The 230,686-nt window shown below is 62.4% G+C and carries 184 protein-coding genes and 2 tRNA genes (1 of these 186 only partly in view); 92 read left to right on the forward strand and 94 right to left on the reverse strand.

What is annotated here, in order from left to right; all coding sequences use genetic code 11:
- Positions 1 to 60: 60 nt before the first annotated feature.
- Together ACE3TJ_RS11815 and ACE3TJ_RS11820 are read left to right on the forward strand one after the other, a co-directional pair.
- Positions 61 to 137, forward strand: a tRNA-Met gene (locus tag ACE3TJ_RS11815).
- A 137-nt stretch (positions 138 to 274) separates the two neighbouring features.
- Positions 275 to 1,717, forward strand: coding sequence for an aldehyde dehydrogenase family protein (locus tag ACE3TJ_RS11820; RefSeq protein ID WP_374596327.1), 1,443 nt, complete (start codon positions 275 to 277; stop codon positions 1,715 to 1,717).
- Positions 1,718 to 1,731: 14 nt separating this feature from the next.
- Here ACE3TJ_RS11820 and ACE3TJ_RS11825 read toward each other — a convergent pair whose 3' ends face one another.
- A complete protein-coding gene (locus tag ACE3TJ_RS11825; RefSeq protein ID WP_374596329.1) occupies positions 1,732 to 2,169 on the reverse strand; it encodes an MgtC/SapB family protein in 438 nt (145 codons plus the stop codon).
- Between the two features lie 125 nt (positions 2,170 to 2,294).
- On the opposite strand from ACE3TJ_RS11825, the gene ACE3TJ_RS11830 reads away from it, so the two are divergent.
- A complete protein-coding gene (locus tag ACE3TJ_RS11830) occupies positions 2,295 to 3,254 on the forward strand; it encodes an NAD(P)H-dependent flavin oxidoreductase (protein WP_374596331.1) in 960 nt (319 codons plus the stop codon).
- Here ACE3TJ_RS11830 and ACE3TJ_RS11835 read toward each other — a convergent pair.
- Positions 3,228 to 4,886, reverse strand: coding sequence for a SulP family inorganic anion transporter (locus ACE3TJ_RS11835; protein ID WP_374596333.1), 1,659 nt, complete (start codon positions 4,884 to 4,886; stop codon positions 3,228 to 3,230). The genes ACE3TJ_RS11830 and ACE3TJ_RS11835 overlap by 27 nt on opposite strands.
- A 92-nt stretch (positions 4,887 to 4,978) precedes the next feature.
- Positions 4,979 to 5,437 (reverse strand): (2Fe-2S)-binding protein, encoded by a 459-nt coding sequence (locus ACE3TJ_RS11840; RefSeq protein ID WP_374596335.1) that lies wholly within the window; start codon positions 5,435 to 5,437, stop codon positions 4,979 to 4,981.
- Positions 5,438 to 5,470: 33 nt separating this feature from the next.
- On the opposite strand from ACE3TJ_RS11840, the gene ACE3TJ_RS11845 reads away from it, so the two are divergent.
- From ACE3TJ_RS11845 to ACE3TJ_RS11885, 9 genes are all read left to right on the forward strand, one after another.
- Positions 5,471 to 6,289: a crotonase/enoyl-CoA hydratase family protein gene (locus ACE3TJ_RS11845; protein ID WP_374596337.1), complete on the forward strand. Its 819-nt coding sequence runs from the start codon at positions 5,471 to 5,473 to the stop codon at positions 6,287 to 6,289.
- A gap of 145 nt (positions 6,290 to 6,434) precedes the next feature.
- Positions 6,435 to 7,472 (forward strand): cytochrome c oxidase subunit II, encoded by a 1,038-nt coding sequence (gene coxB / locus ACE3TJ_RS11850; RefSeq protein WP_374596339.1) that lies wholly within the window; start codon positions 6,435 to 6,437, stop codon positions 7,470 to 7,472.
- A gap of 27 nt (positions 7,473 to 7,499) precedes the next feature.
- On the forward strand, positions 7,500 to 9,161 hold the full coding sequence (ctaD, locus tag ACE3TJ_RS11855) for a cytochrome c oxidase subunit I (protein WP_374596341.1): 1,662 nt from the start codon (positions 7,500 to 7,502) through the stop codon (positions 9,159 to 9,161).
- Between the two features lie 10 nt (positions 9,162 to 9,171).
- Entirely contained in the window at positions 9,172 to 10,089 is a 918-nt protein-coding gene (locus tag ACE3TJ_RS11860; RefSeq protein ID WP_374596343.1) for a heme o synthase, read from the forward strand.
- Between the two features lie 112 nt (positions 10,090 to 10,201).
- A complete protein-coding gene (locus ACE3TJ_RS11865) occupies positions 10,202 to 10,792 on the forward strand; it encodes a cytochrome c oxidase assembly protein (protein WP_374596345.1) in 591 nt (196 codons plus the stop codon).
- A gap of 4 nt (positions 10,793 to 10,796) precedes the next feature.
- Complete coding sequence (locus ACE3TJ_RS11870; RefSeq protein WP_121047109.1) at positions 10,797 to 11,624, forward strand: cytochrome c oxidase subunit 3; 828 nt, start codon at positions 10,797 to 10,799, stop codon at positions 11,622 to 11,624.
- Positions 11,624 to 12,016: a DUF983 domain-containing protein gene (locus tag ACE3TJ_RS11875; RefSeq protein WP_374596348.1), complete on the forward strand. Its 393-nt coding sequence runs from the start codon at positions 11,624 to 11,626 to the stop codon at positions 12,014 to 12,016. Before ACE3TJ_RS11870 ends, ACE3TJ_RS11875 begins: the two co-directional genes overlap by 1 nt.
- Positions 12,016 to 12,606, forward strand: a complete 591-nt coding sequence (locus tag ACE3TJ_RS11880; protein ID WP_374596350.1) for an SURF1 family protein — start codon at positions 12,016 to 12,018, stop codon at positions 12,604 to 12,606. The genes ACE3TJ_RS11875 and ACE3TJ_RS11880 overlap by 1 nt, the downstream gene beginning before the upstream one ends.
- A complete protein-coding gene (locus ACE3TJ_RS11885) occupies positions 12,606 to 13,280 on the forward strand; it encodes a fumarylacetoacetate hydrolase family protein (RefSeq protein WP_374596352.1) in 675 nt (224 codons plus the stop codon). The genes ACE3TJ_RS11880 and ACE3TJ_RS11885 overlap by 1 nt, the downstream gene beginning before the upstream one ends.
- A 441-nt stretch (positions 13,281 to 13,721) precedes the next feature.
- Here ACE3TJ_RS11885 and ACE3TJ_RS11890 read toward each other — a convergent pair whose 3' ends face one another.
- From ACE3TJ_RS11890 to ACE3TJ_RS11900, 3 genes are read right to left on the reverse strand one after another with little or no spacing between them, the layout of a single operon-like run.
- Positions 13,722 to 14,186, reverse strand: coding sequence for a DUF421 domain-containing protein (locus ACE3TJ_RS11890; protein ID WP_374596355.1), 465 nt, complete (start codon positions 14,184 to 14,186; stop codon positions 13,722 to 13,724).
- Entirely contained in the window at positions 14,186 to 14,704 is a 519-nt protein-coding gene (locus tag ACE3TJ_RS11895) for a hypothetical protein (protein ID WP_374596357.1), read from the reverse strand. Before ACE3TJ_RS11895 ends, ACE3TJ_RS11890 begins: the two co-directional genes overlap by 1 nt.
- A gap of 46 nt (positions 14,705 to 14,750) precedes the next feature.
- A complete protein-coding gene (locus ACE3TJ_RS11900; RefSeq protein ID WP_374596359.1) occupies positions 14,751 to 15,158 on the reverse strand; it encodes a hypothetical protein in 408 nt (135 codons plus the stop codon).
- Positions 15,159 to 15,307: 149 nt separating this feature from the next.
- On the opposite strand from ACE3TJ_RS11900, the gene thrC reads away from it, so the two are divergent.
- From thrC to ACE3TJ_RS11920, 4 genes are read left to right on the forward strand one after another with little or no spacing between them, the layout of a single operon-like run.
- Entirely contained in the window at positions 15,308 to 16,705 is a 1,398-nt protein-coding gene (gene thrC, locus ACE3TJ_RS11905; RefSeq protein WP_374596361.1) for a threonine synthase, read from the forward strand.
- On the forward strand, positions 16,702 to 17,928 hold the full coding sequence (locus ACE3TJ_RS11910) for a M16 family metallopeptidase (RefSeq protein ID WP_374596363.1): 1,227 nt from the start codon (positions 16,702 to 16,704) through the stop codon (positions 17,926 to 17,928). The genes thrC and ACE3TJ_RS11910 overlap by 4 nt, the downstream gene beginning before the upstream one ends.
- Positions 17,928 to 18,788 carry a class I SAM-dependent methyltransferase gene (locus tag ACE3TJ_RS11915; protein ID WP_374596365.1) on the forward strand — a complete coding sequence of 287 codons (861 nt, stop codon included), beginning with the start codon at positions 17,928 to 17,930 and terminating at the stop codon, positions 18,786 to 18,788. The genes ACE3TJ_RS11910 and ACE3TJ_RS11915 overlap by 1 nt, the downstream gene beginning before the upstream one ends.
- Complete coding sequence (locus ACE3TJ_RS11920; protein ID WP_374596367.1) at positions 18,785 to 19,297, forward strand: GNAT family N-acetyltransferase; 513 nt, start codon at positions 18,785 to 18,787, stop codon at positions 19,295 to 19,297. The genes ACE3TJ_RS11915 and ACE3TJ_RS11920 overlap by 4 nt, the downstream gene beginning before the upstream one ends.
- Positions 19,298 to 19,311: 14 nt before the next feature.
- Here the strand turns inward: ACE3TJ_RS11920 and ACE3TJ_RS11925 are convergent, their stop codons facing one another.
- On the reverse strand, positions 19,312 to 20,790 hold the full coding sequence (locus tag ACE3TJ_RS11925) for a peptidoglycan DD-metalloendopeptidase family protein (RefSeq protein WP_374596369.1): 1,479 nt from the start codon (positions 20,788 to 20,790) through the stop codon (positions 19,312 to 19,314).
- 358 nt (positions 20,791 to 21,148) lie between these two features.
- On the opposite strand from ACE3TJ_RS11925, the gene ACE3TJ_RS11930 reads away from it, so the two are divergent.
- The 6 genes from ACE3TJ_RS11930 (at position 21,149) to terL (ending at position 26,534) form a co-directional block, all read left to right on the forward strand.
- On the forward strand, positions 21,149 to 23,668 hold the full coding sequence (locus tag ACE3TJ_RS11930) for a helicase-related protein (RefSeq protein WP_374596371.1): 2,520 nt from the start codon (positions 21,149 to 21,151) through the stop codon (positions 23,666 to 23,668).
- Positions 23,668 to 23,979 (forward strand): RNA-binding S4 domain-containing protein, encoded by a 312-nt coding sequence (locus ACE3TJ_RS11935; protein ID WP_374596373.1) that lies wholly within the window; start codon positions 23,668 to 23,670, stop codon positions 23,977 to 23,979. Before ACE3TJ_RS11930 ends, ACE3TJ_RS11935 begins: the two co-directional genes overlap by 1 nt.
- A gap of 42 nt (positions 23,980 to 24,021) precedes the next feature.
- Positions 24,022 to 24,351, forward strand: a complete 330-nt coding sequence (gene fdxA / locus ACE3TJ_RS11940) for a ferredoxin FdxA (RefSeq protein ID WP_374596375.1) — start codon at positions 24,022 to 24,024, stop codon at positions 24,349 to 24,351.
- Positions 24,352 to 24,617: 266 nt separating this feature from the next.
- Positions 24,618 to 25,157 (forward strand): CarD family transcriptional regulator, encoded by a 540-nt coding sequence (locus tag ACE3TJ_RS11945; RefSeq protein WP_374596377.1) that lies wholly within the window; start codon positions 24,618 to 24,620, stop codon positions 25,155 to 25,157.
- 156 nt (positions 25,158 to 25,313) lie between these two features.
- Positions 25,314 to 25,400: transfer RNA gene (locus ACE3TJ_RS11950), tRNA-Leu, on the forward strand.
- Positions 25,401 to 25,448: 48 nt separating this feature from the next.
- Entirely contained in the window at positions 25,449 to 26,534 is a 1,086-nt protein-coding gene (gene terL / locus ACE3TJ_RS11955) for a phage terminase large subunit (RefSeq protein ID WP_374596379.1), read from the forward strand.
- Between the two features lie 50 nt (positions 26,535 to 26,584).
- Here terL and ACE3TJ_RS11960 read toward each other — a convergent pair whose 3' ends face one another.
- A complete protein-coding gene (locus ACE3TJ_RS11960) occupies positions 26,585 to 27,538 on the reverse strand; it encodes a hypothetical protein (RefSeq protein ID WP_374596381.1) in 954 nt (317 codons plus the stop codon).
- Between the two features lie 91 nt (positions 27,539 to 27,629).
- On the opposite strand from ACE3TJ_RS11960, the gene ACE3TJ_RS11965 reads away from it, so the two are divergent.
- The gene (locus ACE3TJ_RS11965; RefSeq protein WP_374596383.1) at positions 27,630 to 27,854 is read left to right on the forward strand and encodes a helix-turn-helix domain-containing protein; all 225 of its coding nucleotides are present in this window, start codon (positions 27,630 to 27,632) and stop codon (positions 27,852 to 27,854) included.
- A 124-nt stretch (positions 27,855 to 27,978) separates the two neighbouring features.
- On the opposite strand, the gene ACE3TJ_RS11970 is transcribed toward ACE3TJ_RS11965, so the two are convergent.
- The 9 genes from ACE3TJ_RS11970 to ACE3TJ_RS12010 all read right to left on the reverse strand — a co-directional run bounded on the left by ACE3TJ_RS11970 (position 27,979) and on the right by ACE3TJ_RS12010 (position 39,436).
- Positions 27,979 to 28,326, reverse strand: coding sequence for a cupin domain-containing protein (locus ACE3TJ_RS11970; RefSeq protein WP_374596385.1), 348 nt, complete (start codon positions 28,324 to 28,326; stop codon positions 27,979 to 27,981).
- Between the two features lie 87 nt (positions 28,327 to 28,413).
- A complete protein-coding gene (locus tag ACE3TJ_RS11975; RefSeq protein ID WP_374599405.1) occupies positions 28,414 to 28,578 on the reverse strand; it encodes a hypothetical protein in 165 nt (54 codons plus the stop codon).
- Between the two features lie 202 nt (positions 28,579 to 28,780).
- Complete coding sequence (locus ACE3TJ_RS11980; RefSeq protein ID WP_374596387.1) at positions 28,781 to 29,443, reverse strand: ChuX/HutX family heme-like substrate-binding protein; 663 nt, start codon at positions 29,441 to 29,443, stop codon at positions 28,781 to 28,783.
- A gap of 31 nt (positions 29,444 to 29,474) precedes the next feature.
- Positions 29,475 to 30,584, reverse strand: a complete 1,110-nt coding sequence (locus tag ACE3TJ_RS11985) for an alpha/beta hydrolase (protein WP_374596389.1) — start codon at positions 30,582 to 30,584, stop codon at positions 29,475 to 29,477.
- 29 nt (positions 30,585 to 30,613) lie between these two features.
- Positions 30,614 to 32,944: a penicillin acylase family protein gene (locus ACE3TJ_RS11990; protein WP_374596391.1), complete on the reverse strand. Its 2,331-nt coding sequence runs from the start codon at positions 32,942 to 32,944 to the stop codon at positions 30,614 to 30,616.
- A 228-nt stretch (positions 32,945 to 33,172) separates the two neighbouring features.
- The gene (locus ACE3TJ_RS11995) at positions 33,173 to 33,901 is read right to left on the reverse strand and encodes a GntR family transcriptional regulator (protein WP_374596393.1); all 729 of its coding nucleotides are present in this window, start codon (positions 33,899 to 33,901) and stop codon (positions 33,173 to 33,175) included.
- 102 nt (positions 33,902 to 34,003) lie between these two features.
- Positions 34,004 to 36,976: a TonB-dependent receptor domain-containing protein gene (locus ACE3TJ_RS12000; protein WP_374596395.1), complete on the reverse strand. Its 2,973-nt coding sequence runs from the start codon at positions 36,974 to 36,976 to the stop codon at positions 34,004 to 34,006.
- A gap of 304 nt (positions 36,977 to 37,280) precedes the next feature.
- Positions 37,281 to 38,105 (reverse strand): IclR family transcriptional regulator, encoded by an 825-nt coding sequence (locus ACE3TJ_RS12005; RefSeq protein ID WP_374596397.1) that lies wholly within the window; start codon positions 38,103 to 38,105, stop codon positions 37,281 to 37,283.
- 44 nt (positions 38,106 to 38,149) lie between these two features.
- Complete coding sequence (locus ACE3TJ_RS12010; RefSeq protein WP_374596399.1) at positions 38,150 to 39,436, reverse strand: MFS transporter; 1,287 nt, start codon at positions 39,434 to 39,436, stop codon at positions 38,150 to 38,152.
- Between the two features lie 104 nt (positions 39,437 to 39,540).
- On the opposite strand from ACE3TJ_RS12010, the gene ACE3TJ_RS12015 reads away from it, so the two are divergent.
- From ACE3TJ_RS12015 to ACE3TJ_RS12045, 7 genes are all read left to right on the forward strand, one after another.
- A complete protein-coding gene (locus tag ACE3TJ_RS12015) occupies positions 39,541 to 40,281 on the forward strand; it encodes an aspartate/glutamate racemase family protein (RefSeq protein WP_374596401.1) in 741 nt (246 codons plus the stop codon).
- Positions 40,278 to 41,165, forward strand: a complete 888-nt coding sequence (locus ACE3TJ_RS12020; protein ID WP_374596403.1) for a VOC family protein — start codon at positions 40,278 to 40,280, stop codon at positions 41,163 to 41,165. Before ACE3TJ_RS12015 ends, ACE3TJ_RS12020 begins: the two co-directional genes overlap by 4 nt.
- A gap of 11 nt (positions 41,166 to 41,176) precedes the next feature.
- Complete coding sequence (locus ACE3TJ_RS12025) at positions 41,177 to 43,510, forward strand: penicillin acylase family protein (protein ID WP_374596405.1); 2,334 nt, start codon at positions 41,177 to 41,179, stop codon at positions 43,508 to 43,510.
- Positions 43,511 to 43,584: 74 nt separating this feature from the next.
- Entirely contained in the window at positions 43,585 to 45,876 is a 2,292-nt protein-coding gene (locus tag ACE3TJ_RS12030) for a penicillin acylase family protein (protein WP_374596407.1), read from the forward strand.
- A gap of 302 nt (positions 45,877 to 46,178) precedes the next feature.
- Complete coding sequence (locus ACE3TJ_RS12035; RefSeq protein WP_374596409.1) at positions 46,179 to 47,693, forward strand: tannase/feruloyl esterase family alpha/beta hydrolase; 1,515 nt, start codon at positions 46,179 to 46,181, stop codon at positions 47,691 to 47,693.
- Between the two features lie 55 nt (positions 47,694 to 47,748).
- Positions 47,749 to 48,444 carry a ChuX/HutX family heme-like substrate-binding protein gene (locus ACE3TJ_RS12040; protein WP_374596411.1) on the forward strand — a complete coding sequence of 232 codons (696 nt, stop codon included), beginning with the start codon at positions 47,749 to 47,751 and terminating at the stop codon, positions 48,442 to 48,444.
- A gap of 10 nt (positions 48,445 to 48,454) precedes the next feature.
- Positions 48,455 to 50,182, forward strand: coding sequence for an amidohydrolase (locus ACE3TJ_RS12045; protein ID WP_374596413.1), 1,728 nt, complete (start codon positions 48,455 to 48,457; stop codon positions 50,180 to 50,182).
- A gap of 60 nt (positions 50,183 to 50,242) precedes the next feature.
- Here the strand turns inward: ACE3TJ_RS12045 and dgcN are convergent, their stop codons facing one another.
- On the reverse strand, positions 50,243 to 51,235 hold the full coding sequence (gene dgcN / locus ACE3TJ_RS12050) for an N-acetyltransferase DgcN (protein ID WP_374596415.1): 993 nt from the start codon (positions 51,233 to 51,235) through the stop codon (positions 50,243 to 50,245).
- 262 nt (positions 51,236 to 51,497) lie between these two features.
- On the opposite strand from dgcN, the gene ACE3TJ_RS12055 reads away from it, so the two are divergent.
- From ACE3TJ_RS12055 to ACE3TJ_RS12065, 3 genes are read left to right on the forward strand one after another with little or no spacing between them, the layout of a single operon-like run.
- The gene (locus ACE3TJ_RS12055; protein ID WP_374596417.1) at positions 51,498 to 52,928 is read left to right on the forward strand and encodes an amidase family protein; all 1,431 of its coding nucleotides are present in this window, start codon (positions 51,498 to 51,500) and stop codon (positions 52,926 to 52,928) included.
- A gap of 4 nt (positions 52,929 to 52,932) precedes the next feature.
- Positions 52,933 to 54,027, forward strand: a complete 1,095-nt coding sequence (locus tag ACE3TJ_RS12060) for a helix-turn-helix domain-containing protein (protein WP_374596419.1) — start codon at positions 52,933 to 52,935, stop codon at positions 54,025 to 54,027.
- A 19-nt stretch (positions 54,028 to 54,046) separates the two neighbouring features.
- Positions 54,047 to 54,715 carry a M24 family metallopeptidase gene (locus tag ACE3TJ_RS12065; RefSeq protein WP_374596421.1) on the forward strand — a complete coding sequence of 223 codons (669 nt, stop codon included), beginning with the start codon at positions 54,047 to 54,049 and terminating at the stop codon, positions 54,713 to 54,715.
- Positions 54,716 to 54,769: 54 nt separating this feature from the next.
- Here ACE3TJ_RS12065 and ACE3TJ_RS12070 read toward each other — a convergent pair whose 3' ends face one another.
- From ACE3TJ_RS12070 to ACE3TJ_RS12085, 4 genes are all read right to left on the reverse strand, one after another.
- Positions 54,770 to 57,040: a TonB-dependent receptor gene (locus ACE3TJ_RS12070; protein WP_374596423.1), complete on the reverse strand. Its 2,271-nt coding sequence runs from the start codon at positions 57,038 to 57,040 to the stop codon at positions 54,770 to 54,772.
- A 78-nt stretch (positions 57,041 to 57,118) separates the two neighbouring features.
- Positions 57,119 to 58,012 (reverse strand): alpha/beta fold hydrolase, encoded by an 894-nt coding sequence (locus ACE3TJ_RS12075; protein ID WP_374596425.1) that lies wholly within the window; start codon positions 58,010 to 58,012, stop codon positions 57,119 to 57,121.
- Positions 58,009 to 58,995: a dipeptide epimerase gene (locus ACE3TJ_RS12080; RefSeq protein ID WP_374596427.1), complete on the reverse strand. Its 987-nt coding sequence runs from the start codon at positions 58,993 to 58,995 to the stop codon at positions 58,009 to 58,011. The genes ACE3TJ_RS12075 and ACE3TJ_RS12080 overlap by 4 nt, the downstream gene beginning before the upstream one ends.
- A 2-nt stretch (positions 58,996 to 58,997) precedes the next feature.
- Complete coding sequence (locus ACE3TJ_RS12085; protein WP_374596429.1) at positions 58,998 to 60,554, reverse strand: amidohydrolase family protein; 1,557 nt, start codon at positions 60,552 to 60,554, stop codon at positions 58,998 to 59,000.
- 193 nt (positions 60,555 to 60,747) lie between these two features.
- Here ACE3TJ_RS12085 and ACE3TJ_RS12090 point away from each other — a divergent pair, with 193 nt between their 5' ends.
- Genes ACE3TJ_RS12090 through ACE3TJ_RS12100 form a run of 3 tightly spaced genes read left to right on the forward strand, consistent with a single transcriptional unit; the run spans position 60,748 to position 65,551 of the window.
- Positions 60,748 to 62,796 carry a TonB-dependent siderophore receptor gene (locus tag ACE3TJ_RS12090; protein ID WP_374596431.1) on the forward strand — a complete coding sequence of 683 codons (2,049 nt, stop codon included), beginning with the start codon at positions 60,748 to 60,750 and terminating at the stop codon, positions 62,794 to 62,796.
- A 10-nt stretch (positions 62,797 to 62,806) separates the two neighbouring features.
- Complete coding sequence (locus ACE3TJ_RS12095; RefSeq protein WP_374596433.1) at positions 62,807 to 64,414, forward strand: hypothetical protein; 1,608 nt, start codon at positions 62,807 to 62,809, stop codon at positions 64,412 to 64,414.
- Positions 64,415 to 64,447: 33 nt separating this feature from the next.
- Positions 64,448 to 65,551 (forward strand): hypothetical protein, encoded by a 1,104-nt coding sequence (locus tag ACE3TJ_RS12100; protein ID WP_374596435.1) that lies wholly within the window; start codon positions 64,448 to 64,450, stop codon positions 65,549 to 65,551.
- 36 nt (positions 65,552 to 65,587) lie between these two features.
- On the opposite strand, the gene ACE3TJ_RS12105 is transcribed toward ACE3TJ_RS12100, so the two are convergent.
- Positions 65,588 to 66,292 carry a TorF family putative porin gene (locus ACE3TJ_RS12105; RefSeq protein WP_374596437.1) on the reverse strand — a complete coding sequence of 235 codons (705 nt, stop codon included), beginning with the start codon at positions 66,290 to 66,292 and terminating at the stop codon, positions 65,588 to 65,590.
- Between the two features lie 173 nt (positions 66,293 to 66,465).
- Between ACE3TJ_RS12105 and ACE3TJ_RS12110 the strand changes: the two genes are divergently transcribed.
- A complete protein-coding gene (locus tag ACE3TJ_RS12110) occupies positions 66,466 to 67,614 on the forward strand; it encodes a PepSY-associated TM helix domain-containing protein (protein ID WP_374596439.1) in 1,149 nt (382 codons plus the stop codon).
- A gap of 6 nt (positions 67,615 to 67,620) precedes the next feature.
- On the opposite strand, the gene ACE3TJ_RS12115 is transcribed toward ACE3TJ_RS12110, so the two are convergent.
- Genes ACE3TJ_RS12115 through ACE3TJ_RS12135 form a run of 5 tightly spaced genes read right to left on the reverse strand, consistent with a single transcriptional unit; the run spans position 67,621 to position 73,741 of the window.
- On the reverse strand, positions 67,621 to 69,765 hold the full coding sequence (locus tag ACE3TJ_RS12115) for a DUF2817 domain-containing protein (RefSeq protein ID WP_374596441.1): 2,145 nt from the start codon (positions 69,763 to 69,765) through the stop codon (positions 67,621 to 67,623).
- 28 nt (positions 69,766 to 69,793) lie between these two features.
- On the reverse strand, positions 69,794 to 70,948 hold the full coding sequence (gene argE / locus ACE3TJ_RS12120; protein WP_374596443.1) for an acetylornithine deacetylase: 1,155 nt from the start codon (positions 70,946 to 70,948) through the stop codon (positions 69,794 to 69,796).
- The gene (locus tag ACE3TJ_RS12125; protein WP_374596445.1) at positions 70,945 to 71,445 is read right to left on the reverse strand and encodes a GNAT family N-acetyltransferase; all 501 of its coding nucleotides are present in this window, start codon (positions 71,443 to 71,445) and stop codon (positions 70,945 to 70,947) included. Before ACE3TJ_RS12125 ends, argE begins: the two co-directional genes overlap by 4 nt.
- Positions 71,442 to 72,920, reverse strand: coding sequence for an aldehyde dehydrogenase (locus ACE3TJ_RS12130; RefSeq protein ID WP_374596447.1), 1,479 nt, complete (start codon positions 72,918 to 72,920; stop codon positions 71,442 to 71,444). Before ACE3TJ_RS12130 ends, ACE3TJ_RS12125 begins: the two co-directional genes overlap by 4 nt.
- The gene (locus ACE3TJ_RS12135) at positions 72,917 to 73,741 is read right to left on the reverse strand and encodes an acetoacetate decarboxylase family protein (RefSeq protein WP_374596449.1); all 825 of its coding nucleotides are present in this window, start codon (positions 73,739 to 73,741) and stop codon (positions 72,917 to 72,919) included. The genes ACE3TJ_RS12130 and ACE3TJ_RS12135 overlap by 4 nt, the downstream gene beginning before the upstream one ends.
- Positions 73,742 to 73,956: 215 nt before the next feature.
- Between ACE3TJ_RS12135 and ACE3TJ_RS12140 the strand changes: the two genes are divergently transcribed.
- From ACE3TJ_RS12140 to ACE3TJ_RS12175, 8 genes are all read left to right on the forward strand, one after another.
- Positions 73,957 to 75,687, forward strand: a complete 1,731-nt coding sequence (locus ACE3TJ_RS12140) for an amidohydrolase family protein (RefSeq protein ID WP_374596451.1) — start codon at positions 73,957 to 73,959, stop codon at positions 75,685 to 75,687.
- A complete protein-coding gene (locus ACE3TJ_RS12145) occupies positions 75,684 to 76,925 on the forward strand; it encodes a peptide MFS transporter (RefSeq protein WP_374596453.1) in 1,242 nt (413 codons plus the stop codon). Before ACE3TJ_RS12140 ends, ACE3TJ_RS12145 begins: the two co-directional genes overlap by 4 nt.
- A 76-nt stretch (positions 76,926 to 77,001) precedes the next feature.
- Positions 77,002 to 78,366, forward strand: coding sequence for an amidohydrolase (locus tag ACE3TJ_RS12150; RefSeq protein ID WP_374596455.1), 1,365 nt, complete (start codon positions 77,002 to 77,004; stop codon positions 78,364 to 78,366).
- Positions 78,363 to 79,640 (forward strand): amidohydrolase family protein, encoded by a 1,278-nt coding sequence (locus tag ACE3TJ_RS12155; protein ID WP_374596457.1) that lies wholly within the window; start codon positions 78,363 to 78,365, stop codon positions 79,638 to 79,640. Before ACE3TJ_RS12150 ends, ACE3TJ_RS12155 begins: the two co-directional genes overlap by 4 nt.
- A 3-nt stretch (positions 79,641 to 79,643) precedes the next feature.
- Complete coding sequence (locus tag ACE3TJ_RS12160; RefSeq protein ID WP_374596459.1) at positions 79,644 to 81,992, forward strand: penicillin acylase family protein; 2,349 nt, start codon at positions 79,644 to 79,646, stop codon at positions 81,990 to 81,992.
- Complete coding sequence (locus ACE3TJ_RS12165; protein WP_374596461.1) at positions 81,989 to 83,380, forward strand: serine hydrolase domain-containing protein; 1,392 nt, start codon at positions 81,989 to 81,991, stop codon at positions 83,378 to 83,380. Before ACE3TJ_RS12160 ends, ACE3TJ_RS12165 begins: the two co-directional genes overlap by 4 nt.
- Before the next feature lie 151 nt (positions 83,381 to 83,531).
- On the forward strand, positions 83,532 to 85,763 hold the full coding sequence (locus ACE3TJ_RS12170) for a TonB-dependent receptor (protein WP_374596462.1): 2,232 nt from the start codon (positions 83,532 to 83,534) through the stop codon (positions 85,761 to 85,763).
- 183 nt (positions 85,764 to 85,946) lie between these two features.
- Positions 85,947 to 86,813: a MurR/RpiR family transcriptional regulator gene (locus tag ACE3TJ_RS12175; protein ID WP_374596464.1), complete on the forward strand. Its 867-nt coding sequence runs from the start codon at positions 85,947 to 85,949 to the stop codon at positions 86,811 to 86,813.
- Positions 86,814 to 86,825: 12 nt separating this feature from the next.
- On the opposite strand, the gene ACE3TJ_RS12180 is transcribed toward ACE3TJ_RS12175, so the two are convergent.
- From ACE3TJ_RS12180 to ACE3TJ_RS12195, 4 genes are all read right to left on the reverse strand, one after another.
- A complete protein-coding gene (locus ACE3TJ_RS12180) occupies positions 86,826 to 87,569 on the reverse strand; it encodes an N-formylglutamate amidohydrolase (protein WP_374596466.1) in 744 nt (247 codons plus the stop codon).
- The gene (locus tag ACE3TJ_RS12185; RefSeq protein ID WP_374596468.1) at positions 87,569 to 88,897 is read right to left on the reverse strand and encodes a hypothetical protein; all 1,329 of its coding nucleotides are present in this window, start codon (positions 88,895 to 88,897) and stop codon (positions 87,569 to 87,571) included. Before ACE3TJ_RS12185 ends, ACE3TJ_RS12180 begins: the two co-directional genes overlap by 1 nt.
- On the reverse strand, positions 88,894 to 89,478 hold the full coding sequence (locus ACE3TJ_RS12190) for a cysteine hydrolase family protein (protein ID WP_374596470.1): 585 nt from the start codon (positions 89,476 to 89,478) through the stop codon (positions 88,894 to 88,896). Before ACE3TJ_RS12190 ends, ACE3TJ_RS12185 begins: the two co-directional genes overlap by 4 nt.
- 415 nt (positions 89,479 to 89,893) lie before the next feature.
- Positions 89,894 to 90,394 carry an Lrp/AsnC family transcriptional regulator gene (locus ACE3TJ_RS12195; protein ID WP_374596472.1) on the reverse strand — a complete coding sequence of 167 codons (501 nt, stop codon included), beginning with the start codon at positions 90,392 to 90,394 and terminating at the stop codon, positions 89,894 to 89,896.
- 272 nt (positions 90,395 to 90,666) lie between these two features.
- Between ACE3TJ_RS12195 and ACE3TJ_RS12200 the strand changes: the two genes are divergently transcribed.
- The 3 genes from ACE3TJ_RS12200 to ACE3TJ_RS12210 all read left to right on the forward strand — a co-directional run bounded on the left by ACE3TJ_RS12200 (position 90,667) and on the right by ACE3TJ_RS12210 (position 94,210).
- Complete coding sequence (locus ACE3TJ_RS12200) at positions 90,667 to 92,124, forward strand: amino acid permease (protein WP_374596474.1); 1,458 nt, start codon at positions 90,667 to 90,669, stop codon at positions 92,122 to 92,124.
- An 8-nt stretch (positions 92,125 to 92,132) separates the two neighbouring features.
- Positions 92,133 to 93,158, forward strand: coding sequence for an N-acetyl-D-Glu racemase DgcA (gene dgcA / locus ACE3TJ_RS12205; RefSeq protein ID WP_374596476.1), 1,026 nt, complete (start codon positions 92,133 to 92,135; stop codon positions 93,156 to 93,158).
- A 62-nt stretch (positions 93,159 to 93,220) separates the two neighbouring features.
- Complete coding sequence (locus ACE3TJ_RS12210) at positions 93,221 to 94,210, forward strand: DUF1611 domain-containing protein (protein ID WP_374596478.1); 990 nt, start codon at positions 93,221 to 93,223, stop codon at positions 94,208 to 94,210.
- Between the two features lie 635 nt (positions 94,211 to 94,845).
- Here the strand turns inward: ACE3TJ_RS12210 and ACE3TJ_RS12215 are convergent.
- The 3 genes from ACE3TJ_RS12215 to ACE3TJ_RS12225 all read right to left on the reverse strand — a co-directional run bounded on the left by ACE3TJ_RS12215 (position 94,846) and on the right by ACE3TJ_RS12225 (position 98,774).
- Positions 94,846 to 96,120, reverse strand: coding sequence for a recombinase family protein (locus ACE3TJ_RS12215; protein ID WP_374596480.1), 1,275 nt, complete (start codon positions 96,118 to 96,120; stop codon positions 94,846 to 94,848).
- A gap of 701 nt (positions 96,121 to 96,821) precedes the next feature.
- The gene (locus tag ACE3TJ_RS12220) at positions 96,822 to 97,385 is read right to left on the reverse strand and encodes a hypothetical protein (RefSeq protein ID WP_374596482.1); all 564 of its coding nucleotides are present in this window, start codon (positions 97,383 to 97,385) and stop codon (positions 96,822 to 96,824) included.
- 84 nt (positions 97,386 to 97,469) lie between these two features.
- The gene (locus ACE3TJ_RS12225) at positions 97,470 to 98,774 is read right to left on the reverse strand and encodes a S8 family serine peptidase (RefSeq protein WP_374596484.1); all 1,305 of its coding nucleotides are present in this window, start codon (positions 98,772 to 98,774) and stop codon (positions 97,470 to 97,472) included.
- 31 nt (positions 98,775 to 98,805) lie between these two features.
- On the opposite strand from ACE3TJ_RS12225, the gene ACE3TJ_RS12230 reads away from it, so the two are divergent.
- The 3 genes from ACE3TJ_RS12230 to ACE3TJ_RS12240 all read left to right on the forward strand — a co-directional run bounded on the left by ACE3TJ_RS12230 (position 98,806) and on the right by ACE3TJ_RS12240 (position 101,529).
- A complete protein-coding gene (locus tag ACE3TJ_RS12230; protein ID WP_374596486.1) occupies positions 98,806 to 99,360 on the forward strand; it encodes an RNA polymerase sigma factor in 555 nt (184 codons plus the stop codon).
- Positions 99,350 to 100,063, forward strand: coding sequence for an anti-sigma factor (locus tag ACE3TJ_RS12235; RefSeq protein ID WP_374596488.1), 714 nt, complete (start codon positions 99,350 to 99,352; stop codon positions 100,061 to 100,063). Before ACE3TJ_RS12230 ends, ACE3TJ_RS12235 begins: the two co-directional genes overlap by 11 nt.
- A 278-nt stretch (positions 100,064 to 100,341) precedes the next feature.
- Positions 100,342 to 101,529 (forward strand): alpha/beta hydrolase family protein, encoded by a 1,188-nt coding sequence (locus ACE3TJ_RS12240; RefSeq protein ID WP_374596490.1) that lies wholly within the window; start codon positions 100,342 to 100,344, stop codon positions 101,527 to 101,529.
- Between the two features lie 196 nt (positions 101,530 to 101,725).
- Here the strand turns inward: ACE3TJ_RS12240 and ACE3TJ_RS12245 are convergent, their stop codons facing one another.
- Together ACE3TJ_RS12245 and ACE3TJ_RS12250 are read right to left on the reverse strand one after the other, a co-directional pair.
- Positions 101,726 to 102,694, reverse strand: coding sequence for a helix-turn-helix domain-containing protein (locus ACE3TJ_RS12245; protein ID WP_374596492.1), 969 nt, complete (start codon positions 102,692 to 102,694; stop codon positions 101,726 to 101,728).
- Positions 102,695 to 102,748: 54 nt separating this feature from the next.
- Positions 102,749 to 104,461, reverse strand: a complete 1,713-nt coding sequence (locus ACE3TJ_RS12250; RefSeq protein ID WP_374596494.1) for a thiamine pyrophosphate-binding protein — start codon at positions 104,459 to 104,461, stop codon at positions 102,749 to 102,751.
- Between the two features lie 273 nt (positions 104,462 to 104,734).
- Between ACE3TJ_RS12250 and ACE3TJ_RS12255 the strand changes: the two genes are divergently transcribed.
- Positions 104,735 to 105,616, forward strand: coding sequence for an alpha/beta hydrolase (locus ACE3TJ_RS12255; RefSeq protein ID WP_374596496.1), 882 nt, complete (start codon positions 104,735 to 104,737; stop codon positions 105,614 to 105,616).
- A 37-nt stretch (positions 105,617 to 105,653) separates the two neighbouring features.
- Here the strand turns inward: ACE3TJ_RS12255 and ACE3TJ_RS12260 are convergent, their stop codons facing one another.
- Together ACE3TJ_RS12260 and ACE3TJ_RS12265 are read right to left on the reverse strand one after the other, a co-directional pair.
- Complete coding sequence (locus ACE3TJ_RS12260; protein WP_374596498.1) at positions 105,654 to 107,096, reverse strand: aldehyde dehydrogenase family protein; 1,443 nt, start codon at positions 107,094 to 107,096, stop codon at positions 105,654 to 105,656.
- Positions 107,093 to 108,841 carry a thiamine pyrophosphate-binding protein gene (locus ACE3TJ_RS12265; protein WP_374596500.1) on the reverse strand — a complete coding sequence of 583 codons (1,749 nt, stop codon included), beginning with the start codon at positions 108,839 to 108,841 and terminating at the stop codon, positions 107,093 to 107,095. Before ACE3TJ_RS12265 ends, ACE3TJ_RS12260 begins: the two co-directional genes overlap by 4 nt.
- Before the next feature lie 264 nt (positions 108,842 to 109,105).
- On the opposite strand from ACE3TJ_RS12265, the gene ACE3TJ_RS12270 reads away from it, so the two are divergent.
- Positions 109,106 to 111,517, forward strand: a complete 2,412-nt coding sequence (locus tag ACE3TJ_RS12270; RefSeq protein WP_374596502.1) for a TonB-dependent receptor — start codon at positions 109,106 to 109,108, stop codon at positions 111,515 to 111,517.
- 457 nt (positions 111,518 to 111,974) lie between these two features.
- Here the strand turns inward: ACE3TJ_RS12270 and ACE3TJ_RS12275 are convergent, their stop codons facing one another.
- Positions 111,975 to 112,205 (reverse strand): helix-turn-helix domain-containing protein, encoded by a 231-nt coding sequence (locus ACE3TJ_RS12275; RefSeq protein WP_374596504.1) that lies wholly within the window; start codon positions 112,203 to 112,205, stop codon positions 111,975 to 111,977.
- Positions 112,206 to 112,391: 186 nt separating this feature from the next.
- Between ACE3TJ_RS12275 and ACE3TJ_RS12280 the strand changes: the two genes are divergently transcribed.
- Positions 112,392 to 112,757 (forward strand): hypothetical protein, encoded by a 366-nt coding sequence (locus ACE3TJ_RS12280; protein WP_374596506.1) that lies wholly within the window; start codon positions 112,392 to 112,394, stop codon positions 112,755 to 112,757.
- Positions 112,744 to 112,920 carry a hypothetical protein gene (locus ACE3TJ_RS12285; protein ID WP_374596508.1) on the forward strand — a complete coding sequence of 59 codons (177 nt, stop codon included), beginning with the start codon at positions 112,744 to 112,746 and terminating at the stop codon, positions 112,918 to 112,920. The genes ACE3TJ_RS12280 and ACE3TJ_RS12285 overlap by 14 nt, the downstream gene beginning before the upstream one ends.
- A gap of 277 nt (positions 112,921 to 113,197) precedes the next feature.
- Here ACE3TJ_RS12285 and ACE3TJ_RS12290 read toward each other — a convergent pair whose 3' ends face one another.
- From ACE3TJ_RS12290 to ACE3TJ_RS12300, 3 genes are read right to left on the reverse strand one after another with little or no spacing between them, the layout of a single operon-like run.
- A complete protein-coding gene (locus tag ACE3TJ_RS12290) occupies positions 113,198 to 114,886 on the reverse strand; it encodes a GMC oxidoreductase (protein ID WP_374596510.1) in 1,689 nt (562 codons plus the stop codon).
- Between the two features lie 12 nt (positions 114,887 to 114,898).
- Entirely contained in the window at positions 114,899 to 115,453 is a 555-nt protein-coding gene (locus ACE3TJ_RS12295; RefSeq protein WP_374596512.1) for a gluconate 2-dehydrogenase subunit 3 family protein, read from the reverse strand.
- A complete protein-coding gene (locus tag ACE3TJ_RS12300; RefSeq protein ID WP_374596514.1) occupies positions 115,450 to 116,307 on the reverse strand; it encodes a ThuA domain-containing protein in 858 nt (285 codons plus the stop codon). The genes ACE3TJ_RS12295 and ACE3TJ_RS12300 overlap by 4 nt, the downstream gene beginning before the upstream one ends.
- A 226-nt stretch (positions 116,308 to 116,533) precedes the next feature.
- Between ACE3TJ_RS12300 and ACE3TJ_RS12305 the strand changes: the two genes are divergently transcribed.
- Positions 116,534 to 116,791, forward strand: coding sequence for a hypothetical protein (locus tag ACE3TJ_RS12305; protein ID WP_374596516.1), 258 nt, complete (start codon positions 116,534 to 116,536; stop codon positions 116,789 to 116,791).
- 225 nt (positions 116,792 to 117,016) lie between these two features.
- On the opposite strand, the gene ACE3TJ_RS12310 is transcribed toward ACE3TJ_RS12305, so the two are convergent.
- The 11 genes from ACE3TJ_RS12310 to ACE3TJ_RS12360 all read right to left on the reverse strand — a co-directional run bounded on the left by ACE3TJ_RS12310 (position 117,017) and on the right by ACE3TJ_RS12360 (position 127,310).
- Positions 117,017 to 118,156, reverse strand: a complete 1,140-nt coding sequence (locus tag ACE3TJ_RS12310; protein WP_374596518.1) for an acyl-CoA dehydrogenase family protein — start codon at positions 118,154 to 118,156, stop codon at positions 117,017 to 117,019.
- 22 nt (positions 118,157 to 118,178) lie between these two features.
- Entirely contained in the window at positions 118,179 to 119,099 is a 921-nt protein-coding gene (locus ACE3TJ_RS12315; RefSeq protein WP_374596520.1) for an SDR family oxidoreductase, read from the reverse strand.
- A gap of 10 nt (positions 119,100 to 119,109) precedes the next feature.
- Positions 119,110 to 119,523 carry a MaoC family dehydratase gene (locus tag ACE3TJ_RS12320; protein ID WP_374596523.1) on the reverse strand — a complete coding sequence of 138 codons (414 nt, stop codon included), beginning with the start codon at positions 119,521 to 119,523 and terminating at the stop codon, positions 119,110 to 119,112.
- A gap of 4 nt (positions 119,524 to 119,527) precedes the next feature.
- On the reverse strand, positions 119,528 to 119,971 hold the full coding sequence (locus ACE3TJ_RS12325) for a MaoC family dehydratase N-terminal domain-containing protein (RefSeq protein WP_374596525.1): 444 nt from the start codon (positions 119,969 to 119,971) through the stop codon (positions 119,528 to 119,530).
- Positions 119,972 to 119,973: 2 nt separating this feature from the next.
- Positions 119,974 to 121,170, reverse strand: a complete 1,197-nt coding sequence (locus ACE3TJ_RS12330) for a lipid-transfer protein (RefSeq protein ID WP_374596527.1) — start codon at positions 121,168 to 121,170, stop codon at positions 119,974 to 119,976.
- A gap of 116 nt (positions 121,171 to 121,286) precedes the next feature.
- Entirely contained in the window at positions 121,287 to 122,171 is an 885-nt protein-coding gene (locus ACE3TJ_RS12335) for a LysR family transcriptional regulator (RefSeq protein ID WP_374596529.1), read from the reverse strand.
- A gap of 34 nt (positions 122,172 to 122,205) precedes the next feature.
- A complete protein-coding gene (locus ACE3TJ_RS12340) occupies positions 122,206 to 123,066 on the reverse strand; it encodes an NAD(P)-dependent oxidoreductase (protein ID WP_374596531.1) in 861 nt (286 codons plus the stop codon).
- 14 nt (positions 123,067 to 123,080) lie between these two features.
- Positions 123,081 to 124,013 (reverse strand): 3-keto-5-aminohexanoate cleavage protein, encoded by a 933-nt coding sequence (locus ACE3TJ_RS12345; protein WP_374596533.1) that lies wholly within the window; start codon positions 124,011 to 124,013, stop codon positions 123,081 to 123,083.
- Positions 124,010 to 124,969 (reverse strand): 3-hydroxyacyl-CoA dehydrogenase, encoded by a 960-nt coding sequence (locus ACE3TJ_RS12350; RefSeq protein ID WP_374596535.1) that lies wholly within the window; start codon positions 124,967 to 124,969, stop codon positions 124,010 to 124,012. Before ACE3TJ_RS12350 ends, ACE3TJ_RS12345 begins: the two co-directional genes overlap by 4 nt.
- Positions 124,966 to 125,976: a DUF1611 domain-containing protein gene (locus ACE3TJ_RS12355; protein ID WP_374596537.1), complete on the reverse strand. Its 1,011-nt coding sequence runs from the start codon at positions 125,974 to 125,976 to the stop codon at positions 124,966 to 124,968. Before ACE3TJ_RS12355 ends, ACE3TJ_RS12350 begins: the two co-directional genes overlap by 4 nt.
- The gene (locus ACE3TJ_RS12360) at positions 125,973 to 127,310 is read right to left on the reverse strand and encodes an aspartate aminotransferase family protein (protein ID WP_374596539.1); all 1,338 of its coding nucleotides are present in this window, start codon (positions 127,308 to 127,310) and stop codon (positions 125,973 to 125,975) included. Before ACE3TJ_RS12360 ends, ACE3TJ_RS12355 begins: the two co-directional genes overlap by 4 nt.
- A gap of 171 nt (positions 127,311 to 127,481) precedes the next feature.
- Between ACE3TJ_RS12360 and ACE3TJ_RS12365 the strand changes: the two genes are divergently transcribed.
- Positions 127,482 to 128,177, forward strand: coding sequence for a helix-turn-helix domain-containing protein (locus tag ACE3TJ_RS12365; protein WP_374596541.1), 696 nt, complete (start codon positions 127,482 to 127,484; stop codon positions 128,175 to 128,177).
- Here ACE3TJ_RS12365 and ACE3TJ_RS12370 read toward each other — a convergent pair.
- Genes ACE3TJ_RS12370 through ACE3TJ_RS12395 form a run of 6 tightly spaced genes read right to left on the reverse strand, consistent with a single transcriptional unit; the run spans position 128,152 to position 135,698 of the window.
- Entirely contained in the window at positions 128,152 to 129,264 is a 1,113-nt protein-coding gene (locus ACE3TJ_RS12370; RefSeq protein ID WP_374596543.1) for a C45 family autoproteolytic acyltransferase/hydolase, read from the reverse strand. The two genes, ACE3TJ_RS12365 and ACE3TJ_RS12370, sit on opposite strands and share 26 nt — an antisense overlap.
- Complete coding sequence (locus tag ACE3TJ_RS12375; RefSeq protein ID WP_374596545.1) at positions 129,261 to 130,697, reverse strand: serine hydrolase domain-containing protein; 1,437 nt, start codon at positions 130,695 to 130,697, stop codon at positions 129,261 to 129,263. The genes ACE3TJ_RS12370 and ACE3TJ_RS12375 overlap by 4 nt, the downstream gene beginning before the upstream one ends.
- Before the next feature lie 12 nt (positions 130,698 to 130,709).
- Complete coding sequence (locus ACE3TJ_RS12380) at positions 130,710 to 131,222, reverse strand: sarcosine oxidase subunit gamma (protein ID WP_374596547.1); 513 nt, start codon at positions 131,220 to 131,222, stop codon at positions 130,710 to 130,712.
- A 7-nt stretch (positions 131,223 to 131,229) separates the two neighbouring features.
- On the reverse strand, positions 131,230 to 134,151 hold the full coding sequence (locus ACE3TJ_RS12385) for a sarcosine oxidase subunit alpha family protein (protein ID WP_374596549.1): 2,922 nt from the start codon (positions 134,149 to 134,151) through the stop codon (positions 131,230 to 131,232).
- Complete coding sequence (locus ACE3TJ_RS12390) at positions 134,148 to 134,438, reverse strand: sarcosine oxidase subunit delta (protein ID WP_374596551.1); 291 nt, start codon at positions 134,436 to 134,438, stop codon at positions 134,148 to 134,150. The genes ACE3TJ_RS12385 and ACE3TJ_RS12390 overlap by 4 nt, the downstream gene beginning before the upstream one ends.
- A 9-nt stretch (positions 134,439 to 134,447) precedes the next feature.
- Positions 134,448 to 135,698, reverse strand: a complete 1,251-nt coding sequence (locus ACE3TJ_RS12395; RefSeq protein WP_374596553.1) for a sarcosine oxidase subunit beta family protein — start codon at positions 135,696 to 135,698, stop codon at positions 134,448 to 134,450.
- Between the two features lie 101 nt (positions 135,699 to 135,799).
- On the opposite strand from ACE3TJ_RS12395, the gene ACE3TJ_RS12400 reads away from it, so the two are divergent.
- The 10 genes from ACE3TJ_RS12400 to ACE3TJ_RS12445 all read left to right on the forward strand — a co-directional run bounded on the left by ACE3TJ_RS12400 (position 135,800) and on the right by ACE3TJ_RS12445 (position 149,148).
- Positions 135,800 to 136,732, forward strand: a complete 933-nt coding sequence (locus tag ACE3TJ_RS12400; RefSeq protein WP_374596555.1) for a 3-keto-5-aminohexanoate cleavage protein — start codon at positions 135,800 to 135,802, stop codon at positions 136,730 to 136,732.
- Positions 136,733 to 137,860: a serine hydrolase domain-containing protein gene (locus ACE3TJ_RS12405; RefSeq protein ID WP_374596557.1), complete on the forward strand. Its 1,128-nt coding sequence runs from the start codon at positions 136,733 to 136,735 to the stop codon at positions 137,858 to 137,860.
- Positions 137,841 to 139,418, forward strand: coding sequence for an ABC transporter substrate-binding protein (locus tag ACE3TJ_RS12410; RefSeq protein ID WP_374596559.1), 1,578 nt, complete (start codon positions 137,841 to 137,843; stop codon positions 139,416 to 139,418). The genes ACE3TJ_RS12405 and ACE3TJ_RS12410 overlap by 20 nt, the downstream gene beginning before the upstream one ends.
- Positions 139,419 to 139,427: 9 nt before the next feature.
- Positions 139,428 to 140,444 carry an ABC transporter permease gene (locus ACE3TJ_RS12415; protein ID WP_374596561.1) on the forward strand — a complete coding sequence of 339 codons (1,017 nt, stop codon included), beginning with the start codon at positions 139,428 to 139,430 and terminating at the stop codon, positions 140,442 to 140,444.
- Positions 140,441 to 141,316 carry an ABC transporter permease subunit gene (locus tag ACE3TJ_RS12420; RefSeq protein WP_374596563.1) on the forward strand — a complete coding sequence of 292 codons (876 nt, stop codon included), beginning with the start codon at positions 140,441 to 140,443 and terminating at the stop codon, positions 141,314 to 141,316. Before ACE3TJ_RS12415 ends, ACE3TJ_RS12420 begins: the two co-directional genes overlap by 4 nt.
- Positions 141,313 to 142,290, forward strand: coding sequence for an ABC transporter ATP-binding protein (locus ACE3TJ_RS12425; RefSeq protein ID WP_374596565.1), 978 nt, complete (start codon positions 141,313 to 141,315; stop codon positions 142,288 to 142,290). The genes ACE3TJ_RS12420 and ACE3TJ_RS12425 overlap by 4 nt, the downstream gene beginning before the upstream one ends.
- Entirely contained in the window at positions 142,287 to 143,255 is a 969-nt protein-coding gene (locus tag ACE3TJ_RS12430) for an ABC transporter ATP-binding protein (RefSeq protein WP_374596567.1), read from the forward strand. The genes ACE3TJ_RS12425 and ACE3TJ_RS12430 overlap by 4 nt, the downstream gene beginning before the upstream one ends.
- Positions 143,256 to 143,380: 125 nt before the next feature.
- Positions 143,381 to 145,528 carry a TonB-dependent receptor gene (locus ACE3TJ_RS12435; protein WP_374596569.1) on the forward strand — a complete coding sequence of 716 codons (2,148 nt, stop codon included), beginning with the start codon at positions 143,381 to 143,383 and terminating at the stop codon, positions 145,526 to 145,528.
- Positions 145,529 to 145,577: 49 nt separating this feature from the next.
- Complete coding sequence (locus ACE3TJ_RS12440; RefSeq protein ID WP_374596571.1) at positions 145,578 to 146,570, forward strand: CPBP family intramembrane glutamic endopeptidase; 993 nt, start codon at positions 145,578 to 145,580, stop codon at positions 146,568 to 146,570.
- Positions 146,557 to 149,148: an aminopeptidase N C-terminal domain-containing protein gene (locus ACE3TJ_RS12445; RefSeq protein WP_374596573.1), complete on the forward strand. Its 2,592-nt coding sequence runs from the start codon at positions 146,557 to 146,559 to the stop codon at positions 149,146 to 149,148. Before ACE3TJ_RS12440 ends, ACE3TJ_RS12445 begins: the two co-directional genes overlap by 14 nt.
- Before the next feature lie 15 nt (positions 149,149 to 149,163).
- Here ACE3TJ_RS12445 and ACE3TJ_RS12450 read toward each other — a convergent pair whose 3' ends face one another.
- Complete coding sequence (locus ACE3TJ_RS12450; RefSeq protein ID WP_374596575.1) at positions 149,164 to 149,937, reverse strand: enoyl-CoA hydratase-related protein; 774 nt, start codon at positions 149,935 to 149,937, stop codon at positions 149,164 to 149,166.
- Positions 149,938 to 150,385: 448 nt separating this feature from the next.
- Between ACE3TJ_RS12450 and ACE3TJ_RS12455 the strand changes: the two genes are divergently transcribed.
- The 6 genes from ACE3TJ_RS12455 (at position 150,386) to ACE3TJ_RS12480 (ending at position 160,484) form a co-directional block, all read left to right on the forward strand.
- Entirely contained in the window at positions 150,386 to 152,734 is a 2,349-nt protein-coding gene (locus ACE3TJ_RS12455) for a family 78 glycoside hydrolase catalytic domain (protein WP_374596577.1), read from the forward strand.
- Positions 152,735 to 152,851: 117 nt separating this feature from the next.
- Positions 152,852 to 153,901 (forward strand): helix-turn-helix transcriptional regulator, encoded by a 1,050-nt coding sequence (locus ACE3TJ_RS12460; RefSeq protein WP_374596579.1) that lies wholly within the window; start codon positions 152,852 to 152,854, stop codon positions 153,899 to 153,901.
- A gap of 135 nt (positions 153,902 to 154,036) precedes the next feature.
- The gene (locus ACE3TJ_RS12465) at positions 154,037 to 156,184 is read left to right on the forward strand and encodes a TonB-dependent receptor (RefSeq protein WP_374596581.1); all 2,148 of its coding nucleotides are present in this window, start codon (positions 154,037 to 154,039) and stop codon (positions 156,182 to 156,184) included.
- Positions 156,185 to 156,227: 43 nt separating this feature from the next.
- A complete protein-coding gene (locus tag ACE3TJ_RS12470) occupies positions 156,228 to 157,823 on the forward strand; it encodes a GMC family oxidoreductase (RefSeq protein WP_374596583.1) in 1,596 nt (531 codons plus the stop codon).
- A 16-nt stretch (positions 157,824 to 157,839) separates the two neighbouring features.
- A complete protein-coding gene (locus ACE3TJ_RS12475) occupies positions 157,840 to 159,345 on the forward strand; it encodes an aldehyde dehydrogenase family protein (RefSeq protein ID WP_374596585.1) in 1,506 nt (501 codons plus the stop codon).
- Positions 159,346 to 159,353: 8 nt separating this feature from the next.
- Complete coding sequence (locus ACE3TJ_RS12480; protein WP_374596587.1) at positions 159,354 to 160,484, forward strand: DUF2817 domain-containing protein; 1,131 nt, start codon at positions 159,354 to 159,356, stop codon at positions 160,482 to 160,484.
- A 581-nt stretch (positions 160,485 to 161,065) separates the two neighbouring features.
- Here the strand turns inward: ACE3TJ_RS12480 and ACE3TJ_RS12485 are convergent.
- The 6 genes from ACE3TJ_RS12485 to ACE3TJ_RS12510 all read right to left on the reverse strand — a co-directional run bounded on the left by ACE3TJ_RS12485 (position 161,066) and on the right by ACE3TJ_RS12510 (position 169,006).
- Positions 161,066 to 161,194: a hypothetical protein gene (locus tag ACE3TJ_RS12485; RefSeq protein ID WP_374596589.1), complete on the reverse strand. Its 129-nt coding sequence runs from the start codon at positions 161,192 to 161,194 to the stop codon at positions 161,066 to 161,068.
- A gap of 197 nt (positions 161,195 to 161,391) precedes the next feature.
- Positions 161,392 to 162,234 carry an SDR family NAD(P)-dependent oxidoreductase gene (locus ACE3TJ_RS12490; RefSeq protein ID WP_374596591.1) on the reverse strand — a complete coding sequence of 281 codons (843 nt, stop codon included), beginning with the start codon at positions 162,232 to 162,234 and terminating at the stop codon, positions 161,392 to 161,394.
- Between the two features lie 68 nt (positions 162,235 to 162,302).
- Positions 162,303 to 163,091 carry an SDR family NAD(P)-dependent oxidoreductase gene (locus ACE3TJ_RS12495; protein ID WP_374596593.1) on the reverse strand — a complete coding sequence of 263 codons (789 nt, stop codon included), beginning with the start codon at positions 163,089 to 163,091 and terminating at the stop codon, positions 162,303 to 162,305.
- A gap of 12 nt (positions 163,092 to 163,103) precedes the next feature.
- Positions 163,104 to 165,296, reverse strand: a complete 2,193-nt coding sequence (locus ACE3TJ_RS12500) for a N,N-dimethylformamidase beta subunit family domain-containing protein (protein ID WP_374596595.1) — start codon at positions 165,294 to 165,296, stop codon at positions 163,104 to 163,106.
- A 32-nt stretch (positions 165,297 to 165,328) separates the two neighbouring features.
- Positions 165,329 to 167,551: a TonB-dependent receptor gene (locus tag ACE3TJ_RS12505; RefSeq protein WP_374596597.1), complete on the reverse strand. Its 2,223-nt coding sequence runs from the start codon at positions 167,549 to 167,551 to the stop codon at positions 165,329 to 165,331.
- A 30-nt stretch (positions 167,552 to 167,581) separates the two neighbouring features.
- Positions 167,582 to 169,006, reverse strand: coding sequence for a flavin-containing monooxygenase (locus ACE3TJ_RS12510; RefSeq protein WP_374596599.1), 1,425 nt, complete (start codon positions 169,004 to 169,006; stop codon positions 167,582 to 167,584).
- Between the two features lie 76 nt (positions 169,007 to 169,082).
- Here ACE3TJ_RS12510 and ACE3TJ_RS12515 point away from each other — a divergent pair, with 76 nt between their 5' ends.
- Positions 169,083 to 169,730, forward strand: coding sequence for a TetR/AcrR family transcriptional regulator (locus ACE3TJ_RS12515; RefSeq protein WP_374596601.1), 648 nt, complete (start codon positions 169,083 to 169,085; stop codon positions 169,728 to 169,730).
- A gap of 307 nt (positions 169,731 to 170,037) precedes the next feature.
- Here the strand turns inward: ACE3TJ_RS12515 and pobA are convergent, their stop codons facing one another.
- Genes pobA through ACE3TJ_RS12530 form a run of 3 tightly spaced genes read right to left on the reverse strand, consistent with a single transcriptional unit; the run spans position 170,038 to position 172,905 of the window.
- The gene (pobA, locus tag ACE3TJ_RS12520; RefSeq protein ID WP_374596603.1) at positions 170,038 to 171,207 is read right to left on the reverse strand and encodes a 4-hydroxybenzoate 3-monooxygenase; all 1,170 of its coding nucleotides are present in this window, start codon (positions 171,205 to 171,207) and stop codon (positions 170,038 to 170,040) included.
- Between the two features lie 17 nt (positions 171,208 to 171,224).
- Positions 171,225 to 172,373, reverse strand: a complete 1,149-nt coding sequence (locus ACE3TJ_RS12525; RefSeq protein ID WP_374596605.1) for a dipeptidase — start codon at positions 172,371 to 172,373, stop codon at positions 171,225 to 171,227.
- On the reverse strand, positions 172,363 to 172,905 hold the full coding sequence (locus tag ACE3TJ_RS12530) for a Rid family hydrolase (RefSeq protein ID WP_374596607.1): 543 nt from the start codon (positions 172,903 to 172,905) through the stop codon (positions 172,363 to 172,365). The genes ACE3TJ_RS12525 and ACE3TJ_RS12530 overlap by 11 nt, the downstream gene beginning before the upstream one ends.
- Here ACE3TJ_RS12530 and ACE3TJ_RS12535 point away from each other — a divergent pair.
- Both ACE3TJ_RS12535 and ACE3TJ_RS12540 read left to right on the forward strand, forming a co-directional pair.
- Complete coding sequence (locus ACE3TJ_RS12535; protein WP_374596609.1) at positions 172,904 to 173,890, forward strand: alpha/beta hydrolase; 987 nt, start codon at positions 172,904 to 172,906, stop codon at positions 173,888 to 173,890. The two genes, ACE3TJ_RS12530 and ACE3TJ_RS12535, sit on opposite strands and share 2 nt — an antisense overlap.
- A complete protein-coding gene (locus ACE3TJ_RS12540) occupies positions 173,887 to 176,430 on the forward strand; it encodes an alpha-L-rhamnosidase C-terminal domain-containing protein (protein WP_374596611.1) in 2,544 nt (847 codons plus the stop codon). Before ACE3TJ_RS12535 ends, ACE3TJ_RS12540 begins: the two co-directional genes overlap by 4 nt.
- 13 nt (positions 176,431 to 176,443) lie before the next feature.
- Here ACE3TJ_RS12540 and ACE3TJ_RS12545 read toward each other — a convergent pair whose 3' ends face one another.
- Positions 176,444 to 177,811, reverse strand: coding sequence for an MFS transporter (locus ACE3TJ_RS12545; protein WP_374596613.1), 1,368 nt, complete (start codon positions 177,809 to 177,811; stop codon positions 176,444 to 176,446).
- Positions 177,812 to 177,922: 111 nt separating this feature from the next.
- Positions 177,923 to 178,708, reverse strand: coding sequence for a DeoR/GlpR family DNA-binding transcription regulator (locus ACE3TJ_RS12550; protein WP_374596615.1), 786 nt, complete (start codon positions 178,706 to 178,708; stop codon positions 177,923 to 177,925).
- A 276-nt stretch (positions 178,709 to 178,984) separates the two neighbouring features.
- Here ACE3TJ_RS12550 and ACE3TJ_RS12555 point away from each other — a divergent pair, with 276 nt between their 5' ends.
- The 4 genes from ACE3TJ_RS12555 to ACE3TJ_RS12570 are packed head-to-tail and all read left to right on the forward strand — an operon-like array spanning position 178,985 to position 186,251.
- Complete coding sequence (locus ACE3TJ_RS12555) at positions 178,985 to 181,864, forward strand: TonB-dependent receptor domain-containing protein (protein ID WP_374596617.1); 2,880 nt, start codon at positions 178,985 to 178,987, stop codon at positions 181,862 to 181,864.
- Positions 181,865 to 181,891: 27 nt separating this feature from the next.
- A complete protein-coding gene (locus ACE3TJ_RS12560; protein WP_374596619.1) occupies positions 181,892 to 183,169 on the forward strand; it encodes a hypothetical protein in 1,278 nt (425 codons plus the stop codon).
- Positions 183,166 to 185,277: an alpha-L-fucosidase gene (locus ACE3TJ_RS12565; RefSeq protein WP_374596621.1), complete on the forward strand. Its 2,112-nt coding sequence runs from the start codon at positions 183,166 to 183,168 to the stop codon at positions 185,275 to 185,277. The genes ACE3TJ_RS12560 and ACE3TJ_RS12565 overlap by 4 nt, the downstream gene beginning before the upstream one ends.
- Entirely contained in the window at positions 185,274 to 186,251 is a 978-nt protein-coding gene (locus ACE3TJ_RS12570) for a Gfo/Idh/MocA family protein (RefSeq protein ID WP_374596623.1), read from the forward strand. The genes ACE3TJ_RS12565 and ACE3TJ_RS12570 overlap by 4 nt, the downstream gene beginning before the upstream one ends.
- On the opposite strand, the gene ACE3TJ_RS12575 is transcribed toward ACE3TJ_RS12570, so the two are convergent.
- Together ACE3TJ_RS12575 and lldD are read right to left on the reverse strand one after the other, a co-directional pair.
- Positions 186,235 to 187,026, reverse strand: a complete 792-nt coding sequence (locus ACE3TJ_RS12575; RefSeq protein WP_374596625.1) for a phytanoyl-CoA dioxygenase family protein — start codon at positions 187,024 to 187,026, stop codon at positions 186,235 to 186,237. The two genes, ACE3TJ_RS12570 and ACE3TJ_RS12575, sit on opposite strands and share 17 nt — an antisense overlap.
- A 37-nt stretch (positions 187,027 to 187,063) precedes the next feature.
- Positions 187,064 to 188,203: an FMN-dependent L-lactate dehydrogenase LldD gene (gene lldD, locus ACE3TJ_RS12580; protein ID WP_374596627.1), complete on the reverse strand. Its 1,140-nt coding sequence runs from the start codon at positions 188,201 to 188,203 to the stop codon at positions 187,064 to 187,066.
- A gap of 120 nt (positions 188,204 to 188,323) precedes the next feature.
- Here lldD and ACE3TJ_RS12585 point away from each other — a divergent pair, with 120 nt between their 5' ends.
- Together ACE3TJ_RS12585 and ACE3TJ_RS12590 are read left to right on the forward strand one after the other, a co-directional pair.
- Positions 188,324 to 190,444: a bifunctional rhamnulose-1-phosphate aldolase/short-chain dehydrogenase gene (locus ACE3TJ_RS12585; RefSeq protein WP_374596629.1), complete on the forward strand. Its 2,121-nt coding sequence runs from the start codon at positions 188,324 to 188,326 to the stop codon at positions 190,442 to 190,444.
- Between the two features lie 20 nt (positions 190,445 to 190,464).
- A complete protein-coding gene (locus tag ACE3TJ_RS12590) occupies positions 190,465 to 191,499 on the forward strand; it encodes a class II aldolase/adducin family protein (protein ID WP_374596631.1) in 1,035 nt (344 codons plus the stop codon).
- Positions 191,500 to 191,502: 3 nt separating this feature from the next.
- Here ACE3TJ_RS12590 and ACE3TJ_RS12595 read toward each other — a convergent pair whose 3' ends face one another.
- Complete coding sequence (locus tag ACE3TJ_RS12595; RefSeq protein WP_374596633.1) at positions 191,503 to 192,792, reverse strand: TIM barrel protein; 1,290 nt, start codon at positions 192,790 to 192,792, stop codon at positions 191,503 to 191,505.
- Positions 192,793 to 192,904: 112 nt separating this feature from the next.
- On the opposite strand from ACE3TJ_RS12595, the gene ACE3TJ_RS12600 reads away from it, so the two are divergent.
- The 3 genes from ACE3TJ_RS12600 to ACE3TJ_RS12610 all read left to right on the forward strand — a co-directional run bounded on the left by ACE3TJ_RS12600 (position 192,905) and on the right by ACE3TJ_RS12610 (position 195,118).
- Entirely contained in the window at positions 192,905 to 194,341 is a 1,437-nt protein-coding gene (locus tag ACE3TJ_RS12600; protein ID WP_374596635.1) for an FGGY-family carbohydrate kinase, read from the forward strand.
- Between the two features lie 82 nt (positions 194,342 to 194,423).
- Positions 194,424 to 194,669: an amidohydrolase family protein gene (locus ACE3TJ_RS12605; protein ID WP_374596637.1), complete on the forward strand. Its 246-nt coding sequence runs from the start codon at positions 194,424 to 194,426 to the stop codon at positions 194,667 to 194,669.
- The gene (locus ACE3TJ_RS12610; RefSeq protein WP_374596639.1) at positions 194,666 to 195,118 is read left to right on the forward strand and encodes an amidohydrolase family protein; all 453 of its coding nucleotides are present in this window, start codon (positions 194,666 to 194,668) and stop codon (positions 195,116 to 195,118) included. Before ACE3TJ_RS12605 ends, ACE3TJ_RS12610 begins: the two co-directional genes overlap by 4 nt.
- Here ACE3TJ_RS12610 and ACE3TJ_RS12615 read toward each other — a convergent pair.
- The gene (locus ACE3TJ_RS12615; RefSeq protein WP_374596641.1) at positions 195,115 to 198,393 is read right to left on the reverse strand and encodes an amidohydrolase family protein; all 3,279 of its coding nucleotides are present in this window, start codon (positions 198,391 to 198,393) and stop codon (positions 195,115 to 195,117) included. The two genes, ACE3TJ_RS12610 and ACE3TJ_RS12615, sit on opposite strands and share 4 nt — an antisense overlap.
- A gap of 89 nt (positions 198,394 to 198,482) precedes the next feature.
- Positions 198,483 to 199,547 carry a PepSY-associated TM helix domain-containing protein gene (locus ACE3TJ_RS12620; protein WP_374596643.1) on the reverse strand — a complete coding sequence of 355 codons (1,065 nt, stop codon included), beginning with the start codon at positions 199,545 to 199,547 and terminating at the stop codon, positions 198,483 to 198,485.
- 183 nt (positions 199,548 to 199,730) lie between these two features.
- Between ACE3TJ_RS12620 and ACE3TJ_RS12625 the strand changes: the two genes are divergently transcribed.
- From ACE3TJ_RS12625 to ACE3TJ_RS12640, 4 genes are all read left to right on the forward strand, one after another.
- Positions 199,731 to 201,134, forward strand: a complete 1,404-nt coding sequence (locus ACE3TJ_RS12625) for a P1 family peptidase (RefSeq protein ID WP_374596645.1) — start codon at positions 199,731 to 199,733, stop codon at positions 201,132 to 201,134.
- A 14-nt stretch (positions 201,135 to 201,148) separates the two neighbouring features.
- On the forward strand, positions 201,149 to 202,330 hold the full coding sequence (locus ACE3TJ_RS12630) for an acyl-CoA dehydrogenase family protein (protein WP_374596647.1): 1,182 nt from the start codon (positions 201,149 to 201,151) through the stop codon (positions 202,328 to 202,330).
- 124 nt (positions 202,331 to 202,454) lie between these two features.
- A complete protein-coding gene (locus ACE3TJ_RS12635; RefSeq protein ID WP_374596648.1) occupies positions 202,455 to 204,584 on the forward strand; it encodes a TonB-dependent receptor in 2,130 nt (709 codons plus the stop codon).
- Between the two features lie 121 nt (positions 204,585 to 204,705).
- Complete coding sequence (locus tag ACE3TJ_RS12640) at positions 204,706 to 205,674, forward strand: LysR substrate-binding domain-containing protein (protein WP_374596650.1); 969 nt, start codon at positions 204,706 to 204,708, stop codon at positions 205,672 to 205,674.
- A 106-nt stretch (positions 205,675 to 205,780) separates the two neighbouring features.
- On the opposite strand, the gene gabT is transcribed toward ACE3TJ_RS12640, so the two are convergent.
- The 6 genes from gabT to ACE3TJ_RS12670 all read right to left on the reverse strand — a co-directional run bounded on the left by gabT (position 205,781) and on the right by ACE3TJ_RS12670 (position 213,658).
- Positions 205,781 to 207,094, reverse strand: coding sequence for a 4-aminobutyrate--2-oxoglutarate transaminase (gabT, locus tag ACE3TJ_RS12645; protein WP_374596652.1), 1,314 nt, complete (start codon positions 207,092 to 207,094; stop codon positions 205,781 to 205,783).
- A gap of 13 nt (positions 207,095 to 207,107) precedes the next feature.
- Positions 207,108 to 208,568 (reverse strand): NAD-dependent succinate-semialdehyde dehydrogenase, encoded by a 1,461-nt coding sequence (locus tag ACE3TJ_RS12650; protein ID WP_374596654.1) that lies wholly within the window; start codon positions 208,566 to 208,568, stop codon positions 207,108 to 207,110.
- Entirely contained in the window at positions 208,568 to 210,001 is a 1,434-nt protein-coding gene (locus ACE3TJ_RS12655; RefSeq protein WP_374596656.1) for an aspartate aminotransferase family protein, read from the reverse strand. Before ACE3TJ_RS12655 ends, ACE3TJ_RS12650 begins: the two co-directional genes overlap by 1 nt.
- Positions 210,002 to 210,081: 80 nt before the next feature.
- Positions 210,082 to 211,035: a hypothetical protein gene (locus ACE3TJ_RS12660; protein WP_374596658.1), complete on the reverse strand. Its 954-nt coding sequence runs from the start codon at positions 211,033 to 211,035 to the stop codon at positions 210,082 to 210,084.
- 18 nt (positions 211,036 to 211,053) lie between these two features.
- Complete coding sequence (locus ACE3TJ_RS12665) at positions 211,054 to 212,433, reverse strand: peptide MFS transporter (protein WP_374596659.1); 1,380 nt, start codon at positions 212,431 to 212,433, stop codon at positions 211,054 to 211,056.
- Positions 212,434 to 212,461: 28 nt separating this feature from the next.
- Positions 212,462 to 213,658, reverse strand: a complete 1,197-nt coding sequence (locus ACE3TJ_RS12670) for a serine hydrolase domain-containing protein (RefSeq protein WP_374596661.1) — start codon at positions 213,656 to 213,658, stop codon at positions 212,462 to 212,464.
- 227 nt (positions 213,659 to 213,885) lie between these two features.
- On the opposite strand from ACE3TJ_RS12670, the gene ACE3TJ_RS12675 reads away from it, so the two are divergent.
- Positions 213,886 to 214,569 carry a M24 family metallopeptidase gene (locus tag ACE3TJ_RS12675; RefSeq protein WP_374596663.1) on the forward strand — a complete coding sequence of 228 codons (684 nt, stop codon included), beginning with the start codon at positions 213,886 to 213,888 and terminating at the stop codon, positions 214,567 to 214,569.
- 25 nt (positions 214,570 to 214,594) lie between these two features.
- Here the strand turns inward: ACE3TJ_RS12675 and ACE3TJ_RS12680 are convergent, their stop codons facing one another.
- From ACE3TJ_RS12680 to kdpF, 5 genes are read right to left on the reverse strand one after another with little or no spacing between them, the layout of a single operon-like run.
- Positions 214,595 to 215,287: a response regulator gene (locus tag ACE3TJ_RS12680; protein ID WP_374596664.1), complete on the reverse strand. Its 693-nt coding sequence runs from the start codon at positions 215,285 to 215,287 to the stop codon at positions 214,595 to 214,597.
- 8 nt (positions 215,288 to 215,295) lie between these two features.
- Positions 215,296 to 215,859 carry a potassium-transporting ATPase subunit KdpC gene (gene kdpC, locus ACE3TJ_RS12685; protein ID WP_374596665.1) on the reverse strand — a complete coding sequence of 188 codons (564 nt, stop codon included), beginning with the start codon at positions 215,857 to 215,859 and terminating at the stop codon, positions 215,296 to 215,298.
- An 11-nt stretch (positions 215,860 to 215,870) separates the two neighbouring features.
- Positions 215,871 to 217,895, reverse strand: coding sequence for a potassium-transporting ATPase subunit KdpB (gene kdpB / locus ACE3TJ_RS12690; protein WP_374596667.1), 2,025 nt, complete (start codon positions 217,893 to 217,895; stop codon positions 215,871 to 215,873).
- Between the two features lie 12 nt (positions 217,896 to 217,907).
- On the reverse strand, positions 217,908 to 219,611 hold the full coding sequence (kdpA, locus tag ACE3TJ_RS12695; RefSeq protein ID WP_374596668.1) for a potassium-transporting ATPase subunit KdpA: 1,704 nt from the start codon (positions 219,609 to 219,611) through the stop codon (positions 217,908 to 217,910).
- Between the two features lie 13 nt (positions 219,612 to 219,624).
- On the reverse strand, positions 219,625 to 219,714 hold the full coding sequence (gene kdpF, locus ACE3TJ_RS12700) for a K(+)-transporting ATPase subunit F (RefSeq protein ID WP_374596670.1): 90 nt from the start codon (positions 219,712 to 219,714) through the stop codon (positions 219,625 to 219,627).
- A gap of 254 nt (positions 219,715 to 219,968) precedes the next feature.
- Here kdpF and ACE3TJ_RS12705 point away from each other — a divergent pair, with 254 nt between their 5' ends.
- On the forward strand, positions 219,969 to 222,608 hold the full coding sequence (locus tag ACE3TJ_RS12705; RefSeq protein ID WP_374596672.1) for a DUF4118 domain-containing protein: 2,640 nt from the start codon (positions 219,969 to 219,971) through the stop codon (positions 222,606 to 222,608).
- 36 nt (positions 222,609 to 222,644) lie between these two features.
- On the opposite strand, the gene ACE3TJ_RS12710 is transcribed toward ACE3TJ_RS12705, so the two are convergent.
- Genes ACE3TJ_RS12710 through ACE3TJ_RS12735 form a run of 6 tightly spaced genes read right to left on the reverse strand, consistent with a single transcriptional unit; the run spans position 222,645 to position 230,418 of the window.
- Complete coding sequence (locus ACE3TJ_RS12710; RefSeq protein WP_374596674.1) at positions 222,645 to 224,069, reverse strand: aldehyde dehydrogenase family protein; 1,425 nt, start codon at positions 224,067 to 224,069, stop codon at positions 222,645 to 222,647.
- Positions 224,066 to 225,430 (reverse strand): aspartate aminotransferase family protein, encoded by a 1,365-nt coding sequence (locus tag ACE3TJ_RS12715; RefSeq protein ID WP_374596676.1) that lies wholly within the window; start codon positions 225,428 to 225,430, stop codon positions 224,066 to 224,068. Before ACE3TJ_RS12715 ends, ACE3TJ_RS12710 begins: the two co-directional genes overlap by 4 nt.
- A 5-nt stretch (positions 225,431 to 225,435) precedes the next feature.
- A complete protein-coding gene (locus ACE3TJ_RS12720; RefSeq protein ID WP_374596677.1) occupies positions 225,436 to 226,482 on the reverse strand; it encodes an NADP-dependent oxidoreductase in 1,047 nt (348 codons plus the stop codon).
- Complete coding sequence (locus ACE3TJ_RS12725) at positions 226,476 to 227,327, reverse strand: EthD domain-containing protein (RefSeq protein ID WP_374596678.1); 852 nt, start codon at positions 227,325 to 227,327, stop codon at positions 226,476 to 226,478. The genes ACE3TJ_RS12720 and ACE3TJ_RS12725 overlap by 7 nt, the downstream gene beginning before the upstream one ends.
- Positions 227,328 to 227,349: 22 nt before the next feature.
- Positions 227,350 to 229,596 carry a TonB-dependent receptor gene (locus ACE3TJ_RS12730; protein ID WP_374596680.1) on the reverse strand — a complete coding sequence of 749 codons (2,247 nt, stop codon included), beginning with the start codon at positions 229,594 to 229,596 and terminating at the stop codon, positions 227,350 to 227,352.
- Between the two features lie 45 nt (positions 229,597 to 229,641).
- A complete protein-coding gene (locus tag ACE3TJ_RS12735; protein ID WP_374596681.1) occupies positions 229,642 to 230,418 on the reverse strand; it encodes an acetoacetate decarboxylase family protein in 777 nt (258 codons plus the stop codon).
- A gap of 247 nt (positions 230,419 to 230,665) precedes the next feature.
- On the opposite strand from ACE3TJ_RS12735, the gene ACE3TJ_RS12740 reads away from it, so the two are divergent.
- Positions 230,666 to 230,686, forward strand: the 5' end (the start) of a protein-coding gene (locus ACE3TJ_RS12740; RefSeq protein WP_374596683.1) for a TetR/AcrR family transcriptional regulator. The gene runs 591 nt beyond the window's last position; 21 of the gene's 612 nt are visible here — the first part of the coding sequence; its start codon is at positions 230,666 to 230,668; its stop codon lies off the right edge, out of view.

The following is a 230,686-nucleotide window of genomic DNA, read 5'->3' on the forward strand; positions in this document are numbered from 1 at the left end:
CGCTTCACTGCGGGCGGCCTTGCGGACCTGAAGGTCCGGACCTGTCGGACACAGTGTTGACGCGGGATGGAGCAGCCCGGTAGCTCGTCAGGCTCATAACCTGAAGGTCGTAGGTTCAAATCCTACTCCCGCAACCAACGTCGCGACAAAAGAAACGCCCTCCGGGGCGTTTTTTTGTTTTCGGCGATATGCGTCCTGCCACTCGAAAGGGGTGCGGAGCGCCCCCGAATCGCGCTAAGGCTTGTTCAAATCCACAAATGCGATGGAGCGAGCCATGCGTGACTATCTGAAATTCTACATCAACGGCGAATGGGTCGATCCCGCGGGCGCCGCGAAGACTCTCGACGTTCTCAATCCCGCCACCGAAGCTGTCGCCGGACGCATCAGTCTCGGCTCCGCGGAAGACGTCGACCGTGCCGTGAAGGCCGCGAAGGCGGCGTTCCGCAGCTTCTCGCGCACCAGCCGCGCCGAGCGGCTCGAGCTTCTGCAGGCGGTCCTCGCCGAATACATGAAGCGCAGCGGCGAGATGGCCGAAGCGATCACCGAGGAAATGGGCGCGCCGGCGTGGCTCGCGAAGAGCGCGCAGGCGGCGATCGGCGCCGGGCATCTGCACACCGCGATCGAGGTTCTGAAAACCTACAAGTTCCACGAGCCGCGCGGCACGACGATGATCGCCAAGGAGCCGGTCGGCGTGTGCGGTTTCATCACGCCTTGGAACTGGCCGATCAACCAGATCGCCTGCAAGGTCGCGCCCGCGCTTGCGACGGGCTGCACGATGGTGCTGAAGCCCTCCGAAATCGCGCCGTTCTCGGCGTGGCTGTGGACGGAGATCCTGCACGCGGCGGGTGTGCCGAAGGGCGTCTACAATCTCGTGAACGGCGATGGGCCGAGCGTTGGCGCGGCAATCTCCTCGCACCCGGATGTCGACATGGTGAGCTTCACCGGCTCGACACGCGCGGGCGTCGAAGTCGCGAAGGCTGCCGCCCCGACCGTGAAGCGCGTCGCGCAGGAACTCGGCGGCAAGTCGCCCAACATCCTGCTCGATGACGAAGGCTTCGGCGATGCCGTGAAGCGCGGCGTCGCGCACGTCTTCAACAATTCCGGTCAGTCGTGCAACGCGCCGACGCGCATGTTCGTCCCCGCCGGCCGCATGGACGAGGCGAAGACGGTGGCGAAGGCGACCGCCGACGCGTGGGCGCCGGGCGATCCGAACGGCAACGCGCGCATGGGGCCGGTCGTCTCCGAGCTGCAGTGGACCAAGATCCAGGGCCTCATCCAGAAGGGCATCGACGAAGGCGCCGAGCTTGTCGCGGGCGGCACCGGCAAGCCCGAGGGGCTTGAAACCGGCTATTACGTGAAGCCCACCGTGTTCGCGAACGTCACCAACGACATGACGGTCGCGCGCGAGGAGATCTTCGGCCCGGTCATCTCGATCCTCGGCTACGACAATCTCGACCGTGCGATCGACGAGGGCAACGACACCGTTTACGGCCTCGCCGCCTACGTGCAATCGACGGACATCGAGAAGGCACGCGAGATCGCGTCGCAGCTTCGTGCCGGGCAGGTCATCATCAACGGCGCCGGCAGCGATCTGATGGCACCGTTCGGCGGCTACAAGCAGTCCGGCAACGGCCGCGAGTGGGGCGATCATGCCTTCGGCGAATTCCTCGAAACCAAGGCGATGATCGGCTACGGCGAGACGATTGCGGCCGAATAGACGCGGTCGAATAATCAGTCCTGCGCGTCCGGCACCACCCGGTAAAGGATGCGCAGCACGACGAGTACCGTGAGCCCGAGCAGCGTGCCGATCACCACGAGCGGCACCTGCCCGGCCCCACACGCGATGCCGACGGCGGCGCAGAGCCAGAGATTTGCGGCGGTCGTCAGGTTCTTCACCTTGTCCCCGCTCACGAAGATCAGTCCCGCCGCGATGAAGCCCACCGCCTGCGCGAGGCCTTCGATTGCGCGCAGCGGATCAGGCTGTGAGTTCTCGCTGCGGTGCGCTTCGAACAGCATCAGGGACGAAATCACGATCATCGCAGAGCTGAGCGCAACGAGCGCGTGTGTGCGAAGCCCCGCTTCATGCCCGCGCATCTCCCGATCGAAACCGAACGCAAGCCCGATCGCGGTCGCGGCGCCGAGCCGTATGGCGATTTCCTCCCAAGTCATGGGTGCTGAATTGCCGTGGCGCGCAAAGGTTCCCCTCGCTATTCGCAGCTTATCAGGAACGCGAGCTACGCGCCGCGCCGATCACATCACATACTCCGCCCGGTTGTGACAGCCGGAGACCCTGAATGTCCCTTCGTACACCGATCTGCGACCTGCTCGGCATCGAACACCCGATCCTGCTCGCCGGGATGGGCGGCGTTTCCTATGCGGAGGTGTGCGCGGCGGTTTCGAATGCGGGCGGGTTCGGCTCGCTCGGTATGGCGGGCACGAGCCCCGCGTTCATCCGCGACCAGATGAAGCGCGTGAAGGATCTGACCGACAAGCCCTTCGGCGTCGATCTCCTCGCCGCGCAGCCCGAAACACTCACCGAGAGCGTCGATGTGATCATCGCGGAAGGCGCGAAGGCGTTCATCGCCGGGCTCGGCGTGCCGACGCCGATCCTCACGCAGCTCAAAGCCGCCGGCATCGTCGTCATGTCGATGTGCGGCACGGTGGGCCATGCCGTGAAGGCCGCGGCGGCGGGCTGCGACGCGGTGATCGCGCAGGGCACGGAAGGCGGCGGGCACACCGGCAAGGTGGCGAGCGCGGCGCTCTGGCCGCAATGCGTCGATGCCGTCGACGTGCCGGTGATCGCTGCGGGCGGACTTTACGATGGGCGCGGGCTCGCCGCGGCGCTCGCCTTCGGATGCCAGGGCGTGTGGATGGGCACGCGCTTCATCGCCAGCCACGAAGCGCACGCGGGCCAGGCCTACAAGGACGCGATCGTCGCCATGCGCGACACCTCGACCACGATCAGCCGCGGCTTCACCGGCAAGACGCTGCGCGCCATCGCCAACGAGACGACAGACTATTTCGATCGGCATCCCGAAGACCTGAAGCCGTTCCCGCTGCAGGTGATGGAAGCGGCGCAGGCGAACCGTCTGGGGCCGATTGCGGGGCTCCTCGATATCGATCCGGCAACGCAGTGCCTCGCCGCGGGGCAGGGCGGCGGCGGCGTCGATGAGATCCTCAGCTGCGCCGAGATTGTCGAGCGCACGCTTGCCGAGGCACGGGTGGCTCTAGGCCGACTCCGCGCGTTCGGCTGAGGCCATCGCCAGCGCGGCGGCATAGTCGGGCGCAAAGCGCACCTTGCCGCTGCGGGGGCCAAGGCCGTTGCGGCGCAGCACTTGCGCGGGCTGCGGCTGCACGTTCGAGAAGATCACCTCTGCGCCGTGCCGGTTCGCCATGCTCACGAAATCCTTGATGCCTTCCACGCCGCTTGCGTCGAGCAGCGGCACCTCGCGCATCCTGAGGATGATGACGCGCGGCGGCTGGCCCATGCGGCGCAGCGTTTCCACGAGATCGGAGGCGACGCCGAAGAAGAACGGCCCCGTGATGCGGAACACTTCCACGCCCGGCGGCAGGTCGTCGCGCTGCCCCGCATCCTCGGTTTCCACTTCGTTGACCTTCACCGCCACCGTGCGGCTCATGCGTTCCATGAACATCAGGCAGGCGAGCGTAACGCCGACACCGATCGCGACGGTAAGATCGACGAGCACAGTGAGCGCGAAGGTGAGCAGCAGCACCACGCGGTCGCCCATCGGCATCGCGCGGATACGCAGCAGCCGCTCGTACTCGCTCATCCCCCACGCCACCATGAACAGGATCGCCGCCAGCGCGGCCATCGGGATATAGCCCATCAGCTTCGTGCCGAAGGCCATGAACAGCAGCAGGAACAGCGCGTGGAATATGCCCGCAACCGGCGTGCGTCCGCCGGCGCGGATGTTGGTCGCGGTGCGCGCGATCGCGCCCGTCGCCGGAAGTCCGCCGAAGAGCGCGGACGCGAGATTGGCCGCGCCTTGCCCCACGAGTTCCTGGTTGGAGCGGTGGCGATAGCCGGTCATGCCGTCGGCGACGACGGCGGAAAGCAGCGCCTCGATCCCCGCGAGGAAGGCGATCGTGAACGCCGCCGGAAGCACGGCGGTCACCTTCGCAAGGCTGAGCGCCGGAATGTGCGGCGCGGGAAGGCCGGAAGGGATATGGGGAAAACGCGAGCCGACCGTATCGACGGGAAGGCCGAGCAGCGACACGGCGAGCGCCGCCGCCACCACGGCGACAAGGAAGCCCGGCACCTTCGGCGCCGTACGGCGCAGCACGATGATGATGGCGAGCGCGCCTGCGCCGACGCCGAGCGTCGCCATGTCGATGGTGCCGATCGCATCGGCATAGGCGGCGAGTTTGGGCAGGAAATCGGCGGGCACTTCGGCCATGCGGAGGCCGAGGAAATCCTTCACCTGCGTTGCCGCGATGATGACGGCGATCCCGGCCGTGAAGCCGGTGACGACGGGGTGCGGGATGAACTTGATGAGGCTGCCGAGCCGCGCGTAGCCCGCCACGAGCAGGATCGCGCCCGCCATCAGCGTGGCGAGCACCAGCCCGTCATAGCCGTGCTGCGCGATGATATTGAACACGACGACGACGAACGCGCCTGTCGGCCCGCCGATCTGCGTACGCGAACCGCCGAGCGCCGAAATGAGGAGCCCGGCGACGACCGCCGTCACCAGCCCTTTGTCGGGCGAGGCGCCGCTGGCGATGCCGAGCGCCATGGCGAGCGGCAGCGCGACGATGGCGACGGTGAGCCCCGCGAGCGCATCGGCACGCAGCCGCGCCATGTCGTAGCCTTCGCGAAGCACGGTCACGAGCTTCGGCGTGAACTGGATGGGCAGGACGTCGCGCATGGGCAACCCCCGAAAATCTCGTGGAATGCCCTCTTGCTAGGCCTGAATTATGGCAAAATCATCCCGGAATGTTCCGGAAAATGTGGGCAGGCCTATCCCTCTTTCGGCGTCCCCGCTGCCCGCAGGATCGCCTTCTTGATGCGCGGATAGGTGCCGCAGCGGCAGAGGTTGGTGATCCCCGTCTTGATATCGTCTTCGGTGGGCTTCGGTGTGTCCTTCAGGAACGCCGCCGCCGCCATGATCATGCCCGGCTGGCAATAGCCGCACTGCGGCACCTGTTCTGCGATCCACGCCTGCTGCACGGGATGGCTGCCGTCTTTCGAAAGGCCCTCGATCGTGGTGACGAAGGTGCCTTCGATGTCGCCGATGTTCACCTGGCAGCTGCGCTGTGCCTGCCCGTCGATGTGCACCGTGCACGCGCCGCAAAGCCCCGCCCCGCAACCGAACTTGGTGCCGGTGAGGTTCATGGCGTCGCGCAGTGCCCACAGCAGCGGCGTGTCGGCCGGCAGGTCAAAAGCGACAGGATTGCCGTTGATGGTGAAGCGAGTCATGACGAGGTGAGATTTAGACGCAGAGGTGCCCGAATGGAACTGCAAACGCTGTCGCTCGCCGTTGCGGACGGAATCGCGCGTGTCACGATGACGCGGGCCGAGGCGCTCAACACCATGACCGAAGCGTTCTGGACCGAGATCGTGGAGGTTTTCGAGGCGATCGAGGCGGACCCGTCGGTGCGCGCGGTGCTGATCGTCTCGACCGGCAGGCATTTCACCGCGGGGCTCGATCTCGAATGGGCCGGCGCGGATCTGCTCGGCGCGGCAGATGGCGAGGTCGCGCGGCAGCGGCTGGCGCTCCGCCGCAAGGTTAAGGCGATGCAGCGGAGCTTCACGGTGATCGACGAGTGCAAGGCGCCGGTGATCGCGGTGGTGCAGGGCGGCTGCATCGGTGGTGGCGTCGATCTCGTCACGGCCTGCGATATCCGCATCGGCACGGCGGACTGCTTTTTCAGCATTCAGGAGATCAATGTCGGCATCGTTGCCGATGTCGGCACGCTGCAGCGCATCCCACACCTGCTGCCGCAGGGGCTGGTGCGCGAGCTCACCTACACGGGGCGGCGGTTCATGGCGGAGGAGGCCGCGCGCCATGGTTTCCTCAATCGCGTGCTCGCCGCGCACGACGAAGCCATCGCTGCGGGCGAGGCGCTGGCGCGCGAGATCGCATCGAAATCGCCCGTCGCCATTCAGGGCGCGAAGGCGGTGCTGAACCGCGGCCGCGACCAGAGCATCGCCGAAGGGCTCGATTATGTGGCGATCTGGAATTCGGCGTTCCTGCCCGGCGAGGATCTCGGCGAGGCGGTGGGCGCGCAGCTGCAGAAGCGCCCGTCCCGCTTCGAGGATGCGGTTTGAAGCGCAGGGCGTGCGCGCCGGAAAGCGCCGGGTGCGGCAAGCTATCGCTTGTTCGCGAATCCGGGCGCATCTATAAGGCGCGCCAAATCGATTCCGTCGGTGCGTTCGCGCGCCGGCTGTCCGTATTGGAACAAGTGGGGGTTTGATGCGCGGATTCAACAGCCGTTTCAGGGCATTGGCAGTCGCAGCGGCGCTGACGTTCGGCGCCGTTCAGGCACAGGCGCAGGATGCGGCGGCTCCGGCCGCCGGCACGGTCGAGCAGGCTGCTGCAGCTCCGGTCGCGGAAACGGCGGCACCTGCCGTCAATCTGGCGAACATGGGCACGGCGCCCGATGCCACGGTGGGTCAGCCGCAGGGCGGCTGGCACATTCAGCCGCAGGTGACCGAACTTGGTCAGCGCGGCTCGGATTTCAACACCGCGCTGCTTCTCATCATGGGCGTCATCACCGCCTTCGTGTTCGCGCTGCTGATCTGGTCGATGATCCGTTTCCGCCGCGGCGCGAACCCCGTCCCTTCGAAGACGACGCACAACGTGCTGATCGAGGTGGTCTGGACGCTGGTGCCCGTGCTCGTGCTCGTCGGCATCGCCATCCCCTCGTTCAAGCTGCTCGCCGCGCAATATGATCCGCCGAAGGCCGATCTCACGATCAAGGCGACCGGCCACCAGTGGTATTGGAGCTACGAATATCCCGATCAGGGCGCCTTCGGCTTCGATTCGGTGATGCTGTCGGATGCGGACGCCGCGAAGGCGAACGAACCGCGCAACCTTGCGGTCGATAACCGTGTTGTCGTTCCCGTTGGCGCCGTGGTGAAGGTGCTCCTCACCGCGTCGGACGTGATCCACAGCTGGGCGGTTCCGGCCTTCTGGGTGAAGATGGATGCCGTTCCGGGCCGCGTGAACGAAACCTGGTTCAAGGCGGAGCGCGAAGGCCTCTACTACGGCCAGTGCTCGGAGCTTTGCGGCACCAAGCACGGCTTCATGCCGATCGCGGTCGAGGTCGTGTCGCAGGACAAGTTCGATGCGTGGGTTGCCGCCCGCCAGGCCGATGCCGGTGTCGAGGTCGCGGCTGCCGCACCGGCTGCTGCTGCGCCCGCCGCCGCTGAGGCGCCCGCGGCTGATGCCGCTGCCGCCTCCGCTGCTGCACCGGAAGCGGCGCCTGCCGCTGCCGCTGAAACGCTTTAAGATCAAGTTCGGGTAGGAACGACACTCATGGCCGAGACCACCGCCGCCCACTACGACGCCCACGGCGATCACGCCCACGCGCATCACGACGATCATCACACGCCGGGCTTCTTCGCCCGCTGGTTCCTGTCCACGAACCACAAGGACATCGGGACGCTGTACCTGATCTTCGCGATCGTCGCGGGTATCATCGGCGGCGCGATCTCGGGCGTCATGCGCCTCGAGCTCGCCGAGCCGGGTATGCAGTACCTGCCGGTGTGGGCGGGCGGCAACGTCGATGCCGCCTATCACATGTGGAACGCGTTCATCACCGCGCACGGTCTCATCATGGTGTTCTTCATGGTGATGCCGGCGATGATCGGCGGCTTCGGCAACTGGTTCGTTCCGATCATGATCGGCGCGCCGGACATGGCGTTCCCGCGCATGAACAACATCTCGTTCTGGCTGATCATCCCCGCCTTCCTGCTGCTGCTCGCCTCGATGTTCGTCGAAGGGCCTGCAGGCTTCAACGGCGCGGGCACGGGCTGGACGGTCTATCCGACGCTCTCGACGAGCGGCCACCCCGGGCCCGCGGTCGATCTTGCGATCTTCTCGCTGCACCTTGCGGGCGCCTCGTCGATCCTCGGCGCGATCAACTTCATCACCACCATCTTCAACATGCGCGCGCCGGGCATGACCCTGCACAAGATGCCGCTGTTCGTGTGGTCGGTGCTGGTCACCGCGTGGTTGCTGCTGCTCTCGCTTCCGGTTCTCGCCGGCGCGATCACCATGATGCTGACGGACCGCAACTTCGGCACGACCTTCTTCGATCCGGCCGGCGGCGGTGATCCGGTGCTTTACCAGCACCTGTTCTGGTTCTTCGGTCACCCCGAAGTCTACATCATGATCCTGCCGGGCTTCGGCATCGTCAGCCAGGTCGTGGCGACGTTCAGCCGCAAGCCTGCCTTCGGCTACCTCGGCATGGCCTATGCGATGGTGGCGATCGGCTTCATCGGCTTCATCGTGTGGGCACACCACATGTACACGGTCGGCCTCGACGTGAACGTGAAGCTCTACTTCACGGCGGCGACGATGATCATCGCGGTGCCCACGGGCATCAAGATCTTCTCGTGGATCGCCACGATGTGGGGCGGCTCGATCAGCTTCGAAACCCCGATGCTGTGGGCGATCGGCTTCATCATCATGTTCACGCTCGGCGGTGTCACCGGTGTCGTTCTGTCGAACGCCGGCGTCGATACGATCATGCACGACACCTACTACGTCGTCGCGCACTTCCACTACGTGCTGTCGCTCGGCGCGGTGTTCGCGCTGTTCGCGGGCTTCTACTACTGGTTCCCGAAGATGTCGGGCCGGATGTACAACGAGGTCCTCGGCAAGCTGCACTTCTGGGTTTTCTTCATCGGCGTGAACGTGATGTTCTTCCCGATGCACTTCCTCGGCCAGGACGGTATGCCGCGCCGCTACCCGGATTATCCGGATGCGTTCGCCTACTGGAACCACATCGCGTCGCTCGGCTACGTGATCATGGCCGTCGGCATGCTGTTCTTCTTCGTGAACGTCATCATCTCGCTGATCGGCGGCAAGAAAGCTGCCGACAATCCGTGGGGTGAGGGTGCAACGACGCTCGAGTGGACGCTGTCCTCGCCGCCGCCGTTCCACCAGTTCGAGACGCTGCCGGAAATCAAGTAGGGCAGCTCTGGTGGCCAGCGTACCCGCCGTCTCCGTCACGCCGGTCAGCGACTTCGCTGACTGGCGCGACTATTTCGCGCTCTTGAAGCCGCGCGTGATGACGCTTGTCGTCTTCACCGGGCTTTGCGGCCTGCTGGCGGCGCCCGGCCATATTCATCCCGTGATCGGCTTCACCGCGGTACTCTGCATCGCGGTCGCGGCCGGCGCCTCTGGCGCGCTCAACATGTGGTACGAGGCCGATCTCGACGCGCGCATGAAGCGCACGGCGAACCGTCCGATACCTGCGGGCCGCATCGATCCGGCCTCGGCCTTCGGCTTCGCCGTCAGCCTTGCGATCGGCGCGGTCGCGGTGATGGCGCTCGCCGTGAACATGGCCGCCGCCGCGCTCCTCACCGTTTCCATCCTGTTCTACGTGTTCGTTTACACGGTGTGGTTGAAGCGCCGCACGCCGCAGAACATCGTCATCGGCGGCGCCGCAGGCGCTTTCCCGCCGGTGATCGGCTGGGCGGCCGTCACGGGCGACGTGACCGCGCTCCCCATCCTCCTCTTCGCGCTCATCTTCCTGTGGACGCCCCCGCATTTCTGGAGCCTCGCGCTCTTTGTGCGCGGTGACTATGCGAACGCGGGCGTGCCGATGCTGCCCGTGACGCACGGGGCGCGCGTCACGCGGGGCCAGATCCTCGCCTACACGCCGCTCCTCATCGGCGTCAGCCTCGTGCCGTGGGCGATGCACCTCACCGGCGCGATTTACGGCATGACGGCGGCTATCCTCGGTGCGGTTTTCATGGCGCTCGCGGTCGCGGTATTCCGCAACAGCGCGACCGATCCTGCCGCGATGCGCCCGGAACGCCGTCTGTTCGCCTTCTCCGTCCTCTATCTCTTCGTCATGTTCGGCGCGCTTGTCGCCGATCGCTGGCTGCTGGCTTGATCGTGGCGGACGACGACCTCCAGAAAAAGCGGAAGAGCCGCAATTTCGTGCTCGGCGCGGTTCTCATCGGGCTTGCCGTGCTGTTCTACGCCATCACGATCGCGAGGATGGGATGAGCGGCGAGCGCGGCATCCACCGCACCGGCCTCATCGCCGGCGGCGTCGCGGTGGCGATGCTCGGCCTCGCCTATGCGAGCGTGCCGCTCTACCGCCTGTTCTGCCAGGTCACCGGCTTCGGCGGCACCACGATGCGCGTGGATGAGAACGCGGTCCCGAATGCGGTCGACAAGGTCATCAAGGTGCGCTTCGACGCGAACATCGCGCCCGGCCTCGCGTGGACCTTCAAGCCCGTGCAGACGCAGGCGACGGTCCGCATCGGCGAGCGCAAGATGGCATTCTATCAAGCCACCAATCTCACCGACAAGCCGATCACCGGCATGGCGACCTACAACGTCTCGCCCGATACGGCTGGCGGCTATTTCATGAAGATCCACTGTTTCTGCTTCGATCAGCAGACGCTGCAGCCCGGCGAGACGGTGGATATGCCGGTCAGCTACTACATCGACCCGGCGATTCTGGAAGACGCGAGCGCGCGCCGGATCGACGAGATCACGCTCAGCTATACCTTCTTCCCACAGGAAGAAGAGACGAATAAGACAGCAGCCAATACGGCCGTGAAGGCGGCCGACGGAACACAGGGGTAAGACCATGGCCGGTGCCAAGAACCACGACTTCCACATCCTGCCGCCGAGCCCGTGGCCGCTCATCGGCGCGTTCTCGGCGCTGACGATGGCGGCCGGCGGTGTGGGCTGGATGCATGAGCAGGCGTGGGGCGGCTGGGTCTTCTTCCTTGGCTTCGCCTTTGTGCTGTTCACCTTCTACAGCTGGTGGTCGGACGTGATCCGCGAAGCGAACACGGGCGATCACACGCCGGTGGTGCAGCTTCATCACCGCTATGGCATGATCCTGTTCATCGCCTCCGAAGTCATGTTCTTCGTCGCCTGGTTCTGGGCTTATTTCGATGCCGCGCTGTACCCGGACACGGGCGAGGCGGTTGGCGGCGTCTGGCCGCCGCACGGTATCGAGGTGCTCGATCCCTTCGTCTACCCGCTGCTCAACACGCTCATCCTGCTGCTTTCGGGCACGACGGTCACGTGGGCGCACCATGCGCTCATCCACGGCGACCGCGAGGGGCTGAAGAAGGGCCTGTGGCTCACGGTGATCCTCGGCTTCATCTTCTCGTGCGTGCAGGCGTATGAATACAGCCACGCCGCCTTCGGCATGGCCGGCAACATCTACGGCGCCACCTTCTACATGGCGACCGGCTTCCACGGCTTCCACGTCATCGTCGGCACGATCTTCCTGATCGTCTGCCTCATCCGCACTTACAAGGGCGATTTCACGCCGAAGCAGCACTTCGGTTTCGAAGCCGCAGCTTGGTACTGGCACTTCGTCGACGTCGTGTGGCTGTTCCTGTTCGTAGCGATCTACGTCTGGGGCAGCGACTTCGGCGCGGCGGTCGTCGCGGGTCACTAATGACTTCGGGCCCGGACGGCGTCGGCGCTGTCGACCCGGTCCGGGCCGCGCTCAAGGGCTGCTGCCCGCGCTGCGGCAAGGGCAGGCTCTACCGCAATCTCCTTGAATTCACGGATCGCTGCCCGGCGTGCGGGCTCGATATCGCCGGCTTCAATGTCGGGGATGGGCCTGCCGCGTTCCTGATCTTCCTGCTCGGGTTCCTCGTCGTCGGTCTCGCCATGTGGCTGGAGTTCGGCGTGCATCCGCCGTGGTGGGTTCATGCGCTGCTCTGGCCGCCGATCCTCGTCGTGCTCACCGTGTGGGGCCTGCGCGTCGGCAAGGCGATCCTGCTCGCGCTCGAATTCCGGAACGAGGCCGCGGAGGGCCGGCTCAGCGACAAGTCTGATCGCTGATGCGCCTGCCGCTGCTGCCCACGCTGATGGTCGCCGTGATGGTGCCGGTGATGATCGGCCTCGGCTTCTGGCAGCTGCACCGCGCGGAATGGAAAGCCGATCTGCTCGCGCGGCTGGAAGCGCAGGCGAAGCTGCCGGTTCTCGAAACTTCCAGCCTTTCCGATGATCTGGAGTTTCGCCGCGTCCGCCTGATGGTGGAGTGTGCCGATCCGTCCGCGAAAGGCCGCAGCGGCAAGAACGCGGCCGGGAAGGTCGGCTTTTCGATGCTGCTGCTGTGCGATGCAGCGGGGCCGATCCTCGTCGATTCCGGCTGGTCCGATCGCCCCGATGGCTGGACGAAACTTGCGGCGCCATGGCCACCCAAAGGCGCGTTCGCCGTCACCGGCACGCTCGTCCGCACGGGTGGCGAGGGGCCGCGCTACACGCTCGTCTCCGAGGCTGCGCCTGCGCCGCTGGAGCCGAGCGCGCCGCCTTCGCCTGAAGATATACCCAACAATCACATGGCCTATGCCGTGCAGTGGTTCGCCTTTGCCGCCACGCTCGGCATCATCTATGCGGTCTACGTGTCGCGGTTCAGACGGGGGAAGTGATGGATTTGCCGAAGGTCGAGGTGCCGACGATCGCGATTGCGGGCAGCACACAGCGCTTCCCCGTGCGGCGCATCTTCTGCGTCGGCCAGAACTATGCCGATCACGCGCGTGAGATGGGCTCGAACCCCGATCGCGAGCAGCCCTTCTTCTTCTCGAAGCCCGCCGATGCGGTCGTCGAAAGCGGCGCGACGCTGCCGTTCCCAAGCCAGACGAGCAATCTCCACCACGAGGTCGAACTCGTCGTCGCGCTCGGCGCGGGCGGCAGCGACGTGGCGGTGGAGGACGCGGCGGCCATGATCTTCGGCTACGCGGTCGGCATCGATCTCACGCGCCGCGATCTGCAGGCTGATGCGAAGGCCAAGGGCCGCCCGTGGGATATGGCGAAAGGCTTCGATGCCTCTGCGCCCGTCGGCGCGTTGACGCCCGGCGCGCCGCCCGCTGCGGGTGCGATCACGCTCCGTGTGAACGGCGACCTCCGCCAGAACGGCGATCTCTCGCAGATGATCTGGAACGTCGCCGAGGTGATTTCCAAGCTCTCCACCTACGTGGCGCTCGCCCCCGGCGACCTCATCTTCACCGGCACGCCTGCCGGCGTCGGGCCGATCGTGGCGGGTGAAACGGTGGTCGCCGAGATCGCGGGCACGGCGCCCGTCGAGGTCCGCTTCTCTGCCTAAATCGATCCTCTGTGGCCGATGCGGTGCCAGCCCATGCTAAAACGAGGGTGCCTCACTGCCATCATTGCCATGATCTTGGTTATTGGCGGAAGTTTCGGCTGGTTTGTATGGCGAGTATCAGACTTTTCTCTGCCGCCCCTGGCACAAGGGATGTCGTCTAAGTTCGCATCCGGCAAACAGGTCTTCCGCGCACGGATCGAGAACAGCTATCCGACTGGAAGTTCCGAGGCCAAGCTTGTGTCTGACTTGGAATCTCAGGGGTTTGAAATCACGACATACCCAAATGGCCGTTCAAAAGCGGAATTGAGCCGCTTCATCGGTTGCGGAAGTAAAGTCTGGTCCGTGTATTGGTCCGCTGAAGAGGGAAAAGTGACAGATATCACCAGCATGTACGGGACCGTCTGCATATAGCCGTGCCGTCTGCAATCGCTGGTTTCAAAGCTACGCCTGATCCCTCCGATCGCGCCCCTCTGCCTTGATGAAGCTGATCTTGCCCTGCGGCTCGATGATCGCCCACGCGACATCCTTCAGCGAGGCGATCCCCGCGAGGCGCATCTCCGATTCGAGCTCCGCGCGGGTCATGCGATCCCGCCGCAAATTGTCCGTGATGATCGCGCCGTCGCGCACGACGACGCGCGGCTCGCCGTCGAGCAGGCGCTCCATGGCGGGGAACATGTATGTGATCCAACTGAGCAGCAATGCGAGGAAGCCGAAGGTGGCGACAGCGAGCATCGCGCCGGTGAGGCTGAAATCATTGTGCGTCACGCCCTGCTGAATGAGATCGCCCATCACGATCATCACCAGCAGCTCGAACGGCGTCAGTTGGCCAAGCTCGCGCTTCCCGAGCAGGCGCAGCAGCAAATAGAGAATGACGAAGACGGCCGAGGCGCGCAGCACGATATCCATCAGGGGCGCACCTCCAGCCGTGTCGCAAGCGCGGCGAGGGGCGTCTCTCCGTCGTAGAGCGTGACGTGGCCCGCGGTGCCGCCGACGAGTGCCGGGTTGATCTGCCCGTCCACCTTGATGAGCAGCGTGTCTCCCGCCGCCAGCGGCGCGTACTCGAAGCGGTAGCCGCCGCGTCCATAGCTTTCGTCGGCCGCGGCGGGGATCATCGTGTTGATCGTCAGCTCGTGCCAGTAGCGCGGAGATACTGCGATCACGGGCCGCGCGATCGCGTTCGCGGCGTCGATGCGCATACGCATTTCGAAAACCATGCCGCTGCGCGCGATTTTGGGCGCTTCCAGCGTCAGCCGCGCCTTCGGCCCGGCTGTGCTCTGCGAGGGGTTCGGAAAGCCGCCGAGCGCGCCTGAAACCGCGATCAGGATGATGGCGGCGAGAACGAGGAACGATAGCGGGCTCGCACTCCGCGGCCAGCGGCGCGTGAGGTGCGTTTCCGAGATGCCGTCTGGGTAGCGGTCGCCCATGTGTCTCTCCGGGGGCACAATCCCGGAAGGGGCGGAAGGTTCCCGCTCAGGAAAGCGCGGCGCCGCCGTATGCTGCGCCCGGGTAGCGCCCGACGAGCAACTGCCGCGCGCGCCGGATCGAGCGGATCGGCGGAAGCGCGATCAGGTCCGCCGATGCGGCGGGGGCAACGGGACGCAGGAACGCCGCGTCGAGCGCCGCGCGATCAATGCCGTCCATCGTTTCTGCCGGAAATCGGCGGCGCAGGTTCTCGCTCTCGTGCGCGCGCAGCAGGATCCGCGCCTTCAGGCGCCGCCCGACGGAAACCCGGATGGGCAGGCCCGCACAGACCTTGATCCAGCTGTTCCAGCTGATGCCCGCGCGGCGCATGATATCGCTCTGCGATCCGGTCAGCGGTGCGATATCCGCCACCAGCGCCGGGTTCACGATACACATTCCGGGGTTGCCGCGCGCCACATCCACTCTCCTCGCTTTCGCGTGTATGAAAGCCGCATTCCCGTGCGCGCCCATATTTTCTGTTTTCCGGGCCATGAAGATCGGGAATAGCGCCGGATTGTGCGCTATTTGTTGCGGTGTCCGCCGCTTCCCGATAAGTCCGCGCGGTCATGCGGTACATCAGCACGCGCGGGGGAGCACCCGCACTCGATTTTCGGGGCGTCACGCTCGCCGGTCTCGCGTCGGACGGCGGACTTTACGTACCGGAAGAATGGCCGGTGTTCTCGAAGGACGAGATCGCTGCGCTCTCCGGTCTCAGCTACGCCGACACGGCTTTCGCGATCTGCCGCCGCTTCACCGGCGATTCGATTGCGGACGCTGATCTCAAGCGCCTGATCGATGAAGCCTACGCGAGTTTCAATCACGCCGCGGTGACGCCGCTCGTCCAGCTTGATGAACGCCATTTCCTGCTCGAGCTGTTCCACGGTCCGACGCTGGCGTTCAAGGACGTCGCGCTGCAGTTCCTCGGCCTGCTGTTCGAGCATTTCCTTGAAGGTGCCGGTCGGCATCTCACGATCGTCGGCGCCACCTCCGGCGACACCGGTTCCGCCGCGATCCAGGCGCTCGCGGGCCGCGAGCATGTCGACGTGTTCATGCTGCACCCGGAAGGTCGCGTCAGCGACGTGCAGCGCCGCCAGATGACCACGGTGATGGCGCCCAATATCCACAACATCGCGATCTCCGGCACGTTCGACGACGCGCAGGCGATGGTGAAGCGCATGTTCGGCGACACGGACGTGACCGGCCGCTTCGAGATCAGCGCGGTCAACTCGATCAACTGGGCGCGCCTGATGGCGCAGGTCGTCTATTATTTCTACGCCGCCGTCCGCCTCGGCGCGCCGCACCGCGCGGTCGCCTTCTCGGTGCCGACGGGCAATTTCGGCGACGTGTTCGCGGGCTATGTCGCGGCGCGCATGGGGCTCCCCGTCGCGCGGCTGATCGTTGCGACCAACATCAACGACATCCTCCACCGCGCGCTCTCCGCCGGTGATTACTCCGCCGGCACGGTCACGCCCACCGCCGCGCCCTCGATGGACATTCAGGTGTCGAGCAATTTCGAACGTCTGCTGTTCGATCTCGCGGGCCGCGACGGCGCCAAGCTCACCGCGATGATGAAAGCGTTCGACGCCGCGAAGATGCTCGAAATCCCTGCCGACATGCGCGCCCAGGCTGCGGAGCGCTTCACAAGCTACCGCGTCGATGAGGACGAGATGGCGCTCACGCTGCGCTGGGCTTCCGAAAAGGCCGGCAACATCATCGATCCGCACACCGCGATCGGCCTTGCCGCCGCGCGCGCCGCCGATCTTGATCCCGCCATTCCCGTCGTCACGCTGGCGACCGCGCACCCGGCGAAGTTCCGCGACGCCGTCGAGCGCGCGACCGGCGTGCGCCCCGTGCTCCCCGCGCGCCTCTCCGGCCTCTTCGACCGCGAGGAAAGCTTCACGTCGCTTCCCGGCGACTACGCCGCCGTCCGCGATTTCGTCACGGCGAGGGCAACGCCCAGATGATGCGTCTCTCGACGCTCGCGAACGGGCTTCGCGTGGCGACGCGCGAGATGCCGAGCGTCGAAACGGTGTCGGTGGGCCTGTTCGCGGACATCGGCTCGCGCCATGAGCGCGCGCGCGAAAACGGCCTCGCGCACCTTTTCGAGCACATGGTGTTCAAGGGCGCGGGCGGCCGCAGCGCACGCGCCATTGCCGAGGCGATCGAGGACGTGGGCGGCGAGCTCAACGCCGCGACGAGCCGCGAGACGACCGTGTTCTCCGCCCGCCTGCTCGCGGACGATCTCGCGCTCGGCACCGGCATCATCGCGGATCTCGTGCGCCTACCGCATTTCGACGACGAGGAACTCGAGCGCGAAAAGCGCGTCGTGCTGCAGGAACTCGGCGAGGCGCGCGATACGCCGGGCGATATCATTTTCGACAATCTCCAGTCCGTCGCCTTCCCGGGCCAGCCGCTCGGCCGCTCGATCCTTGGCGACGAGGCGAGCGTCGGTGGCCTTGCCCGCGCTGATCTGCTTGCGTGGCAGCGGCGCTATCGCCCCGGCGGGATGATGCTGGTTGCGGCCGGAAAGGTCGATCACGACGCGCTCGTCGATCTCGCCGCGGTCCGCTTCGGCGATCTCCCGCACGCCGAACCCACGCTTCCAGAGCCTGCGCTGTTCGTGGGCGGCATTTCGGCGGACCCGCGCCGCTTCGAGCAGGCGCACCTTGCGCTCGGCTTCGATGCGCCGCGCGCGCTCGCCCCCGATTATTTCGCCGCGCGTCTGTTCGCGGAGGCCGTGGGCGGCGGCATGTCCTCGCGCCTGTTCCAGTCGGTGCGCGAGGAGCGCGGCCTTGCCTACAGCATCTACGCCGCGTTGCAGGCCTTCGACGATGCCGGGCTGTTCTACATCTACCTCGCCACCGAGCGGCGCGAGGCCGCGGCGGCGATGGCGCTCGTCCGCGAGGAACTGGCCGGTGCGGTGACAGGGCTCCAGCCCGCCGAGCTTGAGCGCGCGCGCGCGCTCGTGAAGGCCGGGCTGCTGATGAGCCTTGAAAGCACCGAGGGGCAGGCAAGCTATGTGGCGCGGCAGCTTGCACTCTGCGGCCGCCTTGTCGAGCCCGCCGAAGTCGTCGCCGAGATCGACGCGGTGACGCTGGAGGCGGCCCGCGCCGCGGGTGCCGCGATGCTCGCCGGGCCGTCGGCGCGCGCCTCCGTGGGGGCGGCCGAGAAGGCGCTCGCGGCCTGATGGCGCTCGCCACGCTCGTCACCGAACCCTGGGCCGATTTCGGCCTCGTCGACAGTGGTCACGGCCGCAAGCTCGAACGTTACGGCCCGTGGCGTTTCATCCGCCCGGAACCGCAGGCGATGTGGGCGCCCGCCACGGCCGATTGGCGTGCCGACGGTGAGTTCGTTGGCGGATCGGACGCCGAAGGCGGCGGCCGATGGACGCTTTCCCCGAAAGTCCCGCCAAGCTGGCCGCTATCGCGCGGCGGCGTGAAATTCTGGGCCTCGAACACGCCGTTCCGCCACCTCGCCTTCTTCCCGGACATGGCCCCGCAATGGGATTGGATCGCGGACCGTGTCGCGCCGGGCGACGAAGTGCTCAACCTGTTCGGCTACACCGGCGTCGCCAGCCTCGTGATGGCGGCGAAGGGCGCACGCGTCACGCATGTCGATGCGTCCAAAAAGGCGGTCGCCGCGGCGGTGGAAAACCAGAAGCTCTCCGGCCTCGGCGACGCGCCCATTCGCTGGATCATCGACGATGCGCTGAAGTTCGTGGAGCGCGAGGTGCGCCGCGGCCGCCGCTACGCCGGCATCATCCTCGATCCGCCCAAATACGGGCGCGGGCCCAAGGGCGAAGTGTGGGAGCTCGACGAAAAGCTCGCCGCGCTGATGGCGGCGTGCGCCGCGCTGCTGGATGATCGCTCGAAATTCCTCGTCCTCACGGCCTATGCCGTCCGCCTCTCCGCCATCGCCATCGCAAACCTCGCCGAGGAGGTCACCCGCCCGCTCGGCGGAAACTTGGAAGCGGGCGAAATGACGATTCGCGAGGAAGCCCGAGGCCTACTGCTCCCCACGGCGATCTTCGCCCGCTGGTCGCGGTGAGCAAGGGCACGCGTTTCCAAGGCAACGACACGGCGCGTGCATTCACCATCGAAGCGGTTCGAACGCTCGCTTCGCTCGATGCTATCCGGCGGCTTTTTCGTGAATACGAGGCGTCGCTCGATGTCGATCTCGCCTATCAGGATTTCGAGCCCGAGCTTGCCGGTCTGCCCGGCAAATACGCGCCGCCCGGCGGCGAACTGCTGCTCGCGACAACAGAGGATGGGTGCCCTCTGGCCTGCGCGGCGTTGCGCGCCATGCCTGGTCATGATGCGTGCGAAATAAAGCGGCTCTTCGTTCGTCCGGAAGCCCGGAGCATGGGTGTCGGCAGGACGCTTCTCGAGCGGCTCATCGAAACGGCGCGTTCACGCGGTTATCGGGAGATATGGCTGGACACGCTGCCGACGATGCAAGCAGCACAGCAGCTTTATCGTCGCTTCGGGTTCGCGCAGGCAGAGGCCTATTACGAAACGCCCGTCGCCGGAACGGTTTTCATGCGGCTGGAACTGTAAGGGAGCGCAGCGCCCTACGCGTCGTGGCTCACCGCGATCGGCTTCATCTGCCGCATACGCTGCAGCTCGGACTTGAAGCGGGCGAGTTCCTGGCCTTCCAGCTGCTCCTGGATCGGCAGCTTCGCGGAGCGCGGGTTCACGGGCCGGCCGGCGATGTGGACCTCGTAGTGGAGGTGCGGGCCGGTCGAGAGGCCGGTGGAGCCGACATTGCCGATCACGTCGCCCGCGCCGACGCGCTGGCCGCTGCGCGATGCGATGCGCGAAAGGTGGCTGTAGGTGGTGACGATGCCGCTCGCGTGGCGCACCTGCACCTGGTTGCCGTAGCCGCCGTTGCGGCCCGCGAAGATCACGGTGCCGGGCGCGGTGGACATCACCGGCGTGCCGCTGCGCGCCGCGAAGTCGACGCCCGCGTGCATCCGCGCGCGCTTCAGGATCGGGTGGAAACGCGTGCCGAAGCCGGAGCTGAAGCGGGCGCCCGCCACCGGCGACTTGATCATGCCCTCAACGGCCGAGGAGCCGTCGGCGAGGAAGAACTTGGTGCGGCCGTTGTGGACCCAGCGCAGCAGCTCGACGTCGCGCTTGCCGCCAAGCTTCGCGTAGATGAGGTTGCCGGTCTCGGTCTCGCCGGTTTCGGCGCGGCGGTGCTCCACGACCATCTGGAAGCTGTCACGCGAGCTGACGTCGCGCTGGAAATTCACCTTGGGGCTCAGCGCCTTGATGTAGCTGGCAACGACACGGCTCGGCAGACCGAAGGCGCGTGCGGACTGGTAGAGGCTGCCGCCGACATCGCCGGCAACGACGAGCGGGCTGTCGTCGACCGCGATCTCGTCGCGCGTCACGATCAGGTCGCCCGCCTGGCTGCGGTTCACTTCGAGGCGCAGGTCGAACGCGGCGCGGAAGGCGAGCGATTCGAGCGGGCGCGGCTGCGATTTGTCGGTGCGGCGGCCGAGCACGAGATCGACCGCGGCGCCGGGCTTCAGCGATTTCACGTCCGTATGGCCGGCAACGAGCAGCGCCACGTTGGCGACATCCGCTGCGGAAACGCCGGCACGGCGCAGCGCGCCGTTGAAGCTGTCGACATCGCGCAGGCGCGCGGTCACCTCGATGCGCGGGCGCTCCGGCGGCTCGGCGAGCGCGGTGACGCGGGCGGTGGGCTGGTGGAAGGCGAGGCCCTGCGGGCTCTTCGCGAGTGGGGCGATGGAAATCGTGTCGAGCGCGGCGAGCTGCGTGGGGGCGAGTTCGGGCTGGGCGGGCTTCACGATCGGCGCGGGATGGAACGCCACGGTGGTCGCAACGGCAAGCATCGCGCCAAGCGTGCCCATGCCGCGCCACCAGCGCTTCGTGCCGATTTCGGCGCCGAGATCGACGACGATATCCACGCCGCGCATACCGGCCGCGCGCGTCGGCTTTGCAGACGCAAAGGGAACCTGCGCCGAGGGCGCCGGGATCGAGAATGTCGCGCCTTCAAAGGCGCGTGTGGTGGGTTGAAACACGAAGCCCCCGCCCCAATTTTCAAAAACGCAGATGTCACCGCTGGTGCGGTCATTCATCTGCGTGCGACCCATCAATTGGGAAATGGCCGAAAATCGCCCTTCCCGCGAGCCGCAAAGTGTCGGTCATGGTGCTTAATGTCAATTTAACACGGGGGGTTAAGCGCCGTGGCTGCGATGAAGCGACAGGATTCAAGCGGCGAACCGTTGGGCGCATCCGAAACGATTCGTTTCATCGTTTCGTCGCTTGCGTGTGAATAGGATCAGTGACACCATATGTTGTGTGTTGAGGAGATGTGCTGTTTCGTGAGCGCACCGAACCGAAATCGGCGTTCGTCGCACCTCGCCAGGAAGCGTGCCCATGAGCGGCACTGACCGCTCCGTCACCGCCGTTCTCGGGCCCACCAACACGGGCAAGACCCACCTCGCCGTTACCCGCATGTGCGCCTATTCCAGCGGCATGATCGGCTTTCCGCTGCGCCTGCTCGCGCGCGAGGTCTACGACCGGGTGGTGCAGATAAAGGGCGCCGCGCAGGTCGCACTCGTCACCGGCGAGGAAAAGATCGTGCCCGCCGGTGCGCGCTATTTCCTGTGTACGGCCGAATCGATGCCGATGGACAAGGATGTCGCCTTCGTCGCGCTCGACGAGGCGCAGCTCGGTGCGGACGCCGAGCGCGGGCACGTGTTCACCGATCGGCTGCTCCACGTGCGCGGGCGCGATGAAACGATGATCCTGGGGTCCGATACGATCCGGCCGATCGTGCGTGCGCTGCTGCCGGATGCGGAAATCGTCGGCCGCCCGCGCTATTCGACGCTCAGCTACGTGGGCCCGAAAAAGCTTTCGCGCCTGCCCAAGCGCAGCGCGGTCGTCGCGTTCAGCGCGGAGGATGTTTACGGCCTCGCCGAGATGATCCGTCGGCAGAAGGGTGGCGCGGCGGTGGTGATGGGCGGGCTGTCCCCGCGCACGCGCAACGCGCAGGTGGAGCTCTACCAGTCGGGAGAGGTCGATTATCTGGTGGCGACGGACGCCATCGGCATGGGCCTCAACATGGATATCGCGCACGTCGCCTTCGCCGCGCTCACCAAGTTCGATGGCAAGCGCGTGCGGCGGCTGCGTCCCGCCGAAATGGCGCAGATCGCGGGGCGCGCCGGGCGTTATCAGACCGACGGCAGCTTCGGCCCGCTCGCCATGAGCGACGACGACGGGCCTGTTTTCGAGCCCGCCGAGGTGGAGGCGATCGAGGCGCATACGTTCCCCGCGCTCGAGCGGCTGGTGTGGCGCAACGCGCGGCTCGATTTCGGTTCGCTCGGGCGGCTCATTGCCTCGCTTGGCGTGCGGCCGGAGCACGCGCGGCTCACCCGCTCCGACGACGAGGTCGATTTCCAGGTGCTGAAGCGCCTTGCCCGCGAAGACTGGATCATCGCGCGCGCCAACAGCCCGGCGCGGTTGCAACGCCTGTGGGCCGTGTGCGGTCTCCCCGATTATCGCAAGACGGGGCCGGACACGCACGCCCGGTTCATCGCGCGCATCTATGGCCATCTTACCGAGGGCACGGGGCGGATTCCCACGGACTGGGTGGCGGGGGAGCTGGCGCGGCTCGATGATGTGCAGGGCGATATCGAGGTGCTGGCGAACCGCATCGCCGCCGCGCGCACATGGACGTTCGCGGCGCACCGGCCGGATTGGCTCGTCGATCCGCAGGCCTGGACGCAGCGTTCGCGAGAGATCGAGGATCGGCTGTCGGATGCGCTCCATCAGCGGCTGACGCAGCGTTTCGTCGATCGCCGCACCTCGGTGCTGATGCGCGAGCTTTCGGCGCGTGGCCATCTGCTGCCCACCGAGATCGACGAGGACGGCGCTGTCGTTGTGGGCGGCGAGGAGATCGGGCGTTTGACCGGTTTCCGTTTTGAAGCCGATCCGGCCGCGCGGGCGGGCGAGAAGCGCCGGTTGCTTGCCGCCGCGGAACGCCGCCTCGCGGGCGAGCTGGTGCGCCGCGCGGGGCTGCTCGCGGCCTGCGAGGACGCGGCGCTTGCGCTCGAATTCAATGGGTCGCTGCCGCCGCGCATCCTCTGGAACGGCGCACGCGTCGGCTATCTCTCGCGCGGCCCCGATCCGCTCAGCCCGCGTGTGCGGCTCGATCGCAGCCTCGCCGATCTCGATCCCGCCTCGCGCGCTGCCGTGCGTGTTCGGCTCGAAGCGTGGTTCGCCGGGCGTGTCGAGCGTCACCTCGGCCCCCTCCTGAAACTCAAGGCCCGCGTCGACCGAGACGCCTCCCCAGCGCTCCGCGGCCTCGTCGTCCAGTTGACGCAGGGTCTCGGTTGTCTCGCCCGCGCCCCAACGCTCCCCCTCCTCTCCGACCTCGGCGAGGCCGACAACGCGCTCCTCTACCGCAGCGGCGTCCGGGTGGGCGCCACCCATGTCTACTTCCCCGATCTCCTCCGCCCCGAGCCGACACGCTGGCGCCTCGCGCTCTGGGCGGTCAGCAGTGGCCTCGAAACCGCGCCCCCGCCGCCAGCACCTGGGCGGGTTTCCGTACCCATCGACGAAAACACCCCGCGCGCTTTCTACGAGGTCGCCGGCTTCTGGCCGATCGTCACCGACGCCGTCCGTGTCGACATGGTCGAGCGCCTGGTGAAGGCGCTTCACAAGCAGCGCCGCGGCTCCACGCCGTTCGTACCCGATGCGCTATGGATGCAAAGCCTCGGCCTTTCGCAGAAGAGCTTCAGCCAGCTGATGCGCGCGCTCGGCTACCGCAGCGTGCAGCAGGAAGGCCGCACCACCTTCGCATGGCGCGGGGTGCCGGCGAAACGCGCCGCCCCCCGCGCCGCCCCGCAAAATCATTCGCCCTTCGCCGTTCTCGCCAGCATGAAGAAAGGATGATGCCCTTGGTATTCGGACCCGCGCTTCGTCTCGACAAATGGCTCTGGTACGCGCGCTGCACCCAGTCCCGCAGTGAAGCGCAGAACCTTTGCGAAAGCCGCCGCCTCCGCATGGACGGCCGAGTTATCGACCGCGCCTCGGCGCGTGTGCGGCCCGGCGCCGTGCTCAGCTACACGCGCGGCGGGGAGGTCCATATCGTGCGGGTAGAAGCGCTCGCCGAACGGCGCGGCCCTTATTCCGAGGCGCGCCAACTCTACACCGATCTCTCGCCGGACTCAGGTGGATTGACGCCGGCCACCGTCGCTGTGTAGCAGACGCGGGAAACACGCCGTCCGTTTTGAAGGTGACACGCGATGACCTATGTGGTGACCGAAGCCTGCATCAAGTGCAAGTATATGGACTGCGTGGAAGTCTGCCCGGTGGATTGCTTCTACGAGGGCGAGAACATGCTCGTCATCAACCCCAACGAGTGCATCGATTGCGGCGTGTGCGAACCGGAATGCCCGGCCGAGGCGATTCTGCCGGATACCGAAGACGGGCTTGACCAGTGGCTGGAGCTGAACGCCACCTATTCGGCGCAGTGGCCGAACATCACGGCCAAGAAGGATGCGCCCGATGATGCGGACGCCCACAAGGGCGAAGCGGGCAAGTTCGAGAAGTATTTTTCTTCCAATCCGGGCTGATTTCGCTCCGGCTGCGCCTGATTGACGCAGATTCGGCGTAGCGCCGACGTCACTTTTCTGTTATATAAGCTTCGTTGAGCGCAGTTTTGCGGGCTTTTTAGCTCCCTGAACGGCGCTCTTGCTTTGTATAATCAACCGCGCGCGGTCGTACCTGCCGGCCGCCCGCCCGAACGCAGGGTCGCGGCAGGACAATCTGAATTTTCCGTGCACCCGGCCGATCGGGGCACGTCCGCGCTCTTTGAACATCTGACGAAGGAACCAAATCTATGGCAGCAAAGGCACCTGGCTTCAGCGTTGGCGACCATGTCGTTTATCCGAAGCATGGCGTCGGCCGGATTGTCGAACTCCAGGCGACCGAAATCGCGGGCGCAAAGCTGGAGCTCTATGTGCTGCGCTTCGAAAAGGAGCGCATGACGCTCCGCGTCCCCATGAACAAGGCCGAAGCCGTGGGTATGCGCAAGCTTTCGAGCCAGGCGACGCTCGCCGATGCGATGACGACGCTGAAGGGCAAGCCCAAGGTGAAGCGCACCATGTGGTCGCGCCGCGCGCAGGAATATGAAGCGAAGATCAACTCGGGCGACCTCGTGTCGATCGCCGAGGTGGTTCGCGACCTGCACCGAGCCGAGGACCAGCCCGAGCAGAGCTACTCTGAGCGCCAGATCTACGAAGCTGCGATCGGCCGTCTCGCCCGCGAACTCGCCGCCATGGAAGGCGTCGACGAGGCTGCGGCGCAGACCAAGATCGAGGAAGTGCTCATGAAGAAGCTGGCCGGCGCGAAGGCGCAGCAGGACGCTGTGGCGGCCTGAGGACGGCATCTGTTTTCAGTTGAAAAAGGGCGATCCGAAAGGGTCGCCCTTTTTCGTTGCCGACTTTGCGCTTCCCCTGTTGCGGCAACAGAATTTCCCTGCTAGAGCGCCCGCCTTGCCAGTCGGCAGAGCGCAAACGCGCCCTGCTTTTCACGTGCGGTCGTGGCGGAACTGGTAGACGCGCAGCGTTGAGGTCGCTGTGGCCGAAAGGCCGTGGAAGTTCGAGTCTTCTCGACCGCACCATTCAGTGAGCTTGCTGATTCCTTTGCCTACCAATGTCGGCAGCTCATGATGTCCGATTTCTATCGGCAGGTCTTTCCGGCAGCGCGTCTTGATCCGAAATGGAAAGCGAAGAGTGACTTTGGAACCATGGCGAACGGATGCCGCTTTGCGACCTCGGTCGGCGGCACGCTGACAGGGCGCGGCGCGGATGTCATCATCGTCGATGACCCCATGAAAGCAGGTGATGCGCATTCCGAAACCGAACGCGCGAACATCTTCCAGTGGTATACCTCGACATTGACCAGCCGGCTCAACAAACCCGAAGAGGGGGCGATCATAATTGTCGCGCAGCGCCTGCATCTCTGGGACCTTCCGGGTCGGCTTCTTGATAGCGGTGGGTGGGAACGCCTGACGCTGCCGATGGTGGAATGGTGCGACCGTGACGTGTACCTTCCGGAAGGCCACATCCTACGGCGGAAGACCGGCGCGCTTCTGCATCCGGGCCGGGTAGGTCCCGATGTCATTGCACAGCTCCGGCGCGAGATGGGGGAGCGTGATTTTGAGGCGCAGTACAATCAACGTCCGCTGCCTGCGGGCGGCGCTCTATTTAAGCCAGAGTGGATACGGCGTTATGAGGGCAAGATCGGAAAAGGTGCATTCGATCTTATCGTACAAAGCTGGGATACGGCTTACGGAATCAATCAACGCAGCGACTACAGTGTCTGCACGACCTGGGGATTGCTGCGTGGCGATTTCTATCTTCTCGATGTCGAACGCGCACGCCTTCCCTTTTTCGAACTTGAGTATCGTGTCATGCTTCTCAAGCGGAAATGGAAAGCCAATCTTGTCATTGTGGAAAAGCAGGGTTCTGGAATAAGTCTTTTTCAGAACATTGCCTTCGGCCGGCTAGATCACTGGTTGAAACCCCTAAATCCTGAGGGCTCGAAAATCAGCCGGGCTTCACAGCAATCACCGAAGTTCGAGCGCGGGCAGATTTACTTTCCAACAGAGGCGCCTTGGCTTGAGGTTCTAGAGAACGAGCTGTTTTCCTTCCCGCAAGTCCAGCATGACGATCAGGTCGATTCCATTGTGCAGATGCTGATGGGCTACGATCATGGAAATTATTATCCACTGGCGGCCCTTGCACGTCACTGACATTGCGTGATCAGCCCGTGGACAACGCGATTTGCCCGTGAATGGTAGCGTCAAGCACGAACGGCACGGACAATCTTGCATGAAGTTGTCGCGGACTGGTCAGTGATAAAGCCCATGTTGAGGTCGCGGACGACCTTGCTGGCGCCGGGGGCAACCTGCTCGTAGATGGTCTTCACGTTCCGATCGACAAGCGTCCCTGACGGGGCTGAGAGTTCGCACTGAAGCGTGAAATCCTTGAGCGCGAACCGGCTGTTGTTCCGGATCGTGCCGGTGACGGTCATCACCGAGCCGAAGCCCGCTTTCCGCCAGTGTTTGAGTTCGAAAAGAGCAAACTCTTCAGGAAACAGGAGCTGGCGCCGAACCTCTTCCTGTTCCTCGCGCATCTTCGCATCCTCAGCCTCAAGGGCCGCCAGCCTGTCGCGCCACTTCGCTTCTGATGGCGCCATGACGGTGATCTGTCTGTAGAGGGCCATTCTGCCATCGAGATCATATGACGGTAATGCTTCGGCCTGTTTTTCGAGAGCCGCGATCTTCGGAGCGTTTTGGGCTTCATTCGCCTTGGCGGCGAGGGCGTCACGCTCTGCCCTACGGCTGCGTTCTGCTGTTTCGATATCCTCATCGATCAGCTTGATGGCTTGCAGGAGATCATCGTCTGCCGCGGCAAGTCGCGTCTGGCCGTCTTCAGGCCGGGATTTCATAAGGGCCACAATGTCCCGTGCTTCGTTTTCTGGTTTCTTTTCGGTATCTCTGCCCACGATCCCGAACAGCAGCAGAAGGCCGATAACACCGAACACCTTTCGGACACCGGCCGGTGAAAACCCGAGAATCGACCATTCGGGTTGGTAAAAGGAGTACGCAACGATCACCGCTGCAAGAACAACGATGATCCAGCTTGCGAGGCCTATGGCTTCAAGCATGCCTCCCAGCATGAGTGCGCCGAAGAGCAGGCCGAAGGCGACCAGCCATTTGCTGACCCGCGAAGGTCCACCACTGTTCTTTTCCATAAGTCCCCGGATGTGTCGATCTGCGGCAACGATTACATGTACATACTATAGTTGATAAACCGAAAGTATGTAAACGGCCATCTTCCCGCGCATGGATATGCGCAGGCTGGTCGGTGAGAATTTTGCCCGGATACGGCGCGAGAAGGGCTTGACGCAGGAAGAGGTGGAAGCCCTCTCGGGCTTTTCGCAGCAGTATCTCAGCAGTCTTGAGAACGGGCGGCGTAACCCGACGATCATTACGCTCTACGAACTCGCGCAGGCGCTCGGTGTAAGCCATGTGGAGCTGGTAGCGGTGCCGATAGGTAAACGGGCCTAGATTCGAGTTTTCCACACAATCGGTCGATCCGACACCGGACTCTACCACGGCCCGTTTCAAGGCCGACATAATCTACTCAGCCGTAATCCATTGTCTCGTCGCGGGCCTCACGACGATTGGGTGTTCATGGCAACATGACGACCCAGTTTTTCGTCATGGTCTCGGTGACCTCCCATTCGCCGACGAAACCCGAGGGGACGACGAACTGATCGCCGGCTGCAATGGGGCAATGCTGTCCATCCGACGATATCAGTGCGCCCGATCCCGACAGGATGTGGCAGTACTCCTGCTCGTCATAGGCAATCCGCCACCGCCCGGGCGTGCATTTCCACACGCCTGCGGAAAACCGACCATCCTCGGACTCATGATATACCCACAAGGTCGCTTTCGGATCGCCGCTCACGATTCTGTCAGATGCGGGCCCCCCATCGACACCGGCTGGATGGAGCGAACCAAAACAAACGATCGTCATAACAATCTTCCTGTTTGACGGCCTCGACGCCCGCGCCGCGCAGGCCTCGAACAAGACCCTTGCCTGCCCATCAGATGGGTTCTCCGCCTAAGTTGGAGTCCCCGCGGTCGTAGTCGCCCTAGCGGGCTGAGCGGAGCGGAACGTAGTGCAGGCCGCCAAGGCGAAGCAAGATGGCTCCGGTGTGGGCAGGCGATAACCGATCGCGCTGTGCGGCCTGAGGGTGGCGTAATGGCCTTGCCAGCGTTCGATCAGGACCCGTCTGCTTCAAGCACGCCACCCAGCTTGGGCGCCGAAGAATGGAGAAAGACAGTTACCTCCGGCACTCGCGGTCAATGCACAGGTCGTGAGTATCTATCTGTGGCCAGAGCCATAAAACGCTAATCGCGGTCATGTGAAGCGTATTACAGTCACGAGAACTCAGACATTATGCTCCGAGACTCGGCGCATGTTTCGTTTATTGGCATGCTGGCTGCATATGCCTGATGATCTCGCGAGTTCGCTCGAAACCCGCCACTGCTGCCGGATCGGGATCATACCGCATGATGGAAGCGTAGACGCCGATAATGTTGTGGCCGTGGTGATCATAAAAGTTGATGCCGCGCGTCCGACGGGTCGGATCCTCCGAGGGAAGGTCTGTTGCGTATACGGCTGCAACCTTGCTGAGCTGGATATGCGAATGGATGCCCTTGCCTTCGTCGGCATAGACGTCGAGATATCCGGGGTCGGCGATTGACTGTGTCGTCGGGACCTTGCCGTAAAGGCTGAACGCGTGCTCGCTCTGCGGTGATATGACGACACGGACCATCGTGTCCTTGCCCCAGGCGTCGATGGATTTCCAGAGCTGCGCGACAGCGTCGCCGGTGATCCAGGCTCCGATGGAGACGTCGCGCGGCAAGGCGCTTGCGAACGTGAATTCCTTCATGCCCAGAAAGCGGGAGCCGATGGCAACGGGGGCGCCGGGGAATTCGGCCGCGCCCTTTCGGGCTGTTTCTTTTTCCGCATCGGTTGCGCAGGCGGGTTTCGGCATCGTTTCGGCCTGGGCGGGGTGGGCTGCGGCCGTGGCGGCCAGCAAGACGAGTGATACCATGCGGGGGGTGGTGATCTTCGCGTATTCCATTTGGCTCAATCCTATTCTGTCTGTGGCGGCGTTATCTATCGTCGGGTGAGCGCGTGCCGTGGCGCTGGTCCATGGCGACGCGCTCTTCGTAGAAGCGGCGATGCTCGCCGTAGGTGAGACCGGCGGAGAGCGAGGTGTTGAACGCCTGCGTCCACAGCTTGCGCTGCTCTTCGGGCAGATCCCGGACGCGGAGGCGCAGCGCGTAGCGCTGGTCTGCATTCATGGCGCGGTATTCGCCTGCCGTGGGCACGGCGATCCCGCCGGGCGCACCGGGAGGCGCGAGCTTCGCAGCGGGGGCCGGGCGGACGGCATCCGCGGCCAGGGCATGGCGCACCGCGGGCGATACCCAGTCGGGCGCAGATCCCGGAGCACCACCGAGACGGAGGAACTCGCTGGAGATGCCCGGCAAGGACTGAAGAAAGGCGTGAAATTCACGGGCGCTCCGTTCATCGCCGGCCGCGGGGCAGGGCCCCGTGGACGTGTGCTCGCCCGCGATCAGAAGCGCGCGCGGCGTCGCCTGCGTGGCTTGCAGCTTCGGCCCCAGACGCCCGCGAACCTGCGGCTGCATGAGGAAGTCACTTTCGAATGCGATCGCGGGATCGAGCGCGATAAACGTATTGAACGATGCCGGCGCGTTCACGAGCGCATAGAGCGTGAACAGACCCGCACAGGATCGCCCGAAAAGCGTCTGCCTGTCCCGGTCGACCGGAAACCGCTTCGCGATTTCCGGCTTGAGCTCCCGCTCGATGAACGTGAGGAATCCCTCGGCCTCGCCGGTACCGCCGCCTTGCGGTGGGTCAACCGAGACGGAGGGCGTAAGGTCCAGAATGCCGGCTTTGAGGGCATCGGCGCCCGCCGGATAACCGATGCCGACGATGATCGCCGGTTTTCCATCCCGCTGGGCTGCATCGGCGATGTCGCGGAACGCGGCATTATCGGCGGGCACATAGAGAACGGGATAGCCGTTCGCCGGGGCGGGGAGCCGGGGCCGCGATATGGTGATGATATAGTGCCGACCTGTCGTGCCAGACGAGAGTTCGAACGCGTCTGCGCTGTCCGCCGTTTCAGGAACCACGGAATGACGGGCGCAGCCGGAGACCGGCAGAGTAAGAAGCGCGGCAGCGACAAGGATGGGACGCATGATAGGCATATTCGGGATCCTCATCGCGCTTACCGCTTTTCAGGGGTGAGGCTAATGCGCCGCACGATCCTGGCCTTGGAAAGCGCCTCCTCGCTGAAGGGCATCCGGAATAGTTTCTTGTCTGCAAAAAGCTGGATCTGCGCCGCGCGATTCTCCGATTTCGGGTCTTCATTCTGCCCATAGGACAGGAGAACATCGGGTACGACTTCACCGTTATCCCACCGAACCCGGTGCAGATACGCGGCGCCCGCAGCGACGCTCGGGAAACCATCCCTGGTGAGCGGCATCACATCCATGGCGTTCAGAACGCCCTGTCGCATCGAGCCGCCATGCAAGGGAACGCGTCCGTGCGCGGTATCGGCATGGAAAGCGTTGCCCCAGGGGGCGTCGACAGCAAAGCCCAACGCTTCAACTTCCCTGACCGAGTCTTCCAATGCGGCAAGCACGGATGCCCGATTCTCCGGTGTGATCGTGAGCGATTGCCTGACCGTGAGGTCGCCCGGATTTTTTGCGGGGATGACGGTGCCGATCCTGGCGATCTTCAGCCAGAACTGATGGAACAGGAGCGCGCCCCGGCTTTCGGAATCATTCTTTCGATCCCATCCTGCCAGCGCAGTGCATCCCCTTGAGGCTTCGGGGGACAAAGACGGCTGCGTGCACACGCTCAGGATTTCGTCGAGCCAGTCCTCCGCCACGAAGTTGCGGTTGTCGAAAATGACATCCATGGCCTCCGTGGGGGTGACGACGCCGTCGGCGCTGATTTCGCCCATCCGCCGGGTCGACATCACGATACGCATGTTGCGGTCGCGGCTGCGATCCGCCGAGATTCCGGCTGACGAGGTTGGAACGAACGGATCTTCGTCGCCGAAGAGGATCGGATATTGCGGCATCACACGTCCGTAGATGCTGTGCTCGTAGCTGTTGTTCGTGCTCTGGATGATACCGCGCGTCCGCGGGCCGGGATAACGCGAGGCCGGGGCGAGCGACGGCATGCCGTCTCGCATTTGCGCGGAGCACGCACGCCTGGACCCATCGAGAACGTAAAACGCCGCGGACGGATCAGGATAGCGGCAATCCGCGAGCTGGGCATCGCTGAGATCGAGAACCGGTCCCGCTTCCACGAGCCCAAGATCGCCATATTTGTCGCCAGCGATGATGTGCACGCCGCGGCCCCGGTTGTCCTCGATCGCCCTCACGAGTTCGCCGACGTTGCGCGCGCGCCCGGCGGCGAGGAATTGATCGAGCGCGCGGGCGTTGTTGTCGCTGGGCGCCGTGACAACGTACCATCCGGCCGGGCGGCCCTGCGATGACAGCGTGGGCAGCTTGTAAAGCGGGCCGAGTTCGGAAAACGGTACTTCGAATATGCGCTTCGAGAGCGTGCCGTCCTTTTCCAGCACTTCGACCGTAACGCGTTCGATCCTGAGCGGTTTCTGTTTCCCGTCCATCACATAGGTCGGCCGGGTACCGGATTCCTGGACGTTCATGACCTGCAGCATGAACCAGCTGTGGGCGCTGGTCATGCCCCACGCGACATTCTTGTTGAAGCCGATCATCGGCACGGGAAGACCGGAAAAGGCGGCACCGGCGTAATCGAGCTTTCCCGGGATGGTCAGGTGCGCGATGTGAAAGGAATGCCAGTGGTAGGGCATCCACGGCGAATGCGGATTGGCCACGACGATCGCGCGGTCGTTCGGCGCGACATCGCTGCCGTAAGCCCATGCGTTGCTGCCCTGTCCCTTGATGAGATCACTATAGGTCGCGAGCGCGAACTGGACGGTGGGATCGGCATCGGCGTTGGTATCCGCCGTCTTCGCCTGCCATGCGGAGGCGGACGACGTGGCGTAGAGGGCCGTGTGGAACGCCTTCTTGGTGACGCCGATCGCCATTTCCGCACGCAGGATATCGGCTTCGTTCACGACTGGAATGGGCTTGCCTTCGCAGAGGCCCTGACGCTTCGACGCAGGAATTTCGGAAACATATCTGTTGATGCCGGCGACATACCCGCGAATGAGAGTCCGCGTGTCAGCCTGAAGTCCCCGCGCGGACAGGCGCACGACCGCGTCGGAAAGCTGGACCTTGAAGAAGAGGTCGGCATTGAGGTTCTGAGTCGGCACGAAGCCGGCCATCGCCTGTCCCTCCGCGCCGTACCACCGCGAACGCTCGCCGCGCAGCGTGATGTAGTGGTTTGCGATGGAGCACAGCCGGTCCTGAGCGACAGCATACCCGTAACCGAGGCCGAGGTTGTAATAGTCCGGCGCCTTGACGTGCGGAATGCCGTGTTCCGTCCACTGAATTTCAATTGCCGGGCGCGGCGGGGCCGCACCGACTGCACGGCTCTGCAGCACAATCGTCGTCGTCATCAAGGCGCAGAGGAAGGCCCTGGCAGGAAAACCCATTGTGGCTTGACGCGTATTCTCAGGTTGCACGCAGCATGTTCCCAACATGAAGCTTCGGCATAAATTTCGATACTTTTATAAACGAGCGACGAAAGAGCGTGAAGATAGTTATGACATGTACAGAAATATCGATTTTCCAGATAGCTCTCCGACTGACATGGCATTGAACAGCCTCTCGGACGCGTGGCTCCATCATACTGCGGATACGGCGGCCTTGTCGGGTTCGCCCGTCCGCATCGCTTCACGGACGCAGTTTGCGGTTCTTTGCACATGGAGCCTGACGAGGTGACCCGCGCGTAGCGCTTTTCGGCCAAGAACGGCCTCCGCGAGCGCATCGTTTTCATCGTGGGTATCAGGATCCATGCGGCGGTTGGGCAAGACGATCGCCCGATACCGCTCCGCGTGCCTGTCCAGCATATGGCGCACCCGCATCAGCCAGGGGGAGCCGCACGCCGAACACAATGCGTCATGAAATCGCCTGTTGGCGTGCTCCCATGCCGCGAGCGCGCGTTCATCGTCGCTTTCGGCCAGGCGTTCGGTGAATTCGCGAAGCGTGACATGGGCTTCCCGCACGCGTTCTTCCCACGCGTGGTCACCGAGCCTGATCGAGCGCACGACGGCTTCCGTCTCGATCAGAACGCGTATCTCGGTGGTATCCTCCAGTTCGCCCGCAGATATGGGTGAAACCCAAAACCCTCTTTGCCCTTCCGTGCGGACCAGCGCATCGCCCGTCAACTTCACGAGCGCTTCACGAAGCGGGCTGATCCCGACACCGTAATGCCGGGAGAATTTGCCCATCCGCAGCTTGGTTCCGGGTATCAGCACACCCGAGACGATGTCGCGATGAAGCTCCTGATAGATATAGTCCGCGATTGTTCTCGTGTCGGCGTTGTCGTCCGGCCGATCGGAATGATCAATCATCGTCCTATCTCCGCAGCAGGGCCGCGCTTTCGAACCGGCTTCATCATCCTGATTGGATGAGGAGCCGATACAAGACCGTATCGGCTCCTCGTGTGCTGTGCCCTAGAAGCGCTTGGAAAGTGTCAGCGAGACCGTTCGCCCGATGATCGTCGCGTTGTACGTGTCATAGGGTTCCGGGGCATTCGCGACCACGGAGCGGCCGGTGTCGATGAAGGGCGGCTCCTTGTTGAAGACGTTGAGCGCGTTGAAGGTGAGCCCGGCATCGCGGAAGGCGCCGCCGAAGCCCGAGAGGTCGATGCCAAGCTGGAAATCGAACGTCAGCCAGGAGTCGATCTTGATCGGTTCGCTGTTCAGAACCGGAGTGCCGGTGGCCGACGGAACGTAGCAGCCAGCAAGGCACTTGTAGTCGTCCGTGTAGTTCGCGGCGACCGTCATCGAGACCGGGCCCTTGTTCCAGCTGATGCCCTGCCGCGATTTGAACTTGAGCGGGTTGCCGGTGCTTTCATAGACGCCGAGCTTGTCGATAAAGCCGCCGCCCGGCGAGCCTTCGATCTTGTAGCTCGTGAACCGTGTTCCGTTCGCGAACAGTTCGAATGCGCCGAAATCACCCGTATCGAACGCGTAGTTCAGCGACAGGTCGAAGCCTTCCGTCTTCAGGCGCGCGAGGTTGGTTTGCGTTGCATAGATGACTGCGGCAATCCCGCTCGCATCGCTGGTTGCTCCGGGGCCCTGCAGGCCGAGGAAACGTGGATCATCCATCAACGATTGCACGAGGGCGTCATCAGGGTTGAAGACGAGGTTGCCCATGTACGGGCTCGTTCCCGTTGCGAAATAGTTTGTGAGAATGCTGTTCAGCGTTCCGCCGGTAATGCGGACGATACGATCCTTGATTGCGATGTTGAAGTAATTGAGACCCACGCGAAGTCCGGGGACGGACGGCGGCGTGAAATCGAGACCGAGCGTCCAGGTCTCTGCGGTTTCAGGCTTGAGAACAGGCCCCGCGCCACCCGAAACGACCATGCCGGTGAACGTGCAGCTTCCGGTGGCCGCGCCTGGCGTTCCGGTAAAGCCGTTCAGCTCGACGAGTGTCGTGTTGCACGGTGCGGTATAGAAGGAGTTGGCGTAGAAAATCGCGTTGCCGCCGGCCACGGGCTGCGGGCCGTTGTATTGAAAGCGCATCGGCGGCGCATGGAAGGATGTGCCCCAGCTGCCGCGGATGTTGAAGCCCTCGAACGGTGCATAGCGGAAGCCGAACTTGGGGTTGGTTGTCGTGAATTCCTTGAGGTTGCTGCTGCTCGACATCTCGTGGCGCACGGCGCCGGAGAGTTCGAGCGCCGCGATCCCCGGCATTGCATTGGCCTCGCTGACGATCGGGATCGAGGCTTCGGCAAACATCGAGATCACGTCCTGCTTGGTCGTGCCGTATTCAACCGTGTAGGGATCGATGCTGCGATAATTGAAGTTGAGCAGGCCGTTGATCTTCTCCTTGCGGTAATCGGCGCCGAAAGCGAGCTTGACGCTGCCGCCGGGCAGATCGAACAACGTGCCGTCGAACTTCACGGTGCCCTGCAGCACATCGGAATTGAAGGTAAGATCCTCATAGCCGATGAGCTGGTCGACAACGGCTGCGGACAGGGGTTCGGTCGAATAAGGGTTCCACGTTTCATAGCCGAGGCCCGCACAGAAAGTTTGCGCGGCCGTCGGCGTGGCGATCGAGCCGATGTTCGAGGCGTTGAGACCCATGAGCGAACAGGCGATCGAGTTTGGCGCCAGCGCGCCGTTCGGCAGGCGTTCGCGGACACTCGAGTCGCGCAGATAGGTGCTGTAGCGGTGCTGTTTCTCCCGGCTGTAGGAGACGGTCGCGTCGGCCTGCCAGTCGCCGAACATTTCGATCCGGACGCCGCCCTCGAGAGCCAGGCTCTTGACCCAGGTGTCGCGGATCAGGGGCTGGTCGTCGATCACGACACCGAAATTGTTCGTCACGCCCGTGATGTAGTTTGGATTGGTGACGGGGACGCTTCCGTAATAGGCGGAATAGCCCGTACCCATGTTGTAGAAGCCGTCGCGGCGCGTGTAGCGGGCGCCGCCGTATAGCGAGACCTTGTCGCTGACCTCCTGATCGAAGGACAGGAACAGGCTGTGCCGTGCCATCTCGGGAAGGATGTCCACGCCGTTCCAGGGGTCGAAGCTATTGCCGAAGCCGCCTGTCGCGGGGGTCAGGCTGCCAACGGTCAGGCCGGTTCCGGGCCCTTGCGGGACGGTATAGGCGACATTGCCGTTGAATGCGGCATTGCCCGAGAAGATGTTCGCCGCCGTGCCTGCGCGGCCCGTGTAGGCGGGCCAGTTGACGCCGCCGCGGTCCGAGAAGTCGCCGGTCATGCCGCGCTGCGAAGCGCGTACGTTCTCGCGCTTGTTGTATTCGTAGCCGAGCACGAGGTTGCCGTTGTCCCAGGCGGTGCCCCACACGGCGCTCGCCTGATACTCGGTGCCGCCGCCCTCGGTCGTCGTGCCGAGACGGGCGACCGCATGAAGCCCGTCGACCTTGCGCTTCAGGATGATGTTGACGACGCCGCCGACGGCATCCGATCCGTAAACGGCGGAGGCGCCGTCCTGCAGGATTTCGATGCGCTCGATCGCGGCCACCGGAATGTTCGAGATGTCGACGAAGTCGCCGAACTGGCCCGACACCGCAACGCGCCGACCGTTCACCAGAACGAGCGTGGAGAGCGCGCCGAGACCGCGCAGGTTGACGCCAGAACCGCCGCCGAGGTTGGAGCCCTGCGAGCTTGTATCCTGGCCGCGGTTGTTGTCGGAATTGCCGACGCCGCCCGCGAAGTTGACGGGCAGCTCTCGCATCAGCTCGGCGATCGTTGCCTTGCCTGATCGGGCGATGTCGTCCGAGCTCAGTGATTGCACGGCGCTGCCGATGACCGCGGTGCCCCGGATATTGGTGCCGGTGACGATGATCAGCTCATCATCGGTGACCGTATCCTGCGCCCAGGAAGGCGCCGAGCCGGCAAGAATGGCTGCGACCGAAGCCGTGGTGTATGAAAAAATGCGAACCCTGGATTGCATGATAACCCCCCTTATCGCTTGTTGCGGGCACGTCGTGCCGCGCTGCAAAATGCAACGTCTACGTTGTAATTCGTGGAAACCATGGCGCCCCGCTGCCCTGCAGATACAATTTTGCTGTCAGCGAGCAGGCAATGCCAAACCCGGGGCCGGCCTGAAGCCGGACTGGTCACCGCGTGTTATCCGGCCAGACCGCATGGGCTTTTCAAACGGTCGGCGCGCCTCCCCGCGCCCAACATGGCAATCATGCCCGAATATAGGGAATATACCTATCCGGACATAAATTGTCTATACGATAATTCATATGTCAGGTGATCGCTATTTCCGATGCCCGGCGATAACCCGCTTCCTCCGACAGGCGGCGGCACACCGCTACAAGGTCGTGAAGAGCCGGATGCTCGGGGCCCAGCGCGGAATCGGGGCCCGTGAGGCTGAGCACGGCAACGATGTTTTTCTGGAGATCCAGAACCGGGCAGGCGACAGCGCGCAGCCCCGGTGAAATATCGACATTGTTGGACGCAAAGCCGGCACTGCGCACGTCCGCCGCTGCGCGGCGCACCTCGGCGAAGCTTTTCGGTGTCGAGGCGGAGATCGTGTAGCGGGACCCGTACAGAAGCTCCCGCTCGACAAGGCTGCGCGTGGTTTCTTCGGGCAGATATGCGAGAAAGACGAGGCCGGACGGGGAACGCAGCAGCGGCAGGATGCTGCCGAGCGCGAGGGTGAGAATCACCGAGGGATTGGGCTGCTGGATATGGACGACGGTTGGCCCCTGATCGCCGAAAACACTGGTGATGCCGAGCAGGCCGCTGTCGTGGGCGATTCGTTTCAGTTCCGGCTTCGCGAGTTCGAGGATGTCGATGCGCGAAAGCGCCGAAAGTCCGATGCGCAGCGCCAGCCGACCGAGGTCGTAGCGCGTGGTGGCTGGGTCCTGGCGAAGCAGCCCGGCCCGGATGAAGCTGGCGAGATAACGGTGCACATTGCTAGCCGCCATGCCGACCGCGTCGCTGATCGTTTTGAGCGGCAGAGCCTCGTCGGACGCGGCGAGAACCTCGAGAATCCGCATACCGACGTCGATCGACTGCACGCCGCGCCGATTCTCGAGGTCGCTGCCTTTTCGTGCTTTTCCTGCCATGACGCTGTCCTCGCGCTCGCGGTTCATATCCAACGGGCGCGACGCTAGTCGGCTGGGGCGCCGGCGTCGACGGCTTTGGGGGCGGCGGCGAACAGCAGTGCGACGATTCCCGCGATCGCGGAAACGACGACAACGCTGGCCATGGCGGGGGCGAGCCCGTTCGCCATCCGGGTGGACAGCAAGGCGATCGCAACGGGGCCGATGCTGAGCCCGATGAGATTGCCGATCATCAGATTGATGCCCGAAACCAGCCCGCGCATGAGGCCCGGCGTTGCGATCTGCAGCGCGATCGGCGGCAGTCCGAGCATTCCGGTGGCGAAGAAGCCGACGACGCTGAGGATGGCCACTGCCGAGCCGAGCCCGGTTGTCCAGGGTAGCGCCAGAACCGCCACGATCGCGCAGAGGAATGCGCCCGCCATGATGCGAAGCGGTGCCATAAGACCAAGGCGCGCCGATGTGCGGTCGACTGCCCATCCGGCGAACAGGGGCCCGGCCACGCCGCTGACGAGCATCGCGGCGCCGAAGCGCATACCGGCTTCGCCCGGCGTCAGTTCGAAGGTGCGGATGAGATACGAAGGCGCCCACGCCATGAAGCCGTAAATAAGCGTGCTGAGTGCGGCATAGGCCATGAACGTCCAGCCGTAGAAGCGCCGATGCTGAACCAGATAGGCAAGGACGCTGCGTACCGCCGGCCGGGCCTCCGCCTGGCGCCGCGCCGGTTCTTTCACGAGCAGCACGACGGCGACGGCGAGGAGGAGGCCGGGCAGGCCGACGGCGAAAAGCGTCAGGCGCCACGGTGCCGTGGCTGTGCCGGCGGCCTCGAACGTAGCGTAGAGCCAACCGCCGCCCAGCAGCGCGAGCCCCGATCCAAGCGCGCTGCCCGCCGTATAGATCGCAATGGCCCGGCCAAGGCGGCTGCGCCGAACGCCGTCGGCGAAGAGCGAGTAGGCGGCCGGTGTGAGCGCGGCCTCACCGACGCCCACGCCGATGCGCGCGGCGGCCAGTGTCAGGAAGTTCGTCGCCATTCCGGTCACGGCCGTACAGGCGCTCCAGAAGGCGATGGCTGTCGCGGCGAGGCCCCGCCGGCTCACGATGTCGGCGAGCCGACCGAGCGGTGCACCGGCTGTCGCATAAAGAATGGCGAATGCCGGGCCTTGAACGAGCGCGATCTGCACGTCGCTGAGGCCCAGATCGGCCTTTATCGGGTCGACGAGCAGGTTGATGATCAGGCGATCGATCAGTGAAAAGACGTAGCAGGCGGACAGAACGACCACTGCGATCCAGATGCGTGGACTGTCCTTGTCGTGCGGGTTGAGGGCTGCAGAGTGCATGTTTTCCATATTGCCCGTATCGCCTCGCCTGTTCTCGTGAATTCCTCAATGACCAATGTATTTTGATATAGACAATTTATTTGTCAATGGATAAGCAGCGGATCATGGTTGAACCCATGTCCTCCAATCCACGCACCGACCGGCTTCCCCGATTGGGGTTGATCGGCGGTATGAGCTGGCGGTCGACGGCCGATTATTACGCGCAGATCAACGAGATCTCCGAGACCCGCTGCGGCGCGCATCACAATGCGGCGCTGATGATCGACTCGCTTGAATTCGCGCCTCTTCTCGAAGCGGGTGGGCGCGGCGCCTGGCATGAGGTCGAAGCGGAATTCATTGCTGCCGGCAGACGGCTTCAAGCCGCAGGTTGTGTCGCTGTGGGGCTGACGGCCGTCACTGCGCACCGCTGTCACGAGGCTGTTGCCGCTGCGCTTTCGATTCCGGTGCCGCACATATTCGATGCCGCAGCGGCGGAGCTTGCAGCCGAGAATATCCTGCGCGTGGGTCTGCTCGGTACGTCGAGGACGCTTGCGGCGCCGTTTCTGCTCGATCGCATGGCGGGGCAGGCCGCGCGCGAGATCCTTCGGCCGGATGCCGACATGCAAGGCAGGCTCGACGCGTTGATCTTCGAGCGCCTGACACAGGGTATCGTCGACGACGATGGACGCGCGGTCATGGATTCGGCGATCGCCGCGCTGCGCAGCGACGGTGCGGAAGCCATCGTTCTTGCCTGTACGGAACTGCCGCTGCTGCTTCGGCCTGATCACACTGCCGCCGGCATTATCGATGCCGCCGCGCTGCACGCAAGCTTTCTCTATGACACCGCGATGGATGCACAATCATGACGAATGCCGGAACGGCGCGAATTGACCACCTGCTGACCTATGTCCCCGATCTTGGCAGCGCGGGGGCGCTGTTCGAGCGAATGGGATTCTATCTTTCGCCCGTCAGCCACATCGAATCGATGGGCATTGCCAACCGCATGATCCTCATGCAGCCTCAAAGTGCCGGTCAGGCCAATTTCATCGAACTGATGTCGCCGTATGATCGCGGAATATTGCCGATGGCCATGCAAGCGGTTCTGTCAGGCGATGCCGGTATCCGCTCTATGGTCCTCGTTGCGCCGGAGATCGAAGCGTTTCACGGTTTGATGCTGGAGCAGGGTTTCGAGAGCGCGCCGCCCGCCCATGCGAAACGAGAGTGGAAGATTCCGGGAGAGGCTTCGGTTTTCCCTGAGTTCGATGTGATTTTCCCTGTCGACATGGCTTTGCGCTTCAACGCGTGCAAGTACTACAATCTGCATCTCTACCTTCGCGAGGACTGGACCCGGCATCCGAATGGCGCGCTTCGGATCAGGAAGGTCTTGGCGATTGCAGAGAATCCCTCAGAGTTCGAAGTGTTCTCGCGCTTGTTCGGCTACGACGGGCAGGATGGCGAGAACGGTTCACGCGTGTATCCGTCGGGCGACATCATGCTGGAGATTCTCCGACCGGAGACGGTGCATAAACGGTTTGGCGTGGAGCTGCCGCACGCGGGCGCGCAATATCTCGGTTACGAGATCGAAGTGGCATCCCTCGATCAGCTGCGCGACGCGTTGAAGGGCGGCGATGTTCCATTTCATGAACGCGGAAATACGGTGTGCGTGGCGCCGGATGTCGGTCTCGGCAGCCTGATTGTGTTTTCCGGGCCGGAGCGTCTGTCGCTTCATCCCGGTGCGGATCAAAATTGAAAGGCGGATCGATGAAAGCCGGAACCCCAAAGTTCGGCGCAACCGTTCTAGCGGCGACGCTTGTCTCGATATGGCTTTCGGCAGGAGCAGCAACGGCCGCTCCGCTCGAGATACGCTGGACGAAATACGGCGTTCCGCAGGTGACCGCGCGGAACCATGAGGATCTCGGCTACGGCTACGGTTATGCCATGGCACAGGACCGGATCTGCGGGCTTGCGGAGCATGTCATCGGACTGCGCGGTGAGCGATCGCGCTGGTACGGGGCCGATGGCCAAACCATGGCGGGCTTCCTGCGGACGAACAACATCAGCTCCGATCTCTTCTTCCGTGTCCAGCTGTCGGATGAGCTGGTGAAGACGGCGCTCGGTGACCTGAAGCCCGAGACGCGCGATCTCGTGCGTGGCTTTGTTGCGGGCATCAATCACTATGTTGAAAAACTGCCGTCTGCGGAGCGCAAGGTACTGTGCGCCGGGAAGCCGATTCCGACGTTTGTGGAAGCCGATATCGCCCGCGTGATGATGTCGATCGGCAACACCGGGAAGGCGCGGTATCTGGTCCCTTCCGCCGAACTTTCGGGCTCGGCGTGGTCGAATGGAAAAGCGGCGGCGCGGATGACACCGCGCGATGCCGACCCTGTCGCTCTCGCGGAGTACGCCAAGCGCAAGACGGGCATGGGCAGCAATGCCTGGGTCTATGGCGGCGATGTCGTGGCGGGCAAGGGTGCGATGCTCATGGGCAATCCGCACTCGGGCTGGAACGATCACTGGCTCTCGATGCATCAGGTGCGGCTCACGATTCCGGGTAAGCTCGATGCTGCCGGCGTCGCTTTCCTTGGTCTTCCGTTTCCGCTCGTCGGCTTCAACAAGGATGTGGCGTGGAGCATTCTTCAGGCGGCGACGATCACCTGGCACGTCCAGCAGATCATGAAGGTGGACGAAGCAGGGCCGCAGCCGAGCTACGTGAGGGACGGTGTCCGGAGGCCGCTGGAAATCCGGCCGCTCACCATTCCCGTTCTCGAAGCGGACGGACGTGTTTCCGAGCGGCGCTTCAACATGGCCTATTCCGAACTCGGGCCGATCTACAAATTGCCGGCTCTGCCGGGGCGCCCGGAAGGCTGGTACGCCATCACCGACGTGGGCGACGGAAATGCGCGGGGTCTCGACCAGTTTCTTGCGATCGCACGAACCGCGTCCGTTGGAGAATTCAAGGCTTCCGTGGAAGCCAATCGTGGGCTCGGCGCACATCTCGTCGCGGGTGATCGCCATGGCGACATCGCCTATGTCGAGGCGGGACCGGCGCTTGACCTGACCGACGCGCAGATCGAACGCTGCCTTTACGGCGGCGGGAAACTGCCCGAGGCGTTCAGCACGATGCTCCATCCGATCGTTCTCGATGGGTCGCGCAGCGAATGCGCCGTCAGGCGTGCCGATGGTCTGCCGCGTATCGCATCTGCGGAGCGCTATCCGTCGGCTATTACACGCGGCATTATTCACAACACCAACAACAGCTATAAATACTCCGTGTATGGCCAGGAGATGGCGGATTACGGAATCCTTTTCGGCAATCCCCGGATACCGGAATACAATCCCCGCGTTATCATGTCTGCACGCCGGATGCGGGATGTCAGCAGTGACGGCATCGTGACACCGGATGAAGCGCTCGACGTGTTCTTTGACAATCGGAACTTCGCAGCCGAAGAGTGGCTCGACGACATTCTTGCCGTGTGCGCAGACGCCCTGGTGGAGGATGCACGAACCGGCTGCGCGGTGTTGAAGGCATGGGACCGCAAGAACAATGCGGAGAGCCGCGGCGCGATCCTGTTCCATCAGCTTTGGAACGGAAAGCTGAGCCGGCTGAAGGGGCTTCTGCCCGCGACGAACCCGGTTGACCCGTTCCCGAGGCAGACGCTGGCGATCAGCGCCGAGATGCGCGCGCCCATACTGGAGGCCATCGCGTCGGTGGTCGGTGAGCTGAGGGATCTCGGTTTCCAGCCCGGACAGGAATGGGGAAGCGCTTTTTTCGCGAAGACCGGAGGCGGCAATGTTCCGCTGCACGGCGGTTCGATCCAGCAGGGGTTGCTGAACGTCGAACAGGTTCTGCCGCTGACGAAGGATGGATTCCCGGGTGTCGAGTTCGGCACGGCCTATCTCCAGCGCGTGCGGTGGGAAAAGGGTGAGGTCGTCGCCGACGTGCTGCTCGCGCACGGGCAGAATCCGGTCGCTGATTCGGAAAGCCGAACGGAGCAGCTGAAGATGTTCTCTGAAAAGAGACTCTACAGCTATCCCTTCGGCAAGAAGGATCTGGGCAAAGAGAAATTCACGAAGGTCGTACGCCTGAAGCGATGACTTCGGCGGTATACCGGTGTGTCGGGGACGATCGCCACATGAAGGGACGAACGAAAATGCGAATTCGGTCAACGGTGACAAAACTTTGCGCTGCGCTGCTCGTGTCGACGGTGCCTTCGTGGGGCATGGCCGAAACGCGCCCCGAACGTACGGTGGAAATCCGCTGGACACGGCTTGGCGTCCCTCACATCAAAGCCGCCGATTACGAAAGTCTCGGCTTCGGATACGGCTATGCACTGGCGGGCGACAGGTATTGCGAACTGGCTGGCCGTGCGCTGACGTTCCGCGGGGAGCGTTCGCGCTGGTACGGGGCGGATGCGGGCATCACCATCGGGTTCCTGAAAATGACGAACCTGACGTCGGACATTCTCTACCGCACGCAGTTTCCGGATGCGCTGATACAGCGGGCGCTGGACGTTTTGCAGCCCAAGACGAAAGAGTATCTGCGCGGCTTCGTTGCGGGCCTCAACCGCTATGTCAGCACACTTTCTGCCGATGAGAAAACCCGGCTTTGCGGCGGCATCCATATCCCGACCTTTAAAGATTCCGACATCGCCCGTTCGCTGTTGTCCTTGATGGTCATCTCAAAGGGCTTCGAGATCGGCCCGGAGATGCTGACGTCCGGTACGGCCTGGAGCAATGCCGGCAGATCCGCGGAGGCTCAGGCCATTACGCCGGTTTCGATCGAAGCCGGATTCGGCAGCAACGCGTGGGCCTATGGCGGTGATGTCGTCAAGGGTGAGGGCGCTATGCTCTTCGCGAATCCGCATTCCGCGTGGGTGCAGAACGAAAATCAGATTCGGCTCATGCTGCATCCGTTCCACCTGACCATTCCGGGCGAGATCGATGTTGCCGGTGCCTCGTTCTGGAGTTTTCCGCTCCCATGGGTCGGCTTCAACAAGGACGTGACCTGGACGATTCTCGACGCGGGCCAGAGCGTGACCGCGTACGTGCGGCAGTTGATGACCGTGGATACCACCGGCGCGCGGCCGCACTACATAATGGATGGTGTTCGCAAACCGCTGGAAATACGCAAAATCCCGATCGAGGTTCTGAACTCCGACGGCAGCATTTCGGTTCGGACCTTCGAGGCCGCCTATTCGGAGCTGGGGCCGCTATACAAGGTGCAGGCCGGGCCGGGCAGGCCCGCGGGCTGGTACGCCTATACGGACGCGAACGAAGGCAGCGCCTTTGGGCTGGACCAGTTCCTGGCAGCCACCAAGGCGCGCAATGTTGCGGAGTTTGTCAAGGCGGTCGAGGAAAACAGGGGCGTGCCGTCGCACCTGATGGCGGGCGACAGGCACGGCGGCATAGCGTTCGTGGAATCCGTGCAGACTCTGGCGGGCTCTGATGAGCTTCTGCGGCAATGCCATGTCGGCGGCGATTCCGTGCTCTTCAACATCGTGGACGGATCGCGCCGGGATTGTGCGTTCCGTGATACCGACGGGAGACCGTTAAGGGCTCCGCTATCGGCCTATCCGAACATCTTTTCACGCGGCATCATCCACAACACCAACAACAGCTATAAATATACGGAATTCGGCAAGGTTCAGGAGAACCGGTCGCGCTTCTTCGGAAATCCGGACGTGCCCGAAGCCAATATTCGCCATGTGATGTCGGCGCGGCGAATGAAAGAGGTCAGCGCCGATGGCGTGGTGACACCGGAAGAGGCATGGGAGGTCATTTTCGACAATCGCAACTTCGCGGCTGAAGAATGGCTCGACGATATTCTGGCGCTTTGTGCCGGAGCCGTTTCAGCGGATACGAAGGCGGGCTGCGCCGTTCTGCGGAACTGGGACAGAAAGAACAACGCGGACAGCCGGGGCGCGCTTCTGTTCCACCAGTTCTGGAACAGGCTGGTCGCCATGAAGACCGTGCTGCCGGCGAACAATCCTGTCGATCTGCAGGTGAAGCGCCCGCTTTCGATCACGCCCGAGACCGCGCCCGCGATCGTGGAGGCGATCGGCGCTTCCGTCAGGGAACTGGCGGAGCTTGGCTTCAGTGCCGACGCCCCGTGGGGGCAGGCGCTTTACGCCGATACGGCGAGCGGGCGGATTCCGGTTCATGGCGGATCGTATCAGGAAGGCATCCTCAACGGAGAGCAGCCGCCGAAGCTCGAGAAGGGGGGCTTCCCCTACATCATGTTCGGTACGTCCTACGCGCAGTTCGTCAGATGGGAAAAGGGCAAGATGCAGGCCGACGTGCTGCTGACCCACGGGCAGACCGGCACGGAATCGGAAGGGCGCACAACGCAAATGAAAATGTTCGCCAACAAGCAGATGTACCGCTTCCCGTTCACGCAGGAGGAACTGGCCAAGGCGGACATCGTCAAGACCACCGTGCTGACGCTCGACGCCCGGAAATGAGGGTTGCCGATAGGTGCCCGGGCTTGTCCGGGCGCCTATCGGAAAAATCGATATTACAGGGCCTGTCATATATAAATTTACGGCTTTGTGGTTTTGAATAACAAATAATATCGAAATAAATAGCATATTCGTCGGGCGCCTCGGGAGGGCGCCTTCGTCAGCGATGCGAACATCGGAGGGAAGAAATGCGTGCGTTTCAGGCGGTTTTTTCAATTTCACTCGTCGCTGCGGGGGTAAATTCGCCGGCGATAGCGTTCGAAGCGGCACCCGCTCAGCCGGCGCCGGCGTTCGTGGATGCGTGCATGGCACTCAACACGCTGTCACTAGAGCAGGTTGGAGACGTGCCGGGACGCGTGGTCGACGCCTTTGTCGTCAGCGGGAAGAAGACGCCCGAGGATATCCGTATCCGTTACAAGAAGCGCGGGCACTCGCAGGGCGCGCCGACGCCGATGCTGGAGACGTACCCGGATCACTGCCGCGTCGAAGGCTATATGACGCCGCATGTGAAGTTCATCATGCAGCTGCCGCCGCCTGATAAGTGGAACGGCCGCTTCCTGCTTGCGGCCTGCGAAGGCTGGTGCGGGTCGATTTACGAAGAAACGATGATGCCGGGCCTGAACCGGGGCTATGCGGTGATCACCAATGATGGCGGCCACTATGGCGATCCGCCCTTCGACGGCGTGTGGGCCTACAACAATGTCGATGTGCGCATCGACTTCGCTTACCGCGCGAACCACGTGAGCGCGCAGGCCGGCAAGGCGCTCATCAAGGGTTTCTATGGCCGCCCGCAGAAATACTCCTACATCGCCGGCTTCTCGAAGGGCGGCAACGCGGGGCTTCTGTCGGCGACGCGCTATCCCGAAGACTTCGACGGCGTGTTCGCAAAGGCGCCGGTGCCGTATTACCAGTGGAAGAACGCCGCGCACTTCCCGTGGCTTGCACGCGCTGTCTATCCGGATGGCGACACGGCGGTGATGGACTCCGAGAAGCTGCCGCTGATCCACAAGGCCGTGGTTGCCGCCTGCGACACGATCGATGGTCTCAAGGACGGCATCATCGACGATCCGCGCAAGTGCAAGTGGGATCCCATCGCGATCTCGTGTAAGCGGGGTCAGGACGAGGCGACCTGTCTCACGATGCCGCAGGTCGAGGCGCTGCGCAAAGTCTACGCGCCCGCGCGGGACGCCAAAGGCAAGATCAACTTCCCGTGGGGCACCGATCGCGGCTCCGAGATCGACTGGCCTGCCGCGCTCTACCCCGACTCGCCCGAGCCTGCCTATGTGCTCGACGGTGCGCGCACCGGCCTCAAGTACATGGTGTTCCGCGACGCCAAGGGCCCCGACTTCGACTGGCGGACGTTCGACTATGAGTCCGAACTCGCGGGCGTCGAAGAGATGGGCAAGATCCTCGACGCGGACAGCACGGACTACAACGCGTTCAAGGCGCGCGGCGGCAAGATGATCATCGTGCACGGCTGGGCGGACGCGCTGGTGTCTCCGGCGATGACTGCGGACTGGTTCGAGAAGATGCGCGCTGCGATGGGCGGCGGGGAAGCCACCAATGACTTCGCACAGCTCTATGTCGTGCCCGGCATGGTGCACGGCAGCGGCGGCAACGCGCCCTACGAGTATGACGCGCTGACCGCGCTTGAAAACTGGGTCGAGAAGGGCATTCGCCCGACCGAGTTGGTGATGCACGACGAGGCCGACGTTACCCCGCGCCGGTCGCGCCCGATGTATCCCTATCCGACGCTGTCCCGCTACAAGGGCAAGGGCGATATCAACGCGGCATCGAGCTACGAACCCCGGCAGCCATAGTGCCGGGGCGTAAGCCCACACAGAAGTTGAACTCCAATCCATGAGGAATTCCACCGTGCTTCCTTACTCCCGTCTTTTCATTGGGGCCGCGCTTTCTGTCATGGTCGCGGCGTGCACCGCGTCCGAAACCGCGCCCCCTGAAAAATCCGAGCAAGACATTGCCAGTGCTGCCCCGGCGAGCGCCACGCCCGTCTGCGCCGACGCGGCGCAGACGGAGCGGATCCGCAAAGAGGTCAAGGATTATCCCGGCGATCCACTCGCGATCGTTGCGCGGGATTTGCAGCTCTCCGAATTCACAACGGCGAGCGGCATCTTCCCCGAGATGCAGGTCGGCGCCTTGATCAATGCAGAGCAGTTCCAGACTCTCTGGAAGTCAATCGACGGCTGGGGTGCCGACACCATGGTGCGCGTCATCCTCTCGCCTTCGAGCGAGCACGCATTCATCGTGCAGGGCAAGGTTCCGGTCATCAAGCCGGATGCCGAGGAAGGTTATCTCGACGCCTATGCCGACGGCACCAAGGGGCTGCAGTCTCACATCCAGATGAACAAGATTGCCGCGGTCTACGCAACAGACATCCCGACCGACGATCCCGCCTACCGCACGCGCGGCATAAATTTCATGGATCATGACGGAAACAGTGTGGTCGGCGTCTACGCCTCGGTGAAGAAATACGATCCGGATCCGAAGGCCGTGGAGGGCTTCGAGCGCACGCGGGCGCTTGTCGAAGCCCTGCCGCGCGCGTGTCAGTAGGCGGCCGGGCGTGAAGGCGGCAACACGTCGTTCCGGGGCGGCTGCGGGCGTATTGCTGGCGCTGGCTCTTGCGTCGTGCGCTCCGGATAGAGACGCGGACGTTGCCGACCTCGTCCTGACCGGCGGCCAGGTTCTGACCATGACGGCCGATGATGGGCGCGCCGAGGCCGTCGCAGTGCGGGACGGGCGTATTCTCGCTGTCGGCACCGCAGCGGAAATCGCCGAACTGACCGGGCCGGGCACGCGTGTCATCAACCTTGAAGGCCGCGCCGTTCTGCCCGGCTTTATCGATACGCACATCCACAGTGCGGAAGGCAGCCTTGAATTCGGCAAGTGCAAGCTGGACGACAGCGTACTCTCACGCGCCGAACTCACGCAAAGGGTTCGGGCGTGCGATGCTGAAGACCGCGTCCGCAACGCAGGACCCGGGCGCTGGCTGGAAGTGCTCGGGATCAATCCGTCGGGACTGGTCCTTGCCGCGCGCGATCTCGACGCGATGGTCGGCGACCGACCGCTTGTTCTGCGCGGGAGCGATTATCACACGGCGTGGGCGAACAGCCGCGCGCTTGCGGCTGCCGGTATCACGCGCGATACGCGCGATCCGGCGGGCGGGGTCATCGAGCGCGATGCGGCTGGGAACCCGACCGGCTTTCTCAAGGACCCGCCTGCCATCGCGCTTGTTCTCGGCGCCATTCCCAAACCTTCCGCAGACGAACGGCTCGACTTGCTCACGCAGGCGCAGGCGATGCATTCGCGCCACGGCATCACCACGATCTTCGAACCGAAGGCTGGCGAGGAAGAGCTTGCGCTTTACGAAAAGCAGATCGCGCGGAAGCTGCCGCCGCTCAACATTCATGTCGGGCTTGTTTCCGATATCCGCGATACATCGGACACTTACAAACGCCTTGCCGATCTGAGAACGCGTTTCGGCAGCAAGTCGCCGCGGCTCGTCATCGACAGCGTGAAAGTATTGCCGGACGGCGCGATCGAATATCCGACGCAGACTGCCGCAATGTTGGAGCCGTATCTGGATACTGCGGGCAAGCCCACGCGCAACCGGGGCGAACGCTATTTCGATCCGCAGGAATTTGCCCGGTTCGTCGCACGCGTCGAGAAGATGGGCTTCCGCCTGCATGTTCACGCCATCGGTGACTATACGACCCGGGCTTCGCTCGATGCGATCGCTGCGGCGCGCAGAGCGAACGGCGCCGGGGATCGCCGTCATGCGATCACGCATCTTCAGGCCATATCGCCGACGGATATTCCGCGCTTCCGCGAACTCGGCGTGATCGCCAACATGCAGCTGCTGTGGGCCGTGGCGGACGATTACACGGTAAAGGCCGTGAAGCCCTTCGTCTCCGCGGAGACCTTCCGGTACATGTACCCGGCGCGCAGTCTCGTCGATGCCGGTGCCATGCTGGTCGGCAGCAGCGACTGGCCGGTATCCACGGACGATCCGTTGGCCGCGATGCGCCACGCGATGACGCGAAGTGTGGCAGCCGATGCGCCCGTGCTTGAACCCGCTGAGCGCATCGATCTTCCGGTTATCCTGGCGGCCTACACGAGAAACGCGGCTTTCGCGCTTGGTGCGGAACGCGAGCTTGGAACGTTGGAGCAAGGCAAGGTCGCCGATATCGTGGTTTTGAGCCGAGCCCTCGCTCTACCTCAAGACGATTTGGCAGACCTCGTTGTCGATATGACGTTCTCGCACGGGAAGGCCGCCCACGTTCGCAATTAGTTTGACGCCTTCCGCTCGTTCTGCGGATCGGTCCTGTCGGCCTTCATTGTCTTCAGGCTCTCACGCATCGAGCAGGTCCACGATTTTGCTCGCACCATGCCGTATCGGGTCGCAGCACGGCAGACCGGTTTCAGCTTCGATATCCTTCACAACCTGATCGACTTCAGTCGCACCCATCCTGCTGGTGTTGATGCTGATCCCAATCGCTCGAACCTCAGGATTTGTTAGACGGGCTGCTGCAAGGTTCGCGTCGATACAGGTCCGCAGATCGGGAACCGGATAGTCTAGGCCAAGCAGGTGCGTGCGCACAGGTTCATGGCACACGACGATGGCATCCGGCTGGCTGCCGTGAATGAGGCCGAGCGTCACTCCCGCGTAGGAGGGGTGGAAGAGCGAGCCCTGTCCCTCGATCACATCCCAGTGATCGGGGTCGTTTGCCGGGGAGAGCCATTCCGCGGCCCCCGAGATGAAATCCGCAATGACTGCGTCGATGGCAACGCCGTGGCCCGCTATCATGATGCCTGTCTGGCCGGTCGCGCGGAAATCCGCCTTCATGCCGCGGGCGCGCATGGCCTTCTCGATGGCGAGCGCGGTGTATTTCTTGCCGACCACACAGTCGATACCCACGGTGAGCAGCCGCTTGCCGCTGCGCTTGGCACCGTTCCCCGGGGTGAACACCTGCTTCGGCTGGCGCACGTCATGGATCGTCCGGCCGAGGCGGGCGGCTGCTTCCGCAATGATCGGGATGTCGGCAAGCCGCTGATGCATACCCGAGGCGACGTCGAGGCCGGCCTCAAGCGCTGCGACGATCGACGCGAGCCAGACCTCCGGGATGAAACCGCCCACGTTGACGACGCCGAGCACCATCGTGCCGACGCCTTCGGCCGCAGCTTCGGCCGGGGTCATATCCGGCAAGCCGAGGTCGACGCCGCAGCCGGGAAGCCGGAACTGCGCGCGGCTGAACTCCGGGCGCCATTCACGGATGCCGGCGGCCGTCTTGATCATGCTGAACTCCGGCGCATCGCCGAGAAAAAGAAGATAGGGTGTCCGCACCTGCCGCGCTCCTGAATGACCTGATCCTTGCCCGAAGGCGTGAAAACCTTCGGCTCGGCATGGAACTGCCATGCTTGCCCCGCGGGCGCTTTGCCAGACGGCGCAGCGGATTAGCGGTTGGGAAACCGGGCTGCGCGCTGCACCGAATCGTCAAGCGCACCTTCCGATCGGCGAAGCTTTCCGTGTTCGGACGGTCGATGGTTGGGCCGAAGGCATATGCCTGCCACCAGGGAGACGATTTGGAATGCGCGAAGCGACAAGAGTGTTGAGTACGGCGGATGCCTTCGCGATCGGAAAGCTTGACGCACATGGCCAGGCGGCCCTCGTTGCCTCCGGCGAAATCCCGCCCGAAGCACTCGTCGAGGCCGCGATTATCCGTATCGACGCGCTGGATCCGCTGCTCAACGCCATGACGTTTCGGGATGATGCCGGCGCCAGCGCGCGCGCGGTCGACGTTAAGGGTCCAATGGCGGGGGTGCCGTGGCTGCTGAAAGACGGGCTCGACTATCCGGGTATGCCCAACCGTGCAGGCTCGCGATCGAACCGCGATGCCGCGCCGGGCACGACCGCATTCGCCTATACGAAAGGCTTCGATGCAGCCGGGCTCGTGCCGATCGGCAAGACCAATGCGCCCGAGTTCGGACTTCTGCCGACGACCGAACCCGTTCTCTACGGCGCGGCGCGCAATCCGTGGGCGCTCGACCGCTCACCCGGGGGCTCGTCCGGCGGTGCGGCGGTGGCTGTCGCATCCGGCATGGTGCCGGTGGCGCACGCTGCGGACGGCGGGGGCTCGATCCGCATCCCGGCCAGCTGTTGCGGCCTCGTTGGCTTGAAGCCCGGGCGCGGCGGCAATCTGCGCGCGCGGGAGCATCATGTCATCGAGGATTTCATTGCCTGCGACGTGCTGCTGTCCCGCAGCGTGCGCGATGTCGCGTGGGCGGCGGCCGTCGGCGCGGGGCGGCTCCAGCAGGCAAAAGCGCACGTGCAGCGCCGGCTTCGTGTAGCGGTCATCGCCGAGAATCTGGACGGCAACGCGCCCTCCGAACCCGTGGGTCACGTCCTGCGCCGTGCTGCTGATCTCTGCGCCGCGCTGGGTCACAACGTGGAAACGGCTGCATTGCCCACGGACGGACCGGCCATGGCCGGCGCCTTCCAGACGCTGTGGGGCTATCTTGCGCGCGATGCCGTGAACCAGACTGCGGCCCGGTTCGGCAGCGCTGAGGCGGAGGCAACGCTTGAACCCTGGACACTCGATCTGGCCCGAGATGCGGGCTTGCTTACGGCGACAGACCTTGATCGCGCCTATACGAACATAGCGGCAGGAACGGCCGCGTTCGCGCGGTTTTTCGAGGACTTCGATGTGGTCCTGTCACCTGTCCTCCGCCATCCGGCACTGAGGATCGGCGAACTCGCACCCACGCGCACGTTCGAGGATATCTGGGCGCTGATGTTTGATTACGTGTCGTACACGCCGCTCCAGAACCTCACGGGCCTTCCCGCGCTCTCACTGCCGCTGTTCGAAGGAGCCGACGGCGTTCCGATCGGCAGCATGTTCACGGCAGCGCGCGGCGGCGAGGACTTGCTACTCGAACTGGCTTTCGAGCTGGAGGCCGCGGCGCCCTGGGCCGATCGTTGGCCGCGCTATTCCGTGGCGAACCCCGAGAATTGCAAAGGCACGCAAGTGGAGGCATGATCCGATGCTGATGAGCCCCTCGACCTCTAGGACGGACGCGACGCGCAGCATGGAGGACATGCTGGACCGTCTGCAGGCGCGGCGTGACGATGGGCTGATGACCCGCACGGAAGACGGCTGGTGCCGGCCGCTCTCTTCGGGCCTCGGCTTTCGCTACGACTACGACCAGTCCGTCGCCAAGGGCGGTTGGGATTTCTACCGGCTTGGCAACGGCGTTTGCATCGCGATCATCGATATGGTGGCGGCGCAAACTTTGCCCCGCCGTTATACATCGGTCGACTATCTGGCGCTTTCCGCGGTGCTTGAAGGTCATGTGCCGCTGCAAGGCCCCGACGGCACGGAGGGCGAACTCGCGGATGGTTTCTGCACGATCTACGGTACGCAGGCAGACGAGCAGCTTGAAGGCAGCTATCCGCCCGGCGAGCACTTGCGCTGGGTCACGGTTTGGCTGGAACGCACGACGCTGTTCCACGTCACCGGTCTCACGGCGCGTGATCTGCCGCAACCGATCACGGACTTCATCCTGAACGGCGGCAGCCTGCCCTGCCGCAAGGTTCCACTCTCGCGTTCGGCTTCGCTCGCCGCTCATCAGCTCATCAACCCGCCCTTCGAAGGCGGTTTCCGACATGCGTTCCTGACGGCGAAGGCGCTGGAGCTGGCCTGCCATATCCTGTTCAACCTGTCTCAGGACGTCGAGCGCGAGGAAAAGGGGCAGTTTTCCGCGCAGGATCACAAACGGCTGCGCGACGCGATGAAGCTGATCCGCTCGAATCTCGACAAGCCGCTCAATGTTCAGGAACTCGCCGAGGCCGTAGGCCTCACGCGGCAACGCCTGCAGCTTGGCTTCCAGATGATCTACGGCGATTCAGTCGGGCGGATCCGCGACAAGGTGCGCATGGATCTCGCGCTCGACCTCGTGCGCGACAGCAAGCTTTCGATGATCGAGATCGCGCTTGAAACCGGATACGAACATCCCGCCAGTTTCACCCGCGCGTTCAAGGCCGCATTCGGTATTTCGCCGATCCAGATGCGCTATGTCGTTCACGACGAACTGCGCGTGAAGAACATCCGCCGCCAGCCGAAACACGGCGCAAACTGAAATCCGGCAGGAACAGGCTTTGAACACAGAACTGCGTGTGCTGCACGAGCGCAACGGCGATAGCTACGATTTCGACTTGATGCTGGAAACGCGCGAAAGAACGCGCGGTGTGATCCGCGATGTCGCCGCGCAGATCGGCCCCGGCATGACCGAGGAGGATGCGCTCGCGCTGATGCGGCAGACCCTGAAAGCGCGGGACATGCTGCGCGGCTGGCACGGAATTCATGTGCGCTTCGGGTCCAATACGTTGAAGACGTTCGGAAAGCCCTCCGAACCCGGCGTCGTTCTTCGCGAGAACGATATTTTCTTCATCGATATCGGCCCCGTCTGGCGCGGCTATGAAGGCGACGGCGGCGAGACGTTTACGGTCGGCAGCGATCCCGAGATGCTGAAGGCGGCGGCCGACGTGCGCGCCGTGTTCGATACGGTTCGTGATGCCTGGCTGCGAGAGGGGCTGACCGGTGACGAACTCTATCGCCATGCGCAGGCACAGGCGGAAGCGCTCGGCTGGGAACTGAATCTCGACATGTCGGGGCACCGGCTTTCGGACTTCCCTCATGCCGTGAAGTTCGATGGCGCGCTTTTGGATGCGCCCTACACCCCGACGTCAGGACTGTGGGTGCTCGAAATCCAGATCCGTCACCCGGACAAACCGTTCAGTGCCTTCTACGAGGATCTGCTGCTGTAAATGAGGAAAGGCCGCGATGACGCGGCCTTTCACTTTTTCGCTGTGGTCGTAGTTTCAGAATTCGATCCCGAGATTGAGCCCGATCGTGCGCGGGCGCACCACCACATCCCGATTGACGCCGTCCGTGAATGTCGCGGCATGGGCGTTGAACAGGTTGCGCGCGAACAGCGACAGGTTCCAGTTGTCCATACGGAAACCGGCGCGGGCGCTGACGAGATGATAGTCGCCGATTTCGCGATAGGTCGAGAGCGTCGGCCGGAAGGTGTTGGGATATTTGCCCGTGTAGGAATAATCGATCCGGACGAGCCCGCTGACGGCATCCGAAATCGGCCATTGATACTCGGCAGCTGCCGAACCGCTCCACTTCGGCGTATAGGGAATCTTGTCGCCGTCGCGGCCGATGCTCGCGGACGGCAGCGAGCTGCTGTTCACCTGGTCGGCCGTCAGGTAGGCATCGGTATAGTTGAGCGAACCGGAGAGCGACAGGCCATCAATCGGCCGTGCGGCAACCTCCAGCTCTGCACCATAGACGCGTGCAGCACCCGCATTGGTGATGAAGATGAACACGTTGTCCGCGGTCCGCGTGGAGACCTGAATATTGTCCCAATCGATACGGTAACCCGCGATGTTGATGTCGAGCCGCTTGTCGAACCACGACGTCTTCATGCCGATCTCGTAGTTCCAGAGGCTGTCCGATTCATAGGGAATGAGCTCGGTCGGAATGTTGGGCGTGTTGTTCGTGCCGCCGGGGCGGAAGCCCTGTGATGCGGTGGCATAGAACAGCAGGTCGTCACTCGCTTCATAGCTGAGGCTGACCTTGCCGATCGTGCCCTGTTCCTTGGTCGTCGTCTGCGTGTAGGGGCTCGGTCCCTGGTAGCTCGGGCCGCCCGGCATGACGACTTCGCCGGCAATCCGCTTTTCGTAGGAATAATAGCGCAGCCCGCCGGTCAGCTTCAGGCCGGACGTGATTTCGAACGTGCCTTCACCGAACAGCGCATACTGGGTCGTATCCGTATCGATGTAGCGATAGCTCGTCGCGTCGATGGGCTTTATGAGCCGGCCGGTCGCCGGATCAGCGAGAACGACATAGGAATCCACGTGGTCTTCGCGGGTCTCGAAATATCCGCCGAGCGTCCAGAGGAAGCGGCCGGTCGATGGCGATGTCAGCCGCAACTCCTGCGTGAAGACGCGGTTGTCCATCTCGGCATAGAAGAGCGCCGGGGTTCGTGTTTGCGCATAGGCCACATATTCTGCAGTCTGCGTGGGTGTGCAGCTTGCCGGCGCGGTGAGCCCGAAGTGGATACGGCAAGACGTTGCCGGCGCGGCGATCGAGGCGAGCACGGTCGATGTGCCGTCCACGGTCCGGTCGGTCGTCGTTCTCTGCCATGCTGTGGCGGATACCAGTTCCGCGAAGCCGAGATCGAGGCGGCCCTCGCCGCTGACGAGCGTGAAGCCCTCGTCGTAGGAGAGCATCGTCGGCGCGTTCATGCCGAAACGGCCGAGCGTGGTATTGTAGAACGCCGCGTCGTCGAGCCCCGATTTCTGGCGGAGCGCTGTCAGCGTGTAGCTGAATTCGCTTTTCGGTGTCCATTTCAGCGCGGCCCGGATGCTGGTCTGGTCGCTGTCGTTGCTGTTCTTCTGGCCGAGCGTGACCTGATCGATATAGCCCTCGGTTTCGGTGCGGCTTGCAACGGCGCGCAGCGCGAGTGTTTCGCCGAGCGGGACGTTGAGCATGGCCTGAAGGCTGTGATTGAAACCGCCGCCGTCGGTGAACGACCCTTCTGCCCGCGCGGAAGCGGCGAAACCGCGCGTCGAGGGCTCGTTGAACAGGATGCGGATGGTGCCGCCCATCGAACTCGAGCCATAAAGCGTGCCCTGCGGCCCACGCAGCACTTCGATCTGGCGCACGTCGAAGAGCGCGAGATCGCCGGTCCGCCCGCCGGGATCGGAGGATGTGCCGTTCGATCCGATGACAGGCGTTTCGCCGTAGTAAAGCGCCAGCGTCGCTTCGCCCTGGCTGCGGATACCGCGCACGGAAATGCGGCCGCGTCCACCCGCGGTTTCGCCTTCCTGTACCACGAGGCCGGGAACCGAGCGGAAGAAATCATCCATGCCCGAAGCGCCCATCGCCTGAAGCGTTTCACCGGTCAGCGCCGTAATCGCGATCGGCGTGTCCTGCAGGCGCGTTTCGCGCTTCGAGGCCGTTACGATGATCTCGTTGGTTTCCACCACTGAACCGGTCGCCGACTGAGCGAACGCAGGAGCACCCGATGCCACGAGCGCGAGGAGCGAAGCTCCGATAAAATTTCTTCCGGACACGGTCATGCCGCAGACCCCCTTTTGCTGTTTTTTGCAAGGGGGAGGCTATCGGCGCTTCAGTAACGCGCTTTACAGCCTGACCGATCAGTTTGCAGTTTCGTCATCGGAACGGCCTTTTCCGCAAGGCAAGCCAACGATGCCAGGCATGGCGGCGCGGCCAGCACCCGCGTTGAACACTCGCGCGACCTCGTCCACGACAGTATCGGGGCGGTCCTTGTGAAGCATGTGCCCGGCGCCGTCCGCAACGACCGCCCGTCCGCCCGTCATCCGCACGAGTTCGGCGTGCCCGCTCCGCCAGCCTTCGACAACGGCCGCGGGCGTGTCCGGCCATTGCTTGCCTGCGGTGATCACGGTTACCGGCACGGCGCAGACGGGCGGGTAGCGGCGCATCATTTCCTGCGTCGCGACAAGCGCCCGGGACAGCCGCAGGTTGGAGCGCTGATAGGGCGTCGGGTCCGGCACGTCGTTCGCCTTGATACGGCCGGCGGCGAGCGTTTCGGCGCCGCCGATCCCGTCGATTCCCTTCACCGTGTTGGCATCGACATAGACCAGCCCTTCGACATCGCCCGGATAGAGGTTCGCGTAGAGCTGTATCAGATAACCGCCGTAGCTATGGCCGACGAGGGTGAGGCTGCGATCGTGTTTCAAGGCATGAAGCGCGGTGTGGATGCGGCTGATTTCATCATGCACGTCGTAGACGGTATCGAGCCCTTCGCTGCTCCCCATGCCTGCGCGATCGTAACTGACCACGGTCGCGCCGGTACGCTTCGCAATCAGCGGGGCGACATCGTTCCACGTGTCCGCCCCGAGCCCGGAGCCCGACTCGAGCAGGATCGTCCGCCCACTTCCGGGATAAAGGCGCAGATGCATCTTCGTGCCGCGAACCGCCAATTTCACATCTTTGGGTGCAGTTCCAGCCTCGGCCTGCCATGCTGCGACAAGGCTGGCGGCAACAAGCGCGAGAACCAGCGGCTTCATTCCGAACCTCCCCATATAATGTCGGGACAATGCACCATGCCGTCCGCATACCAGAGCGCCGGCGTGCGATCCCCGGCAAGGAACGTCGGGCCGTCGAGGTCGCGGTAGTCGCAGCGCTGGCCGAGCACGAATGCGGGCGCCTGCGACCACGATGTCCCGGTCATGTTGCCGACCATGACCCCGAAGCCGAGGTTGCGGGCCGCGCGCTCCATGTGCAGCGCGTGTGTCAGCCCACCGCACTTGTCGAGTTTGATGTTGACGATGTCGAATAGCCCGACAAGCGCTTCGAGATCGCTGCTGTCTTGCACGCTTTCGTCCGCGGCTGTGGGTATCGAACCGTCGAGCCCCGCCATCGCCGCTTCATCGCCAATGGCGAGCGGCTGTTCGAGAAGTGCGACACCCGCACGCTCGAGCGCGGGAACGAGCGCATTGATCCCGTCGATCGTGAACCCGCGATTGGCGTCCACACCCAGCCAGACATCGGGCCGGGCCGCGCGAACCGCCTCGACGCGGTCGCGGTCTTCTTGCGTCCCCGCGAGTTTCAGCTTGATCGCCTTCGCGTGATCCATGCCCGATGCAGCGGCGGCCATCCTGTCGGGGTCGTCGATGCCGATGGTGAACACCGTGGGCAGCGGATCCGCCCGCTCGAGACCGGCCAGCGACCAGACCGGACGGCCCGTCTGGCGGGCTTCGAGCTCCCAAAGCGCGCAGTCGATCGCATTGCGCGCGCCGCAGGCCGGAAGCAGCGTTTGCAGCGCCGTGCGATCGGCCCCGGCGCGGATCACATCGGCGACGGTTGCTGCCTGTTTCAGCATCCCGGGTGGCAGATCATTTCGATAGTAGACACCGCACGCCTCGCCGCGGCCGACGTGGTCGCCATCGCGGATTTCCACGACGAACAGTTCCGCCTCGGTGAACGTGATCCCGGATATCCGAAACGGGGAACGCATCGGCCAGCGTTCGATTCGGGCTTCGAACTCCATCATCACTTCCTCGTTGAATGCTGCGCGCGAAGAAACGCGCCCGGACGGGCGCTCTGCGTCTCACCGTTCGTGAAAACCAGTGTTCCGTTCACCCACACTTTCGCGATCCCGCTTGAGAAGGCGCGGTCGTCGGCCAGGCTCGCCCGGTCGGAGACGGTCTCGGGATCGAGCAGCACGAGGTCCGCGCGCATCCCCGGCCGCACGAGGCCGCGGTCGGCAAGGCCGAGATGGCGGGCGGCAAGCCCTGTCATCTTGTGCACGGCCTGCTCGAGACCGAGCAGGCCGGTTTCGCGAACGTAGCGGCCAAGCACGCGGGTGAAGGTTCCGTACCCGCGCGGATGTCCGCCGTCTGTCCCATCCGAGCAGATGTTCGCTTCAGGCCAGGCGAGAAACGTCGCAACGTCAGCCTCGGCCATCGATGCCCCGGCGATCGCTTCCACCTTGTCTGCGTCCGGGTGCGCCTTTTCATAGGCGATCGCCTCGCGCATAAGCGAAACATAGACCTCGGCCGGATCGCCCCCGCGCTCGGCCGCGATGTCGGCAATGGTGCGGCGTTCAAGAGCGGGATCGGGCAGGAAGCGCGTGAGCGTCAGCCCGCCGGGCGGCGTCGTGTACCGGAAATTCCAGGCGACGCCGACAGGGTCATCGTATTTCTTGTCCGGGAACAACGCGCCCATTGTTGTCTGCCAATAGGTGTAGGGATAGACGTCGGCGGTGACATCGATGCCGTCCGCGCGCGCGTCTTCTAGTGTTTGCAAGAGTGCCTTCGCCTCTCCCCACCGGCTTATCAGCGCGATCTTGATATGGGAGAGCTTGATCGACATGCCGGTCTCCCGGCCCACGGCAAGAAACTCTTCGACGGCTTCGTCCAGCCTGTCCGATTCGTTGCGGATATGGCTCGTATATCGGCCGCCATGCCGGGCAGCGGCCTTCGCAAGCGCCATGACCTCGGCACTGTTTGAAAACGTGCCGGGTTCGTAGATGAGTCCGGTGGAAAGCCCGAATGCGCCGGCCTTCATGTCCGCGTCCAGCAGGCGCACCATGGCAGCCGTTTCCGCCTTCGTCGCATGGCTGCGCGCACTGCCCATGACGCGGCGGCGAAGATCGTTGTGCCCCGAATAGCTGCCCACGTTGACGGCAACGGGTTCCATTTCGAGGCGCGCGGCCAGCTTCGATACTGGCATGGGCGAAACGCCGTCCTGCCCGACGATGATCGTGGTGACGCCCTGGCTGACCGCGGCGGGCACGTCCCGCGCCGTGAACATGGTGCGGTCGAGGTGGCTGTGCGTGTCTATGAAGCCGGGCGCAAGCACAAGACCGCCGCCATCGACGACCGTATCGCCTGCAGCTGCGGAAATGTTGCCGACAGCGGTGATCTTGTCGCCCGACACCAGCACCGAGGCTTTCCGTGCCGGCGCCCCGCTGCCATCCACAATGCGAACGTTTTCGATGAGGATGGCGGCCGAGGCAGGAACGGCGTGCAGCAAGCCGGTCGCCAAGAACAGAAGCGTGGCCCGATGCAAGCGCTGCGATCCGCCGATTCCTCTCAAACCGCTCATGGCTCGCCTCATAAAACCTGAGGGTGCATCCTTCAGGGAAAGTCTCCCGGTCGCTTGCCACTTTGGCGCTGTCGGTTTGCACTTCGGTCAGGATAAATACGGATGTGAACAGTCGCCCAAGCAAAATGCAAAGCAGGTCTCCGGCTCCGCGCTAGCCTCAAACGAACGCGATAAAGGGAGCGAAGGGGGAATCATGGCTATGTATCGATACTTGGGCACCGTGGGCGTTCTGCTGCTGAGCGCTGCTCCATCCATTGCCTCCGCACAGGATGTCGATAGCGGCGAAATCATCGTGACTGCTGTGAACCGGCAGCAGACGACGAAAGCCGATATGCCGCTGCTCGATACGCCGCAGAATATTCAGGTGTTTTCAGCCGCGCTGCTGCGCGATCAGAATGTCAGCCTGCTCGAGGACGCACTCCGCAACGTTGCCGGTGTCCAGCCGAGCGGCATCGCCACCGGCTTCGACTTCTTCCGCATCCGCGGCTTCGATGCCTCCGACTTCATCTATGTCGACGGCCTTCAGCGCGAGACCAGCGCCAATGTGGAGCCGTCGGCGTTTGAATCGATCGAGGTTCTGAAAGGTCCATCGTCCTCGCTCTACGGTCAGGGCTCGGTCGGCGGTCTCGTCAACCTGAACAGCCGTCGTCCGCGCAAGGAGGCGTTCGCCGACCTCGAATTCGGTATCGGAAGCTTCGGCTATTACAAGCCGACTATCGATGTTGGCGGATCGTTCAACGAAGGCCAGAGCATTTACGGCCGCTTGTTCGCGACGTATCGGCGCGAAGGCTCGTTCGTCGATCAGGTCAAGGGGATCGAGCGCATCTACGTGGCGCCTTCGCTGACGATCGAGATCGGGGAACGGACAAGCCTCACCCTGCTTGCCCAGTATCAGCACGAGGACAATATGGACGTCGCGGGCTTGCCCGCGCAGGGCACGGTGCTTCCGAACATCAACGGGAAAATTCCGTACCGCCGCTACATCGGCAGCTCGATTCACCCGAGCAAGGTCAAGAATGATTATTACAGTCTGGGATATCTGCTCCGGCACGAGTTTTCGGACAGTATCGATTTCTACCAGAATGTCCGCCTTGCTTGGTATCGGCCGCGCTGGGACAATCTCTACAACGGTCTTTTCCTCGATCCCGACAACCAGCGCGATTTCTATCTCTATGTCTTCGAGCAGGACCGCAATCTGCGGAAGCTCTCGACGGACAGCGGGATCAATGCGCGCCTCAACACCGGCAATATCGAACATAATCTGACATTCGGCGTCGAATATTCCGACACCAGCGACAGCCAGACCTATTATCTGAATTTCGACGACCTGCCGGTCCTCGATCTCTTCGACCCGGATTTCAATCTCTACAAGCCGGTGCTGGAGCCTTCTCCGACGCACACGGATTCGACCAACATCGGCATCTACATGCAGGATGCGATCCGGCTGACCGAACGCCTGACTTTCACGGCGGGCGGACGCTGGAGCCGGATGAAGAGCGACGACGGTTTCGAGACCGTGACCCATTCGAAATTCACGCCGCGCGTCGGCATGAATTACCGCTTTGTCGACGAGATTGCCGGATACGCGAGCTGGTCGCGCTCCTTCAACCCGCAGCCCGGCTACTACACGGGCGACGGCCGTCCTGTGCCGCCGGAAGAAGGCGAACAGTTCGAGCTCGGTGTGAAGACGGCGCTGATGGGCGGCCGGATCAGCGTGACCGCGGCCGTTTACGAGCTGACCCGCAGCAACCTCGCCACCTCCGACCCATTCGATCCGTCTTCCTACATCGTCACCGGCAAGCAGCGCAGCCGCGGCTTCGAGCTCGACAGCCAGCTTCGGCTCGGCGGTGGCTGGGAGGCGCTCTTCGCTTATGCCTACACGCGGGCGAAGGTCGTGTCGGACAGCTCGACGCCGAGCGGCGACTGGACGGCCAACGTGCCGCGCCATTCGGTGAACGCCTATGTGAAGTACACGATCGAGGAGGGCGCGCTCGAAGGCCTCGGTTTCAGCGGCGGCATCACCGGCTATTCGAAGCAGGCCGGCGATCTGCCCAACACCTTCTACCTTCCCGGCTATGTCATCGTCGGCGGCAACATCAGCTACGAGAGGGACGGATGGCGGGCGCAGCTCAACATCGACAACGCCTTCGATCGCAAGTATTTCCCGACATCCTATGATCAAACGCTCATCATGCGCGGGGATCCCCGCACCGTTCGCCTGACCATCGGGCGCGCCTTCTGAGATGGCTGGCATGAGCGCGAGCGGTGCCGTTCTGATCGCGGCGCTCGCGCTGCTGGCCGTGCTCGCCCTGCTCGGCGTTCGTCGCGCCGGGCAGGAGCTCGCCGTCGCTGCCGCGCTCATCGCGGGCAGTGTCGCGCTCGCGGGGCTGCAGTGGCAGGCGCTGCCTGGGATCATCGTGGCCATCGGTGCCGCTTTTTTCGTATGGCGCGGCCTTGCTTCAGGGCGAGGTGTGGGAGCGGGGCTTGCCGCCGGAGCCGTGTTGTCGGCGCTTCCGTTCTGGTTTTTTCCGGTGTTCAGCCTGCCGGTGCCGGAGGGCGCGCATCCGGTCGGGACGATTGCGATCGAGATGACCGATACGGCGCGTCGTGGTGTGCTCGGTCGTCCGGCGGGTGAACCGAGACGCCTGCCTGTGCGTATCTGGTATCCGGGTGCGGCCGGTGAGGTGGGGCCGCGCGCGGCGTATACCGGCCGGACCGAGGCGATGTCGCTCGGCACCACCTTCGGAGAGCCGTGGTTCCTCTACACGGCGCTCGCCTCCGTCCGCGCGAACGGCATGGAGGGCATTCGCGCTGCCGCCGGAAAATGGCCGGTCGTTCTCCTCAACCACGGTTTCTGGTCCTACAAGGAACAGAACACTGCGATTGCCGAGCACCTCGCGAGCCACGGTTACATCGTCGTCAGCATCGGCCATCCGGGCGACTCGGTGACGTACCGTTTCGCCGACGGTCACGAGATCCCGCCGTTCATGGGCGGCACGGAAGATTCGGAGGCCACGAAAGCCCTGGAACAGGGCATCGCGACCTTCATGGGTGCCGCAACCGAGGAAGGCCGTTTCAAGGGTCTGTCCCTCTATGATGCAGGATCGGCCGGGCACCGGATCAACGCGAGCGCTCACGCCTGGCGCGACGACAATCTTTTTGTGCTCGGCGCGCTCCAACGTGCCGCTCCCGCGTCGGCGGCAGCGATCGTGGAGACCGCCGATTTCAGCCGTGTCGCCGTCGCGGGCATGTCTTTCGGCGGGTCCGCGGCCCCGTCCGCCTGCGCCCGCATCGCGAACTGCCGGGCGGCGATCAACCTCGACGGCGAGAGCTTCGACTTTTCGCTCTACAATGCCGATCTCGGCCGGCCGCTGCTCCTGATGCTCACAGGCCAGAAGTTCGCCTCGTCGCAGCGCGACGATCCGGATACGAATCCCACGGACTATGCCTACGAACGCTGGGCCGTGGCCGGCGAAACGCCGGGCATCTACCGGATGCGCGTGGAAACGATGCGCCACCTCGGGCTCATGGATATGCTTTTTGCGGCGCGCGATCCCTTCAAGGCCCGGCTTTACGGAACCATCGACGCCGATCGCGGCATCCGGCTGATGAACGATGCGGCACTCGACTTTCTCGACCGCCACGTGAAGGGCGAGGCGAATGATTTCCCGGCGGGCTTCCACAAGCGTTTCCCGGAAGCTCGCGCCCACGACGCGGCGCATGTTCGCCACTGGTGGCTTGCCTTCAACGCGGCGCGGGGCTGCACCGCAGACAAGGTACGTGCCAGCATGCCTGCGAATGATCCTGTCGGGATGCGGCTCGGGCAATGGGCCTCCGCTGCTTCGGCCTGCAACGACTGAACCGGGCAACGATCAAACCGGGTGGGGGGAAACATGTTCCAGATCATTCAACGTTATGTCGTGCCCGGCCTCGTCATCCAGGCCGTCCTCGTCGGCGGCGGTTACGCGACGGGGCGCGAGCTCGTCGAATTCTTCGTCTCGATGGGTCCGGCGGCCGCACTGATCGGCATGGGGCTGACCGCGGTGCTTTTCAGCGCCAGCGCGATGATCGCCTTCGAACTCGCGCGCCGCTTCCGCGCCTACGACTACAACAGCTTCATGGGCATATTGCTCGGGCGGCTCTGCATCCTGTTCGAGATCGGCTATCTGGCGAGCCTCGTGCTCGTGCTCGCGGTCGTTTCCGCCGCAGCGGGCGAGCTTATGCTCGAACTCGCAGGATGGCCCCTGTGGCTGAGCGCGGTGCTCTTCATGGCCATCGTCGCGGCGCTCGTGTTTTTCGGAAACAGTTTCGTCGAGCGGCTGATCTCGGCATGGTCGATCCTGTTCTACGCGACCTACCTGCTGCTGTTCGTGCTCGTCGTCATGCGCTTCGGAGACGATCTTTCGGCCGCGATCGCGGCAACACCGGTCGAACCGAAGGCCACCTTGTGGAACGGCATCAGTTACATGGCGTACAATATCCCGCTGTTGCCGGTGCTGATCTTCGTGGCGCGCAATTTCGCGAGCCGCCGCGAAGCGTTCGTCGCGGGCGCGCTCGCCGGCCCGCTGATCCTGCTGCCCGGCTTCGCGTTCCTGATGACGCTTTCGAGCTTCTACCCCGAAATCGTGGGCTCGACGCTCCCCGTTCAGTTCGTGCTGGACCGGCTCGGCCATCCGGCCATTGCGCTCATGATCCAGTTCGTGATCATCGGTGCGCTGGTGAAAACGGGTGTCGGCCTGCTGCACGGCTTCAACGAACGCCTTGCGCGGGCCGCTGCGGACCGCAGCAAGCCTCTTCCGGCGGTCGTCCGTCCACTCGTGGCGCTGGTCGTCATGGTCGTTGCGATCTTTGCGGCAACGGCGGTGGGTCTCGTCGATCTGATCGGACAAGGCTATCGTTACAGCGCCGCCTACTTCCTTGTCGTGCTTGTGATCCCGCTGTTCACGGTCGGTCTGTGGCGCTTGAACACCGCGGACAAGATAGAGAGAGGTGCCTGAGACCGGATTGTCTCAGGCACCCCATATTCGAATGTTTCAGAACAACAGGAATGCCGTACCCGCAAAGCGCGTGCCGCCGTGCCGTGCGCCTTCGAGCCGCGAGCGCTCGGCATCGACATCGGCATGTGAGAGGTTTGCGCTCAGGCTTACCCCATGCACCTTGGTCGCGAGGCCGACACGCCAATCCACATAATCATCGGCGTTGCCGCGTGCATCGAAGACGCCGAGATGGCCCGTAACGGCCAGCGGTAGCCCCGCCACTTCGGCGATCGGCATACGTGTATCGAAATACGTGTAGGTGTTCTGGCCCGGAAGATAGTGGTGCCACGAATAGAATATACCGAGGCGCGTGCGCAGCTTTCCGAAGTAGTGGCCCGCGGAAATCGTCACTTCGCTGAAGTCGCGATTTCGCGCTCCGGTGACGCCGCGATACAGATATCCCGCATCGATATTGAAGCCCGCGATATCCTTGTTGAAGGCGACGAACGGCGTAATCGCCGCGCCGGATTTCCCCGTCTGGTCCGACCTGTAATCGGCAACGACGAGGCCCGCGACCGGGCCGTCCGCGTGGTTCCATTTCGCTTCCCCTTCGATTCCCGGATTTCCCCGGGTTTGAGAGAGACCCCGCCAAACCCTGTCGCTTCCAAGCATGATGCTCGCCGCGACCTCCGACGTATCAGCATAGGCCTTCTGCGCGTGTTGGCACGCGAACACGAGTGCAACGGCGATTGTGCTTTTCATTTATTCCCCCACCGAAGAGTACGGAATTCCGCGCATCAAAAACGCGATGGGAGAGACGCTTGCACAAAGGATCGCTGCAAGCTTAGCGAGCAGGATAGGCAGATTCACGGAACCGCAGAATGCTTCCCGTATCTTTGGCATGACATTCTGACGGGCAGATTTGAGCGGGAGTTGTGTCCGAAAGAATATTTTCTATTTTAATAGAATATCATATAAATGAAATGATATCGTCTTTCCTGATCAAGCGTGAAATGACTCAGAGCAAATCGAAGAGGCCTGGATCGCAGGCGATCCTGAGGGTGCACAAATGGCTGAGTCTGGCGGCCTTGGCTATCTGGCTGGTACAGGCCGGTACAGGCCTGCTGTTGACCTTTCATCGAGAGATCGGGGATCGCCTCATTGCAGGTGGAGCGGTTCCACTGAATGTTCCCTTGCTCTCGCAGCGGGTGGAAGCCCTGCAGGACGACGCGGTATACGTTCGTTCGTTCATTTCAACGGGAGGCATCAGGGAGAGGTACAAGGTCACGTTGATCGGCACGCCTGAAGACCTCTCTCGGGACGTGCTTGTCGATGGCCAGGGGCGTCTCCTGCATTCCTTTGACAAGGAGAGCCGCACGTGGGCCGGTACCCTCGTGACGCTGCATGAGTCGCTGTTTGCCGGCGAGGTCGGGCGCTGGATTGTTGGGATCAGCGGGCTTCTCCTGTTCTCCAATCTCGGGCTTGGCGTCTCCCTTGCCGTGCGCGGGAAAATGAAATGGCATGATCGCTTGGTCCCGGGCCGTTTCGGTAAGCTCAAGCTGCGGATGTTCGCCTGGCATCGGGCAATCGGCTTGTGGGCTGTCGTGCCGGCCGCAATCATAATTCTTGCGGGCGTTTTCTCGGTGTTCGAGGATGGCATCCGGCGTTTCCTTTCTGCACCCGTTTCGGAACTCGCTGCGCCGCGTGCCGGGCCGGTTGGTGGGGTCATGCTCGAGGACGCGATATCGACCTCTCTGCACCTTTACGCGCAGGCCCGGCTCGTTGCCGTGACATTTCCAACCGATGAGCGCCCGGTCTGGAGCGTGCGGCTGCGCCAGCCCGGCGAAGGATATGAAAGCTTCGGCAGAACCACCGTTTATATCGATTCCACCAGCGGCAAGGTCCTGGGGACGCTCGATCCGATGCGCGACCGCTTTACGCAGCGGATGGTCGATCTGTTTTATCCCGTCCACACCGGCGAGGTTTTCGGTATCGCAGGGCGTCTTCTGGTTTTTGCAACCGGTAGCTGGCTTGTCGTCATGCTGGGAACAGGCCTTCTCCTGTTCAGCTCCCGTCGCCGATAGGCCGGTTCACGATATCGTGTCGGTTTGGATCAGCCTGCCCGGCGCCGAGGCGATATTCTCCGCAGCCCACCGACCCGCACCCTCGATGATCCGGCGATAGACCGGCATGGCGGCAGCGATGGCCTTGTCCTGATAAGATCGGCGGGTCGGCGCTGCCGCTTCCCTCAGGTAACGCATTGCCAGCGCCCGCTGTGCCGTATCCTCCCTGTGATTGCGATAGAGCCATCGCTCCCACATGACCGTGCGCGTATCGGGTTCGCTGGTGTGGATGAACGCATCCGGATCGCAGCAGAATTCCACGATGGCACCGGCAACGTCCGCTCGCGGCGCGAGTGCGCGCTCGAGGCCCCAGAAGAGGAGGCCGCTACGGTGCGTGTGCGGCAAAGAGGTTCCCGAAGACCACTGCGCTTCCACTGTCTTCGCGCTGATCGCGTCTTCGCCCCACCAGTCCGCCGTGCGGCAATACAGGGGGCCACCCGCCGCGTTGAAGTTCAGGAAGATGAGATTGCCGTCGCCGATCGGGATCATGCTGTGCCAATCGAGATACGCGATATGGCGGGCCTTGCCGCACAAGCGCCGGACAGCATCGAGCAGGGTACGCGACGACCATTGCAGGTCTTGCCCGCCGAACTCGATACCGACCGGATCCTCATACTGGCCGCATTCAAGCGCGTTGTGCGTTTCCCACCGGCCGAAGCGCGCATAGGATTTCTGGAGGGCGGCGTTCCATTCGTCCACCATGTCTTCGTCAAGGCCGGTACGATTGGGAAGCATGTCCGACACGGCGGCATAGAGCGGATTGGGAGGCAGGTGCTCGCCGAACGCGACGAAGTTTCGGTTCAGGTCGACGTTGTTCTCGTTCACGCGCAGCATGTAAGCGAACCCGAACGGGTTCACGGCATGAACGAACAGCATGGCTGTGCGGGGCGGAAGCGGGTCCGGGCGCGTCGTTAGCCAATGCGTCTGGGCGGCGGAGCCGGAGAAGCCTTCGGCGCCATGTGTGCCGGACAGCGACAGGATAACGACATCCGCATCTTCCGGGCCAAGCCATGCGAAATCCATGTAGAGCGGTTTGCCGTCGGGGCCGGTATGTTCGGGCAGGTGGTGCGTCTCCAGGATTGCTCCCGCTGCGGATGCCGCCGCCCGAAATTTGCGGCGCGCCTCCTGATAGTCGGCCGAAAAATGGGGATGCGATGTGACTGTCCCCGCGGAAGCCGGCGAATGCATCGCGCAGGCCGCAGCGGTCAGCCGGTCGCGGCGGTCCGCAAGCGCGCTGATGCCTTGCGCGGACAGGTGCGCGCGCCACTCCGATGCAATCCGGTCGCGATCCTGAGTTGTCCAGGTCGGCCACGGATCCGTGTGGACGAGAGCGGCGCCGAAATCGAAACGTTCGATATGATCCAGCCAATCGGAAGGGTCGTGGCTGGGTACGTTCAGCGCAAAGCCGTTGAACATGCCCACAGCGGCGAACCGCGGGCCGATACCATGCATGAGGGCGGCATCGATCTGGGCAATCGTGGCCTTCTGGTCGTGGGCCAGCCGCAGGGCTTCCCGCATGATCGCCATCTGGAGTCGATTGGCGACGAAGCCGGTTTGTGTGCCTTCTATTTTTACCGGCACCTTGCCCGCGCTGCGGTAAAAGGCGATCGCGGCCTCCGTGACCTCGGCCGGTGTTTCCGTATCGACCACGACCTCGACCAGCGTGGTCGCATAAGGCGGATTGATCGGGTGGCCGACAATGATGCGCTGGCCGTTCCGGAGGCCCTGCCGCAGCAGGGCAGGCGGATAGTCGGATGTGCTCGAGGCGATCACGGCATCGCCCGCGATCTCCTCGATCGCGGCGAAGATCCGCTGTTTGAGCGCGAGGTCTTCCGGCACGCTCTCCTGAACGAAGATGCTGCCCGATACGGCTTCCTCGACCGACGCTACGATGGTCACGCGATCCTGCAACGCCTGAAGGTCGACGCCGTGGATCGCGACGACCCTGCGAAGCGCGCGTGATAGTGCTTCCGCCGTTGCCGCGGATAGGTCGTAAAGCTGGACGTCGTATCCGTGCGCGGCAAACTGCGCCGCCCATGCGCTGCCGATCAGTCCGCCGCCGATACAGGCGATCTTTCCGGAAGGATCGCGCGGGGTTTTCGAAGCCGTCAATGCTGGTTCCTCATGCTGGTTGCGCCGCTCAGCGCATCTCGTCGATGATGCGGCGCAGGAAGCGCGTGCAGCGCTCGATCTGATCGAGCGATACGTATTCGTCGGGTTTGTGCGCCTGCTCGATGCTGCCCGGTCCGCAAAGAACGGTTGAGAAGCCCGCCTCCTGAAATTGGCCCGCCTCCGACGCATATGAAGCGACCTGAATCTGGTTCGCCCCCGTCAATCTCCGCGCGAGCTGCGATGCCCGTCCATCGGGATCGGGGCGCAGCGCCGGAACCTTCACGACGGTTTCCGTCGCGATCTCTATCGCTATGCCAGCTGCGGCATATCGCTCGGCCAGTTCCTGTGCGAAGCCGTCAAAAGCCTGCCTGCAGGCATCGACATCGTCGGATGGCAGATTCCGCAGATCCCAGGTGAAGAGGCATTCGTGGGCCATCACGTTCTGCTGAACGCCGCCTGATACGAGGTTGCTCGTAATGGTCGTATAGGGAGGCTGAAACAGCGTGTCGGAGTCTGCGCGGGTGCGGTTCAGCATCCGCATCTCGACGAGGCGCGTGATGAGCTGCGCGGCGATTTCAACAGCCGACGCACAATTCTCCGTATCGCTCGAGTGGCCGGGAACGCCTGTCACGCGCGTGCGAAACTGCGTGCTGCCCTTGTGGCCATCAACAACTGTCATCATCGTCGGTTCGCCGACGATGACTGCGCCGGGGCGCGGCAACAGACGTGCGATGTCGCGGATCATCGCAGGGGCGCCGATGCACCCGATTTCCTCGTCGTACGATAGAGCGAGGATGATGGGGCGTTGCAGTTTTGCCGCCAGCATCTCCGGAACAAGCGACAGCGCGATGCCGCAGAAGCCCTTCATGTCGCACGTGCCGCGACCGTAGAGCCGACCCGCGCGGAGGGAGAGCGTCCACGGGTCCGTCGACCATGCCTGATTGGTGACGGGCACGACGTCGGTGTGGCCGGACAGGAGGATGCCGCCTTCCGTCAGCGGGCCGATCACCGCGTACACATTTGCCCGGTCGCCATCCGTATTGGGAACGCGCGTCACGGGGACGCCAAGACTTTCGAGATAAAGCGAAACGTCTTCGATCAAGGGCAGATTCGATTTTCCGGAGCTTGTATCGAAAGCGACAAGGCGCTCGATCCAGCCGATCCGGGATGCAAGATCGGTCATTGCGTCTTCCCCGTTTTGTCTGCACGTGATTTGCGCATGAGGGCAAAGCGCTCGCCATGCCGGGTGCGCCAAGCATAAATCCGGTAGCCGATTCGTTCGTAAAGCGAGCCTTCGGGCGCGATCGAGGCGAGATGGATCGACGGATAGCCGAGCTGCGCCGCAGCGGCCTCGCAGGCGAGGCAAAGCGCCTCGGCGACACCGCGCCGCCGCCAGCCCGGTGCGACGAACACGTTGCAGAGCCAGGGCTGGGCCGCTGCATCCCAGTCCGCGCTGTCGCGCGCTCTTAGCGAGGCGATGCCTGCGATCTCGCCGTCGACATAGGCGGCAAGGGTGATCGGCAGGCCCGCCTCGGGCACCTCGTTCGCGAAGCGCGCGCGGGTTTCCTCCAGCGTGCGACCGCTGAAGGCGCTCCATTCCGCATGAATCCACGCGGCGGCGGTATCGATGCCGCCCGGATCCCCGGCAAGCCGCTCTACCGAGATTCGCGCCGGGCTCATGCGGTTACGAACTGCACGGCCTTGCGCCAGCGATAGGCCGAAAGCCCCTGCCGGCCGCCAAGCACGCCATGGCCCGAAGCGCGGTGAGGTTCCGCGGGGAGAGCGTGGAGTGGGGCACCGGGCGAAGCATTGGTTCTTACGTCGACACGGCCCGCCATAAGGTCGCGGCTGAGGCGGCGCGCTCTTCCGATATCACGCGTCCACACCGTAGCCGCCAGCCCGTAGTGCGTGTCGTTCGCCAGCGCGATGGCCTCCGCTTCGTCGGAAAACGGGATGACAGACAGCAACGGGCCGAAAATTTCCTTGCGCGCCACGTGCATCGTGTTGCGCGCCATCCTGAACAGACCCGGCGCCACGAAAAGCCCCTCGTTCGGTAGGCTCCCCGCCGTTTCAAGCGGTTCGTAACCCGCGCCCTCCTGCATCCCGACCTCCACGAAACGCAGAACGGTCTCAAGCTGACGCGCGTTTGCGATCGGGCCATAGTTGGTCGCTGGATCGAGCGGTGAACCTACCCGAAAAACCTGCGGCATCACCGTGCGTATTTTTTCGGCAAGACGATCGGCAACCGTGGCTTCCACAAGCAGGCGGCTGCGTGCAACGCAGAGCTGCCCCGTGTTGTGAAAGGCTGCCGTGACGACGGCTTCCGCCAGACCGGGAAGCTCCGCCGCGTCTGCAAAGACGATCTGGGGTGATTTCCCGCCCAGTTCCAGCATCACGCGCTTGGCGTTCGAACCGCCGGCCAGCATCATGACCTTGCGTCCGGCTGCGGTGGAGCCGACGAAATGCAGCAGATCGATATCGTCATGGACGACCATCTGCGTGCCGGTTCTGGCTCCGCCGAGAAGGACGTTGACGACACCGTCGGGCAAACCGGCCTCCGATGCGATTTCGGCGACACGAAGCAGCGAGGACGGCGCTGTCTCGGAGGGCTTGATGATCACGGTGTTGCCGGCGGCGACAGCCGGTGCCAGCGCCGACACGCCTATGATCAGCGGATAATTCCATGCCGAGATGATGCCAACGACACCGCATGGCTCTTCCCAGCTGGTCGAGAATGTGTGCGATCGATCCGTTGAGATGACCTCGCCGTGGGGTTCGCTCGCATATCCTGCGAATGCAAGGAGACAGGCCACGGCCTCGTCGACCTGCGCCAGTGCCTGAGCGATCGGCATTCCCATTTCCAGGGAATCCAGCATGGCGAGTTCCGTGCGGGCAGACCTGAGGCCATTTGCCAATGCGTTCAGCCAAAGGCAGCGCTTTTCGGGCGCAGCGAGGCGCGCATGATCGAGAAAGGCCCTGCGGGCGGATCGGACGGCCCGGTCCACGTCGTGCGCGGTGCAACCGCGAAACGCAGCCAACGGCGCGCGGAGAGCAGGGTTCGTCAGCGTGAAGCGCGTGCCGGCTTTGGCGGGCTGGAAATCGCCGCCATAAAAGGGATGCGCGGCGTGGCGGACAGCGCCGGATGCCGAGCTCACGACAACGCCCGTTGATCGCTGAGATCCTTGGCGCCGATCGTTCGCAGCCGCCGAGCGGAAAGACAGCGGCCGATCGGTATGTCCGCGAGCCGATCGACGATATGGACCAATGTCGGCAGCTGTTCCCACGTCCCGCGCTGGAAGCTTATGGTCGCGTTCGCTGCCGTTTGCATCTCCTCGACCCGGAGGTTGCTGCCGCCGAGCGGTGTGAGGACCGCGTACTCCGCGTCCGCAACGCCTGGCGTGCCTGTGCGGGGCACATATTTATAGTGGAGCAGGCCCTGCGTTTCGGGCTCCCCATCGGGATCGCCCGTGTCGGGAGACAGATCGTGGAGCGTGAGCGCGGCGAACATGAAGCCGTCCCACAGCGCTTCGCACCGCGCTGCGTCCGCGGTGGTCGCGGGCGGCGGCAGCTCGCTGTAGAGCTTCGCGAAACCGAGTTCCTCCCGCCCGCTCAGTATTGGATCGGCCAGGTTTTCCCACAGGACAAGCAGCAGGTCGCCATCGACGACGTCTCGCTGCCCCTCAAAGCGCGCCGGGATGGATACGCCGAACGTATTGTAGGCCCGGCCGGCGAGCCAATCGATATCCGTCATATAGGCGAAGTCGATTGTAAGCTCCGGTCTGCGCAAGGAGAAGCCGGGGGGCAGCAACGTCTCAAGCGCGCCGGCATCCGCCTCAAAGCGCGCGCTCAATATGGTTTGCCGGGGCGTGTTGACGTAGTCCAGAACGCGGCCGCCGTAGCTCTGACGCGGGCCCGGTGTGGGTCCGAAATGTGTGGGCATCCGGTATCGCTGGCCGGGCACGAAACCATACGACATCAACGCGCACTCCTGCTGGTCAGGAAGGCATTGCCGGCTGTTTCGTCTGATGTTTGCGGCATGGGTACCGACCCCTCTTCGTCTTGAAACCATCAATGTAGATATAATTTCATTATAGATATATATGTAGATTTCTGTAAATATAATACCGGAAGAGGAAAGGCGAGCGAGGAGGGGGCGTGCGTGTAGGGGTGTGTCGGTGGTGTCCGGCGATAATGTTTGTTGCTGTGCTGGCGTCGGCGGCCTCCGCGTTCGCAGCCGGTTCGGCGCGCGCACCGAAGCTCCGCTATGATCTGTTGGTCCGGAGCGAACGGATCTATGACGGTTCGGGAAACGCGCCGTTCGCCGGTGAGCTTGCGATCGCGGGGGACCGGATCGTCTATGTCGGGGTGAAGGCACCGGGTGCCGCGGTGCGCACCATCGATGCCGGCAAGGCTGCGGTGGCGCCGGGTTTCATCAATATGCTCAGCTGGTCAAACGAGAGCCTGCTTGTGGATGGCCGTGCGGAGAGCGCCCTCCGCCAAGGCATCACGCTCGAGGTGATGGGCGAGGGCGAGTCGATGGGACCGCTCACGCCGGACATGAAAATCGACATGAAGCAGCGGCAAGAGGATGACGCGCGCTACGACGTCACCTGGACGACGCTCGATCAGTATCTGCGGACGCTGGAGGGGGCCGGTGTCGCCGTCAACGTCGCATCGCATGTGGGCGCCGCGACGTTGCGGGGATACGTGATGGGCGATACCGCTGCGAAGGCGGACCCAGCCCAGATCGCCCGGATGCAGGAACTGCTCAGGAAGGCGATGGAGGAGGGCGCGCTCGGCGTGGCCTCCGCGCTGATCTACACGCCGGGAACCTATGCCGATACCGGGGAGCTGACTGCGCTTGCCGCGGAAGCCGGGCGCTGCGGCGGCATTTACGCAACGCATCTCAGGAGCGAAGGGGACCGATTTCTGGAAGCGCTGGACGAGGCGCTTGCGATTGCGCGCGCCAGCGGCGCACCGCTCCACGTTTACCACCTGAAAGTCGGCGGCCGTGCCAACTGGCCGAAGATGGATGCGGCGATCGAGCGGATTGCTTCCGCACGCGCGGCCGGTCTTGCCGTCACCGCGGATGTCTATCCCTATGATGCATCGGGCACCGGTCTCGACGCGGCCATGCCGCCCTGGGTGCGCGAGGGCGGTGTCGATGCCTGGGTTGCGCGCCTGCAGGATGGCGATACGGCGCGGAAGGTTGCCGCCGAGATGCGCGAGCCGTCTTCCGACTGGGAGAACGTGCTTGCAATGGCCGGCGCCGACGGTGCGATCGTGGCCGGTGTGAAAACCGCGGCGTTGCAGTCTCTGATCGGGCGGCGACTGTCGGATATCGCGGCGGAATGGGGTGTGTCGCCTGAAGCGGCGGCCATCCGGCTTGTGGTGGAAGACAAGAGCCGCGTGGCCATGGTGTACCGCACGATGTCCGAGGACAATCTGCGCCGATTGCTTCAGACGCCCTTCGTGGCTTTCGGGACGGATGCGCCCGCGATGGTTGCGGAAGGCGCTTTCCTGCGCAATCGGCAGCATCCGAGGGCCTATGGCACATTCGCGCGCGTCCTTGGGCGCTATGTGCGCGACGAGGGACTCGTGCCGCTCGAGGCCGCAATTCACAGGATGACCGGCTTCCCAGCGCAGACGCTCGGTCTTGGGGATCGCGGGCTTCTGAAGCCGGGCTATTTCGCTGATGTCGTGATCTTCGATGCCGATACGATCCAGGATCACGCCACATTCACCGATCCTCACCGATACGCAAGCGGGGTCCGTCACGTCGTCGTGAATGGTGTTGAAGCCATCCGCGAAGGGCAAGCCACGAACGCGCGCGCGGGGAAGATCGTGCGCGGGCGCGGGTGGAAAACGCCCGATGGGCATGGCGGCTGCCGTGCCTCGTCGCAGGCCTGGAGCCACCCGTGACGACCAGCACCCTGCCCGCCGCGGAAAGGCGATGGTTCGGGCACCCTTCGGGGCTCACCATCCTGTTCCTCACGCAAACGTGGGAGCAATTCTCCTACTACGGGATGCGCGCGCTTCTGATTTACTACATGACGAAGGCGCTGCGCATGGATGCCGCGCAGGCATCGTTCGTCTTCGGACTGTTCGTGGCCTTTTTCTACCTGACGCCGATCGTCGGCGGAATGGTGACGGACGCATGGCTGGGCCGGAAGCGCGCGATCATCGTGGGTGCGGTGACGATGGCCGTGGGGCACTTTCTGCTCGCGTTCGATGGATGGCTCTATGCGGCTCTCGCGGTCATTGCGATCGGCAACGGCTTCTTTCTTCCCGCCGTTCCTTCGCAGATCGGCGACCTCTATGCGAACAACGATCCGCGGCGCAGCGGCGGCTACACGCTTTATTACCTTGGGATCAATCTTGGCGGCTTTCTGGCGCCTTTCGTCTGCGGTTCGCTTGGAGAGCTCTACGGCTGGCATTGGGGTTTCGGCGCGGCGGGCGTGGGTATGCTCGGCGGTCTTCTCATCTATATCGCGGGTCATCGCCATCTTCCGCCGGAGCCCGCCCGCGTACCGAACCGGCGATTGCCGCTTCGTCTGTTCGACAGGCAGACATTGCGGCTGTTCCTGCTCGTCGGTATCGGCGTCACGCTGTTTCGGGGCGCTTACCAGCAGGTCGGGAGCATCATCGCGCTCTGGATCGACAGTGGTGTCGATCGGAATGCCGCGGGCTTCGAGATTCCGATGACATGGTTCCAGTCACTGAATCCGCTTTTCGTCTTCGCGCTGACGCCGCTGATCGTGGCGCTGTCGCGGCGCGGTGAGCGACCGCATCTGCCGCGAATGGCGACAGGCGCCGTGCTTGTGGGAGCAGCGTGCTTCCTGCTCGCCATTCTTGCCGAAACCGGCGGCGCCCGCGTGCCCTGGCCCTGGCTGCTGCTGTTCTTCTTCCTGCTTACGCTTGGGGAGCTGTATGTGCTGCCCGTCGGTCTCGACCTGTTCGCCGGGCGAGCGCCGGCGGGCGCCAGCAATCTTGCCGTCGCGGCGTGGTATTTCACGATCTTCACGGGCAGCCTCTATTCGGGATTCATCGGCCGTTACTGGACGGCGGAGGCACCGGCGGCCTTCTTTCTGCTGATCGGCCTGTCCTCGGTGGCGGGTGCGGCGTTGCTGGCGTGGATCGGTCGGCGATCCGTTCCATGAAAGGGTGTTCGATGCTTCCGGAATTCTGTGATTTTATACATGCTGAAACTGCCTGCCGAAAGCAGAGGGGGAAACAGTGACCGTTCGATTTGCAGCCTGCCTTGCCATGCTGATGATGGTGTTCCGGGCACTGCCCGCGGACGCCGGGACTCCGCGACCGGAAACAACAGCCGCTGATGTCCTGATCCGGAATGCGACGGTTTTGGACGGCCTCGGAGGTGAGCATCAGGCGTTCGATGTGCTGCTGTCGGGCGGCAAGGTCGCAGCGATCGGCAGGGCCGTTTCCGCGCCGGCCGGCGCCGTCGTTATCGACGGGACAGGAAAATGGATTACGCCGGGCATCATCGATGTGCACAGCCATATGGGAAATGGCGCGGTGCCCGAAGTGTTCGGGATGGAAAGCGTCGGCGAGTTCTCGGGCACCGTGAAGGCGGAGGTGTGGGCAGAAAACGGGATTGTCGTTCAGGACCCGGCCTTCGGCCGTGCGGCGGCGGGCGGCGTCACGACGGTTCAGATTCTGCCGGGGTCCGGAAACCTGTTCGGCGGGCGCAGTGTCGTTCTGAAGGTCGTGCCGGCGCGCACCGTTCAGGACATGCGGTTCGATGGAGCCGCTGACGGGCTGAAGATGGCCTGCGGAGAGATACCGAGCTATTCCTACAACCCGCACCCTCACGTCTACGGGACACTGGGCAAGGCGCCGGCAACGCGCGCGGGGAATTTCGCGATCTATCGCGAGATGTGGACCAAGGCGCAGGGCTACGCAAAGGCGGTGAAGGAGGCGAAGGCGAAGGGGACGAAGCCGCCCGAACGCAATCTGCAGCTCGAAACGCTTGCAGATGTTCTCGACGGCTCCATCCGGGTTCACATGCATTGCCACCGCGCCGACGAGATGGCGATGGTCATGGAGATGGCGAAGACATTCGGATACCGGGTAACGGCATTTCACCACGCAATCGAAGCCTACAAGATCGCGGATATCCTGAAGAGCGAAGGTGTCTGTGCCGCGATGTGGTCGGACTGGTGGGGCTATAACATGGAATCCTACGACGGTATTCCGCAGAACATGGGCCTCGTCGAACAGGCCGGAGGCTGCGCGATGATCCATTCGGATCATTCGACATCGATCCAGCATCTCAATCAGGAAGCTGCGAAGGCTTGGTATTCCGCGGTCAATTCCGGGATCCCCGTGACGAAAGGCCAAGCTTGGCGCTGGCTTTCTTCAAATCCTGCAAAGGCGCTTGGAATTGAGGATCGCACGGGGAGCCTTGTACCTGGCCTGAACGCCGATGTCGTTCTCTGGGACAAGGATCCGTTTTCAATCTACGCCCGCGCCGAGAAGGTGTTCGTGGACGGGAACCTGACCTTTGACAGGGGTAATACGGAATTGCGTTGGGTCAGTGATTTCGAACTGGGCCAGGCCGGTGCGGGAGATGAGAAATGAGCGGAATACGCATTTTTCTGACCATCTTTTGCGCAGCAATGCTGTTTCCCGTCTCCGCGCGCGCGGATCAGCCGGACGTGCTGGCGATCACGGGCGGGCGTGTGATCACAGGCTCGGCGACGGGTGTGATAGAAGGCGGCACGGTGATCGTCCGCAAGGGGCGTATCGAGGCGGTCGGCCGGGATATCGCCATTCCGGCCGGTGCACGCATCGTCGATGCGAAGGGCGGCTTCGTGACGGCGGGGCTTATCAGCCCATGGAGTCAACTCGGCCTCGTCGAGGTTGAAACCGTTGGCGAAACGCTGGACATGACGGCGGGCAACTCATCGTTTTCCGCCGGCTTCGAGGTGGCACCGGGGGTAAATCCCGCGTCCACGATCATTCCGACGGCACGGCTCGCCGGTGTGACCCGCGCCGTTATTTTCCCGGTCGCAGGGACGTCGATATTCGCCGGTACGGCGGCGATCATCGGAACGGATGGTGCCGACGATTCCGTATTCGATGCACGAAGCGCGATTTTCATCGAGCTCGGCGCGCGGGGTGCGGAACTGTCCGGCGGCGCCCGCGGCGCGACCTGGGTTGCGCTCCGGCGCCTGTTCAGTGCGGCGCTCGCCGGGGGGAAGAAGCCCGATCCCGATGATATCGACGGCGCGGCGATTCGCGCGCTCGTCGCCGGAGACCTGCCGATGGTCGCGCATGTCGAGCGCGCGGCGGATATTCGCCAGCTCATCGCGTTCGCGCGGGCCTATCCGAAGCTGCGCGTGATACTGTTCGGCGCCAGCGAGGGATGGGTGGTTGCATCCGAAATTGCAGCCGCGCGCATGGCGGCCATTGTCGACAGCTATGCCAACCTGCCGGTCGCCTTCGAAACGATGGGGGCCACACAGCAGAACGCCCGGCGGCTGGCGAATGCGGGCGTCACGATTGCCATCGCACCGCTCAACCGCTTCAGCGCGGCGCAGCCGCACGACGCAAGGCTGGTCGCCCAATATGCGGGCAACGCCGTGGCAAACGGCTTGAACTGGGCGCAGGCCTTCGATGCGGTAACGATCAATCCTGCGCGGATGTTCGGCATCGATCGCAGCCTCGGGTCTCTTGAACCCGGCAAGATCGCCGACGTGCTCGTGTGGAACGCAGATCCGCTCGAGATCGGCAGCGCCCCAGTCATGGTTTTGATCGCAGGCCGGGAAATGCCTCTCAAGTCGCGCCAGACCGAACTGTTCGAACGCTACCGCAACCTCGGCAATCCAAAGCCCTTCCAGTTCAGGAACTGAAACATGAAGATCATCGCGAAGATCCCGGCACTGCTTGGTGCCTTGCTCGTGCCAACGGCACTATATGCCGCGCCACAATACAGTTCCCAAATCCAGCGGACCAGCTTCGGTGTTCCTCACATCCTTGCAGAAAACGAGCGCGGCGTCGGCTATGGGCTGGGATATGCCTACGCGCAGGACAACGCCTGCGTTTTCCTCGACGAGATGGTCACGGTCGAAGGGCGGCGCTCGCTGCATTTCGGCGCCGATACAGTGGGCGGCCCCGACGCGGCCTCGCTATCGATGCGCGTGCCGAACCGGCAGATCGATGCCTTCATGGCATTGCTGAACGATCCCGCGGAAGTGGAGCAGACGTGGGCCCGGCAGCCCGAAAGTGCGCGCGAACTGGTGCGCGGCTACGTTGCCGGGTTCAATCGCTATCTGCGTGAAGCAGGCTCTTCCGGCCTGCCCGCAGCGTGTCGCGGCAAGCCATGGGTGCGGCCGATCAGTACGACGGATATCATGCGCTTGATGCGCCGCTACGCTGTGCAAGGCAGCTCAGCGCAGTTCGTCGACAATATCGTTGCGGCCAAACCGCCGACAACGGGAGAAAAATCGGCAAGCGCTGCTGTCTCGCCGGAGCTGTTTTCGCGCGGGCCGGATATGCAGTTCGGGATCGGCAGCAATGCCATCGCGTTCGGAAAGGACACGGTTCAGGACGGCAAGGGTCTGCTTTTTGCAAACCCCCACTACCCGTGGGAAGGGATTCTTCGCTTCTATCAATTCCACCTCACCATTCCGGGCAGAATGGATGTCATGGGTGTTTCGCTTCCCGGGATACCGACCGTCTCGATCGGCTTCTCGCGCGATTTTGCGTGGACGCACACGGTCAACACCTCGGTGCACATGACGCTCTATCGTCTGGAACTGAAGCCCGGTGATCCGACACGCTATCGTTTTGACGGCAGCTGGCGAAAGCTCAAGCGCAAGCGGGTGCATGTTTCGCTGCGCACGGAAGATGGCGGCATTCGGCGGGAAGCGCATGACCTCTGGCTGTCCGACTTTGGGCCCGTCATCTCGCGGCCCGGAGGCCTCGAATGGACGGTGCGTCATGCGTATGCGCTGCGCGATGCAAACTGGGACAACAGCCGCATGATCGAGACGTGGCACGGCATCAATCTCGCGCGCACGCTCGATCAGGTGGAACGCGTCGTTGTGGACAATGTGGGGCTGCCGTGGGTGAATTTGCTCGCGGCTGATCGTGAAGGAAGGGCCCTCTACACGGATGTGACGGTTACGCCCGGTATTTCGAAACAGAAGCTCGACCAGTGTCTCGTCAAGGATTTCGAGGCATCCATGGAGCACGGCATTGTCGTTCTGGATGGTGCCAATTCTGATTGCCTTTGGGACAACGATCCGGCGGCGCCGCAGCCGGGAATCGTCGCAGGGCGCAATCTGCCCGTACTCTGGCGTTCGGATTTCGTGCAGAACGCCAACGACAGCGCGTGGATGACAAATCCAGCGGCGCCGCTTGAAGGCTATTCGCCCACCGCAAGTGCGGACGGCGTTGAACAGGGCGGCCGTACGCGGATGGGTATCGAAATCGTTCGCAAGCGGCAGAGCGGCATTGATGGCTTGCCCGGCAACACGTTTACGGCTGACGCAATGAGGCATCTGGCATTCACGAATGATGTATTCGTCGCAGGACTTTTGCAGGCGGATCTTTCGGCATTCTGTAAGAGCCGGCCTTCCGCGGTGACTGTGGGGGCGGATACCATCGACCTGGCGGAGGCGTGTGACACGCTACGCAGGTGGGATGGCCGCGCGAGCCCGGAAAGCATCGGCTATCCGCTGTTCTCTTCCTGGTGGAAATGCGCCGAAAAAAAAGACGTGTATCGGGTTGCCTTCGATCCGCGACGTCCTCTTGAAACGCCTGCGGGCCTGAATTGGCAGGATGAGGCCGTTGTCGGGAAAATTCGCCAGTGCCTCGGTGAAGCGATCGCAGAGCTGGCAAAGCTGGAGATCGATTGGCGCAAACCCTGGGGCGAGATCCAGTATGTCGATGTTGGAACGCGGCGTGTCCCCGTTCCGGGCGGAGCGATCGGCGACGTGTACAACAGCATGTACAGCCTGCCGGAGAAAGGGCGTATGCGGCCTGCACTCGGATCGAGTTATATCCAGATCGTCGGCTTCGATGACAACGGCCCGGTCGCGGACGGTCTGCTGGCCTATTCGCAGTCGACGAACCCCGAGTCCCCACATGCCCATGATCAGCTGCCCCTGTTTCTGGCGGGCAGGCTGGTTCGCCAGCCGTTCCGGCAGGAGGATATCAGGAACGATCCGACCTATTCGGTCGTGACCATTTCGGAATGACGCGGATCGACCGGAGAACGGCGCTCACCGGCATCGCCGGCGGGATGTTGTATGTGATGTCCCCCGGCAGCGCGCGTGCCGCAGCGGAGCCGGAGGAGGCTTTCCGCGCGATGATGAGCGCAGCCGGGTTGCCGGGCGCGGCTGCGGCACTGACTGTGCGCGGCCGTGCGCCGCTCATGCTCAGCTCCGGTGCTGCAGACCTTGCGTTCGGCGTCCGGGTGACCCCTGATACCCTGTTCCACGCGGGCTCTGTCGGGAAGCACGTCACGGCGGCCATTCTGCTGGACCTTGCGGAGCGGGGAGCCATCGCACTTTCGGCACCCATCGGCAGGTATATGCGCGACCTGCCGGCGGAGTGGCAGGATATCGAAATCGAGAAGCTGCTGACCCACACGAGCGGTATTCCCGATTATCAGGGCGGCATTATCTGGGATAGGCCGCTGCTGCGGCAGAGGGTCATCGAAAACGAAGGCGTGCACCGGCTGGTAACGCCGCCGGGAGCCGCGTGGCGTTACTGCAACCTCGCATATACGCTGCTCGGCTATCTGATCGAGGATGTGACGGGCACGAGTTTCGCGGCGGCCGTGGCGGCTTTGTTCGGGCGCGCGGGACTTTCTGGGTGGCGGGTTGACGATGCCGAAGCCGTCATTGCCATGCGTGCAAGCCCCTATGCCGCCGCGCCGGACGGCGGCTGGCGCCATGCCGTTCCCATGTCGAGCAGCATTTCTTCCGTCGGCGCGGGAGGCATATTGATGTCGGCATCCCAATTGCCGCGCTGGCATGATACGCTCTGGGGAGGACGCCTGCTTTCGGCGCAATCGATCGCCCGCATGATGAAGCCGTTCCGCCTGAATGACGGCTCGTCCTGCGGTTACGCCATGGGCTGGTTCACCGATCGGGCTCCCGACGGAAGTCCCTACGTGTATCACACCGGAAGCGTGTCGGGTTTCCGCAGCTATCATTTCCACTCTGCCGCCGATGGCACGGGCATGTGCCTGCTCACAAATGTGGGGACGGACAGGATCGGCGAACTCGGGATCAGTGTCCTTGAAGCCCTGGTGCCGGGATACACATATCGGAACCTCGGCGTACTGACGGATGAGCATTCGTCCCTCACGCGAAAGACACGCGCGCTTCTGCTGGGTCAGCGGCCGCCGGTGGCGGCCGATCTCGCCTCGGGCCTCCGCCTGCTTTTTGCAGAACGCGGAGACACGGCGCTTCGTGTTCGCGATGAACCGGAGACGGTGTCGTCATTCGATGTCATTCAGGAATGGACGGAAGACCGGCTTTTCTATCGCCGCTACCGGCTGTCGACAGGCAGCGGCGATGAGTTCGTCCGTGTCGCCTACGATAGCGCGCGCGCTATCCACATGGTCAACTGGCTGTAAGTTAGCATTGATCAATTAATTTCCAATACGCGTCATTGACTAATTTCTGAAAAATATTAAACAGAACATGTTCTCTCGACAGGCTCGGATTCGCGATGGCGACGATTCTGGCCGGATAGGGGCGCGCATAAAGCAAAAAAGGGGGCAGATAATGTGCAGTCAAAGTCGCAATCGTTCGGTACGCATCGGGCTTCTGTCGTGTGTTGCCAGTACGATGGTGTTGTCGCTTTCCGCGCAGGCGCAGGAAGCCGATGAGGAAATCATCGTTTCTGCGAACAAGCGAAACGAAAAGCTTTCCGAGGTCGCCATGGCGATCAGTGTCCAGAGCGGTGCCGAGCTTGAGGCGCAGAAGGCCAATGGCCTGACAGACTATCTCGGCAACATGCCGAACGTCTCGCTGCAAACATTCGGTTCGCCGGGCCTCGCCAAGGTCGTTGTCCGCGGCATCAACAGCGTCACGTTCAATTCGACCACGGGTACCTACATCGATGACGTTCCGTTCGGTTCATCGACACTGTTTGCTGGCGGTGCGCTGCTGACGCCCGATCTCGATCCCAGCATTCTGGAACGGGTAGAGGTTCTGAAAGGGCCGCAAGGAACGTTGTATGGCGCGAGCGCGCCCGGCGGTGTGCTGAAGTTCGTCACCAAGGCGCCCGATACCAGGGAGTTCTTTGCCAGCGCGCGTGAAGAAATTTCGAGTGTCGAACACGGCGAAGTCGGCTTCTCGCTTCGCGGTAGTGTGAACGCGCCGATCGCTGCGGAAAAGGCGGCACTCCGCGTCAGTGCATATTATCGCCGCGACCCGGGCTATCTCGACAACTCGGTCGATGGCGAGAAGGATGTCAATCGCGTTGAGTCGCAGGGTGTCAATGCCTCGCTGCTGCTGACACCGTCGGATCGGCTCTCCATTCGTCTGACGGGTATTCTGCAGAAGCTGCACGCGCACGGCCTGAACGGCGTTGCTGTCGATCAGGCTGCGTTCTTCGGCTTCATTCCCGGTGAGCCTGCGTCGATCGTTCCGTTCGCTGGAAAGTACGATACGTATTTCACGCTTGATGAATGGAACAAGACCCGCACGCGTGTTGCCGCGGGCACCATCAATTACGAAATCACACCTTCGATTTCGCTCGTGTCAGCAACCAGCTATTCCGTCGCGCGAAACGAAAAGCGCGCGGACTATACTGCCGATTATGTCTCTCTTGTGCCGCCCGGCGATGGGGTGCAGTTTCTCTATGGGCTGGACACGAAGAAATTCACGCAGGAAATCCGCCTTTCATCGACGGATGAAAAGCCGCTACAATGGCTCCTCGGTGCCTTCTACACGCATGAGGATTCGGAGCTGACCTCGGTCTTCCAGCCCGTACTTCCGAACGGAGATTTTGATACGAGTATTCCCGTCGGCTACGGTGCCCGAACGATCACCTCTTACAAGGAATATGCAGCGTTCGGCAATCTCACTTACTTTGTGACGCCGGAGATCGATGTCACGGTGGGCGCTCGTTACGCGCATAATAGAATAACCTATCGTTCCCTTGAGCGCGGCATCTTTGGTAACCCGACGGATCCGGAGAATGATCTCGTGGAGCAGGCGGAGCCGTCCAAGGATAATGTGACGAGCTATCTGGCGAATCTCAGATGGCGCCCCTCGTCGGATCTCATGTTCTATGCCCGTGCGGCGAGCGGCTATCGGCCGGGCGGTCCGCGCTTCCTTCCGATCGGTCTTACGCCGCCGCCTGGATTCACGAACAAGTTCGGTTCGGAAACGCTGTGGAACTACGAAATCGGCACCCGATTCAGTGTTCTTGACGGCCGCGTCAATGTGGGCGCCGCTGCCTACTTCATAGATTGGAAGAACGTTCAGGGCTATATGAGCTTCGGTGCGTTCGGAGCCTTCGGCAATGCGGGTGACGCAGAAAGCAAAGGCTTTGAGCTCGAAGTCGATATGCGTCCGTTTGCCGGTCTCAATCTCGGTCTCGCACTCGGATATGCGGATACGGAGCTGACGCGATCGGATCCAAGCTTCGGCGGGACCGTCGGTGGTGCTCTGCCGTTTGCGCCGAAACTGACGCTCAGCACCAGCCCGGAATATTCCTGGGATGTTTCGGATACCTGGCAGGCGTATGTCGGCGGCAACTGGCAGTACCAGTCCAGCCGCTTCACAAACATCGAGGGCGCGCCCTTGACGGTCAAGTTCGACGGCTATTCGCGCGTCGATCTGCGGGCAGGCGTACGTTCCGACAAGTTCGATATCACCGTGTTCGTGAAGAATGTCTTCGACAAATATGCGGGTGTCGCGGACAACAGCACGCTCTATTACGCGCCCGCAGCAATGGGTATCATCGATCCGCGGACGATCGGCCTGAGTTTCAGCCAGCGTTTCTGATCGTTCGAAAAAGCGGATGTGGCGCCGAGCCTTTGGGTGCGGTGCCACATACGTAACCGGCGTTTCCTGTCGGTTCGAGCCTTTTCCGGAGTGCTTTTCGGACGCGTCCGTTTTTGAAATTGTGTAATTTCCTTTGCCCGAATAAGGATAGCTGCCTCACGAAAGCCAGTTCCAAGGATAGTGATGCAGGTTAGAGACATCCTTACCCAACCTGATCTTAGCCTGACGCCGTCGGAACAGCGCGTCGTGCAGGTGCTTCTGAACGAGTATCCCATCGCGGGGCTGGAATCGGCATCAAATCTGGCGCGGAAGGCAGCTGTCAGCGACCCGACGATCACGCGCCTGATCACGAAACTGGGTTTCACGGGCTTCGCGCAGTTTCAGGCAAGCCTGCTGGGAGAGGTCGAAGAGCGGCTGCGTTCGCCGCTCATGATGATCGACGCCAAGCGCGGCGTCCGGGCTGATGAGGACCGGACGCAAACGCTGTTGCGCTCGGTCGCGCGCACGGTCGACGAAGCCGCGAACGCGATGCTGAAGCCCGCATACGACCGCGCTGCCGAACTGATCCTCGAATCCAAAGGTCGTGCATTCGTGCTTGGCGGACGGTTCAGTCGGCATGTCGGCGGGATGTTGGCCGCCTATCTGCATCAGCTTCGCCCGCGCGTTACCGATGTCGGTGCGCTCGCGGATGAAAGTTTCGACCTGCTGCTTGATGTCGACCGGCGCGATGTGCTGGTTGTGTTCGACTACCGCCGGTATCAGAACAACGTTATCCGCTTCGCCTGGCAGGCAAGCGAACGCGGCGCGCGGATCGTACTCTTCACCGATATCTGGATGTCGCCGATCGCGGAAATCGCTGAAACGGTCATCATCAGTCAGGTCGAGGTTGAATCGCCCTACGATTCACTTGCTGCCCCTGTCGCGCAGATGGAAGCGCTGGTCGCCTATTGCCTGGACCGTGCTGACGACAAGGTTCGGAACCGGGTTCAGTCCCTCGATGCCATTCGCTCATTGAACGCAGTCACGGTCGATACATCCATTGAAGAGTGATTGCTTCCAGTCTCACTGAAGCGCTTCTGCAAGCCTTTCCGACCAGCAGATGATGTCTGCATCCCGGGCGAGAAGGTCTTGGCGAATCTCCACAAGGATCGCCGGGAAACCACGCTGGTCGCCATGCACCAGTAGGCCATAATCGTCGTCCGGGCTGACGATATAAGGTACGTTCGCATCGACGACGAGGTCTGATCCGCGGCGCAGAGAGGCGATGACCTGCTGGGCGAAGGTGGCGGCATCACCGTGAAGGATGCCGGCGTGCCATGGCCGGTCCTTACCCAGGAATGTGGGCGTGAAACTGTGGATCGATACGATGCGCGTTCCGCGACCTTCGCGCTCTCGCGCATCGATATGCTCGGATACGCTGACATGGTAAGGATCGAACATATTCCGAATGCGTCGATCGATTTCCGTTTCGGGTACGCCGACATTCCCCGGAATATCGGTCTCCTCGGACCGGGCGGGAATACACGCCGGCACATGCAGCGGGCGATTGAGATCTATGAGCAGCCGGGAATAGTTTGAAAGGAATGCCGGCGCATCGAGAGCCGCGCTCAGAAGGCGAGTGAGCTCGGCCGCGCCGATATCCCACGCGATATGCCGTTCGCAGTCCGCCGGCGAAAGGCCGAGCCTGCCGTATTCCGCGGGCATGTGGTTGGATGCATGTTCGCACAGCAGAACGATGTCGGATAGCCCGCCTTCATTCACGACCGTGACGGCGGCTGGCCAATCGGCCGAGGCGTTTCCGTTCATCAGTAGATCGCGCCATAGGTTTCGCAGACGGCTTCCGGTGTCTTGCCGGAAGCTGCCGTAATTTCGGCGGTCTTGACGCCTTCGAAGCTTGCCACCAGCCGTGGATCGAACCAGCTCATGGCGGCGGGATCGGCAAGCAATGCCGCAAGGGCGTCCGACAGCGTTTCCGGAAGCCGTCGAAGTCCCAAGGCTTCGCGCTGACTCGCCGTCATCGTCGTGGGGTCATCCGACGTGAAGGCCGGGATACGTGCCCCGGTGGAAATCCCCTCGAGACCGGCACGAATAATCGCAGCCAATGCAAGATAGGGATTGGCTGTCGCGTCGGCCGCCCGATACTCGATATTGAACTGTCCGTCCGGCTTCTGGCCGAACAACGATGTCGTGGGGCAGATCCGCAGCGCAGCTTCGCGATTGCGTTCCGCAAGCCACGTGTATGACGAACTCCAGTTGTGCGGACGCAACCGATAATAGGAAGGTATGCTGGATGCTGTGAATGCCACGATCGACTGCATGTGACGAAGGATGCCGGCGCAGAAGGCTTCGGCCTTCGGCGCCAATCCGCCCGGCCCATCCGGATGGTATGTCGCAGGATTTCCGGATGCGTCGCGGAAGCTGAAATGGATATGCACACCTGCGCCCACCGCATTGGGCCGGGATTTCGGTGTGAAGCTGGCACGCCAGCCCATGGTCCGGGCGATTTCCCGCGCGATTTCGCGGATTGCCACAGCACGGTCTGCCGCAACCAGAGCCTCAGCGGGACGACAGGTGATTTCGAACTGGCCGTCTCCGAATTCAGGAAGGAACGTTTCCGGCTCCACACCGGCCTCTGCCAGCGCGCCCATGAACATCGGTCCGAACGGGTCCAGCCTGCGAAGCGCCTCAAGAGACAGGCAGGGCGCGGGAGGCGATGAAACCCCGAGCATCTGGAATTCCTGCTCGAATGCGGCGATCATCGTGAGGCCGGTGGCAGCCTTCAGTGCTTCCTGAGCTTCGCGGAGGATCGCCCTGGGGCAGCAGGCCCATGGCGTGCCGTCGAGTTCGACGATGTCCCCTATCACCATGTCGAAAGGCGTTGCGGCGCCGGTGCTTGCCGTCCGGTAGCGGGCGGATGCGTCGGCGACCAGTCGCAGGTCGCCGATGGAGCCCCATGGATTGGGTGTCGCAATGCCATTGAACGGCGTGAGCGAAATGTTGGCGGGAAGCCAGCCGATACTGATGGCGCTGCCTTCATCGAAACGTTTGGCCGACACGGCACGGCCGCGAGTGATTGCACCGAGATCGGTGGTGACAATGCTCGTCAGTGGCGAGCCCGGCTGAACGGCGCTCATTTCAGCACACCAAACCGGGCGACAACAGTTTCGGTATCGGTGATCCAGCCATAGCCGCCGAACGCTTTCAGGGCCGTTTCGTGACGTTCCGCGGTCTGTGCTGCGCAGGCGTCCGCGACGCACGTGACCATATAGCCGCGGTCTGCGCCGTCACGGACCGCCATATCGACACACTGATCGGTCATGATGCCGGCAACGACCAGAAACTCCACGCCGAGATTGCGCAGCACGTAGTCGATCGCGGTCGAATTGAAGACGCCTGACGAGGTTTTGGGCAGAACGATCTCGTCGGGTCCCGGAGCGAGCGACGATACGGGTTGCGCGAGTTCCGAACCGCGCGGAACGTGAATGTTTGAAAGCTTGTGATCCAGAGATCGATCGCGCCCGTCTATCGTCAGGCTTTCGATGATCGTATGCAAGACCTCGATTCCGGCTTCACGGGCCGCTTCCAAAAGCCGGACCTGATTGGGAATCGTGGAGGACCACACGCGTTCGTAGAAAGGATGCTTACGGTCCCAGTCAGGATGCCGGGGATTGCGACCGGGCTCAAGCCAGATTCGCTGCATGTCGACCAGAAGCAATGCAGTGCGCCGGGCCGCATAAGGCGCATCGCGCGTGAAGGACGGTTCCATCAAAAATGCTCCTGACACTCACGGTTTGCCCCCGAACCGCAGCCCGGGATGATCATGCGAATCGGTATGATGATTTATTTCTAGAAAATCCATATATTTATATATCTGGTAATTTTCCTACATTGTAAATCGTCGCCCCTTTCTACCCGACGCCGCCGCGGCGTGATCTGAGTCTCCGAGAAAGGCTCTACGATAAATCCCTGTTTTTTGACGGGAATATGGAGACTTTTCCTGCGCAAGGTGCGCTACCCCATGCTCGACGTCATCGCGCGGAGCAGCTTCATGACCTGCAGCATACATTGTCACAGCCGGTTCGGCGGATTGCGCTGCCGACCGTCTGCAGCGGCCGAAAGGCAGTGCTCCGTCAACGCGCTCGGGTGGGTTTGCAGCGATCGAGCAGTCCCAGCTGATCATAGCTCTTCAGTGTCCGGCTGACGGGATGTGTCGTGTAATGAACCGTGAAACTCTGAGACCTGAAGAGCCTGGTGACGACGGATTCGTATTCCTCGAAGTCCAGCGTTGCCGTCTTCATGACATAGTCGGTTTCGCCGAGAACGGATATGCACTCCAGAATTGCAGGTTCGGCAATGCAGGCGGCCTCGAAGGCCTTCACCTGGGCGAATTCGTAGTCGGAGATGCGGATCGTCGTGATGAAGTAGACAAGGGAACTGATTGCGGAAAGGTCGACTTCGGCGCGGTAGCCGGCGATCACACCCGACTCCTCGAGTCTTCTCATGCGCTCGTGGCAGGGCGTCGCCGACAAGGCGACGGCTTCGCTGAGTTCGGTCTTTGTGATCCGTCCCCGGCCGGCAAGGACCTTCAGTATTTTCCAGTCGATCGCATCGATCTTGATTCTGAGCGCCATCCTGACGATTCCCCAAACGGACGCGGCAGCGGAACGGAATCCGCGGACCTGTCGACACTAGCGAAGCCCCGATCATCGTCAACGTGCCGCGAAAGCCGGCCCGATCGTCGTTGCGGCGATCGGCGATGCCGTTTCGCGGGCCGTTCAATCCGCTTTCCCGACCGGAAGGAAGTCTCCCGATGACACGTCAGAAATCCATGTTTTCATGCAAGCCCCTTGAACAGATAAGAAGGGAGTCCGCATCTGGTGAGCTCGTTCGGGCACTCGGGCCTGTGCACCTGCTGCTGCTCGGTATCGGGTCGATCATCGGTTCCGGCATCTATGTGCTTTCGGGGACCGCGGCGGCAAACTTCGCGGGGCCGGCGATTATCGCCTCTTTCGTAGTCGCGGCGCTTGCGTGCGTGTTCGCAGGCCTGTGTTATGCGGAGCTGGCATCCACGATGCCCGTGACAGGCTCGGCATACACATACGCCTATTCCACGCTCGGCGAGCTGCCGGCATGGGTTCTGGGCTGGCTTCTGATCCTAGAGTACGGCATCGCCGGTGCCACCGTGTCCGTGGGCTTTTCTGGCTATCTCGTCAGCCTTCTGGGTGAGTTCGGTCTCTCCATACCGGCCGTGATCGCGACACCGCTTGTCCAGTCCGTTCAGGGCAATGGCGGCTACACGTTCATCGCCGGGAGCAGCGTCAACCTGATCGCGAGCGGGGCTGTCGCCGTCATGGTCGTACCGCTGATCTTCGGTCTTCGGGGCGCGGCCGGGATCAACAGTGCGATCGTCATGCTCAAGGTGACGGTCCTGCTCGTGTTCGTTGCGTTCGGCGTGAGCGCGGTGGTTCCGGCAAACTACCAGCCCTTCATCCCGCCTAACGAGGGTGGGTTCGCTTATGGCTGGCAGGGCATATTCCGGGCCGCTTCCCTTATCTTCTTCGCCTATATCGGTTTTGAAGCCGTTTCCACGGCGGCGGCGGAGGCGCGCAATCCGCAAAGAGACATGCCGATCGGCATCCTCGGTTCGCTGGCGGTCTGCACGGCGCTCTACATCGCCGTCGCGTGGGTCATGGTCGGTGTCGTTCCGTTCCGCGAACTCGGTGTTACGGATCCGCTCGCTTTGGCGGTGGATCGTATCGGCAAGCCGGCGCTGCTGATGTTCGTCAAGGTGGGTGCCGTGGTGGGTCTCACCTCGATCATCCTGTCCACCGCTTACGGCCAGTCGCGCATCTTTTACGCAATGGCGCGCGACGGGCTCCTGCCGCAGATCTTCTGCAAATTGCACCCCCGGTTCCAGACACCGTGGCTCGGCACGATCGCCGTGGGCGCCGGTATGGCATTGATTGCCGGTCTGCTGCCGATCACGCTGCTCGGCGATCTCATCAGTCTCGGAACGGCGATCTCGTTCGCAATCGTGTGCTTTTCCGTGATCTGGCTGCGCAATCACCAGCCCGAGATGGAGCGTCCGTTCCGTGTGCCCGGCGGCGCCATTCGCGTGCGCGGCTGGTGGATCGGCATCGTTCCCGCGCTTGGAATATTCATGTGCCTTGTCATGGTAGCGCCGCTCGTCATCGATATCGCCGCGCGGGCGTATGATGGCGAGCTTCTGCCCGCGGGCCTCCTCGGCGGATACATCGCGTGCGGTGCGGCCGTGTATGCGCTTTATGGCTATCGCCATTCCCGCGTGGGGCGCGGTTTGTTACCCGTGTCCGGCGCCGCCATACCCCTCGCGGATCAATAGGCGTGGATATGCGCGATCCTCTGGCTGTTCTGGCCGAACTCGAAGCGGGACAGCCGCTGACGACTGCGGTGAGCCTCGAAAAATGGCGGCTGGCCACACCGTTCGTCATTGCGCGCGGTGCGCAGGATGTGGTGGACCTGCCGGTTGTCAGCCTCACGACGCAAGGCCAGATGGGGCGCGGAGAATGTTGCCCTGTGCCGCATTTCGGCGAAAGCACGGAATCGGTTCTCTCCGAGATCAGCCGGCTTCTGGAGGCGCTTGCGAACGGTGCGCGCTGGTCGGAACTGCATGACCATGTTCCTGCCGGTGCCGCGCGCAACGCTGTCGATTGTGCATACTGGGATCTGATGGCGAAGGTGCGCGGTATGCCGGTCTGGAAGCTTCTCAGCCTGGGCGAACCGGTACCCGTGGAAACGGCCATGACCATCAGTCTCGGACCTCCCGACGCGATGGCGGAAGCCGCGCGGGGCGTTTCGGGTCATCATATGCTCAAGATCAAGCTTGGTCCGGAGCAGGTGGAAGAAACCATGGCTGCCATTCGCATGGCTATTCCCGAAAAGCATCTGATCGTGGATGCGAACGAAGCATGGCATGTATCACAGCTCGGAGCGTACATGGCCGTGCTTTCGCGCCATGGTGTCCTGATGCTCGAACAGCCATTAGCCGCCGGGCAGGACGATGCCCTTGAGTGTATGACGCGCCCCATTCCCGTGGGCGCGGACGAATCCGTTCATGTCGTGGCCGATCTCGAAATGGCGTCGCGTCGCTACGATGTCGTGAACATCAAGCTCGACAAGAGTGGGGGGCTGACGGAGGCAGTCCGGTTGCTGCGCCGCGCGGCCGATCTGAAGCTGGATGTGATGGTCGGCTGTATGCTCGGCACCTCGATGGCGATGGCGCCGGCGATGTTGCTTGCGCCGCATTGCCGCTTCGTCGACCTGGATGCGCCTCTGCTTATGGGGTCGGATCGGTTCCCCGGGCTCAACTATCATGACGGATGGATCGATCCTCCGTCGCCTCATCTTTGGGGGTAACACGCGGTGTTTCACGAACATTGGCTGCGCCGCACCGACCCCCTCGCTTCTGGAGACCTCAAATGAAAATCAAAACGCCCTACCTGTTGTTCATTGGCGATGCGAAGCACGCGAAAACAGCCTTCGGCGTGCGGGACTGGCGGCCGGAGCAGGCGCTGGCCCAGTATCGCTATCCTGCCTCCATGATCGATCTTGGTCTTCCGGACATGGACTTTGCCGAAGCCCACAGAAACGGCGCGCGGACCATGCTCCTCGGGAGCGCTCCGGCCGGCGGCATCCTTCCGGAGGCCTGGGTCGACGATATCATTTCAGCGCTGCGGGCAGGGCTCGACATCGCCAGCGGTCTCCACACCAGGCTGAACGACCATCCGCGCATCAAACCGGTGGCGGATGAACTCGCACGCTCGCTCTGGGATGTGCGATACCCGAGAAAGACATTCTCGATAGGCGCTTTCGAGAAGCGTTCCGGAAAGCGTCTGCTGACCGTAGGGGCGGATTGTGCGGTCGGGAAAAAATACACGGCCCTCGCTATCGAAAAGGCGCTGCGCGCCAGAGGTGTCGATGCCGATTTTCGGGCAACCGGCCAGACGGGTATTCTTATCGCGGGCAGCGGAATTGCCATCGATGCCGTGGTGGCAGACTTCATTGCCGCGGCGGCAGCCGAACTGTCCCCCTCTGCGGCTGACGATCACTGGGACATTGTCGAGGGGCAAGGTGCGCTCTTTCATCCGGCTTATGCCGGTGTGACGCTGGGCCTGATTCACGGGACACAGCCTGAAGCGATGATATTCTGCGCTGATCCTTCCAGAACCCGTCTCGGTGATTTCGAGCTCTACCCGCAACCGGGCCTGAAAGAGGCGATTGCGCGCTACACCGAGGCCGCAAGGCTTACGAACCCTGCCGCACGGGTTGCCGGGATCAGCCTGAACACATCGTCTATGGAACCGGAAGCGGCAAAGGTGTTGCTACTGGAATATTCGCAGCGAACCGGCTTGCCTTGCACGGACCCCATACGATTTGGCGTTGAAGAGCTGGTTGACGCCTTCGTGTGAGCGATTCTCCAGCAGATGGTCAATGACATGCTTGGAAGCCAGCCTCCAGCCGTGCGGGCTGCTGCCGTACAAATAGAGGCCGGCCGTCATTCCAGAGGACAGGTGTGTAACCCCCGAACGCTTACGGGCTTCCCTGATCGCGCGATCGACTTTCCTTGTTTGCAGCGCTTTGTTTCCCTGTTCCCGAAACGGCAAATTCTACAGAAAAATGGCAGAAATCCAGTGCGCTTCGTAAGCTGTGCCGCATGCTTCCCGTGTTATTTCTCCAATTTTCCCTGTAAATTCCTGTAGAACAGGGAAAATACTCCCTGAGACCCGCGCACCATAGACTGTGTTACGCACCATTCAGTGTTAAGGCGTTGATATAGAAGAGAAATTCTCTTCCTCCGCCAGAATATGGCCGAGTTTCCGGGGGTTTCGACCCTCGCTTCAAGCTCCTGCCAACAGCCTTCAGTCTCTGGCCGCAGATACGCCCTTCAGAAATGGCCCGTGTCTCCCGTCAGTAAAAACCCGGCCCCAGCTGCGATGCGCGATTGCTGCGCATCTGCTGCACGAATGATGCGATGATTCCGGTGTCTATTCTGCAATAAAAAGGGCTCCATTCCGGAGCCCGATTTATTCGGAAATATCCCGCGTCAGATAAATCCGAGTTGCCGTCGCTGTTCTTCCCAGTCGGGTGAGAACGGAGTTGCGAGGAGTTTCTTCCGGGTCAGCGATGCGGGCTGCCGCCCTTCAAGGATTGCCGTGACGATATCGGGCGCAAGATACGACTGACGCATCCTGTCGGCGAGATGGCCGCGGCAGCGCCCGAGCCGCGCTGCAATCTGCGCGAGTGATCCTTTTCCTTCGAGAACCGCTTGCCGTACGGCATGAGCCTCGGCGAGGAGATCGATCAGGTTCGAGTCCGTGTTCGTCGTTGCGGGCTCCGATCCAGGAAAGACCAGCTTGATGACATGACCGCGTCGAAGGCGTTCGACCGGCGAGCTCAGTGTGTGGATCTGATCGCTTCCCGGCATCAGCGCGGAGAGGCAGACGCCGACGTCGATGTGATTGTCGTGGAGATCAACGCGGGCAATGATGCGACGGAGTTCCTCGCGAAGATCTTCAGCGTTGGAAACCGCCAGTGTTTCTGCTGCCGCATAAGCTCGATCGAGGCAGGCTTGCATCGCCATTGCATGTTGCGTGCCCGATGCTTCCTGAACGGCGGTGTCATCGCGAAGAAAATCCCTTACCCGCTGAATGACCATCTGTTCGAGGTCATGGGCGGGTACACGCATCGCATTGCCGTTCGTGCCCTGACGCTCCTGCGCATGGGTGATGTAGTAGCGATAACGCTTGCCCTGCCGGTTTGCGTATGAGGGTGTCATCCGCCGGCCAAGGCCATCGTGCAGCAATCCGGTGAGCAGGGCGTTCTGCTTGCCGTTGGACCGGGTTCGCCTCCGGGCTGCATTCTCGATGAGCTTCTGTTGCACTGCGTTCCAGAGATCCTCGTCTACAATGGCTTCGTGCTCGCCTGGATACGTCTTGCCCTTGTGAACAATGAACCCGCGGTAGATCGGATTCTTCAGGAGATGGTAGAGACTGCCCCTGCGGAACGGGATGCCGCCGCGATGCGGACCACTCACCCGGTGCTGGATCTTGGTACGGATGCCGGCGCGTTCCAGCTCATCGATCAGCGTGCCAGCGGAAGCGGTCCTAAGGTAGCGCTCCATGATGTCCCGGACCGTTGCCGCCTCACTCCCGACGACGTGCAGCTTCCGCTCCCGTACCTCGTAACCGAGCGGAACGGGCCCACCCATCCACAGGCCCTTCTTCTTCGATGCCGCAATCTTGTCTCGGATGCGCTCGCCGGTCACTTCGCGCTCGAACTGCGCGAAGCTGAGCAGCACGTTCAGGGTGAGCCGTCCCATGCTCGGGGCTCGAAAACCATCACACGCCGCACAGTGACTACTTTTCAAAGATTTTCCCATATGAGGCTAAAGACATCGTCGTCGGACCAAATGAAGCCGACACGGTCTGGGACGACAGTGAGTTCCTGATCGCGGCGGAGTCAGGTTACCAAAGGCTGCCGGCGATGGAAGGTAAGGATCTCTGGTTCTGGGTTCCACCTGAGCGCTTCGTATGGCGGCGCGAAGGTGGCACGAGCCTAAATCAGCGAATGGACTATCTGCGCGCCCTCTCCGCAACTTCGCCGGAACTGAAAGCCGGACTTTTCGGCGGGAATCTTGATGGCCTGAACAAGATACTTCCGCAGCTCACGGAATTTCTCGCGAAGGTAGGCTCGTGCTACTCGTGGTAGTCATTGCGGGCTAACAAAGGCTGGATGCGGCTACGGACAGGACCTGCCGTTCGAAAGATTGGTCTGCAACGACTGCTTAGTCCCAATTTTTGCCATTCGCGCTACTCAACCAGCGCCTGAATGTACGGCAAGTTTCGACGAGCGCAATTCAGGCCGTGAACGTCCGGTTTTCAGGCGGAAGCGGTCGTTCATACTGGGTTGAAACGGCAGTATTTGACTGAGGTTTTCATCTGGAGCGAGCATTCCGGGAATTGGCTAATCCCGGCCTTCCAGGGGAAGGCCGGGACGAGGCTAGGCAACTTGTACAAACGCTTAGTTCGCAGCGGATTTCGGTTCAGGACTCCGGGCTGCGGCAAGGGCGCCTGTCGCCGATCCTTCAGCGCTGCTGTTGCCGCTGACTTGGGCCGAACGGGCTGTGTCCACCGCGCTCCGCGCCGTGCCTTCGGCTGCGGCAGTGACTTCGCCGGCGAGGTTTCGCGCTGCGTCCGTGCCGACAGCCTGAATAGCGACGCCGGCACTGCGATCGATGCTGTGACTTGCAGAAAGTGCGCCGTTTCCGTCGACCAGCGTGCCCGCCGGTCCAACCGCGGAGGTTGCACTCGTCACTGTACCGGCAACCGTGCCTGCAAGGCCGGCGTTCGCGCTGGCGGAGCCGGAACGCGCGTCAACCGATCGGCTGGCTTCAGCGCTGCCCGAACCCGTGACCGATCCGGTGACGCTCTGGGTGGCCGAGCCAAGCGGGCCAAGAGAACCGCCGAGCGATCCGGCGCCCCCGAGCGCGCCGTTCAGCGTGCCGCTGACGTTGCCGAGAAGCTGCGCATGGGCGGGCGCTGAAATCGCGGCAACAGCAAACGCTGTGATGATAATCCGTTTCATGAGTCTTCTCCTTCAGGGTCGGGGCCTGTTTGTGGCCCGTCAGAAGGAGAACGATCCCGGCTTCACGGTTCATCCCGTGACGCTCTATTTTTTTACGAGGACATCTCCCGGCGCGTTGCGGCACGTCTTGCAGACGATGCCTCGGCCCACCTTGCCACGGCCAGGCACGGCTTCCGCACCGACTATGCGTTCACGTGCATCAGAAGAGCCGCTCGCAGCCGCAAAACGCGCGGCGACAAGCGGTGCGGCGAAAGACGTGCCGCGCACCTTCGCATAACCCTCGCCAGGAAGTGCTGCCACCATATCAGCGCCGGGCGCTGCAAAATCGAGATGCCCTGCGCGTCCCGCTTCTAGGAGCGCCTTGTTGCGTGCATCGACGCCGGTAACGGCGATAACACCGGGATAAGATGCCGGATACATCGCCGGCGCAGCGGGCCCGTCGTTCCCGACAGCCGCAACGATCGTGATTCCGCGCTGGCGGCTGACCTCTACGGCGCGCGCCAATAGTCGATTAGGCGGACCAACGAGGCTGATGTTGACGACCTCTGCGCCGCTGGCGGCAAGCCAGCCGAAGGCTCTTGATATCGCCTCAGCCGATCCAGACGCCGGATTTCCGCCATAGACGTCTGCGGCAAGAAGCGAGCGCCCGACGGCCGCGCCCCGGAAAGCGCCGTCCTTGCCCACAAGCAACGAGGCTATCGCGGTGCCGTGCCCGCTTGCCTGCGGCGCGCCCTGCACAAATCCACGCTGTGTGATGCGCGCATGTGAGAGAGCGGGATGCGCGGCGACACCCCCATCGATGATGCCAATCGGGCGCGCGGCAGGCAGCGCCGATGCGGCCATCGCCTTGCTCACCGCAATCAACGCGCCACCCGCCGGCTCAAACACGTGGTTCATTTCAAACTGGCCGTCAGGGGCAAGCCGGCTAAGACGCTTCAGCGCCTCACGCACAGTATCGCCTTTGGGCACGCCAAGAACATGAATGCGGATACCCAGGTCATGAAGGCCGCTTTCGCGCAGCACGGGAAACCCCGCCGCGCGCACCTGATCGAGCAGGGCAGGTGACGCATCGATCGCGATGATTTCGCCGCGTCGTACCGGATTGCCATCGGCATCTGCCTCAAGCACATCGCGATTGGCGCGGATCAGCGCCTCAAGACGCGCGCGGCGTAGATCGCGCAGGGACACACGGTCCAGCGCGTCCACGGTCCGCAGACCAAGTGTGTCGACGATGCCGCCGACGGTCTGTGGTGTGCCCCGCAGGGGCGAAAGCACACCGCCCACCACTTGGCCGGGCAGTTGGCTCACAGCGCCCGGAAGTAACTGAGCCTGCGCACCGCTGCAAAGTAATGCTGCGGCCATCATCAGTGCTGTGGTTTGCCGTTTCATGGTCGTTCCTTATAAATTTTTTCAGTCATGGATGAAACGATGTGCGGCGAGCGTTTCATCCACGAAGGTGAAAGGAAAAGGCTTGGAAGCGTTCGAAGAGGGCCTGACCGCAATGCTGCCGCGTCTGCGGCGTTTCGCGCATGGTCTGTCGCGCAGCGCGGTCGATGCCGATGATCTAACACAGATCGCGGTCGAGCGCGCGTTGAAGGCGCGGGGGCAGTGGCAATCCGGCACGCGCCTCGATTCCTGGCTCTACCGCATCGTGCGCAATGCCTGGATAGACACGGCACGTGCACGAAGCCGCGAAAGGGCGCGCACGCTTCCCGCCGAGGCAGGAGACCAGGTGGGACATGATCCCCGACCGGGGATCGAGGCTGGGATGGACCTCCGCCTGCTCATGGCCGCGATGTCGCAATTGCCAGACGAGCAGCGCGAGGCCGTCTCGCTCGTGCTCATCGAAGGATTGGGCTACCGGGAGGCGGCGGAGGTTCTGGAGATTCCAGTCGGCACCTTGTCGAGCCGGCTGGTGCGCGGCCGCAATGCGCTGCTCGCGCTGGTGGGTGAAGGACGAAGCGATGATCGATGACGAAACCCTCTATGCCTATCTGGATGGCGAGCTTCCGCCGGAAGAGGCGCAGCGCATCGCGGCGGCGGTTGAGGCCGACCCTGCCCTGTCGGTGCGGTTGGAGGCGCAGCGCCGGCTGCGCGCGCGGCTCCGCATGGCTTTCGATCCCATTGCGAACGCGCCCGTGCCAGCCGGTATTGCTGCCATCGCGGGCGGTGCCAATGTCGCGGGCATTGGAGCAGCGCGTGCGGAAAGCGCACAACGGCGGGGCTTTGGCCTGCCGCAGTGGGCGGCCGTGGCCGCGGCGTTGGTCGCCGGTCTGTTCGGCGGTCATATGCTGGCGCAGCCGCCGGAGGCGCCGGCGGCGATGGAGGGCAATCACATGGTGGCGAGCGCCGCGATCGCGGATGCCCTCGATACCCAGCTTGCCAGTGCCGGCGCTTCACCGCGTGCGGTTCAGGTCCGTCTGACCTTCCGGAATGCAGACGGCGATGTGTGCCGCACCTTTGATACGAGCACCACCTCGGGTGTGGCCTGCCGCGAGAGCGATGCATGGACGATCCGCGCGCTCTTCGCTCACGACGGCCCAGCGGGCGGCACCTACCGCATGGCGGGAACTGCAAACGCAGCCGCGATGACCTATGTCGATGCCGTCATCGCTGGCGACCCTTTCGACGCCGAGATGGAGCGGCGCGCCCGGCAATCCGGATGGGCCAGTCGTTGAAGCACGGTGCGCAAGGTATATGCCTTAGGCAGCGGCTATTTCTGGATACAACCACTCTGATGCGGCCAGCAGGCAATATATATAAATGGGAGGCTTTCAAGGAGCCCGTACAGCCACACTAACGTCAGCTCTGTTGGCGGAAAAAGTCAGACCGAACGGCAACTTCGCACGAGAATGCGGTCGTGCAAACGGCTCGCGCAGCTTCCCCAAATCAGCCCCCGCTTCTCACGCTGGCGTCCCGTTTCTGCTTGTGCCACCACTGCAATCGGGGGGTGCATATGGGCCACGTCTTCAATTCTTATTCCGATCGGGACCTAGCGGTCGCCCGCCGGCCGGTTGATGCGCTGGAGGGTGCCGGCATAAGGCGGCGCCTGATTTTACTTCTCAGTCTGCTGGTCATCGCCGCAAGTCCCGCGCTGGCACAAACCGATGCACCGGACGGGACACTACTATCGTCCGAACTCTGTCCACCCAACCCGAACCGCTCCTACGAAGACTTCGTCCGAATGATCCGCGCGGATCTCGACAGCGAGGTGGAGGCAGCGCGTGAGGAAAACCTGGTCATGCCGCCGATCAGCGACGCGCAGCTGGCGGCAGCGCTCTCGGATCGGGCGCGGGTCGAGGAGGAGCTGGCCTATCGCGGCTTCGAATGCCGGGTCATCCGCTACGCAAGCGGCGGCTTGCGGATCGCCGGCCTCCTGTGGAAGCCCATTGACATAGAAGGCAAGCGCCTGCCGCTGCTGATCGCGTTGCGCGGCGGCAACAACAAGTTCGGCCCGATGCAGCCATGGTTGTACCAAGGCTGGCACGCCATTCTGAAGGCCGGCTATGTGGTGCTTGCCACGCAGTATCGCGGTGGGCCGGGCAGCGACGGCTCTGATGGCTTTGGCAGTCGGGGCGACCTTGACGATGTCCGGAACCTGGTGCCGCTGGCGCAAGCGCTGGGCTATGTCGACACGTCTCAGACCTTCGTGTTCGGCGGCTCCCGCGGAGGGATGCAGGCCTATATGCTGGCGCGGGAGGGGTTTCCGATGCGCGCCATGGCCATCCGGGCCGGCGCCGGTAGTGTTCGCGACGCGAACCGGCCGAAGTTGATGCCGATGCGGGCTCGCATGATGACGGATTATGCCGCAGACCCGGAGGCCGCGCTCGACCGTCGCTCTGCCATCCTGTGGGCGGATGAGATCAAGGTGCCCACTATACTGTTTCATGGCACTGCCGACTGGCGCGTGCCGGTCAAGGACGCGCTCGACGTGGCGCAGGGGCTAAACAAGGCCGGCACGCCCTTCGAACTACACATCTACGAGGGCGACACCCACTCGATGACGCTGAACGCTCCGGACATGATTGCGCGGACGCTCACCTTCTTCGAACACTATCGCACCGGCACAGCCGATGACGGGGCCAAACCATCCGAAGCTGACGCAATGCCTCTGATCCACACCGACGGCGAACTCGACCGGTAGGCCAACCACAACCTGCCATTCGGCTTCAGGACAAAGCCCGCCGTCGCGGGGCATCTGAAGAGACGTCGGCTATTGGGGAAGCCAATCTGCGCGGAGGATGTTCGCAAAGTCGGCAGAATACGACCATTAAGCGTTCGACCAAGACATTCAAACCAGCATCGTTTGTGTCGGAACAATAGCGGCCGGTGTCCTCAGGCTAGCTCGAACGCGCACAGCCAAGGTCGGCCCGTACCTCTCGCGGTGACCGGCCGTATTTGAGTTTGAAGGTCCTGCTGAAGTAGGCAAGGTCGTTAAAGCCCCAAGAATAGCAAGTTTCCGATATTGTCTTCTTGAGCAAAGCGGGGTTCTCGAAATCGGCCTTGCAGCGTTCAAGCCGCCGGTCCCTGATCCAGGTCGCCACGGTGCTGCCGGTCTGGCTGAACAGCATGTGCAGGTAACGGCTGGTGATCTGGTGCGAGGCGGCGATCGCCTCGATCGACAGTTCCGGGTCCGCAAGCCTGATCTCTATATAGTCCTTGATCCGGCGTAGCAGACCATCCTGATGTGTCGAGAGATCACTGTGCCCGCCGCCGCAGTATGAGGCCTCCACGGTCAGAGAGAAAATGTTGATGAGCGAGAGCGACAAGACGTTGAGCTGCGATTGCTCGATCTCCTCGCAACAGGCGAACAGGCCGATCAGGAAGTCCTTGAAGATCTTGTTGATGCCTTTCGCGCCGTCGAACGGCATGCACAGCAATCCGTTGATCAGATCTTGCCGGTGGCTGATGAAACTCCGCGGTATCTTGAGAATGATCCGCTCGACCGGCATGGCGAAATCGATGCTGTAGGGCTTGTCCCCATCAATGATGGTGAAGTCGCCCGGGCGCAACTCGGTGCAGCGGTCATTCTGGACGATGCACCCATTGCCCGACAGCTGCAAGGTGACGAAATAGCCGTTTGCCGAAGAGTTCAAAATGGATTTTTGCGACCGGCGAACCGCGACCGGATCACATGCCATGTTGGTGACCTGAAGGTCGCCAAGAAGTTGGGATCGCCAACACCAGGAAAAATCACCGCCGAACTTGCGTTGGGCCTCGACCTGAAAGCGCGAGCGGCAGAAATCGCTTTCGAACGCAGCGAACCCGTTGCTCGCGCCTTGGTCCGGAACGATCATCGCATGTTGCAAGTCACGATATCTCCTGATTGATCCGCGCTCTCTCCGCCCATGCTCGGGGCGGCGTCATGAGGTTTCTCGAGCGCGTTGATCGTTCGCATCCTGATGGACCCAGCTGAACAGTTCGGCATTACCGAAGGGAAGATGGTTCAGACCGCTGTCCCGGTCAACACGGACCTGTACCAGCGCGGTTTTCTCTGAAGCGAACGCCCGGGCGACCGCAGCCGCGATGTCGTCGGCGCGTTCGACATATTCACCGTGGCCGCCGACGGCTGCGATCATCTGGTCGTAGCGGGTCGGATGGAAGCGCGCTTCGGGAGTCGACCCCATCTTGGCGTCCAGCGCCGCCAATTCCGCGCCGTAGGACTGATCGTCGTTGACGATCACGACAACCGGCAGGGCGTGGCGCACGGCCGTTTCGAGATCCATGACGTGAGGGCCGAGCCCGCCGTCGCCGGTGATGAGGCAGACGCGCCGATCGGGCGCCGCCATCTGCGCGCCGAGCGCATGTGGCAGGCCCGCGCCCATCAGGCCGAAAATGACGTTCCATATATAGTCGTTGCTACGCTGTTCGAAGGCATCATTGAGGTAGACACCCGTCAGGCCGCACTCGGTTATAATGATCGCGTCGTCGGGTACCGCTTCACGGGCTCGTGCCATCAGTTCATAAGGATGCATCGGCACGAGCCCCGACGCAGCTTCGATGCGCTGCCTGCGTTCCGCGAGAAACCGCTCGCGCCACGTTCCGAGCCTGGGGTTCCGTGCTCGCGCCGGCCCCTCTTCGAGTGCCGACAGCAGCTGGCCCAGCACATCGCCGATCGCGCCGCAAACAGGGATGTCGATCGGACGGTTTACGCCGAACGCGGCGGGATCCTCGTGGATCATGATCCACTTGCGGGTTATGTCACCTTTCGCCCAATGTCGCTGCCGGCCGTAATTGACATGTTCGGTGATGGTGGTGCCGACGGCGATGACGAGATCGGTCTCGTCGATGACCTCGCGGATCGTGTCGCTGCTGAAATTGATGTAGAAATCCTCATCCTCGCGCACCGCGCCCCGTGAGGTCATCGGCGTGGTGGCAGGACAGCCGATCGACAGCGCGAGGCGACGCAGCAGATCGAAGGCGCGGCTGGGCTGCACGGCCTCGCCGGCGAGGATGAGCGGAGAACGTGCATTTCGGATAGCATCGGCCGCCTGCAGAATCTGGGAAGCCGGGGCGGCGGCGCTGCCGAGGCGATAACGCCGGGTGAGCGGCAGAGGATCGTAGGGGAAGCTGTGCTGGTGCCCTTCGTAGTCGACTTCGACATAGACCGGGCCGGGCGTTCCGCTCATCGCATGGCGAAAGGCCTGCTGCATCATCTCGTCGACCTGCCGCGGATGCAGGATCTTTCCGGCCCATTTGCAGATGCCGGCGAAGGCGGGGAAGACGAGCTCGCTGTGCAGGAAGCGGCCGGTCCGCACCCCGGTTGTGCTTTCATGCTGGCGCGACGCGCCGATCAGGATTACGGGGATGTTCTCCTCGCGGCAGCTGATCGCTGCGGCGAGCATGTTGGCGGCGCCGGGGCCCTGGGCGCCCATCGCCACCTGCGGTCGCCCGGTCAGGCGGTAATAAGCAGCGGCCATGAACACGCCGGCGGCCTCGTGCCGAGCCCCGACCATGCGCATGCCCTGGCGAAGCGCATGCATCTGGATTTCCATCAGCGACAACTCGCCATGGCTGGAGATCAGCTCGACGCCTTCGGCCAGCAGATTCTGCACGATACGTTCGCCGACCGTCATGCGGTTCGTCATACCCAACCCCTTCTTCATTCAACCGCAGAAGCTTTCACATCGGCCGGTAGAATCATTGACCGTCACCGAATGAATTTTTGACCTGGCTGCGACGGGGCCGCGCAGGCTGTCGTCCGAACCGCTCCCGAACCGCCGAAGGCAAAATCTCTTTCGGTCTCGCGCAAAGGCCGGGTCCGCTCGCCGTGTACAACCCGTTTGTTCGCCACATCTGGTGTTCAGCGCACTGCGCAAAGCGTGCCCAAACGGGGAGATTACGGGACTGTGGTGCAGGGTATCGACGCGCTCAAGGCGGCTTTGCGGGAACGGTTGGGCCAAAGGCAGAACGTCACACCGGCGGAGCGGCGCGCAAAAACCGACATGATAGCCCGTTTCGGGGCGCCCGATGCGCGGATGCCGTCCACGCCGGTCATGCTCGGCAATGTCCCCGCCGCGCGGTTTGATCCGGCCGAGGCGAGGCACGGCGGCTGCGTCATCTATGTGCACGGCGGCGCCTTCGTCGCCGGCTCGTCCACGTCGCACGCCTATATCGCGTCCCGGCTGGCGACAGGCCTTGGCGCGCCGGTTTTCGCACTCGATTACCGGCTGGCGCCGGAGCATGTCTATCCGGCCGCGCTGGAGGATGTGATGGTGGCGGTCGACGCCGCCGCGGCCCTCTTCGGATCGCGCAACGATGTCGCCCTTGCAGGCGACTCCGCCGGAGGCTCTCTTGCGCTCCTGGCGGCGCTCCGCCTGCGCGACGGGGGCGACAATGTCCGCTGCCTCGCCGTGATCAGCCCGGTACTGGATTTCCAATGTTCGGCCGACAGTTACGATGGATTGCGCGACCGGGATCCCTTCATCAACAGGTCCGGCCTGATGCAGGATATCGCGGCCTTCCTCGGTCCGACCGCGCCCGATTGTTCCGAACTGTCGCCGCTGACCTGCGGGCTCTCCGGTCTTCCGCCGCTGCTGATCCAGGTCGGGTCGGAGGAAGTCCTGATCGACGACGCGATCGCGCTGGAGAAGAAGGTCCGTGAGGCCGGCGGCCGGGTCGAACTGAACATCTGGCCCGACATGGTGCACGTCTGGCACCTCTTTCCGCACTATGTCGAGGAAGCGGATCAGGCGATCGCCGAGATCGTCGCCTTTCTGGGCCGGAACTGACGGCGCCTGCACTCAGCGCCGGTGGAGCGTCCCCCGCTTATGCCGCGCTCCGCCTGAGTGCTTCGATCTGGCTGTCGAAATAGGCGGCAACATCCGGTCCGAACGGCGGGCGCTGGCTCGCCAGCACGGCTTCATCGCTCTGCTGGGTCACGACGGAAACCGAATTGCTGAAGGTCTTGAAGCCTTCGTGGCCGCGATACCGGCCCATCCCGCTCGCGCCGACGCCGCCGAAGGGGATCTGTTCGTGGAAGATCTGGCACAGCGCGTCGTTGATCACGATGCTGCCGGTCTGGATGCCGCTGGTGACAAGGCCGATCTCGGCGTCCTCGGTTCCGAAATAATAGGCCGCCAGCGGGTGCGGCCTCGATCGGATGAAGCGCAGGCTGTGCTCAAGGCTGTTCGATGCAATAATCGGAAGGATCGGGCCGAAGATCTCCTCCTGCATAACGGCCATGTCGTCATGTGCGCCAATGACGATCGTGAAGGGAAATTTGCGGCTGCGTTTCCCGGTATCGACATCGTTATGGTTGACGGTGCGGATGTCTGCGCCCTTGGCGCGGGCATCGTCGATGAGCGCCTGCAGGCGGCCGTAGTAGCGATCGCTGATGATCGCGGTATAATCGTCGTTTTCCGTGATCGTGGGATAGAGGTGGTGGGCTGCCGCCAGCATTCCATCAGCCAGCCCGTTGATCATGTCGCCCGGCGCGAGCACATAGTCCGGCGTCACGCAGACCTGGCCGCCAAACGCCAGCTTCGCCTGTGTCAGCCGCGCCGCCGCGAGCGTCACGTCGGCCGATCGGGTGATGACGACCGGGCTCTTGCCGCCGAGTTCGAGCGTCACCGGCACCAGATTGGCGCTTGCCGCCTGCATGACCTTGCGCCCGACCGCGGTTGAACCGGTGAAGAGGATGTGATCGAGCGGCAGGCTGGTCAGCGCCTCGGCGATCTCCGGTCCCCCTTCGAGCGGCGCGACCTCGGCCGGATCGAACAGCGCGGTGAGACCCTCGGCCATTAGCTGCGAGGTCGCGGGGGCGAGTTCGGGGAGCTTCAGGAGAACGCGGTTTCCCGCGGCCAATATGCCCGTCATCGCCAGACTGCCGAGCAATACTGGTCCATTCCACGGGATGATCGCACCAACGACACCGCGCGGCGCGCGGTGAATCGCGACGTCGACGTCCGGCTGGCCGATATCCAGCGGTTCAGGCGCCATCCATGCCCCCAGACTGTCCCGGGTGAAACGGATAGCGCCGATTCCGCCCAATATGTCGGCGACGCGTGTCAGGATCGGGCTGCGTCCGCCGAAGTCGGCGTACAAGGCCTCAACGAACAGCTTCTCGTAGCGCAGCAGGAACTGTTCGAGTCGGCGAAGACGATCGATGCGGACATGGAGCGGAGGAGAGCCATCGGCCAGGAAAGCAGCGCGCTGGCGTTCGAACGCGCCGCGCACGTGGGCGGCAGAGATAGGGGCGGCGATGCTCATCGTCTCGGCTCCTCATCGATGGCTGGAACAATCGTTGCGCTGTAGGTTGCAGGATCGGCTTCGAGCCAGCCGACCAGGTCCATCACGTAGGGCGGGGCATGCGCATAACTCGCGCTCTGGTCGGTCGCGACTTGCACCAGCGCCGGCTTGCCGGAAGCGAACGCTCGCGCAATGGCAGGACCAATTTCACCCGCATCGTCGACATATTCCCCGTGCCCGCCGATCGCCACGGCCATCAGGTCGTAGCGGACAGGGCTGAACGTGGTCTCGATCGTGTGGCCGACATGCGCGACATGGGCCGCCATCTCGGCGCCCAGGCACTGATCGTCGTTGACCACCACGACCACCGGCAGCTTGTGCCGTACCAGCGTTTCGAACTCCATGAAATGAAAGCCGAGCGCGCCGTCGCCGCTTAGCAGGCATACAGGTCGTTCGCGGCCAGCGGCGAGCTGCGCACCGATCGCATAGCCGAGGCCCGTGCCGAGGTGCGAGAAGTTCGAGGTGTAAAGAAAATCACGGCTGCGCTGTTCGAAGAACGCGATTTTGTAGAGGATGGTCAGCCCGCCGTCGAGCACCACAACCGCATCGTCGGGCACGGCCTTGCGGGCTTCAAGCATCAGTCTGGACGGATGGATGCGATTGGTGAGGGGGATCTCGGCTTCCAGCCTTTCCCGTTCGCCGAGGTAGGCGGCCCGCAGGGCAGGCAGACCGGCTTGAGGCTGCATGGGACCCTGCTTCTCGATCTCGTCGGCCAACTGCGCGATGGTAAGAGCCGGGTGGCCGATCACCGCGAGATCGACGGGGCGGTTGACGCCTACCGCCGCGGCGTCACGCTCGAGTACGATCACCTTGCGATCCTCGCCGCCCTCCGCGAAGTGGCCCAGCCGGCCATAGCCGCTCATCTCCGGGAAGCATGTGCCGATCGCGACCACGAGATCAGCGCCGGCGATTGCGTTCCGACCTGCTTCGCTCATGGGCAGCAGCACCTGCGCATCGGTTTCGGGCACAGCGCCGCTGCCGCCCATCGTCATCAGCACGGGCGCGCCGAGCAGTCGGGCGAGCCGGGCGAAAGCATCGTGCGACCGGGTGCGCACCACATCGTCTCCCGCCACCAGCAGCGGCGATCTGGACGCACGGATCATTCGGGCAGCGTCTTCGATGGCCACCGCATCGGCACGTTGCGGTCCCGTCCGGTAGCGCGACGGCGGGATCAGCGGCGGGAAGGACCAGGCCTTGTCATGGATCGAATAGTCATATTCGATATAGACTGGGCCTGGCGTTCCCGAGAGTGCCCGGCGGAACGCCTCCTGCACCACTTCATCAATACGGTCCGGGTGGTCGATGGCCGCCGCGAACTTGCAGGTGCTGCGGAACATGTCGAGCATCGGCGCGTGCAGCCAGCGACCCTGGCGTACCGCGAGATTCGAGGCGTTCTGCCGACGGGCGCCCATCAGCAGCACGGGGATGTTTTCCTGCGCGGCGCACACTGCGCCCGGCAGGAGGTTGGCGACACCCGGGCCGATCGCCCCGAACGCCACCTGAGGGCGGCCCGTCATGCAATAGTAGCCCGAGGCCATGAACACTGCCGAGGCCTCATGCCTCGGCCCCACGACGGCGATGCCGTTGCGCTCGGCATGCATCTGGATATCGACCATGCTGAGGTCGCCCTGGGAGAATATCGTGTCGACCTGCTCTTGTATCAGCAGGTGAACAAACCGTTCCCCGAACGTCATGGTATCGTTCATCGTGCCTCCGGGACGGGTGATCCATCGCATCCCGTCAAACGATGATCAGCGGGCCGCGGAGCGTCAAGCGCCCCGGCGGCCAGGTCAAGAATCTCTTCGCTTACGTGCCGTTTTCCCTGCGCGAACGCTGGAAGGTCAAAATTTCCTTCCTGCCTTGGCAACGCAAAATGGGCCGCTCTCCATATCATCGTTGTCTCGTGGGGAACCGCACGGACCGAAAAACAAAAGCGCGTCCGCCGGATCGATTTTACAGGGAGGTTTACAATGCTGTTCGGGGGAAAACAGATCAACGCGGGAACCGGACCCGCACGTCTTGCGCGGGCCATGTTGATGTCGGGCGCGGGATCGATGCTTGTCGCGCTCGCGCCGGCAGCGCAGGCGCAAGAGCAGGCAGAACCCGAGGTGACACCGGCCGCTGAGGGCGAAATCCTGGTGATGGCGCGCAAACGCTCCGAAAACTTGCAGGATACGCCGATTGCGATCACTGCCCTCACCGGCGCCCAGCTCGAGGCGCGCAACACCACCAAGATCGATACCATCGCCCAGTTCGCGCCGAACGTCGTCTTCGAGCCGGCGGCGCCACTCACCGGCGCATCGAACAACGGCTCGGTCTTCATTCGCGGCATCGGCACCACCGAGTTCTCCCTGGGGACGGAACCGGGCGTCGGCATCTATGTGGATGGTGTCTATCTGGCGCGCACCAGCGGCAACGTCATGTCGCTCCTGGATGTGGAATCGATCGAAGTGCTGCGCGGGCCGCAAGGTACGCTGTTCGGCCGTAACAGTGTCGGCGGCGCGGTGCTGCTGCGCTCGAAGCGACCCGCCGCGGATCTCGGCGTCCGGTTCCGGATGGAAGCGGGCACCGACAATCTGATAAATGCCACGGCGGCTGTCGACCTGCCCATCTCCGAATCCGTTCGCACCAACTTCACCGTCCAGCGCCGTTCCCAGTCCGGCTATGTCCGCGACATCGCCCGGATCGAGGATTTCGGCCGGCAAGGCAGCTGGTCCGGTCGCGGCATCGTCGAAGTTCAGGCCACCGACAACCTACGTTTCACAACCCACGCCGATTATACGCGCGAGAAAAACAGCGCCGCACCGTTCGTACTCGTGCAGTTGTTCGAGACCAATCCGCTCTCGGGCGAACCGACCAGCGTGGCGCTTGCCAACGCCGGGCTCGGTTGCAGCGGCGGTGTCGCGGGCAATGCCGGCGGTGCTTGCGTCGATGAGTATTACATCCGCGGAAAGCATGAGACTGTGTTCGGTTACTCGACCGACAGCGCGTATCTCAACGATTACAGCAAGCGCCCCTTCAATTCGTTCGACTACACCAAGGTGTGGGGCGTCAGCGAGACCATCGACCTCAGCATCGGCGACACCGACGTCAAGTCGATCACCGCCTATCGCAAGCTGTCGGCCAGCAACCCGCGCAATCCCGACCATACGCCCTTCAATGTCCTCGAAGCGAACAGTGATCTGGGCCAGAAACAATTCTCGCAGGAACTTCAAATCAGCGGCACGGCGTTCGACGAGCGGCTGGACTGGATTTTCGGTGGCTATTATCTGAAGGAGACGGGCTATCAGCTCGACGCCGTCGATATCTGGGCGGTGACGTTGCATTCCGGCGGAGCGTTCAAAAACAAGAGCAAGGCCGCTTTCGCCCAGGCGACCTACAAGCTGTCCGATGCTATCAGCCTCACGGGCGGCCTACGCTATACCGACGAGCACAAGGTGTTCAGTCCCAGTTCCAAGCATTTCGCGCTCGGACGTACACAGGTGATCTACGAGTTCCGCCCGTTCGCGCTCGGCCTTCCGGACGCGACGCCGGCCGATCCGAAAATCGCCATCCCACCGATCCTCCTCATCAACAATTCGACACCGTTGGATTATAGCGAATGGACGCCACACGCCGATATCTCCTGGCGCATCGATCCGAACGTGCTGACCTACGCATCCTACTCGCGCGGCTACAAGGCCGGGGGATTCGAGCAGCGGATCGTCCAGCCGGTCGCGGAAGCGACGACCTTCGACGTCGAAACCGTCGACGCCTACGAGCTCGGGGTCAAGACGACGCTGTTCGATCGGGCGCTGCGCCTGAACGGCGCGGTCTTCTACACCGACTACAAGGGACTGCAGTGTTCTGTCGTACAGGGCATTGCGCCGACCATCATCAATTGCGGTGACGGCACGATCAAGGGCGCCGAGGTCGAGGCAAACTACCATCCCACGCCAGAGCTGACGGTCGATTTCTCGCTCGGCTATATCGACGCCGGCTGGAAGAAAGCCTCCCTTCTCCCGGCCGCGCTGGCGGTGGGCATTACGCCGGACAGCAAGTTCGCGATGGTTCCTGAATGGACGGTTTCGGGAGCGATTTCCTACCTATTCGAGCTCCCCGGCGGGGCCAGCCTCACGCCGCGGGTCGATTGGTCCTACAAGTCAAAGGCCTTCCGTGATTCGACCAACACGCCGGTGCTCGCACAGTCCGGCTATCATCTCGTCGATCTCGGGGTGACCTGGCAGTCGGCTGACGAGCGTATCTCGGTGACTGCAAGCGGAAAGAACGTCTTCGACAAGCTCTACTCGATGGCCGGGGTGCTGCAGCCTGACGGCGGCTTCGCGGAAGCGGTCTATTCGCGCGGATCGGTGTGGTCGCTTATCCTTCAGACAAAGTTCTGACTGTCGTCGCGAGGGCGATGCCCCGCTTGAGATTGAGTCCGATCAACAGCAAAACGGAATGCGGACTGCGAGCGGCGACGCGGGAATGATGCCAGATCTTACGTCTAGGCCATTGAGTTCCGCTTCCGGTGCGTTGTCGCCGGAAGCGGACAGTCCAAAGAGAGGCACAAAGCCGCCGTCGAGCGACAAAACAAACGGACGGCAGGTATCAGGTGGCGCGATTGGCATCAATGACGTCCGAGATGTTGGCGGCTGCTGTCCCTAAGCTTTTTGTAGCAGGTGGCTCCTCTGCCACGTCTGATCTGTTGTCTTCGCGATGTGCCTCGTTCGCGGCCGTGAGGGGGCAAGAAAACACTATTTGAACAGAGGGTGCGCGGGGGCGACGCTTACTACGGTGAATATGCCTTCCTGCGGGGGGCGGGGCGGATAAGGGCGCAACTGATCCGAAGACCCGTGTTCAGTCCTCGTTCCGATCGTGTCCCTGTCCGTCGAGCAAAACGCCCGGCGTTACCTTGAGGGGTTTTGCGAGTTTCTCGACGACGGTGATCGTGGGGTTGCGTGCACCCCGTTCGATATCGCTCACATAGGTGCGGTGGATGCCGGCGCGGTCGGCATAGTCTTCCTGGCTCCAGCCCTTTTCCCGACGGAGCTTGCGGATGTTCCTCCCAAGGCGCGCGCGTATGTCCACGCGCGCATCAAGACCTCGATGTCGATTATCGATCTACAGACGATCAGTGACAAAATCGTTGACTGTCGCGGTGATACGAGCCCAAGTCGTGTCACTGATCGTATACATGTTGAGGGTGCAATGACTATAGAACCGGGTGCTGGACCTGCTCAGCGGGTAGAACCAAAGCAATGGAAGGCCATCCACGTGGCCAGCCTGCTCGTGATTACCTTTCCCGTTGCAGTTCCTCTTCTGCTGATCGGCACGGGTCTGAACGGCTGGTGGCCGCTTGCGATCGTCGGGCTGCTCTTCATTGTCGCGCTCAATAGCGACCGGATCGCCATCGGTCCGCTGAAGGGCAAGGGTCTTCGCTGGACGCTCGTGATACTGGCGCTGTTCTCCCAATTTACGCCTATCATAAACGTTGTGCGCCAAGCCGAGCTTGAGAACGATGCCCGCCGCCTCCTCGTCAGCCTCACGCCGATAGGGCGGTCATGGCAACACGAACACCCTTTTTTTCATCGTTTCGATGACCTCCCATTCGCCGATGAAACCCAACTTGCGAACGCATGATGCTTTTCTGGTGATCGATGCGGCGACGCTGATGGGTGCGATCATGAACGCGTTTTATGACGGCTATGCAGGCCTGTTTTCGACAACCCCTTCCTTGTGGAGAAGCTGCGCGCGGCAGGTGAGGTGGAAGGTGAGCGGCTATGGCCATGCCGACGGACGATGACTATCTTGAATTGATGCGCAGCCCGATTGCGCACCTGCGCAACGCGCCGAATGGAGGGTGGTGCCCTCAATGCTGCGATTTTCTTGCGTCAGTTTGTGGGCAACCGACGTTAGGCGCATATTGATATGGCGGCGACCGTTTGGGCTTGATGCAAGCGGAAAGCGGCACTGGCCTCAGTGTTCGCCTACTTTCGCGTTTTCTCGAAAGCCCTTCCGCCGAATAGCAGGGGCTCTGGGCGCAAATTCATCCGCCGCCCGGCGAGCGGCGGCGGGTGCAGTTAAAGCGCGCCCGTCTGCATGCGTTCCGCCGCGTGATGCGCCGCCCGGGCTGTCAACGCCATGTAGGTAAGCGAAGGGTTCTGGCAAGCCGACGAAGCCATGCAGGCTCCGTCTGTGACGTAGAGATTGGTTACGTCATGGGCATAATTGGCGCCGTTCAGAACCGACGTGGCAGGATCATGCCCCATGCGTGCTGTTCCCATTTCATGAACCTTTGCGCCGAGCACTTCGGGCACTTCTCCATCGCCGAACGGCAATACAGTGTAGCCGGCGGCCGTGAGCATTTCGCGCGCATCGGCACGCATTCGTTTTATCATCTTGAGTTCGTTGGGGCCGTAATCGCATTCGATGTGGCAGATGGGCATGCCCCAGCGATCACGTTCGTTCTTGAGGATAACACGATTGGCCGGATTGGGAAGCATTTCGCCAAATCCGCCCAATGCAAAAATCCATGGGCCAGGCTGACGCAGCCTGTGTTTCAACTCAAGCCCGATACCCGGCGTGGTTTTTGCCAGGGCCCAGTTCATGCGCGCGCTATATCCTTGGAAGGCATAGCCGCGGACGAAGTCTTCCACTGGTTCACTGATGTTTCTGTAGCGCGCCAAATACGTCCCCGTTGGTCGCCGACCGTAATAATATCGATCCTCGAAACCTGGGACCATTGCCACTGCGTCCCCGGCCACGTGGTCCATAAGATTGCGCCCGACTTGGTCGGAGCGGTTGGCAAGTCCCGTCTGGAAGGCTTCCGATGTTGAGTTCAACAAGATCTGTGCGCTTGCAATCGCAGATGCGCACAAAAAAATCACGCGCGCGCGGTACTCGCTTTTGCCCAAGGAGTTTGCATCCACAACTCGGACGCCGCCTGCCCTGCCTGTCTTGGGGTCATGGATTATGCTGTCAACGACGGCATCGGTAATGATGGTGACATTGCCGGTACGCTGGGCAGCGGGAAGCGTGGCACTCAGGCTTGAGAAATAGGCGCCAAAGGAACAGCCACGTGCACAAACCTCCCGTGATTGGCACTGTCCGCGGCCCAGCTCAAGATGTTCCTGTGAGGGTTCCGTCAGATGCGCGGCGCGGCCGATAAACAAATGCCGTCCAGGAAATCCATGTGCGAGCTTGCGCTGAAAATCCTTTTCGACAGCGGTCATTTCAAATGGCGGCAGGAATACCCCGTCGGGGACTTGGGGAATATTCTCGCGTGAACCGGTAACGCCGATAAAGCGTTCCACGCGATCATACCAGGGCGCTATGTCGGCATAGCGGATAGGCCAGTCTACGCCATAGCCGTCGCGGCTGTTCGCCGAAAAATCAATGTCGCTCCAACGGTAAGTCTGTCGCGCCCAGGTGAGCGATCGGCCGCCCAGATTGTGCGCTCGAATCCAGTAGAATGGTTTCTTTTCCGGCGTGGTATAGGGATGCTCACTGTCCTTCACCCAAAATTGCTTGGTTGCGCTGCTGAAGGAGGAGCAGGTGCTCTGCACGCTGTAATGTTGTGCCACTTCGACTTCCGCGACGCGATTGCGATTGTCCAGTTCCCAAGGCGCCAGATTGTCGTGATAGTCGACGCCATGCGTGATCTTGGGACCGCGCTCGAGCACAAGTACTTTGAAACCCTTCTCCGCTAACTCCTTGGCGGCCCAGCCACCAGTCATGCCAGACCCGACGACGATTGCATCAAAATCCATTCTGGAGTCCTCTCAAACAGCCCATGCGCGGCCCATTTCGGAAAGCGATATGTCGCCACGATAGATGCCCGGGATCGGCTCATAGCGAAGCTCCTGTGTTGCTCCGGGCTCGGATAGATAATAGGCCGTGAGCAAAAGTTCTTTCAGGCGCACATAAGGACTGCCGGGCTTGGAAAGTTCCGCCGCGTCATGGGCCGCAAGAAGCTCAAGCTTCTGCTCCGGCGTGAGCGCCCGAAATCCGGCATGGAGCAATGCATGGCTGTTCGCGTCGATAGCATCGAGAGCCATGTTGAACTGCGCCTTTGTCTCTGCCGATCCCCAGGAAGCGATCATTTGATCGACATAGGCCGGCACCCCTGCGGACCGTGCACCCGCCGTGTCGGTCTCTGGGATCATTACATCGGCAACATTTTCAAGCAAAGCGAAGCGCGGTGCCGAAAAATAGTGGGTTTGAGTCTGCGTTACCGCATAGGCGGGGAGTGTGCTGGTCGCCGCGGAAGCTGTAATGAGTAGCAGGGCCCGCTCAAGCAACATTCGCCTGCTCACATCATTGATACTCAGTGTCACTGGCATTCCTTTCCTTCCCGCCGCGTGGCCCAGACTAGCGCGCCGGCGAGCATTTTTTTGTAGTTCGGCTCTGCATAGATTTCGGGCCGATGCCCCAATGCAGAATAGAAGGCCCGCCCGCGGCCCTCGCAATGCCACCAAGCGATTGGGTGATCCATGCCCATCGCAACGTCGCCGGGTTGGTAGGATCTCTCGTCCACATCGGCGAGAACATGGTAGCCACTGCGCCGAACGGATCGATCGAACGAATACCATTCGTCAACACTGTTCCATTGAGAGGGCATATCGCGCGTTGCCGGATGGTTCCTGTCGCGGATACGGACGACGGCATTTTGCAACTGCGGATCCTGTGTGTGGCCGATGAACTGCGCGCCGATCAAATGTTCGACATACCAGCGCCAGCGATAACGTGGATCGCCGCCACTGCCATGAAAGGCAACAAAGCCGCCACCAGCTTCGATATAAGTCTTAAAGGCCTGACGCTGATCTTTGGTTAGGACATCGCCGCTTACATTGTTCCAGACAACGGCATCGAAGCGTGTCAGCTGTTTCGTGTTGAACACCGCTCCGTTGTTCGTGAAGAAGATTCCCCAGCCATGTTCTCGCGCAATCGCCCCAAGCAATTTATTCGCCGCTGGGATCGCATCTTCATGCCGGAAGCCGTTTGTTTTTGAGAATATGAGAATCGCTGGGCGTGCGAGCTCCCGCGGCAAGACGGGAGGAACCTTCTCGTAGATTCTGTAGCCAATATACACGCGGTAGAATGTTGGCCCGATCGTCACAACGACGAGGATGATGAACGCCGTCACCAGCCCCAGCACGACGCGCAGAACGTTTTTCCAGGTCAGTTTCATCGACCATCCCTGCATTGGCAGATAGGCGCTGGCTGCTGGTTTATCGCTGAGGGCAGATAGGTTTGAACTGTGCGCGTTGTGGCGGCGATGTATCGATGCTCCGCTATGGCTACCATTAATCTAGTGGCACTAGGACAGGATCGCATTTTTGTTCATCCTTTCGTGCATGGTATCCTATTAACAAGATATTCTGTTAAAGAATATTATATTTCTATATTGAAATCAAATGTCATATACGAATATCGAGCTGACGCAAGGGCGGATGAAGACAGGCGGACTTGTAAACGCACTGGCGGAGGATCGATTGCTTGAAGAGATTGCAAGCGGACTGCCGGATGGCCTGATGCGTCTTTCACTTCATCCTACCATGCTGCAAAGCTTTGCAAGATGGCTCCGGTGTGGGCAGGCGATAACCGATCGCATTGTGCGGCCTGATGGCGGCGTAATGACCTTGCCAGTGTTCGATCATGACCGCCTGCTTTAAGCAGACAACCCAGCGTGAGCGTGCCCAAGAACAGAGAAAAGACAGCTAGCTTCGATATCTGGCGGTCAATTCAGAGGCTGTGAGTGCTTGCCTGCAGCCAGAGCCATAAAATGACCCTCGCGGTTATGTAAGTGCAGATCGCAGCCGGGTTCGGTATTGTTGGGCGGTGTTCTGATCCCATGGGCTCTATCATGCATTTCCGCGCTAGCGTGCGCACTTTGGCTGTCACAACTTGCGGGAGATCAGTTCCTTCATCACCTCGTTCGCGCCGCCATAGATGCGCATGATGCGGGCATCCGTATAGAAGCGCGAGATCGGATATTCGGCCATGTAGCCATAGCCACCGAACAGCTGCAGGCATTCATCCATGACCTTCCCCTGCAGATCGGTGAGCCACCATTTCGCCATCGCAGCCGTTTCATTGTCGAGCGTATCCGCCGTAACGCGTTGGATGCAGTCGTCAATGAAGGTGCGCGCGACACGAATCTGCGTCTTCAGTTCGGCGAGTTTGTGGCGCACGGTCTGCATCTGGATCAACGGGGCGCCAAAGGCCTGCCGCTCCGAGACATGCATTCTGGTGAGAGAAAAGGCCGTTTCCATCGCTGCAACAGCGGCGACACCGATTGCCGTGCGTTCGTAGGGCAGGTCATTCATCAGCTGAAAAAATCCCTGACCTTCGACCTCGCCGAGCAGGTTTTCCGCCGCTACTTTGACGTCGTTGAAGAAGAGCTCGCAGGTGTCCTGGCCCTTCTGGCCGATCTTTTCGAGAATTCGTCCGACTTTGAACCCTTCCAGCCCAGCCGTTTCGACGAGGAGGATCGACATGCCGCGCGCGCGATCATCCGGTGATGTCTTGCAAACGACGCCGATGAGCCCGGCGATCGAGCCATTCGAGATGAAGGTTTTCGACCCGTTGAGCACATAGGCGCCACCATCGCGCACTGCGCGGGTGCGGATACCTTGCAAATCCGACCCCGCCGAAGGTTCGGTCATGGCGATGGCGCCGATCAGGTCTCCGGATGCGAGGCGGGGGAGGAAGTGGTGCTTCTGCGCCTCCGTACCATGACCGAGGATGTAGTGTGCGAGTATCGAATGCACGAGTGGAGCCCACCCTGTGTAACCTCGCCCGGCCGTCTCCTCACCGATGATTGCCTCGCAGCGGAAATCAGCACCGCCGCCGCCATACTCCGACGGAATATCCGTACACAGAAGGCCGAGTGCGCCGGCCTTGCGCCATAGCGCCGGATCGACATGCCCTTGTTTCCTCCACCTGTCTTCGTGCGGTGCAATCTCGGCTTCAACGAACTTGCGTACCGTATCGCGGAACATCGCAAGCTCATCCGTCATCCAGCGCGGGGAGATCATGGCGTTGTTCTCCTTTGGTGTCTTATTGCGGCGCGATCTCCATATCGATGCCGAGGTGCTCGCCGACGATCTGCAAAGTATTGCCTATGCCATCCGGGTGCATCGCACCCTCGAACGACTGTACCTCCTGCCAGCGTGCAGCCAGCGCCTCGACATCGAAGCGGGTGTCGGCATCGAACAGGGCGCCGCGCGATTGTTCCCAGCGCAGACGCGTTACCCAGCCGCCGCCCACCTCGAAGATCTGACCGGATTCGGCGCAGTTCTCACTGCAGAGGTAGACAGCGAGCGGCGTCACGAGGTCAGGGTTGAGGCCTGCGAGCATGGCCGGCGGCATCACCGTCTCGGTGAGGCGCGAGGCAGCGATCGGGGCGATCGTGTTGACCTGAATCCCACGCGGGCCGCCTTCGATCGCGAGCGTCTGGGCAAGGCCGTGAAGCCCGAGCTTGGCCGCAGAATAATTGGCTTGCCCGAAATTCCCGTAGATGCCTGCGCCGGACGACGTCATCAGCACACGGCCATACCCTTGTGCCCGCATATACGGCCATGCAGCATGCGTAACCGAATAGCTGCCTGTAAGATGGACGCGCAGGATAAGGCTCCAGTCTTCGTCAGTCATCTTCTGGAAGCTTGAGTCGCGGAGAATACCTGCGTTATTCACCACCACATCGACGCGCCCGAAGTTGTCGAGCGCGCATTGCACAATCTTGTCGCCCTGTTCGACTGAATCAGCATTGGCGACGGCAGTGCCGCCCGCACCTCTGATTTCTTCAACGACGCGGTCGGAAACAGACTTGCTTTCGCCTTCACCACGTCCCGATCCGCCGAGATCGTTGACGACGACCTTCGCGCCCCGACGCGCGAATTCGAGCGCGTGGCTGCGGCCAAGGCCGTTGCCCGCACCGGTGACGATGACGACGCGATTCTCAAAACTGTAGCTGCTCATCCGTGTTCCTTCAGGAAATGGCAATGACGGCGTCGCCGGCGAGTTTCACGTCTCCGGCCTGATTGGCCGCAATGATGGCGAGACGCGCGCGCGCCTCGCCGTCCGTCGTGAAGCGCTCGGTCACTGTCGCGGAGCAGGTGATCTCATCGCCGAGGTGAGTGATCGCAGAGAAGCGGACGCCGAAACTGCGGAGTGCAGATTGCGGCGCCCAGTTGGTCAGCATCTGCCCAAGATAGGCCATCGACAGCATGCCGTGCGCGAATACGTCGTCCATGCCCGCGCGGCGTGCGAAATCGATGTCGACATGAATCGGGTTGTGATCGTTCGAGGCGCCACAAAACAGCGCAAGCGTCGTACGCGTGATGGCAGGTTTGGTAAGCGGCGGGAGTGTGTCTCCCACGGCGAGCGCGGTGGTTGCAGTCATCCTGCTATCCTTGCCTGTATGCTAGCGTATTGCGCGTTTTCATGGCAATCTCGCCGCGCTGGTTCGTCGCGATGCCTTCGAAAACGTAGAATGCCAGGGCACCGCCGCGTTTTTCGAAAATGTCGACAAGCGTTTCCGTGATCGTGATCGTATCGCCCGCGCAGATCGGTACGCCGTATTCGAATGCCTGCTCGGCGTGGAGGATACGGCCGAGATCAAGGCCGAGCGACGTGTAGGTCGCGAATGGATCGGGCCGCGCGAGATTGAGTGAGAAGGCGAACGTCGGCGGAGCGGGGAGGGCGTTGTAGCCTGCCGCCTTCGCTGAGGCTTCGTCCGTATACACGGGGTTTGTCTCGCCCGTTGCTTTTGCAAAGAACTTCAGCTGACCGGCCTCGACGGGCACCGTCACGGGTGCAGATTTCGTTCCGATATAACTAGGATCGGCCATCGTCATCCTCGCTGGTACAGGCTCACGACACAGGCGCCGCCGAGCCCTAAATTGTGCTGGAGCGCTGTCCGCGCGCCTTCGACCTGACGAGCGTCGGCGGTCCCACGCAGCTGATGCGTGAGTTCGTAACACTGGGCGAGGCCCGTTGCGCCGAGCGGATGCCCCTTGGATAACAGCCCGCCGGAGGGGTTCGTCACATAGCGGCCGCCATAGCTGTTATCGCCGTCGGCGATAAACTGTGCTGCGCCGCCCTCAGGGCAAAGGCCGAGCGCCTCGTATGTGATGAGCTCGTTGTGCGCGAAGCAATCGTGCAGTTCGATGACGTCGATGTCCTCAGGGCCGAGATCGGCGGCCGTGTAAACGGCCTTGGCCGCGGCTGCGGCCATATCGTAGCCGACGAGCTGCATCATGTCGCCCGCGGCGAAGGTGGAAGCCGTGTCGGTGGTCATCGCCTGCGCCAGAATCCGGATGTCTTTGCGCAGGCCGTGCCGGTTCGCGAAATCGTTCGAAACGAGGATGGCGGCGGCGCTGCCACATGTCGGCGGGCAGGCCATCAGACGGGTCATCACGCCCGGCCAGACGGCCGGGGACTGTAGCACGTCATCGGGCGTGATCTCGGTGCGGAACAGTGCCAGCGGGTTGTTTCTGGCGTGGCGGCTCGCTTTCGCGCGGATCTTCGCGAAGTCGGCAAGCGTGGTGCCGTACTTGTCCATGTGGCTTTTGCCGGCGCCGCCGAAATATTTGAGCGCCAGCGGGATCTCGGCATGACCGACGAGTTCGTCGCAGACATCGTCGAATGTCTCGAACGGGCTCGTACGATCCTTGAAGACGGTGCCGAGCGCCCCCGGCGTCATTTGCTCGAAGCCAACCGCCAGAACACAGTCAGCCGCGCCGGTCTCGATTGCCTGCCGCGCAAGGAATAGGGCGGATGAGCCCGTCGAGCAGTTGTTGTTGACGTTGAAGACGGGAATGCCCGTCATGCCGACGCGGTAGAGTGCGCGCTGTCCGCACGTCGAATCGCCGTAGACGTAGCCGGCGAACGCCTGTTGGATGGCATCATAGTCGAGCTCGGCGTCCTGCAGCGCCAGTCCCACCGCGGCGGCGGCCATTACATCGTAGCTCTCCGATGCGCCCGGCTTGGCGAAGGGGATCATGCCGACCCCTGCCACAATCGGCTTTTGCTCAAATGTCGAGGCCATACCTATCCTTTCGCTGCGGCGCGCACATCCAGAAGGATAATCGGCACGCTGCGTCCAATGCCGACTGTTCCTGAGATATTCGCGTGAGGAATGGATCGTGGTGGAGCGGGCGAAGGCTACGCCTTCAAGGCTGCGACAAACTGGCGGGCGATACGGCTCGGTTCCCAGCGTGTACGCCAAGCGCAGCCCATCTCGAGATGGTCGAAGATATCGAGGTCTAGCAGCCGAAAGCGTTTCCGGAACGTTCTGGAAACGGCGTAGCGGCGCGATATGACGCTGACAGCATCCGTCGATTGCACGATTTCAGCAATGATGGGGTAATAGCCGACAATGTGGAGCTGCCGCAAAGGATCGGCCGCGGGGTCTTCCTTCAGCAGCGCGACGACCTTGTCCGTATAGGCGTTGGCAAGATCGGTGGCGATAAAAGGGTAGGCGCGTATGTCTTCGCGCGTAACCTCTGCCTTCCCGTCAAGCGGATGGCCCTTTCGCACGTAGAGGCCGGCTTCTATCGCTGCGACCTGCTCGTAGCGGAACTCCGCTTCGCCGCCGATGGCTTCGAGGGGGCCGACCAGAATATCGAGATCGCCGCGATTGAGCAGTTCGATGCCGCGCTCCGGCGAAACCGCGTGAAGTTGGATGCGGACTGCGGGATATTGCGCAATGACCGTGCAAATCGCGTGATTGAGCAGCCCCTGGAGCAAGGCGGGGCAAACGCCAATCCGAAACAGCGCGGTCGCTGCCGCCCTGTCTTCGCGACTGTCCTCAATCAGTCGCTCATAGTCCGATAGGATGTGCGCGGCCCGGTTCAGGAAGGCACGGCCCTTCTCCGTCGGCGTGACGCCGCGCGCCTTTCTCTCGAAGAGGGCGTAGCCGAGCTCCTGCTCCATCGCGGCGAGGCTTTTGGTCACGCTCGACTGGGTGGTGTGCAGGCTCCCGGCAGCCGCAGAGATCGAGCCGGAGCGGTCGACCTGTACCACATGTTTTAGACGCGTGAACCGCACCGATGGTGTCCCGATCCCGTTTGCGCTTATTCTGCTATCCGGCCTTCAGCCATTGGTACAGTCCGCTGTGATCGAGTCTGTCCCGGCCGCTGGTGCACATCTCCGCGAAAAGCAATCTCACAAGTGCGAGAGTAGGCAGTTCAAGTCCAGCATCCTCGGCAAGCTGCTGTGCTGTTGCAAGATCCTTGAGCTGTGTGGATGCGTGAGCGCCGGGCTGAAAATCACCCGATGCCATGCGAGGGCCATGAATGCGCAGCACGCTCGAATCCGCGAAGCCGCCCTGAAGTGCGGAAATGACGGCGGTAACGTTGGCGCCGCCTGCTTCGGCAAGCAGTAGTGCTTCCGCCACAGCGGCGATACTGATGCCGACGATCGTCTGGTTCGCAAGCTTGACGACCTGACCTGATCCTACCGGCCCGACATGCGTGATGTGGCCCATTGGGGCGAGAACGGGCTCCACCCGGGCGATGTTTGCTGCATCACCCCCTGCCATAATGGTAAGCGTACCTTCACGGGCTCCAATCTCGCCGCCCGAGACCGGAGCGTCGATGTAAGCGATACCCTGAAGACCTAGCCGCTCCGCTTGCCGCCGCGCCGTTGCAGGGGGAATCGAGCTCATTACCACAACGCACGCGCTGTGCGGGATAGCTACGGCTACGTTGAGGTCGCCGAACAGAATATCGTCGGAGGCCTCTCCAGTGCTTACCATCAAGATGACAATGTCAGCGTCAGTGACAGCTTGGGCGGCGGAGGCAGCCATGCGAGCGCCTGCCGATACAGCTGTTGCGAAGTCTCCTGGAGTGCGATTCCACACCCGAACGTCATGACCCGCCGCTGCGATACGTGCCGCCATAGGCTGGCCCATGATTCCCATGCCGAGAAAACCGACGATCACGGGGCGAGTCCTTCCTAGAAGCCGACTTCGTGCGCACCTTTCAGGCAGAGCATCTGGCGGACGTCGGCCGGTGTCGCAATGTCGAACGAAAGCGCTTCCAGAATCGTACGTACCTTTTCAACTTGCTGAGCATTGCTGATCGCGAATTCGCCCTTGCCGATATAAAGACTGTCCTCGAGCCCGACGCGAACGGATCCGCCCATGATCGCGCCGAGCGTTACGAAGCGCATCTGGTGGCGCCCTGCTGCGAACACAGAGAGATAGTAATCATCTCCGAAAAGCCGGTCCGCAGCGTCGACCATATAGGTTAGGTTTTGCGGGTCTGGCCCTATGCCCCCCATCAACCCGAAAATGCACTGGATGAAGAACGGCGGTTTTGCGAGGCCGCGTTCGGCGAAATAGGCAAGCGCATAAAGATGCCCGATATCGTAACATTCATATTCGAAGCGTGTGCCGTGCTCAACACCGATCTCGGTAAGAACGCGTTCTATCGTTTCATAACTGTTTGCGGCAATGCCGCCCTTGAACCCTTCAAGGTATCGCTTTTCCCAGTCGTGCTTCCACCGCGCTGCAGGATTGATGGGCATAACGCCGGCGTTGAACGAACCCATGTTGAGCGAGGCAAGCTCTGGCCGCGCACGTATTGCCGCGCGGAGACGTTCATCGACGGAAATTCCGGGGCCATGTCCGGTGGTAATGTTGAGTACGGCATCGGTCTGCTGCTTGATGCGAGGCAGGAATTCCATGAACAGGTCGGGATCGGCACTGGGGCTGCCATCCACGGGGTTACGGGCGTGCAGGTGGACAATGGCCGCACCAGCCGCAGCTGCATCGACGGCGGCAGTCGTGATCTCAGCCGGCGTGATGGGCAGGTGATCCGACATTGTCGGTGTATGGATCGAACCCGTGACGGCGCAGGTGATGATGACTTTTCGTGCTTTTTTCATATGCGCTCCCTGCCTCCTGCGTTCGTATCGCAGCCGTCAAATATCTCGCGAAGTTGCAGCAGTCGGCGATCCCGCCAGTTCATGCGTTTCCAGAGATCCTCAAGCGGCAATGCGGCACGCCTCGCTGCGATAACGGCGTTGATGGCCGACGACGTCCAGGGGGCACCGCATCCGAGTAAGGTGCCGATGGCCTGATAGTCTGTTCCGAACTTTGCGATGTAGTCCGCGATGCCGTTGTCGGCGTTGAGGTCCATCGTCTCAAACGGGCCCATCAGTGCCCAGCGCAGACCGAGGCCGAGCCGCAGGCAATCGTCAATGTCGGACGGGCTTGCGACATCTTCGTCGACCAGATGCATCATTTCATTGACGACGGCTGCCTGCAGGCGGTTTCCGATAAAGCCGGGGACGGGCTTGCGAACGATCACGGGGTGCTGACCGTGTCTGCTCAGGATTTCTCGCGCGCGCGCAAGCACGGCATCGGCGGTCGCGGGGGAGGGCACGAGCTCGACGAGGGGAATGAGATGCGGCGGGTTGAATGGGTGTGCGATCAGCATACGCCGTTCGCCGCGAAGCCCGCCAAGGAATTCTGACGGTGGAATTGATGAACAAGAACTTGCGAGGATACAGTCGTCCAGCGCGAGCGCGTCCATTGCCTGGAAGACAGCGTGCTTAGCATGCACGGATTCGGTCGTGCTTTCTTGCACGTAGTTCGCGCCTTCGAGCGCAGAGTCGAGCGTTTCTGCTGGTACGAGACGCGAGATCATCTGCTGCGCGCTATCGTTGGAGACACCTTGTTCGGTGAGAAGACTCGCGATGCGCGACACGGTGCCTGCCGCGACGCCCGGTATTTCATCAAACAGACGAACATTCGCGCCTGCACGCGCAAAAACGATCGCCCAGCTGCGACCGATCACGCCGCAACCGACGATAGCGATGTTGAGGGGTCTTCCGTTCATTGCACGGCTTCCAGGCTGCGGAGCAAAGGTGCGAGGTCATGCTTCATGGGGTCGAACGCGGGCAGTAAGGTTTCAGCTTCGGCGGCTTCGATTGCGCGGCGGGATTCCTGAGCATCGAGAGCTTTGGTGTTGAGGCTGATCGCGGCGATGCGGGCGGCAGGATTTGTCCTGCGTGCAAGCTGTGTGTAAAGCGCGATTGCTTCGGTAAGGGTCGGCAGTGCAAAGGCTTCAAAGCCCGGAATGTACTTACGATGCGGATCGTGACAGAGCACCATAGCGTCAGGTTGGGAACCGTGCAGCAAGCCGAGCGTGACGCCGGCGTAGGCGGGATGGAACAGAGACCCCTGGCCTTCGATCACATCCCAGTGATTGGCGGGGGCATCAGGTGAGAGCGCTTCGGCAACACCGGAAATGAAGTCGGCGACTACAGAGTCTACGGCGATGCCGCTTCCCGAAATCATGATGCCGGTCTGTCCGGTTGCGCGGAAATCCGCAGGCCAACCTTCGGCACGCATCGCCCGTGTGATTGCTAGCGCTGTGTATTTCTTGCCAAGCGCGCAGTCGGTTCCAACCGTAAGCAATCGGCGACCGGTCCGCCGGCTTCCGGTGCCGACGCGTCGTTCATAAGGTGCGTGTCGCACATCGTAGAGGCCGCGCCCGTGCGATGCTGCCACATCAGCGATGTCCGCGATTTGCGTGAGCGGTGTGTGGAGACCGCTCACGATGTCGAGGCCCACGTGCAGTGCTTCGATAATCGTCGGGATCCAGTGATCAGGCAAGGCGCCCCCTGGTGGAGCTGCGCCGATCAGCAGTGATTTTGCGCCAAGCTTCATGGCTTCGGCGGGCGACAGCTCAGGTAGCCCGATATCTACACGGCAGCCGGGCAGCGTCCATTGGCCGAGGCAGCTTTCCGGGCTCCAGTCGCGAACGCCGAAAGCAGTTTTCGCATCTGTCTCACGCTGAAGATCGCCGAGGAATAACAGATAGGGGCGTGGCAGTGCGATCAAGATGTCCGCTCCCTTGCCGTACGGACGGCCATCTCGAAGCGGTCGAGCGTATCGTCGATAATGGCTTCATCCATTGGGGTAGACAGGATGAACAACATCGTTTGTGTACAGAGCACGCCGTTCTCGAGCAGCGCTCGGTGTATGCGGTCGGCGAGATGCATATCGGCGCCGTCGGTGACGATATCGCGGTAGGTGTCGGCGGTACTGGTGGAGAAACGCAAGCTGGTGAGCGAACCTTGCCCGCGAACCGTTCCCGGCACGTCAAGTCGGGAGAGCACCTCGCGCATTCCCTCGCGCAGGCGGATACCGAGCTTGTTGAGTTGCTCGAAGTTGGCCGGAGTCAACATGCGCATCGCAGCGAGGCCAGCCGACATGGTGACAGGATTTGCATTGTAGGTGCCGCCGTGGACAAGGCGGGGCGTACCGCCGTCAGACGTGAACACTGCCATGACCTCTGCGCTGCCGCCGACCGCGCCGACCGGCAGGCCTCCGCCGATGATCTTCCCGAGCGCAGTAATGTCGGGCGTGATACCGAGGTCCCCCTGCGCACCGCCGTAGCCGAGACGGAAGGAATAGACTTCATCGAAGATCAGCAGCGCACCGGATTGCTGTGTTTCTTCCCGAAGCATCGTCAGAAACTCTGGAGAAGGTGCCGCGTAGCAGAGTCGAGAAGGCAGTGGATCAATGAGAACACCCGCGAGGCTGTCTACATGTTCGCGGAGGCGTCGGCGCGCAGTTTCGACGTCGTTCTGCGGTATGACAATGACTTCCTCCAGCATAGACACAGGTGTGCCATGACAAAGCGGTACCGATGCGGGACGGTCGACTGGACCCCAGTTGCCGGGCTCGCTGGCGAGGCTGATTTCAGAAGGATCGTAGCTGCCGTGAAAAGCGCCCTCGATTTTCGCGATCTTCGTGCGGCCAGTAAAGGCGCGCGCCGCCTTGATCGCGAACATTACCGCTTCTGTTCCCGAGTTTGCGAACCGGATCTGGTCGACAGAGCCGATCCGTGCGCACAGCAACTCGGCCAGTTCTATCTCCGCTTCAGTGGGAAGACCGACGGCAAACAGCTGTTCCACTTGATGCTGCACTGCAGATACGACGGACGGCGGACAATGTCCGTGAATGAGTGAAGAATAGTTGTTCACGAAATCGATGCGCTCGACCCCGTCGACGTCGGTGATGCGGCATCCGGAACCACGAACGGCATAGGGCGGGAAGGGCGGAAAGAAGATGGTAATCCGTGAGTTTCCACCCGGCATCACCTTTTGCGCGCGAGCGAATAGCGCCGCTGAGCGGGATTCGGCCAGGTGTTCTGGCGGCGGCGCGGACATAGGATTCCTTTCGAATGCCGGGGATGGACACTACCGGCTCGCGGTCAGATGATATAGAATTTTCGATATCCATACAGAATATATATGTCAATTAAGAATATTCCTTCTCAGAATTAACTTTCCATCTGAGAAGGAATGGCCCAATCAGGGACCATAAGTAAGGAGATGGGAATGAGCGACGAAACCGGCCCGAGCCTCGGCAAGAATATGCGGCGTCTTCGGACCGAGCGCGGCTGGAGCATGGTGAAGATGGGTGACGTCGTCGGACTGACACAGTCCAGCCTGTCCAAGATCGAAAACGACCTCATGTCACTCTCATACGACAAGATCGTCGACGTCGCGCGGAAGCTGGATTGCGACATTACCGAATTGTTTCGTGAGGATGTGCCTTTCGCACGGAACATGGCGGCAAGCGCACGGATCGCTGTTGACCGAGGTGGGGACCGCAAGCTTGTGGAATGGCGAAACATTCGTCATCGCCAACTTGCGGTCGAGGTCAAGGAACGGCTCATGATTCCGACCTACGCAGAGGTGACTGGCGACGGTGAGAAGCCATCACTCGATCTCGGCGACTATTTTGGCGAACGGTTCATCTACGTTCTGGAAGGCATCGTCACCTTTCACAGCGAGTTCTACGAACCCTACACGCTGAAAAGCGGAGACAGCATCTATCTTGACATCCGCATGCGTCATATCCTTACGACCCCGAAGGGCAAGGTTGCAAAAGCGCTTGTCATCACCACGTCAGAAGACCAAAAATTCCTTGCGATGGAGCGCGCGCTGGCCGCGCAGGGCTTGTCCAATATCGCAGAGTTCGAGCAATTTCAGCGCTCTGCCTCGCTCAGGCGCAGCAGCGAGGCGGATTGACACCGAAACGCACAAATTGACTCTGCGTTGGGGGACCTGCCGCGCAGTGCATTTGTACCGTGTCGCCAATTTCGAAGATCGTTGCTGCGATCGTCATCCAGTAGGGATCTGATCGGTCGAGTTCGGTTTCACGGCAAACCGGAAAATCGGGATCGTCGCGAGCCTGAAGAACCTCTACGACCTCTTCATATGTCGACGGTCCTGTCATGCTAGCGAAACGTCGGTCGAGGCTTTCCAAGCGCAAGCGACTGCTCGTTTCGAGGAGGGGTCCAAGTGGGAAGACCGCATCTTTGTGAACGAGAGGATGATTAGTATGGATGACGCGGTCGATACGTGCGCCGTGGCGATATTCCGCTATCCCGCTGCCGCCGCATTCGAGATTGCGAATCTCCGTTCGGCTGCCGAACACGTAATTCTGCCCCGAGGCGTGCGGGATGGTGCGTAGCACGTGCAGAGCTTCCGCCGCAGTCCGGCTGGCGAGCGTGCGGCGCACGATCGCGGCGACAGGAAGCCCCCGTGGATTGGGCGAGAGCTGCAAGAGCGTATTGCAGCACAGTCCGAACCCCCGCCCGCTGACACCGTTCATCGCTACCATGCCTGCGACAGTGAAGACGAGGGTTTCACTTTCATCGCGAGGATCGCGGATGCGTAGAAGAACCTGCATCCCGTCCGCCCAGGACCCTACATCGATGTTTTGGCCGATAATGGTGGGTTCCGCGCCTATCCCTGCCGCTCCAATCGCGCTGCAGCGGTCGGCTCTTACGTCCTGATCGCGAAAGAACCAGCGCATCTCATCGCCGAGCTGGAACGCGAGCACAAGATTCAGATCCTGGTTCGCACCCTCGGCAATTCCCGCAATCTCTTCGAGAAGGTCGGGAATATGAGCTTTGATCTGCGCGATGAAACCGGTGCTTTGGATCAGTGATTCCACGGCCCACGGAAAGGTAATTCCGGCAGGGAGTGTCGCGGAAGATTGCCAGAGGTCGATCGTAGCCTTGATCTCCGCACGCAGTATCTCGCCGTGATGACGACCGTTCTCGCGGGGCGAGCCACACAGATCGAGGACAGGCATGTCTTCGGTCTTCATTCTCCGTGCACCCGTTCGAAGCTGTTGAATAATGAATGTTCGATGTGCGTCGTCCGGCTACCGGAGCGATGAGCGGCAAGGCGCATATGGCGGCCATATAGCTCTTGCTCCATACCGACATAATCGTGACGGATATCGAAAACAGAGTCGCCGACCGGAATGAGGCTCGCGTTCAGCATCGGGCGATCGGCGATGATGAGTCGTAACTCGTGCTCCGATGCTTGGATCAGGGCGTCGCCATAAATACGGCTGGTGTAACGACCCTCGATATCGGCGGGAATTGCTCGCGCGCCGTCCGCTGGAAAACGCGTCTCGACGTCGCTGATGGCATCATCGACGCGCTTGGCCAGGGTCTGCTGGGCAAGCTCGGCCCAGCCCTTTTCGGGGACGCCGAGGAAGTGATCGAGCATCTGGTAGGCGGCGGCCATTCCTGCGGAACTGTAGAGATTGACGAAACACGCGACGCCCAGATTCTCTTCCGGGCAGAAGATCGTCATCGTCGAGGCGCCGAGTTCGCTGCCAGTATGACGGAAGACCAGCCGTCCGTGATAGTCGAACGCTTGCCATCCCAGTGTATAGAGCGAAAAGTGTTCGCCGCTGTGTGGCCCGGGACTATCAGGTGCGTGCGGCTTCCGTGTTTCGCTGATCGCCGCGCGCGAGACAACCGGGCCACCGTTGACCATGCCTTCGTCCAGCTGGAAACGCAGCCAGCGTGCAGCGTCGTTTGCCGATAGATAGACGCAGCTCGATCCTTCCCAGCCTACACAGAGCGGGTCAGGCAACGCGATGATCTCTTCGCCAAGCCGAACGTGCGGCAGGAAATGGTCTGGGTGTGCGCCCAGATAGCCGGGGCGTGAAACGGCGTGGCTCATACCTGCGGGTTCGAGCAGGCGTACGCTGAGAAGATCGGAATAAGACTGCCCGGTCCGGCGCTCCAGCAGCTTCGCTGCCGCAGCATAGCCAGCATTCATGTAGGTCATCTGGGTGCGAAACCCCGCGATCCGTTCCACATGGCGCATTGTGGGGAAATAGTCTTCGCAAGGCCGATCGGGATGAAAGCCGTATTCGCACGCGCCCTCGCGTTTCAAGCCTGTACGCATTCCCAATACGTCGCGCAGGCGGGTCTCGCGCGTGATCCACGGATCATCCATGATAAATTCGGGAACGGTATCCGCGATCCGATCGTCCCACCCAACGATGCCATCGTCGACAAGTGCTGCCGCGAGCGTTGCACAGAATGCCTTCGAGCAGGAGGCGATAGAAAACACGGTGTCGGGTCCGATCGGTTCATGTCCGCCTATCTGCTTGAAGCCGTGTGTCTTGACGAAGGTTTGATCGCCTTTCACAGCGACGGCAACGGCAGCCGGGATGCCGAACATTGCAAGAATGGAAGAGAGCTGCTCATCGAGCTGCTCGGCAAAAGCCGTATGCATCGTAATTCTCCGTCAATGTGCGGTATGGCAGGCCAAAGCCGTCTCGTTTCGAATGGCTTCCTTGAGCAGCGCCTCGACATAAGGTGCAAATGAACGCCAGACATCGATGAGGAAGAGGTCAGGTGCGCTGCGCCAGAGCAGAATTTCACTTTTGTGGAAAAGCGTTCGGTACGCGCTTCCGTGAGGAAACACCGCCAAATCCGTGTCGAGCGGGCACCCCGATGCGATCACGTCAGCAGCAGCAGGCCCCTCGACAACAAGACGGACTTCGCGCGCCGAGATATCAACCAAGGAATACGGCGCATCGGTGCTTTCGACAGCAATGGCAGTCGCCAGCGCATCGGCGGTTTCATCCGATAGGATGAGCCATTCGTCCGGGCCGAGCTGCGCGATGGTTGCCCGCTCGCCGCTTTCCACTTCTCCCACGAAGGCGGGCATTCGCATGCCGAGCAGATGCTCGGAGCAATATCGCTGCCGGAACACAAGGCGCGTCGTCGCCGGTGCACGGCTTAATTCGGTTCGCATCAGCCCCTCATCCTTCGTTTACACTGTCGGGGGTGTAGAATGGCAATGCAGTCACAGTGACCGGGTGAAAGCCGCTCTCTCCGGATGCGAAGAGGCGGTTACCGGTCCTGCTGCGCCCGCGTTCGACGAGTGCGAGCGCAATCGACCGCTGCAGGGTGTCGCTCCAGTATGCCGAGGTGACATGGCCGAGCGCGTGGGTGCGGGGACGAGGGAAGGCCTCGTCTACGATTTGTGCGCCTTCCGTCAGCACCAGCTTCGGATCGTCGGTGAACAAGCCGACGAGTTGCCGGCGGTCTGGTACGCATATATCCGGGCGCTGCAGGGAACGTTTGCCGACGAAATCCGCTTTCGTTTTGCCGATTGCCCAGCCGAGCCCGGCGTCGTCCGGCGTTACGGTTCCGTCCGTTTCCTGTCCGATGATGATGAAGCCCATTTCCGCGCGCAGCACGTGCATGGCTTCGGTGCCGTAGACACAGCCGCCCACTGCCTGCGCGCGCAGCCACAGCGCTTTCCAGACTTCGAGAGCCTGGCTTGACGGGACATTCACCTCAAAGCCCAGTTCCCCTGTAAAGCTCACACGGAACAGGCGCATGGGAATGCTGCAGATGCGGCCGTCCGCGACGCTCATGTGAGGCATCGCCGCATTGTCGAGGTCGATGCCTTCAACGAGCGGCGCAAGAACATCGCGCGCCTTCGGGCCTTGTACGGCAATCACCGCCCACTGCTCGGTTGTCGAGGTGAGCCAGACGTCGAGATCCGGCCATTCTGTTTGTAGATAGTCTTCGAAATGGGCGAGAACGTTCGCGGCGCCGCCTGTCGTGGTTGTGACGTGGAAACGGTCGTCAGCGAGGCGCGCCACGACGCCGTCATCAAAGATGAAACCATCCTCGCGCAGGACCAGACCATAACGGCAGCGTCCGGGCGGCAGCTTGCGCCAGGGGTTCGTGTAGACGCGTTCCATGAAGGTCGCTGCGCCTGGGCCGACAACCTCGATCTTTCCAAGCGTCGATGCATCAAACAAGCCCACTGCCGTGCGCACCGTACGGCATTCGCGTGCGACGGCGCTGTGCATGGTTTCACCAGGCCGAGGGAAATGGCGGGCTCTGCGCCAGTTGCCGACGGGCTCGAAAACAGCTCCGGCTTTGGCAGCCCATGCGTCGATTGCCGTGCGACGCTGGGGTTCGAAGAGCGGGCCGCGGGCGGGGCCGGCGAGCGCTCCGAAGCTGACCGGCGTGAATGGCATACGGAATGTTGTAGTACCGACTTCGGGAATGGGCTTGTCAAGGAGCTGGGCGGCAATCGCGAGCGCATTGACGTTCGACCCTTTGCCCTGATCCACGCCCATCCCTGTCGTGGTGTAGCGCTTGATGTGTTCCATCGAATGGAAGCCTTCGCGAACGGCGAGGCCGATGTCATCGGTGGTGACGTCGCTCTGAAGGTCGATAAAGGCCTTGCGGGCCGGGCGCGTGCCTGCTGTGGGCAGTGAGAGTCCCCCGCCGGTGCGGGGGTGCCCCGCCGTGCAGGTCTCGGAAATCGTACTGCGCGCCTCGGCAACGACATCCCTGAGCGTGAAGGTGCCGTTGCAGGAACCCACGCACCGGATCTCATGGGAAAGCATATCCGGTACGAAGATGCCGCGGCCGACATCGAATGAGAGGCGGCCTCCAATCTGCGCGTGAAGATGCACCGCAGGCAGCCAACCGCTGCTCGTGAGCAGCAGGTCGCATTCTGTGCGTGTGCCATCGATTAGAATGCCGCGGAGGCGTTGGCCGCCAATCGCACTTCCGATGTCGGCACCGATCCGTACAGGGATCTGTTGTGCTTCGGCTGCTGCGCGGAGGGCGGGGTCGACGTCTCCCCGGACATCGGCGATCAGCGTGAACGGAAGGCCGGCAGCATGGAGATCAAGCGCATCGTGCCAGCCGCTGTCGCTGCCGGTCACGAGCACAGCGCGCTTGCCGGGAAGAATGCCCCAGCGGCGTGCGTAAGCGCGCGCCGCGCCCGCCAGCATGATGCCGGGGCGATCGTTGTTGGGAAACACAAGCGGCTGCTCGATCGCGCCGGTTGCAAGCACAATGCGTCCGGCTCGCACCTGCCACAGACGTTCGCGCGGCAGGTGATCGGGCGGCTGCGAGAGGTGATCGGTAATGCGCTCGCTCAGGCCGGCCATGCGATCGGTAAACAGTCCGAACGCCGTGGTGCGGGGTAGAAGGAGAACGCGGTTGTCGATGCGGAGACATTCCAGAGCCTCGCGCCGCCACTGTGCGGCGGGTACACCGTCGATTTCCGTACGCGGATCGTCGAGAAGCGATACGCCAAGCGCGGCGTTTTCATCGCAAAGGATAACCCGTTTGCCAGACTCGCTCGCCGCGCGTGCCGCTGCGAGACCGGCAGGACCTGCGCCGACGACGAGTACGTCGCAATGGGCGTAGCGCACGGCGTAGCGATCGGCGTCGGCATCGCGCGGCGCAGTGCCGAGCCCTGCGGCGCGTCGGATTAGGGGCTCGTATACCCGCTTCCAGAATGAGCGCGGCCAGAGGAAGGTCTTATAATAAAAGCCTGCGGCAAGAATCGGTGACAATCGGTCTGCGATTGCGCCGAGATCGAAGCGGAGACTGGGGAACGCGTTCTGGCTCCGTGCGGCTAGGCCGTCGTAAAGCTCGACCATTGTTGCGCGCAGGTTGGGTGTGATTCGTCCATCGCCCCGATCGATCGTGACCAGCGCATTCGGTTCAGCTGACCCGGCGGTGACGATGCCTCTCGGGCGGTGGTATTTGAACGAGCGGCCAATGAGCCGCACGCCGTTCGCGAGCAGCGCTGATGCGAGCGTATCGCCTGCATACCCTGTGTAGGTGCGGCCATCGAAGGTGAAGCGAAGCGTTCTGCGCGTGTCAACGAGGGCTGCGTCAGCAATTCGGCCACGGTTCATGGCAGCACGCTTTCGTTTGTAGGACGCGGCGCTTCTGCCGGATAGGCACACAAGATTCGGTCGCTCACGGTGTCGCGAAGTACGTTGATGAAGCGTCCGCAGCCATGTCGGTGCCGCCAACGTTCGGCATGCGTACCGCGCGGGTTGGTCCGCGTGTACAGGAAGTCCGCCCAGGCCCGGTCATCGAGCAGCCCGGGATCTTGGGGGCGGGCGATGTGCGCCTGGCCGCCATAAGAGAATTCGATTTCGGGTCGGATGCCACAATAGGGGCAAGGGATTTGAAGCATGGCTTACCGCTAGTGCGCGACCGCCGCCGCTGCGGATTCGTCGATAAGACATCCGGTGCGGAAACGATCGAAGTTGAAAGGGGCGTTGAGAACGTGCGGTTCGTCCTTGGCGATTGTCCATGCAAGAACGTGGCCGGCGCCGGGGGTTGCCTTGAAGCCGCCTGTTCCCCAGCCGCAATTCACATACAAGCCGGGAACGGCGGTCTTGCCGATGATTGGAGAGCGATCGGGGGTTACATCGACGATGCCGCCCCAGCTGCGCATCATGCATAACCTTCGGAAGCCAGGAAACAGTTCGCAGACCGCTTCGAGCGTGTGCTGCGGGATATGAAGTGCCCCGCGCTGCGTGTACGAAACGGCCGAATCAGTGGACGCGCCGATTACCAGTTCGCCCTTGTCCGATTGCGAGATATAGGCGTGAATTCGGCCTGACATGACGACGCACGGAAGGATGGGCTTTACGGGCTCCGAAACAAGCGCCTGCAGAGTGAAGCTCTCGATTGGCGCGGTTAGGCCTGCCAAAGAAAGTAGAGTGCTGGTGTGCCCGGCGACGGAGAGGCCTACCTTGCGCGTAGAGATCTCGCCACGCGCGGTTTCGATACCCGAAATGGCGCCACTCGCATCTCGTCGAATTGCGGTGACCGGACAATTCTGGATGATATCTACGCCGAGCGCAGCGGCCGCGCGCGCATAGCCCCAGGCGACGGCATCGTGGCGTGCAACCCCGCCACGACGCTGGAGCGCCGCGCCCAGAATTGGGTGCAGGCTTCCCGGATCGATGGACAACGGCGGGCAGAAAGCTTTTGTCTCTGCGGCGGTCAGCCATTCGTTGTCGATTCCGGCAAGCCGGTTGGCATGGATATGCCGTTGCAGGCTGCGAACATCATGTTCGGAATGGGCGAGCATCAGCACGCCACGCGGCGAAAACATGACATTGTATTGCAGCGTTTGGGAGAGATCATGCCATAGGGTGAGCGCGTGATCGTAGAGAGCGGCGCTCTCCTCCCAGAGATAATTGGAGCGAATTATCGTGGTGTTGCGCCCGGTGTTGCCGCCACCAAGCCAACCACGCTCGACAACCGCGATGTTTCGGAGATTGTGCTGCGCTGCAAGGTAGTAGGCGGCAGCGAGGCCATGGCCGCCGCCTCCCACGATCACGGCGTCGTACGCCCGCTTTGGTTCCGGTGAGGGCCATTGCGGTTGCCAGCCGCGGTTTCCCCTTGCCGCCTGTTTCAGCACTTCGAAAAGGCCGAAGGCCACATCGCACTCCCTGAATATGAAGAATCAGAAAAAATAATTCACAAAACGAATATAATATGCAATTGAGTAAAGCAAGAGAGAGCGAGCCTGGGAGGAGGCGTATGATTCACGCGAACAAAGCCATCATTACCTGTGCGGTGACCGGCGCCGTCCATTTGCCATGCCAGTCAGACTATCTGCCCATCACGCCGGACCAGATCGTCGAAGAATCGGTCGCGGCAGCAGAGGCAGGTGCGGCGATCATCCATCTGCATGCCCGCGATCCCCACACCGGACGCCCGACAACTGACCCCGATGTCTACGGCCAATTCCTGCCGCGCATTAAGCAGCAGACAAATGCCATCCTCAACATCACGACCGGTCAGCCCGGGACGTTTGAGGAGCGCATGCTGGCTCCAATGCGATTCGCGCCCGAGCTATGCTCTTTCAATATGGGGCCGATGAATGCTGCGCTGTTCGCCTTGCTCCCCAAATACGAGAAGCGAGTAAAGCACGCGTGGGAACGTGAGTTCATGGCAATGACGAAAAGCCTGAACACGGTGAACACGTTCGAGAATATGGAGTATATAGCTCGTGAGCTTGGCGAGAAGCGTGGGGTCCGCTTTGAATTTGAATGCTTCGATATCGGTCATCTGCACAGCTTGCGCTTCATCGCAGATCAAGGCTGGATCAAGCCGCCGTTCTTCATCCAGTCGATATACGGATTTGTCGGGGGGCTTGGCGCACACCCAGCGCACGTTCTCCACATGAAGCAGACAGCGGATGAGCTCTTCGGGGATCAGTACTACTGGTCGAATCTCGCGGCCGGACGAAACCAGATGAAGTTCATCACGCTCGGCGCCATTCTGGGCGGGAACGTTCGGGTTGGTCTCGAAGACAGCTTGTGGGAAGCACGGGGAATACCGGCACGGTCCAACGCCGATCAGGTACGTCGTATCCGCCGTATCCTCGAAGATCTTTCGATTGACATCGCAACGCCAGACGAAGCGCGCGCTATGCTTGGTACCAAGGGTGCCGACAAGGTGGACTTCTGAATGGCATCGGCCATGATCTTCCATAACGAACCGCTCCGCAACCTGCTGGATGGGTTTCATGCAGAGCGGGGCTTTCCAGGCGCGACCGCAGCCATTGCTTGCGACAATGGCGTTCTGACCGCGGCGACCGGGTTTGCTGATCCCGACGACGGAACGCCTATGACTGCTCGGTCCGTCATGCTGCAGGCGAGCGTCGGCAAGATGTACGTCGGCGCTGTGGCCATGTCGCTGGTACAGGCTGGGGCGCTCGAGATTGATGCGCCGATTGCCCGCTATCTGGGCGATCGGGCTTGGTTCGTTCGGTTGCCAAACGGTACCAACCTTACCTTGCGCCATTTGCTGAACCACAGCGCGGGCCTCCATGACTACATGCACCTGCCTGCGTTCGCGCCCGCGGCCGCGGCGCTGCTGAGTGATCCGAACATATATCACGCACCCGAGGCGTTGATCGACTTCATACTCGATCACCCGCCGTTGTTCGCGCCCGGCGAGGATTTCGCATACACCGATGCAGCGTTCCTCGTGGCCGGTTTGATCCTGGAAGCTGTTTCCGGGCAAACCTATTACGACCTTGTCAGACGCCTGTTTCTGGAGCCGTGGCAGCTGCGCGAGACGTTCGCGGCCAACAGCCGTAATATTCCAGGGCTGGTGCCCGGTTTTCGCGGTCCCAATCCGATCGGGCTGCCGCGTCGGTCGATGGAGGGCGGTCTGCTTACACTTCACCCGGGTTCTGAATGGACTGGCGGAGGCTGGGCAAGCACATCAGCTGACATGGCGCGCTTTACGCAGCGTCTGCTAGGCGGGCCGGACAGTCGCTACCGGAACGCCGTCATCGCTTGGGGGCAGGGGGCAACTTCTCCCGTGGCCGGAACATATGGACTGGGAGTGCTCGCAAGCGACAGCACGCTTGGTGAAAGATATGGGCACGGCGGCTGGACGCCCGGTTATCGCAGCGATGTGCATTGCTATCCGGATCACGGGATGTCCGTCGCGGTCATGGTGAACGGAGATGATCCTGCCTGCGCGTCCGGCGACGATTTGCTTGCCTTTGGACTTCGCATCGCGACCGCTGCTGTCGAAATGGGACTTGTACAACGTGGAGGTTTGAATGCCTGTCTCAGCGCTTGATCGACGTACGGCGCTTTTCGGTATGGGGGTCTCACTGGCGCTCGCCGGATGCGGCAGCGGCAGCGGTAGAAGCGGCCAGTCTCGAACTCTGGTTATCGGCCGGGCGCAGGACAACCGGAATCTCGATCCCGCCTTCGAGGCTTCGCTGACCGATGGATCCGTCATGGAGCTCGCGTACGAGCGCCTGATCCGTGAAAAGATGGAGCATGGACTACCTTCTGGTGGATTTGAAGGCGTTCTTGCTGAACGCTGGGAGGCCGACCCGACCGGCCGGATATGGACGTTCCATATGCGCCGTGACCATAAGTTCGATGATGGGTCACCCGTTACGGCGCAGGCATTCGACTTCAGCTATAGACGCGCGCTGAAACTTCAGCCCGCGCTCGCCGCCAATTTCTTCTGGCTGGAACGCTATGATGTGGTTGACGACTATACGCTGCGCTTCGTGCTGCAGCAGCCGTTTCCGATCTTCCTGAACTTCCTTGCGGTAAGCGGAGTATTCGTGAACCCTGCTGTCAAAGCCCATGCGTTGAAGAGCGACGAGGGTGCTGCATGGCTTTCCGAAAACACAGCTGGCAGCGGCCCGTATCGCGTGGAACGCTGGGAGCGGGGGCAGCAACTGGTGATGGTGGCGAACCCTCACCATCCGCAACGCCCGCGCTATTTCGACCGTATCGTGTTCCGCTTTATTCGCGAGCCCAATGCGCGGCGGCTCGAACTGGAGAAAGGGCGTATCGATATCTGCGAAAGCATCGGTGCCGAAGATGTCGTGCATTTCGAAAAGTTGAAGGGCGTGAAGCTGTTCAACGAGGCTGGGCCCTCATTGATCTTCGTCGACATCAACAACCGGCATCCCTTACTCTCCGACGTGCGCTTACGCCGCGCGCTCGATCTTGCCGTCGATCATGCAGGGCTTGTGAATACGATCATGCACGGTCATGCTGCGGCTCTTACCGGTCCGATTCCGCAAGGTATGCCGGGATATGACCCTGCGCTGACCGCTTCGCAGAGGAATGTCGCTGCCGCACGCGCGCTGCTCGCAGAAGCTGGGCATCCGAAACTCAACCTGACGCTTACCTATATTCAGGGCAGCGTCGCCACCAATGCCGCGGTACTGATGCTGCAGAGCAACTTTGCTGACATAGGGGTCGATCTAACGCTGGAACCGATGGCTCCGTCTGCGGCAATGAGCAAGATCATGGGCGGTGAATACGAACTCGCGATGAACAATTTTGTGCCTGCATTTGCCGATCCGTGGCTCGTGCTGTTCCCGCTCTATTTCTCAAAGAACGCAGGAGCGGGGGGGAACACAGTCCATTATAGCAATACCGCCGTCGACGCGCTGTTACTGAAGGCGCAGTCGGAAGCCGACACTTCGATGCGCATGGCGCTCTACCAGAAGGCGCAGCGTCTCATTGTGGCTGACACCCCGAGAATTTTCCTGTTTTCTACGAACGGTCTGTTGGCCTACCGCGAAGATATCGTCGGCCTCGAATACAGTGCATGGCGACCGTTGGTTTACAATGTAACCACGATGACCCGTGAAACGGCGGGTTGACGGCAGCTTATGGCGGTTTTTCCGATGATTGCCCGGCGGCTGCTGATGTTGATCGGCGTGCTGTTCGGTGTCACGCTGATCACCTTCACGATCTCGCACTTGGTGCCTGGGGATCCCGCGCAGCTTATGGCAGGGCCGCGCGCTAGCGCCGAAGCGATTGCTGCGCTTCGCGCACAGCTCGGCCTCGATCGCCCGCTGTACGTCCAGTACCTGACATTCCTCGGCAATCTTGCGCAAGGCGATCTCGGCGTTTCGGTACTGACGCAGCGGCCCGTGCTGCAGGAACTCGTCGGCTACTTTCCGGCAACGATTGAATTGATGCTTGTATCGCTGACACTCTCGATCGCGCTCGGTGTCGCGCTCGGTATCGCTGCAGCGGTTTATGAGGGGCGGTGGATCGATCACGGACTCCGCCTCATCGCCATCGTTGGCGTTTCCGCGCCGCGGTTCGTGACTGCTTTGCTGCTGCTGCTGCTCTTCTATGGAGAACTCAATCTGCTACCAGGCGGCGGGCGTTTCGATCCCGCGCTTGCCATGCCGCCAAGCGTGACCGGCTTTCTGCTGATCGATAGCCTGCTGGCAGGCGACTTTGTGGCCTTCGCCGATGCCGCGATGCACATGATTCTGCCAACACTCACGCTTGCGGTTTCTACCTCGGGCGGCTTCATGCGATTGGCACGCACATCAATGCTCGAGGCGCTGGCACAGGACTACATCCGAACCGCGCAGGCGATGGGTCTACGCCGTCGCACGATCATTCTGCGCCACGCATTCCGGAATGCACTGATGCCGCTCGTAACCGTGATCGGCATGGCGGTCGGCACGTTGCTGTTCGGCTCGGTCATTGTCGAGACGATCTTCGCGTGGCCAGGAGCGGGTTCCTATGTGCTGAATGCGATCTTTTCTCTGGATTTCCCCGTGATCATGGGTTTCACGGTGATTGTTTCCGTTGTGTATGTTGTCACCAATCTCTTGGTCGACCTGGTTTACCTCGTTATCGACCCCCAGATCCGGAGCGTTGCATGAGTCCGCCTGTCTCCCGGCCTGCGGTGGATCAACGCTTCGGTGGTGAATTGCTCCGGCAGATACTTTCGTCGGCTTCGTCACGGTTCGGACTCTGCCTTCTGCTGCTCGCCATTCTGATGGCGGTGTTTGCTCCGCTCATCGCGACGCATGATCCAAATGCCATCGATATGAGCGCACGCTTGCTGCCGCCGCACGCCGATCACTGGGCGGGTACAGACGAAGTAGGGCGCGATATTTTCTCACGAATCGTCTGGGGTGCGCGCGCGTCGCTCGGCATTAGTCTTGGCGTGGTTGCCGTCGGAGCGATCGCAGGCCTCTTGATCGGCGGCTTCTCGGGGTTGATGGGCGGCTGGATCGATGCGGCGATCATGCGCTTCATGGATATCGTGATGGCATTGCCCGGGCTTGTGGTTGCGCTCGCGCTGGCCGCGGCGCTGGGACCAAGCCTTATCAACGCTATGACGGCAATAGCCGTGCTTGGGATCCCCGGCTATTGTCGTATTGCGCGCGGACAGGCACTGGCCCTTCGCCAGCAGGGTTTCGTCCAAGCAGCGCGGACGTTTGGTGCCGGTCCTTGGCATCTTCTGGTACGGCACATCGTTCCCAATCTGCTTGCTCCCATGCTGGTGATTGCGACGCTAGACGTCGGCAACGCCATGATCGGGGTTGCAACATTGAGTTTCATCGGGCTCGGCGCACAGCCTCCACTCGCAGAATGGGGCACGATGGTGAATGCAGGGCAAGCCTATATTCTCAGCGCTTGGTGGTATGCTGCGTTGCCGGGAATTGCGATTCTGCTGACTGCGCTTGGGTTCAACCTCGTGGGGGATGCGATAGGGGATCTGGTTGATCCAAAGCGGAGGAGATCATGACGAGCGATCCCGCAATCGTTGTCGAAGAACTCCGCATGAGCTTTGCGACCCGCGCCGGGCCTGTGGAGGTACTGGATGGCGTGTCACTTAGTGTCGGTTCCGGGGAAATCGTCGGGCTTGTCGGTGAGTCCGGCTCCGGAAAGTCGATCACCGCGATGACACTCATGCGATTGCTGCCACCCAGCGTCTGGGCAGCGAACGGTAAGGTCAGCGTGCTCGGACAAGACATGTTGGCGCTCGATGGGTCAGCGCTTGAGGATTTCCGCGGTGCTCGCATCTCGATGATTTTCCAGGAGCCTGCCACAGCGCTTAATCCAGTGCTGCGAGTGGGTAGCCAGATCGCGGAGGTTATACGGCGGCACAGCAAGGCGAGCAGAAGGGAGGCGGAGGTAAAGGCGCGTCAGCTACTGGGTGATATGCAGATTCGCGATATCGACCGGGTTATGCGCGCTTATCCATTCATGCTGAGCGGCGGTATGCGGCAACGTGTTCTGATAGCCATGGCTTTTGCTTGTGGGCCTGGCGTTTTGGTCGCCGATGAACCGACGACGGCGCTTGACGTGACGGTACAGGCACAGGTTCTCCGACTTTTGCGCGATATGGCACGACGCTCGGGTACGGCGGTTCTGCTGATTACGCACGACATGGGTGTTGTTCGCCATCTGTGTGATCGGATCTACGTCATCCATGCGGGACAAATCGTCGAACACGGGTCGACGCTGGATGTGATTGCAGCGCCAGCGCACCCTTACACGCGGGCACTGCTTAGTGCGTTGCCGGAATGCTTTGCTCCGAAGACACCGATTCCGGCGCTCGATTTGACAGCCATCTCGCCGATTGGATTTCCGCCCGGATGCCGCTTCGCACCGCGATGCCGACACGTCGGGCTAGAATGCGAAAAAACGCCGCCGTTCATAGTCCACACAGAGGGGCATTTTGTAGCGTGCTGGAAGCGGGAAACGGATAGTCGATGAGGACCGGTGACGTATTGCTTTCCGTCGAGGACGTCGTGGTTCGCTATTCCTCGCAGCCGTTCACACCTGCTGCCGTGGACGGCGTGTCCTTTTCGGTAATGCCCGGTGAGACCTTGGGAATCGTTGGAGAGTCAGGTTGCGGCAAGAGTTCGCTTGCGCAAGCGATTATGCAGCTGGTGCCGATTTCCACGGGCATGATCAGGCTGCGCGGACAATCGATCTCTACGTTGAGCAAGGGCGAAAGACGGCAGTTCCGGCGTGATGTACAGATGGTTTTTCAGGATCCGCAGGCATCGCTCAATGCAAAAATGAAGGTGGCCGACATCATTGCCGAGCCCCTTGTAGTGCAGGGTATCGGTGATACGCGATCCCGGCGGGAGGCAGCAACGTTGCTGGCGCAGCAGGTGGGACTTCCGGCTGGCCGACTTGATCGTTATCCGCACGAATTCTCTGGAGGGCAGCGGCAGCGGATCGCGATTGCGCGCGCGCTTGCGCTTGAACCCGCTCTACTCGTTCTTGACGAACCGACCTCGGCACTCGATCTGTCGGTGCAGGCGCAGATCCTGAACTTACTGCTCGACCTTCAGGGACGAAGCAGCATGGCCTATATCCTGATAAGCCACAACGTCGCGGTGGTACGTCATCTCGCCGACCATGTAGCGGTTATGTATCGCGGACAAATCGTGGAAGCAGGGCGTGCGGCGGACGTGCTGGAAACGCCACGCCACCCTTATACGCGTGCATTGCTTCAAGCTGTACCAACGATCGACGGTGTGTCGTTTCTCGATCAGGCGTCCGTTAACGTTGACTCCTTGTTGCCGGTTGATTCGGGGTGCCGTTATCGAAACCGATGTGGAATGGCCACTAAAGGGTGCGACCAGCCACAAGACCTTGGAACAGGTGATGAAAGAGGCTGGAAAGTCCGTTGCTGGAGAGGTTTAGAGGCAAAGAAAAATATTCAATAACAGAATTGACATGAGTATTTGGAATATATTATTCTCCCTTTTATGGTGGGGTGCAGCCTTGAAAGCGCGTCCTGCCTGATCGGCAGAGAGGCCGGTCTGCGCATCAGCAAAAAGAGGGGGGCGCAATGATCGTTCATCGTCAATCGTTCAGAAAAGTGCGGTGCCTGTTAACGGCGCCTGCGTGGGTTCTTGCGGTATCGGCCGGTTCGGCGGCAGCTGCAGAATCCGCCTCTACTGAGATCCCGGAAATCGTCGTAACCGCGACACATCGTGAAGTCGCACTTCAGGATGTGCCGATCGCCATTTCGGCGGTCACCGGTGCCGAGCTTGAAAAGCTGGGGGCTGACAGTCTCCAGGATTTCGCAGGCAAAATTCCCGGGCTTGAGTTTGCATCGTTCGCGCCGGGCCTCAACCGTGTGACGATTCGTGGCATCTCGACCCAGACGGGTGAGTCTTCAACCGGCTTTTACATTGACGAGATGCCGGTGACAGCAGATCCTACCGCGCAGCCCGATGTGAGGATGTTCGACATCGATCGCGTCGAGATCCTTAGGGGGCCACAGGGTACGTTGTTCGGCGAAGCTTCGCTTGGCGGTACCATCCGCATCATTACCAAGCGGCCTGACGCAGCGGCCTTCGCGGGTGCTGGAGAGGTCACGCTGTCGCACACGACAGGTGGTGGCTGGAACTACGCACTGAACGGCATGGTCAACATTCCGCTCGTGAAGGATAAACTTGCCCTGCGGGTCGTTGGAGGCTGGCGGGAGAACGCAGGCTATATCGACAACGTCCTTTTGAACCAAAAAAATATCAACGACGACCATGCGCTCAACTATCGCGCAACGCTTGCGTGGACTCCGTCTGATCAAACCACGGTATTGCTGACCTATCAGGCGTCTGATCAAAACAATGATGGCGAATACATCTCGAACCGCAAGCGCGAGCAGTTTCGGTATCAGGATGAAGGCCGCGACGATGAGTTCGAGCGTGCAAACTTGACGATCGAGCACAAGGGTGAATGGGCGAACTTTGTTTCGTCGACTTCCTATTTTACGCGCGAATCTGCGCGCCGGATTGATCAGACGGGCGCAGCGAGCGGGTTGCTGCCACCGGGCGTGACAGTGTTGCAGACATACGACATCGACTATGAGATCTTTGCGCAGGAAGCGCGATTGGCTTCAGCGGCACCTGGACCTCTCGAATGGATCGTGGGCGGGTTCTACAAGAACAGCGAACGCCGCATGGTGAGTCGTACCGTGACGAATCCTGACCTCGGTCCGCTGCTTGATGGCGATAACGATTACCGCTTCAAGCAATGGGCGCTGTTCGGAGAGGCGACCTGGCATGCTACGGACAAGCTTCATGCCACGCTCGGCCTCCGCTATTTCGAAGAGGACGATCGCTTTCACGTGATTAGTTCGGGCGCGCTTACAGGTCCTGGCCTTGATAACACATCGAAGCAGAAATCATCTGAGTGGGCGCCACGCTTCAGCCTCAAGTACGACATTGATGACCAGTCGATGATCTACGCAACGGCTTCGCGCGGCTTCCGCGCAGGTGGTGCGAATCCGACGAAGCCGATCTTCGACATCTTCGGGATTCCGATGCCGGTAAGCTATCACCCGGATACCCTCTGGAACTACGAAGTTGGTCTGAAGGCTGATCTCATGGATCGGCGCCTAGCGTTTGGTCTTGCCGCCTATTACATGGACTGGAAGGATATCCAGTTGCCGGCAAGCGCGGCGGGAGTCTTTAACGGCACGTTCAACGGTGGTGATGCGACCAGCAAGGGTGTGGAAGCGGAAATCACGGCGCGGCCAACGGACGCGCTGACACTGACATTCAGCGGAAACTACACGGACGCAACTCTATCGGATACGGTGATTCTGTCGACACCGCTCGGACCGGTGATCGCTGCGGTTAAAGGGAATGCACTGCCTCTTGTGCCGCGGTGGAAAATGAGCGCAGGTGCTGAATATCGTACTCCGATCGCGGATGGCTGGGACGTTGCATTGCGCGCGAATGCCTCGTTCGTGGGAAAACGCTATAATTTCGCCGATAACAATCCGGCGGAACGTTTGCGGGCCTATCAGATCGTTGATCTTCAGGTCGCCTTCGAAAGCGATCGTTTCGATATTGTGCTGTTCGCCGATAATGTGACCGACGAGGTCGCGGAATACGCCTTCCAGGGCGATCCTTCACTTCCTGGCGAGCGCCTGTTCAGCGCAAACCAGCCGCGGACGATCGGTGTGACGGCGCGCGCACGTTTCTGAGCCTGCGCGTCAGGGAGTATGCACCGTGAACGAGGGGAAGGGGAGCGCTATGTTCGCTGATGGAAAACACAGGTTTGCCGTTTTTTATGCGTGGACGTTTGCAATTCCCTTCATCCTTTCCTTGCTCTTCACATATTATCCGGATCCGTTCTTTCCGCTGCACGGTGGGCCTTTCGAATTTGTTCCGCTGCTTCAGGAAACGATGCAGAATTCTGGCGTGACGTTGAGAGGGGGTGCTCTGGTCCCGTTGCTCACAGCGGTATCGGCCGAACCCGTTTTGGTCATTGCCGCAATGGGGTCGGTTATCCCGGCGCTGGTTGCTCTTGGCCTTGTGGGATATTATGGCGGTGGCGCGGCAGTCCTGCAGTTCCTCGGGCAGTTGCGTCCATGGATCGGTACCAGTGCCGCCGATGGACTTCGTAGCTGGGGGCTACTGTGCCTCAGCGTGATAGCGCTCCAGCTCTGCGTCTTTGCATTTCAGTACGCGCTTACGGGGGTTGCAGGTTGGAAAGTCAGCCTCAATCCACACCTGTTGACGGGGGCCGCCATTTGGCTCCTGCTGGAAGCTATGTTTCTAAACCAAGGCGGACTTCTCGAGGAACTCGGTTTCAGGGGATACGCACTCCCTTGCCTTCAAGCCGCTATGTCTCCGATTCGGGCGGCAATCGTGCTTGGCGTTTGCTGGGCGGTCTGGCACGTCTCGCGCGACGTGCTTTTCCAGACGCCGATGTCGGTCGGTTGGGGCATGTATCTGCTCGCCTATATGCCGCTGTTCACGATCTGGTGTGTCGGCGGTTCGATCCTGATGGCCTATTTCGTCAATCGTACCGGCGGGAGCGCGCTTGCGGCGATCGCCGTGCACGGTTTCCTCAATGATGGCGCACTGGTGTCGGGTGTGGTGGAAGGCGGCGATCCAGGTCTCCAGATGGCAGCGCGATCGCTTATTGTCGGGATCGCCGGGCTGTTCGTCTTCCTGCTGGCTGGCCGGCAACTCGGTTTGGCGCCGGACAGAAAGGTGATCGCGGAGCGTGCGCCGGCGTAGTGATTACCGCCTGCCGGCTAGCGTTGGCGGGCACATCGATCTCACGTTCGATCTCGACTATGAAGCGACACGCGTTTCGGGACGCTATAGTTTCGATCGCCGCCCTGGGAATGTTGACGAACCTCTCCGCCTCGATTTCCGCGATCTCGACATAAGGCGGTTCGTGGTTGACGGTGCCGAAGTGATGGCGCCTTCAAACGGAAGCGGTACGATTGACCTTTTCTTCCGTGGGCCGCAGATGCAGGTCGAGGTCGAAACGGCGCTGAAACCCGCGACCAACACTAGTCTGCAGGGATTGTACCGCGCCGGTGAGATGCTGGTGACGCACTGCGAGCCTGAAGGTTTCCGGCGTATCCTGCCATTTCCCGACCGGCCCGATCTCGCCGTGACGATCACAACCGAGATTCGCGCAGATCCGTTGCGATTTCCGGCGCTCCTCTCCAATGGTCAGCCGGATGGCCAGGGCTGTCTTGCCGATGGGCGGCACTGGGTGCGCTGGGCTGATCCCATTCCGAAGCCATGCTATCTCTTTGCGCTGGCAGCTGGGCCATTTCAGTCGATATCGGATCGACATGTCACGCGATCAGGGCGTGAGATCGTACTCGCTGCTTATGTGCAGAACGGCGACCCGGAACATGCCCGCTTTGCGCTCGAAAGCCTGAAACGCGTAATGCACTGGGAAGAAGACTGGATTGAACGAGAGTTTGATCTCGACTGCTACAGCCTAGTGATGTTCAAGCCCTTCGCGTTTCCAGCGATGGAAAACAAGGGCCTGAATTTCTTCGAGGAGTCGATTGGGCTGGTCGACCCTGAAACAGCGGTCGATCTTGACTATCTGAATGTCGAGATCAACGTGGCACACGAATATCTGCACAATTGGACTGGCAACCGTGTCATGTGCAGGGACTGGTTTGAGCTCGGCCTCAAGGAGGGGCTCACCACGCTTCGACATCAACTCTACGCAGAGCACCGCTATGGCCGCTTTATGCAGCTGTGGCCTATCCGAGTGTGGCGTTCGCGTCAGCTCCCCGACGACATGGCGCCTGGTGCTCGGCCGGTTCGGCCGGAAGACTATGTCGAACCGTTCAATCTCTACAACCCAACCACCTACATCAAGAGCGCGGTGATCTTTCGGATGATCTATGCCCTCGTCGGGGAAGAGGTTTTTCGAGATGCGCTTGATGGATTTTTGACGGCGTTCGACGGAAAGTCCGCGACCATCGACGATATGCTCTCGCATCTATCGCGTACCGCGGGAACGCCTCTCGACGCCTTTGTGCAGTGGTTTGGGCTTGCCGGTACGCCTGTATTGGAATGTAGCCGAGCCGTGACTCCTGATGGCGATGGCCGAATGATCATTCGCCGTTCCCCGACCGAGGGCGTTTCCAAGCGCCCGATACCACTCGGCATCCGATGCCTCGATTCAAGCGGAGCTTCTGTCCCGTTCCAAATTTCAGGTGACATCAGTTTACATCTTAATGCTCCGGTGATTGATGGAGACCGGCTGATTGTCGATTGGCAGTCAACGGCCGATGTGGTGCCGTCGCTGCTGCGCGGATTGAGTGCGCCAGTGATCGTGAAGGAGCAACTGTCCGAAACAGAGTGTGTGATGTTGTTCGAGTATGAGGAGGATGTGTATCGCCGGTGGGAGGCCGGGCAGCAACTGGCGACGGCGATCACTGCGGCGCAGATTAAGGGCGAAAAGAGGGTCGGCCAGCTTTCCGAAGCCTGGGCGTCCGCTCTTTCCCGTATCCTTGCAGATGAAGGAATCGAGGGGGGGCTTCGAGCCGAACTGCTGACGCCCCCAGATCCGCGCGCGTTAATGGGGCGGCTTACATTTCCCGATCCACTCGCCCTGTGCGCTGCGTCAAAGCGTGTTTTGCGATCGGTGTCCCAGCGACTGGATGGACAGCTCTCTGCGCTGCACGAGCGATCTCAGGAACGGGCACGCTGCGGTGATGATCCGACGGCAATCGGTGACCGCATGTTTTCAGCGGCAGTGTTGCAACTTTGGTTGGCCGGCGGGGGAAGCCCTGCGCGTGAAGCTGCGTATCGACAGGTTGAGACGGGAAAGACGGTCAATGATCTGGTTTTAGCATTTTTGTTGCTGTGTCAGGCAGGGGAGATCACGGGAACGGACCTTCTTCAGAAGACAGCGGAGCGTTGGCATGGGAAACCCGCTTTGATGCGGCGCTGGTTTGAGGGGCGCGCGCTGATACCTGCGAATGACACTGCGCAGCATATTTCTGGTATGTTGGCGGGCGATGAATTCGATCGCCAGGACATGACCCTGGCGAGGACCGTATATACAGCGCTTTTCGTGCGTAATGTGCGGGCCTTCCATGCCGGTTCCGGGGCGGGGTACAGGCTTCTTTGTGATGTCATCACGGCGCTCGACCATGAACAGCCGGAGCTCGCCGCCTGGTTGCTACGTTCGTCGGACTTCATGAATTGGTTCCAGTTTCCCGAGCCTTACCGGTCTTCGATGCGAGCGTCTGTGATGCAGCTTGTCGAAGCCCCGAACGTATCGGAGGCTGTGAGGGAAATCCTGAGCCGAATTTCCGGTGCTGCAGAGTAACCGTCGTCCTCGTCGTTAGTGCCCGTTAAATCGCGGTTTCCGCTTTTCGATGAAGGCGGATGCGCCTTCACGCAGGTCTTCCGTTTCAAAGGCAATTTCCTGCATGCCGGCTTCCTCTGCGAGTACGTGTTCCAGAGAGGCGTTCCAACCATCCTCGATCTGTCTCTTGATCATACGGAGGGCCGTAGGCGGACCGTCTGCGACCTGCCTTGCGATTCTCATTGCTTCATCTGCCAACATGGCATCGTCGACGCATTTCCATATCAGCCCCCACTCGGCGGCGGTTTCTGCCATTAGGGTATCGCCGGTCATCGCCAGGGCGCGAGCGCGTGCGGTGCCGATGGTGCGCTGCACCAGAAGTGATGTACCGCCATCAAGCACGGCACCAAGTTTGACGAAGCTCAGAACGAATTTTGCAGAACGTGCTGCAACAACGATATCGCCCGCCAGTGCGATACCTACACCGGCACCGGCTGCGGGGCCGTTGACCGCAACGACGATCGGGATTGGAGACCTGCGCAATCTGGTGATTAGAGGCGCAAAGCTCTCCCGCATCAGATCGCCGATCGCTGCACCCTGCGTGAACATTGTGCCGCCGAGCTGCGCGCCGGCGCAGAAACCTTTGCCCGCACCGGTGAGAATGACGCACCTCACGGGCGCTGCGAGGATGGCATCCAGCGCTCGATTGCATGCGTCCAGAAGTTCAGGAGTCAGCGCATTGTATTGATCTGGATTGTTGAGCTTGAGAACGGCGATCGGGCCGTGTCGTTCAGTGAGGACGTTTGCCATGAGACGCGTTTTCTCCCTCGCAGAGGGCCAGAAATGACGGAGGTATTGTCGAATCTTTAGCATGTTTTCCAATTTTGAATATATTATGGTTATATAGAATACCCTAAGAGCGAGAGCAAATGCGATGCGAGCAGAAAATCTGCAGTGTGCGGGGCAATGCGAACCCTTGGCAGTTGGCAATTTTGATCCCGTACTGACCTGGAGGCTTTCGGCGCCTGGCTTGGGGAGGATGCCAACTGCTTTTCGGGTTCGCGTCGCAACTGGCTTGTTGCCTCTCGACGACCAGACGCCGCTCATTTGGGATACCGGTGTCATATGTTGGACGGGGCTACCCCAGCTTCAGTACGCGGGCCGCGCCTTGATCCCCGAGCGCGAATACAGCTGGCAGGTCCGGCTGCAAGACGAGGCTGGGGTTTGGGGGCCATGGAGTGCAGTGGCGACCTGGAGGATGGCTCCAGGAACCTGGCACGGCGACTGGATCGGGCAACGTTTACCGCCTGCTCCGTGCTGGCGTCCACCGCATCCGGCTCTGCGATCAGATGCGCATCACAATGACTTTGGTGGTCTTCCCGCGCTTTATCTGCGCCGCGCGTTCCGGCTCGATCGGCCCGTACATCGCGCAAGACTTCATGCCACGGCGCGCGGACTCTATCGGGCGAGCATAAACGGCGTTGCTTGCGGTCGTCCTGCCCTGACGCCTGGCTGGACGAACTACCACCGTCGGATTGCATATCAGACGCACGACGTTACTGATCTGTTGCGCCCGGGAGACAATGCGCTCTGCGCCGTGCTGGGTGAGGGGTGGTTCAGTGGGCGTATTTCGGAACACGCCAAGTATCCTGCGGGCCACTACGGCGCGCAGCCCTGGTACCTTTGTCAGCTCGCGTTGGACTATGAAGACGGCACGCACGAAAGGATCGTGAGTGACCAGGCGTGGCGAGTTTCGCATGGGCCGATTGCCTATTCAGACCTTCTGAACGGCGAGGTCTATGATGCACGCCAGGAACTTGAGGGCTGGGATAGCCCTGACTACGACGACAGAAGTTGGCTAGCGGTGACGACAAAGCCGCGCGATGGGACAGTTCTGGAGCCTGAAATTTCGCCGTCGGTTTGTGTCACTGAGGATATTGTGCCGACGGTAGTGTTGCGCAGCGCCGGACGACTTCTGGTGGACTTCGGACAGAATTTGGCGGGGCGGGTCGAGCTTGCGCTCTCCGGAAAATCCGGGGCCGCGGTTCACATCCGACACGGCGAGATGGTCGATGCTGAAGGACGCATTTATGCTGCTAATCTTGGACGAGCGGCTCAGGCGGATACTTATGTATGCGCTGGTGATGGCGTTCGCCGATGGGAACCCAGCTATACAATCCATGGCTTCCGCTATGCCGAGCTGACCGGTATCGAGAATATCGACATTCAGAGTGTTTCTGCGCGCGTTCTCCATGCCGACCTCCCCGTTTCGGGACGCTTCTCCTGTGGTCACCCGCTGGTTCAACGTTTGCAGCAGAACATTCGCTGGGGTCTACGCAGCAATCTGCAATCTGTGCCGACCGATTGTCCGAGCCGCGACGAGCGACTGGGTTGGCTCGGTGATGCACAGCTTTTTGCTGGAACGGCTGCGGCCTTTTTCGATGTCCGGCAGTATTTTGCGAAATGGCTTCAGGACATATGGGACGCACAAGCTGCGGACGGTACTATACCGGATATAGCACCTTTCATCTCGCCTGCTTTCGATTTCTTTGCAGATGGTGCTCCGGGTTGGGCCGACGCTGCTGTGGTGGTCCCCTGGACGCTTTGGCGTAGGTACGGTGACACTGCGTTGATCGCACGGTGCTGGCAGCCGATGATGGCGTGGATGGACAATCTTGAACGGCGCTTCCCCGACGGGCTCAGGAGGGGAGCAGGTAATGATTACGGGGACTGGCTTAATCTCGATGCACCGACTGACGTGGCACTTATCGCCACGAGCCTTTACGCTCAGATCGCATCGATGATGGCCGACATGGCCAGTGCGCTCGGCCGTACTGCCGAGAGACGTCGCTTTGCAGCGTGCTTCAAGCGGATCAAGGCGAGCTTTGGCACGCATTTTCTCCAGGATGATGCGCGGCTTACGAGTCCGACGCAAACCGCCTATGCGCTTGCTCTGTCCTCGGGCGTTGTTCCCACCCACAAGCGTGCCCGCATGACGCGCCACCTCGTTTCCGAAATCGAAGCAAGGGGCCGGGCACTTTCGACCGGTTTTATCGGAACCCGATACGTGATGGCGGCGCTCAGCGAAAACGGCCACGCAGATGTGGCATATGATCTGCTGCTGCGGAAGGAGTATCCATCGTGGGGCTACATGATCGAGCAGGGGGCGACCACGATCTGGGAGCGCTGGAACAGCTATGGTGATGGCTTTGCCGAACCGGGCATGAACTCTTTCAACCACGCTGCGCTGGGTTCGGTGGGGCAGTGGCTGTTCGAGGACGTCGCAGGCCTGCGCGGTGTGACCCCGGGCTGGAGCGAGATTGCGATCCGTCCCCATTTCGATCCCCGTATTGACTGGTGCGAGGCTGAGCAATGGACGCCTTGTGGCCCGGCCAGTGTGCGGTGGGGATTCTCAGGCGGCGAATTGTCAGTTCGTGTGAACATACCTGCGGGCGTGCGGGCAAAAGTCCTGTTGCCTGCCACTCGTGATGCTATTCGACAGCAAGGGGACGCACCCGTCGCTCGAACATGTTCTCTCGTCGGAAGGAGGCCGAGTACAGTCGCCTCAATCGGTTCTGGATACTATAATTTTATGGTACGACTATAGAGCTTTAGCGCCAATTCAGCTCTGACCTTTGCATCGGCTGGCGAGGGGCTGGTCAGGTGGGCAGAGCCCGAGTAGGGTTCTGGTGTGGAGTCGGAAATACCCGTTCCCGGAGGATTCATGCCGCAAGACACGCTTTACAGCGCGGATATCGCCCAGCCCATTTCGACAAGATTTTCGCTCAATCGCGGCTTTTCTGAGCTTGGTGAAGCGGCACCTGCTGAATCGAGCGGCGCCTTGACGTCTTATCACCAGGTCATCAGCAATCGAGCTGTGATCGACCCTTCTCAGGGCAAGGGGTTTAGGGAGTTTCTGCGGATCAATGACGACCTCCACGCCATTGTCACGGACGTCCGACACTACCGAAAAGTCGTGGATCGCGTTGACGGTGTCGATCATTTGAAATTTCATTTCAAATTATCCGGAGACAATATCGTCCGGTTTGACCGGAATCACGAGTTCCGGCTGAGGGGAGGGCGCTCGGTTGTTGCCCTGCATCCGCAGGGCCTCGTCAAGGATGACATATACAGCGATGATGTTGCGGAGCGTTCGCTGACGCTGTGCTGTCGTCCCAGTCTTATAACGGATACGCTTCAACTCAATCCTGAGCATCTTCCGCGGGAACTGGCGAATTACATCTCCGGCGGAAGCATTGATTTCTTCTGTCGCGATCTGCCGCTTACCAGCAAAATGATGCAGGCGATCAACGATCTGCTAAACCCCCCGTATGTCGCCGCCGTGCGTCACATCCATACGCACGCGCGTATGCTTGATCTTGTATGTATGCTGGTGGATGCGCTGATCCGGGAGGCAGATGATGACGACCCCCCCTTGCTTCTGCGCAGCCGTGATATTGAAGCGCTTCATGAAGCACGCGAAATCCTGGCCGCTAGTCTGGAAAACCCCCTGACGATTCCGGAGCTTGCACGTCGTGTGGGCCTGAACCGAACCAAGCTGGTGCAAGGTTTCAAGCATGTATTTGGTGAAAGCGTTTTCGATTTTAGCCAGCGCGTCCGGCTTGACCATGCCGATCGGCTGCTGAAAGACACCGATGAGGCGATCTCCGCGATCGCGCTGGCAGTGGGTTATGAGCATCAGAGCAGCTTTGCAGTGGCCTTCAAGGCGCGTTTCGGCCATTCGCCCCGTCAGGCGCGCGTTCGTACGAGCTGAAATTCCACAGTTTCGAACGATCTCCGAAATCTTTCTGTCATATTCGAAAGTTTCGTTCCCGGCGTTGCGCTATCCCCTGCTGCGGGAGACGACCCCAACTAGATAAACTGGGGCCATGCAGTGAGGGCGTTCAACATGAAAAGGGATTGGGCCTGGCGGGCCTTTGCTTCAGTGGCGTTGCTTCCGGTTCTCGTGCCGTTGGAGGCGTCGGCACAGAGTCCTGCGGATGAGGTTGAGGAAATCACGGTCACGGCACGCAAGCGCGAGGAATCGCTGCAGAATGTGCCGGTCGCGGTTTCCGCTTTTTCCGGGGAAGGACTTGCACAGAAAGGCATTGAAAGCAGCGAAGGCCTCGTCGGACGCGTCCCCAGCCTTTCGTTCAGCCAGAACCAGACGTTCGGTCCGACGAAGAGCGAAACCTACATCGTGCTGCGCGGCATCGGCGCGACGGCGGCTCTCGAATCCTCGGTCGCGGTTTTTATTGATGGCGTCTATCAACCGAAAATGAACTTCGATGCCGGATTCCTCGATCTGGAGCGCATGGAAGTTCTGCGTGGTCCGCAAGGCGCGCTCTTCGGCCGAAACACGCAGGGCGGCGCGCTCAACCTCGTGACCCGGAAACCCGACGCGCAATTCCGCGGCAAGGTGCAGGCGGAAGCTGGAAGTTATTCGACGTTCAAGCTGAAGGGGTCTGCGAGCGGCCCGCTCTCGGATCAGGTGTTTCTCGGCGTATCGGGTGCGGTCGAACAGACAGACGGTTATTTCGACAACGTTACGCTCGGAAAACATCAGGACAAGGGTGGTCGCGGCTCGGCGCGGGCAACGCTTCGCGCTCTGCCTAGCGACGTATTTGAGGTCATTCTGACAGCCGGCTTCTCTCACGCTTGGGGTGGGCAACTCGGCGCGGGTGTTCCCGAAGGCGGCGCGAAATACAAGGTTTTCGACGGCGAAGTGCGCAACCTGAAGGATAATGTCCGCAATGCTGCGCTCACCATGAACTGGGATCTCGGGCCTGCGACGCTGACGTCGATCACCGGTGCTGTTGAAACTGAAACGGCGGTGTTCTGGGACTGGGACGGCAGTGCGGTAGCCAGCGGAAATTTCCAGAGCCAGAAAATCGACCAGTCGCTCGTTTCCGAGGAGCTACGCCTGGCATCCAATCCAGGGAATGGCAATATCGACTGGCTCGCAGGCCTTTATCTTTTCCGTTCCGTCTATGATCAGGATCGCGATTTCGGACTGGCGGATGGGACCGGTTCGACCTTCCCGCCGATCTTCAGCCCGGACAATGTTGTCGATGAGCAGGCGCGCTTCGAAAACCGCGGTTTTGCCGTGTTCGGTCAGGCGACCTGGCGTCCGGTGGAAAATCTCGATCTGACCGTGGGCGGGCGCTATTCTCGCGAGAAGGTGAAGTCGCGGCAGTGGGGTTCGGTCATCGTCGTCAACCTCGGCAGCAGCGAGATTTTCGATACGCGCGCAGATGCCACATTCTCGCGCTTCTCGCCGATGGCGTCGGTATCGTACCGCTGGAACGACAATGTGATGACCTACGCGACCGTCGCCGAGGGCTTCAAGGCGGGCGGCTTCCAGAAATACCCGGCGAGCAACATCGCCTCGGGCATCCCCTTCGACAACGAGTTGTCGATGAACTACGAGGTCGGCATCAAGAGCTCGCTGTTCGATCGCAAGTTGACCTTCAACGCCGCGGCATTTGTTGTGAAGGTAAAGGATCAGCAACTCGGCACGATCCGTGAAATCGGTGGTATTCCAGTTGAATCCATCGACAATGTTGGTCGCTCGACAAGCCAGGGTTTCGAGATTGAAAGCACTGCCCGTCCATTTCTGGGGCTGAGTCTCTCGGGCTCGCTCAGCTATGTCGATGCCAAGTTCGACGAGTATTTCAACCCTGGGACAGGCGTCGATCGTGCGGGTGAGCGCATTCCCTACGTCCCGAAGTGGAGCGGTTCGGCGCAGCTCGACTATACACATGCGGTCGGCGGTGGCCTGGATCTCGTATGGACGGCTCAATACCGCTATGTCGGCAGCTCGATCGCTGGCAACGGTGCGCCGCCTTTCGATCCGTTCCTCGACATCGATTCCTATGACATCTGGGATGCGAGCGTTCGCCTCGAATCTGATCGTTGGGAACTGGCGCTTTTCGTCGACAATCTCTTCGATGAATACAACGTCAGCCGGAAATGGGCTGCGCCGTTTCAGACCGTGGTCTACGAAACCCCATTGCCTCCGCGTCACATCGGCGTGCGTGCGATGCTGAAGTGGTAGGCGGTGGCGGAGGCCGTTCAGGTCACCCACGCGGGAGGCGGGTATGAACTGGGATTACATCATTGTCGGGGCCGGGTCGGCCGGGTGCGTTCTTGCAAACCGACTGAGTGAGAACCCGAAAACGCGTATCCTGCTTCTTGAAAGCGGCGGGTCGGATGCCTCGCCTTACGTGCGTATTCCCGCGGGCGAAGCCCGTGCGATCAACAATCCCAAGTTCGATTGGCGGTTCATGAGCGAGCCCGACCCGTCGCTTGGCGGACGGTCTGACCTGTGGCCGCGCGGCAAGGTTCTGGGCGGCAGCAGTTCCATCAACGGCATGATCTATATCCGCGGTCAGCGCGAGGATTATGATCACTGGGCGCAGCTCGGCAACCGCGGCTGGAGTTATGAAGATGTTCTCCCCTATTTTCGGCGATCCGAACGCAATGCGCACGGCGCGTCGGAATATCATGGCGCCGAAGGTCCGCTTACCGTTTCCCATGTCGCCTCGCCGCACAGCCTGACCGACGTCTTCGTGAAGGCCGGGATGGAGATCGGGCTACCGTACAACCCAGACTTTAACGGCGCGGAGCAGGAGGGCGTCGGCCCCATTCAAGGCACGATCAGGCGGGGACGGCGCAACAACACGGCGCAAGCCTTTCTTGCACCTGTTCGCCATCGCAGCAATCTGAAGGTGGAAACCCACGCAACGGTGAACCGCCTGATCCTTGAAGGCACGCGCGTCGTCGGTGTGGAATACGAACGCGGCGGCGCGACAGTCACGGCGCGTGCGGGTGCCGAGGTTCTGCTTTCGGCTGGCGCAATCATGTCGCCGGTGATCCTGATGCGTTCCGGCATCGGCCCTGCCGAGCATCTGCGCTCGCACGGGATCGAGCCGGTACGGGACATGGCGGGCGTTGGCCAGAACCTTCAGGAGCACGCCGTTGTCTGGGTTTCGGGTTACGTCAACGTCTCGACGTACAATACGGAACTCGGCCTCCACAAATGGCCGATCCACGGTCTCAACTGGCTGCTCTTCGGCAAGGGGCCAGCGGGTACACCGATCGCGCACGCGGGCGCATTCGTGAAGACACGGCCGGAAGTTGCGTCGCCCGATATCCAGATTCACTTCGTGCCGACGGGTTACAAGCTCGAGGCCGACGGGCTCAAACTCCTGGATCGACCGGCGGTGGTGTTTGCGATCAACAAGTGTCGCCCGGACAGTCGCAGCACACTCGAACTCCGCTCGGCAAACCCGCACGAACCGCCGCGCATCCTTTCGAACCTGATGGGCGCGCAGAGCGACATCGACACGACGATCGCGGGTATTCGCATCGCGCAGAAACTGTTCCGCACGAAAACCTTCGCCCCTTATTTCGAAGGCGCATGTTCGCCGGACGAAGGCGTGGACAGCGATATCGCGCTCGAAGCCTATGTGCGGTCGACCGCCGGCCCCGCGTATCATCCGGTTGGCACATGCAAGATGGGCAGCGATCCGCTTGCGGTGGTTGACGAGCGGCTGCGCGTGCGCGGACTGCAGGGCATCCGCATCATCGACGCATCGATCATGCCGACCGTGCCAAGCGGTAATACCAACGCACCATCAATCATGGTGGGGGAAAAGGCTGCCGACATGATCCTGGCAGACCGAAACGGATAACAGACAGAGAGACATCATGGCTGATGATGCAGAGCGGGTCGACTGGTCGGCCCGTGCCAGAGAAATTGCGTTCGAAACCCGGCCCTTCATTGGCGGGCGCTATGTGGAGTCACTGTCGGGCGACACGTTCGATAAGTTCAATCCTGCGGACGGATCGCTGCTTGCGCGCTTCGCAGTTGGGTCCGGCGAGGATGTCAGCCGCGCTGTTGCAGCAGCGTGCGCCGCGTTCAACGGCGGCATCTGGGCGCATGCATCCGTTGATCATCGCAAGGCCGTTCTGCATCGCCTTGCAGACCTGATGGCGGCGCACGCAGAGGAGTTGGCGCTTCTCGAAACGCTGGATGTCGGCAAGCCGATCCGCGACGCCCTGAATGTCGATGTCCCGCTTGCGATCGGCATCCTGCGCCATGCGGCAGAGGCCGCGGATCATGTCCTGGGTCAGGTGCATCCAACCGACGGTCGTTCGCTTGCGCTCGCCGTGCGTGTTCCGCGCGGCGTGGCGGCGGGTATCGTCGGCTGGAACTTCCCGCTGGTGCTCGCGGTTCAGAAGCTCGCGCCGGCGCTCGCAACCGGCAACAGCCTCGTCCTCAAGCCCTCCGAGCTCTCATCGCTAAGCGCGCTGCGACTTGCGGCGCTGGCTGTGGAAGCCGGGGTTCCCGAGAGTGTGTTCAACGTCGTGCCGGGCCTCGGCGCGACCGTTGGAGACGCCATCGCGCACCACATGGATATCGATCTCCTGTCCTTCACGGGATCGAGCGCGACCGGCAAGCGGCTGCTGCAGGCCTCCGGGGCTTCGAACATGAAGCGTCTGGTTCTGGAGTGCGGCGGCAAATCGCCAAATATCGTGTTTGCCGACGCACCCGATCTTGATCTTGTGGCGGACGGCGTGATGGCGCGCATGTTCTGGAACCAGGGGCAGGTCTGCACCGCAGGCACACGACTACTCGTTGACCAGTCCGTGAAGGATGCCTTGGTCGAAAGACTCCTCGCGCGCGTGGCAGGGATCGTGCCTGGCCATCCGCTTGATCCCGGGACAACCTTCGGTCCACTCATCAGCGCGGGTCAGCGCGACAAGGTGATGGGGTATATCGAAGGCGGTCTCGGTGCCGGTGCATCGCTGCGTGCAGGCGGCGGCGACGCATCGGCAGAGGGCTATTATGTGGCGCCAGCCGTTTTCGACAATGTCACGACCGACATGCGGATCGCGCAGGAGGAGATTTTCGGGCCCGTTCTGTCGATCCTGCCGTTCTCAACCATCGATGAAGCCGTCTCTCTTGCGAATGCCACGGTTTATGGTCTTTCGGCGACGGTGTGGACGCAAAGCCTCGCCACTGCGCAGCGTATGATCCGCGATCTGAATGTGGGAGAGCTGGTGATCCGTGGTACCGGCACGCCGTCGGCAGGCGCCAAGTTCGGGGCGCTTCCCCTCGAGCCGCACGGCCAGTCCGGTCTCGGCATCGAAAGCGGCATAGAGGGCCTCGCCGCCTACACCGCGCTGAAAAGCGTCCAGCTTTTCGTATAGGGGGGGGCATGAGCCTTACGCCGGATATAGAACAGTGTTTCCATCGCGACTGGTCGGCTGCCAACCGTGCCTTTTTGGATTGCTGCGCTCGGCACGGTCTTGCGGTGAAGCACTATCCGCACCCAATTGTCGGGCCAGACGGAGAAGCGCTCGAAACAGTCGCGGCGTGGGGCGGGCCGGAAAAGGCGAAACGGCTTCTGGTTCTTGTCAGCGGCACGCACGGCTTGGAAGGGCTGGCAGGTTCGGGATGCCAGATTCACTGGATCGAGGGCGGTGGCATCGCGGCGTTGCCGCCAGGCACGGCAGTGCTGCTGATCCATATCATCAATCCCTGGGGATGTGCCTGGAGCAGGCGCCAGACCGAGGACAATGTCGATCTCAATCGCAACTTTTGCGACTTCAGCCAAAGCCTTCCCCGAAACGCGCACTATGAGGAACTGCATCAGGCGCTCGTGATGCGCGACCGGGCGGCAGGTGCCCCGGCCGTTGCCGCGTTTCAGGCTTCGCACAGCGAAGCGGAGTTCGCCACGGCACTGTTCAAAGGCCAGTATGCGCATCCCGATGGGGTGGGCTTCGGCGGGCAGGCGCCGACGTGGTCGAACCGGACGCTAAGGCAGATTCTAGACGATCATTGTGCGGGTATCGAAGGGGCTGTCGCAATCGATTTTCATACCGGCCTAGGCGACTATGGCAGCGGCTTAATCCTCTCGATCGCGATGCCGGATTCGGTATCTTCGCGAATGGCGGCCGAAGTGTTCGGTGATGAGCTGATCCGGGTGAATGCAAGCGATTCATCGCTGCCTTACAAGGTGCAAGGCGATATTTGCTCGGCAATCGAGGACAGGTTCGGGGGGAGCACACTCGCCATTACGCTCGAATTCGGAACATTCACCGTAGGGGATCTGCTCGGCCTGCAGATCGAGGACTGCTGGCTATACAATCATGGTGATGCGGCGTCGCCTGAAGGTCAAAGAATTCGCACTGCGCTGAGGCACTTTTTCTATCCCGACGAGGCGGCGTGGCGGCAACATATCGTCGCGCGTGCGGAGTTCGTGATCCGGAAGTCGCTGGTGCGTCTGGCCTCGTCGAAAAGGCGCTCCGTCGCCCGGTCGGTTGACCGCAGGGCGGGTCGGCATTGATGCATAGCCAGCAACAGGCGATGCGCCGGTCTGATAAAAGTGCGATCAAAGCCTCTCATGCCAGTAACGACGGCCATAATCCCGAGCTGTTGGCCGACATACGCCATCGCGCTCCGGCTTTTCGGTTCCCAGTCGCTGACAGGGCTCCCTGATTGGCCGACTGCGTCTCCCTGTTACTGACGATTGTTTCCCTGTTTTCTGGAGTAGAGAATTTCGCCTAGAAAGCACAGATTTTCAGGGCTTTCAACAAGCCATGCAGAATCTTTTCCCCTGTTTTCTGTCCAATTTTCCCTGTAAATTCCCGCAGAACAGGGAAAATACTCCCTGAGACCTGTGCGCCATGGACTGCGTTACGCACCATTCATTTCTGGAAAACTTTAGATTTCGCATTCTCGCGACGGGCGGCCCGAGAGGGCCGCAGTTCTAAGGCGTTTGCGAGTGCGGGTGTTGCGCCCCCCCCCCCTGCACAGACGTGTCTCTGCACTTTAATTCGTGCGATTTTTCGGCGCGTGTCTATATGGCGCATTAAATTCGCGCACGGTCATTTTCGTGATGCTGCGGTGATGCGGAGGAAGATGTGCTCAGCAGAATCCGAGCACACGCTCCTGCTCGCCCCAGTCGAGCGGAACATCGGCTTCGAGCAGACGTGAACGCGTGAGACCACGCGGGATATCGCTGGCGTGGATGCGTTCGATGATCGACGGGGACAACCACGTTGTGGCTTGGTGACGATCGCATCTATGATCCGATCGAAAACGTCGAGCGATTCGGTGTCCGTCTGTTGATCTGCCATCTTGGTCCTGAATGGAATCTCCAGACCTGCCCAAGTGATACAAGCGAAGAGGGTGAAGTCAAACAAACGGCGCCGTGTGCGGCATCCTCTATCCTGAACTCGGAAGGATACGACTCACAGCCCCATAGGAAAACCACCCGAAACCGGCACAGCAAGGCCCGTAAGAAAGCGGGACTGCGGCCCGGCTAGAAAGGCTACGACGTCACCCACTTCCTCGGGCGTGCCGCATCGGCGCAGCGCGGCCGGAGCCGACATCATCTGTTTGGCCTCTTCCATGCTGACGCCGTGCTCACGCGCCATCATCTGGGCCTCGGTCACGCCCATCTGCGTCTGGATCATGCCGGGACAAATCGCGTTGCAGCGAATTCCGCCGCCGCCGAATTCTGCTGCGATGGTCTTGGTGAGACCGATGACGGCGTGCTTTGTCGTCGTGTAGGCGCTGTAGCCGGCAACCGCCGTGATGCCCAGCAGCGAGGAGTTGTTGACGATCGCGCCGCCGCTGCGCGTCAGCATAACCGGAATGGCCGCGCGGCAGGTGTTGATCATGCCCTGCACGTTGACGGCGAAGCTGAGCCCCCAATCCGCGTCACTCACCTCCAGAAACGGCGCGGCACCCGCGACCGTGCCGGCATTGTTGAACAGAATGTCGATCCCGCCGAAGCGGTCGACACAGTTTGCCATCGCCGCCTCCACCTGCGCACGATCGGTCACATCCACAGCGATGGCATGGGCATTCCCACCCATGGCGCGGATTTCCGCGGCAAGTCGTTCGAGCTCTTCCGGGCTATCCCCTACCGTAAGCGTCCCCCAATGCAGTTCCGGCCGCGCCCGGCAAAGATCGGACAAGACCACGGTAGCGCCCCTGGCGGCTAGCGTTGCGGCAGTGACGGCACCCATTCCCCGCGCCTTTCCTGCTCCGGTGATGAAGGCTACCTTGCCGGCGAGTTCCTTTTCCATGCACGTCCTTCCCTTTGCCTGCGCCCTAAATCGCTGCTGGATATTCTGCTGAAGTCGGTTTCGGCCGTTCAGATCGCTCGCTGCACGGCCGCGGCGACCAGCGTCTCGACAAGCGCGGGCGCGAAACCAGCGGTTACGGCGCCGTCGATCAGCACCGCCTGCCCAGAGACGAAGGCGCAGTCGTCCGCGACGAGGAAATGAATGAGCGCCGCCACCTCGCCTGGTTTACAGATACGGCCGAGCGGCGTCGCCATCGCCATCATGGCGCCCTCTGCCGCCGCCGAGGGATCATCCATCATCGGCGTATCGACGGTGGACGGGCAGATGCAGTTCACCCGAATACCAAGTGGCCCAAGCTCTGTTGCCGCCACGCGCGTGAAAGATACGACTGCTCCTTTCGAAGCGGTATAGGCGCCGTAGGTGGGGAAACCGAAGGTGCCGGCCAGCGAGGCGGTGTTCACGATCGCGCCGCCCCGGCGCTGCCTGGCCATGATCGCCGCCGCGTGCCGCGTGCCGATCACGACGCCGAGCGTGTTTACGCGGAACATGCGTTCGTAAAGCGCCGTGCCATGCCCTTCCAGAAGCGCCTCGCCATCACCGATCCCGGCATTGTTGACCATGATGTCGAGACCGCCCATGGCTGCCGACGCACGCAAGATCGCATCCGACATGGCGGTTTCATCGGACACATCGACCGTGATGCCGACGCCGCCAGTTTTGGCGGAGAGTGCCTCCGTAGGCGTGAGATCGAGCGTGGAAACCCGGGCGCCCGCCGCGGCCAGACGCTCGGCAGTCGCCGCGCCGATGCCGGACGCAGCCCCGGTGACGATCGCGCATTTCCCATCAAGCCTGAACATGTCGTGCCTCCATCAAAGCGTGCGGCCCGGATACGGAAATGGCCGGGGATCGAGAAACCGCTGAAGAACATTCCCCGTCACGCCCGCCACGGAATTGGCGTAGCCGTTGTGCGCAAGGCTGCCGCTCCAGGAGATCGAGCCGGTGGAAAACACCGCACCGCCCGCCGGCGTTTCGAAGAAAGTCATGTCGGCGCGAACATCGGGGTCGGCGATGCCGGGCGGCACGGTCATCAGCAGTTCCTCCTTGGCGCGGAGCATCGCTTCGTTGAAACCTCTTGCCGAGGCGACAACGAGCGCGTGCGCCGGCGTACCGAGCGCGGCGTCTGCCCTGTCGATCTCCTCCCCAGCCGCAGCGCCGCCATGGCTGCCGAAATCGCCGATAATATCACCCTCGATGCCATCGAAGATGAAAGCCGCACGGGGATCATGGCCAGCGTCCGTGCGCTCATACGGGCGTCCGCCGCCGAACCCCTGCGCCGCGAAGCCGACACCGACCAGCCGCTGCGGTGGCAGTCCCTGATGACGCCAGAGGCCGCCCATGCCGCCGTCAAAACTGTTGAAATATTCGCCGGATTCTGTCCGCCAGCCGCGCGTGCTGTCGTCCGCACGGCGGACCTCCATGACGCCCGGTAGCGTGGGATGAAATGCAACGCGCCAGTAGAAGCCGTTACCGCCCATGTAGATCAGCCGCCCACCGCGATCCAGAAAACCGCGCACTGCTTTGATCATCGGTAGCGACCAGTATTCGGGATGCGTGCCCGTGATGACCACTCGGTAGGGCGCGAGGAGTGCCTCGCCTTCCCGGTCGAGCACGTCGTCGGTGAGCATGTCGACCGGCTGACCGATGGCCTTCAGCCAGGCGATAATGTCTCCGTCTGCGGTGAAGCCCCAGTTGACCGTGCACGGCGCTGCGTTGACGATCGGCCGATGCCAGGTGCTGACTGCCTTACCGGCGCCGTCCGGATGCGTTTCATATAGCGAATAGCCGAACTCGGGATGCGAAAGCAGAAACCGGTCGGTCGGGCCATCCAGGTTCATCTGCGCAACATGCTCGGGCATCACGGTCGGCACGATGACATTGGCGTAGGCGAGATAACTCGCCGTCGGAGCCAGAAAGGCCACATCCGACGTTGCCGCGCCCTTCTGGGGTAGCACGTAGAATGGCATCCACGCCCAGTCCGGCGCTGTACCGACCCGAACCGCATAAAGGCCCGAGGGCACGCTTTCCGGAATCTTCAGCCGCAAGGCGGCCGGCCAACCGGCATCGGCCATGTCGTCGACATGAAACCGGATCGCGCCGTAATGCGCCGGTGCATGCTTCCAATCGAACGCGCTGCCGTCCCACAGACGACCGGTGACACTGCGGAGCGGCTGCTGCACGGTTTCGCCGTGCCGCCCCGCGATACATTCGGACACGCTTTCAGTTCCAATATCGCGGCCGAAATCCCATGCCGCGATGGTCGTGGGCAGAATGGACGCCCCTCCCGTCTCTGCGATCAGCCTCCCGAGATCGCTCTCCGCGACGCTGCCCGCATGAATGGCGGGCGCCTCGAGTTTTCCCGTGAAGCCGCGGCGCGCTTCCGCGTTTGCACCAGCACCGAAGTGCAGACTATTGATCTCCGTAAGCGACGATGTCGATGGCAGCGCGCTGGACTGCGTCAGCCACCCGCCTTCGGATTCATCACTGCCCCTTCCACCGAGCGTTTTCCAGCACAGCAAGGTCGTGCCGCCCGACCTGTCGATCGTGCATGCAAGAAACATCCAACGCTGTGGCAAGAGTGCGGAGGGCGCGGAGATGCGCACACCGCCGCCCTCCACGAAGAGATGCCCACCGCTATCGATTCCAACAACGACGGCATCCGCGTTCAAGCTGGCGATGATTGCATCGTGCGGCAGCAAAACGCTGGCGTGAAGGAACAATGTCAGCGTGACCCGCTCCGGAACGGCAAGCGGCTGGCGGCTGCAATCGACCTTTACGTAAGAGCCGGGGATCGTGGGGTGGCGGGCGACGTAAAGCACCTTCGCACAATTGAAACCTGCCGGCTCTTCGGCATAGGTCGGCGGATCACAGCGACTATCGCAGCCGAACAGACGAACGACACGGATCGGGTATGAACCGGGTGTGTCCGAACTGACATAAACCTGAAGGTCATCGCCCGGTCTTGCCGACCACCGATCAAGATATCCCGCAACACTGCGTTCCATGGCACCCTTCCGCATTCGCCGGTTGCAAAGGACTAGAAGGTCACGCCCAGCTCGATACCGATAGAGCGCGGCTCTCCCGGAATGACCTGCACGAAGCCGAAATCAGAAAGCGGATTCCGGTTCACCGCATAATAGGTATCGAACAGGTTCCGGCCCCACAGCGCGACCGAATAGCGTTCGTCGAACGTCACCCCGATGCGACCGTTCACCAGCGTGTAGGCTGGCTCGCGGCCTGGCGCTGTGTTTTCGGTATTGTAATAGACGAAGCTGCGGTGGCTCACATCGATGTTTGCCTGCAGCCGCGCGCTGGGCGAGATGTCGCCCTCGTAGCGAATACCACCGCTCGCCGTCATGCTCGGTGCGCGGGCGAGGCGATTGCCGGAGAAGTCTCCGAAGTCGCTCGGGAAGTCCTTGAACTCGGAATGGAGCAGCCCGACGGCCGTGTTGAACGAAAAGCCGCCGCCGAGCCGTGCGGAGAGTTCCAGCTCCGCGCCATATAGCTCGGCTTTCGGCGCGTTCACCAGCAGCGTCACTGGAAACCCGTTCGAATCGAACTGCGAGAACACCTGGATGTCGCGATAGTCGTAGTAGAAGCCCGCCATGTTCAGCGTCATGCGGTCATCGAACAGCCGACCCTTCGCGCCAACCTCATAGGAGGTGAGCTCCTCGGTTTCGAACGGTACATTCTGCGCCGGATTGAAGATGAACCCGCCGTTGAAGCCGCCACCCTTATAGCCCCGCGAAACGTTGCCATAGAGCAGCCAATCGGCGCTCGGCTCGTAGTTCAGACCGAGCTTCCATGACCAGTTACTATCCTTGAAGGAGAGCGGCGTGTCAAAGAGCGGAATGATGAGACCGGTCTCCTCGAATTGCAGGCGAGTCCGGAAATCCTTCTGGTCGTGCGTGTAGCGCAGGCCCGCAACCAGCGTGAGCGGGTCCGCAATCTTCGCCTCGACCTGTCCGAACGCCGCATATGTCTTGCCGCTCTGACGGTTGAGATGGCGGGAGAAGAACGCGTCGGGCGAAGGCCGCGCGTCGCGCAGCACGTCGGCAGTCTGGTCCTGCGTGATGCGTTCCCACGAATAGAAAGCACCGACGATCCAGTTCATGAAGCCCGTTTCACCGCTGGCGCGCAGCTCCTGCGAGAAGGTTTTCGATTTCGCCCCGAGCGACACTTCGACAAACCTGTTCGGGCTGACATCAGTGTCTTCAGGAAAGAAATTCTCGGACTCGTTGTAGCCGGTAACCGAGATGATCTGGGCAGCATCGAGGTTGAGCGCCATGCGCAGCGAGGTGCCGTAGGCTTCGTTCTTCAGCCTTGCATTGCTGCTAAAGCGGCCCCGGTATTTGGGATCCTGATCGCTATAGCCGAATGCGTCGACACACTGGCCCGCCAGGATCTGCGCGTCTGCGCAGAGAGCTGGCGTTCCCGCCAGCACCGAGGCGGGATCGAACATGCCGAGCTGATCGTACCACGTGAAGCGGTTGGTGCTCCGGTCGAACCGGCCGCGCAGGATCATGTCGAGCCGCTCGTTCGGTTGGAAACGCAGCGTGCCCCGCAGCGCCCACGCATCGGCACCGTTCGAACGCTGGCCGGTCAGCACATTCTTGAAATAACCTTCCGCATAGTTGCGCAGTGCGGCGACACGTACGCCGACCGTGTCGCTCAGCGGACCGCTGGCGACGAACTCGCCGCGAACGGCATTGTACGATCCGTAGCTGGCGATCGCATGGCCTTCGAAGCTGTCGCCGGGAAGGTTGGAAACGAAATTGACCGCGCCGCCCGTGGTGTTGCGTCCGTAAAGTGTGCCCTGCGGCCCGCGAAGAACCTCGACGCGGTTGAGGTCAAGCATCGCGAAATTCTGTGCGCCGAACGCGCTGAGATTGACCTCGTCCGTATAGAGCGCGACTGGCCCGGAATTGTTGAGGCTGAAATCGTTGAGGCCGATACCGCGCAGGAAGATCGCCGGCTGCGAGCCGGGGCCTGCGATCTCATTGATCTGCAGGTTCGGCGTGAAATCGCCAAGATCCACGCTGTCCTGCAGCCCGAGCTCGTTCAGCCGATCACCAGAGAACGCTGTGACGGCGACCGGAACCTTCTGAAGCGACTCCTCACGCCGCTGCGCGGTGATAATGATCTCTCCATCGCCTGCGCCGGCAGCTTCGCTTTGGGCGCGTGCGGGTGCTCCCTGGATGAGCATGGACGATCCCGCGAGAAGTGCGGCGCAGACTGCGCCTTTCAGTTCACAGTGCATTTCCCCCTCCTGATTTTGCTGTTTGTTGGATTATTCCGCGGCGGCGCGCTCCGGCGCGCAGGCCGGGTCGTAGAAACCCGGGGTCACTTCGGGCCATCCCATCAGGGCCCGCACGCGCTCCACCTCGCGCACGAACACCTCGACGTTGACGTAATTGGCCGTGCGGTTCGTCGCGATGTAATGCATACCGTGCTTCAGATCGATCACGTCGGTCCGCACCTGCTGCTCCCATGCGCGCGCGACGTCTGGTGTGTCCTTCCGCGCCTTCAGATAGTGCGCCGCCATCACGCTCAGTTGATCGCCCTGCAGATAGGGTGCGCCCGCGGCCTCGATCAGCCCGAACACGAACAGTGTCGGATGGCGGGCATTGAACGAGCCGAGATAGAGCTGCGGGCGCCCGTCCTGCCAATCGATCAGCTCCGGATCGATGAACGGGATCAGGTGATCATAACCGGTTGCGCAGATGATGAGATCAACGTCCTCGCGAGATCCGTCCTTGAACACCACGCCGTTGCCGTCCAGCCGTTCGATCGCACCCTTGGCAACGACATCGCCGTGCCCGAGGTGATGGATGAGCTGCGTATTCAGCAGCGGATGGCTTTCGAGGAGCCCATGATCAGGCTTGGGCAGCCCGAGGCGCGTGGGATCACCCACGATGATGTAGAACAGATCCTCGAGTGGAAGCTCTGCGATATGCTGCGGAACCCCCTCCCGGCTGCCGCGCAGGAACTCCAGAAGCGGCATACCGCACACATATTTCGGCACGAAATGATAGCCGCGGCGTACGCTGACAAACGTGGCTGCGGCAGAGCGCGCGGAATCGCAGGCGATGTCCGCGCCGCTGTTGCCGAGCCCGATGATGAGTACGCGCTTGCCCTCAAGCTGGTCGCTGTCTGTGTAGGCGGCGGAGTGGATGATTTCGCCCGAAAACGCGCCCTCCAGTGCAGGCATCCGGGGGTGCCAGTTGCTACCGGGGCAGCAAACCAGCGCCCGGTAACGGCGACGGCATACGTCGCCGCTCGGCACATGCTTCAGCGTGACGGTCCAGTCTCCCGATTCCAGCGGCTCGGCATGCTGTATCTCCGTATTGAATTCGGCCAACCGAATCAGATCGAACTTGCGCGCGAAGCCCTGGATATAAGCAAGAATATGAGCATTACTCGGATAATCGGCATAATCTTCCGGCATCGGGTAGTCTGGATAGGCTGATGTGTTCCGCGATGAAATATAGTGGCAGCTGCGGTACATGGGCGTTCCGGGGTTGGCGATGTCCCAGAGTCCGCCAACGCCACTGTGGCGCTCGATAATCTCAACTTTCAGGCCGGATTTCCGCATTGCACGTGCCGCTATCAGGCCGTGCGGTCCGGCGCCTACGATACAGACTGTATCGCTGCGATCTTCCGTGCTTCCTGCAGCAGACACACCTCGCCCACCCGCAACACCGACATCTTCCATTGCCCACTCCCGCTTCCAATATGTGAGCAAGTATCATCTTTTTGAAACATGAGCAATACTCGTTTATGGAAGTCGAATGCGTACCGAAAAAGACAGCGCCACTCCAAGGCGCACACCCATTCAGCGACGTGCCCGTGACCGGGTGAATCGCATCCTGACCGCTGCCGAGGCGCTATTGGTGGAGCGTGGCGTCGGCGACCTGAAGATGAACGAGGTTGCCGAGCGCGCGGAAGTGCCGATCGGCTCCGTCTATCAGTATTTCGCAAGTCGCGAAGACCTGCTGGGGCAGCTCGTTACGCGCTATCATCAAGCGATCGAGGACTATAACCGGTCACTTTTCAAGGAAACGGACAGTATTTCCGGCTTTCTCACGGGCCTTCGCAGCATCCTCGATTTCGCCTGGACCTATCTGCACGAAAATACCGGCTATCGGGAAATCTGGTTTGGCGCACAGACCTTCGAACCCCTGCGTCAGCTCGATTGGGAAGACACGCTCTGCAACGCGTCGATACTCTCCGACACGCTGAAAGCGCTCCTCCCGAACATCCCTCCCGCGGAGCTTGAGGCATTCTGCATCATCATCTGCGATTCGTCCGGCAGCACGGCACGCATGGCCGTGCAGTTTCCCGAACGGGCGGCGCAGCTGCAGGAACAGAGCTGGCGTATGATCACCAGCCGCCTGATGGAATTCGTGTCGCGGGATGCGATTTCCATTGCCGGATAGCTGCACGGAAGGCTTCACCATCTCCGGGTGGCGATCACTTCGACGATGAAAGAGACTATTACCCAGATCTGACTTCGCCCGTCTTGAAATTACGGGCGATCGGCATGACACGCATGGTACCACAATGTCGCTAATGAGGTGGAATTTGGAGGGCTCCAGTATATCACTCTGTGGCTTCCATGTGGCTCATCTCTGGCCAGTATGAAAATCCGGGGGTATGGCGGTGTGTCTTTCATTCATAGCTAACCTCCAAGGTGCCGCAGCATGGAGTAATGAACGATCATGCACCATGGAGGTCGTTCCACTTTCATAGAGGCAGTCCGACGTAGTTCTCTGCGATGCTTGTCTGGGCGGCACGAGAGTTGGCGATGTAGTCCAATTCCGCCAGCTGCATCCGCCGATCAAAGCGTGATTGGCTGGGGAAGCGGTGCATAAGGCTGGTAAGATACCATGAAAAACGTTCAGCCTTCCAAATCCGGGCAAGTGCCCGCTCGGAATAACTCTCAAACCCATCCGTGTGTCCGTGTCGGAAAAAGCCTCTGAGTGCTGCGGATAGATAGGCGACATCGGATGCAGCGAGGTTCAGCCCCTTGGCGCCGGTCGGCGGTACGATGTGTGCGCTGTCACCGGCAAGGAATAGAGAGCCATGGCGCATGGGCTCAGATACGAAGGAGCGCAGGGGTGCAATCGACTTCTCAATCGCGGGCCCTCGTGTAATTCGTGCTCCCGCTTCCGGCCCAAGCCTTACGGAGAGCTCGTCCCAAAAACGGTCATCAGGCCAGTCTTCCACTTTCTCATCCAACGGTACCTGAAGATAATAGCGGCTCCGCGTGGCCGAGCGCATGGATGCAAGCGCGAAACCGTGCTCGTGATTGGTGTAAATGAGTTCCTGATCGCATGGCGGTACGTCGGCAAGGAGGCCAAGCCAGCCGAACGGGTAAACCTTGTCGTATAGCTGAATCGTGCTCTCAGGAATTGCGCGTCGCGACGGGCCATGAAAGCCGTCGCAGCCGACAATGAAACGTGCATCCAGCCGTTCGTGTTGGCCGTCCTTCGTGAAGCCGATCCAAGGCGCGTTGCTCTCGATTTCGTGAAGTGCGACATCCGCGGCTTCGTAGATGACCTCCAGCCCACGTTCGGGTGCGGCATCCATCAGGTCGCGTGTCACTTCGGTTTGTCCGTAGACAGTGACGTGCTTTCCGGTAAGCGCGACGATATCGATTCGGATCGAGTGCAGGCTGCTCGAAAGATGGAAGCCTTCGTGCCGCAGACCTTCAGCGTTGAGGCGCTGGTCAAGACCCAGCTGCCGCATGAGATCGGTAGTGGTCGCCTCGAGGACGCCGGCCCGAATGCGCGACAGAACGTGCGTCGCGGATTGCCTCTCCACAATCGTGGTGGCAATACCGGCTGCGCAAAGCAGATGCCCGAGGAGCAAACCTGCGGGCCCAGCACCGATGATGGCAACGTCCGTTTTCATTATTACTCCCCGTGCTCTCATAACTGAGTGTCCTGCGGCGGGGTCTGGCCCTCCATCAGGCGAAGCGCATTCCCGCCCATGACCTTCGCGGTCTCCGCTGCGCTCAAGCCCCTTGCGAGCAGTGCCGCCGGGATCAGGTGCCATTGCCTGTAGTCGGTGAAGACCGGGCGGTAGTTGGCGTCCATGTCGGTCCCGATCGCGACATGATCGATGCCGACCGTATCGACGAGCCGCAGGATCGATTCGATCCAGTCTTCGAAACTGGATTGATTGATGCCGGAGGGGACCGAACCGATGACACCGCCGGTCTCGGCGACGATCCGCGCGTGATCCGGGGTCACGAGGCGCGGATGCGGCGGCGCATTCCTGGCCGTCACATTGCTGTGGGAGAGCAGCAAAGGGCGCGTGGTGATGGCTGCAACATCGCGCGTGACGGCGAGGGTCGCGTGCGCGACATCGACGATGATGCCCGCGCGGTTCATTTCGCGCACGATGTCGCGTCCAAGCGGTGTGAGACCGCCATGCACGTCGGTTTCGGTCTGGATGTCGCCGATCTGGTTGACGTGATAGTGAACGATCGTGATCGACCGCACGCCGTCGGCATAGGCCTGCCCCACGCGGTCGAGTCGGTCTTCGATGAAGTCGCCGCCTTCTATGGCAAAGGTTGCGGCCACCGCGCGGCGCTGATGTGCTTCTGCGATGGATCGGACACCGCGGCCGTCGACCACGTCCCCCGATGCCACGAGCGCCTTCAGCGTTCCGATCTGCCGTGCGTAGTACCCCCACGCCTCGCCCGGCTGGAAATCCCGCGTGGCGTGGAGGCCGCGCTCGGGCGTGAATTCCAGCAGTGACATGTCGGCGACGCCCGAGAAAAAGCTGCAACTCACCTGTCCGTCGCGCATTGCCGCAGCGGCTTCGATCTCGAATGGTGCGCCGTAGGCCTGCAACCGTGGTGAAGGCATGGTCACGCCGCGCAGGAAGAAGCGGCCGGGGTGAGCGTGCACGTCCACGGAAACATGGTTGCGGAGGAAGGCGCGGCCCGCCTCGATCTGATCCGGGCTCAGCGCTCTGCTGTTGGCGCGGCCGGCCGCGGGACACAAGGCTCCCGCGGCAGCGAGACCTTGCAGCGTGCGGCGGCGCGTCCATCCGTGGTCTTCACTCTTCATGTGTTGTCCCATTCTTCGGCGAGGCCGGAATGTGCGCGGTGCATTCGATTTCCACAGCGGCGCCCAATGCCAGGCCATTGGTGCCAAACGCACTGCGCGCGGGAAGCGGCGTTTCGCCGAAATAGGCAAGATAGACGGCGTTGAATTCGGACCAGCGGGAGATATCGGCCAGCATCACCACGCATTTGACGAGGTCGCCGAAGCCGAGCCCGTGCCGGGCCAAGATCGCGCCGATATTGCCCATCGCTTGTCGCGCTTCCGCCGGCAGTCCGCCCGGCACCAGCCCCGAGCCATCGGGCGCGGTGCCAAGTTGACCCGAGAGAAACAGGATGTCCCCGGCCCGAACGGCCTCGCGAAACGGCGGCGAGGTCATGGCAGCAGCGGCGCTGATCGGAGCCGTGAGTACGGCGGCAGCGAGAAGAAGCGTGTGTATGGCGCGCATATCGAATCCTTGTGATTGATTATGATTGAAATAGATCGAAAAATAGTCAAGGTGCTGATTGCAATCTGGTCTCGGGGGAGGAGAAATCATGCAGCATGTTCCGGAAGTATCGGACGCCGACTGGGATGACCGCCTCGATCCCGATCTCGTTCCGATCGTGCTCGCGGCGCGGGAAAAGATGGCGCTGCGGCCGCCGCTCCATTCGGTGACACCGGAGCAGATGCGCGTGCGCGCAAAAGCGGAGTTCGTGCCGTGGAATGCGGATTCCGTCCAGCTGCGCCGCGTTACGGATTTTACGCTCCCGGCCGCGCCGGGAGCAAAAGCGATTCCGGTTCGCCTCTATGAGCCGGACAGCCGCGACAGCGCCGGGTGTGTCGTGCATTTCCATGGTGGTGGCTGGACGATCGGTGACCTCGATCTCGAGGATGCGCCGCTGCGCTGGATGGTGCGCGCGGGGCGTTTCACTGTGCTCTCGGTCGATTATCGTCTCGCGCCCGAACATCGATTTCCCGCTGCGCTGGAAGATGGAGAAGCCGTCTTTCGTCTCATGGGAACGATAGGGACGCTGGTTGATGCAGACCCTGATCGTATTGTGCTTTCGGGCATGTCTGCCGGTGCCAATATTGCGCTCGGAACGGCGCTGAGACTCCGCGATGCCGGTGGGCGACAGCCATGCGGGCTTGCTCTGCAGTATGGCGCCTATTCGGATCAGGAGACGACATCGTCCGTGCGCCGTTTCGGCAATGGGCGTTATGGGCTTTCGCTCGCTTCGATGCGCTATTTCTGGGAGAATTATGCCGGACCCGTGGATGGCCCGAGGCATCCGTACGCCGTTCCACTCACGGCCGATCTTGCCGGCTTGCCACCCGTTTTCATGAATCACGCAGGTATAGACGTGCTTGCGGACGATAGTGTTCTGCTCGCAGAAGCGCTTGGCAAGGCCGGTGTTTTGGTGGAGCACAATGCCTATGCAAGCGCGATCCACGGCTTCACGCAGTACGTCAAGACCTCGCGCCTTGCGCAAACCGCGCTTGAAGAGGCGGCAGCGGCGATTGCGGCCATGCTGAAGCGATGACACCGAACTTCATCTGGCTCGCCGACCAGCCCGTCCGTCATGCGACGGGGTTCACGACGCTGCGCGGAACGCCGACGCGGCGCGAGGACGAAGGCGTCAATCGCTGGGTTCTTGCGCGAGGCATCCTTCAGGCGCCCGAAGCTCTGACAGGCGCGGAACTGCGAGTGCTCGTCGACGGACGCTATCGGCTGTGGCTGAACGGCAGGCCGATTGCGCGCGGCCCCGTTCGCTTCAATCCGGCGTATCCCCGCTACGACGCAATCGATGTGTCCGACGCGCTTTTGCCGGGCGCGAACATCGTGGCGGCGCTCGTGCATGTGCCGGGCATCGACCTTGCGTGGTATGAAACCGTGCGCGGGCACTGGCAGCCCGTGTTCGGCGACGGTGCGCTGCACGTGTCGGCCTTGGGTCAGACGGGGCTGGGCGAATGGTATGCCGCTGCGGATGAACGCTGGCGGATGACCGAATCCGGCGCATGGCGCCGCGATGCACCGCGTGCGGGGTGGGGCCAGGATTTCATTGAAGATTTCGACGCGCGGCTGCTCGATCCCGCATGGACGCAGCCGGGCTTTGATGACAGCGCATGGCCGCACGCGCGCCTGATGATCGCGCATCCCGAGGGATCGGAGGCGGCGCGCGGTTGGGGGGAGGTGAGGCCGTTTCCTGCCATGCAGCGCTCGGAACTCGCGCAGCAGCGGGAAGCCATTCACGCTCCCACGCAGATCGAATGGGTGCGCCCGCTGCTGCCGCAGCCCGATCTGCCGGTGAACCAGCGTCTTTACGAGGAGCAGCTGGAAGCCCCAGACCCCACGCTGGTTTCGGATGCGCCCGCCATGCTTCGCGACGACGAGAGCAGCGCGCGCGTATGGACGCATCCGGGGCGCGATACGGCGATTCTCGTGCGTTTCGATCCGTATCATGCCGGGCGGCCGTTTATCGAGGTCGATGCGAAAGGCGGCGAGATCATCGAGATCGCCGTCGCGGAAGCACTGCCGGGCGAGTACGGCCGGGGCAGGGTGGGCGATGGCCTACGTTCGGAAGGCCATCTCGGCTGCGCGCACATCTTCCGCTACACGGCGCGTGCCGGACGCCAACGCTTCGAGCGGTTCAACTGGACCGCGGTGCGCGCCATGCAGATCGTGGTTCGCAATGCGCCCAGTGGTTTGGATATCCTGCGCCTGGGATCGGTAGGCTCGGATTATGCGGCTGACGAAGAGGGTGCATTTTCCTGCTCGGACCCGTTTCTCGAACGCCTATGGCATGTGGGACGCTATACAGTGCGCCAATGTATGCACGACGCTTGGGTGGATTGCCCAGGCCGCGAGGCGCGCCAGTGGGTGGGCGACGGGGTCGTGCAGTTCGATGTCGCCGCCGTTTCCATCGGCCCCTCCGTCTATCCGCTACACCGGCAATTCCTGCTGCAGGCCGGCGAAAGTCAGCGCGGCGACGGGCTGGTCCGTATGTTCGCGCCCGGCGACAATCCGGCCGAAGCGCTCACCATCCCGGACAATTCGCTGCTCTGGCTGATCAGTGCCGAACGCTATTTTCAGGAAAGTGGCGACGAGGCGACAATTGAAGCCCTGATGCCGGGGCTGGAGCGGGTAATGCAATGGTGCGCCCGGCACCGCGGGCCTGCGGGACTGATTGCGCACGTCCCCCATTGGCATTTCATCGAATGGGCCAACATCGGCAGAAGCGGCGAGGGCTTTGCCTTCAATGCGCTTCAGGTCGGTGCCCTGCGCGCGCTCGCGCGCATGGCACAGGCGACCGAGCGGCCTCGCCTCGCGGTGCGCTGCAAGGAAATGGCGGATATGACTGCGACGGCGCTCGCCGCGCACCACTGGAACGCGGCGCGGGGTGTCTATGTGGACTCCGTCGATCCGGATAGCGGTGTTCAGGGCCCGCGTATTTCGCAGCACTCCAACGCCCTTGCCCTGCTGTTCGATATCGGGCCGCAGACGCGTTGGCCGGAAATTGTGGATGCGATCACCGACAGCGCAAAGCTGAAGCTCACGGCAGCGCCGCCGATCGTGCCCGAAGGCGAATCGTTCGACCCCGATGTCGACATCGTCCGGGCCAACAGCTTCTTCCAGCATTTCGTCTATGCGGGCCTTGCTCGTGCGGGGTGCTGGGCATGGGTGCTGAATGATCTACGGCGCGGCTTTTCGCCGATGCTGGAAACCGGCACGACGACGCTGTGGGAGAGCTTCCATCCGGGTGCGAGCCTGTGTCACGGCTTCTCGGCCACGGGCACGGCACAGCTTTCGCGTCAGGCCCTCGGCGTCTCAGCCATCGCGCCGGGTTATCGCACGTTCGCTGTCGCGCCTGATGTCGCAGGGCTGAGTTCGGCATCCGGCATCGTCCCTACCGTGCGGGGCCCGATCGTGGTAGCATGGCAGCGCGTGGATGGACGGGTCATCGTGGAGGTTTCGCATCCGGAAACGTGTAAGCCGAGCCTTTCGGTGCCTGCGGGCTTCATGCTTGCCGAAAAAACCGATCGTCCCGGCAAATTCCGGGCGATCCTGAACGCCGTTACCTGAGCCGGTCGGCGGCTCAGGCCGGTTCCTTTCCGGCGCGCGCTGCCGATATGTTGCGCTTGAGTTCCTCAAACCGCGCTTCGGTCAGCGGGTAGGCGCGCAGCACGAAGAAGGCGCAGACCCAAAGCACGCAGGGCACCAGCGTGTAGGATAGGCGAATGCCGAGCAGCGCGTTTTCACCCTGTGCGGTTGCGTCGGCACCCGCCACGAAGCCAAACGCCGAGAGGAACAACGAGGCGATGAAGGCGCCCATCGCCATGCCGAGCTTCCGGCAAAGCAGCCACGTGCCGAAGATCGCGCCCTCGCGGCGCTGCCCCGTGCGCTCTTCATCATATTCCACGGTATCGGGCACCATGGCATTCGGGCACAGCTGCGTTCCGCCGTCGACAAGGCCGATCAGAAACAGCGCCACGAACAGTGCGGCGGGCAGGCCCGCAGGCATGAACAACATAAGCAGGCTGAGCGTGGCGGCGCCGACAATGCCCGCGGCATAGGCTTTCTGTTTTCCATACTGCGCGAGACGCACCCAGAACGGCGTCGCGACCATGGCGCCAACGGCCGATGTCGCGACCATGGCGCCGACGAGTGCGGCATCGATCTTCATCACGAAGATGACGAGATAGATCAGCGTTGTGGCCGAGGCTCCAATCGCGAAATTCTGAAAAAGGAACGTGGTCCAGAGGATAAGGAATGGCCGGTTTCCCCGCAGTGCGCGGTATTCGGCGCGAAGGTCGAAGGGTTCCGCGGGTCGAACGATCTGCGGCGCATCGCGCGTCGCGAAAAAAGCCCAGAGACCTGAGAGGACCATATAGCCCCCGGCAACCATGCCCATGACGGCGAAGCCGTGCACGAGGGTCTCCTGGCTGTTGAAGAGAAGCGGCGCCGCGATCACGGCGACGAGGATGCCGATGCGCGCGGCGACCATCTTGAACCCGGTGAGGCGTGTGCGCACGCGATAGTCGGTCGTCATCTCGGCCGCCATCGACGAATAGGGCACGTCGTAGAAGGTGAAGGCCGTGCTGGTAAGCAGATAGAGCGCGATCACGTAGGCGATCTTCACACCTTCCGAAGCGCCCGCAGGCGCCTGGAAGAGAAACGCGAACATCACGCCGAAGGTCAGCCCACCGACGAGAAGATAGGGCCTCCGGCGCCCCATGCGGCTTCGGGTCCGGTCGGAAATCGCGCCGACGAGCGGGTCGATCAGTGCATCCCACAGGCGGGGGATCAGAAGCGCAAGGCCGGCCCAGACCGGAGAGATGCCAAGCGCCTGCGTAAGGTAGAACAGCAGGTACGACATGGTGATGCCGATATATGTCGCGATGCCGAGTTCGCCGATGGCCCAGCCCACGCCGACACGCCTGGTAAGCCCACTTGCCGGATCCATCCCCAAACCTCCCCGGTGATCGATGCCCTGTGGCCGATCTTATGGGTTCAGCATAGGGTTCAATCAAAATGCGTCAAGAATGATCAGAAAAGAGCGTAAAAATCGTCGACGTTAATTGCTCGCCACGATCAGCTTGCCGACTTTCCGCTCGACCATCTGGGCTGTGGCGTCGGTGATTCGGTCGTCGGTGATCAGCACGGCGATGTCCGCGAGACTGCATACGGCATGGCCGGTCGGTGCTTCGAACTTGGAGGAATCGACGAGAATGACGAGTTCGTCGGCAAGACCGATCAGCCGGCGTTCGGCCTGCACCAGAATAACATCGGTCTGCATGACGCCGTGGCTGCCCACCGACGAGGCTCCCATGAACATGCGCGAGGCCCGGTAGCCTTCCGTGCCATCGGATTCATAAGGTGAAAGAATGATGTTCTGCTCGCGGAAAACCGTCCCAGCGGGCACGGAAATACTGGTGTTCTGCTGCGGCAGGAGTGCCGACGCGATATGCAGCGAATTGGTGAGCACATGCAGGCTGAGCGGCGCGAGATAGGGGCACATCTGCAGCGTCGTCGAGCCGCCATCGATGATGATCGAATCGCCGCTGCGACAGAGCTGGGCGGCCGCCCGGCCGATCGCCTCTTTTGCCGGCCGGTTGCGGGAGAGGTTCTCGTGAAAGGGGACACCGCGCAGGTGGCCGGCGTCCGGCTCCACATCCTCTGCGCGGGCGAGGCGCGCGCCGCCGCGTACGCGAATGATTCGGCCGCTGTTCTCAAGTTTTTCCAGGTCGCGGCGAATGGTTGCCGGCGAGGCATCGATCCGTTTGTCAAGTTCGGGAAACGACACGAACCCACGCTCGACAAGCATTTCGATGATCAGCTGCTCGCGCTGTGCCGCGTGCATTGCAAACTCTCCCGGTGTTCCCGCTTCATCTCGACCACAAATGATCGTGAAACAAGCCATCATGGCTCATTGTTATGGTTTAACCTGCATTTTCCGTCTTATTCAACGCATTAACGCGTAGTCGTGGTGTCCGCCAATCTATCGAAATGACACAAAATGAAAACTTGAGGACCGTAATGCGCATTTTCTCATTGAAATAATCATTTTTTGTCATCATTAATGAGAATCGAAGATGCCGACAAAGGTATCCTTATTGATCCAAGGGGGAGAATGCCAATGAAGACTCGGACTGTTTCATCGAACGTTGCACGTCTCCTGGCGGGCACGGGTCTTGTGATGGGTGCCCTTCTTGCAGCGGCGCCGCTCCATGCGCAGGAAGCGTCGGCAACCGATGCGACCGATGAAGACGCCGTCATTCTTGTGACTGGTTCGCGCATTCAGCGCGACGGCTACGATCAGCCGACCCCCGTTACCGTCGCTACCACCGAGGATCTCCTCCTCTCCGTGCCCACCAGCATTGCAGACGGCCTCAACCGTCTGCCGCAATTCTCCGGATCGCGCAGCCGCACGTTCTGCTGCGAGGTTTCCTCTGTCGGCAACTATCTGAACCTGCGTGGTCTCGGCACCACGCGTACGCTCGTGCTGCTCGACAGCCGCCGCGTCGTGCCGACGCGCGAAAGTGGTGATGTCGACGTCAACCTGCTGCCGGAATTGCTGATCCAGCGCGTCGACGTGGTGACCGGCGGCGCGTCCGCGGCTTACGGTTCGGATGCGGTGTCCGGCGTCGTCAACTACGTCATCGACAATCGCTTCGAAGGTATCAAGGCGAACGGCCAGTTCGGCATTTCGAACTATGGCGATGACGAAACCGTAAAGCTCGGCATCGCGGGCGGTGCGAGTTTCAGCGAAGGGCGCGGCCATTTCGTGATCGGCGTGGAGCACTTCCGGATCGGTGGCATCTCCTCACTGAACGATCGGCCGACCTCAAGTCGGGGGGCATTCCTCGCCGGCAACGGAACAACAGCGACGCCCTATGAAACGGTTGCCGGCGCTCGGCACAACGTCTCGACCTATGGCGGCGTGATCGTCAACGCTTCAGGCCTTCCGGTTGCCAATGCGGGGGCTCCCCTCGCGGGCACAAAATTCCTTGCCGGTGGCGGCACGGGCGTATTCCAGTTCGGCACGGCAATTCCCGGCTCTCCGGCATTCACAATAGGCGGCGACGGCATTCTCAACAATCTTGCAGACCCGGCGCAGTCGCTGGAAACGCAGAAGGTCTATAGCCGCCTGTCGTATGATTTCTCGGACAATCTCTCTGCCTATGTCCGCGTTAACGCAGGCGTCTCCAAGACCGAGGGCGATGTGCTGGCCGATCACAGGTCGGGCGCCGCCGCTTACACGATCTTCCGGGACAACGCTTACCTGCCCGATGCCGTTGCCCAGCAGATGGATATGGCCGGTGCTCAGTCCTTCCGGCTGGCGCGTTTCAACCGCGACATCGGCCCCATGCGTCTGGACTATGTCAACAACACCTTCGACGTGAATCTCGGCCTTGAAGGCAAGCTTGGGGACGCCTGGAGCTGGGCTGTTTCTTATGGTCACGGTGAAACGCGTCTAAAGGGACGTGTCCACAACGTCTCGAACCTTGCGAAGCTTTATGCCGCCGCTGATGCCGTCGTCGACCCGGTAAGCGGAAACATTGTCTGCCGCGTCACGCTCACCAATCCCGGTGCCTACCCGGGATGTGCGCCGATGAATCTGTTCGGGGAGGGGGCGCCCTCGCAGGCTTCGAAGGACTACGCGCTCGGAACGAGCAGCCAGTTCGTGAAGAACACGCAGGACGTGTTCGCCGCTGAAATCCAGGGTGATGTTTTCGAGCTCCCCGCAGGCCCGGTTTCCGTTGCGCTCGGCGCGGAGTACCGCGAGCGCAGCCTCCTCGAGAAGTCGAACGACATCGCCGTCGGTCAGATTCAGGCGACGGGTATCCGAGGCTTCCCGGGTGCATTCTGCCCGACGCTGGCGACGTGTCGCTACGGCGGCTGGAACCAAGGCAACTTCGGTACCGCGGATGCCAGCGACAACGTGAAGGAAGGTTTCATCGAAGCGCTCGTCCCGCTGCTGCGCGATGCGCCGCTGGCCGAAGAGCTCGATCTCAATGCAGCCTTCCGCTATACCGACTACAAGAACAGCGGCGGCGTGGAGACCTGGAAGATCGGTCTTACCTACAAGCCCTTCGAGGATCTGCGCATCCGCGCCGCGCGCTCGCGCGATATCCGGGCGCCCAACCTGTTCGAGCTGTTCGCGGGGCCGGTCAACGCCTTCCAGCCGGGCCTCACCGATCCGCTTACCGGTCAAACCAACGTGATCGCCATCACGCGCACGCAGGGCAATCCGAATCTGGAGCCGGAAAAGGCGGATACGCTGACAGTCGGCTTCGTCTATACGCCCTCGTGGCTTCCCGGATTCTCGGGGTCGGTTGATTATTACGAGATCGATATCAACGGCGCGCTGAGCGCGACGACATCGCAGGGTACGCTGGATGCGTGCCATCGCGGCGATACCGTTGCGTGCTCGCTGATCACGCGTGATCCGGCGACCGACGCGATCCAGCAGATCGTGCTGCAGCAGATCAACCTGAACAGCCGCCTTGCTCGCGGTATCGACTTCGATCTTTCCTATCGCAGCGAGATCGGCGGTGGCGAGCTTGGTGCGCGCGCACAGTTCAGCCGGACGCTCGATTACATCGATACCGTCGGTGGCGTGAAGACGCAGCAGGCCGGCTTCTACAACACGGGCAACCAGCTTTCGCTTCCCAAGTGGCGCGGCAACGTGAGCCTCGACTACACGATCGGCGCGTTCAGCCTGTTCGTGCAGGAGCGGTACATCGGCAGCATCACCCAGATGCCGCCGCTTCCGGGGCAGGTCTTCGCGAAGCCGAAGATCGGTGCTGTTTTCTACACCGACATCACGGCGACCATGAAGGTGCAGGGGCTTGGTGGCGATTTCGAGATCTACGGAACCGTCAACAATCTATTCAACCGCAAGCCGCCGTTCATCGGCAACCGGTTCTCCGCGGGTCTTGGTTTCCCGACGCCTCCGAACCTCTATGATCTCGACAACCGCTACTTTACGGTTGGCGCGAGAGTGAAGTTCTAGGGCCGGGACAGGCCTGGGGAGGGATCAATGCTGGATCGTGCTGCCGAACCGCGGGATATTCGTGCGCTTCGGACTCTGGAAGGTGATGTCGGCAGCGCGGTTGACGCGGCGCTTGAGCGGGGTGGCGGCCTGTTGCGGCTGGCACCCTGCTGGGTCCCGCGCTCCTTTCTGCATCCCGGACGCCGGCTGAAGCTTGATCCGCGTGATCTTTATGCGTTCGGACTTTCGCGGGGCGGGATAGATGAGCGCTGGTTCGGTTCGACGACTGAAGCGGCGAACGAGGACCGCGTGCACGACGAGGGGCTCAGCTATGTCGTCGATGGCGCGCACCGCTTCACGCTTCGCGATGCCGTCGCCGCGCGCGGGGAAACCCTGATCGGACCAAGCCTGTGGCAGACCTACGGTCGCTGGCCGGTCTATTCCAAGTTCTTCGACAATATGGGGCCGATCCCGCTCCATATGCACCAGGATGCGTATCACGCAGGCTTGGTCGGTCAGGAAGGCAAACCTGAAGGCTATTATTTTCCGCCGCAGCACAACGCGGTCGACAATGCCTTTCCGCACACCTTCTTCGGTCTGGTGCCGGGGACGACGAAGGCCGATGTCCGCGCAGCGCTGGCGCGCTGGGAGGAAGGCGACAACGGTATTCTCGATCTCTCCGCGGCGTACCGTCTCCGGCCCGGAAGCGGTTGGCTCGTCGGGCCGGGCATCCTGCACGCGCCGGGCTCGCTCTGCACGTACGAGCCGCAATGGGGATCGGACGTGTTCGGCATGTACCAGAACCTCTGCGAAGGGCGCGCCGTTCCCAGAGACCTTCTGGTCAAGGATGTCGCGCCCGCGCGCGCCGACGATCTCGACCACCTCGTCGAGCAGCTCGATTGGGAATCGAACGTCGATCCGAACTTCAAGCGCAACCACTATCTCGAGCCCGTGCCCGTCTCCGATACGCGTGCGAAAGGCTATGCGGATCGCTGGGTCGTATATGGGCGCGTCAAGGGCAAGCAGTGGTTCACGGCGCGGGAACTGACCGTCGATCCGGGGTGCCGCTGCACGATCACCGAGCCGGGCGCGACGAGCCTGATCGTTGTGCAGGGTCGCGGCGCGGTGAACAACCTGCCGGTTCGTTCGCCCGCGATGATCGGTTTCCACGAACTCACCGAGGATGAGGTTTTCGTCAGTCACACCGCGGCGCGCGCGGGCGTGACATACGAGAATCTCTCGGCGACCGAACCGCTGGTGATCCTGCGCTATTTCGGGCCGGAAGAAGACCCCGATGCGCCGGATGTCGGCGGCACGCTGCAGTGACAGCACCTTCCGCGAAGCGGTATCGCGACAGTCGTCACCGATTGCTGGTCGACATGCACATCCCGGACTGGGATGCGGGATTTCTGGCAAACTACGATCCGGCAGCCATCGCGCAGGCGGCGCGAAAAATGGGCGCGGATGGCGTCATGCTCTATTTCCAGAGCCATGTCGGGCTCTGCTATTGGCCGACGCGCACGGGGGTTCGTCACGCCGCAGCGCGTGACCGCGATCTCGCCGGAGAGACGCTTGCCGCGCTGCGCGCTGATGGCCTGCCAGTCTGCGCCTACTACAGCGTCAATTTCAACAATCAGGTCTGGACCGACAATCCGGACTGGCGATTGCAACCGGCCGCCGCCGCGACGGTCGGTATTCTGCCGCGCGAACGCTACGGTATCGTTTGCCTGAATGCGGAAGGCTACCGCGCGTTCGTTCAATCGCAGATCGCCGAAATCTGCAGCTACGATGTCGATGCGGTGTTCTTCGACATGATGTGGTGGAATGGCGTTTGCCGTTGTTCATCATGTGTTTCCCGATATGCGCGGGAACAGGATGGTGCCGCCATCCCCTCGATGGTCGATTGGTCGGATCCGGCGTGGACGCGGTTCCAGGCGGCGCGTGAACGCTGGCTTGCGAAATGGACGATTCAGCTCCGCGGCTGGGTAAAAGCGGAAAAGCCGGACGCTGACGTTTATCACAACTTCGCGCTCGCCGTTTCGAACTGGACCCGGGGCATCAGCATTGCGTCCGTCGCCGGGCATGATTTCCTCGGCGGGGATTTCTACGGGGATCGGGCCGAGCAGCTGCTTATTACCCGCCTGATGCTCAATCTGTCGCCAAGCCGGCCGCCGGAGTTCATGACGACGGTTGCGACCAGTCTCATCGAACACACACGCTTGCGGCCGGCTCCCGAGATGCAAACGAAGGCGCTCGCAGCCGCAGCCTCCAACGCCGCATTCCTCGCCATCGCAGCCATCGACCCCGACGGTCGGCTGGATGCTGCCGTCGCTGATCGGATCGGGGCGGGCTTCGCCGCCGCTGCTGCGTTTTCGCGGTCCACGGATGTTCCCGTGGAAGATGTTGGCCTCTACTTCAGTGATTTGTCACGGTTCAATCCCGCAGTAGGGCCGACTCCTTTGGAAGCTGCGCCCGCCGGCAGCCTTCCCGACTATCCGCACTTCGATGCGCTCGCAGGGGCCTGCCGCGCGCTGCAACGCGCACATATCCCGTTCGGCGTCTTGTCAGCCGCCAACATCGGCGAACTGCAGCGCTGGCCGGTGATCGTGCTGCCGAATGCGATCCGCATGAGCGACGCCGAATGTGCAGCCTTCCGCGCCTATGTTGCAGGCGGTGGCCGCCTGTATGCCAGCCGCGACACCTCGCTCTACGACGTGCATGGCGGTCCACGGCAGAATCCTGGTCTCGCCGATGTATTCGGCTGCACGCGCACGGGCGCGTTCGAGGGGCGGCTCGTGTATGTCATCGACACGCGGTCGGAGGGCGCATCGCGCGCCGTCGCACACTGGCGCGGGCCGGACGCGAGGACCGGAGCCACAAGCGTTCGTTCGGAAGATGCGCAAACGCTGGCAGTGATCGGCCTGCCCTACGGATACCCGGCCGGGGGCACGGCGAGCGACATGAACTGGGCGAGCATCCATTCGTCGCCGCCCTGGACAACGACGGAGACACCCGCGATCCTGCGCAAGGCGACCGGTTCGGGCGTCGTGATTTACAGCGCAGCCGATATCGAGGCTGTGCAGGCACCGGATCAGGAAGAATTATTCATCAGCCTCATCCGTAGTCTGATGCCCAGCGCACCGCGCGTTTCGGTCGAAACGCATCCGTCCGTGTGGATGACCGCGTTTTCCGATGGGGGCCATGATCTGCGGATTTCGCTCCTCGCCTATCCGGCGGAATTTCCGGCCCTGCCGGTGCCAGCTGCCCCCGTTCGGGTGACCGTGCCGGAAGGAATGGTCTGTGCGAGTGTAACCCGCGTTCCCGATGGCGCCAGTCTTGCGTGGTACGACGAAGGCGATCAGATCACGTTCGAGGCGGGGCCGCTGGAGCCTTTCCGGCAGTTCGATGTTCGCTTCGCCGTAACGCAGTCATGACTGCGAAGATACGGATCGGCATTCTCGGTGCCGGCCGCATCGCGGTCCCGGCAATCATCGCGCCTTCGCGCGACCACAGCGACATCACAGTGCTCTGCATCGCCGCACGCGATGCAGCGCGCGCGCAGGCCTTTGCGCGCGCCCACGAAATTCCCTTCTGGGCAGCGAGCTACGATGCCATGCTGGCACGGGAGGATATCGACCTCGTCTACATCGGGCTGCCGCCGATGCTGCATCGCGAATGGACCGAGCGCGCACTTCGCGCGGGGAAGGCTGTGCTCTGCGAGAAGCCGTTCGCGCTGAATGCCGGCGAAGCCGAAGCCATGGTCACGGCGGCCAGCCGTACGGGCGTTTCTCTGATCGAGGCGTTTCACTATCGGTATCATCCGCTGTTCCGGACGTTGGAGGTGCTTCTTGCGGATGGTGCGATCGGGCGCGTCGTCTCCGCGCGCGCTTGGCTACGCTATCCGATACCGGACGATGCGGGCGAGCATCGCTGGTCGGCGGCAGCGGGCGGCGGCGCGCTTATGGATCTCGGCTGCTATCCCATCCATGCGTTGCGTTCACTCCTCGGCGACGCGAAGGTCGCGGATGCGCGCATGGCATTTGAGCGCGGTGTGGACAGGGCTGTTGCTGCGCGCCTCAGCTTTGCATCGGGCGCTCGCGCGACCCTGCACGCATCGATGCGTGCGTCCGTCCCATCGAGCGGCATCATCCTGAACGGTACGTCCGGAAGGCTCATGGTTCGGGGCTTCCTGATGCCTCATCGCGGTGCGGAAGCTGTGCTCGAACGCGGTGGGATGCGCACGCGGCTCGAGGTCGATCCGGTCACGACATTCGCCGCGCAGCTTGACCACGTGGTCACTGCTTTGCGCGGCGAAGTGCAGCCGCTTACAGGCGGCGCGGATGCAGTGGCGAACATGGCGATGATCGACGCCATTCGCGCGCAGGCACGGATCAGATCAGCGGGTTGAGTTCGTCGTTGTCGAGCGGATCGCCGACACGAAGTTTCGAGAAATAGCTGTCGGGCAGGACATTCTGCTGGCCATTGAACACGGCGCCGTCCGGCATATATGCGCAGGACATCGCCATCCGCCGTCCCGTCGACATGTTCACGCCTGCACCATGCACGGTCAGCCCGTTGTGGAAGCTGCAATCGCCGGCACGCATCACGGCATGTACGGGCTGGATAGACTTCATCTCCGGATAGATTTCCATGATTGCGCCGAATTCGTCGCGCAGAAACACGTTATCATAGCGCGCGAGCTTGTGGCTGCCCGGGAGGAAGCACAGGCAGCCGTTTTCCAGGGTGGCATCCTCAAGCGCAATCCAGATCGATATCGACTGGCGCGAGTGGAATGACCAATAGGGATTGTCGATATGGAGTGCGGTCGGATTTCCGAACGGCTCCTTTATGAAAGCCTGGTCGTGCCACAGGCGGAACCGATCCACGCCTTCGAGCTTGCAGAGCATTTCACCAAGCGCGGGAGATTGCATATAGCGCTGCACCACGTCGCTCAGACGCCAGAGATTGATCCGCTGGGTGAAGACTCGATCATAATAGGCATCACCCTCGACAAGATCGGCGCCCGCGCCGGCAATCTTCCGCTTGCCGGGCATCGCTGCGATCGCGGCAAGCACATTGCTTCGCAGTTCAGCGACCTGCTCGGCATCGAGAAAGTTCCGCCGGATCATGTATCCGTTGTCGCGGTAAAAGCGGATATCTTCGTCGGTTAGTTGCGTCTGCATTTTTCGTAACCCTCCCACGGTTTTGATTTGCGCGCGTTTACGCGAGTAAGTGAGGACCGATGTCCTCCACTCGGCAGCATCCCGTCAGCGTCATGGCCACGCGCATTTCCTGCGCGATCAGCGAGAGCATGTGCGCAACACCGCTTTCGCCGCGTGCCGCAAGCGCGTAGGCCCAGGCCCGGCCGAGCAGCACACCGCGCGCGCCGAGCGCCATCATGCGGAGCACGTCGGGTCCGGATCGAATTCCGCCATCGGCCAGCACCGTGAGCCGCTCGCCGACAGCCTCGACGATTTGGGGCAGGGCCGCCACCGTCGATAGCGCGCCATCAAGCTGCCGGCCGCCGTGGTTCGATACCACGATGCCGTCGGCACCGGCGTCCGCGGCAGCAATGGCATCTTCCGGATCTAGGATACCCTTGATGATCAGCGGACGCTTCCACTCGGCGCGTATGAAATCGAGGTCGGACCAGCGGATCGCCGGATCGAAATTGCCGCGCATCCAGGCGAAGAAATCTTCCAGCCCCGTGCGCCCGGCAAGCACGGGGGCAATATTGCCGAGGTGATGCGGCCGCCCCATCACGCCGACGTCCCACGCCCAGTCCGGCCGCATCGCTGCCTGCGCGAACCGCCGCAATGCGCCCTGCAGGCCCGCGGCTCCGGCGAGACCCGATCGCACATCGCGGTAGCGGGCGCCGGGCACCGGCATATCGACGGTGAAGATGAGCGCCGGGCAACCCGCCGCGTCTGCGCGGGCAAGGAGGTCGCGCATGAAGCCGCGATCGCGGATCATGTAAAGCTGGAACCAGAAGGGCGCGGGGCTCGCCGCGCGCAGTTCATCGATCGGACAGACCGAAACCGTGGAGAGGCAGAACGGCACGCCGGCCGTTGCCGCCCCGCGCGCCGCCTGAACCTCGCCGCGCCGCGCGTTCATACCTGCAAGGCCGACCGGGCCAAGCATCACCGGCATGGCCATAGTCTCGCCGAACAGGGTCGTGGTGAGATCGAGGCCGGACATGTCGCGCATCACGCGCTGACGCAGCGCCAGCGTTTCCAGATCCGATCGGTTCCGCGCAAGCGTCACCTCGGCGTAGGAGCCGCCGTCAATATATTCGAACAGAAAGTGCGGCAGTCGCCGCCTCGCCATCGCGCGGTAATCGCCGACGGAAGCTGCGATCATTTTCCGTCTCCATACGCTCAGGATGATGATAAAAGATGATCAATATCTATCGAAAAAGATTGAATGTGGCAATGGCATTTGATATGCGGGACGCACATTCGAAGACGTAGAAAGAAGTCGATGAACGACATGAGCGAGCGCCCTGCCTCGGAAAATTTCGCGGCACTGCCGTTTGCTATCCCCGCCGATCGTTGGGATGACGCGGCGGCTTCGGAGATGTCTCCGGAAGATCTTCTGCTTTATCGCTCAAATCTTCTCGGCGCCGATCTCACGATCACCAATTTCGGTGGCGGCAACACGTCTGGAAAGCTTCCCGGTATCGATCCGCTTTCCGGCGCCGGTGTCACCGTGCTGTGGGTGAAGGGATCGGGCGGCGACATCGGCTCGATGAAGCGCGATGGATTTTCGACGCTCTATCTCGATCGGCTGCTCGGGCTCGAGGCGCTTTATCGCGGCATAGAGCACGAAGACGAGATGGTCGGCTATCTCCCGCACTGTACGTTCGCGCTCAATCCGCGGGCGGCGTCGATCGATACGCCGCTCCACGCCTATCTTCCGTTCGCGCACGTCGATCATGTGCACCCCGATGCGGTCATCGCGCTTGCGGCTTCTTCGAACGGCGAAGCCGCCACACGCGAAATCTGGGGCGGCCGCATCGGTTGGCTGTCCTGGAAGCGGCCCGGCTTTGCGCTGGGGTTGCAACTGCGCGATCTGGTTCAGGCGAACCCGGAGCTCGAAGGCGTCGTCCTCGCCGGGCATGGTCTCATCTGCTGGGGCAACGATGCGCGCGCCTGCTATCGGCGCACGGTGGGGCTGATCAGCGACGCGGCTGGCTATCTCAACACATCCATGAAGACCCAGGCCGCGTTCGGCGGCCGTGCAGTGGAACCGCGTGATCCGAACGCGCGCCGCGCCGCGATTGTCGCCCTGATGCCCCGACTTCGCGGCCTTGTCGGCACCGGTAACGCCAAGGTGATGCACGTCTGCGATGATCCCGAAACCATGGAATTCGTCTGTGCACGCGATTTCGCTCCCCTCGCGGCGCTGGGAACCTCCTGTCCGGATCATTTCCTGCGCACGAAAATCGCGCCGCTCGTGCTCGATGCCGTCCGTCTGGAAGACAAGGATTATCTCGCCGGAGCCGTGGAGCAGTATCGCACGGATTATGCCGCATATTATTCGCGCTGCGCTGTGCCGGGTGATCCACCGATGCGCGATGCCAACCCCGTTATCGTGCTGATCCCCGGCATCGGCCGGATCGCGATCGCCGGCGATCGCACGACCGCCCGACTTGCCAGCGAGTTCTACGGCAATGCGATCAATGTGATGCGTGGCGCCGAAGCCATCGGCCGCTATGTCGGTCTTCCCGAACAGGAAGCCTACGGCATCGAATACTGGACGCTTGAGGAAGCGAAGTTGCGCAGAATGCCGCCGCCGCGTCCGCTTGCGGGCAGGATCGGCGTGATCACCGGCGGCGCCGGGGGCATCGGTGCTGCAACGGCGGCGCGGCTTCTGGCAGACGGCGCCTGCGTAATGTTACTCGATCGCGACGCCGAAGCGGTCAAAGCCGTGCACGCCGACCTTCAACAGCGCTACGGCCGGGATCTGGTGCGCTATGCGGCCTGCGACGTTACGGATGAAGCCCAGGTCAAAGGCGCTTTCGATGCCTGCGTCGCGGCCTTCGGCGGTCTTGATATCCTCGTCGCGAACGCCGGAATTGCCTCCTCCGCGGCTGTTGAGGAAACCTCGCTTGAGCTTTGGCAGCGCAATTACGATGTGCTTGCGCGCGGATACTTCCTGTCGGCGCGTGCCGCGTTCGGTCTGATGCGGGAATCGGGTGGCGGATCGATCGTGTTCATCGGTTCGAAGAACGGCATCGCCGCGGCGACCAACGCCTCGGCCTATGCGTCCGCGAAGGCCGCGGCCCTGCACCTCGCGCGCTGTCTCGCGCTGGAAGGCGCGTCGCTTGGCATCCGCGTCAATACAGTCAATCCCGATGCCGTGATCCAGGGCTCCCGGATCTGGGACGGCGAGTGGCGGCAGGAACGTGCGGGCGCGCACGGGATCGATGCCGGAGAGGCGCTGGAGATTCACTATCGCAACCGTTCGCTGCTGAAGCGCGATGTGCTTCCGGCCGACGTTGCGGAGGCGGTTGCGTTTTTCGCGTCTGAAGCCTCTTCCAAGTCGACGGGCAACATGATCAACGTCGATGCTGGGAACGCACAGGCGTTCACACGCTGACGCAAACGTTCGGGAGGCCCATGGTCCGCAGCGATCTCTGGCGGGAACTGTGCGCGGTCTCCGCGCGTCTCGGCGCGGACCGTGCTATCGTGCAGGGTGCGGGCGGCAATGTCTCGCTGAAGGAAGACGGCACGCTCTGGGTAAAGGCGTCGGGCTGCTGGCTGGCCGATGCCGAAGCCAAAGATATCATGGTGCCGCTGTCGCTCGAAGCCGCGCGCCATCGGCTGGCAGCGGGGCAGGCGCTGGACGCCGCGCGATTGGAAGACCCTGCAACGCAGCATCTCAAGCCCTCGATCGAAACAGCGCTCCATGCCGTTTTGCCCCACCGCGGGGTGCTCCATGTTCATTCGCTGAATGCGACGACGCTTTCCATTCTCCCCGATGGCGCCGAGCGGTTGAAGGCCTGTGAAGGCCGGTGGAGTGGCGCATTCATACCCTATGTGCGGCCGGGACCTGAACTCGCGGCCGAGATTGCACGCGCGGTTGCATCCGAGAATGGCCGCCCGAATGTCTTCGTTCTGCAGAACCATGGACTCGTGGTCGCCGCAGAGTCTCCCGCAGCAGCGGCCGACCTCTTGTACGCGGTCGAACGGGATCTTGCGTTTTCGTTGAACGATCTTCCGGAAGCGCCCATCGAGGCGCCATCACCCGATCCCACCTATTGTTGGAATGATGCTCTAAGCCGATTGGCAATGAATCCGCGCCTTTCGGCCGTGGCGTGTGGCGGTGCGCTTGCGCCTGATCAGGTGGTCTTCCTTGGTGGGCCTGCGGCACATCTGCCCGCGAACAGCACGGTTCAGACCGCGCTATCGGAATACCGCAGCCTTTATGGAGGCGCGCCGGCAGTTCTGCTGTCGCCGGGCCGCGGCGGCTACGTGCGGAACGATCTGCGCGCGGGTGCGGAGGATATCCTCGCGTGGGTCATCGACGTGCTGCTCAGGCTTCCGCCCGAAGCCTCGGTCGTCTTCCTTCCTGATGCGGAAGCGCGGGCGCTTGCGGGGTGGGACGCGGAAAAATACCGCCTCGCACAAAGCAGCGCCCGCGCCGCGCAATAGCGCTCAGACGATCCCCGCGCCGAGCCCGACCGGTTTGCGTTCCTGCGCTTTGCGCGCGCGCCATCCGCTATCGCGGTAGAATTCGAGCACGTCGATCGCGCCGCCGGCCTCCATGCGGGCCATGGCGACGATGGCCGAAACGTCGACACGGTACGCCCGGCGGAGCGCCTGGAACGCCATCATTGGATCGTCGCGATCCTGCGCATCGTGGAGCGCATCGCGGTCGATCAGTGCGGCCTTGGCGAACGCGCTAACGATCGACTCGGTCGACGACAGGAGGCTTTCGATCGGATCGGTTACGTTGTGCGACTGGTCGATCATGTAGGCCGGTGTCGGCCCCGGCACACGCGCTTCTGCTTCCGCGAGTTCGTTGAAAACAAGGAAGAGCTGGTGCGGGTTGATCGATCCTGAATCGAGGTCGTCGTCGCCGTATTTGCTGTCGTTGAAATGGAAGCCGCCGAGGCGCCCGACCCGGTGCAGGCGGGCGACGATCTGCTCGATGTTCACGTTCGGCGCGTGATGTCCGAGATCGACGAGGCACTTCGCCTTGGGGCCGAGTTCTTGCGCCGCCATCAATGAGGAACCCCAATCCGAAATGATCGTCGAATAGAAGGCCGGCTCGAACATCTTGTGTTCGAGGAGAAGCTGCCAGTCGTCGGGGAGGTTGGCGTAGATTTCGGACGCGGCCGCAATGTACCGGTCGAGCGCGCGGGTGAAATCCTGCTGACCCGGGAAGTTAGAGCCGTCCCCAATCCAGACCGTGAGCGCCTTCGATCCCAGCGTCTTGCCGATCTCGATGCAATCGATGTTGTGGCGGATCGCCTGCGCGCGCACGGCGGCGTCCGCTGCGCCGAGGCTGCCGCTGCGGTAGCTGTGCTCGGCGCCAGGCTGATCCTGGAAGGTATTCGAATTCACCGCATCGAAGCCAAGCCCGTAGGCTTCGGCCTCTTCGCGAAGCGCTGCATAGTCGGATGCGCCGTCCCAAGGGAAATGCAGCGACACGCGCGGCGCGGCGCGGCTCAATTGCTGCACCACGGCGCAGTCCGCGAGCTTTTCGTGAATGTTGGTCGGCTCGCCCGGGATCGGGAACTTGGCAAAGCGCGTCCCGCCGCGTCCCGTCGCCCAGGTGGGCAGGGCGAGCGAGAAGCCGGATACCTTCGCCTTCACACCGTCGATGTCGATGCCACGTCTACCCAGCGCACGGCCGAGCGACTCGTATTCGTCCGTCAGGGCCGCGAGATGCAGCGCGTTGTGGTCCGCAATCTGCTCGGGCAAGAAAGGCTTGTCTGCCAAGGGTTCCTCCAGGATTTGACGCATTTTGCTTGTTTTAGATTTAATTTGATTGTTTATAGTGATGATCAACGGTTGTCCAGACGCGCCGTGGAAAAGAGATATGGGGAGGATTATGGCTGGTCTGGTCGTTGTCATCGACATCGGAAAAACCCACAGCAAGGCATCACTGTGGACTCGGGACGGCCAGGAACTGGCGCGGACCAGTCATTCCAACCGGCAGGTCGAAGCCAACGGATATCCTTGTCTTGATATCGACGGTATCGAGGCGTGGCTACGCGCCAGCCTGTCCGATTTCGCGCGCAAGGGAACCGTCGCTGCGATCATTCCGATTGCGCATGGCGCCGCCTGCGCGGTTGTACGGGGCCGGGAGCTTGTCGCCGCTCCCATGGATTATGAAGCCGAGCTGCCCGCCGACATTTTGGAAGCCTATCGCGCCCACCGGGACGCTTTCAGCGAAACCGGTTCTCCGGCAATGGATCACGGCCTCAACCTTGGCGTGCAGCTTCATGCGCTGGAAGCCCGTATTCCGGATCTTTTCACGGGTGACGCGGTGATCGTTCCCTGGCCGCAGTATTGGGCATGGCGGTTCACGGGTGTCGCCGTGTCGGAAGTCACGAGCCTCGGCGCGCATACCGATCTGTGGTCGCCGCTCGGCAAGGCGCCTTCGCCCATGGCCGTGAAGCGTGGATGGGCGCAGCGCCTTGCGCCTCTTTACCGTGCCGGAGATGTGGTCGGAACGCTGCTTCCCGAATGGAGCGCGGCCACGGGGCTGCCCGCGGAAACACAGGTCCATGCCGGGCTCCACGATTCCAATGCCGCGTTGCTGGCCGCGCGGATGCATCCGGAAATTCGCGACCGCGACGCAGCCATCGTTTCCACGGGCACATGGTTCGTCACGATGCGGTCGAGCAAGGAAACGCAGCCGGCGTTTGAAACACTGGGTCCAGGCGGTGTCGTGAACGTCGACGTCAACGGCTCGCCAGTTCCGACGTTGATCTTCATGGGTGGCCGAGAGGTCGAAATCCTGAGCGGCGATGGGATCAGGATCGACGATCCGCAATATGAAGGTGCGATAATGGCGGCGTTGCGCGACTGCGTGTCCAGGGGCGCAATGATCCTGCCGACATTCGTACCAGGCACAGGCCCCTTCCCGAAGGCTTCTGGCGAGTGGCTCAATCGGCCGCGGAATCCAGTGGAAAAAGCGGCCACCGTCGCACTTTATGCGGCGCTGTTGACAGACTTGGCGCTTACCAGGGTCGGCGCCCGTGGCACGATCATGATCGACGGTCGTTTCGCCCGCTCAAAAGCCTTCGTGTCGGTCCTGGCACGCCTGCAGACTGGTCATCCTCTCTACGTGGCCAATCAGGAAGCTGACCTAGCAATCGGAGCCCTGAGCCTGCTTTCGTCAACGTTATCCCTTCAGGGCTCGCTCGAACTCGTGGATTCTTGCACACTGGATCTTTCAGCCTATCGAAGTCGGTGGCTGGAAGCATTGGGAGTGCCAAGGGAAGGCGCACCAATATGTGACAGAACCAGTCACGGTAGCTGAACGATGCACGCACCCCCTGATGCGGAAATTTCTGCCTACAGGTGCCGATCCGATGCGGCTCAACACCCCGGATCAGCTAATCATGCAACCGGACCAATCATCACCGGCAGTCCACGATCCGGCGGGCGGGGTTATCGAGCGTGATGCGGCGGGGAATCCGACCGGCTTTCTCAAGGACCCGCCTGCCATCGCGCTTGTTCTCGGCGCTATTCCCAAACCCTCCGCCGAGGAATGGCTCGGCTTGCTTGCGCAGGCGCAGGCGATGCATTCGCGCCACGGCATCACCACGATCTTCGAACCGAAGGCCGGTGAGGAAGAGCTTGCGTGATCGCCAACATGCAGCTGCTGTGGGCCGTGGCCGACGATTACACGGTAAAGGCCGTGAAGCCCTTCGTCTCCGCGGAGACCTTCCGGTACATTTACCCTGCGCGCAGTCTCGTCGATGCCGGTGCCATGCTGGTCGGCAGCAGCGACTGGCCGGTATCCACGGACGATCCGTTGGCCGCGATGCGCCACGCGATGACGCGACGTGTGGCAGCCGATGCGCCCTCTCTTGAACCCGCTGAGCGCATCGATCTTCCGGTTATTCTGGCGGCCTACACGAGAAACGCGGCCTTCGCACTTGGTGCGGAACGCGAGATCGGAACGTTGGAGCCGGAGAAGGTTGCAGACATTGCCGTTTTGAATCGGGCATTGATCCTGCCTCACGATGACCTGGAACGACTGGCTGTTGAGAGGACGCTCTCTCACGGGAAGCTCACCTACATCCGCGACTAGCGCTCACGGCCCACTTCTCCCCATGCAGGATTCCATGCGATCCCGTTCTGGTTGGTCATTTCCCAGAAGAACTTGCTGCGTTCGCGGGGATGATTGCCGATCTCGTTCATCGTTTCGGAATCGTAGAGCCGACCATTAACCATGGTGTAACGCACACTGTTCGTATTTTTGATGTCCGCGAGCGGATCGCGGTCGAGCACGATGAGATCGGCGAGCTTTCCAGGCTCGATCGATCCGAGCTGATGATCGAGGCCATAGGTCCGCGCACCGTTTATGGTCGCCGCGCGGAGAATGCGCATCGGTGCCATGCCGCCTTCGGAAAGGAGTTGCATCTCCCAGTGGATAGCGATGCCCGACGACTGGCCGTGAGAGCCGACATTGACGGTTACGCCGGCATCGTCGAGCCGCTTGATCGAGCGGCTGACCGAACGGAAGCCGACGTCGTAGAGTTCGTCGGCCTGATGGATCGATTGCATGGCGCGCACGTGGAGCGGTGCATCGGAAGGGCCCGAGACCGGATTGTAGGCATTGTTGACACCTGGAATGAAGGTGCGGACCTTGGATTCCTTCCACGGTTCCTGATGCTGGTAGATGTAGTTCTCGCCAAAAAGCTCGCCGAAGGTGACGATCAGGGTCGGCGTCGTCGACAGTTGTGAATTCCGGAAGAGCTGCAGGAGATCATCATAATAGGTGGCGACCGGCAGGTTATGCTCGAGGTTGGTGTAGCCATCGAGAATCATGCTGACATTGTCGTAGAAATGACCGGCGCCTTCGGCGTCGACCATCTGGCCGCCTTCGGCCGCAGCCTGAAGAAGCCACTGCTTCTGCGCGCGCGTCGTCAGCTTGTAGCTCTTGAAGATCGCGCCATCGGTGATCGCCGCCTTGCGCCTTGAAATGGCGCGGGTGTCCTCCAGGCTTTCGATGCGATTGAAGACACGATCGGGTTTTCCGGCGCGGCCATAGATGACGTTACCGGTGGTGATCCAGCGCGGCCCGACCATCTTGCCGGCGATTGTCATTTCGCCGGTTTCGTAGCTCGGAAGCTCGTTCGCGTAGGGGTCGAAATTGGTGGTGACGCCGTAGGCGAGCGCCGCATAGCGTGTGGGATGCTTCTGGGGCATCACACTCGTCCCGTAACAGCAATCGATATGGCCGTGCGCGTCGAACAGGCCCGGCATCAATGTACGGCCGCCAAGATCGATGATCTTCGCCTTCGCCGGAATCCTCACGCTGTCATTCACGCCCACGGCCGCGATGCGATTGCCTTCAACGACGACCGTGCCGCGCGGGATGATCGCATCGTTCCCGGTCATCGTAAGGATTCGAGCGTTCGTGAAGGCGATGCTTCCTTGAGGAACATCGGCGGTGGCGGCGAGAGCGATCTTTCGTGCGGGCGTATCGACGATGCCGGTATCGCCGGGAGCCGCGCTGAAAAGATTCGGCCCGAGCATCCAGTGGAGGCGCGATGAATCCGCGCTCCACGCCATTTCGAAGCCTCCCGAGCGTGTCAGCGTTCGTGCGGATGGATTGGCCTTGGCCGTGATGTTCGCCGGCGTCTTGGCACCGGGTGCGAACGGTATCAGGTGAAGCTCCTGCTCCTCCTTGAAGGCGATCCATTTTAGGTCGGGGCTCAGCGTGAAATCGCCCGCATCGGCGGTTTCGGCATAGGCATGGTCGCGGGCCTCTCCGCCCGTGAGGGCAATGCTGCGCAGGATGACTGCGCGCTTCGCGCTGTAATCGGGCGTGCCAATAAAATAGATGCGCGCGTCATCAGGCGAGAAGCGTACGAGCCCGGCCGCCTTCGAGAGGAAGCGTGGATTGCGGCCGTTTGTGTCGGTCACGTAGAGGCCGCTCGGATCGCTCGCACCGCCCATGGCGCTGTCGGGTTCAAGAATGCGATAAGCGATGCGCTTGCCGTCGTTCGAGAATTTCGGTTCGCCGATGATGCCGCGGCTTCGGGCGACGATGCTCTCGTTGCCGCTGCGGACATTGCGCAGGCGAAGTGTGCTGCCGGTTTCATCGTCCCAATCGACATAGGTGATTGATCGGCCGTCCGGAGACCAGGCCGGATCGGCTTCGGCGCCCTTGCCGTTCGTGAGGCGGCGTGGCGGCGCAGCACCTGCCATATCCTGCTGCCAGAGCGAGCCGAGGGCGCGGAACACGATCGTTTTGCCATCGGGAGCAGGCGCAATCTGGCGGATGATCTTCGCATCCACACGTGCGGGTGCGAGATCGAGCTTTGTGCGGAGCGCGTCGTGAATGCGGTGTTGCGCAGTCGCGCGGAATGGAATCTCCGTCGCTGCGCCGTTCCGCATGTTCACCTTGTAGAGCTTGCCTTTGCCCCAGATGGCGACGTGCAGATTGTCAGGGAACCAGTCGAACGCCGGATAATAATGTTCCTGCGCGAGATAGTCGGCCTGCAAATCGCGGTCGAGATCCTGATAAATGGCGGTCTGAATGCGTGTCTCGATATCGTAGCGGAACAGCACTGTCTTCGCGCCGACGCGGCGCACGAACGCGATCAGCTTGCCATCGGGCGAAACCTGCGGGCTGGTGGCGCTGCCAAACCCCGAGATGAGATCGCTGCTTTCCCCCGTGGTGAGGTCGCGGCGACGAATGACGAAATTCGCTAGACCCGGATTGTGATAGACATAGTGCGTGCCGCCTACGCGCTCCGTGTAATATAGCGCGCGGCCATCGGGCGCGTAGCGGGGTTCCTGTATATCCTTGCCGCTGCTCGGCGGTTCGATGATCTGCGCATCCCCGCCCGCCAGATCGAAACGTCGGATTTCGGAGCTTCGCATCTCGAACACGGAAGCGCTGGTTTTCGTTGCGGCAATCGACTTGCCGTCAGGTGACCAGGAGGGTGCCGTGATCATTGCCAGCGTTTCGTGGCTGATCTGGCGGGGATTGCTGCCGTCGGGATCCGCAACCCAGATGTTGTCCGCGCCGCTTTCATCGCTAAGATAAAGGATGCTGCGTCCGTCCGGGCTGAACTGCGGGCTGCGCTGTGTCGCGGGGCCGGACAGAACGGGTTTCGCCTCTCCGCCTGCAGCGGGCACGGCGTAGATGTCGTTCAGCAGATCGAACAGGATGGTTTTGCCGTCCGGGCTGATATCAACGCTCATCCACGTCCCTTCGCTGAGCGTCAGCGTGACGTCTTTGGCGGGCGAGGTGAGAATCTCCGGAGGTTGCTGCGCTTTTGCCGGCAACGCTGCGAAGCTGGTCGCCGCGGCTGCGATAAGCGCGCTGTGAAGTGCCGGCCTGAATGTCATCCCCGTCTCCCCTTATTCCCTTTGCCGCACTCTAGAAGTGCACACTTTCGTCCGGTGCTGCCAATGGTGTGTGCGCCGGTGACCAGGTATCACCGCGTACGTCGGCGCCTTTTCCACAGGACGAAGCCGAGCAAAGTCATGGTCAGCAGCCATGCGCCTGTCGCGACAACGGCGATCCGCCCCGGCAATCCGGCGATTTCGCCCGTGTGAAACGGGAACAGGCCATCGAGGAACGCCCTGCTGGGCGCGGTATCCGAAGCCGGCAGGTTCGCCAACACCTGCCCGCTGTTGCCACTCACGAATACGGCGGTTCGGCCGTAGGCGCGCCGTGCTTCGCCGTCGGTACGCAGCCTGACGCGCCAAACCGCCGAGTCGGCGGTCGGGAAACTGACATCGGCGAGGCGAGCATCGGGATGGAGCGCCATGGCGGCCTCGACCACTTTGCCGAAGCCCGGCGGTGATGCGGCTGTCCATGGCTCGGCAGGTGTGGCGATCGACGTGGGCGCGAGCCATTGCACTGCACTGTCCTGAAATACCAGAAGCACGCCTGCCAACGAAAGGGCGAAGGCAGGTAGCGCACCCCAGAAGCCGATGGCGCGGTGCCAGCCGTAGACTCCTGGAATGCCGCGCGCGGTCTTGGGTGGGGGCTTCAGGGCCCGCAGCCGCTGTCGCCCGGGCCATGCCAGGAAAAGCGCGATCCCGATATTGCCGGCGAGCAGAAGGCCGCTGAGACCGACAATCCAGCTTCCCGTTTCCCCGGCCAAGAGATCGTGGTGAAAGCCGACGATCGTATCGAACATTCCGCTTTCTGCGGGTGTCAGTGTTCGCAGGACATTGCCTGCACCGTCGATGCGGATCGTGCGTTCCGCTTCTCCATCCGGAGTCTCTACATAGACATCGTAGCGATCGCTTGCGCCGCCGCTCGTCCACACCGATTCGATGACGAGGCCGGAACCGGGCGGTGCGAGTTCGCGGAGCCGTGCCTCGATCGCTGCCGGGTCGGTTGGGCGGTGCGGAGCGCGGATCAGGGCGTCCTCGAGTTCCCAATGGAACACGATCAGGACGCCGGAGGCCGCTTGCAGCACCCAGAACAGCATCGCTGAAAGGCTGAGCCAGCGATGAAGCCCGAGAAGGCCGGACCGTGCGATGCCCAAAATGGTTGCTCCTTCCGAAAAGCCCCGACACCGCGCGATAGGGGCATCCGGGCGTGCACCTGTGAAGCTGACAGCCGTGTCCGCAGTGGTGCACTCCGCGCAACGCCGGCCTTTGCATTTGCATCTCGTTTTCGTAGCCGCGATCGTAATTCTGATGATCAAGGTACCGGGATGGAGATTCACATGAAGCGAGCACGGGCATACGGGATGCTGGGCGCGGCAATGGCCGCTGCGGCCGCTATGCTGCCGCTCTCGCCGCTTTTCGCCCAGTCCGCGGAACAGGACGCTTTGAAGCTTACGCTCAACGACGGCTACGATACGCCCGACGCGCTGCGCTTCGACTGGCCAGCCTTCAAGATCGGAACCGGCCAGTATGAGGCCGGCCCGACGGGGCTTACCGTGTTCCGCTTCAATCGAAAGATGCTGGCGGCGGTCGATATCCGTGGCGGTGGGCCGGGCACGGTGAATACGGAATATCTGGGGATCGGCTATCCGTTCCCCGAACTGGACTCTGTCGTACTCTCCGGCGGCTCCTGGTACGGCCTCGAAGCCGTGACGGCCGTGAATACGGCGCTGAAGGACGAAGGCTATCGCGGCGGCAACTGGGACAATGTCGGCCTTACGGTGGGATCGATCATCTACGATTTCGGCGGGCGCCGTCTCAACGAGATTTACCCGGACAAGCGCCTCGCGCAGGCGGCGCTGAAGGCGGCGGTGCCGGGCGTGTTCCCGCGCGGCGCCTATGGGGCCGGGCGCTCGGCGGTCAGCGGCAGCATTTTCGGATGCAATGCCCATTCGGGGCAGGGCGGTGCCTTCCGGCAGGTCGGCGATCTGAAAATCGCGGCCTTCACGGTCGTGAACGCGCTCGGCGTCGTGACGGATCGCGAGGGGCGCACGGCAGCGTGCTATCCGGACAAAACCTGGCCGGCAGGGTTCAAAACCCACGACATTCTGGCCGGAACGCCCGATAGTGGAAAGCCGGGTTGGACGGGTGTTGCGCCCTCCGCCGAGAAAAAGAACACGACGATCAGCCTGATCGTTGTGAACCAGAAGATGGAGCCGTGGGAACTGAAACGGCTTGCGATCCAGGTGCATACGTCGATGGCGCGCGGGATCCAGCCCTTCCAGACGGAATTCGACGGTGACGTGCTCTATGCGGTCTCTACCGCCGAATACACGCCAGCTGACGACAAGCGCATCAGTCTGCTCGATATCGGCACGATCACGTCGGAGGTGATGTGGGACGCGATCCTGAGCGCTGTGCCCCGGCAGCCGCAGGCAGCGCTGGAGGCGCCGCCGCGCCGCGGAGTAGAAGCTGCCGCGCTCCACAAGCTTTCGGGCCGATACCGGTTCAGTGCACTCGCCGAGCTTGATCTCAAGGTGGAAGACGGGCGCCTGCTCGGGCAGGCTGTCGGAGAACGCAAGATTTTCGGCATTCCGAAGGAGAATGCTGTGGAACTCGTTCCCGCTGAAACCGGCGATTACGTGGTGCAGGGCCGATATCCGACCGTGCTCCGCTTCGACGGGCGCGGCGGAGTGACCATTAATCCCGGGCGCTGGCAGCAGCACGGCCGGAAAAACCGCTAAAAACTCAAGGAGACATGACCGGTATGACTGACCAGTTTGACTGGACGGACCCGCTCGCGCTCGATTCGGAGCTGACGGGCGAAGAGCGCCTGATCCGCGATACCGCCCGGAGCTATGCCGAGGCCGAACTTCTGCCGCGCATCGTCGATGCCAATCGTGACGGCGTGTTCGACCGCGCGATCCTGCGCGAGATGGGCGCGCTCGGCCTGCTCGGCGCCACGATCCCGGAGGCGGACGGCGGCGTGGGGGCCAGTCATGTCGCCTATGGGCTGATCGCGCGCGAGGTGGAGGCCGTGGATTCCGGCTACCGCTCGGCGATGAGCGTGCAGTCGAGCCTCGTCATCCATCCCATTCACGCTTACGGCTCGGACGCGCAGCGTGCGCGCTGGCTCCCGGGGCTGATCTCGGGCGAACTGGTGGGTTGTTTCGGCCTCACCGAGCCGGGGTCCGGGTCTGATCCAGGAAGCCTTGCGACGCGTGCAGACCGTGTTCCAGGCGGATATCGGCTCACGGGCACCAAGATGTGGATCACGAATGCACCGATCGCCGATGTGATGGTGGTCTGGGCGAAGCTGGACGGCGTGATCCGCGGCTTCGTGCTTGAACGCGGCGCGGCGGGGCTGTCGACGCCCGAGATCAAGGACAAGCTGGCGCTGCGCGCCTCCATCACCGGCGAGATCGTGATGGACGGCGTCTTCGTGCCCGATGAAAACCTGCTTCCGAACGTGCAAGGTCTGAAGGGTCCGTTCGGATGCCTTAACAAAGCCCGTTACGGCATCGGCTGGGGCGCGCTCGGTGCTGCTGCGGCGTGCTGGCAAGCGGCGCGGACTTACGCGCTTGAACGCCACCAGTTCGGCCGTCCGCTCGCGGCGAACCAGCTCGTGCAGCGCAAGCTTGTGGAAATGCAGGTGGAAATCGCAATCGGGCTTCAGGCCTGTCTCAAGGTCGGGCGGATGCTGGATGCGGGCGCGTGCCCGCCCGAAACGATTTCGATCATCAAGCGCAACAGCTGCGGCAAGGCGCTCGATATCGCCCGCGCCGCACGCGACGTGCATGGCGGCAACGGCATTTCCGGCGCGTTCCACGTCATGCGCCATATGTGCAACCTTGAGGCGGTCAATACGTATGAAGGGACGCACGACGTTCACACGTTGATCCTGGGACGCGCGCAGACCGGCATCGCGGCTTTCGCCTGATGTGTGCGTTGGGCCCGGTGGTGACCTGATTGCACCGCTTGTCGCGATTTTCGCATCTGCCGTGGAAACGGCCGTTCCATAGCCTTTCCGGTGAATAATGAAGCTGCAAAAGAGGGGGGTAGCAATGATTTCCAAAACAACATTCGCCGCAGGCGTTTCCGTATTCGCGATGCTGGCGGCGACAACCGCGTATGCGCAGGAGTCGGATGACGCGGTCGATAGCGGGCAGGTCATCGTCGTCACCGCTCAGAAACGCGAGCAGCGCCTTATCGACGTGCCCATGGCCGTGTCCGTGCTCGGCGGCGAGGATCTCGAACAGCGCGGCATCGACAATGTGCAGGATCTGTCGTTCGCGGTCCCCGGCCTCACGATGCGTGAAGATGGCCCCGGCAGCTACACGATCTTCCTGCGCGGTCTTGCCAACCAGTCCGGCTCCGGCGCGCTTGTCAGCATGTATCTCGACGAGGCGCCGCTTTCGCTTTCCGGCTACGACCAGCTGAGCCCGGTCCCGCTTGATTTCGCGCGCGTCGAGGTGCTGAAAGGCCCGCAGGGAACGCTCTATGGCCAAGGGTCGGCGGGCGGCACGATCCGCTTCGTCACGAACGATCCGAACACCAGCCAGTTCGAGGGCAAGCTCGAAGGCGAAGTTTACAATGTCGCCAGCGGAGAGGTTGGTACGAAGCTGAGCGGCGTGCTAAATATACCCCTGGTGCAGGATCAGCTCGCGCTGCGTATCGCAGGCGCCTACGAGCAGGGCGGCGGCTGGATCGATCAGCCGGAAGCGGGCATCAAGGATGGGAACGGCACCGAACTCATCAACGTACGCGCCAAGTTGCTGTGGACGCCGAGTGAGAACTTCAGCGCCGAAGCCATGGCGCAGATCCACCGCGCCGACACCAAGCTCGGCACGGGCTTCGAAGAACCGGACCGCACGGTCGATATCGGCCCGGATCGCAGCAAGGCAATGATCCCCAAGGAGTTCGATTTCGATCTCTACAATCTCGAACTCCGCTACGACATGGGCTTCGCGGAGCTGGTGAGCGCCACGACCTATATCGAGCACAAGCACCAGTATCCGTTCACCTACATTCCCCGCCCCGGCAACTATTCGTATAACATTGTCGAGGGTAACGACGACCGCTGGGTGGACGCCGATCAGTTCAGCCAGGAACTCCGCCTTACGTCTTCTGGCGGTCCGTTCGAATGGACGCTGGGTGCCTTCTACAGCGAAGGCGACAGGTCGCTGCTTGCCCTGTACGAATATCTCTACGCGCCTGATGCCGACATTTCGGAGGGCGGGGGCTTCCTCATCGGCGATCAATACTATCTCTCGAAATCCAGTTCCGAGTCCTACTCGCTGTTCGCGGATGCATCCTACAAGCTCTTCGATCGCCTGACGGTCGGTGCGGGCATCCGCTATTTCAAGGACAAGCAGACGAGCCTGATCGAATATGCGCCCGGAACGGGCGTGGAGCAGTCGGCAAAGTTCGATTCCGTCGATCCGCGCTTCTACGTTTCGTACCAGTATTCGGATAACGCCAGCATCTACGCGAACGTTGCGAAAGGCTTCCGTTCGGGCGGCTTCAACTCCGCGCCGTTCGCCCCCTACAAGCCCGAAAAGATCTTCACCTACGAGATCGGCACGAAGGGCATGACGTCCGATGGTGCGTTCAGCTACGACATCGCGGCGTTCTTCACGAAATACAAGGACATGGTCCGTCGCCGCCTTGTGAACGTGAACGGCGCCTATCTCTCGGAATCGAGCAACATCGGCGAGGTCGAGGTGAAGGGTATCGAACTGGGTGCCGCCGTTCGTCCGACCACCGGTTTCACGTTCACGGCAAGCGCTGCGTATCTCGACAGCGAGATCGTTGCGACGGATGCCGCCGATACGGTCAACATCCCCGGCGACCGCACCGATTACACGCCGAAGTTCAGCATCACGCTCGGCGCGAACTACGAGTTCGATTGGTCGGCGAACGTGCCCGGCTTCGTGCGCGTGGACTACAGCTATCGCGACAAGGTGACGTATATCGATCGTTCGAGCTTCCTGCCCTCGGCGCTGCCGCAGGCTTCCGACGACATCGGGCTCCTGAATGCCCGGATCGGCGCGACGTTCGGCGCGGTGGGTGTTGAACTCTACGGCCAGAACATCGGCAACGTGAACAAGGCGATCGATCCCTATCAAGGCTGGGCGAACTCCAACCGCACGCGGCCGCGGGTGATCGGCATCAAGGGTTCGGTGAACTTCTGAGCGAGACGGGCGGCGCCTGAACGCGGCGCCGCCCATATTCGAAGCCTTTCAAATGCTTAAATCACTGGTTCTTGACCCGAACGGGAGGGGATGGGAAGCTCGGCCCGGTCGGGAGGACTATGTGCTGGAGCGTAAGGTCAAGGGCGTCAATCCGCCGTCGCGCAAGTCGCTGCCGCCGTTTGAAGCCCTGCGCGCGTTCGATGCGGTCGCCCGCCTGAAGGGCGTGCGGCGTGCGGCGCAGAGCCTCGGCCGCGACCACGCCGTCATCAGCCGCCACCTCAGAACGCTGGAAGCCTGGACGGGCACGACGCTTATCGAACGCACGTCCGCCGGGGTGGTGCTGACCGAAGCCGGTATCCGCTACCACGAGCAGGTCGCGATGGCGCTTGATCTGCTCGCTGATGCCACGATGGAGCTGATCCGGCGCGGGAGCGAGCACCGTCTGCATATCTGGTGCATGCCGGGGTTCGCGCTGCACTGGATGTCGCGCCGCGTCGGTGCGTTCGAACGGCTCGACCCCACCGTGCAGATCGAGATTCGCCCCACGGATCGGAGCCCGGATTTCGGATCGCACGAGACGGACATCGATATCCGCTTCGTGCCGACCTACGGCTCGCCCTTCGTGCTCGGACCGAAGCTGCATCATATCGAGCTGGCGCGCGTGCCGATCGTCGCCGTGGCAAGCCCGGACTATCTCTCCGCGTCGGCGCCCATCGATAAGCCGGGCGATCTGCTGCGGCACAGGCTGCTTCACGAGGACAATTTCGATTCCTGGGTGAACTGGCTTTCCGCGCACGGCATCTACGACGATATCGACCTGACCGGCCCCAAGCTCTGGCAGGGCCACCTGACGCTCGACGCGGCGCTGCACGGGCGCGGCGTCGCGCTTGCGAACCACCTCGTCGCTGCCGACGATCTGGCGAGCGGGCGCCTTGTCGAGATCGGGAAAGGGCTGGATAGCTTCCAGCCTTACAGCGACGGCATCTACCTGTTCATCGCGCGCGGCGATCGCTGGGACGCGCCGCTCATCCGGCGTTATCGCCGCTGGCTGAAAGACGCGATCGCGAAGTCCCTTTCGGGCCGGGCATGAACGCTTAGGGCAGGCAGCGCGATTTCGGAATCACGCAGCCTGCACCACCTCTGTGTTCGGATTATCTTTCACGCAAAAGCCGGTACTCACTTTTGCGCAGGAAGCCTCAGCTTGCGTTGGCAAGCCGGGGGGCAAGGACATCGAGCGCGGCGAGCGATTGCTCAAGGATCGTGAGGCCTTCTTCCAGGTGCGCGTCCGGGATCGTCAGCGGCATCAGGAAGCGGATGACATTGCCCTTGGTTCCGCAGGAAATCAGAATGAGGCCCTGCTTCTGCGCCTCTGCGATGAGCGCACGCGTGAGCGCTGCGTCGGCCATGTGCGGTGCTTCGGCAGAGCATAATTCCACGGCGACCATTGCGCCGAGACGACGGATGGCGCCGATCACGCCCTTGCGGGCGCGCTGGCGCAGATCGACGAGGCGTGCCTCGATCGTTTGTCCGATCGCTTCGGCACGCGCGCACAGCTCTTCGCGATCGATGACGTCCAGAACCGCAAGCGCGGCTGCACAGGCGACCGGTGAACCCGCGTACGTACCGCCGAGCCCACCGATCGGGGATGCATCCATCAGGTCGGCCCGGCCGGTGACGGCGGCGAGCGGATAGCCGCCGGCGATGCCCTTCGCCATCGTGATGATATCGGCTTCGATGCCGGCACGGGCATGGGCGAAGTAAGCCCCTGTCCGTCCGAAACCGGTCTGGATTTCATCGATGATCAGCAGGATGCCGTGGTCGTCGCAAAGCTTTCGGAGGGCCTGCAGAAGTTCAACGGACGCGATGTTGAAACCGCCTTCGCCCTGCACGGGCTCGATGATGATCGCCGCGACGCGGGCCGGATCGACATCCTCGTGGAAGATGTCGTGGATGCTCGCGATGCTGTCCTCAACCGTGACGCCCGCTGCATCATCCGGGAAGCGCGCGTGGAACACTTCGGCGGGGAAGGGGCCAAAGCCGGCCTTGTAGGGCGTTACCTTTCCGGTCAGCGCCATCGTCATCATCGTCCGGCCGTGAAAGCCGGCGGAGAAGGCGATCATCGCGCTACGGCCCGTCGCAACGCGCGCGACCTTGACGGCGTTCTCCACGGCTTCCGCACCCGTCGAGACGAGGATCGTCTTGCGCGGGCTGCTGCCGGGTACGAGCGCATTCAGGCGTTGCGCGAGTTCGACATACTGCGGGTACATGGCGACGTTGAAGCTGGTATGCGTGAAGCGATCGAGCTGGGCGATCACGGCGGCCTTCACGTCAGGGTGGTTATGCCCCGTGTTGCACACGGCGATGCCCGCCGCGAAATCGATGTAGCGGCGGCCTTCGAGGTCCCAGATCTCGGCATTCTGCGCGCGGTCGCAGACGACGCTGGTGACGTGGGACACGCCGCGCGCCACGGCGTCTGCGCGAGCTGCGAGAACTTCAGTGCTGGTCTTCATATCGCTCTCCTGTTCAGGCCGCTGCGGCGATTCCGCCGAGCGCAAGATACTTGATCTCGACGAAGTCTTCGATGCCGTAGCGGGAACCTTCGCGGCCGATGCCGGATTCCTTGATGCCACCGAACGGCGCGCCTTCGTTCGAGGTCAGCACCTCGTTGGCGCCGACCATACCGTATTCCAGCGCTTCTGCCACGCGGAACACGCGGCCGATGTCGCGGGACCAGAAATAGGCGGCGAGGCCGTAGGGCGTGTCGTTTGCCATGGCGATCACCTCGGCTTCGGTCTCGAAGGAGGTCAGCGGGGCGACGGGCCCGAAAATCTCTGCCTGCGCGATTTCCATACCGGGCGAAACGCCGGTGAGGATCGTGGGCGCGTAGAAGTTGCCGCCGCGTTCGTGCCGCCCGCCGCCGAGCACGGCCACAGCGCCCTTGCCAATGGCATCCTGCACGAGACTGTCGACCTTCTCCACCGCCGCTGCATTGATGAGCGGCCCGATCTGCGTACCTGCGCCGAAGCCGTCGCCAATGCTGAGTGCGCGAACAGCCTCGGCATATTTTTGCGCGAAGGCCTCCATGATGGCGGACTGCACGTAGATACGATTCGTTGAAACGCAGGTCTGCCCGGCGTTGCGGAACTTGGTGGCGATCGCGCCCGCGACGGCGGCATCGAGATCGGCGTCGTCGAACACGATGTACGGCGCGTTGCCGCCGAGTTCGAGGCTGAGCTTCTTCACCGTGTCCGCGCACTGACGCATCAACAGCTTGCCGACCCGCGTGGAGCCGGTGAACGAGAGTTTGCGGACGTCCGGGCTTGCCGTCAGTACGCTCGCGACCTCGGCCGCGTGCGCGGCAGTCACGGTCGTCATCACGCCTTCGGGGAGGCCCGCGTCCCTGGCCAGCACGGCGAGCGCGAGCGCAGAAAGCGGCGTATCCTCGGCGGGCTTCACCACAATCGTGCAGCCTGCCGCGAGGGCGGGCGCAACCTTGCGCGTAATCATGCCGCTCGGGAAATTCCACGGCGTGATCGCGCCGACCACACCGACAGGCTGCTTCAGCACAAGGCAGCGTTTGTCGGGCGCATGGGCGGGAACGATGTCGCCGTAGACGCGCTTCGCTTCTTCGGCGAACCATTCGATGAAGTTCGCGCCGAACAGGATTTCGCCGCGCGCTTCGGCAAGTGGCTTGCCTTGCTCCAGCGTCAGGATTTCGGCGAGCACATCGGCATTCTCGACGACGAGGCCGTGCCAGCGGCGGAGGACGGCGCCACGCTCCTTGGCGGTGCGCGCGCTCCAGCCCGGGAAGGCGGTCCTGGCTTCCATGATCGCGGCGCGCATGTCGTCGGCGGTGCCGTCCGCGACATTGGCGATGTGCGCGCCGTTTGCCGGGTTGAACACCGGGAAGGTCCGTTCGGCAACGCTGAGCATCAACCCGCGCGCGATGAGGTCCGCCGCCGCGTTCGAGACCGGCAGGGCCATCACAGCACGCCGAACGCGGCGGCGGTTGCGTCGAGTCCCGCTTTCATCTTCTCGACCATCTCGTCGATTTCGCTGCGGGTGATGACGAGCGGCGGGCTCAGTACCATCGCCTGCCCGACGGCACGGGCGATGAGGCCGTTCTCCCAAAGCACCTCGCGGCAATGGATCGCGGCCTGCTCCTCGGCGGTAAAGACCGTCTTCGGTGATTTGGCGCGGACCAGTTGCAGCGCGGCGACAAGGCCGACGCCGCGCACTTCGCCGACAAGCGGATGCGCGTCGGCGAGCTGGCGCAGCGACTGATGGAAATACGGCCCCACGTCTTCCCGGACGCGATCGACGAGGCCTTCGTTCGCGATGATATCAATGTTGGCGCTGGCCACCGCACACGCGACCGGGTGGCCCGAATAGGTGAAGCCGTGCGCGAGGAGGCCGCCTTCATTCAAGGACTCGAACACTTTCGTACCCACGGCGACCGCGGCAATCGGCAGGTAGCCGGAGGAAAGCCCCTTCGCCATCGGCATCAGATCGGGCTGGATATCGTAGTATTGCGAGCCGAACCATTCGCCGGTGCGGCCGAACCCGCAGATCACCTCGTCGGCGACAAGCAGGATGTCGTACTGGCGGCAGATACGCTGGATTTCCGGCCAGTAGGAGGTGGGCGGATCAATGACACCGCCCGCGCCCTGCAGCGGCTCCCCGATGAACGCGGCGACGTTGTCCGGTCCGAGTTCGAGAATCTTTTCCTCCAGCGCCTGCGCGGCCTTCAGGCCGAACTCCTCGCGGGTCAGACCGTCGCCGAGCAGATAGTGGTGCGGGTGCATGATATGCGCAAAACCGGGCAGCATCTCAGGCGCCATGCCGTGCATGTGCGGCATACCGCCCAGGCCGACGGCGCAGAGCGTGCTGCCATGATAGCCGAGATCGCGGCCGATGAAGGTCTGCTTAGTCGGCTTGCCCTGCAGCATCCAGTAGCGGCGGACGAGGCGGACGATGGTGTCGTTGGCCTCCGAGCCGGAATTCGCGAATAGGATATGATCAAGGCCCTTTGGCGTCAGCTTCGCGATCTTTTCGGCGAGTTCGATCATCTGCGGTGTCGAGGTGCCGAAATGATTGTTGTAGTAGGCCAGTTCGTTCATTTGCCGCGCGGCAATCTCCGACAGATCCTGCCGACCGTAGCCGACCGCGACGCACCACAGGCCCGCCATGCCATCGAGCAGACGGTTGCCTTCATTGTCCCACACGTAGCAACCCTTGCCCTGCGTGATGATACGCGTGCCCTTTGCCGCGAGCGCCTTGGGGTCGGCGAACGAATGGACGTGGTGCGCGGCATCGACGGACTGGAGCGCGGCGGTATCGGCGAAGTTGCGAAGCATGAACCAGAAATCCTCACGTTTCGGCCCGCCTTTGCGGCCAGGACCAATGCGCGCGATCATTCAGTCGGCCGCCGGACGGGCCAAGGCGACAAAGCGGCGAGCGGTGGTGCGTGCGCCGCACCAACGCTGCGCAGCGATTTTCAGTGGGATGCGGCGGGGCCGATGCCCTTGCCCTCGATCGGGGAACCGGCGAGCGGCCGGTAGTCGGCATCGACGCGCGGATCGCCCGCGATGACGCCTTCGAGCGCGACGCCAGTCTCGCTGGTGTCGCCCGCGTTGCCGTGAAGCGCGAGGTTGCGGCCGACAATGCGGCTTTTGCCTGTGGCATTGAGCGCGATCGGCTTGCTTCCCACGATGAGCGAGTCCGAAACGTAGATCGCGGCGTCGTCTTCCGCGTAGAGGCCGTCGTCGGTGCTCCGGTCGACCGCGATGCGCGTGAGATGTGCGACACTGTTGTTGTAGGCGGCGACCGCCGAGGAATCGTTGTTGCGGAAGACCGCTCCGTCGAGCCGCAAGTATGCGCCCTCGTAGAGCCATGTTGCGACATGGCCGTCCAGCACCCGAAGATCGCGCGCATCGAGGATCGTGTTGCCGCGCCCGGTGAGCCCCATTTTCTGGTAACGGCTGATGGTGACGCCCGAGATGCGCGCGCGGCTGTCCACGGCGAAGATGCCGTGGCCTTCGTAGATGTCGTCTTCCTCGATGTCGAAGCGGAAGCCGGTAATGTCGAGGCCGCTGATCGTCACGTCGGCATTCCGGAGGCCGATGGCTGTGCTCGGTAGACCCTCGCTGCCGTCGAGGACCGCGCCTTTCTCGCCTTGAATGGTGAGGCGCTTGCCATCGACAGCGACGAACGCGCGAACGATGATCTCCTTGTACGGCAGATCCCGATAGGCGCGCGGGGCGTAGACGCCTGCGCGCACGAGGATGGTGTCGCCGTCGGCCGCCTTGTCGATCGCGGCCTGTATCGCGCCGTCGCCCTTGAAGGTGCAGCCCTTCGCAGGCGCGCCTGCCGGGCAGGCGACGAGAGTTGCGCCAAGCGCAGGACATGCCGCACCGGCAAGCAGGCCGATGACGGCCAGCGTGATTTTCATTCGCAATCCCTCCCGTATTTACGCTGTCACTCGCGAATGGAGCGCCCGGACCAGCCATGTCCGCAGCAGCAGGACGAACAGCGCGCCGCTCGCCACGACGGCGGCATGGATCATCCAGAAGCCCAGCGGGCCGACCGGCTCGTAGAAACGACCGAGCCAGCCGCTGACGATGCCCCCGATGAAAATGCCGAGATAGTAGGCGCCGACCATCATCGCGTTCACCGCCGCAGGCGCATCTCGCGACACAAGCGCAAGCGCGATGGGCGCGATGTAAAGGTAGCCGACGGCGCACAAGAAGTGGAAGACCACCGGCCAGATAAGGGCGATCTTGCCGCCGCCCGCGAGGAGTTCGCCGATGCTGAGGAGGAGACAGGCGATGCCGAACGCGCAACAGCCGATGGCGATTTTCGAGAGCTCGGCGGGCTCCGCGCCGCGCTGCGCCTGCTTCCGCCAGACAACCACCATCACAGGCGCAAGCAGGAGAACGGCGAGCGAATCGAGCGATTGGAACCAGGTGACCGGCACGGTCCAGCCGAGAATGTCGCGGCCGACATGGTCGCGCAGCCACAGCGGATACGTGTTCCACACCTGCGCCTGCGCGGTCCAGTAAAGTGCGGTGATCGAAAGCACGACGAGGAGAGCAATGATAACGCGGCCATCGCCCGGCGCGAGCTTCGGCTTGTCGCCGCGTTCGATGGCGGCGCTTTCGGGCGGCAGGTAGCGATATCCCGCAAGGTAAATGACGATGCCGACGAGCATGCCGACACCCGCGGCGCCGAAACCATAGTGCCAGCCGTAAAGCTCGCCGAGCGTCCCGCAAATGAGCGGCGCGATCGTCGCGCCGACGTTGATTGCGGTGCAATAGATCGTAAAGGCGCCGTCGCGGCGGCTGTCGTTCTTTTCGTAGAGATCGCCGACCTGCGCAGCGAGGTTGCCCTTGAGCAAGCCTGCGCCGAGGATCAGAGAACCGAGTGCGGGAAGGAATGCGGCCTCGAACGCCATCAGGAAATGGCCGATCGCCATGAGACCTGCACCCGCGAGCACTGCGCGCTTGCGGCCTGTCACGCGGTCGCCCAGGAGCCCGCCGAGCACAGGCGTGAAATAGATGAGGCCTACGTAAAGCCCGAAAATCTGCGAAGCGAGGGCTTGCACGGAAAGCGGCCCAGTGAGGGCTTCGATCGCGCTGCGGAAGCCCGCAAACCCCCACACACCCTCGATATTGCCGGGGTGCAGCAGGTGGCCCGCCATGTAGAGCACGAGCAGCGCCTGCATTCCGTAGAAGGAGAAGCGTTCCCAAGCCTCCGTGAAGGCGATGTAGGCAAGCCCGCGCGGCTGGCCCCAGATTTCGCGCGGCGCCTGCTCAGACGGCAGGCAGGGTGCATCGGCGGCGGTGGTCATTGCGTAGTCTTGCCTCCGCCGTTCCTCATCAGCCGATGGTCTCGACAACCGAATTGAAGACGTCGTTGTCGAGGATGGCTTCGGCCCCTTTCGGTTTCGACCGCGCACTCAAAACCACGATCTGGATGCGACGCGCCGGGTTCAGATAGATATATTGGCCGAAGATGCCGCGTGCTGAAAAGGCGCCATCGGCAAACGATCCGTCTCGCGCCGGAACCGGCCACCACATGTAACCGTAGTCCAGCCGCCCACCGCCGAGTTCGCGCGGGCGTGTGGCTTCCACCGTCCAGCCTTCGGGGAGCACGGCTTCCCCGTCGATGACGCCGCCTTCAAGCATGAAACGGCCGAAACGCGCATAGTCGCGAAGCGTGGCGCATAGGCCGCTGCCCGCGACCTCAAGGCCGCCTGGCGCTTCCAGCCACCATTCCGCATCGGCTTCAGTGCCGATGCGCGACCAGATGCGCTCTGAAAGATAGTCTGCGAGCCACTTGCCCGTTGCGGCGCGAACCAGCGCACCGACGACGTGTGTTTCGCCGGTGCTGTAGTTCCAGAGCGTGCCCGGCGCGTGCGCACGCGGCAGGCTCGCCATGTAGCGCATGATCGCGCCCGGCTGCTGCTCGATCTGCAGGCCCAGCATGTGCCGCCGCTCGGAAGCCGGGTCGGTATGTGTGTCGTCCCAGCGCACACCCGAAGTCATCAGCATCAGCTCGCGGACGGAAACGCCATCGTAACCGCTTCCGGAAAGCTCGGGCAGGTAGCGGGTCAGCGAATCCTCGACCGAAGCGATATAACCGTCCCGGATCGCCGCGCCGATAAGCGTGGTGCTGACCGATTTCGCCATCGACATCGAAAGCCAGCGTGTCGCGGCGTTGATGCCGAGTTCGTATTGCTCGTGGACGAGCACGTCACCCTGCATGACGAGCAGTCCGGCGACACGGTTGCGCGACATGTAGTCGTAGAGATCATAGGTCGTATTGTTGGCGCGAACGGGAAATTCGGACAATCCTGCTGCAGGCGCGGCGCCGAGCGCACGCACGGAAGCGCCGCGGCGGACCGTACGCGTCGCGAAGGCACGCTCGGTCTGGCCGAAAATCCGCACCTGTTCGTCGGGCATCAACTGGCCCGCGTAGACATCCACCATCAGTGCGGCAAGCCGGGCGTCGACAGCGTCGGGTGTGTCCCTGATTTCGGCGTGCTGCAATTCCGGCTCCCTTGTCGGCGGCATCGTTCCTCCCGCATCGTTCGAGCGGTTATGCAGGATGCGGACGCGTCTCTGAGGTGCGAAGGGAGCAATGGCCGGTGTGCGCCAATCACCAGCACTACGGAGACCGGTGCGCCATCGGCACCGCACGCTGCTCAAAAATGGCCTTGTCGCGATGGCGCGCAGGCGGTCAACGTCGGCAGAATCGGGTGCAATGTGCGGGTAAATGCATCAACAGGAAAGGGTGGGATGTGAGTGCAGATGAAAAGGTGAAGGCGGAAGCGGTCGGCGCCAACTTCGACAGGGCCATGTTCCTGCACGTGCGCGAACGCACCCGGAAGGTCATCAACGATATCGCGGCGGCCATCCATCCCGGGATGCTCGAGGAAGATGCCGTCGCGATGGCGAAGGACCAGCTCCGCGCGGCGGAAATGCTGCGCGGATGGCATGGGCTGCACGTCCGGTTCGGGTCCAACACGCTGAAGAATTTCGGCCAGCCTTCCGAGCCGGGCGTAGCGCTTCGGGACAACGACATCTTTTTCATCGACATCGGCCCCGTCTGGCAGAAGTGGGAAGGTGATGGCGGCGATACGTTCGTTGTCGGTAACGATCCGGAAATGCTGGGCGCGCAGCGCGACGTGCGCGACCTGTTCGGCCGAGCCCGTGCGAAGTGGCTCAACGAGGGGCTCTCGGGCATGGCACTTTACGATTTCGCCGCGGCCGAGGCGCAGGTGATGGGTTGGGAACTCAATCTCGATATGTCGGGCCACCGGCTCGCGGACTTTCCGCACGCCGTACTTCACAAAGGCGCGCTAGCGGAAGCGCCGTTCACGCCATCACCGGAACTCTGGGTTCTCGAAATCCAGATCCGTCATCCGGATCGGCCATTTAGCGCATTCTATGAAGATCTGCTGCTGACGGATCACACGGCGTAGGCCTCGGCGCCGTTAACGCAATCGGCTATTCCAGCACGCGCAATCTGTAGCCGACACCTGGCTCGTTGGTGATGAGGCGCGGTTGTGCAGGGTCGACCTCGAGCTTCTGGCGCAAGTTGCGGACAACGATCCGAAGATAATCGACGCGCTGCTCCTGCGCCGGACCCCAGACGTTGCGGAGAAGTTGCGCGTGGCTGATCACCCTGTCGGGATGGCGTGCCAGCGCAGCGAGAACGTCGTATTCCTTTGGCGTGACATGTACCTCCGCACCTGCGCGAAGGATACGGCGGCGGGCCAAATCGATCTCGACATTTCCGATGACGACGCGGGCCTGTCCGGCCTCTCCCGACTGGCGGTGCCGCAGCGCCGTGCGAATGCGGGCGAGGAGTTCCTCCGTATCGAACGGCTTCGTCAGATAATCGTCGGCGCCGAGATCGAGCGCGGCGACCTTCTCCGCCGTATCCTCGCGCGCGGAGATCACGATCACTCCGGCGGATGAACGCGCACGGATGATCTGGATGAGCTCGATCCCATCCCGGTCGGGGAGGCCAAGGTCGAGCAGAACCGCGTTCGGTTTCTCGATGTCGAGAAGCGACAGCCCTTCGCGTGCGGATGTCGCTTCGCTGACGGCATGGCCGACCCGCTGCAGCGCCGCGCGCACGAGCCTGCGGATGTGCGGGTCGTCTTCGATGACGAGAATGCGCGCGGTTGCGGACATGGCCCCTTTTAGGGCCGCGACGAGGCCCGGTCGAGCGCGAGGTTTAGAGCGAGCACGTTCACGCGCGGCTCGCCGATTATGCCTGCGAGAGGGGTTTCGGTGTGGGCCGCGACGAGCGCCTCCACCTCCGCTGCGGGCAGTCCGCGTGCTTCTGTGACGCGTGCGATCTGGAACCGCGCCGCGGCCGGGCTGATGTGCGGATCGAGGCCCGAGCCCGATGTGGTCACGAGATCGGCGGGAATTCCTGAGCCCGAGACGTCGGCCTTGATGCGCTCGACGAGTGCTTTCGATGTCGGCCCGAGGTTGGACCCCGAGGACGCGAGGGCATCATAGCCGTTGCCTGCGGCGGAGGGGCGGCCGTGGAAATAGCGCGGCGAGGTGAAGGCTTGCCCGATGAGCGCGGAGCCGACGACTTGCCCGTCGCGCTCGATGAGGCTGCCGTTTGCTTGGCGTGGGAACAGGGCCTGACCGATACCAGCGAGACCTAGCGGGTAGAGGATACCGAGTAGGATTGCGAACAGCAGCGTCAGGGCGAACGCGGGGCGGAGGGCGGTGCGGAGATCGGAGAGCATGGCGGTATCCTTCAGGCAAGACCGATACTGGTGACGGCAAGGTCGATGAGCTTGATGCCGATGAACGGCGCGACGAGACCGCCGAGGCCGTAAACCGCGAGGTTACGGGAGAGCAGCGGCCCGGCCGCCATCGGGCGGTAGCGGACGCCCTTCAGTGCGAGCGGCACGAGACAGGGGATGATGAGTGCGTTGAAGATGATCGCCGACAGGATCGCGCTTTCGGGCGATCCCAGCCCCATGACGTTGAGCACGCCGAGCCCGGGATAGAGCACCACGAACATCGCCGGAATGATCGCGAAATATTTCGCGACGTCGTTCGCGATCGAAAAGGTGGTGAGTGCACCGCGCGTCATCAGGAGTTGCTTCCCGAGGCCGACGATCTCGATCAGCTTTGTGGGGTCGCTGTCGAGATCGACCATGTTGCCCGCCTCGCGCGCCGCCTGCGTGCCCGTGTTCATGGCAACGCCGACATCGGCCTGCGCGAGTGCGGGAGCATCGTTGGTGCCGTCGCCGCACATGGCGACGAGGCGTCCACCTGCCTGCTCGCGGCGGATGAGCGCGAGCTTGTCTTCGGGCGTCGCTTCGGCAAGGAAATCGTCGACGCCAGCCTCGGCGGCAATCGCCGCGGCGGTGAGCGGATTGTCGCCGGTGATCATCACCGTGCGAATGCCCATGCGGCGAAGCTCCGCAAAGCGTTCGCGTACGCCCGCCTTCACGACGTCCGACAGCGCGACGGCGCCGAGCAGACGCCCGTCGCGCACGACGGCGAGCGGCGTGGCGCCCGAACGGGCGATCTCGTTGGTGATGCGCGTGAGTTCCGCGGCCGCAGGCGTATCGGCAAGCGCGGGCTCCGCCTTCAGGATGGAATCGACGGCGCCCTTCCGAATGATGCTGCCTGCAACCTCGATCCCGGATACGCGCGTCTGTGCCGTGAACGGGATCACGCGCGCGTCTGCAGGGAGTGTGCGCGTGGCGACGGCGTAGCGCTCGCGCGCCAGCACGACGATCGAGCGGCCTTCCGGCGTCTCGTCGGCAAGGCTCGCGAGCGTGGCGGCGTTCGCCAGCGTTTCCACATCGATACCGGAGAGCGGCCGGAAGGCCGTTGCCTGACGGTCGCCGATGGTGATCGTGCCCGTCTTGTCGAGCAGCAGCACGTCGACATCGCCCGCGGCTTCCACCGCGCGGCCGGATTTTGCGAGCACGTTGAAACGCACCAGCCGGTCCATGCCCGCGATGCCGATCGCGGAGAGGAGCGCGGCGATCGTGGTGGGGATGAGCGTGATGAGCAGTGCCGCCAGCACCGCGACCGGAACGCTGCCGCCCGCATAATCGGCAAAGCCGGGGATCGTTGAAACCGCGATCAGGAAGATGATGGTGAGCCCGACGAGCAGGATCGTGAGTGCGATCTCGTTGGGCGTCTTCTTCCGCTCGGCGCCTTCCACGAGCGCGATCATCCGGTCGAGAAAACCGTGCCCCGGTTCCTGCGTGACGCGGACCTTGATGCGGTCTGAAATGACGCGCGTGCCTGCGGTGACGGCGCTGCGGTCGCCGCCCGCCTCGCGGATCACGGGGGCGCTCTCGCCGGTGATCGCGGCCTCGTTCACCGAGGCGACGCCTTCCACGACCTCGCCGTCGGCCGGGATGAGATCGCCGGTTTCGACGAGGACGAGTTCGCCCTTCCCGAGCTGCGCCGCGCCGATCATCTCGTAGATATCGCCGACACCCACGAGCAGCTTCGCCTTAAGCTCGGACTTGGTGGCGCGCAGCGACGCCGCCTGCGCCCGTCCGCGTCCTTCGGCAAGCGCTTCCGCGAAGGTGCCGAACAGCACGGTGAGCCACAGCCACACGATAAGCTGCATCTGGAACGGCATGGAGAGGCGCTCGCCGCCGATGGCGAGGAGCACGGTGAGCAGAAGCGCGACAACTGCCGTGGTGAACAGCACCGGATTGCGCACGAGCTGGCGCGGATCGAGCTTCAACACCGCATCGCGCATCGCGGGGATCACGAGGTCTGCCGAGAACATGGATTTGGTCATGGGAGTTGTCCCTCAGAAGAGGTCGCCGCGCAGCATCGCGATATGGTCCGCAACCGGACCGAGCACGAGGCCGGGGAGGAAGGTGAGACCGCCGACGATGAGGATGATCCCGACGAGGAGACCGATCCACAGCGCGCCCGTGGTGGGAAACGAACCCGCGGTTGCGGGCGTGTATTTCTTCGCCGCGAGGCTGCCCGCGATGGCGAGCACGGGCACGATCACGAAGAACCGCCCGAGCCACATCGCGATGCCGAGAAGGGCATTGTACCACGGCGTACCCGCGGTAAGCCCAGCGAAGGCGGAGCCGTTGTTCCCGGCCGCCGACGTGAAGGCATAGAGGATTTCCGAAAAGCCGTGCGGCCCCTTGTTGAGCGGGCCCGCGAGGCCTGCCGTGTTTACCGCGCTCAGTGCCGTGAGACCGAGAATGGCGAGCGGCAGGACGGCGATCGCGAGCACGGCGAGCTTCACCTCGCGTGCCTCGATCTTCTTGCCGACATATTCGGGCGTCCGCCCGACCATCAGCCCGGCGACGAACACGGCGAGCAAGGCGAACAGCAGGAAGCCGTAGATGCCCGCGCCGACGCCGCCCACAACGACCTCGCCAAGCTGCATGTTGAACAGCGGGATCAGGCCGCCGAGCGGCGTGAAGCTGTCGTGCATGGCGTTGACGGCGCCGCACGAGGCGGCCGTGGTGACGACCGCGAAGAGTGCCGAAGCGGCAATGCCGAAGCGAACCTCCTTGCCTTCCATGTTGCCGCCGGAAACGCCGAGGCCGTGCAGGATCGGATTGCCTGCGGCCTCCTGCCAATAGGTGACGGTCACACCCGCGATGAACAGCACGAGCATGGCGGCGAGGATCGCCCAGCCCTGCCGCGTGTTGCCCACGGCCTTGCCGAACGTCCACGTGAGGCCGACGCCGATCGCGAAGATCGACAGCATCTGTACGAGGTTCGTGAGCGCGCCCGGATTTTCGAACGGGTGCGCGCTGTTCGCATTGAAGAAGCCGCCGCCGTTGGTGCCGAGCATCTTGATCGCTTCCTGGCTGGCAACGGGCCCGAGCGCGATCGTCTGCTTTGCGCCTTCCAGCGAGACGGCATCGACCGAGGCGGCGAGCGTTTGCGGTACGCCGCTCGCGATCAGGTACACGGCATAAACGAACGCGATCGGCAGCAGCAGATAGAGCGTGATGCGCGTGATATCCGCCCACACGTTGCCCACCGTGGCGGCCTCTCGCCGCGCGAACCCGCGGAACAGCGCGAAGGCGACCGCAATGCCCGTCGCGGCCGACAGGAAATTGTGGATGGCGAGGCCAAGCATCTGGGAGAGGTTCGAAAGCGCCGCTTCGCCCGAATACCACTGCCAGTTGGTGTTGGTGGTGAAGCTGATCGCGGTGTTCATCGCGCCGTCCGGTCCCAGCGCTGCAAGGCCGCGCGGATTCAGCGGCAGCACGTCCTGAAGCCGCAGCACCGCATAGGTGAACAGCAGGAGCGCCAGATTGAACAGGAGGAGATGCAGCGCATAGCGCCGCCAGCCCTGCTCCGCTGAAGGGTCGATCCCCGCGAGCCTGTAGAAGCCGTTTTCAACCGGCCCCAGAATGCGGTGAAGCGGTGTCCGCCGCCCTTCGTAGAGCGCGAACAGCCACAGGCCCATCGGCTTGGTGAGGGCCAGCAGCAGGCCCACGAACAGCGCGATGAGCGCCCATCCCTGGTAGGTCATCGGGAGGTTCCGATCAGAAGCGCTCGGGCCGCAGCAACGCGGCCACGAGATAGAGGAGAAGGCCGAGCGCGGTTGCGCCGGCAAGGATCAGGTGCAGGGTCATGGGCTGCGCCTTCAGGCGTCGTCGCAAACGCGGACGAGCGCCAGCGTCGCAAGAACCAGCCCGCCCAGCAGGGCGAGCCATGGCAGGTCCGGCATGAGGAATCTCCGTGCGAGCGCCTTCATGGCGCAGCCCACGAGATAGGCGTTGCCGCCATTAAGGTTCGACGGCGAATGGGGGCCTTTGGCATTAAGATTTCATAGTGAAGCCTGCCCCGCCGTGGTGTTTGCACGCGGCACGGTCTAGATTTCAGGGCGATGGACAGCGAAGCCCGGCCTTCTCCCGACGCCTTGTTGCGTGCCGCACAGCGCGAGGGGCGCGGTACGCTCAAGATTTTCCTCGGCGCCGCGCCGGGCGTCGGCAAGACGTTCGAAATGCTGCGCGACGGCGCGGAACGGCTGAAAGCGGGCGTGGATACGGTGGTTGCGATCGTGGAAACGCACGGCCGCGCGGAAACCGCCGCGCTGCTGGAGCCCTTCGAGGTGATCCCCCGCCGCCTCATCGACTATCAGGGCCACGTGCTCGAGGAGATGGACCTCGACGCCGTGCTCGCGCGCCGACCCGCGCTCGCGCTCGTTGATGAATATGCGCACAGCAACGTCGAAGGCAGCCGCCATCCCAAGCGCTGGCAGGATGTCGCCGAACTGCTGGATGCCGGGATCGACGTCTACACCACGCTCAACATCCAGCACGTCGAAAGCCTGAACGACGTCGTCGCCAGCTTCACCCGCGTGCGCGTGCGCGAAACCGTGCCCGACAGCGTGTTCGAGGGCGCGGAGATCGAGGTTGTCGATCTGCCGCCCGATGAACTCATCGAGCGGCTGAAGGAAGGCAAGGTTTACGTCCCCGCTGAGGCCTCACGCGCGCTCGGTCATTTCTTCTCGAAACAGAACCTCTCGGCGCTTCGCGAAATGGCGCTCCGCCGCGCGGCACTTACCGTCGATCAGGCGATGCTCGAGCATCTCGACGCCTATGCCGTGCCCGGCACGTTCGCGGGCGGCGAGCGCGTCCTCGTTGCGGTGAGCGAGCTTCCCGGCAGCGAAACGCTGGTGCGCGCGGGAAAGCGGCTCGCCGATGCGCTGCGCGCACCGTGGCAGGCGATCTATATCGAAACGCCGCGCGCCGCGACCTTCGACGAGGCGGACAAGCGCCGCGTCGCCGATGCGCTTCGCCTTGCCGCCAATCTCGGCGCGACGATCGCGACCATCCCGGCCGAAAGCGTGATCGAGGGGCTCAAGACGCATCTCGAAGGAATGCGCGCCACGCAGCTCGTGATCGGCAAATCGACGCGCAGCTGGTGGTTCGAATTGCGCCACGGCTCGGTCGTCGATGCCATGCTGCGCGAGGGCGAAGGCCTTGCCGTTCATGTCATTCCGGCGGAAAGCGCGCCGCTTCGGCAGCGGTCCGCACCCGCGAAAGGGTGGGGGAGTCCGCGCGACTATGCACTCATTGCAGCCGCGGTTGCGCTGACGACGCTGATCGGCAGGCTCGCGCAGCCGCTGATCGGCACGGGCGGCGTCGATCTCATCTATCTGCTGCCGGTGATTGCCGCGGCGGGCCGCTTTGGATCGCGGCCGGGTCTGGTCGCGGCGCTGGCGTCGGCGCTTGCCTATAATTTCTTCTTCCTGCCGCCGCTCTACACCTTCACGATTGCCGATCCGCAGAGCGTGCTCACCCTGTTCGTGCTGCTCGGGATCGCCACGTTCACGGCCGAGCTTGCGAGCCGGCTCAAAGCCCGCGCGACGCTCGGCGCTCGCAGCGCGCAGGAAAATGCCGCCGTCGCCGCATTCGGCCAGGCGCTGGCGCGTGCGTCGGACTGGGAAACGACGAGCCGCATCGTCTGCGCGGAAATGGCCCGTATCCTAGGCGTGCGTACGGTCCTGCTCAAGGAACGGGACGGCGCGCTTGTGAGCGTCGCGGCGTTCCCGGAAGGCGCAGTGCTCGGCCCCGTCGACATGGCTGCGGCCGACTGGGCGTGGAGTCGCGGCGAGCCGGCCGGCGCGGGTTCCGCGACGCTGAATGCGGCGGACTGGCAGTTCCAGCCGCTGCGAACGGCGCTTGGTATTCTCGCCGTCGTGGGTCTTTCAAAGGAGGACGGGCGCGAACCCGTCGGCGCCGACCGCGCCGTGCTGCTGTCGACGCTGCTCGGTCAGGCCGCGCTCGCCCATGAGCGCCTGAAGCTGGATGACGAGCTGCGGACGGTCACGGTGCTGAAGGAGCGCGACCGTCTGCGCGCCGCGCTGCTCTCCTCGATCGGTCACGATCTCCGCACACCGCTGACATCGGTTTCGGGCGCGGTCGATGCGATTGCTGCCGAGCATCCGAACTCGGCGACGCTGCCCATCGCGCGCGCCGAAATCGCGAAGCTGCGCCGCTTTCTCGACAACCTGCTCGACATGGTCCGCATCGATACCGGCCGCTTGACGCCGAAGCCCGAGCCGATCGACCTTACCGACGCCGTGGCAAGCGCGGTTCACGATCTGAAGGCGCTGCTCACCGAGTCCCACATCGATCTCAAGGTGCCCGCCAATCTGCCGCTCGTCTCCGCCGACCCGACACTGCTTCACCACATCCTGCTCAACCTCCTCACCAACGCGGCACAGCACGGCGGCGGCAGGATCGTGATCGAGGGAAGGCGCGTGCCCGATGCCGTTACTCTGTCGGTGGGCGATTCGGGGCCAGGGCTGCCGGAGACGGGCAGCGCGCCCTTCGCCGCCTTCAAGACGGGCCGCGGCACCGATCAGAACCAGGGCAGCGGCCTTGGCCTTGCGATCGTGAAGGGCTTCGCGGATGCGATGGAGCTGAGCGTGAGCGCCAGCAACCAGGATGGTGCCGGCTCGCTCTTCACGATCGTGTTTCCCGAAGATGTCGTCGTGAAGAATTCGAAGGCGGACTAACCGCGCGCGAAAACAGGCGGGATATATCGTTCCCGCTCATGAAGGCGGGAACACCGCGTCGGCGAAGGCTTGGGTCATCGCGCCGTAGGGGCCCTTGAGTGCGGCCATCAGCGGGCTGTCGTCCGCGCATTCGAACACGGATTTGCTGTGCGTGAAGCCGATGAAGCCTTCGTAGCCGGAATGGCAGCCCATGCCGCTCGCGCCGATGCCGCCGAAGGGCAGCACGGGTTCCGCGCCCTGCAGGCCGAACACATTGATGCCGATGCCGCCTGCGATCACGCTGGTCTGGAACACATCGGCGAGATCGCGTTCGCGCCCGACGAAATAGGCGGCGAGCGGGCGGTCGTGGCCGTTGATGTAGTCGACCGCTTCATCGAGCGAGGTGTAAGGCTTCACAGCCGTAACCGGCCCGAAGATCTCGTCGGTCATCACGCCCAGCGCCTCGCCGGGACCGATCACCAGATACATCGGGATCTGCAGGCGTTCGGGATCGGGCGTGTCGCCGTTCAGCGAGATGACGGTGCAGCCGGCGGCTTCCGCCTCGCTGAGATAGCCGAGGATGCGGTCGTAGTGGCGGCGGTTGATCGTGCCGGTCGCGTCGGGATGGCCCACGTAAGACGGATACATCGCCGACCACGTGGATTTCGCGAGCGCGATCCATTCGTCCAGCCGATGCGCGGGAACGAAGGCGTAGTCGGGCGACGTGCAGACCTGCCCGCCCTTGAACACGCGGTTGTAGAGGAAGCGCTCGACAAGATCGGCGCTGACCCCGGATTCGGAAAACACGGTGGGGTTCTTGCCGCCGAGTTCCAGCGTCACGGGCGTCAGCCGCTCTGCCGCGAGCCGAAGGACATTCCGGCCGATCTTGCTGCCGCCTGTGTAGGCAAGATGATCCCAGGGCAGCGTGCAGAAATATTCGGCGAACGCGATATCCTCGCCGCACACGACTGCGAGTTCGCTCTCGTCGAACGCCTCGGCGATGGCCTGGCGAAGGAGGGTGCTTGTCGCCTCGGTCTGCTCGGAGGCCTTGACGATCACGCGGTTCCCTGCCGCCAGCATGTCGTTCACCATCACGAGCGCGCATTCGATGGGGAAGTTCCATGGCGCGAGATTGCCGATCACACCTTTGGGCTGACGGATCACCCGCGCGCTCGACTGGCCGTGCACGTAGGCATTGAGCGGCCGCTCCGACGGCTGCATCCATTCGGCGAGCTGCGTCTGGATATAGCGGTTGCGCCCGAGCACGCCGCCGGTTTCGAAAAGGTCGGTCACCATCGGCGAGTGCGATCCGAAATCGGCGGCGAGGGTTTCCTGGAACCCCTTGCGGTTGCGCACCATCGCTGCCTCCAGCCGACGAAGGCGATCGAGACGCTCGTCGAGCGTCGGCATCATGTTGCGGCCGAACGCCGCCTTCTGGGCTTTGAACAGTCGATCGAGTTCCTGCGTTGTCGTATGCATCATGCCAGCTCCTGATAGGCTTCGGCGAAGGGATAGGTGCGGAGAACGGTGGCGACGGCCTCCGCGATCGCGGCGAAGTCCGCCGCCTGATGCGCGAAGGAGAAATAGACGTGATTGGAGGTCGGCAGGCTGAGCATCACGCCGTGGTTGATGAGCGCGAGATAGAACAGCTCGACGAGATCGGTGCGAAGCGCGGCGTAGCGCGCGAAGCTTGCCGGGGCATCGGTGATGAACAGCTGCATCATCGATGCCATCCGGTTGACGTGAAGCGGAATGCCATGCGCGACGAAGGCCGAGACGAGCGTGGCCGCGCAGTCCGCCGCCGCCGTGTCGAGTGCCGCGTATCCGCCTTCGGCGTCCTGACGCTGGTATTCGGTCATCGCGCCGATTGCCGCAGCGAGCGCCGCCGTGCCATCGTTGCCGGTGCCTGACTGAAAGGCGCGGGGAACACACGTGGCGGCAAGCGGATCGGTGACGGCCATCACGTCGGCGCGACCGGCGACCGCGCCGAGCTTCTCGCCCGCCGCGAGCGCCTTGGCGAAGGTCGCAAGGTCCGGCGTCACGCCGTAGTGCCCCTGCGCGCCCGCGAGACCGAGGCGGAAACCGGTGATGACTTCGTCGAAGATCAGGATGATGCCACACGCCGCCGTTGCGCGGCGGACCGCACGGAGGAAGTCCGGCGAGGCACCCCACAGACCGCCCGAATGCATTGCCGGATCGAGCAGGACGGCAGCGATATCGCTGCGCCCCGTGACGAGCGCTTCGAACGCGGCAATGTCGTTGAACGGCAGCGTCAGCACGTCCTCATGTGCTGACGCGGGCACGCCGGCACCGAAGGGATGCCGATCGGGTGTTAGCCCGACAAGGAACGCATCCGACTGGCCGTGATAATGGCCAAGGAACTTCACCACCTTGTCGCGTCCGGTGAACGCGCGGGCATAGCGCACCGCCGACAGCACCGCCTCGGTGCCGCTGTTCAGGAAGCGCACCTTTTCGGCGCACGGCACGATCGATGCCAGCAGCTCGGCGCATTCCACGAGAAGCGCCGGATTGAGAACGAGCGGTCCCATGTCGCGATGCCGTTCGATCGCTTCCAGCACGGCGGCCGGACGGTGCCCGAGCATCAATGGGCCGTTGCAAGAAAAGCAGTCGATATAGGCGTTGCCGTCGACATCGATTGTGCGGCTGCCCGAGCCCGTTCCCATGTAGAGCGGATAGGGCGCGAAATAGCGCAAATTCCCGGAAACGCCGCCGGGAAGGACAGATTTCCCGCGCTCCCAAAGTGCGTGCGATTTCGGTGTGCGCGCGGTGTAGTCCGCGAACACGGCGGTCTTCAATCTATCGAGGGCAGGGGTATCCGCCATGACGGCTAGCCCGCGATCCGCACGAGCGGCTTGCCGGTGGCGGAACCGTCGAAGAGCGAACAGAGTGCCTCGGGGGCGCAGTCGAGGCCATCGTAGATCTGCTCCCTGAAGCGGATGCGCCCGTCTCGGCGCCACGCGGTCATATCCGTCACGAAGCGGTCGAAAGCATCGAGATACTCCATGAACGCGAAGCACTTGATGGTGAGGAAGCGATCGAGGACATATTCGAAGTTTTCGATGCGCGCCTTGCCGTCGCCGGTGTAGATGCTGATGAAGCCCGCGATCAGCATCAGGGCGTTTGTGTTCATCAGCGGCAGGCAGGCGGAGAAATGCTCGGGGCTCGCATTTTCGAGCAGCAGATCGATGCCGTCCGGGCAGGCGGCACGGAGTTCGGCCACGAAGCCCGGTGATTTGTAGTCGAGCGCGACGTCAACGCCGATCTCGTCCAGAAGCCAGCGAATCTTGTCCGCGCTGCCGGTGGAGGTGACGACGCGCATTCCGTTCAGCTTGGCGATCTGGCAGGCGACCGAGCCGACCGTACCTGCGCCGCTCGAAATGACGATCGTTTGACCCGCGTGCATCGTTGCGGCGCAGGTGAGCGCAAAATAGCCGGTCTGGCTCGCGATGCCGAGGAGGCCGAGATAATCCCGCGCCTCGACACCATCGCCGACACGCCGCTTAGCGATGGCGGTGTCGGACGAGAGATAGGGCGCGAACGGCTCCCCATCGGAGATGAAATGCGCCTGCCAGCCCGACATGCTCTCCACGATATCGCCGGGCGCGAAGTCCGCGCGGCGCGATGCAAGCACACGGCCGATACTCGGACCATTGAGCGGCCCGCCAATGGGCCACGGCTCCAGATCCTTCGCTTCCGCATCCATGCTGCGCCGCATGTAGGGGTCGACCGACATGTAGAGATTCTCGACAAGCACCTGCCCGTCGCCGGGCGGCGGCAGATCGATATCGACAACGCGGAAGTGCCCGGGGTGCGGCTGCCCCTCCGGCCGCGCGACCAGATGCACCTGACGCGTTCTGATCGCGCCTTCTACCATGAGAAGGGCAGCGGCTGTGTTGTGCTTGGCTGGAACGAAAACTCGTCGTGCACCACCCGCACCCGCACGGCGAGCGCGCGGAGGGGCTGGCCACCGAACAGTTCGGCCTCCTGCTTCGCGATTGCGTCCTGTGGTTCGGCGAAGAAGGCATTTGCCGATGCGACACTGTCGAACCACAGCTCGAACACCACATCGATATCGGCAAACGCCATGCCTTCGAGCGGCAACGGCTCGCGCAGTTTGTGGCTCACCACGAACTGGATCAGGTGACGGCCGAGCGCGGGATGTTCGTGTATCCGCCGGGCGTGCGCGCTCGCCGCGGCGTGGAAGGTGTCGTAGTCGATGCCTGCGGGGCGACGGCCGAGCAGGTAGACCTTCGTCTTCAGGTTCTCGACGAGGTCGGGATCGGCCTTGTAGAGCCGTTCCTCCTTGGCGATAATTACTTCCGCCGATCCGTCCTGCGCGATGAAGCGCGGCTCATCGGGCTGGATGAGCTCGGGATAGAGCGGATTGCCGAGCCAGTCTCCCACCTCCGAAAGGCTGTTCACCCACACTTCCGCCGCACCTTCGGCACGCTGCATGGGTGCGTAGCGTTCCGGAAACCGTACCGGATCGTCGGGATATTTATGCGTGCTGTTGTATTTGCGCATGAACTGCGAAAATGCGGTTACGTGCATGGCGTGCGGCGAATGATGCTTCTGCCAATAGAGGTGAAACGCGCGCGGCGACATGCCCGCGATCGGCACCGGAAATTCGAAGAACTTCACGATCCCGCCATGGGTTTTCCACGGCTCCGCCTCGACCCGCTCGGGATCGACCCACGGCCCCGGATTCTTGTAAGACATCAGAGCGCTCCGATCTTGCCGCCTAGAAGCGGAACGAAACCGACGCGCCGAACTCGCGCGGCCGGCCGAACTGGTTTTCGACGAGCCCGAAGAAGCCCGCGAGATCGAAGGCGAGCGTGCGATACTTCTTGTCGGCGAGATTGTTGGCGAAGACCGCGACCGTCACCGTTTCCGAAGGCAGCGTGTAGCTGAGCCGGGCGTTGGCGATCACATAGCCTTTTTCGCGAAGCACGGCCGCGTTGCTGAGGCCGAGCCAGTGCTTGCCGGTGTAGCTTCCGTTCACCTGCGCGGCGAGCGTGCCGTCCGCCACGGTCCATTCCTGCCGGATGAGGCCGGTGAGGTGGGCGGACGGCGCATAGGCGACTTCGCGGTCAAGAATCACGCCGCCGACGTTCACATCCTCGACCTTCGTATCGAGAAGCGCTGCGCCGAAGACGATGTCCATACCCTGCAGCGGGTTCAGGAACAGCTCGGCATCAAGGCCGTACATCCGCGCATCGTTGTTGGTGATGATCTGCGTGATACCGGAGAGATTGAGCGCCTGATAATTATCGTATTTATAGTAGAAGGCTGCGACGTTGAAACGCCCGATGCCGTTCCCGAACGTCGATTTCAGTCCGAGTTCGAACGCATTCAGTGTCTCGTCCTCGAACTTGAAGGCGGCATTGGCCGTGGGCGCCGGATCGAAGGTTACAGGATCGACGAACAGCGGCGATCCGGAAGGGTCGACGGGCGCATTGTAGCCGAAGCCCTTCACGCCGCGGTTGTACGACGCATAGACGAGCATGTCGTCATTCGGCTTGAAATTGATCTGCGCGCGCGCCGCGTAGATCGACTGGGCATCTTTGCCGGCGAAATCGACAAGGTTCGGCGATCCGCTGGCGCCGAACGGGATCTTGTCCGGCACGCCATCGATCAGGAAGAAGTTCTCGTAAACCTGAGATTTCTTGTCTCGAATCCAGCGGAGACCGCCGGTGATCGTAACCGTGTCGGAGAGATCATATTCGACCTGACCGAACACCGAATAAGAATCGGTGTCGACGGCGTAAAGTGCGAGTTGTTCGTCGACGCCGTAGCCAAGGTCGGTGATGAGGCCGCGCTGATCGAAATCGCCGCGCAGGCGGAGATAGAAGCCGCCGATGGTCCAGCGCAGCGCTCCCGTGTTTTCGCTGAGACGCAGCTCCTGCGAGAATTGCGACTGTTTTCCTGCGCCGACGAAATGGAAGAATTCGCCGGGCTGAACGTCTGAATCCTCGCGGAGAAGGACGTCGATCTTGGAGTAGTCGGTGATGCTGTGCAGCGTCACGTCGCCGAGTTCCCACGCCAGCGTTCCGCTGACACCCCAGCTCTTCGCGCGGCTGGCGCTCACGTCGTCGATGGAGACGGTGAAGGGGTCGTTATCAGGTTCGGCAAAACCGAACAGATCGACCGCGCCGGGCGACAGGTCGTACTCGCCGCTGCCGCCGAACCCGGTCGGCGTGGCGACGCGGTGATCATAGGGCGTGCCGGTGTTCCGGCGCTTGCCGCCGCGCACGTTGAGAAGGACGCTGAGCTCGTCAGTCGGCTTCAGAAGAAGCTGCACGCGGCCGCCATACTCCTTGCGGTTCCAGAGATCGCTTCCCGTGCGGTTTTCGGCGATGTCGTCGTGGAAATCTCCGATTGCCGAGGCGCGCAGCGCGACCTTGTCTGAAAGCGGCAGGTTGATCGCGCCTTCGATCTTGAAACGATCGTAGGAGCCGTAACCCGCCTCCAGATAGCCGCCGAGTTCATCGGACGGACGCGCGGTGACGAAGTGGACGAGGCCGCCCGTGGCGTTCCGCCCGAACAGCGTGCCCTGCGGGCCGCGCAGCACCTCGACACGCTCGATATCGAACAGCTGGAACTGCGCGCCGGTCTGGTTGGCCTGATAGACATCGTCCACATAAAGCGCGACCGGGGCTTCCTGGCTGAAGCCGAAATCGGTCTGCGTGACGCCGCGTATCGAATAGCTGGAGGTTGCGCCGCTGTTGCTTTGCGGGTTCTGCAGGCCCGGTGTGATCTGGATGATCTGCGTGGAATCCGAAATGCCGACCGTTTTCAGCTGTTCACCGGTGAAGGCGGACACCGAAACGCCGACATCCTGAACGCTCAGCCGATTGCGTGTCGCAGTCACGACGATTTCGTCGGTCAGCGACGAGCGGCCGCTGTCGGTCGCCGTATCCTGCGCGGCTGCAGGCGCCGCTGCCGCGCAAAGCGCGAGCAGGCTGGCGTGCATGAAAAGCTGCTTCACCCCTTTGTCTCCCTCCCGAAAAGCGGCTCCCACCGCACCCCTTTGTTATTGCCAGCTGAAATCCGACGCCGTGTAGGTCTTGAGCACTTTCCCGTAGGGCAGGTCCGCCGTGAACCGCGCGTAGACGCCGCCATGAACGGCGCGGATGGGAAGATTGACGTCGGACGGCACCGCCATCTCGATCGTGGCCGGTCCGGTGAAAACCTCGGCCTTGCCGTCCACGCCCACATAAGGCTCGGCCTTGAACGTCACCGACGTGAGCTGTGCGAGCGCCGGGGCCACGCCGCCTGCGACATCGGGAATGATCTTGAGGCAGATGAGCGGGATCGGCGCCAGGATTTCGGCGCCCGCATTGGCCTGCGGCTTCACCACGGCGCGCAGCGCGCGATCGTCGGCGCGAATGTCCATGATCGCTTCGACATCGCCGTTGTCGTGCTTACGGATTTCGAAGCGCTGGCAGCGCTTCTTGCCGAAGCCCCAGATTTCGCGGCCCAGGATCTGGCTGTTCTCGCCGGTCACATAAACGCCAGGGACATAGGCGTGAGGCTCGCCGTTCCACAGGCACATGATGCCGAGATAAACCTCGCCGTAGCCGCCGATCGTCGTCCAGTGGTTCTGCTCCATCACCATGAAGGCAATGGCTGGCTCCATCAGTTCCAGCTCGGACGGAAGGAGCGCAAGCGCCGCAGCCTCATCGGGCTCGAACTGCAGCATGACCATTTCGGTGTCGCGGTAATAATAGGGCGGACGATGCGCGAGGGCATTGTGCGCGGGCATCAGTGCGCCCCAATCCGCCGGCTTCAGTTTTCCGTGCTTGCCCATTCGCTATCCTCCCTTGCCGCAGGCGTCCCTACACGAGTCGCCTCGAGTTGATGATAATTTTAGGCCAATGAAATGTTTTGTGTCAACATTCGTTGATCGGGCTGTTAAGATGTGCTGAAATCGTCTAGATTTTCTGCGAAAAACGAGGATAAGATTTTTTAGGCCGACCTTCCGATCGAGACCGAGTTTTGGAAAAGGGGGAGGGCAATGGAATGGAATCGACAGCAAGCCGATGAAACGTGACAGTGTGAGCAAAGCCCCCCAGGAC

Source organism: Sphingosinicella sp., assembly GCF_041916975.1.
In the GTDB taxonomy this organism is placed as follows: domain Bacteria; phylum Pseudomonadota; class Alphaproteobacteria; order Sphingomonadales; family Sphingomonadaceae; genus Sphingosinicella.

Coding starts and splice junctions, on each gene's coding strand:
- ACE3TJ_RS12480 (WP_374596587.1), top strand. CDS start 159,354: ATGAGCCTTACGCCGGATATAGAACAGTGTTTCCATCGCGACTGGTCG.
- ACE3TJ_RS12035 (WP_374596409.1), top strand. CDS start 46,179: ATGGCACTCAACACGCTGTCACTAGAGCAGGTTGGAGACGTGCCGGGA.
- ACE3TJ_RS12195 (WP_374596472.1), bottom strand. CDS start 90,394: ATGGCGCTCAGAATCAAGATCGATGCGATCGACTGGAAAATACTGAAG.
- ACE3TJ_RS11835 (WP_374596333.1), bottom strand. CDS start 4,886: ATGCGCGACGTCCTGCCCATCCAGTTCACGCCGAAGCTCGTGACCGTG.
- ACE3TJ_RS12390 (WP_374596551.1), bottom strand. CDS start 134,438: ATGCTTCAAATCCCTTGCCCCTATTGTGGCATCCGACCCGAAATCGAA.
- ACE3TJ_RS12415 (WP_374596561.1), top strand. CDS start 139,428: ATGGCGGTTTTTCCGATGATTGCCCGGCGGCTGCTGATGTTGATCGGC.
- ACE3TJ_RS11880 (WP_374596350.1), top strand. CDS start 12,016: ATGCGCCTGCCGCTGCTGCCCACGCTGATGGTCGCCGTGATGGTGCCG.
- ACE3TJ_RS12290 (WP_374596510.1), bottom strand. CDS start 114,886: ATGGATTTTGATGCAATCGTCGTCGGGTCTGGCATGACTGGTGGCTGG.
- ACE3TJ_RS11990 (WP_374596391.1), bottom strand. CDS start 32,944: ATGACGACGACGATTGTGCTGCAGAGCCGTGCAGTCGGTGCGGCCCCG.
- ACE3TJ_RS12495 (WP_374596593.1), bottom strand. CDS start 163,091: ATGTTCAGGCTTGATGGGAAATGCGCGATCGTCACCGGGGCTGCGTCC.
- ACE3TJ_RS12135 (WP_374596449.1), bottom strand. CDS start 73,741: ATGTCGTATGGTTTCGTGCCCGGCCAGCGATACCGGATGCCCACACAT.
- ACE3TJ_RS11980 (WP_374596387.1), bottom strand. CDS start 29,443: ATGGAATACGCGAAGATCACCACCCCCCGCATGGTATCACTCGTCTTG.
- pobA (WP_374596603.1), bottom strand. CDS start 171,207: ATGAAAACGGACGTTGCCATCATCGGTGCTGGGCCCGCAGGTTTGCTC.
- ACE3TJ_RS12455 (WP_374596577.1), top strand. CDS start 150,386: ATGGCTCCAGGAACCTGGCACGGCGACTGGATCGGGCAACGTTTACCG.
- ACE3TJ_RS12305 (WP_374596516.1), top strand. CDS start 116,534: ATGTCATATACGAATATCGAGCTGACGCAAGGGCGGATGAAGACAGGC.
- ACE3TJ_RS12525 (WP_374596605.1), bottom strand. CDS start 172,373: ATGAAGAGTGAAGACCACGGATGGACGCGCCGCCGCACGCTGCAAGGT.
- ACE3TJ_RS12080 (WP_374596427.1), bottom strand. CDS start 58,995: ATGGAGTTCGAAGCCCGAATCGAACGCTGGCCGATGCGTTCCCCGTTT.
- ACE3TJ_RS12430 (WP_374596567.1), top strand. CDS start 142,287: ATGAGGACCGGTGACGTATTGCTTTCCGTCGAGGACGTCGTGGTTCGC.
- ACE3TJ_RS12265 (WP_374596500.1), bottom strand. CDS start 108,841: ATGAACGATACCATGACGTTCGGGGAACGGTTTGTTCACCTGCTGATA.
- ACE3TJ_RS12400 (WP_374596555.1), top strand. CDS start 135,800: ATGATTCACGCGAACAAAGCCATCATTACCTGTGCGGTGACCGGCGCC.
- ACE3TJ_RS12590 (WP_374596631.1), top strand. CDS start 190,465: ATGGTCCGCAGCGATCTCTGGCGGGAACTGTGCGCGGTCTCCGCGCGT.
- ACE3TJ_RS12325 (WP_374596525.1), bottom strand. CDS start 119,971: ATGGCCGATCCTAGTTATATCGGAACGAAATCTGCACCCGTGACGGTG.
- ACE3TJ_RS12735 (WP_374596681.1), bottom strand. CDS start 230,418: ATGGGCAAGCACGGAAAACTGAAGCCGGCGGATTGGGGCGCACTGATG.
- ACE3TJ_RS12450 (WP_374596575.1), bottom strand. CDS start 149,937: ATGGCAAACGTCCTCACTGAACGACACGGCCCGATCGCCGTTCTCAAG.
- ACE3TJ_RS12505 (WP_374596597.1), bottom strand. CDS start 167,551: ATGCACTGTGAACTGAAAGGCGCAGTCTGCGCCGCACTTCTCGCGGGA.
- ACE3TJ_RS12420 (WP_374596563.1), top strand. CDS start 140,441: ATGAGTCCGCCTGTCTCCCGGCCTGCGGTGGATCAACGCTTCGGTGGT.
- ACE3TJ_RS12725 (WP_374596678.1), bottom strand. CDS start 227,327: ATGTCTTACAAGAATCCGGGGCCGTGGGTCGATCCCGAGCGGGTCGAG.
- ACE3TJ_RS12515 (WP_374596601.1), top strand. CDS start 169,083: ATGCGTACCGAAAAAGACAGCGCCACTCCAAGGCGCACACCCATTCAG.
- ACE3TJ_RS12385 (WP_374596549.1), bottom strand. CDS start 134,151: ATGAACCGTGGCCGAATTGCTGACGCAGCCCTCGTTGACACGCGCAGA.
- ACE3TJ_RS11930 (WP_374596371.1), top strand. CDS start 21,149: ATGAGCGGCACTGACCGCTCCGTCACCGCCGTTCTCGGGCCCACCAAC.
- ACE3TJ_RS12410 (WP_374596559.1), top strand. CDS start 137,841: ATGCCTGTCTCAGCGCTTGATCGACGTACGGCGCTTTTCGGTATGGGG.
- ACE3TJ_RS12660 (WP_374596658.1), bottom strand. CDS start 211,035: ATGAAAATCACGCTGGCCGTCATCGGCCTGCTTGCCGGTGCGGCATGT.
- ACE3TJ_RS12550 (WP_374596615.1), bottom strand. CDS start 178,708: ATGCACGCGGCACAGCGCGAGCAGCTGATCATCGAAATGCTTGTCGAG.
- ACE3TJ_RS11820 (WP_374596327.1), top strand. CDS start 275: ATGCGTGACTATCTGAAATTCTACATCAACGGCGAATGGGTCGATCCC.
- kdpC (WP_374596665.1), bottom strand. CDS start 215,859: ATGCTCTCCGATCTCCGCACCGCCCTCCGCCCCGCGTTCGCCCTGACG.
- ACE3TJ_RS12530 (WP_374596607.1), bottom strand. CDS start 172,905: ATGATTTCTCCTCCCCCGAGACCAGATTGCAATCAGCACCTTGACTAT.
- ACE3TJ_RS11830 (WP_374596331.1), top strand. CDS start 2,295: ATGTCCCTTCGTACACCGATCTGCGACCTGCTCGGCATCGAACACCCG.
- ACE3TJ_RS12310 (WP_374596518.1), bottom strand. CDS start 118,156: ATGATCTCCCCGCGCTGGATGACGGATGAGCTTGCGATGTTCCGCGAT.
- ACE3TJ_RS12180 (WP_374596466.1), bottom strand. CDS start 87,569: ATGAACGGAAACGCCTCGGCCGATTGGCCAGCCGCCGTCACGGTCGTG.
- ACE3TJ_RS12010 (WP_374596399.1), bottom strand. CDS start 39,436: ATGCACTCTGCAGCCCTCAACCCGCACGACAAGGACAGTCCACGCATC.
- ACE3TJ_RS12490 (WP_374596591.1), bottom strand. CDS start 162,234: ATGGAAAAGGAACTCGCCGGCAAGGTAGCCTTCATCACCGGAGCAGGA.
- ACE3TJ_RS12020 (WP_374596403.1), top strand. CDS start 40,278: ATGACGAATGCCGGAACGGCGCGAATTGACCACCTGCTGACCTATGTC.
- ACE3TJ_RS12330 (WP_374596527.1), bottom strand. CDS start 121,170: ATGGCCTCGACATTTGAGCAAAAGCCGATTGTGGCAGGGGTCGGCATG.
- kdpB (WP_374596667.1), bottom strand. CDS start 217,895: ATGACCAAATCCATGTTCTCGGCAGACCTCGTGATCCCCGCGATGCGC.
- ACE3TJ_RS11845 (WP_374596337.1), top strand. CDS start 5,471: ATGGAACTGCAAACGCTGTCGCTCGCCGTTGCGGACGGAATCGCGCGT.
- ACE3TJ_RS12655 (WP_374596656.1), bottom strand. CDS start 210,001: ATGATCGCGCGCATTGGTCCTGGCCGCAAAGGCGGGCCGAAACGTGAG.
- ACE3TJ_RS12240 (WP_374596490.1), top strand. CDS start 100,342: ATGGGCCACGTCTTCAATTCTTATTCCGATCGGGACCTAGCGGTCGCC.
- ACE3TJ_RS11875 (WP_374596348.1), top strand. CDS start 11,624: ATGACTTCGGGCCCGGACGGCGTCGGCGCTGTCGACCCGGTCCGGGCC.
- ACE3TJ_RS12720 (WP_374596677.1), bottom strand. CDS start 226,482: ATGGTAGAAGGCGCGATCAGAACGCGTCAGGTGCATCTGGTCGCGCGG.
- ACE3TJ_RS12665 (WP_374596659.1), bottom strand. CDS start 212,433: ATGACCACCGCCGCCGATGCACCCTGCCTGCCGTCTGAGCAGGCGCCG.
- ACE3TJ_RS12470 (WP_374596583.1), top strand. CDS start 156,228: ATGAACTGGGATTACATCATTGTCGGGGCCGGGTCGGCCGGGTGCGTT.
- ACE3TJ_RS12555 (WP_374596617.1), top strand. CDS start 178,985: ATGAAGACTCGGACTGTTTCATCGAACGTTGCACGTCTCCTGGCGGGC.
- thrC (WP_374596361.1), top strand. CDS start 15,308: ATGCGGTACATCAGCACGCGCGGGGGAGCACCCGCACTCGATTTTCGG.
- ACE3TJ_RS12585 (WP_374596629.1), top strand. CDS start 188,324: ATGAACGACATGAGCGAGCGCCCTGCCTCGGAAAATTTCGCGGCACTG.
- ACE3TJ_RS12465 (WP_374596581.1), top strand. CDS start 154,037: ATGAAAAGGGATTGGGCCTGGCGGGCCTTTGCTTCAGTGGCGTTGCTT.
- ACE3TJ_RS12500 (WP_374596595.1), bottom strand. CDS start 165,296: ATGGAACGCAGTGTTGCGGGATATCTTGATCGGTGGTCGGCAAGACCG.
- ACE3TJ_RS12315 (WP_374596520.1), bottom strand. CDS start 119,099: ATGAGCAGCTACAGTTTTGAGAATCGCGTCGTCATCGTCACCGGTGCG.
- ACE3TJ_RS12600 (WP_374596635.1), top strand. CDS start 192,905: ATGGCTGGTCTGGTCGTTGTCATCGACATCGGAAAAACCCACAGCAAG.
- ACE3TJ_RS12015 (WP_374596401.1), top strand. CDS start 39,541: ATGGTTGAACCCATGTCCTCCAATCCACGCACCGACCGGCTTCCCCGA.
- ACE3TJ_RS12570 (WP_374596623.1), top strand. CDS start 185,274: ATGACTGCGAAGATACGGATCGGCATTCTCGGTGCCGGCCGCATCGCG.
- ACE3TJ_RS12160 (WP_374596459.1), top strand. CDS start 79,644: ATGAAGATCATCGCGAAGATCCCGGCACTGCTTGGTGCCTTGCTCGTG.
- ACE3TJ_RS12405 (WP_374596557.1), top strand. CDS start 136,733: ATGGCATCGGCCATGATCTTCCATAACGAACCGCTCCGCAACCTGCTG.
- ACE3TJ_RS12350 (WP_374596535.1), bottom strand. CDS start 124,969: ATGAACGGAAGACCCCTCAACATCGCTATCGTCGGTTGCGGCGTGATC.
- ACE3TJ_RS12215 (WP_374596480.1), bottom strand. CDS start 96,120: ATGGGACGGCTCACCCTGAACGTGCTGCTCAGCTTCGCGCAGTTCGAG.
- ACE3TJ_RS11935 (WP_374596373.1), top strand. CDS start 23,668: ATGCCCTTGGTATTCGGACCCGCGCTTCGTCTCGACAAATGGCTCTGG.
- ACE3TJ_RS12560 (WP_374596619.1), top strand. CDS start 181,892: ATGCTGGATCGTGCTGCCGAACCGCGGGATATTCGTGCGCTTCGGACT.
- ACE3TJ_RS12650 (WP_374596654.1), bottom strand. CDS start 208,568: ATGGCCCTGCCGGTCTCGAACGCGGCGGCGGACCTCATCGCGCGCGGG.
- ACE3TJ_RS12005 (WP_374596397.1), bottom strand. CDS start 38,105: ATGGCAGGAAAAGCACGAAAAGGCAGCGACCTCGAGAATCGGCGCGGC.
- ACE3TJ_RS12270 (WP_374596502.1), top strand. CDS start 109,106: ATGCTGTTCGGGGGAAAACAGATCAACGCGGGAACCGGACCCGCACGT.
- ACE3TJ_RS12545 (WP_374596613.1), bottom strand. CDS start 177,811: ATGGATCCGGCAAGTGGGCTTACCAGGCGTGTCGGCGTGGGCTGGGCC.
- ACE3TJ_RS12425 (WP_374596565.1), top strand. CDS start 141,313: ATGACGAGCGATCCCGCAATCGTTGTCGAAGAACTCCGCATGAGCTTT.
- ACE3TJ_RS12440 (WP_374596571.1), top strand. CDS start 145,578: ATGTTCGCTGATGGAAAACACAGGTTTGCCGTTTTTTATGCGTGGACG.
- dgcA (WP_374596476.1), top strand. CDS start 92,133: ATGCGCGATCCTCTGGCTGTTCTGGCCGAACTCGAAGCGGGACAGCCG.
- argE (WP_374596443.1), bottom strand. CDS start 70,948: ATGACCGATCTTGCATCCCGGATCGGCTGGATCGAGCGCCTTGTCGCT.
- ACE3TJ_RS12575 (WP_374596625.1), bottom strand. CDS start 187,026: ATGCAGACGCAACTAACCGACGAAGATATCCGCTTTTACCGCGACAAC.
- ACE3TJ_RS12705 (WP_374596672.1), top strand. CDS start 219,969: ATGGACAGCGAAGCCCGGCCTTCTCCCGACGCCTTGTTGCGTGCCGCA.
- ACE3TJ_RS12155 (WP_374596457.1), top strand. CDS start 78,363: ATGAGCGGAATACGCATTTTTCTGACCATCTTTTGCGCAGCAATGCTG.
- ACE3TJ_RS12615 (WP_374596641.1), bottom strand. CDS start 198,393: ATGACATTCAGGCCGGCACTTCACAGCGCGCTTATCGCAGCCGCGGCG.
- ACE3TJ_RS12625 (WP_374596645.1), top strand. CDS start 199,731: ATGAAGCGAGCACGGGCATACGGGATGCTGGGCGCGGCAATGGCCGCT.
- fdxA (WP_374596375.1), top strand. CDS start 24,022: ATGACCTATGTGGTGACCGAAGCCTGCATCAAGTGCAAGTATATGGAC.
- ACE3TJ_RS12140 (WP_374596451.1), top strand. CDS start 73,957: ATGTTTGTTGCTGTGCTGGCGTCGGCGGCCTCCGCGTTCGCAGCCGGT.
- ACE3TJ_RS12710 (WP_374596674.1), bottom strand. CDS start 224,069: ATGATGCATACGACAACGCAGGAACTCGATCGACTGTTCAAAGCCCAG.
- ACE3TJ_RS11970 (WP_374596385.1), bottom strand. CDS start 28,326: ATGACGATCGTTTGTTTTGGTTCGCTCCATCCAGCCGGTGTCGATGGG.
- kdpA (WP_374596668.1), bottom strand. CDS start 219,611: ATGACCTACCAGGGATGGGCGCTCATCGCGCTGTTCGTGGGCCTGCTG.
- ACE3TJ_RS11885 (WP_374596352.1), top strand. CDS start 12,606: ATGGATTTGCCGAAGGTCGAGGTGCCGACGATCGCGATTGCGGGCAGC.
- ACE3TJ_RS11840 (WP_374596335.1), bottom strand. CDS start 5,437: ATGACTCGCTTCACCATCAACGGCAATCCTGTCGCTTTTGACCTGCCG.
- ACE3TJ_RS11915 (WP_374596365.1), top strand. CDS start 17,928: ATGGCGCTCGCCACGCTCGTCACCGAACCCTGGGCCGATTTCGGCCTC.
- ACE3TJ_RS12540 (WP_374596611.1), top strand. CDS start 173,887: ATGACACCGAACTTCATCTGGCTCGCCGACCAGCCCGTCCGTCATGCG.
- ACE3TJ_RS11945 (WP_374596377.1), top strand. CDS start 24,618: ATGGCAGCAAAGGCACCTGGCTTCAGCGTTGGCGACCATGTCGTTTAT.
- ACE3TJ_RS12225 (WP_374596484.1), bottom strand. CDS start 98,774: ATGAAACGGCAAACCACAGCACTGATGATGGCCGCAGCATTACTTTGC.
- ACE3TJ_RS12000 (WP_374596395.1), bottom strand. CDS start 36,976: ATGCAATCCAGGGTTCGCATTTTTTCATACACCACGGCTTCGGTCGCA.
- ACE3TJ_RS12125 (WP_374596445.1), bottom strand. CDS start 71,445: ATGAGCCCGGCGCGAATCTCGGTAGAGCGGCTTGCCGGGGATCCGGGC.
- ACE3TJ_RS12165 (WP_374596461.1), top strand. CDS start 81,989: ATGACGCGGATCGACCGGAGAACGGCGCTCACCGGCATCGCCGGCGGG.
- ACE3TJ_RS12105 (WP_374596437.1), bottom strand. CDS start 66,292: ATGAAAAGCACAATCGCCGTTGCACTCGTGTTCGCGTGCCAACACGCG.
- ACE3TJ_RS12250 (WP_374596494.1), bottom strand. CDS start 104,461: ATGACGGTCGGCGAACGTATCGTGCAGAATCTGCTGGCCGAAGGCGTC.
- ACE3TJ_RS12380 (WP_374596547.1), bottom strand. CDS start 131,222: ATGCGAACCGAATTAAGCCGTGCACCGGCGACGACGCGCCTTGTGTTC.
- ACE3TJ_RS12185 (WP_374596468.1), bottom strand. CDS start 88,897: ATGAGCGCCGTTCAGCCGGGCTCGCCACTGACGAGCATTGTCACCACC.
- lldD (WP_374596627.1), bottom strand. CDS start 188,203: ATGATCGCAGCTTCCGTCGGCGATTACCGCGCGATGGCGAGGCGGCGA.
- ACE3TJ_RS12320 (WP_374596523.1), bottom strand. CDS start 119,523: ATGACTGCAACCACCGCGCTCGCCGTGGGAGACACACTCCCGCCGCTT.
- ACE3TJ_RS11995 (WP_374596393.1), bottom strand. CDS start 33,901: ATGATTGATCATTCCGATCGGCCGGACGACAACGCCGACACGAGAACA.
- ACE3TJ_RS12435 (WP_374596569.1), top strand. CDS start 143,381: ATGATCGTTCATCGTCAATCGTTCAGAAAAGTGCGGTGCCTGTTAACG.
- ACE3TJ_RS12715 (WP_374596676.1), bottom strand. CDS start 225,430: ATGGCGGATACCCCTGCCCTCGATAGATTGAAGACCGCCGTGTTCGCG.
- ACE3TJ_RS12630 (WP_374596647.1), top strand. CDS start 201,149: ATGACCGGTATGACTGACCAGTTTGACTGGACGGACCCGCTCGCGCTC.
- ACE3TJ_RS12090 (WP_374596431.1), top strand. CDS start 60,748: ATGGCTATGTATCGATACTTGGGCACCGTGGGCGTTCTGCTGCTGAGC.
- ACE3TJ_RS12100 (WP_374596435.1), top strand. CDS start 64,448: ATGTTCCAGATCATTCAACGTTATGTCGTGCCCGGCCTCGTCATCCAG.
- ACE3TJ_RS12475 (WP_374596585.1), top strand. CDS start 157,840: ATGGCTGATGATGCAGAGCGGGTCGACTGGTCGGCCCGTGCCAGAGAA.
- ACE3TJ_RS11870 (WP_121047109.1), top strand. CDS start 10,797: ATGGCCGGTGCCAAGAACCACGACTTCCACATCCTGCCGCCGAGCCCG.
- ACE3TJ_RS12370 (WP_374596543.1), bottom strand. CDS start 129,264: ATGAAGACCGAAGACATGCCTGTCCTCGATCTGTGTGGCTCGCCCCGC.
- ACE3TJ_RS12680 (WP_374596664.1), bottom strand. CDS start 215,287: ATGTCCGCAACCGCGCGCATTCTCGTCATCGAAGACGACCCGCACATC.
- terL (WP_374596379.1), top strand. CDS start 25,449: ATGTCCGATTTCTATCGGCAGGTCTTTCCGGCAGCGCGTCTTGATCCG.
- ACE3TJ_RS12070 (WP_374596423.1), bottom strand. CDS start 57,040: ATGACCGTGTCCGGAAGAAATTTTATCGGAGCTTCGCTCCTCGCGCTC.
- ACE3TJ_RS12085 (WP_374596429.1), bottom strand. CDS start 60,554: ATGAGCGGTTTGAGAGGAATCGGCGGATCGCAGCGCTTGCATCGGGCC.
- ACE3TJ_RS11965 (WP_374596383.1), top strand. CDS start 27,630: ATGGATATGCGCAGGCTGGTCGGTGAGAATTTTGCCCGGATACGGCGC.
- ACE3TJ_RS12510 (WP_374596599.1), bottom strand. CDS start 169,006: ATGGAAGATGTCGGTGTTGCGGGTGGGCGAGGTGTGTCTGCTGCAGGA.
- kdpF (WP_374596670.1), bottom strand. CDS start 219,714: ATGACCCTGCACCTGATCCTTGCCGGCGCAACCGCGCTCGGCCTTCTC.
- ACE3TJ_RS12260 (WP_374596498.1), bottom strand. CDS start 107,096: ATGAGCATCGCCGCCCCTATCTCTGCCGCCCACGTGCGCGGCGCGTTC.
- ACE3TJ_RS11890 (WP_374596355.1), bottom strand. CDS start 14,186: ATGGATATCGTGCTGCGCGCCTCGGCCGTCTTCGTCATTCTCTATTTG.
- ACE3TJ_RS12670 (WP_374596661.1), bottom strand. CDS start 213,658: ATGCCGCCGACAAGGGAGCCGGAATTGCAGCACGCCGAAATCAGGGAC.
- ACE3TJ_RS12365 (WP_374596541.1), top strand. CDS start 127,482: ATGAGCGACGAAACCGGCCCGAGCCTCGGCAAGAATATGCGGCGTCTT.
- ACE3TJ_RS12095 (WP_374596433.1), top strand. CDS start 62,807: ATGAGCGCGAGCGGTGCCGTTCTGATCGCGGCGCTCGCGCTGCTGGCC.
- ACE3TJ_RS11985 (WP_374596389.1), bottom strand. CDS start 30,584: ATGCGTCCCATCCTTGTCGCTGCCGCGCTTCTTACTCTGCCGGTCTCC.
- ACE3TJ_RS11865 (WP_374596345.1), top strand. CDS start 10,202: ATGAGCGGCGAGCGCGGCATCCACCGCACCGGCCTCATCGCCGGCGGC.
- ctaD (WP_374596341.1), top strand. CDS start 7,500: ATGGCCGAGACCACCGCCGCCCACTACGACGCCCACGGCGATCACGCC.
- ACE3TJ_RS12060 (WP_374596419.1), top strand. CDS start 52,933: ATGCTGATGAGCCCCTCGACCTCTAGGACGGACGCGACGCGCAGCATG.
- ACE3TJ_RS12220 (WP_374596482.1), bottom strand. CDS start 97,385: ATGAAACGGATTATCATCACAGCGTTTGCTGTTGCCGCGATTTCAGCG.
- gabT (WP_374596652.1), bottom strand. CDS start 207,094: ATGAAGACCAGCACTGAAGTTCTCGCAGCTCGCGCAGACGCCGTGGCG.
- ACE3TJ_RS12535 (WP_374596609.1), top strand. CDS start 172,904: ATGCAGCATGTTCCGGAAGTATCGGACGCCGACTGGGATGACCGCCTC.
- ACE3TJ_RS12605 (WP_374596637.1), top strand. CDS start 194,424: ATGCAACCGGACCAATCATCACCGGCAGTCCACGATCCGGCGGGCGGG.
- ACE3TJ_RS12235 (WP_374596488.1), top strand. CDS start 99,350: ATGATCGATGACGAAACCCTCTATGCCTATCTGGATGGCGAGCTTCCG.
- ACE3TJ_RS12175 (WP_374596464.1), top strand. CDS start 85,947: ATGCAGGTTAGAGACATCCTTACCCAACCTGATCTTAGCCTGACGCCG.
- ACE3TJ_RS12345 (WP_374596533.1), bottom strand. CDS start 124,013: ATGAAAAAAGCACGAAAAGTCATCATCACCTGCGCCGTCACGGGTTCG.
- ACE3TJ_RS12360 (WP_374596539.1), bottom strand. CDS start 127,310: ATGTCCGCGCCGCCGCCAGAACACCTGGCCGAATCCCGCTCAGCGGCG.
- ACE3TJ_RS12170 (WP_374596462.1), top strand. CDS start 83,532: ATGTGCAGTCAAAGTCGCAATCGTTCGGTACGCATCGGGCTTCTGTCG.
- ACE3TJ_RS12460 (WP_374596579.1), top strand. CDS start 152,852: ATGCCGCAAGACACGCTTTACAGCGCGGATATCGCCCAGCCCATTTCG.
- ACE3TJ_RS12375 (WP_374596545.1), bottom strand. CDS start 130,697: ATGCATACGGCTTTTGCCGAGCAGCTCGATGAGCAGCTCTCTTCCATT.
- ACE3TJ_RS11910 (WP_374596363.1), top strand. CDS start 16,702: ATGATGCGTCTCTCGACGCTCGCGAACGGGCTTCGCGTGGCGACGCGC.
- ACE3TJ_RS11825 (WP_374596329.1), bottom strand. CDS start 2,169: ATGACTTGGGAGGAAATCGCCATACGGCTCGGCGCCGCGACCGCGATC.
- coxB (WP_374596339.1), top strand. CDS start 6,435: ATGCGCGGATTCAACAGCCGTTTCAGGGCATTGGCAGTCGCAGCGGCG.
- ACE3TJ_RS11895 (WP_374596357.1), bottom strand. CDS start 14,704: ATGGGCGACCGCTACCCAGACGGCATCTCGGAAACGCACCTCACGCGC.
- ACE3TJ_RS12635 (WP_374596648.1), top strand. CDS start 202,455: ATGATTTCCAAAACAACATTCGCCGCAGGCGTTTCCGTATTCGCGATG.
- ACE3TJ_RS12300 (WP_374596514.1), bottom strand. CDS start 116,307: ATGAAACTGACCTGGAAAAACGTTCTGCGCGTCGTGCTGGGGCTGGTG.
- ACE3TJ_RS11960 (WP_374596381.1), bottom strand. CDS start 27,538: ATGGAAAAGAACAGTGGTGGACCTTCGCGGGTCAGCAAATGGCTGGTC.
- ACE3TJ_RS12210 (WP_374596478.1), top strand. CDS start 93,221: ATGAAAATCAAAACGCCCTACCTGTTGTTCATTGGCGATGCGAAGCAC.
- ACE3TJ_RS12075 (WP_374596425.1), bottom strand. CDS start 58,012: ATGAAGCCGCTGGTTCTCGCGCTTGTTGCCGCCAGCCTTGTCGCAGCA.
- ACE3TJ_RS12230 (WP_374596486.1), top strand. CDS start 98,806: ATGAAACGATGTGCGGCGAGCGTTTCATCCACGAAGGTGAAAGGAAAA.
- ACE3TJ_RS12025 (WP_374596405.1), top strand. CDS start 41,177: ATGAAAGCCGGAACCCCAAAGTTCGGCGCAACCGTTCTAGCGGCGACG.